Below are 230,686 nucleotides of genomic sequence, written 5' to 3'. Positions count from 1 at the left end.
GCTCACACAGCGGACCGCGCCGGCCGCACCGGCCGTGCCGGCCGCGGCGACCACGCAGGACAACCGGCCGTCGAACACCCCAGCAGCCTCCAGCAGTTGTACGAGGACCCGTCGACCCCCGTCGCCTCGGGGCCTGACCGCTCACGCCGCCAGGCGGCCATCCTGGCGCGCGCGCTGGGGACCACGCCCGCCACCGTCCTGGACATCGGCTGCGGCGACGGCACGGCAGCCGCCACCGCCTCGCGCACGCTCTCCCGGCACCGCCTCGTCGGCGTCGACTGGTCCCAGGACGCGCTGCGCCGCGCCTCCGCGCATTTGACGGCCGTACGGGGCGAACTGGCCGGGCACGGGCTGCCGTTCGCGACGGGGTCGGCCGACGCCGCGCTCTTCTCCGAGGTGATCGAGCACCTGGTGGACCCCGACGCCGCGCTCGACGAGCTGCACCGCGTCCTGCGCCCGGGAGGGCACCTGCTGCTGTCCACACCGAACCTCGCGGCCTGGTACAACCGCGCGCTGCTCCTGTTCGGTACGCAACCGGTCTTCTCCGAGGTGTCCCTGCGCGGCATCCACGGGCGCCCCGGTTCGCAAGTGGTCGGTCACCTGCGGCTGTTCACGGCGCGTGCCCTGCGCTCGATGCTGCCCGCCGCCGGTTTCCGCGTCATCCGTATCACCGGGGCTCCCTACCACGACGTACCGCGCCCCTTCAGGCCGCTGGACCGCGCGGCCTGCCATGTCCCGTCGCTGGCCTCCATCCTGCTCGTACACGCACAGGCGGTCCCCCGCCCAGGGGGCGGGCCGGGCACCGGCCCCGACGGGCCCCAGGAGAAAGGCCGCTGATGCTCTGGGGCGTCGCGGCTGCGCTGCTGGCCAACCTGCTCTTCAGCGCGGGGTTCGTCATCGAGAAGCGGGCGCTCTCCTCGCTGCCGCCCCTCTCCACCGGCCATCCCGCGCGGCTCGTGCTGCATCTGCTGCGCAGCCCGCTGTGGATCCTGGGGGCCGCTTCGCTGCTTCTCGCCTTCACCGCGCAGCTCGCCGTCTACCGCACCCTGCCCCTCGTCGCGGCGCAGGGGCTGTTCGTCACCGGGCTGGTCATCCTGCTGCTGCTGTCCACCTTCTTCCTGGGCGAGCGCGCCAGTGGCAAGGAGCGGCAGGGCATGGTGGCGATCCTGGTCTCCCTGCTCATGATCGTCTTCTCGCTGCACAACAGCTCGGAGACCGTCAGCAGGGTCGCGCCCGTGCCCGTCCTGCTGCTGATCTGCCTGCCGTCGCTCGCCTTCGGCGTGGGCCTCTTCCTCTCGGCCGAGCGCCGCTCCAGGCGCCGCCACCGGCTGCCGACGGCGGGAGTGCCGTACGGCGTGGCCGTCGGATTCCTGTACGGCGTCAGCTCGTTGGCGATCAAAGGTGTCGCCGGGCTGCTGGACTTCGGGAACCCCGGCGGCACCGTCGCCGCCGTGTTCTCGTCCCCGTATCCGTACATCCTGCTCTTCACCGGTTCGAGCGGCCTCGTCCTGTCGCAGACCGCGCTCCAGCGCTGCCGTGCCTCCCTGATCGTCCCGGTCTGCACGACGGTCAACTTCCTCTTCGCCACGGTCAGCGGCACCATCGCCTTCGACGAGCCGCTTCCCGACGAACCCCTGCGCCTCGCGCTGCGGCTGGGCGGAGCGGCGCTCGCCATCTCCGTACTGGTCTCCCTGCCCCGCCACGAACCCGGCACCACCCCGGCGGAGCAGGCCCCACAGCCCGGCGACCACCAGGAAGGCGACGGGGAGCAGGAGCAGCCCCGGGACCAGGCGCAGGAGCTGCCCGGGGAACAGGAAGGGGAGCTGGAAACGGAACAGGAAGCGGTGCCGCCCACGGCCGAGGACGGGGCCGCGTCTCCTCCCGCCGGGGAACGCACGGACGAGAGACCACCGAAACGCCCACCGCACGAGCCACCTCCCCTTCCGCCGGCGGGACGACCGCTCTCCGCGACGCTGCCGCCCGTCCGCTTCGAGAAGGCCCCAGAAAGGCAGTGACCATGCGCCGTATCTCCGCCGACGATCCCCTTCTCAAGATCCTCGCCTGTCCGCTGGACAAGGGGCCGCTCACCCTGCTCCAGCCCGAGGAGGCGCTCTACAACCCGCGCCTGCGCCGCCGTTACCCCATCGTGGACGGGATTCCGCAGCTCCTCCCGTCCTCCGGCGAGCAGGTCGCAGAGGAGGAGCACCGACAGCTCCTCAAGCGCGTCAACGACCCGGAGGATCCCCCCTCATGACCCTCGCATCCCGCATCGGCCCCCACCTGCCGGGAAGCCTGCTGGCCAGGGCGACCGACCTGCTCTACCCCCGCTTCGAGCCCGAACTGCGCCACCTCGCGGACTTCTGCCCGCACGGGGGCACGGCCGTGGACATCGGCGGCTGGTACGGCCCGTGGACGCGCCGCCTGGCGCGCCGGGCCGACCGGGTGGTCACGATCGAGCCCGTACCCCACCTCGCACGCCACCTGCGCGCCACCGCGCCACCCAACGCCGAGATCCTCCAGGCAGCGGCGAGCGACCACTCCGGTACGGCCACGCTGTGGCTTCCGCCCGACGGGCGCGGCGACCGCGGCGTCTCCTCGCTCGTACGGCGCGAGGTGCACGACACCACGCTGGACGTGCCCTGCCTGCCGCTGGACGAGCTGGGGCTCACGGACGTGACCCTGCTGAAGATCGACGTGGACGGCAGCGAACTGGCCGTCCTGCACGGCGCCGAGGCCACCGTCAAGCGGGAACAGCCCGCGCTCTTCATCGAGTTGGAGCTGCGCATCCAGCCGCTCGCGCCGGTGCTCTCCCTGCTGTCCGCACTCGGCTACGAGGGCTGGGTGCTGCCCGCACGCGACTGGACCCCGCTCGCCGACTTCGATCTGGCAGCGCACCAGCGGCGCACCGGGCACGTCGCCGAACACGGCCTCCTGCGGCGCTCCCTGGCTCCCCACCGCCGCTATGTGAACTCGGTGCTCTTCCTCCCCGGCGCCCGCCGCCCCGGACGCCCAGGCCCCTCCCCCTCCCCGTTCGGCGGCTGACCGCCCGAGTGCGCACGCCGCGCTCAGGCCGTCCTGCGTGTCCGCGTGCTCTTCGAGGCGGTCTTCTTGGCCGCCGCCTTCTTGGCCGCCGTCTTCTTGGCCGCGGTCTTCTTGGCAGCCGTCTTCCCGGTCCCGCTCTTCCTGGCGGAGCCGCCCGAACCGCCGGAGCCTGACCCTCCGGATGCCGCCTTCCTGGCGGGTGCCTTGCGCCCCGCCGCCTTCTTGGCGGCCTTCTTGCCCCCGCCGGCCCCCGCACCCGACGTGCCCCCGCGCCGCTCGGACAGCTCGTGCACGGTCGCCTGGCCCTCGCCGCCGCTCTGCGCCTCCTTGACGCTGCGTTCCAGTACGGACATGAGGTCCACGAGCTTGCCCGAACCCGCCTTCTTACGCGCCTCTCCCCCGACGGCCTCCAGACCTCCGCCCTGCGCCTTCGCCGCGACGAGCTGCTCCAGCGCCTCCCTGTACTCGTCGTGCAGCTCGCTCCAGTCCAGCTCGCCCAGCGTCTCCATCAGGGTGTCGGCCAGGTCCAGTTCCGCGTCCCGCACGGTGACCTGCTCCTCGGGCGCGACCCCGCTCACCGAGCGGATCTCGTCCGGCCACAACATGGTGTGCAGCGCCAGCGCGTCCTCGTAGACGCGGAGCATCCCCAGGCTCTCGCGCCCCCGCATGGCCAGCTTGGCGACGGCGACCTTGCCCGACCTGTTCAGCGCCTCCCGCAGCAGCACGTACGGCTTGTCGGCGCGCGTTCCGTCGGCGGCCAGGTAGTACGAGCGGTCGAGCTGGATCGGGTCGATCTGCTCGGCGGGCACGAAGCCGAGGATCTCCACGGTCCTGGCCGTGGGCAGCGGCAGCGCGGCCATGTCGTCATCGGTCAGCAGCACGGTCCTGCCGTCCTCGGTACCGAAGCCGCGCCCGATCTCCTCACGAGGCACCTCTTCCCCGTCCAGTTCGCACACCTTGCGGTACCTGATCCGGCCGCCGTCCGCTGTGTGCACCTGGTGGAAGGAGACGCTGTGGTTCTCGGTGGCGGACACCACCTTGATCGGGATCGAGACCAAACCGAAGGAAATGGACCCTTTCCAGATGGACCGCATACTTTGTCCCTTCTATGGGACTCTCAGGGTATGCCGCACACGGAGATCGGGGGCCACCGTCTGGCCCTCAGCAACCTCGACAAGGTGCTCTACCCCTCCACGGGCTTCACCAAGGGAGAGGCCATCCACTACTACGCCTCCGTCGCCGACACCCTCCTCCCCCACCTCGAAGGACGCCCGCTCTCCTTCCTGCGCTACCCCGACGGCGTGGAGGGCGAGAAGTTCTTCACCAAGCACGTTCCGCGCGGCACCCCCGACTGGGTGACCACCGACGAGATCACGGTCGCCAGCAAGAAGCCTCTGCACCAGGTCCTCCTCCAGGACGAGGCCAGCCTCGTCTGGGCGGCCAATCTCGCCGCGCTCGAACTGCACACCCCGCAGTGGCGCGTAGGCCACCAGGGCATGGCCGACCGCCTCGTGTTCGACCTGGACCCGGGCGAAGGCGCCGACATCCTGGACTGCCGCGACGTCGCCGAATGGCTCCGCGACCGCGCCGAGCAGGACGGCATCACCCTGCTGCCCAAGACCACCGGCTCCAAGGGCCTCCACCTGCTCGCACCCATCAAGCGCCAGGACTCCTCCGACGCCTCCGACTACGCGAAGAAGCTCGCCAGGGAGGCGGCGGCCGACCTCCCCGACCGGGCCGTCAGCAAGATGGCCAAGGACCTGCGCCCCGGCAAGGTCTTCGTCGACTGGTCCCAGAACAACCAGGCCAAGACCACGGCCGCGCCGTACACGCTGCGCGCCAAGGACCAGCCCACCGTCTCCACCCCCGTCACCTGGGAGGAGCTGGCGGAGGCCGGCAGCGTGGACGACCTGGTCTTCGTCACCGCCGACCTGCCCGACCGCATCAAGAGCCACGGCGACCTCCTGGCCCCGCTGCTCAAGGGCAGCGGAGCCAAGAGCCCCCGCGTCAAGCTGCCGTCCTAGCCGGCGTCCGTGCCGCCCCACTCGGTGGACGAGCGCGTCCGCCGGTCGCCGACGGCCCTGACCCGGTCACTCACGGAGGAGGGCAGCCGCTCCCCCACGGCGCCCGCCGCCTTGGCTGCGGCCTCACGGCCGCTGAGCGCCGCGGCCTCTCCCACGTTGCGGACAGCGGGGTTCTCCGCGATCCTCCGCACGCCCTTCCTGATCTGCTCGTAGCGCTCACGCCCGGCACGTGTGCCGAGCAGATACCCGACGGCCAGTCCAGATGCGAATGTCAGCCGGTAGCGCATGCCCAGCCCCTTACTCTCGGCGTCTCGGTTCCCTGGGTGCTTCCGTGCCCTTCCCGGTGTGCACCGCTGCCCACGGGGGTACCGCGCGGAGGCAGCGGCAATACCGATTTCGGAGCACCCCCTGGCATGCGCTAATGTATTCCTCGCCGCAAGGGAGCGCCTCCAGCAACGGAGCGCGACCGGCGAAACGGTCCCGTGTAGCTCAATCGGCAGAGCAGCCGGCTGTTAACCGGCAGGTTACTGGTTCGAGTCCAGTCGCGGGAGCACCACCCGAAAGGGCCCCTCCGGGGGCCCTTTTTCCGTGCCCGCTCACGTTTTTTCCTTGTCCGGCTTGGCAGTTGACCGGATCCGGGAACCGATCACCCCTGCACCGGGGTCCTCACCTGCGTAGATCTCCCCCGGCACGGGCGGCAGATCGTATGAGCAGCTATGCTGCGGCAGACGGCGCGCACAGATGTGCGCGGTGCGCCGTTTCGGGGCGGTAGCTCAGCCGGTTAGAGCAGCGGACTCATAATCCGTCGGCCGTGGGTTCGAGTCCCACCCGCCCCACGGGGCAGTAGTGACCCGACCTGCAGAAACGTCCCTTCGGGGGCGTCTCTGCAGGATTCTCGCCTCACATTTGCCACACGGGGCCCCTTACGATGCCTGCCACGGCAAGCATCAAGACCTACCAGAGGCAGTCCGGCGACACGACGTACAGAGTCGTTTGGCGTGCCGGAGGCAGCCGTAGCGGCAAGTGGGAGCACGAGAGCTTCGACGACGAGACATCGGCAAAGCGTTTCCGCGACCTGGTGAACGGTCACGGACAGCGATGGCCGCCCCGCTGGGTCAAGGGTGAGGGGTTCGCCGAGTCGAGCGAGCCGGAGTGCCCCGCCGAGCACATCTTCCCCACCTACGCGCGCAAGTACGTCGAGCTACTCACGGACATATCCGGGCACACGCGAACCAACTATCGGCGGTTCATCGAGAACCACATGGTCCCGTGGTTTCGGGACCTCACCGTCTCGGAACACCCGAGCAGGATCACGCGCGATCACGTCAGCCACTGGATCAACGACCTCAGAGAAGGGCGTCCGGGGCCGCACCACGAGCCCGGTACCGCTCGGAGGGCATACGCCCCGAAGACCATCTCCGATCTCCACGGGCTACTCTTCGGCATCCTCCAGACCGCCGTGACCGCCGATCCCCCTCTACGCGACTCGAACCCGTGCACGCATACGCGGCTACCCAAGGGGGACGAGGTCGAGGATGAAGAGGTGTTCCTTGAGCCGGAGGCGTACGCTGTCCCGCGCGCGCACCTCAAGGACGACGCCGTCGATCTTGTGGATGCCTTGGCCGGCACCGGTCTGCGGTGGGGCGAAGCGACCGCTCTCCAGCCCCGTGACTTCACGTTCACCAGCAAGCGGTCCACGCTCCGGGTGCAGCGCGCGTGGAAGCGTCGCGCCGAAGGCGGCACATATCTCGGGGCCCCCAAGACGAAGAAGTCCCGGCGAACCCTTGTTCTCACTTCTGAGCAGGTGAAGCTGTTCAAGCGCGCGTGCCTGGGCAAGCAGCCGCAGGACCTGATCTTCACGGCCCCAGGCGGAGGGGCTTGGCACTCTGGCTTCTTCTTCGCGCATCGCTGGAGGCCCGCCCTGGACGCTGCCAACGCGGCCGACCTGACGAAGAGGCCGCGCGTGCACGATCTCCGCCACACGCACGCGTCGTGGCTGATCGCCGGCAAGGTCCCGCTCCCGGTGATCCAGGGACGGCTCGGGCACGAGTCCATCACCACCACCGTCGACCGCTACGGCCACCTCCTGGACTCCGCCGACGACGACGTGGTGGCCGCCGTTGAGTGGGCCATGAGCCAGCCTGGGACATCAGCCGCGGCCGAGGATCTCACCACCGTCGCATAGATCCACGCGCCATTCGACCGCAGCCCAAGGCCGTACGACTCCCAAGCTCCCAGCTATAGGTGCGTTCAGAATCCTGGGTTCTGCCACAAGAAGCGAAAAGGTCAGATAGATCACAGCGCTCGTTGACCACGCCATGGTCACGGGCGGTGGACTCACAAAGGACGGCCCGAAGAGCTCCGAGAGCCAGTTCTCGCCCGACGAACTCGCGGCCCTCGTGGACGAAGCCCACAACGCGGGTGTACCGGTGGCAGCCCACGCGCACGGTACCGATGGCATCGCGGCGGCCATGGACGCCGGAGTGGACACCATCGAGCACTGCCCCTGGAGGACGAGCACGGGCCTGGATCTCCGACAGGACGTGCTGGAACAGATCATCGACCGGTCCATCACCGTCTGCCCCGCCGTCAGTCCACATCGGCGGCAACATCATCGGGACCGGTACCGAGTCCTATCGGCTCGCCGCCACCAGGTCCCGGGCCGCCGGGCAGGACGCTGCCACGAGCTGACCCGCGTCGACTTCGAGGCCATGGCAGGCGAAGGCGGCCCGAAGTACCCGAGTCTGGAAGCCCTCGTACGGGACACGGGCTACGACGGCACGCTGGCGGGCACCTGCCTCCCGGACGACTTCGGTGCAGGAATGCGGGGCTGACGTGTTGACAGCGCGGCCCGTGGGGCCGAGCGCATGAGCATCGTCCTCAGATGCGGCGACTGGATTCGATGACAACGGTTTCCACGGACGGGTTCGGTAGCAGCGGCCACAGACTCACCGTCCCTCAAGAAGGGGCGCACTGGCCGAAGAAGTTAACGCTGTGAGGGAAACCTAGTGCTAACAACCTCTCCGTCGGCTCACTAGTGTTGTCCGGCAACTGGCTGCCCCCGCCATGGAGTCAGCCGCAGTAGGAGAGGAGTGTGCCGAAACCTATGCGATTACCCAGACTTCAGCCACGTGCCGCACTGACGAGACTGGCCCGGTTGTTGCCTGTCGGTGTCCTGCTGGCCGTGTCGCTGACCGTGGTGGATCTCCCCGGCGCTTCGACGCCGGCGCATGCCGCCGCGACGGACCGTACGGTCGGCTCCTGGAACATGGAAGGCCAGTTCCAGGGCGGCGATGGCCGGCCGGAATCGCGCTGGCATACCAGCGTCCAGCCCCGGCTCAATGACGGCGTCGAGGTCGTGGCTCTTCAGGAAGCGGGCAACGAGCCGCCCGGACGGTGGACCGACCGGGTCTTCCCGCAGCCGGGCGTCGCCGAGCACATCTGGCAGATGGGCACCGAGACGCGACCGGATGTAGTGAACATCTACTGGGGCAGCACCGGTCAGCAGCGCAACGGCCTCGCCATCGTCACCCGGGAGACGGCGGTTGACGCCGTGGTCCTTCCCGTCCACTCCGACAACGACAACGACGACTCCCGGCCCATCATGGGCGTGCAGATCGGCAATGACTGGTACTTCACCGGCCACGCCAGGTCCCACGGAGGCCGGGCCAACGACAACGCGCTCATGTACCAGGCGGCCGAAGAGTTCATGGAGCGCCAGCACCCGGGCCAGGACTGGCTGATGCTCGCCGACTTCAACAACGGGCCCGCCAGCCTCCCGCAGCCCCTCCAGGACCGCGTCATCGCCGCCGACGAGCCCACTCAGGAGGGCGGGGGCGAGCTGGACTTCTTCATGTCGGGGCAGCGGACCAACGGGACCCTCAGTGTCGAGCGCCGGGGCATCAGCTCCGACCACTTCCTGCTCACGATCGCGCAGCAGAACTGCCGCAGAGACGGCGCTGACTGCGATGCCGTCCCGCTACCTGGCCGCAGCTACCACTACTTCTCGGCGCATGAGCAGGACAAGCTCATCACTCTCGGCTGGCCATCCCTGTACGAGTTCGACGAGAAGAAGGACAAGGAGGACGGCACAGACTTCCGGGTGAACGTGCGCTACAGCGATGTGCCCGGCAGGTACTTGTTGTCGTTCGGGAAAACCGGATACACGTGGTGCATCGATCGCGACAGCGACAACTACCACACGTCAGCCGCGGGGTGTGACCCGTCCAAGGAGAGCCAGCACTGGGAGCTGACCGCCGACCGGATCCACTCCCCGAACCTCGGCGCGGAACTCCAGCCGGGCGGCGCCCGCGGCGACGACCTCATCGTGAACACCAAGCCCTACTACTGGCTACCGAAGGAGGTGGACACGCTCCAGCGTGCGGGCGTGAGCGAGCGCGGCATGCCGGCGCCCCCCGGGGACGGCGACGGCCCGACGACCCCCCGCAGCGGCGACACTCCTCCGGACCCGGGAAGCGGCGACTCCCCGACGACCCCCGACACCACGGACGCGGGCGACGCCCTCGGGGACGCCGCCGACGCCATCGGAACCGCCCTCGGGGCAGGCTGACCACCGGTTAGGTCAAGCACGAGCCCACACCTCAGTGCCCTCCGCCTCACGACGAGGCGGAGGGCACTGAGGTGTGGGGGCGGGTATGGCCGGCGGGACGTTCGCTCACGCACCGCACCCGCAGGAGCGGCCCTGGAGCAGGGTGTTTTGTCCAAGGAGTCGATTCGCCAGGCGTAGCGCGCGGGGCCGCGTGATTGCGGCTGAGACTGGATACGAGATCCCACTCGCCCTCGCTCAGATCCAGCACCCGGCAGACGGCGCTGAGGAAGGCATCGAAGTAGTTGCGGGGTTCACCCGACTCCAGCCTCCTGTACCACCGCTCGCTGACCCCGCACAGCAGAGCAACGTCCTCCTGGCTGAGCCCGCGTTCGGCCCGAGGGCCCAATAGGGACTCGAAGCTCGGAGTGGCACGTGGATCGCGACGGGACCGAGCATTGCGTAGCACGCGGCTGATCACCCGTCGTCCCGAACCGGGCAAATCAACAAGAGTCATCTGAACAGCCCGCTTGAGTCGTGGGCACAATCTGGCTGGTCTTATCCCATCGGGAGGACCGTCCCGACCGGCTCCCGATTTAGGTGTTTCACCAGCTCAGGGCGGTATGACACGCGACGTCACCGACGCCTCAGAGGAGCTGGCGAGCCTACCGGAACCGTAAGCGGAACCAGTAGTTCCTGCGATCATTTGTGGACTGTTTCGTGTGTCCTAGAGTCCAGGCCAACGCTGCGTCAGAAGTTCCGCGTGAACGCCCACGCAGCGCTTGGGCCATTGCCTCCCGGGGTTGGTTCCTCTGGAGAGTGCTGGCAAGTGGAGTTCGCGTCCTTGTGGTGTCCGCAGGTGATGTCTCCCTGGTCGGCGGCCCCGTCTGGCAGCACGGGGCCGCTACGCGTCACAGCACGACCGGCCCCACGAGCGCCGCGTCGTTGGGGTGCAGCAGTGGGGCATGAGCAAGAGGGGAGACCTCTGTGGAGGCGAAACAGCGCTCCTCTGGCAGGGTCGAGATCGCCTCTGCTGAAGGTGCTCCGTCGCCGCAGCCGCTCACGGCGCGCTCTGCTGAAGGTGCTCCGTCGCCGCAGCCGCTCACGGCGCGCTCTACTGAAGGAGTGCCAGAAGCTGCTGGCCGGCCTTCCCCTGCCTGACCGCTTCAGCGTCGAGGCGCTGGTGCGCAACATGGAGGGCGCGTTGGGTCGCCGGATTCGGCTTGTGCCCTTGGACGACCGCGGGGCGGGCCCGGGCACGGCGTGTGGTCTTCGGGTTAAGGGGCCCGAAGTCACATTCGTGCTGTACCGGCAGCGAGCGAGCCGGAATCAGACCGAGCATGTCATCCTCCACGAGCTTGCCCACGAGTGGTTGGACCACGGAACTACGCTGTCGCGGGCCGAGATCGAACGGTATGTGCCCGAGCACGTCCGCCAGGGGCTGCTGAGTCGCTTCCCCAGCGCCCTGGTCCAGGGGCGCGTCAACTACGACAGCCCCGAGGAACAGCAGGCGGAGCTGTCGGCGTCCCTGATCAAGCGCGCCGTCAAGCAGTCCGCCCGTCAGCAGCTCGATGTCGGCGACGACATGGTCAGCCTCCTCGAATCCTCGCTGTCCCACCCTGTTGCCCCGCCGCGCCGCGGCAAGCCGTAACTCTGCAAGGAGCATCTCTGCGTGCTTGCCACGATCGAGTACCTCGCTGCGTCCGTGATGACCGTCGTCGCAGTGTGGCGCGTACCGGCCGTTCGATACGGCGACGCCCATCGCCGGGCCCTGTGGGGCGGCTACGCGGGATTCGCGGCGGCCTTGTGGCTCAGTACACGCGGCGTGATGCATGCCGTGGAACACATCCCGGTCATCGACCTCAATGCCCTGCTCAAACACTTCGCCAGCACCTCAGCCATCCTGGCTGCTCTGACGTACGTAGCCACCAGCTATGGCAAGACCTCGGCACCCGTGGTGCCGAAGCACGTAGCTGTCTCCCGCTGGATCGCACGCGTGGCGTACAAGGCCGGTGTAGTAGGTGTGCTCCTGCTGACCCCGCTGTTCTTCACCGTGGTGGACCGCACGACGCCGAGCGCGGACTTCGTCACCGACCACGCGGGTGAATGGGGCGCCGCGATCTACATGAACGTCTTCTACTTCTTTCCGCTCGTCACCACTGCGGTCTGCGGCTACCAGTGGACAAGAGCGGCCCGGCGGGCGGAGACCGCCCTCATGCGCGTCGGCCTGGTTCTGATGGCGATCTCGATGTGGATGGGGCTGGTCTACGTAGCGGCCCGCATGACCCTGATCCGGGTGGCGGCCCTCGCGCCGCTGGATCCGGGCATCGTGCAGGACACCGTCACCGCGACAGCGATATGGATGAATGCTCTGTTCTTGATCGTCGCGGTGGGTGCGAGCATCCCGACCACCACGGCGGCAGCCGCTCACTGGAGAACGTGGCGAACCGTCCACCTGCTCTACCCGCTCTGGCGCGACCTGATGGAAGCCTTTCCCGGCACCAGCCTGTACCCGCCTGGATCCCGCCTGCGCGAATTCGCCCGCTCGCACACGCCCCTCGACGTACGACTGGATCGGTGGACCCAGGACATCGCAGACGCCTCCGACGAACTGCACTACTTCGCCCCGGCCGAACTACTGATCGCTGCCGAAGAAGCTGCCACGTCACACAGCGACTCCCAGCCGGCGGCAGAGGCGCACTGGATCAAGGCCACTCTGCTGGCCGTCGCCGACAGACAGCCGAGCCGTCATCCGTCCGCACTGCTGCAAACCAAACCGTTTACCGACACGGACGCCGAAGCCACCTGGCTGGTGCGAGTCCGCAGAACGTACTCCGAGATCACCACCGCCGAAGCACAGTGCGTGCTCGCGCGGGCCGAGGAAGGGCTCGTCGCTCATGAGCCGACGTGATAGGCCGAGACCGGCAGCAGGACGCGCGGTTCTCGGCACTGCGTCGTCGAGCGGCCTGTCTCCTGCGGGTGCGCCGCACTCACCTCACTGCCGTGAAGCCGACCCGCTGGCGTGCAATCGCCGAGTGACGCAGCGATACGAGGTCCGTCGCCGCGGTACATACCTAACCGGCGGTCCCCTCCTGGATGACGCCACCGGTTACGCACCACGGCCTTCCACCGCCGAGCGCAAGACCAGTCAGCACCGATCAGGAGATCACTCTCATGTCCCCGTCCGGACTTGCCCCCAGCGGCTTTCCCACCGACTTCTCCTGGGGAACCGCCAGCTCAGCCACTCAATGCCAGGGGGCGACATCAGCAGACAACTGGTGGACCTGGGAGCAGGCCGGGAAGGCTCCCCACAGCGGAGACGGGAACGGTTCCGACAAGCTCTATAAGTCGGACTTCGCGCTGCTCGCGGACTGGGGTTTCAGCGACCACCGGCTGTCCCTGGACTGGGCCCGGATCGAGCCGCAGCCGGGGCGACACGACCAAGAGGCGGTCGAGCACTACCGGCACATCCTCCAGACCGGCCGCGACGCGGGCCTGACCATGTGGGTCTGTCTCCTGCACACAGCCCTGCCGACCTGGTTCGCGTCCGAGGGCGGGTTCCTTTCCCCCAAGGCCAGCGCCACCTGGGCCCGGCACGTGGACTTCATCGCCGAGACCTTCGGCGACCTCGTCGACGGCTGGATGCCGGTCAACAACCCCACCGCATACGCCCAGAAGGCATACCTGACAGGGACGTTCCCTCCCGGCCACACCTCGCAAGAAGAGTTCCTCACCGTCCTACAGGCCATCCACCAGGCGGACTTCGAGGCCGCACTGCGGCTCCGCCAAGGCGGCACGCCCACCTCTACCAACGAGGCCCTGCTTCCGCTGCACCCGGCCGACGACAGCACCGATGCCGCAGCCGCCACCGCCCTCGTCGACGCCGTCGTGTGGGATTCCTGGCTGCAATTGGCCCGGACACCGCGCTACCAGGACGCATTCGACCAGTACGGGTTCAGCTACTACTTCACACCGACGGTCGGCCCCTCGGGAGACCTCCGTCCCTACCCTGCGGGCGAGCCCGTGGGACCGCAGGGCTACGTGTCCTGGGCACCGGGCCTCGGCGAAGTCCTCGACAGGCTGAACTCGGAGTTGCCCGGCAAGCGGTTCCTCGTCGCCGAGATCGGCTACGGCGGGGAGGACGACCGCGCACGGGCCACCTACCTCCAAGATGCTCTCGGCCAGGTCCACGACGCCATGACCCGCGGCATGGAAATCACCGGCGTTCACCTGTGGACCGGCGTGGACAACTACGAGTGGCTCGACGGGCACACCGTCTCCTTCGGTCTCTTCGACCGACACCGCGCCCCGCGGCCGAGCGCCCGCATCGTCCAGTCCCTGATCCGCAAGTAGCCCGGCCTTTCACGCGCCGGCTCCGCAACCGGGCCTGCTTCCCCCAGCCCGACGCTCCCCCCACCATCGCTCCTGGAGTTCCCTCATGTCCCACCACACCGGCCTGGTCCTCGACTTCGGCGGGGTACTCACCACGCCACTGCTGCCCGCGGTGCTCGACTTCGAGAAGCGCGAAGGGCTGGTCGAGGGCGCGTGCATCACGGCGCTCTACCTGGACGAGGAAGGAACTCGGCGCACCCACGAGCTGGAGTGCGGTGCGATCACGCAGGGCCAGTGGAACGAGGCCGCGGCGGCGCGGCTCGGCGTCGCCCCGGAGAATCTGATGGGCAGGATCTTCGCCGACCTGCGCCCCGAACCGTTGATAATCAGCGCGGCTGCCGCAGCTCGCCGCGCGGGGATCAAGGTCGGCATCCTGTCGAACTCCGTCGGACTCGCGCCCTGGAATCTCTACGACGGATACGACCTTGACGACCAGTACGACGCCGTTGTGATCTCCGAGCACCACGGGACGCGCAAGCCCGACCCGGAGATCTTCAAGGCCGTACTGGAACCTCTGGACCTTCCCGCCGAGCAGTGCGTCTTCGTCGATGACACCGCTGACTACCTCCCGCCGGCAGCCGAACTCGGCTTCGCAGCGGTCCACGCAAAAGCACCGCAGCAGACGATTTCCCAGCTTGAGGACTTGCTCGGGGTCCCCTTGGCCGAAGAGGTCTAAGAAAGCGTCTATGCAGGTCCGGCCCCATATGCGGCTCTCGCCCCTGCCCCGCTCTGAGGGTCAGTCGCGGAGGGCGTCGCGCCGTCCGACGGTGCCGTTCGGCGCCCCTCGACCGGCCCGGCGCTCTGGCGTTCGGGCTGCCGAACGCTGCTGGTGTTCGTCATGGTGAGGCTGCTCCTCACGCGGATGACGGCGGGACTCCGGAAAGAGCCTCGCCATCATCTGCTGGGTGTGTGGCGGAAGTCAACGGTGTGACATGCCGCCGGGCGCCGTTACGCCGGGCGCCGTTACCGAGCCGTGATCGTCACGGCGTCCGCACTGGAGGAACTGGTGCGGTCAGGTGGTCGTGCGGGCCTGGAGTGGCCCATGTGACGGTCTCACTGGGCTGCGATACGTCCGTGCCACGTGCCGCACTGCCCCTGCCTGTGTCTGCCCGTGCCTGCCTGTGCACGGTCCTGTGTCTGGAGATGTTCGGGTCGGCATGGGCACGCAGCAGGAGTGCGACCCAGCTGCGGTAGGGCTTCCAGCGCTCTGCGACGCGCGCCAGTTCGGGCACATCGGCCGACGCCTCGTCTTCGAGACCGTAGGCGGCGGTCATGGCGGTGTGCAGCCGGGGTTCGTGGCGGGGGAAGAGGTCGGGGTGCCCGGCGCCGCGGATGAGGATGAGTTCGGCGGAGAACGGGCCGATGCCCGGCAGCTCCTGCAGCGCCGCGAGGGCCTCCTGGGCCGGCATGGCGCGTAGGGCGGCGGCGTCGAGAAGCCCCGCAGCCGACGCGTCGGCGAGGGCGTGCAGCCGCTGGATCTTCACCTCGGACAGGCCGGGAAAGCTCGTGACCGCGCGCAGGACGTGTGGGGCGGGGAAGGCGAACAGCTCCTGCCCTGCGACCTCGACACGCTGCCCGTGCCGCTGGGCAAGGAGCGTCTTGGCGGCTGCGGCGTGGCTCTTACGGACCCGGTTGCCGATGACCGCCCAAGCCGCTGCCTCGTAGGGGGAGTTGAAGCACACCGGCCGCAGCTCAGGGAACTCCTCCATGAGTCCCGCCACGACCGGGTCCGCCGACGCGAGGGCCGGGAAGCTGGAGCCGTCGACATCCAGGGAGAGAATGCGGGCGACATCCGCGATGGCGGACTCCTGGTGGTCAGCGGCGGCGGACGCCGCTGTGCCGGTCCCGGCGGCGGCCGGGTGAAAGGTGATGTCGGCGTGCACAGCGCCCGCGCCGGAACCGGATCCCTCCGTCGGCGGTGCTTCCTGCCGCACGGCGGCGGTGACGGTGACCTGGCCGTCGTCCGAGGGAAACGCCAGGCGCAGCACCCCGTCATGGCCTCCCCGGTAGGAGGCCGGGGTGAAGCCTTCCAGGAAGCGCAGACTCGCCATGAGTGAGAACGGGCCTGTGGGAGTGAGGACGACGGCCTTCATGGTCAGCCTCCGTACACGGTGAGCTCGTAGCCCTCGGGGCCGGCGAAGGAGAACTTCGGCCCGAAGGGGCTGTCCTGCAGCTCAGTGACATCTTCCGTGCCCGCCGCCAGGAGCTGCTCGCGCAGCGCCGGGGCGTCGGTTGTCCGCAGCCACAGCACCACGCCCAGGCCGGGGCGTGCGACGTCGTCCAGGTCGACACCGGGCAACAGCTCCCGGACGGCGAACGGAACCGGGGTGGTCTCGAAGACGACCGCGTGGGCCGGGCCACCGGAGGCCCGCCGCAGCCCGAGCCGTTCCTCGAAGAACGCGGCGGCAGCCGGCACGTCCTTCACCTGCAGGGCGATGAAACCGGGGCCTTCGACGGTAGTGGTCATGGTGACTCCAGGGCTTGGTCTGCCAGAACATTGATGTCAGGACTTTGACATGCATGAGCGTAGGCACCGAGCCTTCGGCATGTCAAAATACTGACATGAAAGACCGTGCGCCCGTGCCCCCTCCCCACCCAGCCAAGGACGTCACCGAGCACGTGGGATACCGCCTCAAGCAGGCCGCCGCCGCCCTACGCGGCGCGATGGACAAGGCCCTGCGCGAACACGACCTCACCGTGCCGCAGTACTCCTGCCTGGAACTCCTCGACCAACAGCCCGGCCTGTCCAACGCCGACCTGGCCCGGGGCACCTTCGTGACCCGGCAGTCGGCCAACGTCGTCCTGCGCGGCCTCAAGGACACGGGCCTGATCACCCAGGCGACCAGCACCGACCACGGCCGCGCCCTGCCCGTCCACCTCACCGCGGCCGGACAGCAGCGCCTGCACACTGCCCGCGGCGCCGTCTACGCCATCGAGGAACGCATGATCAAAAACATCCCCGCCCGCCGGCTGACAGCACTCCTGGCCGACCTCGATGCCATGACCGCCGCCCTCGACGGATGACCGCACGACGGATGACACATGCGGCACCCCCACAGAAGGACCTCGCCCTTCCGCAGCCCAGGCACCAGATCGGCCCTGTGCCCGCACATCCCCGGGCACGCGGCCCGGCGGACTAGGAGCAGTCCCAGTCCCTCGCCAGGAACAGCTATGAAGCGCACCGGCGCCCCCGTCCCCACCGTGGCCGACGGCCGGGTGCCCCTTCATGAACGTTTCCGACCTCTGCCGATGACGCCCTGCCCCCGGCCCCGCCCCTCGCAGTCCCCGTTCAGGGCATGGGTCGCTGGTCGGGGAAGTCCGAAGCGACCAGAGACGCCTGGTGATCAGTCCGTTCGACTCCTGTCGAGCGGGCGTGCCGGCGCTCGGGCCACGAAGAGCCGCTCCCCTTCTCCCCCGACTGCATCGGGCCCCCGACGGGATACATCTGTTCACGACCCGATCGAGGGCTACCGCTTCGCGGTGAAGCCGCTGGGTGGCACCGGCGTGCAGATGCAGCACCATGCCCACCCCGTACGGTCGGCAGCTGGTCGCCCTCGGAGTCCAGCCGGCGACGCTCCGGCGGGTACGCCGCCCGGTCCGACCGCCCGGCCGTGGAGGTTCCCGGGGGGCTTCCGGGGCTTCCGGGGCCGGCCCGGTGTCCTGGTCCCGGGTACGGGCGTGACCAGGGAACCCGGCCGCGCTCGGCCCGGCCAATGGGCGCGAGGGCTGTGGAATATGGTCGGCGTATGAGTGACGACCGGGCGGAAATCCAGGACCTCAACAGCCGCTACGCGATTGCCTTCGACGAGAGGCGGCTCGACGAGTCCGCCGGCTGCTGGACCGAGGACGGCATTCTGGACGAGACCGAAGGCGGATTCGGTCTGTTCGAGGGCCGCGACGCGATCCGCACCTTCTTCCGCGACACCCTCATGGCCAACTCCACGCACGTCGTGCACGTGATGTTCAACCACCTGATCACCCGCATCGACGGCGACCATGCGGAAGGCAGCGTCCACTGCCTGACCGAGATCATCAAGACCGACGGCGGTTACGCCCGCGCCCACGTCAAGTACGACGACCGCTACGCCCGCGCCGGGGGCGAGTGGAAGTTCGCCGCCCGCGTCGTCACCTCGGCCTTCCCCGCGCAGGGCATGCCGAACTGAGTGCCGGTCGACCGTGTCTGGCCTCCCCCGGTTTCCCGGTGGCGCCCTGGGCACCGGCGACAGCGGGCCGTCGGCGCGCGCGAGGACCCAACAGCCGCCCCGTCGCGGTCCCGGTCGTGCCCCGTCCGCCGGGCTCCCAGCCTCGGATACTCGGCTTCCACCGCCGGTTGTCCGCCTCCGCAGTCAGGTGGGAAAACGCTCAGTGGGTGACGTTCCGGTGATCCCGCCGGAGCCGGAGCAGCGTCGGCGGATCTGTGCACCGTGCCGACTGCTAGGGCCCTTCTGATGGCTCTTGGTGGGGTGTTGGATCAAGGTTGGGGTTGGGCAGGTGCGTCGTATGGTGCGGCGTCATGAACTGACCGATGCGCAGTGGCTGACGATCGAACCGCTGTTGCCCGTCAATGGTGGGCCCGGGGGCAGTGGGCCGATCACCGCAGGGTGGTCAACGGAGTGCTCTTCAGGGCCCGTACCGGGGTTCCGTGGCCGGACTTGCCGGAGCGGTACGGGCCTTGGCGGACCGTGTATGAGCGGCATCGCCGCTGGTCGGCGGACGGGACCTGGCGGCGGATCCTGGACGTTCTGCAGATCGAGGCGGATGCGGGCGACCCGGACAGCACGCTGGCACGGGACGCGGAGCGGGAGTGGGCGGTGAACATCGATTCCACCTCGTGCCGGGCGCGTCAGCATGCGGCCGGGGCCCGGCACCGTCCGCCGCGTGACTTCCCGCAAAAGGGGGCGGGGCGCGTGTGGAAGCGGATGGGCGCGAGGCGCTGGGGCGCTCGCGGGGCGGACTGCCGAGTAGCCGGGAGGAATCTCACCTCCCGGCTCTCACAGATCCGTGCGTAACAGTCTCCCGTTACACGGCTCTTGTCGTTCTGTTCTTCAGGTCATCACGGCTGCGACGGTGCAGCGCCAATGTGTGAACATGCGGGGGTGCCTTCGGGCGATCTCCTGCATCTTCGCGATGGCTTTCCGTTCAGCCGCAAGCCGCTTGTACTTCTGGCGGATCCAGCGCACCAGGTAGGCGTTGATGCGCATCAAGAAGGGGTTCAATTCCCACGGCCTGAACCGGCCGTAGTAGTTGATCCAGCCGGCCACGACAGGGTTGATCCTGCGGGCAAGCTCCTTGAAGGGGAGATCCGAGCGGGTGTGCAAGTGCCAGGAGCGCACTTCCCGTCCCATCTTGTTCAGGGCGTCCCTACTGACAGCAGGATCGAACGACTGGAATGACTTGCCGTAGCGATCCCGGTTTTGTCTGGCTCGGAACGTGTAGCCGAGGAAGGTGAACGCCGTGTGCTCGAAGGAGCCGCGACGTCTGCCGTCCTTGCAGTACACGAGCCGGGTCTTGGCCGGGTGCAGGTGCAGTCCGACCTCGGCCATCCTGTCCATGAGCGCGGCCAGTACCTGCCGGGCCTGACGCTCGGTGACGCAGTGCAGGACCGCATCGTCCGCATACCGTTCGAACCAGATGTTCGGGAACTCCCGCGCCATCCAGGCATCGAACGCATAGTGCAGGAACAGGTTCGCCAACACAGGAGAAACCGGCGCCCCTTGCGGGGTTCCGTACTCCCGTTCCAGCAGAGAACCGTCGGGCATGGCGAGCGGCGCATGGAGCCACCGCCGCACACACAATTTCACCCAAACGGCATCGGTGTGAGCTTCCACCTCCTTGACCAGCAGGTCCCAGGGCACGCTGTCGAAGAACCGGGTGATGTCGAACTCCACCACCCAGTCCCGCTTCCAGCAGCGCTCCCGGCACCTTTCCACTGCGTCCAAGGCGGACCGTCCGGGCCGGTATCCGTAGCTGTCAGGATGGAAAATCGGATCCACTCTTCGCATCAGATGCCGGGCCACCACGGTCTGGGCAACGCGGTCGGCGACAGCGGGAATGCCGAGCATTCTCGTGCCGCCACCATGCGGCTTGGGGATCTCCACCGCGCGCACCGGAGGCGGGAAGTACGAGCCCGATGACATTCGGTTCCAGACCTTGTACAGATTGTTCGCCAGGTCCTTCTCGAAGTCCTCGATGCTCTGCCCATCCACACCGGGTGCGCCCTTGTTCGCCCTGACTTCCTCCCACGCCTCCTTGACTTCCCACTTCGAGATATCAAACGGCTTGATCTGAGACTTCAACTGGCCCATCGCACTCCTCCCGGACGCAGTCCGGTTGATGTGATCAACACAGTCACGAACGACCCGGCCCCTTCGCTCCACCCCCGTTACAGGGGCTTCGTCACTACTACGAGCCGGTCCGCCAGCAGGTCCCGCGTCGGTACTCGACCCCTTGTGGTGTCCGCCACTTGGGGCACTCCCTCTTCCCCGCCGCATGGCGGGGCGTGTCGGGACCTGCCTTCTCCTGTTCCATGCGAAAGCAGCAGACTGGACTCGCGTCGCCTACATGCCGGACACCACCTGGCCAATAGACGGGCACCCGCCAGGCTCATCCCGGGATTCTGGTCACACCCCGGTTTCGATGCCGTCTTTACCTTTTTCGACACGTCAGCAGCGATTCACTTGCATTCGCCTTTCCAGTCCCCACCTGACGCCTCTTACGACGCCTTTCCCTCATCGCTCACCACGACGGTCTTCAGCCAACGCAGCATGAGGCGGTTTGGAGCCTCCCCCCGCAGGGCGACTCCGAAGGGCCAAACCTTCATCTCTCGCACAGCACCATTTCCAGAAGCTGTCCTACTACCAACTCCCTTTCATGTTCAGGACACAAGACCAGCAAGGTCCACCTGCTGGCCGATGACCGGGCCCGCCCGCTGACCTGGCAGACCTCGCCCGGTCAGCGGGGCGACAACCCCATGCTCGTTCCGGTGCTGGAGGGGTTGCGGGTCGGGCGGCGCGGGCCGGGACGGCCGCGTACCCGCCCGGACCGGTTGCGTGGCGACAAGGCTTACTCCAGCCGTGAGACCCGGGCCTACCTACGACGCAGGCACATCAAGGCGACCGTCGCCCAGCCCGGGGACCAGCGGGCCCACCGTCGGCGGAAGGGGCGGGCCGGCGGCCGGCCCCCAGCCTTCGACAAGACCCAGTACAAGCGCCGGAGCGCTGCCGAACGGTGTGTCAGCAAGTGGAAGCAGTTCCGCGCCGTCGCCAGCCCCTACGACAAACGCGACTACATCTTCAACGGCACCCTCACCGCAGCCGCGATGGTGATCTGGCTCCACGACACCGTCCAAGAGCCATCAGAAGGGCCCTAAGGCGAAGGAGAAGGCCGACGTCACCGCACGGGAAGCTGCTGCTGTAGTCCTGCGACTGTTCGACAACGACGCCGAGTTGGTCTCGGAACTGCTGGGCGTCCCGGCAGAGGAACTGGAACGTGAGGCGAAGCCTGTTACCGCCGCTCGGGCAAAGGAGATCATCGAGACCCTGCGGGCCCGTGCCGAGCGACCCAGGCCCGCCCGAACCCGTAAGCCTCGGGCGGATGCGGCAGAGGCGGCCTCTTCGACCTCGGGCGCCTCGACCCCGGTCGTCGCGACGAACGACAGCCGGGCTGATGCCGCCTGAAGCCGACTTCGGGCCCGGCCTCTTCCCGCTCACGGCGGTGAACGGGGCCGGGCCCGTTCACGTTGATGAACAACTTTCCCTCATCGGCGAGCCAATGCCCGTGCGTATACCGGCTGTTGAATGGATAGCCTGGCTGGCCGACGAGTCCGTTCAGGCCCGGTACTGGGCAAAGGTCTACCGAACCTCGTCAACCGAGGACTGCTGGTTCTTCCTCGGCGGAATCTCCAGCACCGGCCACGCCTCATTCCGGGCCGCATCCCGGCCGGGGCGAACCAGGCGTGGGACCATCCCTGCCCACCTTTACGGCTACCAGCTCGCGCACGGAGTGATCCCACGACTCGGCTGGGGCGACGACCACCCCTCCGTCTGCCACACATGTGACAACCACTCCTGCCAGCAACCCAAGCATCTACGACTGGGCACCCCTGCGGAAAACCGGGCGGAGTGGCTGGCCCGACGCCACAACCCTGACAGTCCCCTCGCGGATCTCCGCGGGCCTGCAGGTCGTTCGCGAGCCATCGGGGCCGCGATCCGCAGAGGGCTGTCACTCGGCGAATCCCCATCGGACACCGCCCTCCGAATCCGTAGAGCCGCAGCGGTCGGCAGACCGCTGAGTCTCTGGTAATCGCTCCGGCGTTGAAGCACACAACAATTTCGCGCGCGGCGCCGAACTACACATCCTTGGAAGGCAATTCACCCAGACCCCACCAACCCGACTCCGCTTGTGCGGGAATCAATGCGGGCAGATCCCGGCCGCCTCCGTACGTTCGGTTCACCCCCGCCCGCGCGGGGAGCACTCGCTGATCACGCGCCCCCAGGCCGCGATCATCGGTTCACCCCCGCCCGCGCGGGGAGCACCACTGGAACCGGGCCCGGTCTTCGCGCTCCCACGGTTCACCCCCGCCCGCGCGGGGAGCACACCAGTCGTTCCTGCTCGTGCATGCCGAGGTGCGGTTCACCCCCGCCCACGCGGGGAGCACTCCTTGATTCGGATGGCCTTGCCGTCACGGAACGGTTCACCCCCGCCCACGCGGGGAGCACGTGGTCGATCCCAGCGCCACCGTGGCGAGAGCCGGTTCACCCCCGCCCGCGCGGGGAGCACGCATCGGTGTGCCCCGCCCACGCGGCCAGCACCGGTTCACCCCCGCCCGCGCGGGGAGCACCCTGGCCTACCTGGTACAGGCACGCCAAGCAGCGGTTCACCCCCGCCCGCGCGGGGAGCACGCAGCGATTACCGCCGTGGCTTTCTCCCAGTGCGGTTCACCCCCGCCCGCGCGGGGAGCACGACGAGGGGCGAAGACCCCGAAGATTCTGGATCGGTTCACCCCCGCCCGCGCGGGGAGCACTAGCCGACGATGCCCTTGATGACTTTCTTGCCCGGTTCACCCCCGCCCGCGCGGGGAGCACCGAACTCTCAGCCCCGACGAGGCGGTTGACCTCGGTTCACCCCCGCCCGCGCGGGGAGCACCCTTCCCGACCTGCAACGCTATACCCCCTTTGCCATCTCTTGGTCTTCCTCGGGCCGGAAGGCGATCAGGGTGATGCCGTCGAAGTCGATCGGGATGCGGCGGCGTTCGCCTGCGGTGTGGAGGGCGAAGCCTTGTTCGTTGGCTTCGGGGTGGATGAGGACGGCGGCGCCGGTACCGATGGAGGCATGGACGACGGACCACAGTTCGTCGCGGACTCGGGCGGAGAGGGTGCCGACGTAGAGGCCGGGCATGGGTTCTGTCATCCAGCGGGTGAGGGCACCTCTGACGTGGTCGGGGACAGCGGTCGTGGCGAGAACGGTCATGGACGGCATTGTTGGCGGCCTTTGTCGGGCAAGGGTTTGGCGGTCTCTGGGTGGGCTTCGGCGGGTGCTGGGCGCATCACGCCTGGTCCTCGTGGTCCGCGTAGTTGACGCCTGCGGGCACGGAGCCGCTGGTGGGGTCCCACAGGTTGACCATGTCTACGGCCTGTCCGTCGGGCAGCGGGTCGGCTTCTTCGGGGGCGAGGAGGGTCTGGACGTCGTTCACGATGCGTGGCAGCAGCTTGAAGAGACGTAGCTCTTGGCGGAAGCGGCGGCGGGCTTCCGCTTCTGGGTTGGTGGAGTCGTGCAGCGAGAAGGCCAGCGGCACGGTGAGTTCGGCCTTGTACAGGTCGGCGACGTCGTAGACGAAGGCGAGCTGGGCCCCTTGGTGGACGAAGCCGAGCGCGGGTGAGCAGCCCAGGGCGGTGAGTGCGGCGTGGACGATGCCGTAGAGGCAGGTGTTGGCCGAGGAGAGGGCCAGGTTGACCGGGTCCTGGGTGTCCCAGGAGTCGGGGTCGTAGGCGCGGCGGAAGCGGCCGATGCGGTGTTGCTGGGCGAGGAGTTTGTAGAGGGCTTTCATCCGCTGTCCCTCCATCCCCCGCAGACTTGCCAGCTCGGTGCTGGGCGGTACCCGCGTCTGGAAGCGCATGAGGTACATCTCCCGCGCGACGGCGAGGCGCCGTTCGGTGTCGCTCCAGCGGTGTACCTGGTGTTCGAGCCAGCGGGTGGTGAGGGAGGCGGGGGTGGTGGCGGAGTAGCAGCGGACTCCGCCCGAGCCGGTGCAGACCACCGTGGTTCCGTGGCGGGCGAGGGTGGAGAGCGCGGGCTGGGTGATGGAGGTGCCCGGCCCGAGCAGGAGGCAGGAGAGCGCGGAGGTGGGCAGGTAGACGCGGGTGGTCTCGCCGTCGGCCGAGGTGGTCTCGGCGCTGATGCCGGTGTCGTCCTGGACTATGCGGACGACGTCGGCGTACAGGAAGGAGAGGGAGTCGCCGAAGCGGGGCAGCATGGCGAGGGTGGGGGCGGCGATGCGACGGCGGGCGGTCGCCTTGGTGTGCGGGGCAGAGGACATGAGCGCCTACCCGTCGCGTCCGGCGGGCGCGAGGCTGAGCAGTCCGCATCCATAGGACTTGCTGCGTCCGATGCCCTTGAGCAGGGCCTCACGCAGGGCGGCCGGGTCCTGGACGGTGGCGGTGCCCTGGAAGAGCGTGGCCGCGTGCTCGATACGGACGGTGCTCCCCTTGGCTCCCCGTCCTGCGCCTGCCGTCTGTGGACCGCTCTTGCCTGGGCTTTCCGAGCTGACGGGGTGGGAGGCCGCGAGAGCCTGCGCCGGCTCCGACGCCAGCGTGTTGAGGACCAGGCCGGCGCCGGTCGCGCGCTCGATCCACCACTGGTCGGCGTCGTCCCCGTGCAGGGGGACGGCTTGCTTCCAGCGGCCGACGGTGCTGTTACGGCCGCAGCGGCGAATGGTGTTGCCCAAGAAGCGGTAGCGCAGCGGGAGTCCGGGGCGCAGGGAAGTGAGCATGGGCCCCATGTCGCGGGTCTGTGCCTGCGCGTAGCCGGTGGGCAGGCGGCTGGTGTCCACGGGAGTACGGGTCTGGACCAGCAGCGCGGTCACGGCACCCTGGGTGTCGAGCCGGAAGAGAAGACCGGCCTGGGCCCGGGGGCTTTCTCCGAGTCCGTCGGGCACGAGCTTCATGAGGCGGCGGTGGAGCCCCGCGGCGTTGGCGAGGTCGAACTGGACCTGTCGGTGTCCGGGGTTGAGGAGTAGGCGCGTCAGCCATGCCTGCTGGGTGGTGGTGCCACTGCCGGTGGCGACCGGGGTGGTCATGAGGCGCTCCCTTCGGGGCGGAAGCAGTGGAGGTAGGTGGTGAGGGCGTCGAGGTAGTCCGTGCCGTAGCCGCCGCACAGGTCGGCGGGGAGGGCACGGCTGGTGGTGTAGGCGGGGAGGGAGCGGAAGACACGGTCGCGCGCGCAGGACGCCGCTGTCCCCCGAGGAGGGTGTGGATACGGTCGGCGTAGCTGCTGAGGGCTTCGCGTGACATGCGGGCCCGTCCCTTGCCTCGGCCCGCACCGGCTTCTCGAACGCGGCGGCCAGGGGGAGCGGGCGGTCGGAGCGGACAGCCACGTGGACCAGGTCGGGTGCGGTGTTGGGGGCGGTGAAGGTCTTCTTCGCGGAAGGCATCGAGACGATGAACGCGTCGAGGAAGGCCGCGGCCGATCATTTTCAACCCGGCTTTCCCGATACGAATACCGCGTACTCCACCACAGCCCTCTGAACAACATGGCCGGGCGACGGACGTGGCTGAAGTCAGGGACTGCCGAGGCGACTTGGAAACCGCAGGTCGCGAAGCGCGCTCTCCGCGTGCGCGGGGAGCGCTGCACCGCGAGGACCCCGGTCTCCGCAGCGGCCGGTTCACCCCCGCCTGCGCAGGGAGCAGGACTCGGAGACCGCCGTCGGGGCCCTGCGAAGAGTGACGTGTCAGATGTGATGCGGAGGTTCAGACGCGGGAGGGGTGACGGGCCCCCGGAGCCCGTCACCTTGGCTCAGATGAGCCAGCTGACGAGTTCGTGGATCAGGACACGGAGTGCCGTGCTGACCACCAGCCGTGAGCCCTCAAGGAGGACCTCGCGGCGAAGGATGAACTTGTGCAGGAATAGGGACATGAACCCTCCAAGTTGTGACGCTCCGAGGGGTCCGCGTCCCTCGGGGAGGGTCGTGGCCTTGTCCCGAACCGCCGTCGCTTGGATGGCCGTTGCGATTCCGCGCACCTCCCGGGGAGGCGTGCAGCAGTGCGTATTCTACGGGGCACCGGTGCCGGCGCCAACGTGAATGAGTGCACGCCCGTCGTCGGCCACCGGAAGGTCATCGCGCCAAGGTGAGGAAGTGCGGGTGCGGTGTGTCCGCCGCGCATCGGTGCAGGTGCACCTGCACCACATCGCGTGAAGGAGCCGCATGCCTCTGGACTCCCGACTCTGGGGCAAGGCCCGGAAGCTGGGTAAGAACGCCCGCCTCGCGGAAAACACGCATCCCGTGATCTGCCATCTCCTGGACACGGCGGCCGTCGCCGAGGTCATCTGGGACGAGCTGCTGACGGCGCACCAGCGGAGCATGGTGGCGGAGGCGCTGCAGGTTCCGGAGGCGGAGGCGCGGGCGCTCGCGGCGTTCTGGGCGGGGCTTCATGACATCGGGAAGATCAGCGTGCCGTTCCAGTTGCATCGGCATGGCCCGAAGAACGCGGACGGGACGCTGCTCGCGGCGGAATTGGGCGACCAGGCGGCGTACGCGTTCGATACCCGCGCCACGGAGGACAGGCAGTCACATGAGGCGGCGGCGCACTGGTGGCTGGTGGGGCTCTTCCAGGAGATCGGCTATCCGTCATCGAAGCGGCGTCCGCAGACGCGGCTCAGCCACGCGGTGTCCCAGCTCCTTGGCGGACACGGGGGCCGATACCACCCGGTACTGCATGACAAGGACTCCCGGTGCCCGGCGGCGCGTCACCCCGGTCTGGGCGTGGGAGGTTGGGAGGAGCAGCGGCGGATCCACTTCGCCGAGGTGCGCAGGGTGGTCGGGGCGCAGGTGGTTCCACAGGGGCGGATGACACCCGGAGCGGCCGTGGTCCTGACGGGGTTGGTGATGCTGTCGGACTGGCTGGCCAGTATCGAGGACGAGATCCAGACCCGGCTCAGGGAGGTCGGATGGGCCGGGACTCCTGAAGACCTGGACTCCTATTGGCAGGTCGCCCGCGATGCGGCACCCCGGCTGGTGCGGCAGACGGAGCTGCTGGGGACGGGCTTCGCCCGGCCTCCGGGCCCGTCGCGGTACGAAGACGAGGCCGAGCTTCATGGAAGTCTGGCCCGCCAGCTGCCCGGGCTCGTGGCCGCGCACGGGCCGGGCATGGCTGTAGTGAGCTCCCCGCCGGGAGAGGACCGTACGAGAACGGCTCTCCACGCTGCGGCGGTCTTGGGGCATGCGGTCGGCGCACGGGGTCTCTTCTACGCCCTGCCGACCGGGTCGGCGGCCGACAGCCACATGGGACAGGTGCACGCCTTCGCTGAGCAGGCACTCACCGGTCCCTGGCAGTCGCTCCTGCTTCACAGTTCCTCGCGGCTGAATCCGGCTGAGGCGGCGGGTGCGTGGGCGCGGGCCAGTGCGACGGGCGGAATCGGTGGGGAGCCTGGCGAGGGGTGGGCCCCGACGGCGAACAGCTGGCTCAACTACCGGCACCGCGCGCTCCTGGCCCCGCTGGGTACCGGGACGGTCGACGAACTGCTGCAGTCCATGCTGCCGTTGGCGTTCAACGTGATGAGACTCTTCGCCTTCTCCGGCAAGGTCGTCGTCGTCGATGAAGCGCATGCTCGCGGCGCTTGGGGGCAGAAGCTGATGCTGCGGTTCCTGGAGTGGGCTGCTGCCCTGCGCATCCCGGTGGTGCTTGCTACTGCGACGGCGGACAAGTCGGTAGACGCAATGCTGGCGGCGTACCGCCGTGGCGCTGGAGAGAGCAAGGAGCCGGTGAAGCAGCCTCGTCGGCTGCCCGGGTGGTCGTTCGTGGATGCGCGGTCCGGCGCCGAGCACGCCTGCGAGCAGCCGGCCGCGCCCGACCGTGCCGTCACGCTCAGCATCGAGGTCGTCGATGGGACGCCATACGACGAGGTCCGGGCGGCTCTTGCACGGATGGCCGCGACCGGCAAGCGTGCGGCCGTCGTCTATCAGTCCTCCCCCGAGGAAGCCATCCGCATGTTCCGGCAGCTCGAAGAGGACCTGCCCGGTTTCGACGTGCGCCTGGTCCACGAGCAGATGTGCAACAAGGACCGATGGCAGCGGCTCGCCGCTTGCCGCAGCGTCTTCGCCCGTACCTCTGGGGCTCCGGGGCCCTCGGTGCTGGTGACGACGCCGATGCTGCAGCATGTCCAGGGCCTGCATTTCGACCTCGTCGTCTCGGGGCCCGCGCCCCTCGCTGACCTGCTGATCCGCGCGGAACAGCGGGCCGGCGACGCGCCGCGGCTCCTGGTGCTGGGGGCGGGCGCGGCTTCCGCCCTGGACGACGCCGGGCTGGTGCGGCGTACCGCCGAACTCCTCGGGGCCGGCCGCACGGTGTCCCTGCCCGACGAAGGGCCACTGCTGCTGGACGAGGTCTACGCCGACGAACTCGTCGACGGGCTGGAGGACGCCGTGGCGCGTGAGCTACGGCAGTTGGACAACCGGCGCACGGTCCGGGAACGCGCAGGCAGCGGCACCGCGGGCTGGGCGGCAGTGCCCGGGCCGCGAGAGCTTGAGGGCGACCTTGGCCAACTGAGCCGCTACCACCCGGGGATGGGCCCTGAGCTGCTCACGCGCGTACTCGGCGGGGAGATGGTGCAGGTGGTGTGCCTGTACTCCGGTTACAACAAGCAGGGACAGGACGTGTACTTCCTGGAAGACGGCGTCCTTGAGGAGAAGACCGGCCCTCCAGGCAAGAAGAAGCCGAACCCGGCTCAGTTCGTGCCCTATCTGGTGCCGGTACCCAAACGGCTCCTGCAGGGCGTGGAGGGCGACGCCAACCGCACCTGGCACGACATGGCAGCCCTCAAGGCCGTGCTCCGCCTGCACTTGGACCCTGTGGACGACCGGTGGGAGCACACCACCCCGACTCACCACTTCCGTATGAGCCACCTGGGCCTGGAGATCGAGCACTTGCCGTAACGACCCACGCCACTCGCGTCCCCACGCCTAGACTCGGTGCACGCTTCGACCAGGGGGGAAGACGCGTGACCACGCCTGCATCCGATCTGATCGACCAGCCATGGATCCCGGTCGCGTGGGTGAAGGGAAAGTCAGGTCCACCGGAAGTGGGCCTCAAGGAGCTGTTCCTGCGTGCCCGTGACATCCGCACCCTCCTCGTCCCGGAAGCCCCCGCCCACTCGGCGCTGCTGCGCCTGCTGTACGCGCTCACCGCCCGGATCACCGGCCTGGACGAGGCCGGGCCGGGAAGCTGGGGCGACCGGCGGGAGGAGATCCTCGACCAGGGCTTTCCCGAGCAGAGCATCGAACTCCCCAAGGGCCACCGGCCGGGTATCGACGGCTACTTCACTCAGTGGCGTCACCGCTTCGGTCTCTTCGACAGCGAGCGCCCCTGGCTCCAGGACCCCCGCCTTCCTCAGCAGTGCGACAGCACCAACACCGCCGGGGTCAACAAGCTGGTCATGAGCCGGGCAGCGGGCAACAACCACTCCTGGTTCGGGCACTGGAACAGCGAGAAGCTCCTGTTCCCCGGCCTCTCGCAAGCAGCGCTGGCGCTGCTGACCTGGCACTACTGGGGAGCCCCTGGTACCTGCTCGACTCGTACGGTCGGCACGGTGAGCCATCACTACGCGAAGGCATCACCGCTGCGGGCGGCACTGTCGTACCACCCCGAGTGCGACAACCTCTTCCTGACGCTGCTCGCCGGCCTGACCCCGCCGGACAGCGACGTCAGCCGGGAGACCGACCTGTGTCCCTGGGAGCGCGACACCCTCTCCGACCCGCTCAAACCGATGCCCGAACCACAAGGGCCCTGCTCACGGCTCACCGCCTGCTCGCAGCACGCGCTGTATCTCGTGCCCGCCGACGACGGCGAGCATATCGCCGACGCGTACATCACCTGGGCCTACGACGCCGAGCGGCTCCGGCCCCAAGACGACTACCTGATCTGGGACTTCGACCAGGAGGGGAACACCTACCCCCGCTACGCCCGCTCCTCCCGGTCCCTGTGGCGGGACATCGACGCCCTTCTCCTCAAGCAGTTGGACGACGAAAGCCCTCTTCAGCCGAAGGTCATGGATCACGCCTTCGACGTCAGCGAGTACCTGCGGGTGCGCGCGCTCGGCTTCGAACAGGACGCCGCCCAGGCGGCGAACTACCAATACGTCGATTCCGTCACCCCGGTGCTCCTCTCCCGAGCGGAGAAAGCCGCGGTGAGTACCGAGCGTCCCGTACGCCAGCTCCGGGAACTCGGCGAACTCTTCGGAGGCCGGCTGGAGTACGCCACGAAGAGGGCCTGGCTGGGGTACACGGACGACAAGAAGAACGATCCCGGAGCCTGGCTCGACGCGGTCGCCGCGCGGTACTGGCCCGCGGCGGAGAAGGAGTTCTGGGCCCGCTTCCGGCGCCTGACACGGGCAGAGGGTGCCGCAGACTCCGGCTTCGATTTCGAGGCGACGTGCCGGGCCTTCGCGCGGCACGCGCTGGAGGCGTACGAGGCGGTGACCGACTCTGTGACACGTACGCCGCGGGGCGCGAAGGCCGTGACCGGAGCAAAGTCGATCATCCTCGCTGCCCGAAGCGACCCGCTCAAGGCGATGGAGCAGAGGAGGAAGAAGAAGTCGTAGCCCTCCCCCGCCAACCCGAGGACAGGACGTGACCACCCAAGCCCCCGAAGAGAGCAAGCCGCACCGCAAGCGTGCCGCCTGCCTCGCCTTCACCGACCACATCGAGCGCCTGTGCCGCAACGATCCCGGGGCCCGCGCCGCCCTGCGCGCGGGCCTGCGCCGCGACCTCGACCACCCACGCGCACGCGACATGCACCGGCTGCTCACGCCGCTGCTGCGTGACGGGTGCGATGACCGCACGGCACAGGCTCACTACACGGTGGCCTCGCTGATCGCGGCCCAGCCGCGGCACGCTTTCGTGGCCGACCAGGACGAGGACGAAGACGAAGGCGCCGAAGAGGCACCAGGGCCAGCCCAGAAGCAGACTTCACGAGAGGACGGGGAGCGGGGAGAGGGGAATACGCCGCCCAAGACCGCCCCGTACGGCACCTCGTACGGGACCTCGTTCGGCACCGCTCTGGGGCACGCGGTCACGGGGAAAGGCACGTCCATGCGGCTCAGCGCCGCGGAAAGCAGCATCAATCGTCTGACTCGGCAGAGCATCCGCGGCATCCACCTGCACCTTCCCGCTGCGGTGAACCAGGTGCGCACCACCGGCACCGTCATCGACTGGGGGCGGTTGCTGGCAGACCTCGTCGACTGGCCGTACCGGTCGGGCCGCATCTCCCGCCATTGGCTGCAGGACTTCTACCGGATCACCGCCCGCATCGACCAGGACTGACCTACCCACCCACAGGAGAACCCTGATGGCCGCCACACCCCGCTTCATCGACATCCACATCGTGCAGCCGGTGCCGTACGCAAATCTCAACCGGGACGACACCAACTCGGTGAAAACCGTGCTCTACGGCGACGCCCTGCGCACCCGCGTCTCCAGTCAGTCGTGGAAGCGGGCCGTCCGCGAGCACTTCCAGAACACCCTCGGGCACAGGACACTGCGCACGCGCCGCATCGGCGAACGGGTCACCGAGACGCTGCAAAGCCGCGGGTGGGACGGAGAACTCGCCGAACGTGCCGGTGCGCATGTGGCGGCGGGCAGCAGCATCAAGTGGGAGGTGGCCAAGGGACCGGACAAGCAGCCCATCAAGAACAAGGTGCTGACCAACGCGCTCGTCTACCTCCCCGAGGACGCTGTCGAGGCCCTGGCGGACATCGCCGAAGCCCACAAGGACGCGCTCACGACTGACTTCACCGGTAAAGTCAAAAAGCAGGAGAGTGTCCTGCCGAAGAAGCAGATCGACGAGATCCTGCGGGCGAAGAACGGCATCATCAACCTCTTCGGCCGGATGCTCGCCGAGGTCGACGAAGCCGGCGTCGACGGCGCCGTCCAGGTCGCGCACGCCTTCACCACCCACACCACCGAGGTCGAACTCGACTACTTCGCCGCCGTCGACGACGTCACCGAAGCGAAGAACGACGAGACAGGCAGCGGTCACATGGGAACTGCCGAGTTCAGCGCCAGCACCTTCTACCGGTTCGCCACCGTCGACCTCAAGGAGCTCGCCAAGAACCTGGGCGACGACAGCGCCCTCGATCCTGAGGCCGCCCGCGAACTCATCGGCCAGTTCCTGCTGTCCTTCATCGAGTCCCTGCCGCAGGCGAAAAAGAACTCCACCGCCCCGCACACACTCCCGCACCTGGTCCACGTCGCCGTACGCTCCGACCGGCCGCTGTCCTTCGCCGCCGCTTTCGAAGAGCCCGTACGGTCAGCCGCGCAGGGAGGCTTCGTCGGCCGCTCGGTGGTGGGCATCGACGCGTACGCCAAGGCCGCCAACACCCTCCTCGGCCCCGACCGCGTCCTGCACGCGGCACACGCCTCCCTCGAATTCGACAAGCTGCAGCACCTCGGCGAGCGCTGCTCCTCCTTCGAAGCACTCGTCTCCGCCGCCGTCGCCGCCGCTCTCGCCGAGGCCCCGCAGTGACCGCACGGCCCGCCCACGGGCTGCTGCTGCGGCTGACAGGCCCACTCCAGTCCTGGGGAACGCACAGCAAGTACACATGGCGGGACACCGCCCCGTTCCCCACACGGTCCGGGGTCATCGGCATGCTGGCCGCAGCCCTCGGGCGTGCACGCGGCGCGTCCATCACCGATCTGACGACGCTGTCGATGACGGTGCGTGTCGACCGACCGGGGGTCGTGCTGTCCGACTTCCACACTGTAGGCGGCGGACTGCCCGCACACGAGACCGTCATCACCGTCAACGGCGAACGCCGGAGCAACGGCACCCTGGTGTCCAAGCGCCAGTACCTCGCCGACGCAGCCTTCACCGTCGCCCTGACCTCCGACGACAACGAGCTGCTCACCTCGTGCGCCGGTGCCCTGCGGGAACCGCACTGGCCCCTCTTCCTCGGCCGCCGCGCCTGTCCGCCCGAAGGCCCCGTGCTGTTGGGAGCCGTGGAAGATCCACTGCACCACCTGGTACGGATGCCGCTGGCGGCCAAGAAGCCACACCGCGGCCCACAGCCGATCGAGTTCTACGGCGACAAGCCCCTCGGGGCCCTCCCCCTGGACTCCGACGCCGCCGACAGCGGCGACGGTGACCACCACAGCGGCGAAGTCACCGACGAACCGGTGTCCTTCGCTCCACTGGAGCGCCAATACCAGCCGCGCCCGCTGTACCGGCGTGCCGTGCACCTACCGGATGCCACGTACGAAGGCTTCGGCACCGGTTACCTGGAGAAGCTCCAGACCTATATCGACACCTACTTCATCGAGCCGCGGAGGAGCACCCGGTGACCCTGTGGCTGACCCGCATCGTGCCCTCGCCCACTTCTCCCGACGCCCGCCGGGACCTGCGCGGCGCCGCGCAGGGCATCCGCCTGCACCAGCGCGTCCTGCAGATGTTCCCCGACGGAGTCGAAGGCCCGGCCCGCGCGGCATACGGAGTGCTGTTCCGGGCCGAGGAAACCCCACGTGGGCCACAGATCCTCCTGCAGAGCCGCGTAGAGCCAGACCCCTCACGGCTGCCCGACGCGTACGGCAAGACCGAAACCCGCTCCCTCGACGACCTGCTGAAGGCGGTGCACAACGGGACGCTCGTCAACTACCGCTGCGTGGCCAACGCCGTGCGCAAGCCCTCGGCCAGGACGCAGGAGGAGTACAAGCTCCCGCCGGTCGTCGCCCTGAGCGGCAACGCCGCCATCGCATGGTGGGAACGCCAGTCCGCCGCAGCCGGCCTTGAACCCCTGCACGTCAACGCCCACCCCCTCGAAGCCGTAAGTGGCCCCCGCGGCACCGAAGGTGCCGCCGCACGGCAGCGAATCCGCCATTCCCGCACCCAATTCGACGGAATGGCTAGGGTCATAGACTCCGACCTTTGCCGTGAGAAACTCGCTGCTGGTATCGGACGGGGGAAGGCATACGGATGCGGACTGCTGACTATCGCACCCGTGCGTCAGTAACCGCGAAAGCCGAGCCGCTCCGCGGCGCTTCCCTCAGCAGACAGGGCGCTCCGACGCACGCAACGGTGTCGAGGCACGTCGTACGGTCCAGGACCTCGTTGGTACCGAGGGGATCTTCGGCGACGGCGCGTTCGCTGCCGGGCTCAAGTTCGCGCTCGGCCAGCCGCTTGTGGACTTCGGGCCCGTCGCGGCCTCGGCGGTGCACGACGTGAGCGCAGCAATGAGCAGACAAGCGGGCGTGCAGCAGCCGCAGCCGGGGACCGGCTGCGGCGTCCTCCCTGGCCGCGTCGTCCGCCGAACGGTCGTCCCAGCCCGCGTAATCCGCTCCGTACCGGCCTCGGTAGTGCTCGCGCAGAGCCTCATAGGTCTTCTGGGCTTCCGCGACGGTGGTGCAGATCACCGCGGCGCATCCGCCCTCCGCTGCCACTCCGTCGAGTTCCCCGAAGAGGGCGGTGAGGCGGTTTTCCGGGACCGTGAGGTCATAGGTGTGGGCGACCGGCAGCATCTCCAGCGCCAGTTCGCGGACCCGCACGCTGCTCACTGGTCTGTCCGGGACGGTGACCGCGCCGCTGACGGCGTCCAAGTACATCCATCCCGGGTACATGGGCGCAGGCAAGTCCTCCGCGCCTGAGCCGTGACCGGCACCTGCCCGGTACGCGCGCATCAGGCCGGCGGCCGTATCACCGGTAAGGGTCGCCGACAGCAGGACCACCGGGGCCCCCATGGCGCCCAGCCACTCCAGCAGCCGCAACAGCAGAGCGTGCGTGTACGCGTCGTAGGCATGCGCTTCGTCGATCACAACGGTCTTGCCGGAAAGCCCGAGATGCCGGAGTGCGTTGCGCTTCAGCGGAAGAACCCCCATCAGGGCCTGATCGATCGTCCCGACGGCGAGCGGGGCGAGGATGCCCCGACCGCGCATACGCAGCCACCTGCCGGCCGTCACGGCGACCGTCTCCTCCCGGCGCGGGTCGCCGTCACGGTCGGACAGGACACGGGGCTCGACCTCGCCACCGTCAGCCGGCGGCTCCGCGTAGGGCTGATACAGGTCGGCGGAACCGTGCAGCAGCGTCAACCGGGCCGTACCGAGCAGGTTCCGCCGCGCGAAGGCAGTGACCCGTTCGTACATCTGGTTCGCCGTGGCCTGGGTCGGCAGGGCGAACAACAGCCCGCAACTGTCGCTCGCCGCCCCCATCACCGTCGCCGCATGGAGCGCGGCCTCCGTCTTCCCCTCCCCCGTGGGCGCCGTCACCAGCAGCACACCCGGACCGCGTACCGCTGCCGCCAGCCCTTCCTGAAGGCTTGCCTGCAACGGGTAGGGCCTCGCGATCTCCGGGAAGAGCCCGGCAAAACTGCTCTCACGGAAGACCGCACGCCCCATCCCGGCCTCCTCCACCAACGCGGGCGCACCAGCGGAAGCACGCCGCGCATGGGCCCGCAGCGCGGCGGACGACCCCAGCCCTCCATCTGCCTCCGCTGCCGCCTGCTGCGCCTCAACGGTGTGGTCCTGGCTCGCCAGCCAGTCGGAGACGATCACCACGCCCGCGATCACGACCGCCAGCTCCACCGGCATACGCGGCACGCCGGGCGCCCCCGGCCTTCCCAACAGTGCGTGCAGAGCGGTCACATGCTCACGCCGCTGGCCGGCCCAGCCGCCCCCGCCCAGTTCGGGAAGGTCAAGTGCGGGGTCCCGCAGATCCTTCTGCTCCACACAGACGGGGTATCGGCCATGATGGCCACCGAGAAGCTGGGCAACCTGAGCGGCAAGAAGACGACTCGGAGGCCCTGATACGGGATATCCGAACTCCACCAGCAGATGAGGGAGAGCCCTGTTCGTCGCCAGCTCATGCCGGATCTTCTCTGCCTCGCTGTCGCCCTCACGATCATGCACGTACTCCGCCTCGGCCAGAAAGGCGCAGTGCAGCGGATGTTCCTGAGACGCCGCGGCCTGGAATTGGGGAAGGATCTTCCCAAGATCATGCAGACCGGCCCACAACATCACCAGCCGCCCGGCCTCGTCTTCGGAAACCCCCAGCGCCGCAGCGATCACGCGATGCCGGCTGGGCGAGAGAACCGCATCCCACACGGCCCCAGCGACCATCGCGGTGTCCACGAGATGCCCCACAAGCGGGTACGGCCGGGCTAAGCCATGGGATTTCCCCCAGATACGCGTATCGATCATTTCCAACCCCACATCCCCCAACACGAATACCGCGTACTCCACCACAGCCCTCTGACAACATGAGCAGGTGACAGACAGGAGCAAGTCAAGGACCGGCAAAGTGGCTTAGAAACCGCAGGTCGCGAGGGGTGGTCCCCGCGCGAGCGGGGGTGGTCCGCCTGGCCTTTAGGCCACTGGGCGCCCTCAGTGGTGGTCCCCGCGCGAGCGGGGGTGGTCCGTCACGGGGATCGAATTCCTCAAGTTCCCGGGTGTGGTCCCCGCGCGAGCGGGGGTGGTCCGGCGCCAAACCCCCCGTCAGACGGCCAAGGGCCGTGGTCCCCGCGCGAGCGGGGGTGGTCCGAGCACCCTCGCCGTGGACTTCCTGCGGTCCAAGTGGTCCCCGCGCGAGCGGGGGTGGTCCGCTCGGCGACATGGTGGGACACGAGGCGGTGGAGTGGTCCCCGCGCGAGCGGGGGTGGTCCGGACAGACGAACGCCCCCGCTGCGCGGGGGCGTGTGGTCCCCGCGCGAGCGGGGGTGGTCCGGCAGCAGCATGGACCGCGCGGAAGCTCGGCGAGTGGTCCCCGCGCGAGCGGGGATGGTCCGACTTCCGAGGATTCCGGGAGGCGATGCTGCGGGTGGTCCCCGCGCGAGCGGGGGTGGTCCGTGGCCGAACGGCTCGGTGTGCGCGAGGTGGACGTGGTCCCCGCGCGAGCGGGGGTGGTCCGTTTCAGCTCTCCCGACCAGCCAGTGACCCACAGTGGTCCCCGCGCGAGCGGGGGTGGTCCGAAGGTCGACCGGGACGACCCCGGAAAGGTCAGGTGGTCCCCGCGCGAGCGGGGGTGGTCCGCAGGCCGCGAAAGAAGCCCCGCCGGCGCCTTCGTGGTCCCCGCGCGAGCGGGGGTGGTCCGCCGGACAGGTCTTTCCCGAAGGCTCTGGCGGCGTGGTCCCCGCGCGAGCGGGGGTGGTCCGACCAGCCGTTACGAGACCGAGGTCGAGGTCGAGTGGTCCCCGCGCGAGCGGGGGTGGTCCTTCTTGGAAAGCGGTTCCGGGTTCCGTGAATTCGTGGTCCCCGCGCGAGCGGGGGTGGTCCGTGCAGCATCTGGTAGGCGCCGCCGCCGGGGACGTGGTCCCCGCGCGAGCGGGGGTGGTCCGAGGCTGGCGCGTGAGGCGATGCGTTGGCGGATGTGGTCCCCGCGCGAGCGGGGGTGGTCCCGCGAGCGACGCGGCCAGCGCGACGGCGCTGCTGCGGTCCCCGCGCGAGCGGGGGTGGTCCGGCCGTCTCCGGCGTACCGGGGCACCATATGGAGCAGTCCCCGCGCGAGCGGGGGTGGTCCGGAGGCCCCGGAGTTGGGGACCCGCACGCCATAGCGGTCCCCGCGCGAGCGGGGGTGGTCCGAAGAAGGTCACGCAGGCGGAGAAGGCGCACGAGCGGTCCCCGCGCGAGCGGGGGTGGTCCGGCTCATCGCATCCACTCCGATCGCGTGACGTCGCGGTCCCAGCGCGAGCGGGGGTGGTCCGCGTGACGGTGTGAAAAGCCGGGGGTAGGGACAGCGGTCCCCGCGCGAGCGGGGGTGGTCCGTCCATCCACCCCGGCTACTGGCCCGCTCTGGCGCGGTCCCCGCGCGAGCGGGGGTGGTCCGCAGACGATGTTGTCGTTCGACCCCGCGACCGTGCGGTCCCCGCGCGAGCGGGGGTGGTCCGGTCGGGGAGTCCCCGGAGCGGTTTGCGTTCGTGTGGTCCCCGCGCGAGCGGGGGTGGTCCGAGGGGCACTAGCGATGATGAGCATGGGCGGGAGTGGTCCCCGCGCGAGCGGGGGTACGTCGTATCCGGGTCACCGCGCCCGTTCAGGCACAGAAGTTCTTCACGCGCGGTCGGGTACGGCGTTCGGGCGGGAGCCGGGCTGAGGTCGGCTCTGAGCAGGGGGCGGCCCTGGTCGGGTGAAGGCGAAACTGCTTACGTTGAGTAGTCGGGACTGAGAGGGGCCCTACGCTCGCAGGGGTGAGATCGCAGTCACGCCTCGCCGCGTGAGGTGATGTGGTGCTCGGAACGACGCCGGGTGGTTCGCCTCTGCGGGGGCGGTCTTCAGCGCTGTGTGGCAGTTGCCTCACAGGCTTGGATCGAGCGGGACCGTCGAGGATCTGGTGGGATCGAATCCGCCATAGATGTCCGGTTCTCCGGTAAAACCGCAGGTGAGATGGGCCACCCTTTTAGGTTCGAGTCCCACCCGCCCCACCGAGCACGACAGTGCAGAATCGATCTGACCTGCAAAAACGCGGTTCGATGCGTGTTTTCACGTGTGGCATTTACCTCCGACCCGTGAGGCAAACGTGCGACATCACGGCCCGACCAAGCCGTCGAACCCCTTGCGAACTGGGGTTTTGTCGCGGATCCGGGTGGGATCCATGGTTGACGGTCCCACGGCTCCTACATGAGCCCACCCCACCTGCACCGAAGATCTCCGCCCTCGCTCTCACCATGAAGCGGTCCCGTTAGTTGGGGGGCTTCGCGTGAGGCCGGGTTTCGTGAGCGGCTTGAACTCCCATCGTGACTCCCCCCTGACGGTCCGGTCACGTCTGACCTGTACCCGAGGGACCGCCGCGAAGCATGTTGGCGATGTATCCTGACTATGTACATCATGGATTCGCGGTGAGGGGTGGCGAGCATGTCCGTAACCCAGATCGATCTCGATGACGAGGCACTGATCGAGGCGATGCGACTCATGGGCGTCTCGACGAAGAAGGAGACCGTCAACGCGGCCCTGCGGGACTACGTGGCGCGCATCAAGCGACTGGAGGCTGCCGAGAAGCTGGCCGAGCGGGGCGAGCGGGGCGAGTTCGAGGCCGCGGCCGCCGCGCATGCCGCCGCGAAGCGCGCCCGGCGGGCAGCCTTCGAGTGATCACTTACCTCCTCGACACTTCCGCTCTGTGGCACCTCTTCCGAACGCCGGGGGCGTTGCGACCCTGGGAAGGGCACATCGCCGCAGGTGTGTTCCACATCTGCGAGCCCACCAGGGCGGAGTTCCTCTACTCGGCCAAAAGCCCGGCCCACCGTGACGAGTTGACCGAAGAGCTGGATGGCCTCTGCCAGTTCTCGTCAGTCCCCAAGAACGCCTGGCGATGGGTCGATACCGCACAGTACAAGCTCACCCAGCAAGGGCAGCACCGCGCCGCCGGAGCCATCGATCTGTTGGTGTGCGCGACAGCGGTCCATCACCAGCACACAGTTCTCCACGTGGACAATGACTTCGCCACGGTGGCAGCAGTCCTCAAGGAAGTGCAGCAACGGGACGCACGGAACTGACTATTGATCATCGACCCGTATCAGCCACAGGCGAGACGGTAGCCAGTGTGATCGACATGATCTCGCGGCCCTTGGCGGGCCAGACGTGACAAGGCGCCCTGTCCTCGGGATCTGCGCCCTGACCATCAACCACGACGGCCGCCAACTGGCGTTCGGCAGCGCACCGCCATGATCAGCCGACCCTCGTCGCAGGCGCGGGGCCACTCCGACCGGGCTGCCATCCTGCTCTTCGTCGCCGGTGTCACCCACTCAAGAGCAAGGACACCGCGTCAAGCCAGGGGCAACCGTCGCCCCGCTCAGTTCGGGAAGGTCCTGTGCAGGGTCTCGCAGATCCTTCTGCTCCACACAGACGGGGTAACGGCCATGATGGCCACCGAGAAGCTGGGCAACCTGAGCGGCAAGCAGTGCAGCGGATGCTCCTGAGACGCCGCGGCCTGGAATTGCGGAAGGATCTTCCCAAGATCATGCAGACCGGCCCACAACATCACCAGCCGCCCGGCCCCGTCTTCGGAAACCCCCAGCGCCCCAGCGATCGCACGATGCCGGCTGGACGAGAGAACCGCATCCCACACGGCCCCAGCGACCATCGCCGTGTCCACGAGATGCCCCATCAGCGGGTACGGCCTGTCTAAGCCATGGGACTTCCCCCAGATACGCGTATCGATCACTTCCAACCCCACATCCCCCAGCACGAATACCGCGTACTCCACCACAGCCCTCTGACAACATGAGCAGGTGACAGACAGGAGCAAGTCAAGGACCGGCAAAGCGGCTTAGAAACCGCAGGTCGCGAAGGGTGGTCCCCGCGCGAGCGGGGGTGGTCCTCAGGTCGTCGTTGTCGTCCAGGGCGTCGGGGAGTGGTCCCCGCGCGAGCGGGGGTGGTCCGTGGTAGCCCTCGGCGCCCGGGACCGGTACGGCGTGGTCCCCGCGCGAGCGGGGGTGGTCCGTGTGCCCAGGCGAGCCATCCGACGGCGAGCAGGTGGTTCCCGCGCGAGCGGGGGTGGTCCGGAACTCGGCGTGTTCCTCGTTCTGTACGGGGAGTGGTCCCCGCGCGAGCGGGGGTGGTCCTTTGGGATCCCGTACGACTCCCCCGCATTCGAAGTGGTCCCCGCGCGAGCGGGGGTGGTCCGGACATCGGTGTAGAGGCGCTCACGATCTCGATGTGGTCCCCGCGCGAGCGGGGGTGGTCCGCTCAAGTCCATCGGCGGGAAACTCAAGGGGTGGTGGTCCCCGCGCGAGCGGGGGTGGTCCGGCAGGCTCTCGTTGTGTGCCTCGGGCCTTGCGGTGGTCCCCGCGCGAGCGGGGGTGGTCCGTCGCTGACCACCTTGCCCGCCTCATTGAGCTGGTGGTCCCCGCGCGAGCGGGGGTGGTCCGGTAGGCCGGGGCGAAGCGGAAGGCTCCCATCAGTGGTCCCCGCGCGAGCGGGGGTGGTCCGTCGGTGAGCTGTCGCGGATCCGTGGTCACCATGTGGTCCCCGCGCGAGCGGGGGTACGTCGTATCCGGGTCACCGCGCCCGTTCAGGCACAGAAGTTCTTCACGCGCGGTCGGGTACGGCGTTCGGGCGGGAGCCGGGCTGAGGTCGGCTCTGAGCAGGGGGCGGCCCTGGTCGGGTGAAGGCGAAACTGCTTACGTTGAGTAGTCGGGACTGAGAGGGGCCCTACGCTCGCAGGGGTGAGATCGCAGTCACGCCTCGCCGCGTGAGGTGATGTGGCGCTTGGAACGATGCCGGGTGGTTCGCCTCTGTGGGGGCGGTCTTCAGCGCTGTGTGGCAGTTGCCTCACAGGCTTGGATCGAGCGGGACCGTTGAGGATCTGGTGGGATCGAATCCGGCATAGATGTCCGGTTCTCCGGTAAAACCGCAGGTGAGATAGGCCACCCTTTTAGGTTCGAGTCCCACCCGCCCCACCCTGCTGCCCCCCAGCAGAAACGTTCTGACCTGCACGGTCAGCGAGCCACCTCTCCGGGAGGTGCCCCGTCCGGTGCAGTGGAGATCGCTTGCTGGCCCGCTGCTGGCCCGACGGCTAGATGATCACGCTTTCCGGTACGGGGCGCACGCGAACGTTTGCAGACGTCCAGCGTCCTTGGCGCCGCCTGCTTGCATGCGCGTCGGCGCCCCCGGAGGTGACAACCTCCGGGGGCGCCTTGTGCGTGCCTGGCGGGGTGGTCGCGCCCGGACGCTCAGGGGGAGCCGGGCGTCCGGGCGGTGGTGATGAGGGTGCCGATGTGGCCGAGGTCACGTGCGTCGAGCACGGTGGCCTCGGCGGACTCGAAGCCGGCGCCCACGAGCAGGCGTTCCCATGTGCGGGGGCGGAAGCTGTAGCGGTAGGTGAACATGGCGGGCCCTGCGAAGCCGCCTTTGTACATGCCCTGTGGCCGGTATGCGCCGGGGATGGCCGGCGGGTGGGAGTAGACGAACCCGGCCTCCGGGGTCGAGGCGGGCGCGGACGAGGGGGAAGAGGCGTCCGGGGTCGGCGAACCATGCCGCTCCGAAGATGGAGTAGATCGCGTCGTAGGTCGTCTCGTCGGCGGCCAGGCGCTCCAGTACCTCGCCCTGCACGAACCCCGCTCCGCTCCCGGCCCAGCGTTCCGTGAGCTTCTTGATCAGGACCGGTGAGAGGTCCAGGCCGGTCACCTCGATGCCGTGGGGGGCGAGGTGGGCTACGGCGCGGCCGGGGCCGCAGCCGAGTTCCAGCGCGGTGCGCGGATCACCGAGGAGTTCAGGGCCGGGGCCGGAGCCGGGCCCGGAGCTGTGGTCGGCGTACTGGGTCCAGCGGAGACGGGTTCGGCCTTGGGGTTGAACGCGGACTCGGCGTAGGTGTCCCACAGTGAGGTCTCGGCGGCGATGTCGTGGGGAACAGGCATGGGTCCTCTCCGAGGAGTGGCGCGGGCGGTGCCGGGGTGGGCACTGTGTCGGCGGGTCAGTGGCTGTCGGGTGCCTTGTTGTCGCACGGGGAGCAGTCGGCCCCGGCGGTGCGAAGGTGACGGTCACGGCGACGGGCGAACTCGACATCTACTTGCGGGCGTTCGCGCGACTCTCCGACCTTGCCGTTCACGGTTCGGAGGCGCGCGTCCTGATCACGAAAGCGATCGAGGCCCTGCGGTAACGAGACCGAACTGATTGCCGGCCTCGCAACCGTTGCCAGACACAAGAGCCCCCGCCGTCCCGAATCGGGTACGGCGGGGGCTCGGTCAACGGGGGCTCGGGGCTCGGACGGCGCACCGGCACCCGCATGTCGTTCAGCGGGCGATAGCGGTCCGGCGCTGCTCGCTACCAGTCCCGGCGAGAGCCGGAGCCTTCGGGGTAGAAGATACCGCCACCCTGGGTGAGTTCGGCGAAGTCGCCGGCCTCGGCCATCAGCGGGGCTTCGTACACCTCGTCGGGCTCGATGTTCAGCGTCACGTTGTCCACGGATCTCCCTCCAATACAGCGGGGCGGCCGGTCCGCCCCTGTATCAGGAAAGTAAGGTCCGTGGCGCGTCAACTCCTGGCGTGACACTGAGAACCACGCTGACGAGCGATCCCGCCGTTGCTAAACCATGCACCGCCCACGCATGGCGGTGGGAGTGGCTGAGTGGTCCAGTGGAGCAGCACGCCGAGCGACGTTCACCATGAACGGGAGGTGTGCGGGGGCGTCCGGTCCGGGTCTGTTGGCGTTTGGGAGTTTGCCGTGGTCAGCCTCGGGCCGCCCACCGGATGCTGGTATGAGGGTCTCTCGTTGGCGCGCCGTTGGTGAGGCCGGCGCCCCCGGGCCGCGGGGTTGGGGCCGAGGCGACGTTCACGGACTCCGCGGGAGGTCGCGCTTCCCCGTACGCGCGGAGAGTGGGCGGTGTCCCGGCGGTGCGGGACTGGCCTCCGGCTGGTGCCGGAGGCCAGCGCGCTGTCGGTGTGCCGGTGAGGGTGCCGGGCGCCGTGTCGGCTCAGATGGCGTTGAGAATCGCTTCTTCGACGTGGTCGGCGGCGTTGCGGTGGCCCTGTGCGTTGGGGGTGTACGAATGAAAGCTGGTCGGGGGGTGTGAGGAAGCCTTCGACCCACTTGTTCTCGTCGCAGACGCTGTGGTTCCGGGAGGAGGCGTAGAGGTCGACGAAGCTGGCGGCTTCCTGCGTGCCGGTGGACTTCTCGATCCTGTTGTTGAGGGGTTCAAGGACGTCCTGGCGCAGCCAGTCCAGGTCGCCTTGGGCGATCGGCCCGAACTCCGCCATGTCGCCGTAGCGGCACTTGGAGGTGTCCTTGGGGACGATGGTGGGGTAGCCGACGGTCAGGATCTTCGCCTTCGGGACGCGCTCGTGGAGCACGTCGAGCATCCCGTCGTATTCCTTGCTCACCTTGTTCAGCCGGGCCTGGATGCTGTCGCCCAGGGCGTCCTTGCACGGGGTGCCCTTGCCGTCGCCGCCCAGCTCCGGGCATTTGCGGAGGATGTCGTCGAAGCCGAGGGTGTTTCCGCCCACGCCGACGGTGATGACGTCCGTGTCGGGGCCCACCGCCTCGGACTGGGGCGACACCGGGGGGAAGGGATAGTCCGGGTCCTCGGAGAAGGGTGGCAGGTGACGGCCGGTCGGGTACTGGGGTGTGTCGGTGACGTTCTCGATGGTGGCGGCACCGCAGCTGACGTTGGTCAGGTCGAGGAGGCCGCCGAGGTCGCGGTCGATGACCTGGGGGTAGGCCCGGTCGGTCCGCTCGCACCCGTCGCGCGGGACTTCGAAGGGGTCCCCCGTGGCCCGGATGACCCCGGCGGTGTAGGAGTCGCCCAGGGCGACCCACTGCTTGTCTGCGGCGGCTGCGGGCTGGGCTCCGGCGAACTGCGCGGGGACGACGGCGCCGGCAGTGAGAGCTGCGGCCGAACCGAGCAGGGCCAGACGAGTATGGAAGCGTGCCACGAATCCTCCATGGATACGGCGTTGGCGTCGCTTGACCATAAAAAGGCAATCACCCAGCGCACTTATTGAGATACGGACAGTCATCAATGTGTTGTGGAGGGACGCTCTGGGCGAGGGGATCGGGCATGTCGATCGCTTGTCACCTCTCGGTGACCGCTCAGGTGCGGTACTTGCGCACGCGCACGAGACCTTCTTGATCGTCTGTAGGAACCCAGCCGGACACCTGCCCCCATGGCGGCTGTCCTGTTCTCGATCACCAGCGAACGCGACCTCCGGCCGCTCAGGATCGTGAGGACGTAGCGCATGATCTTGCGCGGATGCTCCGCCACCCTGCCCACCGCACCCGCCACGCCGGTTGGCTCACCCGCCACCCGGCGCAGGGCCGCTGTACGACCAGGCATGGCACCACACCTGGGTGCCATCGCAACCCGCTGACGACCGAGGGGCGAACCTGCCGAGCCGACGGCGAGACGTACAGCGACGAGAATTCCCTTGTCAGCCCGAAGGCTGACAAGGGGACTGTTGGCGGGCAGCTAACTCGTAGACGGTAAGCGCCAAAGCAGCGACACCAGTGACTGCGGCGAGGGACGGCAGCGGCCAGCGGGCCCGTTCCAGGGTGCGGATGCGCGCCTCGTGATCGTCCAGCCTGCTGGACAGCTCGGCAGCGCGTTCAACACGCTCCCCGTACGCACGGGATGGTCCTGGGTCTCGGATGTCGGATTGCCGTCCGCATCGTGCTCCCCGTACGCACGGGGTTCGTGCACGACGAAGAGCCCCCGCCGTCCCGGATCGGGTACGGCGGGGGCTCGGTCAATGAGGGCTCGGGGCTCGGACGGGGCACCGGCGCCCGTGTCTCACTCAGCCGCTGATAGTGGTCCTGGGCCGCTCATGGGCTAGATGCCGGGCCGACGACTGCCGGAGCCCTCGGCCACCCAGCCATTTGCGCCCTGGGTGTGTTCGGTGAAGTCGCCGGCCTCGGCGAGCAGTGGGGTCTCGTACACGTCGTCGGGCTCGATGTTCAACGTCACGTTGTCCACGGGTCTACCTCCCATGCGGCGGGGCGGCCGATCCGCCCCGCTACAGGAAAGTAAGGTCCACGGAACGTCAACTCCCTGGCATGCAGCCCGGAACCACGCTCACGAGCGAACCAGCTGTTGCTAAACCACGCACCGCCCCGGCACGACGGCGAGAGTGCCTGCCCCGTCCAGCAGCGCGGCCATCCGCCCCTGGCTCGACCTGCAAGGGTGGCGGAACGCCGCGCCACGAGCACCTTGTTCACCTCACGCCCACCAGGCGTGAGCATCAACTCATGACAATTCCTATAAGATTCATTCTTACAGGGGACTTTCCGCATGAGTTGGGACTGTTGAGCTCAGTATTCCTCCGTCCTGTCCGGCGAGTGCCGGACAGCACTATGAGGAGGACACATGCGCAAGCGCCTCTCCGCGACGGCGGCGGTTCTCGCCGCCGCCCTGCTGGCGGTTGGGTCGGGCTCGGCTGTGGCGGCCGACCCCCCGAAGGCGATCGCTCCGTACGCACAGGCTGCGGCATCGGTGGCGAAAAACGGCGATGTACTGGCCGCCAAGAACGTCGACGAGGTCACCAACCCGTCCACGGGCCGCTACTGCGTCCACATCTCCGACCCGGACATCGACCTCGCCCGCAGTATCCCGACAGGGACCCTGAACGGGCACGAGGCCAAGGGCGGGTCTGTGCGCGTCTACACCAAGCCGGTGGGCGTCTGCAACAACGCTCCGGACACGGCATACGTGAGCGTCTTCAACAAGGACGGCCAGTTCGCCAACGCCGCGTTCTTCTTCACCATCCAGTAGACGCCGCTGTCAGTGCGTCGTGACGCGGGGCCCGAAGGTGCCGGGTCCCGCGTTCTTGGCGCCTACGGCCGGCTCCAGCCCGTCGGGGAGACCACCGACCAGGCCGCTGTTGTCCTGGAGCGCGGTGAGGACGGCGAGAAGGGCGGTGCTGCCGAGGGTGTCCTCGGACTTCACGGTGTACGAGCTGCTGGCGCTGCCCTTGGCGTGCGCCAGGACGCGGGTCATGTCGAGGTCACCGGGGGCGCGTGGTGCGTCGGGGCGTAGGCGGGGCTGAAAACGGAGTGTGAGGCACCGGGGAGGTGGGCAGCCCTGTGGGGGCGGCGTTGGGGCGGGGGGCGTGAGGGGGCGGAGGGGGCCCGGTTTCCGGGACGAACCCAGGGCTTGGCCGACGGGGACACAACAGGCCACAGCAGGGCGAACATTGCTTGAGGCGGCACCAGGGCCACTTGCCGCCGCTGGCTGCAGGGTCCAATATATTCAAGGCTCGGCGTCCTGCTTAGCAGGCTTTCAAGCCAGGGTGTAACTGCTCGATGTGTGCTGACAACCGCGCCTCCTGTGACAACCCACTGGCGAGTGGGCACTGGTTGCCAATGAAGGAAGTTTCTTTGAACTCCGGATTCGCTCGCAGCACTATCCGCCCAGCGGCCAACGACAGCGTCGTCGTCCCCCGTTGCAGTGGCTCATCGTCCGCCACTCATCGCGTCCGGGAAACTCGAACCGTGGGCTGACTCACGGAACGGGAACGAGCAGAGAAGCCCGACACGAAATCTGGCCAACCTGACCTACAACAATGCCCCGACGGCCGAGCGTACTCGTGCCGTGTGCGCAGCGCTGCCCGGCGATCAGCCATGTGCTTTCTCCGGGGACGGTCGAAGACCCGTCGGTGGCATGCCCGTCGAGTATTCGGCCGAGCGCGGGCCAGTAGTCCAACGACGTCAGCATCAAACGGGAGAAGAGTTGTCATGAGTACGTTTCACTCTGCCTGCGAACACGGTGATCACGAAATAAACAGAAGCCCCCCGAAGACCGTGCAGCACTCGCCTGCGGCCCTCTGCGAACTCTTTGCCGAGCAGGCTTCCCGAACCCCCCACCATGCCGCCGTCGTTGACGAGAACGCGGGCACCTTTCTGTCCTACGCGGAAGTCGACAGGCTCTCCGACGACATCGCCGACACCCTCCGCTTCAACAGATCACGGGTCGGCGAGTGGGTGTCCTACGCGAGTGAATGCGCCATCGGTAAATTACTCGGGCTGCTCGGCACTCTCAAAGCAGGGGCCGGCGTCCCTTCGCGTTACACCGCCATCGCCTCCCGCATCCGTGAGCTGGTGACGGGCGGCCACGCCAAGACCCTCCTCCTCAACCGGGGTGTCGCTCTGGAATCGTCCGAGTGCACCCCCGCATGCCCGGTCTCCAGACAGGCGCGTGCCGGGGAGGCACAGCTGCCGCGGTTCCCGGCAGCGCCGGGGCCTGTGCGGCACCTCCATGTCGTCGACCCGGTCGGCAGCTCGCAGCACATCGAAGTGGTCGACTGGTCCGCAGCCGGTCCTGTGAACCGCGCCGAACCCGCGGAGGGGGTCGGTGCGCGCACCCTCGTGGAGTCCCGGCTCCTGGCCAACTCCGTTCTCAAGGCGGCTGTGGTGAGCCAGGAGCCGAAGGCCCGCATGAGCTCTCCGCCTGCGCTCGCACAGGGCGCACGCCGCGCCCACGCGGCAGCGCCCGGCTCCGACAGAGGTACCGGGCCGCTGGATGGTGACCGGTCGCCTGTCACCACGGTCAGGCCGCCCGGATCTCCCGTGTCGGTACGAGCATGCGGCTTGACCCGGGCCGAGACCTCCGTCGCCCGGCTGGTTGCCGAGGGCCTGACCAACAAGGAGATAGCGGACCTTCTGGTGCTGTCCGTGCACACGGTGGGAACGCATGTCCGCAGCAGCTTCTCCAAGCTCGACGTGACGAACCGGGTGGCACTGGCACGGAAGATCATCTTCCATGACTGCGCCGGCCAGTCCGCGAGCGGCCTCGCCTGACCCCTCGCCCATGAGTCGCCTCGTTCCCGCCACGGCGGAGGGAACGAGGCGATTCGTGTTCATGAGGCAGGCGCGGGTTCGGGGGTGGGGGCCGGGGCCTGAGGGGCGGCGGCGGGGTAGCGGCGAATGGTGATGATCATGAGCACGAGGGCGGCCAGGCCGATGGCGGTTGCCGTGAGGGAGACGCCGGTGCCGTTGTAGGTGGCCAGGGCGGCTCCGCCGACGCCGCCCGCCAGGGCGATGCCGATGTAGAGGCCGCTGGTGTTGAGGGCGACGGCTTCGGTTCCGGCCTCCTTGGCGAGCTGGATGACCCGGGTGTTCATGGGGGGGTTGAAGCCCCATGCGGCGAAGCCCCACAGGGCCAGGGCCAGGGCGACCAGCCAGACGGGGGCACCGTGGTCGGCCATGGCGCCGATCAGGGCGAGGGCACCGGTTGCCACGACCAGGCCGGTGAAGCTGGCCAGCAGGGCCTTGTCCGCGCCCCAGCGGTCGGTGAGGCGGCCTCCGGCGAACGTGCCCACGGCGCCGGCGACGCCGACCACGGCGATGAACAGGGCCAGGACCGCGCCGTTCTTCCCGGTGAGGTTCTCGGTGACCGGGGCGATGTAGGTATAGGTCATCAGTCCGCTGCTGGCGCCCAGCACGGTCCCGCCCACGCACGTGAGGATGGCGGGACGGCGGAGGATGCGCAGCTTCTCGGCGACGGTGACCTCGGGGGCACCGGTCAGGTGGGGCAGGAAGTAGGCGGCTGCGGCGGCGACCACGACGGTGAACACGGCGACCGCGACGAAGGTGGCCCGCCAGCCGAACGCGTCACCCACGAGCGTGCCGACCGGGACGCCCACGAACAGCGACACCGTCAGACCGGCTGCCACCGTGCCGATCGAACGGCCGATCCTTTCCGGTGCCGAGAGGCGGCCGGCGAGCCCGAAGACCGCCGGGGTGATGGACGCCGCGACCAGGGCGGTCACCACGCGCATCACCATCAGCAGCCCGTATCCAGGGGCCAGCGCGGTGGCGACGTTGGCCACGGCGAAGACCACCAGGCCCCCGACCACCAGGGCCTTGCGCGGCAGCCGCGCCGTCAGCACGGCCAACACCGGCGCCGAGACCGCGTACGTCACGGAGAAGACGGTCACCAACTGCCCTGCCGCAGCCTCGCTGACGTGCAGATCATTCCCGATCTCCGGCAACAGCCCCGCGATCACGAAATCGTCCGTACCGATCACGAACGTCGTCAGCAGCAAACACACCAACCACCCGGACCCTCGCGGGCGCACCACATCACTCGCATCAGCATTCATGTGGGCACCGTAGGACCGTGACACTAGCGTCAAGGGCAAGTCCCTGACGGCTGCGGCTTCAGCCGAAGGCCCCCTCCACACCCCCCTGCTCCACCCCGGGACGGGATACCGCGCATTTACGGGATCTGCGGGACGTGCCCTTTGATCTAACGTGCAACTACACGGGAAAACGAGCACCAGATGCGCTCGAACGTCTCGGACGGAGCGGAATGGATATCGCCATTCGCAAGTACGGGGGTAGCTCGCTGGCCACCGACCAGCAAGTGATCTCGGCCGCTGAACAAGTAGCACAGGCACACAGGGACGGAACTTCGGTTGTCGTTGTCGTGTCGGCACGGGGTAAGACAACGGACGAGTTGGTGAGGGCGGCAGAAAGGCTGAGCTGTTTCCCTGATCTCCTCGAAAAGGACAAACTCCTCGCGACGGGCGAGGCGGAGTCAGCCGCTCTGTTCGCGATCGCCCTGCAGAACATCGGAGTTCCCGCGGTATCGCTTTCCGGTCCCCAGGCCGGATTGCGTGCCGTAGGACGGCACGGCTCCGGATTCGTCTCCGAAGTGGATCCCGACCCGCTGCGGAAGCGATTAAGAGCGGGCCACGTCGTGGTGGTTTCGGGGTTCCAGGCACTGAATGCAGAGGGAGAACTGATCACTCTGGGACGAGGAGGTTCTGACACCTCGGCCGTCGCGCTGGCAGCCGGACACGGTATGCGGACCTGCGAGATATACACCGATGTCGACGGCGTACACCGAGCAGATCCACGGGTGATTCTCGGAGCGCCGCTCCTCTCAAGAATCGACGCCGAAACCATGTCCGAGATGGCTTTCTCGGGAGCCGGTGTCATGCATCCGCGGGCCGTGGAACTCGCCGCCGTACACGGCATCGACATCGTGGTGCGCAACTCGGCCGGCTGGACCAGACAGACCACCATTGTGGGAAGGGGCGCCGAAGTGCGGGAAGCCGGAAGGATCGAGGGGCGGACCGGCGTGGTCGCCGTGACGCACGACAGGTCCGTCGCCCAGGTCGTCGTCCGGGGGGACTCCGGCGTCGCCGCCCTCGACGCGGTGGCCGGCACGCAGATCCCCGTCGACTCCGTGACCTGGTGGTCGGACCCCTCCGACGAGCTGCGCATGGCTTTCTGCGTGCCCGACGCGGCACTTGACGAGGTTCTCGCCGAGGTGGAGGCGGTCGTGCGTGCCGACGGCGGCTCGGTGGAGACAAGGCGCTCGCTCGCCAAGGTGTCGGTCGTCGGTGTGGGACTGCTGAGCAGGCCGGGCACGACGATCGGCGCACTGACAGCCCTGGCGGGCCGCGAGATCGACGCCCAGTGCGTGTCCGCGACCCAGGCGCGGACCACGTTCCTGGTGCCCAAGGCCCGGGTGAACGACGCGGTGGCGGCGCTGTACGCGGAGTTCAGGCTCGATCTCGACGAGAGCGGCCTGGAACTGATGAACGCGTGACAACACGCTGAACGCGTGGATGAAGCACTTCAGACACACACGAGCGGATCAGGAGATACGACCATGGACAAGATCAGTTGGCTTGACATCCGTATGGCCGGCGCGCCGAAGGCCGCGATCCTGCAAGAGGCGATCCATCAGCGGGTGGAGGCCGTGCTCACGGCCGACGTAGCGGATCTGGCCGAGCTGCCGCCCACCGTCAAGAAGGTCCTCTTCCCCGCGGGGCAGCCGAGCGCCGAGGACATCGCAGCCGCGGACGTCGTGATCATCGACCCGCGGGTGCACGGCGATGTCGAGACCTACGCGCTGGAACATCCCCGCACCGAGTTCGGCGAGTTCGTCGAAATCGTGGACGCCCCCTCACTTGAGCAGGCGTGCAAGGCCGCCAGCATCCGGAGCACCAGCCTGCTGCAGTTCCGCGACCCGACGAAGATTCCGCTGGAGATCGTGATCGCGGCGGCTTCGGCGGCCGAAGGCAGCATCATCACCGAGGCCAAGGACGTGGAGGAAGCCGAGATCATCTTCGGTGTCCTCGAACACGGCTCGGACGGAGTCCTGCTGGCTCCGGCCAAGGTCGGCGACATGACCGAACTCCGGGCCGCGGCCACCGAACGCCCGCCGGAGCTGGACCTGGTCGAGCTGGAGATCGTACGCACGGAGCACGTCGGCATGGGCGAGCGCGCCTGCGTCGACACCTGCACCCACTTCAACGAGGACGAGGGCATCCTGGTCGGCTCGCACTCGAAGGGAATGGTCCTGTGCGTCAGTGAGACGCACCCGCTTCCCTACATGCCCACCCGTCCCTTCCGGGTGAACGCCGGAGCGATCCACTCCTACACGCTCTCCAAGGACGCCCGTACCAACTACCTCAGCGAACTCAAGTCGGGCAGCAAGGTACTGGCCGTCGACGTCAAGGGGCAGACCCGGCTCGTCACCGTGGGGCGGGTCAAGATCGAGTCGCGCCCGCTGATCTCCGTGACCGCGGTCAGCGCCTCGGGGATCGAGGTCAACCTGATCCTCCAGGACGACTGGCACGTCAGGGTCCTCGGGCCGCAGGGAGTCGTGCTGAACAGCACCGAACTCAAGCCCGGCGACAAGGTGCTCGGCTACCTCCCGCTGGAGGACCGGCACGTCGGATATCCGATCGACGAGTTCTGCATAGAGCGCTGAGCGGACCGCTCTCCCCGACAGAAGGAGCGTCATGTCCACCGCACGTGAGTCCGTTCTCGATCTCCCCGTCGACGAGGTACCTGACCCGGAAGAGTTCATCCAGGCGGCCATGGGCTGGCACTTCGGCCGGGAGACGGGGTCTCCGTTCTGGCTGGAGCGGGCCAGGAGCCTCGACTTCGACCCGCGTCGGGACGTGCGCACCTTCGACGACCTGGCCCTGTTCCCCAACGTCACCGGCGAACTCCGCGACGTCCGCGCCGCGGACCTCGTGCCCCGCGGCTACGGGGACCGCCCGCGGATCGTGGGGTTCTACGAGAGCGGCGGCACCACCGGCGCCCCCAAGCGCGTGCCGCTGCTCGCCGACTGGGTCGAGCGGATCGTCGCCTGGAACGCGCGGAACATGGATCTGCGGGGCGACCCCCAGGGTGTCGACTGGCTGGCGCTCGTGCCCACGGGGCCGCACATGTTCGGCGAGTTGGTGCGCAGGCAGGCCCTGTTGCGGGGCGGGGTCGCCTTCACCGTCGACATGGACCCGCGCTGGGTGAAGAAGTGCCTCGCCGCCGGTAGGACGGAGGAGGCGGGGCGCTACGCCGACCACCTGGTCGAGCAGGCCGCTTTCGTCCTGGAGACGCAGCAGATCGGCGTCCTCGCGGCGACTCCGCCGCTGCTGGAGCGCATGGCACGTGACGAGCGGCTCGTGGCGCTCATCAACGAGAAGGTGAAGACGATCATGTGGAGCGGCGTCCACATGGACCCCGACACCCGTCACCTTCTGCGCACCCAGGTGTTCCCCGGTATCGGGATACACGGGGGCTACGGCAGTACGACCATGCTGGGCGGCGTGGACGAACGGGCCGGACTGCCCGACGAAGCGCCCTGTGTCGTCGACCCCTACAGCCCCTACATCACCTTCTCCGTCGTGAACCCGGAGACCGGGCGCCCCGTCGGGTACGGAGAACGCGGGCAGGTCCAGCTGAACCACCTCAGCAAGAGCATGCTGCTGCCCCACAACCTGGAGCGCGACCTCGCGACCCGGGTCAGGCAGCCGGGGAACCAGATCGGCGACTCGCTGTCCGACATCGCACCGGCAGCCGTCTTCGACGACCAGGTGGTCGCCGAGGGGGTCTACTGATGCCCGGTGTCCTGGAGCTGGACGTCCTCGGCGCCGACGGGCCCTACCGCGCGCACCGGCGCACACCCGTCACCGATGTGGCGGGACGGCAGTCGGCCGAGCTGAGCCTTGCCCCCGGCCTCCTCGTCCACCGTGCGCTCGCCGCGCTCCGTGCGGCGAGCGCCCCGCCGGCCGACCGCAGGGCGGCGGCCCTGCGCGAGGCCGGGCGGCGCTTCGCCGGCGAGGTGGTCGCCGGGCTCTCGGTCGAGGAGTACGAGCACCGCACGAGCCGGGTTTCGGGGCTGCCGATCACCACGGTCCGTTCGGCCGTGAGGGCGCTCGCGCTGGCCGCCGACCTCGCGCACCGGACGGCGCGCGACGGCAAACCGCGGGCGGCGACCGAGAACTGGAAGGAGCCACTGCCCGGCGGCCGTGGAGCGGTGTGGATCCGCAGGGGCGAGGTGCTGTGCGTGAACGCGCCCGGCAACCACCCAGCGGTGCACGCCGGCTGGCTGGAGGCGCTCGCGCTCGGCTACCGGGTGGCGGTGCGGCCCTCGCGCCGTGAGCCCTTCACCCTGCACCGGCTCGTCAGCGCGCTGCGCGCCTCCGGGTTCCGCGACGACGAGGTGATGCTCCTGCCCACAGAACACGCGGTGGCGCAGGACCTCGTACGGGGCGCCGACCTCGCCCTCGTCTACGGCGGGGACGACGCCGTCCTGCGCCATCACGGCGATCCACGGGTGCTGACCCAGGGGCCAGGCAGGTCGAAGATCCTTCTGCACGGCGGCGATTGGCAGGCCGGCCTGGACACCGTCGTCGACTCGGTCGTCGCCGAGGGCGGGGCCGCGTGCGTCAACGCGACCGCCGTGTTCGTCGACGGCGATCCCGCACCGGTGGCCGAGGCCATCGCCGAACGGCTGTCGGGCCTCCGCGGCCTGCCGCCCGAGGACGACAAGGCGCGGCTCCCCGTGTACCCGACGGCGGCTGCCCGCGCCCTGGAGGCGAAGTTCGCCGCCAGTGTCGGTGACGCCAGGCCGTGGCTCGGGGGCGAGGGCATCGTGGAGGAACTGGGCGACGGCAGCGCGGCGTTGCGGCCCTCGGTTGTCGAGGTGCCGCACGCGTACGCGCCGCAGACCGCCGTCGAACTGCCCTACCCGTGCGTGTGGGTCGCGCCGTGGTCGGCGGACGAGGGAAGCGGGCCGCTGAAGAACACGCTCGTGCTGACGGCGATCGGCTGCCCGGAGCGGCTGCTCGGCCAACTCGTCGCTGAACCCTCCATCAAGAACGTCTACATGGGCCGCCACCCCACCCACCATCATTTTCCAGGAGTCCCGCACGACGGGTATCTGACCGATTTCCTGATGCGGGGAAAAGGCATCATCCAGGGCTGAACATCGATCACCGATTGGTCACTGCATGGAAGCGCAACGCGTCTTTGACGCCCACGCACATCTTGCCCCGCGGCCGGATTCGGCAGAACGCATTCTCACCTCGATGGACAGGAACGGCATCGACCGTACCGTCGTCGTCGCCGGAGCCGCGATATCACCGGACGAACTCTCGCGGCAGATCATCGTAGGGGGCCACATAGAAAAGGACGCCGACAACACAGCGGTCCTTGAAGGCTGCGCCGGTGCGCCCGGCCGGCTGGTGCCCTTCTTCTTCGCCAACCCGCACCGGGAGGCCGGCGAATACCGCTCCCGTGGCACGGAGTTCAGGGGACTCAAACTCGCCCCCGGCGTGCACGGCGTGCCGCTGGCGGACGAGCGGACGCAGGCCCTGGTGAGCGCGGCGGCCGAACTGGGGCACAACGTCTATCTGCACTGTCTGCACCGCGAGGGATTCGGGGTGCGGGACCTGGTGGGACTCGCGCGGCGGTTCCCCGCGGTCACGTTCGTGCTCGGTCACGCGGGAGTGGGCGACCTCGACCTGTACGGAATAGATCTCATCACGGACAGCGGCAACATCGTCTTCGAGACGTCCGGCGGATACACCAGCGTCGTCAGCGCCGCGATCGAACGCCTGGGCGCTGAACGGGTTCTGTTCGGCAGTGAATACCCGCTCCAGGCCCCGGAGGTCGAACTCGCCAAATTCAAGGCGCTCGGTCTTCCGGCGGACCAGTGGCGGCTCATCGCCTGGGAGAACACCATGCGGCTCATTGGAGAAACGCCATGAAGAAAGCGCCCCTCGCAGAGGTGCCACAGCTCGGTCAATGGCGTGACCTGACAGAGCTGGGAGAACTCCAGGAAGACCGCCTGCCCGCGGCAATGGAATGGGCGGCCCGCTCTCCGTACTACCGCGAACCGTTCGGCGACCTCACACGGGTGAAGACCGTCGGCGATCTCGACGGGCTTCCTGTGATCACCAAGCGGGACCTGCGCAGGGCCTACCCCTTCGGGCTGCTGGCCGTCGAGCGTGAACACCTGGCCACCTACCACGAGTCCAGCGGCACCTCGGGGAAGCCGACGTCGTCGTTCTTCACCGCGGATGACTGGCACGACGTGGTCGACCGCTTCACCCGGAGCGCGATCGGTATCGCGCCTTCGGACACGATGCTGGTCCGCACGCCGTACGCGATGCTGCCCACGGGCCACCAGGCGCACCAGGGCGCGCTCTACAAGGGCGCCACCGTGGTCCCCGCCGACAACCGCTCGCTCGTGGTCACCCACTCCCGTGTGGTGCAGCTCCTGCACGACCTGGACATCACGCTGGCCTGGTGCATGCCGACCGAGTGCCTGTTGTGGGCAGCGGCGGCCCGCGCGGCAGGTCTCAGCCCTGACCGGGACTTCCCTTCGCTGCGCGGCCTGATGGCGGTGGGCGAACCCCTCAGCCCGGCGCGGCGCGACCTCATCCAGCGGGTGTGGGGCGGCGTGCCGGTGGTCCAGGACTACGGCTCGACCGAGACCGGCAGCCTGGCAGGCGAGTGCTCCCAGGGGCGGCTGCACCTGTGGGCCGACCGCTTCATCCCTCAGGTGTACGACCCGCAGACCGGACGCAGCAGCCTCACAGGTACCGGCGAACTCACCGTCACCACCCTCTACCGGGAGGCGATGCCGCTGCTGCGCTACAACATCGAGGACCAGGTGCGGATCTCCGACGAGGACTGCGCCTGCGGCTGGCGGCTGCCGGTGCTGGAGGTGCTCGGGCGCGACGCCACGAGCTGCGTCGTGGGCGGCACCCGCGTGACCCAGTCCCGGCTCGAAGAGCTGGTGTTCGGCCGGCTTGAGCCCTACGGGGTCATGTTCTGGCGGGCGAGGGCACGCGAGGACCACCTGGAGATCGAGTTCGAAGTGGCCGACCGGCGCCGCGAGGCCGCAGCCGAACTGACCTCCGCCGTACGGGAGGAGCTGGGCGTGACAAGCCGGACGACCGGCGTGGCTCCCGGGTCCCTCGTCCCGATCGAGGCGCTCACCAGGACGCACGACTTCGTCAAGCCCCGGAACCTCTTCGGCGCCGACGAGGACTGGGGCAAGGCGGTGAGTTACTGGTGAGCCCGCCAGGAGCGGCGCCCGGAACCGTCGGTACCGAGGGCCTGCGGGCGTGCATGCGGCTGTTCCCCACCGGGGTCGCCCTGCTCACGGCAGGCAGCGGCGAGTCCGCGACCGGCATGTCGGTCAACTCGGTCATCAGCGTCTCGCTCACCCCGCCCCTGGTCCTCGTCTCCGTGCACCACGCGGCGCGGATCAACCGGCGGCTGCTCGACGACCGCGTCTTCGCGCTGAGTTTCCTGACGGCCGAACAGACGGGCCTGACCCGTACCTTCGCCGCCGCCGACCGCCCGGTCGGCGCCATGGCGGTGAATGTGCTCGGCGGGGTGCTCAAGGACAGCGGGGTTCCCTTCGCGGCAGGCGCCTCGGCCACGATCGAATGCGTGCTCCAGCGCGCGGTCCCCGTCGAGGACCACGTGCTGGTGATCGGCCGGGTCACCGCCGCCCGGCTCAACCCGGTCCTCGCGCCGCCCCAGGTCTCGTACCAGGGCACGTTCACCACTGTCCGGCAGGCCGGGCAGCCCGAGAAGCCCGAAAAGAAGGAGCACGCAGATGGGTGACGAGACCTCACAGGCCGACTGCTGCATCGTCGGCGGTGGCCCGGCGGGACTGGTCCTCGCCCTGCTGCTCGCACGCCGGGGGCGCGACGTGACCGTCGTCGACCGGCGGGAGCACCTGGCACAGGGCGGCCCAGCGCACGCTCCGTTTCTCTCGCCGCCCTCCCTCGACCTGCTCCAGCACATGGGCCTGCTCGACGCGTTGGAGCCGTACGGCCAGCGCGTCCGGCAGGTCAGGGAGTACGACACCATGGGCGGGCACTCCACCCTCGACTACGCGTCGGTGCCGGGAGGCAGTTACCCGTACGCGCTCAGCGTCCCGCTCCGTGCGATGGCAGGCGCGCTGCAGGACGCGCTGCTGCGGGAGCCGACGGTCAGGATCATGACGGGCACGTCCGTACAGGGGCTGACCGGAGAGCCCGCCACCGGTTACGGGCTGGACCTGCGGCGGGGCGACACCCCGGTGCGGGTGGAGAGCCGCTTCGTGATCGGCAGCGACGGGAAGTTCTCCGCGCTGCGTGACATGGCCGGCATCGAGACCGAGGTGTTCGCCTTCGATCGCCCCGCGGTCATGGTCGAACTCCCCCTGCCCGAGGGAACTCCTGAACGGATCACCGCCCACCGCGACCACGAGGGCGCCCTCGTGGCGACGATGCCCGTCGCCGAGGGCAAGCTGACGGTCCTGTGGGCCGCCGATCCCGACGCGTACAGGCGGATCAAGGAATCGGGCATCGGCGCACTCCGCTCCCGGCTGGCCCACGCTGTGCCGGCCCTGACGGATCTCCTGGCGGCGAACCTCAGCACCTGGGAACAGGTCATCGAGGTGCACCACCACGTGGTCAGGCCCGCCCACTGGCACCGCGGGAACCTCGGGCTCCTCGGGGACAGCGCCCACGGTGTGCACTCGTTCGGGGCACAGGGCCTCAACCTGGCGCTGGGAGACGCCGTCGTCCTGTCCGACGTGCTCAACAGCGCGGCGGAGAAGGGCTTTCCGGAGCCGCTCGCGGCGTACGAAGCGCTACGGAGGCCGTACGTGGAGCGGTTCCAGCAGCTCCAGCAGAGCCTGGCGGTGCTGTCGTCGAGCCCACGGCAGCCGGTGCGCGACTCCGGGATGTACGCGGCGATCGCCGAGGTGATGACGCTCGGACAGCCCGAGGTGACACCTCTGCACGCGCTGGTGACCAGCGCCTGACCGCGCCCTCCTCGGGATCACCACCGTCCGCCGCCACTCCCCCACCCCACACCGGCACCCCCCCCCACACACACCCCGACTCAGCGCTCTGCAAAGACCTACAAGAGTGTGCATTCCGGATGCAGGAGAGGCGAATGACGCACATATTCGGCACACACCGATCGGCGGTGCAGCGCATGCGGCTGTACCTCGATCCCCGACTCGGCGCCGGCAACTTCTTCTGGCACACGTGGGCAGTCGCGACCGACCCCGACCGGCCGATCATCTTCCACCGCGGCGCCGAAGGCCCCGACGGCGCCGAGGGCGAGCTGTCGGAACTGTCACTGAACGACATGAGGGTCAGGGTCATCCGCTACGCGCACTGGTACCGCACCCAGGGCATCGGGCCCCGGAGCCATGTGGGCGTCCACACCCGCGACGGCCTGGAGAACCTGCTGCACTACATCGCCGTCACCAGCCTCGGCGCGGTTCCCGTGCACGCCAACGCGCAGATGCGACTCGACGTCGCGGCCGACTACTTCACGCGTACGAGGGTCTCGGTGCTGGTGGGCGACCGCGATCTGATCGACGCCTGCGCGGCCGTGTGGAAGGAGGCACCCTCAGGGCAGCGGCAGGCGGAGACCGTCACCGTGCAGGACATCGCGGTACTGCGTGAGACGGCCCCCAAGCCGCCCCGGCCGATGGCGGACTTCCCGTACCGTCACGCCGCCGGCGACCTGGTGCTGATCTCCCACTCCTCCGGGACGACCGGCCGCCCCAAGGCGCCCATGTTCCTGCACAGGTCGTTCTTCGCCGGCCGGTGGGAGCGGCTCTGGGCGTTTCCCTCGCTGCGCTCCGACCGCGTGCTCTCGGCGCTCCCGGCCAGTCACTCCGCCGGCCTCGCGCACCTGAGCATGACGATCACGCTCGGGCTGCCCACCCTGATCCTGGACGACATCTCCGGTGCCGCCGTGGTGCGCGCGATCAACACGTTCCTTCCGACGATGGTGCTCGGGTTCCCGATCGCCCTGGCGGGCCTCCCGACCTCCGACATCTCACCGGAGGCGGCGCGCACCCTCCACACCTGGTCCGGCATGGGGGACGCCTCGCACGAGCACCACATACGCGACCTGGTCGCTGTGGGAGCGCACAGCACCCCCGAAGGACCGGCCGGGGGCTCCGCCTACCGGGACGGTCTCGGCTCCTCCGAGATGGGCATGGTGCTCTTCACCCAGGTCCACACCCCGCAGGCGCCGGTCGAGGGGCGTCTCGTCGGACTGCCGACGAGCGTGGTGAAAAGGGCGGCGGTCTTCGGCGACGACGGCAGAGAACTGCCACCGGGGCAGCCGGGCAGGCTCGGTGTGCGCGCGCCGAGCGTCACCCCCGGTTACTGGGACGACCCGGGCCTGACCGAACGTTCCCTGCTCGACGGCCACTTCCTGACCGGCGACATCGTCCGACGCGACACACAGGGCCTCTGGTACCACCTGGACCGCGAGCCCGATGTGATCCACTCCGCCGACGGGCCCGTCTACAGCCTGCCGCTGGAAGAGGTCGTCCTGCTGGAGACCGGCGCGACGGACTGCGCCGTCTTCGCGGCCGACGACCCCGGCAGCCCGCGGGCGTCGTGCCCGGTCGCCGTGGTACTCACCGACGACGGGTCCACGGCCGGCCCGGACGACCTCCTGGAGCGCTGCAACGCGGGCCTGCTGCGCAAGGGGCTGCCGGCCCTGCGGGCGCTGGTCGTCGCCACCGGCCGTGAGGGCCTTCCGGTCGGCCCGACGGGCAAGGCACTCAAGCGCAGCCTGCGGGAACGCCATCAGCACCTGCTCACCGACGGCGCCACGGAAGGCATCGCGGAGGGCGCCGTGGCACGCGCTGAGCCGACGGTCGCACCGACCCGGAACGGGAGCACCAGGTGAAGGCCGCGCACGCTGCCCAGGGAGAGGACCTGACGGCGGAGCCTCATGCCGCCCATGAAGGCACGCGTGACGTGGACCGTCATGCCGTCCATGAGGTCACCCGTGAGGCGGACTCCCATGCCGCCCATGAGGGCACGCGTGACGCGGACCGTCACACCGTCCATGAGGTCACACGTGAGGCGGACTCCCATGCCGCCCATGAGGCGGACGCTCATGCCGCCCATAAGGCCACGCACAAGGCGGACCCCCATGCCGCCCATAAGGCGGGCGATCAAGCCGCGCGGGAGGCGGACCCCGCGGACCACCGAGCCGCCCGAGAGGTCATCGACATCGCGACGGGGACCTGGCGGGCCCAGGCGCTGTACGCGGCGGCTGCACTGCGGATCCCGGACCATATCGCCGGGGGCGCCGTCTCCTGTGAGGCACTGGCCGCACTGACGGGTACGGGCGAGGACGCGGTCCGCCGGCTGATGCGTCTGCTCGCCACCATGGGGGTGTTCGAGGGCACGGAGACGGCCGGATACCGCCTCAACGCGGTGAGCACGCTGCTGCGCAGCGACGTGTCCGGGTCCATGCGCGACATGTGCCTCATCTACGGCGAGGAGTTCCACCGGGCCTGGGGCGCCGTGCTGCCCGCGCTGCGCACCGGAGGGACCGGTTTCGAGGAGGCGTTCGGCAGCTCGCTGGGCGACTACCTGAGGGACACACCGGGGGCAGGGCCCAAGTTCCAGCGCGCCATGAGCGTGGGGAGTGCCCCCTTCGCCACGGTCTCCCGCGCGATCGACTTCTCGCGGCACCACACGGTGGTCGACGTGGGCGGCGGATACGGCACGCTCCTCTCGCTCGTACTGCGCGGGAACCCCGGCCTGCGCGGAGTGCTCTTCGACCTCCCTCACATGGCACCTCTCGCGCACGAACACCTCGCCGACGCCGTGGACCCGGGCCGCTACGAGATCGTGACGGGCGATGTCTTCGAGGAGGTGCCACCCGGTGGGGACGCCTATCTGCTCTCCCGCGTGCTGCAGGACTGGGACGACGCCGACTGCGTGCGGCTGCTGGTCAACTGCCGCCGGGCGATGGGCAGTTCGGGCCGCCTGTTCATCCTGGAGCGGGTCGTGGCGGAGGACCGCTCGACCGCCCTCCCCGTGCTGTGGGACGTGCACCTCATGCTGATCGCCGGCGGGCGTGAGCGGACCCTGCCCGAGTACCGGTCGCTGCTGGCACGGGCGGGACTCCGCCTGGAATCGCTGGAGCCCTTGCCACTGGAGACGAGCTTGCTCGTCGCCTCCCCCGCCTGAGCCCCGGGACCACGGGCCCGAGACCTGCGGCCACGGCCCCGGGCCCCTGAGACCGCACCCCCTGAGACCGCGCCCCTGAAAGCGCGGCACCGAAACCGCGGCACCGAGACGGCGGATCGCCGTCCTCATCGACCTGGGGAGATCCGGGACGCCGCATCACCGAAACCACGGAAGGGAAAGGCTGGATGTCCGAAACCTATTCGCCGGACACTCTGAAAGTCATACGCACAAGAAGCGTGCTCCGTAACTACGCACGGGAGCCGGTTCCCGGCGACGTGGTGGGCGAAATGCTGGAAACAATGATTTCCGCACCCAGCGCGTCGAACAAACAGGCATGGTCTTTCGTCGTGGTGCAGAAGCCCGAGAGCGTACGACTGCTGCGCGCTTTCTCGCCCGGAATCATCGGAACTCCGGCCCTGATCGTCGTGGCGTGCGTCGACAGGTCCCGCACCGACCGCCTGCCGGGAAATGTCTCGCAGAAGATCTACCAGACCAGCAAGCTCTGCGTCGGCATGGCCGTTGAGAACCTCCTGCTCTCCGCCCACGTCCTGGGGCTCGGCGGCTGCCCTGTGAGCAGTTTCCGGGAGACCCAGGTGTGTGCACTGCTGGGCATCCCTGACCATATCGAGCCGCTGCTCGTCGTTCCCATCGGGTACCCCGCACAAGCTCCCACTCCGTCCGATCGCCGCGATATGAACGAGGTAATCAGCCATGAAATCTGGGGACACGGTCCTGTCGCCTGACCGACTGCGTGAAGAAATCGCCCTGCTGGCCGTCTACCTGCTGAGCAGCGGTCGCGGACTGCTGGACGAGCCGGCGGACTACGGCGTTTTCCGTTGTACGGACGCCGCCCGCCGCACGCTGGAAATCCTGGAACAGGCCGGTGGCGGGAACGCCGAGCTGACGGCCGTCCGAAAAAGCCTCGACGACATCATGTTCACCCCGATGGGAAGCGAGGTGAATCTCGCCGAGACCCTGGACGAGCTGTGCGGAAAAATGGCTTCCGCGCTGAAGAAGTGAGTAAAACCCTGCACACCGACCAGGAGTCCAAGCATGCAGCCAAGTCACCTGGAAGAGTTATCACACGGCATGTACGTGAAGCCACTCGGCGCGGAATGCAGACGCATTTGGCAGCGCGGTGACCATGCCCTCATAGGAGTGAGCGCGGGAAACAGTTATTTCAACCAGGAGCGCCTGACGAAGCTGCTGAAATGGGCGGGACACAGCTTCGCCGAAATCGATGTGGTGTACGTGGACACCCACTTGGACACGATGCTCATCGCGGACGGACGCGCCCCGCTCCACGCTGCCAAGTCCTCCCGGTCCACGATCAAGGACCTGCGCCGCAGGATCCGCAGGTCCGTCGAATTGGTGGACCCGGACGGCGTCCGATTACGCGTACGGTCACTGACCGAGGTCATGGACCTTCCCGAGTACCAGAAGGTACGCCTCAGCACGGACCTGGCCATGCGCGAAGACCCGGAATTCGCAGCCACCTGCGAGAAGATGGTGCGCCAGGTGGTCGGGCACCGCAGTACCGGAGACGGAAACGTCATGACCAAGGCGCACATCGAGGCGGGCCTGAGTTATCTGCAGGCTGAGGCACCCCTGTTCGTGGATTCCCCCTCGATCTTCGATGTCCGTTCCTCTGTGGTCTGTTACCACATGCTCACTCCGATCACCGATCAGCTCTGCCGGCGGGATTCCTCATTCCGTTGCGCGCCGGAGAACGGCTATCTGATCGTCCGGCCGACCGAACTCGGCGAAAGCTGACCGCACCTCTCCCGGTGCGCCGGTGCACGGCTCCGGGCTCCGCGGCCGGGACCCGGCTTCGGGTCCTGGCCGCGGCGGCCCGGCACCGCGAGAACATCCACCCGGAAAGAGGGAAAACCCCGTGGCTTCGAAGACGTGGTTCATCACAGGCTCCTCCCGCGGCTTCGGCCGTGTCTGGGCCGAAGCGGCACTCAAGCGCGGCGACAGGGTCGCCGCCACGGCCCGCGACCCCGAGGCACTCGCCGGCCTGGTCGACACCTACGGCGAAGCGGTGCTGGCACTCCCGCTCGATGTCACCGACCGGGAGGCGGCGTTCGCCACCGTTGACCGGGCGCACCGGCACTTCGGCCGTCTGGACGTCATCGTCAACAACGCGGGCTACGGCCTGTTCGGCGCCCTTGAGGAGACCACCGAGGAACAGGCCAGGGCACAGCTGGAGACCAATGTCTTCGGCGCGTTGTGGGTGACCCAGGCGGCGCTGCCTCATCTGCGTACGCAAGGCGGCGGCCACCTCATCCAGACGTCCAGCATCGGTGGTGTCGTCACCCTGCCGAACCTCGGGCTCTACCACGCCTCCAAGTGGGCGCTGGAGGGCTTCAGCGAGTCCATGGCACAGGAAGTCGCCGAGTTCGGCATCCACGTGACGCTGGTGGAGCCGGGCGACTACGCGACCGACTGGAACGGGAACTCCGCCGTACACACCGATCCCCTGCCTGCCTATGACGGCATGCGCGAAAAGGTCACAAAGATCTGGGAATCGATCCCGGGAGGCGACCCCGCTGCCACGGGACCTGCCATCCTCCGCCTCGTGGACGCGGAAAACCCGCCACTGCGGCTTTTCCTGGGTGCCATGCCGCTGGAGATCGCCAAAGAGCAGTACGCGCAGCGCCTGGCCACCTGGGAGGAATGGAGCGACCTCTCGCGGAATGCACAGGGAAACTGAAGGCTCCGGTTTCCGAGAACCGCACAAACACGGGATGGCTCGGCCGGTGCACATGAGTGAGACTTCACGGAGGGCAAGTAACCACCGGTGAGGCGGAGTTCACCGCGCCCGTCCCGCATTTCCCGTACCGCACGCCCGCCAGCACTCGCGCAATTTCCAGGTCCTGCGTCACCCCTTGCTTCAGTGCACCGAAAACGCCCAGGAAGGACGCGAAGAATGCGCAACCACCGTACTTCTGCCGCTCTTATGCGGATGCGCCGTCTCCACCGTTACGGGGACGACCGGCTGTTCATCGTCCCCCTGGACCACTCGGTCGCCGACGGGCCGATCCTCCCGGGGGACCAATTGGACCCGCTCATCGGGACGTTCGCCGAGAACGGCGTCGACGCCGTCGTTCTGCACAAGGGCCGCGTACCTTTCGTCGACCCCCGCCGCTTCGCCGGCATCGGCCTCATCGTCCACCTGAGCGCCAGCACCATGCACGCTCAGGACCCCGACGCCAAGTACCTGATCGCAAGCGTCGAGACCGCCGTACGGCTGGCAGCCGACGCGGTGAGCGTGCATGTGAACCTGGGCTCGGACGACGAGGCGAGGCAGATCGCGGATCTGGGAGCGGTCGCCGACGCCTGCGCGGCGTGGAGCATTCCGCTCCTGGCCATGATGTATCCGCGCGGTCCGCGCGTCTCCGACCCGCGCGATCCCGTCCTGCTGGCGCATGCCGCCTCCCTCGCAACGGACCTGGGCGCCGACATCGTCAAGCTCCCCTGGGCGCACAGCGCCGACGAGATGACCGATGTGGTGCGCCAGAGCGCCATCCCGGTGATCACCGCCGGCGGTCCTGCCGGACGGGACACCTCCGAGGTGCTCGCCCATGTCTCGCGGATGCTGGACGGCGGTACAGCGGGCGTGGCCATGGGCCGGAACGTCTTCCAGGCTTCCGACCCCGGCAAGGCAGCCCGCCGGGTGGCCGAAGTCGTCCACCCGTCCGTCACGTTCGGAGCGGAGTCCGGCACCGCCGGCCCCGTGGCACTGACACCGAGTTGATCACGCGGCACTGACACAGCTGGCCGCTTGCCGTATCGCGGAACGGGAGGTCGTGACGGAATGCCTGACAGGTTCCCCGCGCGAGGGCGGGAGGAGACAGACGGCGCAACCGGCGAGGGGCGCCCCTTCGAAGTCGGTGTCGTCGGTGCGGGGCCACGCGGACTGTCCGTGCTGGAACGTCTGTGCGCCAACGAGCGGGCGGCGCCCTCTCACCACGAGATGGTGGTCCACCTCGTGGACCCCTTTCTCGCCGGGGCCGGGCGGGTATGGCGCACCGACCAGTCCCGGCTGCTGCTGATGAACACCGTGGCCTCGCAGATCACCGTCTTCACCGACGCGAGCGTGGAGATCGCCGGGCCGATCGAGCCGGGACCCAGTCTGTACGAGTGGGCCAGGACGGTGGCGCTGCTCGGTGAGTTCGACGGTTACGACGAGGAGGACCTGGCAGAAGCCCGCGGCCTGGGCCCCGACGCGTACCCGACACGCGTCCTCTACGGCCACTACCTGCGGGCCTGCTTCGACCGGATCGTCGCGGGTGCGCCCCGCCACATCAGGGTGCACCGGCGTTCGACCCGGGCCGTCGCCATGGATGACGCCCTGGGAGTCCCCTACGGTCAGCAGACGCTGCGCCTCGAACACGGCGACGGCCTGGTGCACCTGGACGCGGTGGTACTGGCCCAAGGGCACCTGCCAGCGCGCCTCTCGGCGCAGCAGGCCAGGACAGCGGGACTGGCGCGTATCCACCACCTCACCTACCTCACCCCGGGAAACCCCGCCGACATGGACACCGACGTGATGGAACCTGGCCGCCCCGTCCTGCTGCGCGGCCTGGGCCTGAACTTCTTCGACCACATGGCGCTCCTCACCGAAGGGCGCGGTGGCCGCTACGAGGAGTGCGAAGGCAAGCTCGTCTACCGCCCCTCCGACAAGGAACCGACGCTGTACGCCTTCTCCCGGCGCGGTGTCCCGTACCACGCGCGCGGCCGTAACCAGAAGGGCACCACCGGCCGTTACCACTCGCGGCTGCTGACCCCTGAGACGATCCAGCGGATGCGCGGAGAGGCACCGGCAGGGCTGCGGTTCTCCACCGACCTGTGGCCTCTGATCGCCAAGGAGGTCGAAAGCGTCTACTACGCCGCCTTCTTGGAGCGCCAGGGGCGGGGCGCGGAGAGGGACACCTTCACCGAGCGCTACCTCGCGGCCGGCCAGGCCGATTCCCCGGCGCTGCTGGACGCGTACCGCATCGCCCCACCGGACCGCTGGGACTGGGAACGTCTCCACCGGCCTTGCGCGGGACGCCACTTCGCCGACCGCGCGGCTTTCCGTTCCTGGCTGCTCCGCCACCTGGAGCGCGACGTACGGGAGGCCGAGGCCGGCAACGTGGACGGCCCGCTCAAGGCCGCGCTGGACGTGCTGCGCGATCTGCGCAACGAGGTCAGGCTCGCCGTCGACCACAACGGGTTACGGGACGACTCGCACCGGGACGAGCTGGAGGGCTGGTACACGCCCCTCAACGCCTACCTGTCCATCGGCCCGCCCGCGTCCCGCATCCGGGAGCTGATCGCCCTGATCGAGGCAGGGGTCGTGGACATACTCGGCCCCGGCACCGAAGTGCGCTTCGACGCCGCGGCACCGGGTTTCGTCGCCGCTTCGGCCCAAGTACCGGGAGAACCGGTGCACTCGACGGCCCTGATCGAGGCCAGGCTGCCCGTACCCGACCTGCGCCGGACCACCGATCCTCTCCTCTCCCATCTCCTGAACAGCGACCAGGCCGCTCCCTACCAGGTCACCGGGGACCGCGGCTCGCACTACGAGACAGGAGGACTCGCCGTCACCGGGCGGCCCTACAGGATCGTCGACGCCTACGGGCGTGCACACCCCCGGCGGTTCGCCTACGGGGTGCCCACCGAGGCGGTGCACTGGGCCACAGCGGCGGGCACCCGCCCCGGAGTCGACTCGGTCACGCTGGGGGACGCCGACGCGATGGCGCGGGCTGTGCTCGCCCTGGCTCCGGCCGCGCAGACATCCACGGAGTGGCCGCCCGCCGTCACCGCCGACGTGCCAGGGGTGATCGTATGAGCGAAGAGCAGGACCACCTGGAAGACCAGGACCACCTGATCGATGCGGGGCTGCTGTCCCCGGTGCGGGCCGGGGCCCCCGTGGAAGCCGTGGTGTCGGACGCCGCCTGGCTGCGGGCCATGATCGAGGCCGAGGTCGCTCTCGTCCGCGCCCAGGCCCGGCTGGGCACCGTGCCTCAGTGGGCCGCCAGGACCATCGCCGAGGTCTCCCGGGAAGACCGCGTGGATCTGCGCACCGTCGCGCGCGCCGCCAGGGAGAACGCCAACCCCGTGGTCGCGTTGGTCAGGGAGTTCACGCGCGCCGTCGCGGCGCGCGACCCCCGGGCCGCCGGCTATGTGCACCGCGGATCGACCAGCCAGGACATCTTCGACACGGGCGCGATGCTGGTCGCCCGGCGCGCGGTCTCGATGATGAGCACGGACCTGCGTTCGGCCGCCGGCTCCCTGGGCGCCCTGGCACGCCGGCACCACCACACCCCCATGGCGGGGCGCACCCTCGCGCTCCAGGCCGTGCCCATCACCTTCGGGCTCAAGGTCGCGGGCTGGCGCCGCCTGGTCCTGGACGCCGACCAGCGCATGGGAAGGCTGCTCGCCGGGGGCCTGCCGGTCTCGCTGGGCGGCGCGGCAGGCACCCTGGCCGGCTACCTCGCGTACGCCACCGTGGACGCGGCACCGGGGGCCGACGGCGGTCGTGAGGACTACGCCGACCGCCTTGAGCGGGCGTTCGCGCTGGAGACCGGGCTGGCGCGGCAGACCCTCCCCTGGCACGCGCTGCGCACCCCGATCGCCGACCTGGGGGCGGTACTGGGCTTCACCGCAGGCGCACTCGGCAAGATCGCGGTCGATGTGCTCACTCTGTCCCGTACCGAGATCGGCGAGGTGGCGGAGCCCGGGCCGCCGGGGCGCGGGGCCTCCTCCGCGATGCCCCACAAACGGAACCCGGTTCTCGCGGCCATGATCCGCGGCGTCTCCCTCCATGTGCCCGTCCTCGCGGCCGGGTTGACCCAGAGCCTGACCGCCGACGACGAGCGCTCGGGCGGTACCTGGCAGGCCGAGTGGGCCATGCTGCGCGAATGCCTCCGGCTCACCGGTGGAGCGACACACACCCTCTCCGAACTCGCCGCCGGCCTGGAGGCGAAACCGGAACGGATGGCGGCGAATCTGCGACTGACATCGAGCGGCATGGCCAGTGAGCGGCTCGTGGCGGTGCTGACGCCACGGCTGGGCCGGGCGACGGCTCAGGAACTGCTCACCACGTGCACGCGCGAGGCGGCGCTGACCGGCCGCCCGCTGTCGGCCGTGCTGTCCGCCGGACTGGCTGCCCTGCCGTCCCCCGGCGGCGCCATGCCCCCGGCCGAAGTCGAAGCGCTCTGCGCCCCCGACGCCTATCTGGGCGCGGCAAGCCTGCTCGTCGACCGCGCGCTGAGCGATGAGGCCGGGCCCGCCGGGGAGAGCGACCGGTAGCCGCGTCGGACCGAAGGGGGCCCGCGCCCTCGAACGCCCCCGGGCCGGCACCGCGCCCCGGGGGCCTTTCGCGAGTTCCGTGTGGCGGCACCCACCCCTCGGCCTCCCGGCACCCATGTCCCGCTCCGCCCGAGCCCCGGCCCCACGGCCGTAGGGCTCAACAGCCGAAGGGCCCCACCACGGCCGGAGGGGCCCACAGCCGGACGGTCGAGCGGTACCTCCGCGTTCCGCCGCCCTAGGACACGGCGCCGGACGCGGCCGGGCTCGCGTGCTGGGAGACGATCGCGTCCTCCAGGTCGGCGCTGTGCTGGACCAGTCGGTCCCTGATCTGTTGCAGCCGGGCGATCCTGTCCTCAAGCCCCATCAACCGCCGCTGCGCCGCGTCCAGTTCGGCGGAACAGCGGGGTGAGTCGGTCAGGCGGTGTTCGAGGCAGCCGGCGGAGAGGTAGAGCAGGACGTCTTCGGTGGTCAGTCCGGCGACGAGCAGGTCCTTGATGTTGCGTGCCCGGTCGAGGGTGACTTCGTCGTACTCCCGGTGCCCGTTGATGTCCCTGGAAGGCGACAAGAGCCCCTGCTGCTCGTAGTAGCGCAAGGAGCGGGGGCTGACACCGACGCGCTCAGCTAGCTCTCCGATTCGCATGATTCGCTCCGTAGGCAGGTTGGCACTCTGAGAAGTTGGCACATACGTAAGGCCACCCGCTGCCGCCGTATTCCACCGCGCGGGCGCGAGGACTTCGGGGCTCGGGGCGCGCTGCCAGTGTGGCGGGTCAGCCGGCCGGGCCGCGCAGCACGGTGACGGTGTCGAGAACGACCATCCTGCCGTCCAGGGGGCGTTGGAGTTCGCGCAGCAGATGCCGTATCCGGTGCTCGCTGTCGATGACCGTGACCACCAGGGGCAGGTCGTCGCTGGCGGACAGCAGCCGGTCGGTGTGCAGGACGGTGGAGGCGCCATAGCCCTCGACCGCCCGGGAAACGGTGGCGCCCGCCAGGCCCAACCGCTGTGCCTCGCCGACGACATGGTGGCACAGGGACTTCCCGTGCCAGGTGTCGCTCTCCGAAAGGAAGACCGTCGCGCGCACTCCCACACCGCTGACTCGCATGTGCTGTCTCCGTTTCCCGGGGACGAAGGACAAGGAGACGCGGCTATACCTCGGCTGCGTCCTGCGCTTCCTGCGCTTTCTGCGTTGCCAGCGCCTGGAGCCGCTTCTTCTCCACGCGCTTGTTGAAACGGTCGACGTCGATCACCATGCGCTCGTGAGTGCCGGCGCCGATCTCGTCGACGCCGTCATGGGCCGTCACGTTCCATGTCAGCGCCTTTCCCTGACGCTCCAGCAGCCTTACGGTCACCTGAATCGTGAGACCGGGAGGGGTGGCGGCCGTGTGTGTCACACGGATCGCGGTGCCGACACTGCCTTCTCCGGGTTCGAGGAAAGGAGCCATCGCACGGACGCAGGCCCACTCCATGAGCCCGACCATAAAGCCGGTGGCGAAGACCTCGGGGAACGTGGAGAATTCCTGCGATTCCGCGTAGAGGTGACGCACCGTCTTGTTCTGCGGGACAAGGTAGCGATGGGTGAACTCCTCGTCGACCAGTAGTCCGTCCCTCATCGGGTTTCTCCTTCTTCTCCGGCCCTGTGGACACACAACGGTGCCGGGACGGACCACGGAGGTCAACCAGGCGAACGCGACCACGGCGACCAGGCCCGTGGGGCGTTGGGCAACGATGTTGAATTAGGTGGAATCAGCCACTCCTGGGCGACCCACCTCTCACAGGCCCCTCGTGTGCGGTGAGGGCTGGCCACGGAGGCGGGGAGCGCGGAAGCGGAAGGACGGGACCCAATTCGGGGCACCAGCGGGAGAAATCTCGTGCACAACGTAAAATTTGTACAGTTATTACACTTGAAATGCGCACCCACGGAAATATTTTCGTGGAGTGACGCCAAGTAGCTGCCGTGCCGGGTGCCCGAATTGTGCATATGCGGCAGCGACTGATGCAGCCTCCATAGACGCACGGTACACGGGTGACCGCATGGGGTGACGGCTGAAGAGTGGGGTCCGGACAAGGGTTCGAAACTGCATACTGGGGAGTCTTGTGTGTCCAACGGTGATGGGGCTCACCGAAACCGCGGCTAGCACCGCTGACGGTCCCTGGCTGTCCATGGCAATCGATGAAACCAGTTCAGTGAGCCCATATGTATCGGCCCGTTTTCTATGTGCCACATGCAATTTCTTCCGTACCGATCTTGTCGAAATTCCCTGGACGGGAAATGTTTTCCGGTAGAAGTGCGATGGCAAGCAAGGCCGAATGACATATGCCCCGCATATGCAACGCCCCGGCATGTGGCCGGAGTGATGCGCTCTGCCCCCTGGCGCCGCCGACGCGAGGTAGGAGGAGGAAACCGTGACCACGATTCTTCTGTGTGCGGAAAATATCCTGATCAGGAAGGGACTGCGTAAAATTCTGGAAGATGACGAGGGACTCAGGGTCGTCGCAGAAACCGGCAACATTTCGGAAGTGCTCAAGTTGGCTGAGCAACACAGGCCGGATGTGGCGTTCGTCGAACTCAACATGCCGTACGGGGAAGGGCTGCGCATGAGCCATGCCCTCTCCAAGGACGGCGAGGCATCTTCCATCGGGCTGGCCTTCATCACCCAGTCGTTCGACCCCACGGTGGCCCTGCGCGGACTGCTGGCAGGTGCCCGCGCTTTCCTGGCCAAAAGCGATCCCCCGCGGCATCTGATCGCCGCGGTGCACGCGGTCGCCGCGGGCTATACGGTGCTGCCCCCTGACACCGTCTCCGCGCTGGAACCATGGGGCGCGCTCTCGCTCTCCACGACCCGCGTCGCCGACATGTTCAGCACGCTGACGGCACGGGAGCTGGAGGTGCTCCGGCTGATAGCGGCGGGCATGGCGAACCGCGAGATCGCCAAGACGCTCTCCCTGGGAGAAGCCACCGTCAAGTCGCACGTCTCCCGGCTCCTGTCCAAGCTGGGCCTGCGCAACAGATCGCAGGCCGTGGCCCAGGCGTACGCCGGGGGCCTGATCCCCAGTCCTTCTGCGTACGCGAGCAGTTGAGCGAAGGGCGAGTTCCGCTTCTCGTCACGCGATGTCACCAGGCCGAGGGTCCCGCGGGGGAGGTGATGAGCCTGCGGTCCGTGACGATGGCGGAGATGAGCCCGGCCGGAGTGATGTCGAACGCGTAGTTGAGCGCCCGGGCGTCATCGGGAGCCACCCGACGGCCGCCCGCGTGCGTGACCTCGTCTTCGGAGCGGCTTTCGACCGGTATGGCCGAGCCGTCGGGCAGCGAACCGTCGAGCGTCGTCTCAGGAGCCGCCACGACAAAGGGGATCCCCGCGTGCCGGGCGGCCAGTGCGAGGCCGAAGGTTCCGATCTTGTTCGCGGTGTCCCCGTTCGCCGCTATCCGGTCCGCCCCGACCACCACGGCGTCCACCTGCTCCCTGGCGAGCACGAAGGGGCCGGCGCCGTCGCAGACCAGGCGGTAGTCGATGCCGGCGCGGCCCAACTCCCAGCAGGTGAGCCGGGCGCCCTGGAGCAGAGGGCGCGTTTCGTCGACGATGACCCGGCTCATCAGGTGTCTGGCGTGCAGCGAGCGGATCACTCCCAGCGCCGTGCCCCACTCGACACACGCCAGCGCCCCGGTGTTGCAGTGCGTCTGCACGGTGAGCGGCCCGGTCCCGCAGGCTTCGGCCACGAAGTCGGCGCCCCGCTCACCGATGCGGTGGCTGGCCTCCACCACCCGTGCGAGATACGCCAGCGCGGAGACCCTGGCCGCCTCGGGGCCCTGGCGCAGTGCGGGCAGCACGGCCGAGACGCCCACACCGAGGTCGACGGCCGTGGGACGGGCCGCACGCAGGCGCTCCACCTGCTCGCCGAGAAACGTGGCGGACCAGCCGCCCAGTTGAGCCTGCCGGGCCGCCAGTGCCACTCCCAGCGCTCCCGCTGCGCCCAGTACGGGGGCACCGCGCACCGCCAGCCGCCGGACGGCGTCGATCAGTTCGTCCACGGTCCTGAGCGTGAGCGCAACGACGTGCTGCGGCAGTTGGGTCTGATCGAGCACCACGACGGCGCCGTCCTGCCAGCCGATGACGGGCGGCGTCGCGGTGTCCCGCGCCTCCCGTCCCCCGGCCGCCGTGCCGCGCGGGGCGTCTGACATGGACATCTGTGCGTCTTCCTGTGAACGAGGCACGAGCTTCCCCTCCGTCTGCCGGCCACTTGGCCTGGTGCCTGATGCCTGCCGGCCTGGTGTCTGCCGGCTTCCGCCTGTCGCCAGGACGTACGGCTCATTCCGCCGTCGGGAGGCGCGAGTTGGTCACTCGTCAGCGCCGGTCCGTGCCGAGAGCACGCCGCCGGTGACCTCGTCCAGTACGGCGAAGCTCTCCGGAGCGATCTGCGCCAGTACGCGGACGAACCGCGCGACCCGTTCCGGGGTGTCGACGACGAGGACCATGACGGGACGGTCACGCGGGACGCCGTGCCGCCCGGCGCCATGGAGGACCCCGGCTCTTCCGAAGCCGGCCACGCAGGGCAGTGCGGAGGCTCCCATTACGCCTTCGCGCCGTGCGCGCCGTACGAGTTCCACGTACAGCGGCACATGCCCTGACCTGTCCGTGCTCCGTACGTAGACGGTCACGCGGTGCAGGGTGCCCGCCTCGGTTGCCGCGTACGGCCCCGCTGGAGGCTCCACGGCTCAGCCCGCACTGCGGGGCAGGACGAAATGGGTGGTGACATCGGCGAGTCCCGGCCACTCCGGCAGCAGATCGAGAGCCAGGAGCGCGGTGAATCCCGCGACCGAGGCGCCTGTGCGGCGTACCAGCCGCACGGCTGCCGCCGCCGTACCGCCTGTCGCGAGGATGTCGTCGACCACAAGCACCCTGTCCGTCGGCTGGAAGGCGTCCTGGTGCACCTCCAGCGTCGCCTCCCCGTACTCCAGCGCGTAGCTCTCCGCGAGGGTGCGCCCCGGCAGCTTGCCGGCCTTGCGGAGCGGCACGAAGCCGAGGCCGAGGCGCGCTGCCAGGGAGACACCGAACAGGAAGCCGCGTGCCTCGATGCCCGCGACCTTGTCCGTGCGCCCCGCGAAGGGCTCGGCCATCGCGGCGACGGCGGCTGCGAAGGCCACGGGGTCGGCCAGTAAGGGGGTGATGTCCTTGAAGGTGATGCCGGGATCGGGGAATCCCGGTACGTCCCGGATGGTCGACAGAACCGCTGCGTTGGCGTCGGGGCTGGTGTGCTCCATGGACGGTCTCCTCTCGTGGGCGCGGCGGACGCGGCGCGGTGCGGTGCCCGGGCCGGCGCCCGTTGTGCCGGTGGTACCGGTGGTATCGGTGGTGCCTGCGGCACGGCGGACGCTCGGATGCCGCGCGTACTGCCCTCAGTACCGGTAGTGCTCCGGCTTGTAGGGGCCCTCGACGGGCACGCCGATGTAGTCGGCCTGCCGCTGGTCCAGCTCGGTCAGATGGACGCCGAGCGCGTCGAGATGGAGGCGGGCCACCCGTTCGTCCAGGTGCTTGGGGAGCCGGTGCACGCCGACCGGGTACTTCTGGGCCCCGGTGAACAGCTCGATCTGGGCGATCACTTGGTTGGCGAAGCTCGTGGACATGACGAAGCTGGGGTGTCCCGTGGCGTTTCCGAGGTTGAGGAGGCGCCCCTCGCTCAGCACGATGATGGCGTGCCCGTCGGGGAAGGTCCACAGATCGACCTGAGGCTTCACCCGCGTTCTGCGGATGCCGGGAAACGCACTCAGGCCGGCCATGTCGATCTCGTTGTCGAAGTGGCCGATGTTGCCGACCACGGCCTGATGCTTCATGAGCGCCATGTGCTCGGCCCTGATGATGTCCCGGTTGCCGGTCGCCGTGACGACGAGGTCGGCCGAGGGGAGCATCTCCTCCAGCGTGGCGACGGGGTACCCGTCCATCGCCGCCTGGAGCGCGCAGATCGGGTCGATCTCGGTCACGGTCACCTTCGCGCCCTGCCCGCGCAGCGACTCGGCGCACCCCTTTCCGACGTCGCCGTATCCGCAGACCACGGCCGTCTTCCCGCCGATCAGCACATCGGTGGCGCGGTTGATCCCGTCGATGAGGGAGTGGCGGACGCCGTAGCGGTTGTCGAACTTGGACTTGGTCACCGAGTCGTTGACGTTGATCGCGGGGAAGAGCAGGCCCCCTTCACGCTCCATGTCGTACAGCCGGAGCACGCCGGTCGTCGTCTCCTCAGAGACCCCCCGGACGCTCCGCACCGCTTCCTGCCAGCGGCCGGGCGACATCTCCAGTGAACGGGCCAGGAGTTCGCGTACGACGGCCTCCTCCTCCGAGTCGGCAGCTGAGGGCGGCGGCACCGTGCCGGCCCGCTCGCACTCGACGCCCCTGTGCAGCAGCGAGGTGGCGTCTCCCCCGTCGTCGACGATCAGATCAGGCCCTCCGCCGGGCCAGCTGAGCGCCTGTTGGGTGCACCACCAGTACTCGCGCAGGGACTCGCCCTTCCATGCGAACACCGGTACGCCGCGGGGCTCGTGCTCCGTTCCCGCGGGGCCGACCGCGACCGCGGCTGCCGCGTGGTCCTGGGTGGAGAAGATGTTGCAGCTCGCCCAGCGCACCTCGGCACCGAGCGCCACCAGGGTCTCGATCAGGACGGCGGTCTGCACGGTCATGTGCAGCGACCCCGATATACGTGCCCCGCGCAGCGGAGCGGTGTCGGCGTACTCGCGGCGCAGCGCCATGAGCCCTGGCATCTCATGCTCGGCGAGGTCGATCTCCTGGCGGCCGAATTCCGCCAGCGAAAGATCAGCCACCTTGAATGCGGGGATGTGTAGATCATTCTTTCCTGGGACCACAGCCACCTGACATGCCCCTCTCATGACGCCGTCGCCAATCGGCCGGCCCGAGCATTGTCTGCATGCGGCTCCCTGTTCAACAACCGCCTGGCTGCTGATATTTTGGGTCCACCTTCAGGTGCAGAAATGCGGGGGCTCCCCTAACAGGATGAATCCTTCCGATGCAGGCGAACGGCGAGAAGGTTGATTTTCTCCGTGCCCCTGGACAGGTCATTTATCGTTCAGGTAACAATATCCCGGGAGTTGTGCAGCTCCCGTTGGAGCGGAGGGCTGAGAATGTTCCTGGGCACCGGTGAAGTCGCGCGCATACTTATCGCTCTAGCCTTTCTGGTCATTACAGCGCACGGCGCGGCATATCTGTTCCAGATCGTGAAGCAGCCGCCGGTCATCGGTGAGATCCTCGGGGGCCTGCTGCTCGGGCCCACCGTTCTCGGCTTCTTCGCACCGGGGGTGCAGGCGGACCTCATCCCGCCGGACGGGCCGACGGCGCACGCGCTGAGCCTCATCTACCAGTTGGGGCTGCTGCTGCTGGTGTATCTGACGGGGACCGAGCTGCGCGGCCAGTCCACCACGGGGACCGAGCGCCGCAGCATCATGTCCATGTCGCTCCTGGGGCTGCTGATCCCCTTCGCCGCAGGGATCACACTCTCCGGAACAGCGGGGCTCGACGGGCTCTCGGGGGCCCAGGGGTCGAGCACGTCCATCGTGCTCATATTCGGTATGGCCATCGCCATCACCAGCATCCCTGTGATCTCCCGCATCATGCTGGACCTCGGTATTCTCGGCACCCACTTCGCCCGTATGGTGCTCTCTGTCGCGGTCCTCGAAGATGTGGTCCTCTACGTGACACTGGCCGTGGTCATGGGGATTTCAGGAGCAACTTCAGGGGACGCGCAAGGATTTGGCGCACTGGTCAGTGAAGCGCCTCTCCACTGGGCCGTCCTCTACTACACCATCGCCCCCTGCATTTTCCTGGCGTTGCTTCTCAAGTACGGGGGACGAATCTTCGGCCTCCTCATGGACGCGCGCTGGAACATACTGTCCCGGCGCAGCCCGGCCGCCTATTTGATGGTGTTCATCTTCGCGCTGTGCCTGGCCTGTATAGGACTTGGTATAGACCCGATATTCGGAGCCCTTGTCGCCGGTGTGTGCGATGCCAGGTCGGGGCGTGCTGAGGACGCGCGGGAAACGCTGCGCGGGATCTCGTACTCCTTCTTCATTCCCGTCTACTTCGCACTCGTCGGGGTGAAGCTGGATCTCATACACCACTTCGACATCGTGTTCTTCGCCTGGTTCCTCGTCTTCGCCTGCGTGGTGAAGTTCAGCAGCGTATGGCTCGGCGCCAGGATCGGGGGGCAGAACAACCGCTCCGCCTCGAACCTGGCAGCCGCCATGAACGCGCGGGGCGGACCGGGAATCGTGCTGGCCTCGGTCACCTTCGGCGCCGGGATCATCAGCGAGGACTTCTTCTCCGCGCTCGTCGTCCTGTCGATCGTCACCTCCCAGATGGCGGGGGTCTGGCTCACCAGGACGCTCGACCGGGGTAACCCGCTGACCGCGCAGGACGGTCCCGAGCCACGGGACGGCCCCAAGCCGCTGGAGGAGCCGCCACCACTGGCCGGCCCCAGGCCGCTGGACGGCCCGGAACCGCCCGCAGGCGCAGGCCCGCCGAACGGTGTCCGGCCGCCGGACGGACCTCAACCGCCGGAAGGCGCCGAGCTGCTGGACGCTGACACGCACGCGGACACGGGAACGGTCCTGGGGACGGACGCGGGGACGGACGCGGGAGCGCCGGGCGAGCACACCGAAGGTGCACCTCTCATCGACCTGAAGAACGAGAAGAACGACCGGAAGGCAGACACTCCATGACGCTGGGTCAGGAAAGCGTCGCCGTGGCACCTCCCCGGGAGGCGGCGACCGCTGTCAGCATCGCCGTGGTCGACGAGAACGAGTTCTTCCGGGCGGGCCTCGTGCACTTCCTCTCCGCCGAGGAGTCCTTCACCGTCGTGACCCAGTCGGGGACCACCGCCGAGGCGGAGGCCGCACTCCCCGCGCTCCGGCCCGACGTGGTCCTGGTCGGGGTCGCGCACACGGACGCGGGGGCTCCGCAGGACGTGGCCCGGCTGCGTGCGTGCACGCCGGACACCCGCGTCGTCGTCCTGCTGGCGCGGGACGATCCGTTCGCCGTACGCGGCATGCTCGGCGCCGGGGTGCACGCGGTGCTCCCCCGGCATGTCAGTCCCCAGGAACTCGCGGGCGCCGTCCGGGTCGTCGCGTGCGGGTCCGACCGCCTTGTGCTGTCCCTGTCCTCCCGGACACTCGACGGACTGCAGGAGACGACGGCACCCGGCCTGCTCACCGCGCGGGAGGTGGAGATCGTCGAACTGGTCGCCGGCGGGCTGCGCAACTCCCAGATCGCACGGCACCTGTTCATCACGGAGGGCACCGTAAAGCGTCATCTGTCCAACGTCTACGCGAAGTTGGGCGCGACATGCCGCACAGACGCGGTGTGCAGGGCGGCGGACCGCGGCCTGATCCCCGGCGCGACAGCCGAGCACGCCCCACCGGGATTGGCTCCGGTACAGCCCACGGGCGGAGGATCGCGGTCAGGTCACGGCGTCGCCGGATACGTCATCACGAGCACCGCGTCGACACCGGGCTCCAGGGACTCGTAGAAGTGCCCCACGTCGGCGGAGAAGGTGACGAAGTCGCCCTCGGCCAGCTCGGCGGGTGAGTCGAGAGGACCCAGGCGCAGCGCGCCGCGCAGCACGACGACGCGCTCGACCGTGCCCCCGCTGTGCGGCGGGCTGTCGATGCGCCTGCCGGTCTCCGCGATGCGCAGCCGCCAGATCTCGCTCAGTCCTCCGGCACCCAGCCGGTCCAGGAGTTCCTGCTTGCTGGTGTCCGGAGCCGCCGTCCCCGCACGTACCACGGTGGGCTGAGGGGAGGAGTCGGTCAGGAGGTCACCGAGAGGCAGCCGCAGCGCGACGGCGATGGCCGAGATGGTCTCGATGGTCGGATTGCCCTGCCGGGACTCGATTCCGGAGAGCGTCGCGCGGCTGACTCCGGAGAGCCGTGACAGTTCCGCGAGCGAGAGACCGCGGAACTGCCGCGAGCGGCGGACCTGTACGCCCACCGTCGCTCCCACGCCGTTCGCCGGCGCCTGCCCGTCCATGTTGTCCATCTCGCCTTACTCCCTGCGGGGTGCCGCTGTTCCTGATACAGAGAGTAAGGCGGTGGACCGGAACCCGTGCGGCCGGGCACGGGCTCCACCGCACGTCACCGGCGGCGCAGTGTGCGCGCCCCGAACTTCCGTACGAGATCCCTGCACTCCTCGAAGTCCGGCGACCAGAACACCAGACCATGGCGGCGGACGTACATCACCTGGCTCTGTGCGGCGCCCTCGGCCACGGCCTCGGCCAGGGCGACACTGCCGTACTCCTGCGGGGGCAGCACCAGCAACCCCTCGTTCTCTTCCATCTGCCTGCTGACGATGCAGTGGTTGTGCACGACGTACCTGGCGTTGGTCCGTTCCCGCAGCAGCTGGTGCAGGTGGGCCTCGGCCGACGGCGGTCCGTCTCCCTGGCACTGGAGTGTCCAGCCGTCCCGCCCGGTGATCTCGACGAAGTCGTCCGGGGCCAGGTCCTTGATGTAGACGCCACTGCCGGTCACGAACAGCCGACCGTCCTGGTCCGTACAGCTGATGTTGCCCGCCGAGTCGATCTGGTGCGGGAACTCACCTGCCAGGGCGCCGAGTTCGCGCGCCCGTACGTATGCCTCCTTGCGCGGAGTGATACCTGAGGGAGCCAGGTGAATGCCGATCCAGCGCGGTCGCCGTACCGGTGTCTCCTGGCCGGACAGCCGGACGGACTCACGGGCGGGCTCCCCGGCGGGCTCCCGGGCAGGTTCCCGGGGCGGGGTGTGCTGCCGCTCTTCCTGGCCCGTGTAGTACACCTGTTGGTGCCGCCTGGCCAGCTCCCGCACCCGGGGGCGTACCTGCTCCGGCTCCTCCTTGTTCAGGAGCACGGAGGCGAGCAGCGAGGCGATCTCGTCCAGTTCCGGTTTCCCGAATCCCCTCCGGGTGATCTCCTGGACGCCGAACCTGAGGGTGTCCCGGTGGTGGAAGGCCACCACGCGGTTGGCGGATATGTTGGCGCGCACCACCCGGTCCAGGACCTCGGGGCCACTTCCGATGTCCCGGGTGTCGACGAAGAACATATGGTTCGCGGTGAATCCCCGGGACTCGGCGAGCACCTGTACGCCGCGCCGGTGGAGTTCCCCGGCGAGGTACCTGGCGTTCTCCAGGACCCGGTCCGCGTACCGCTCCCCTTCCTGCCGCATCTCGTGGAGCGCGATGAACAGCGCGATGGTCGGAGCCGTGTGCTGGCTGCTCACCATGCCGGAGGACAGCGTGTAGCCCACGTTCTCCATCAGCGCGCGGTCGTTCCCCAGGATGATGCCTTTCTGGGGCCCGAACAGTGTTTTGTGGGTGTTCGCCTGAAGGATGTCGGCGCCTTCGCGGAGCGGGTCCTGGAACCGGCCGCCCGCGATCAGTCCGAGGGTGTGGGACGCGTCGAAGACGAGCGGGGTGTCCCCGGCGATCTCCTTCAGGTCGCCGAGCGGGAACGGGAAGAGATAGTTCATCGCGTCCACGTACAGCAGGGACGGCCGCTCCTTCTTGAAGACTTCCCGCGTCCTGTCCATGTCGATCGACATGTCGTCGTTGTACACATAGGTGCAGCTCTGCCGCCCGAAGGTGCGGCAGATGAGCTCGGTAAGAAAGTGCCCACCGTCTTTGGTAGCCACCCGCATGACCGTGTCGCCCGGCTCCGTGAGGGCCGCGAAAGTGGTCTGCATCGCGTGCAGTCCTGACAGACAGCGGAACTCGGCGAACCGGCTTCCGAAGAGTTGCCTGCACACCTCGGTGGCCGAATTCTCGATCATGCTGATTCGGTTCAGTCCGCGGAGCAGCAGATTGTTGAGGCGCGCGGGGGACGACTCCCGCATTTCGAGGTGCTCCAGCAGATATCTCTCCGACAGCGGGCTGGAGAGCACCCGCTGTGCCAGCGGAGAAAGAACGGTCTCGTTCGCGGTGAGGTGGAGAACCTCTGTCTGTTCCTTCTCCTCCTCGTCGATCAGCTCCGCGATGGTCTGCAGGGAAAGGGGAACGTCAGCGTGCTGAATGTGCTGAGTGGGATGCATGGTCAATGCTCATTCGTTCAGAGGGAACTGCCTCTTGGTCGTGCCGGAGGGCCGGACGCCGGCTGATGACAACGCCGGCCTCCGGCCCCGGTACGGGTGTGTGTCAGCGCTTCTCCACGCGGACCTTGAGACCGGCCTCCAGGTGGTAGGGGTAGGCCAGGCTCGCGGCGTTGCGGGCCAGCGACAGGTAGCCGCGGCTGTTGAGGTAGGCCGCCACCTTGCCGATGCCGCCCGCGTCGGCGAACGTCGGGGTCAGGGGCAGTTCGAAGGGCAGCACGTCGTCCAGGATGATGCGGATGGTCGTCCCGTAGCTGATCCCGTTCTTCTCCAGGTCGGTGCGGTGGATGTTCGTCCACACGTTGCCGAACGGGTGGTCGATGGCCGAGACGATCCCGGCGAGCGCACCGTCAGCGGAGGTCACCTCCGGCTTCTTGAAGCGGACGATTTCGTCGTCCTTGAGCGGCCGTCCGACCTCGGACAGCGGGAATCCGGCGGCGATGTGGGCCGAGGGGATGGCGACCATTTCACGGCTGTAGAAGGTGGGTTCGGGCCGCTCGGGAATGACCTCGGTCGAGCTGACCTCGTACGCCTCCAGGTAGCCGTGCTCCTCCAGGACGGAGGTCAGCAGGCCGTTGTTGGGCGCGACGTATATGTAGGACCCTTCGCTGCGCTCGAATCCGGCGCCGGATCCTGCCCACTGGCCGCGGGCACCGCCCAGGGCAGCCTGCTTGATGCGCACCGCGACGGAGCGCGTCGTGGTCCCGGTCGCCGGATACGTGGTGGTGGCGAAGACCGTGCCCTCGGGGTAGAACCGAGGCAGGTCGACGATGTACCGCGCCCCTTCCTGAACGTCGAACGGCGTCATGGAGTGGCAGATATCTATCACCGTGACACCGGGGCAGATGCTGTGCATGAGCCCCTTGCACTGCGCCACCGAATCGTCCGTCGTCCCAAGGTCGCTCATAAAAGCGATGATCGGGCGCTGCGTTTCGTTTGCGGCCACGTTTCCCTCCTGAGTGCGAGCCGGTGATCTCGTGTCTCCACAGTAGGCAGACGACCAGAACCCTGAAATTGCCCATAGGGTGAACACCTGCTGTGCCGAAGGGTGTAGTACCGCTTTCCCCTTTTGTTCCGTACGAGCGTACGGAGGCCGCTGCTAGGGTCATGCACCCGGGCACGAGAAGGAGCGCAAAGAAAGGGGACGGTGTGCGAAATGCAGAAAGCACGACCCTTCATTCGGCCGACATCGGCATCATCGGCGGCAGCGGGCTCTATGAATTCGAGGGTCTGAAGGACGTGCAGAAAGTCACGTTGAACACCCCCTACGGAGCCCCGAGCGATCCGCTGGTCCTCGGAAAACTGGGAGACCGCAGCGTCGCCTTTCTCGCGCGGCACGGCGCGGGACATCGCATCGCACCCTCCGACATTCCGGCACGCGCGAACCTCTACGCGCTGAAGTACCTGGGAGTCCAGGAGGTCATCAGCGTGGGCGCCGTGGGGAGCCTGCGCGGCGACATCGCGCCGGGTGACATCGTCATCCTCGACCAACTCATCGACCACACCCGGGGAACACGTCCTGCCTCGTTCTTCGGCGACGGACTGGTGGCGCATGTGTCGCTGGCCGACCCCTACTGCGGCCGGGTGCGCAGCACGCTGGGGCGTGCGGCGGCACGGGAGCACCCCGCCGTGCACGAGCCCGGTACGTACTGCTGCATAGAAGGGCCCCAGTTCTCCACCCGCGCCGAGTCCGAGCTGTACCGCTCGTGGGGCATGGACGTGATCGGCATGACGGCCCTGCCCGAGGCGAGGCTCGCCCGCGAGGCGGAACTCTGCTACGCGGGACTGGCGCTCGTCACCGACTACGACTGCTGGCACCCTGGTCACGACGCGGTCGACGCACGCAGTGTGGCCGAGGTGATGGCGTCCAACGTCGATGCGGCACAGCGCATCGTCAGGCGGTACGTGGAGCAGTCGCAGCCCGGCCCGTGCCCATGCCACCGCGCCCTGGACAACGCTTTGTTGACTGACAGTCAACTCGTGTCCGGGGCGGCGGGGGAGCCGGTACCTTCCCTGTTGCTTGAGCGAGTCACGCGAGTAGCGTGACCCACTCTGACCCGACTCCCCGAGGGACGTTCCATGCGCGAAGAAGAGACGTTGGAAGAGACGATGTACGACAGGCTGCTGGCGTTGCTCGACCGCCACGAGGCCCAGTACCGGTTGATCGACCACGAGCCCGAGGGGCGTACCGACCTCGTCAGTCCGATGCGGGGCAACGAGGTCGCCGACGCGGCGAAGTGCATCGTCGTGATGGTGAAGCTCGGCAAGAAGGTCACCAAGTGGGTGCTGGCGGTGGTCCCCGGTGACGCCCGGGTGGACCTGAACGGGATCAAGCGTCTGCTGGGCGGCACCTACGTCGCGTTCGCGGACTCCGAAGCCGCCGAGCGGCTGGCGGGAAGCGTGGCGGGCACCATCCTGCCCTTCTCCTTCCATGACGACCTGGAGCTGATCGTGGACCCGGAGATCCTGGAAAAGGAGGAACTCTTCTTCAACGCGGCACGACTCGATCGCTCGATGGCCCTGCGGGGCAAGGACTACGCGGCGATCACCTCGCCGCGCACGGAGCACATCGCCACGCGCGCGAGCTGACCCCCGGGCCTCTGGAGGCTGCCGCGGCGTGGCATTTTTCTGGCTGCGGCGTTCGCTACAGTGACACTTAAGTCAGTTTAATGAGCGCCGCAGGCGGCTCCTCGCGCGAGAGCGCTGTCTGTCAGCCGACCCGGGAGGACCGTGTGAGTTTAAGCAATTCCGCAGGTGAGGCAGGGGGAGCCCGCAGGCGGCCCGCGGCCACGGTCGACCTGTCCGTACTCCTGGTCGCGGTGATCTGGGGCTCCAGCTACGTCGTGATGCAGGACGTGGGCGAGTCCGTCTCGGCGGCCAGCTTCCTCGCACTGCGCTTTGCCACGGCGATCCCCATCATCGCTCTGATGGCCGCACCGACCCTGTCGAGGATCACGCGGTCAGAGATCATCTCTGGCTGCGTCTTCGGCACGATGCTCTACGGCATCCTCATCCTGGAGACGGTCGGGGTGAAGCACACCTCGGCAGCGAACGCGGGCTTCATCATCACCGTCTCCGTCGTGCTGATCCCCGCCCTGGAACGCCTCATCAGCCGCCGCTCGCAGCCCGGCATGGTCTACGCCGCGACGGTGGTGGCCTTGATCGGCTGCGGCATGCTGCTCCTGGCGAGCGGCCTGCATCCGCACACGGGCGACTTCATCATCCTCGCCGCGGCGCTGGTCCGGGCCACCCAGATCACGCTCTTCGGACGCCACGGCAAGAGCGGTACGCAGTCACTGTCGAACCTGACGCTCGTCGAGTTCGTTGTCGTCGCCGTGCTGGCGACCGCGACATCGGGCTTCACCTCCTCTCCCGTCTGGCAGGCCGCGGGGGAGGTCAGCGGGCAGAACTGGCTCCTGATCGCCTACCTCGGTGTCCTCGGCACGTCCTACGCCTTCTTCATCCAGCTCCAGGCGGCCCGGCGTTCGAGTTCGACCAGGGTCGGGCTCATCCTGGCGACCGAACCCTTCTTCGCCACCCTGTTCGCCCTCGTGGCCGGCGGGGAGTCCCTGGGGCTGGTGCAGGGGATCGGCGGGGCTCTCATCGTCACCGCCGCGATGGTGGGCCGTCAGTTCGAAGGCCGGGCACCGGCCACAGCGGGCAGAGGCCGGAAGGGCGGCCCGCCGGAAGCCCTCCACGTACACCTGGAGGAGCGCCCGCCGGACGGCAGTTCAGGAGATCCACAGAGCGTCGCACCAGGCCCCCGCCCCTCTGGATGACGCCGGGAGACCGGTTCCGACCGGTCCGCCGCTGACACGCTCGCACCACCCCGGCCCCCGCCCAGGGGCCGGGTCCTTTTGTCGACCGGACGCTGGGACCCGTCCCCTCCCGTCAATGATGGTTGACATGAGCGATGCGTCAACCTAAATTGACAGCATGGCAGGAGCGGAGACGAACGAGACGACGGCGGCGGCCGAGGCCGCCATGGACCGGGATCCGGCCGTGGGACTGCGGGCCGTCGCGGCGCTGCGGCGGTTGGCCGAGCGGCTTGAAGCGCTCCAGGTGGACAGCGCCCGCACCAGGGGCTGGTCCTGGGACGAGATCGGCACGGCGCTCGGGGTCAGCCGGCAGGCCGTACACAAGAAGCACGCGAAGCGGACGCGGAGGTAGGGGCGATGTTCGAACGGTTCAGCAAGGAAGCGCGGGCGATCGTGATCGGGGCCCAGGAGGAGGCCAGGTCGCTGGGGCACGAGCGGATCGGTACCGAACACCTGCTGCTCGCGGCGCTGCGGCACCCCGCACAGCCGGGCCCGGCGACGCTCGTCAGGCTCGGGGTCACCGTCACGTCGTGCAGGGCGGCCGTGGCAGCCGTCGTGGCCGGGGAAGGTGGCGAACTCGGGCCCGAGGACGCGGAGGCGCTGCGCACCCTCGGGATCGACCTGGAGGAGATCAGGCGGCGGGCCGACTCCTCCTTCGGCTCCGGCGCGTTGGACGCGCCCCGGCGTGGCCGCAGCGGGCACATCCCGTTCGCGGCGCGGGCGAAGAAGGTGCTGGAACTGTCGCTGCGCGAGACGACGGCACGCAACGACCGGCGCATCGGAACGGAGCATGTGGTGCTCGGGCTGCTGCGCATGGACGACAAGATCACGCTCTCGGTGCTCGACCGGCTCGGCATCGTACCCACGGACGTTCAGGAGCTGATCCGGGCCGATCTGCGGGGTGCGGCGTGAGCCTTCGCTGACAAACCCTCAGCAGCCGGGGCCCGGCACCGTGTTGGCGGTGCCGGGCCCCTTTGCCGTGCGACTCGCCGCCGGGCGCGAAATCCCACCTGAAACACGGAAGGATCCTACTGTGATCTACCGGTATGACCCTCTATGCCCGAAACAGTAGTTTCGTCATCCCTTAAGGAGGAGATCTATGCGCACTTCCCTGTCGTCGGTGGGGGCTCTCGTAGCTGCGGCCTGCGCGCTGGCCGTGCTTCCCACTGGTGCCGCGCAGGCCGGCGACGGTCCGCCGCCGAAGGACCATGCCCAGGTCACGCACACCCGGGCCACCCCCGAGGGCAACCCGTCGAGCCGGGCAGCCCAGGCCGCCGGGGTCTGCAACGACGCGTACCAGATCGGCAAGACCGGCTACATCAAGTGGCGTGGTCACACGGCAGCCTCGGTCAAGCAGTTCTACTCTCCGAACTGCCACCGCAACTACGCCTACATGTACAAGTGGGCGAGCTTCCACAGGGCGCATCCGCGCATGTACGCCAACGTCGCGGTCCACAAGGTCCGCACCTCGGAGCTGGTGGGTCTGCGCACCTGGCACAACACCACGAAGCGCTCGTTCTGGTCGAACCCGGCCGACACCGTGCGCCACTGCACCACCGCGCGCGGCGCCCTGCGCGTTCCGGGCGACACCAAGCAGAGCTTCGCCCACTCCTCGGTGCGCTGCTGACCTCGCACCACTGAGGATCGCCGGAATCGCCGAAATCGCCGAAAGGGGCCTGGGACCGCACACGCGGTCCGGGCCCCTTTCGCGTACGGGTTTTCCGCATGCGCGCTTTCCGCGTGCGCGCGGCGGTCCGTCACACGGAGCCCGCCATGCGGCGGACCGCCTCCTCCAGGATCTCCGGGGACGTCGCGAGGTTGAGGCGCACATGGCCGGCTCCCCCGGTGCCGAACGAGGGGCCGGAGTTGAGGGCCACACGGCCCCGCTCCAGGAAAGCCGCCGCCGGGTCGTCCCCCAGGCCCAGCGCCCGGCAGTCCAGCCAGGCCAGGAAGGTGCCTCCGCCCGGGCGGTAGCGCACTCCCGGCAGGTGCTTGTCCAGGAGCCCGGAGAGCAACTTCCTGTTCTCGTCCAGTCCTTCGAGCAGGCTGTCGAGCCAACCGGTCGCGTGCCGCAGCGCGGCGGCGTGCGCGATGATGCCGACGTGGCTCGGCCCGTGGCTGACCTCCTCCGGCATGGCGGCGAGGTCGGCCGCCGCCTCGCTGCCGGCGACCGCGAGCGCCGCCTTGAGCCCCGCCAGGTTCCACGCCTTGGACGCGGACATCAGCGAGAAGCCGCTCCCGCTGCCCGGAACCGTGAGGAACGGCACATGGCGCGCGCCCGGCAGGACCACGGGCGCGTGGATCTCGTCCGCGACGACGCGGACGCCCCGCGCGTTGGCCAACTCGGCGGCATGGGCCAGCTCGTCGGCCGTATGGACGGTGCCCGTGGGATTGTGCGGGCTGCACAGCAGGTAGGCGGCGCGGCCACCGCCCTCGACCGCGCGGGTGAACGCGGTCTCCAGCGTGGCCGGGTCCAGCCGGCCTCCGGCGTCCAGCGGCGCCTCGATCACGCGCCGGTCCATGTGGGTCACGAACTGGTAGAAGGGCGTATAGACCGGGGAGTTGACCACGACGGCGTCGCCGGGGCCCGTGACCAGTTTGAGCACCTCGACGATGCCCAGCATCACGTCGGGGACGATCGCCGTACGCTCCACGTCGAGGTCCCAGCCCCAGCGGTCGCGCGCGAAGCCGCTCAGCGCGTCGGCGTAGACGGTGCCGGCGGGGTAGCCGGTGTCGCCCAGCCGCAGCGCCTCGCGTACCGCGTCGGCGACGGGTTCGGCGAGCTGTACGTCCATCTCGGCCACCCACAGGGGCAGCACGTCGGGTTCGTAGGCCCGCCACTTCATGCTCGTACGGCGGCGCAGGTCCTCCAGGGAGCACTGGCGCAGCGGGTTCGGCGGCCGGCCGGGCGCGGATGTGCGGGAGCCGTCGGCGCCGTCCGGATCGGGGATTCGCAACTGACCTTCTTTCCTGTCCCTGCGGGGCGGGACGTGACGTGAACGGTGCGGTCCCGCGCGCGGCGCGCACTCACGCACGGGTGTTCGCGCTCCCACGCTAGATGCCGCAGCTTCCCCGCGCAGGAGGGCCTCGGGGGCTGTGCTGAGGGGAACCGGGGACGGGGGGCGGGTCCCGGTGCGGGGACGTATGAGGCATCATTCCGGCCATGGGGATAGTCGCCGGACTGGACAGCTCAGCCGAGTACACAAGCATCGTCGTCTGCGACGCGGACACGGGCACCGTGGTCAAGCACGGGCACGCGGAACACTCCGGTGAGCGCGACGATCCGCAGTCCTGGCTGATCTCCCTCGGCAAGGCCGCCAGCACAGGGCAGCTCGCCGACGTCCAGGCCATCGGGGTCTCGGCACAGCAGCAGGGACTGGTGGCGCTCGACAGCACGGGCACCCCCGTCGGGCCCGCGCTCCTGGGCAACGACCGCCGCGCGCAGACCGCGGCGGCCGACCTCGTGGACGCGCTCGGCGGCCGGGAGGCATGGGCGCAGGCCGTCGGCACGGTGCCGCAGGCCGCCCACCCCGTCGCCAAGCTGCGCTGGCTGGCGCGCGAACAGCCCGAGGCCGCGCGCCATGTGGCCGAGGTGATGCAGCCGCACGACTGGCTGGTCTGGCAGCTTCTGGGACGCCCCGCACGGCGCGTGACCGACCGGGGCGACGCCTCCGGCACCGGGTACTGGTCGGCGGCGACCGGGTCGTACCGCATGGACCTGGTCGAGCTGGCGCTCGGGCACCAGGTGGGACTTCCCGAGGTGATCGGCCCCGCCGAGCCTGCCGGGCAGACACCTGAGGGGCTGCTGATCTCGGCCGGTACGGGGCAGACGATGGCGGCGGCGTTCGGGCTCGGTGTCGGCGTCGGGGACGCGGTCATCTCGCTCGGCGCGAGCGGTTCCGTGTGCGCGGTGCACCATGAGGCGCTGAACGATCCGACGGGCACGATCACCTCGTACGCCGATGCGACCGGTATGCACCTGCCGGTCGTGCGGACGCTGAACGCGACGCGGGTGCTGCGCGGTACGGCCGAGATGCTGAACACCGACCTGGAAGGGCTGTCCGAGCTGGCGCTGCGCTCGACGCCCGGGTCCTCGGGACTGGTGCTGCTGCCCTATCTGGAGGGCGAACAGACGCCCGAACTGCCGCACACGGCGGGCTCGTTGCACGGGCTGCGGCGCGAGAGCATGAGGCCCGAGTTCCTCGCTCGGGCCGCCGTCGAGGGCATGCTGTGCGGGCTCGCCGACGCGCTGGACGTGCTGCGCAGGCGGGGAGCGCAGGTGCGGCGCGTCTTCCTGCTGGGCCAGGCCGCCGGTCTCGGCGCCGTACGCGCGGCGGCTCCCGGGCTGCTCGGCGCGCAGGTCGTGGTGCCCGAGCCCGCCGACTACGCCGCGATCGGCGCCGCCCGCCAAGCCGCGTGGGCGCTCTCGGGGAACGGGCAGCCACCGCAGTGGCCGGCCGCCGCGTGCCAGGTGTTCGAGGCGGGCGAGGAACAGGCGATGGGCCAGGCCGTGCGGCAGCAGTACGTGACGGTACGGGAGGAGACGTACCCGGGGGCCTTCCCCGCCTGAGCCGACGGGGCCCTCCTGCTGCGGGCCCGTGCGCCGGGCCCCGTACGCCCGCTTCTGCGGCCGTCGGCCGGGGTGGCTTCCGTCGCCGTCGGCCGGGTGGCTTCCGCGGCCATCGGCCCGGGTGACTTCCGTGCCGCCGGCCGGGGTGGCCGACCGCCGTGTTCCCTGTCACATTCTCCGGCTCCGCGGGGTCATATTCAGTGAGGGGCCGCGCGTGCGGGGTCCAACCAGCGCGGCGTATGGCCGGGTTGGCAACGCTTTCCTGGTTTCCGCTCGCAGCGATCGCCCCTCCCTTTGCCTGGCTTTGGCCGAGAAAACCAGGACGACAATCGAAAATGGGGGTCTACCTTTCGTTCTTCCATCGCCCTCCCTGATTCTCCGAGGAACTCCGTGTGCTGATCCGTCTTCTCCGCGCCCGGCTCGGCCCATACCGAAAGCCGATCGGGCTCCTCGTACTGCTCCAGCTCGTACAGACCTGCGCCACGCTCTATCTGCCCACGCTCAACGCCGACATCATCGACCAGGGTGTCGTGCGGGGTGACACCGGATACATCCTGCGCTTCGGCGGCCTGATGCTGGCCGTCTCCGTCGTGCAGGTCGTCTGCAACATCGGCGCCGTCTTCCTCGGCGCCCGTACCGCCTCCGCGCTCGGGCGCGACATCAGGGGCGATGTGTTCGACCGTGTCCAGTCCTTCTCGGCCCGCGAGGTCGGACAGTTCGGGGCACCCACCCTCATCACCCGCACCACCAACGACGTGCAGCAGGTGCAGCTCGTCGTGCTGATGTCCTTCACGCTGATGGTCACAGCGCCGATCATGTGCTTCGGCGGCATCTTCATGGCCCTCGGCCAGGACGTACCGCTCTCCGCCGTGCTGCTCGGCGTGGTGCCGGTGCTGGCCATCGCCGTCGGACTGGTCGTGCGCCGGATGGGACCGCTCTTCCGCACCATGCAGGAGCGTCTTGACAACGTGAACCGGGTGCTGCGCGAGCAGATCACCGGTGTCCGCGTCATACGCGCCTTCGTCAAGGACGACTACGAGCGCCGGCGCTTCCAGGGCGCCAACTCCGAGCTGACCCAAGTGCAGTTGCGCACCGGCCAGCTGATGGCCCTGATGTTCCCGGTCGTGATGACGGTCGTGAACGTCTCCAGCGTCGCCGTGGTCTGGTTCGGCGCGCACCGTATCGACGGCGGGCACATGGAGATCGGCTCGCTGACGGCCTTCCTCGCCTATCTGATGCAGATCGTCATGTCCGTGATGATGGCCACCTTCATGTTCATGATGGTGCCGCGCGCCCAGGTCTGTGCCGAGCGCATACAGGAGGTGCTGGACACCGACTCCAGCGTCGTACCGCCCGCCGATCCCGTACGGGAGCTGCGCCGGCACGGGCATCTGGAGCTGCGCGGCGCCGGGTTCGGCTACCCCGGCGCCGAGGACCCCGTGCTGCGGGACATCGGCCTGGTGGCCAGGCCCGGCGAGACGACGGCCGTGATCGGCTCGACGGGCAGCGGCAAGTCGACGCTGCTGGGGCTCGTCCCCCGGCTGTTCGACGCCACCGAGGGCGAGGTCCTCGTGGACGGCGAGAACGTCCGCGCCCTGGACCCCGCGGTGCTGGCCCGCACGGTCGGACTGGTGCCGCAGCACCCGTATCTCTTCGCCGGGACCATCGCCTCCAACCTGCGCTACGGGCGGCCCGACGCCAGCGACGAGGAACTGTGGAAGGCCCTGGAGGTCGCCCAGGCCAGGGACTTCGTCGAGCGCATGGAGGGCGGCCTGGAGGCCGAGATCGTCCAGGGCGGCAGCAATGTCTCGGGCGGGCAGCGCCAGCGGCTCGCCATAGCCCGGGTTCTCGTGCACCGCCCCGAGATCTATCTGTTCGACGACTCCTTCTCCGCGCTCGACTACGCCACCGATGCCGCGCTGCGTGCCGCGCTCGGCAGGGAGACGGCGGAGGCGACCGTCGTGATCGTCGCGCAGCGGGTGGCCACCATCAGGGACGCCGACCGCATCCTCGTCCTGGACGAGGGGCGGATAGCGGGCGTCGGACGGCACCGGGAGCTGATGGAGGACAACGAGACATACCGGGAGATCGTTCTCTCGCAGCTCACCGAAAGCGAGGCAGCCGCATGAGCGGGCCAGGAGGGATGGCGGGTGCGCCGCACCAGCGGTCCATGGACTTCGCCGGGTCGGCCAAGCGGCTGATCCGGCGCTTCGGGCCCGAGCGCGGCTGGCTGCTGGTGATGCTGCTGGTGCTCGTCGTCAGCGTCGGCCTGAGCGTGCTGGGCCCGAAGATCCTGGGGCATGCGACCGACCTGGTCTTCGGCGGGTTCATCGGACAGAAGCTCCCCGACGGGCTCACCCGGGAACAGGCCCTGGAGGGGCTGCGCACGTCGGGGGACGGCGGCGTCGCTGACATGCTGTCGGGGATGGAGTTCACGCCGGGCCAGGGCATCGACTTCGGTGCCGTCGGCACGGTGCTGCTGACCGTCGTCGCGGTGTACGCGGGCACGGGGCTGCTGATGCTGTGGTCGGGGCGGATATCGGCGCGCGCGATCACCAACACCGTCTTCAGACTGCGCGAGGACGTGGAGGCGAAGCTGTCCCGGCTGCCGCTGTCGTACCTCGACAAGCAGTCGCGCGGCGAGGTGCTCAGCAAGGTCACCAACGACATCGACAACCTCGGCCAGACCCTCCAGCAGACCCTGGGCCAGCTCATCAACTCACTGCTGACGATCGTCGGTGTGCTCGTCGTGATGTTCTGGATCTCCCCGCTGCTGGCACTGGTCGCACTGGTGACGGTGCCGCTGTCGGCGCTGGTCGCCATGCGTGTGGGCAAACGGGCACAGCCCCAGTTCGTCAAGCAGTGGAAGACGACGGGCAAGCTGAACGCGCATGTCGAGGAGATGTACACGGGGCACGCCCTCGTGAAGGTTTTCGGGCGGCAGCGCGAGTCGGCGGAAACGTTCAAGGAGCAGAACGACGCCCTCCACAAGGCGGTCTTCAAGGCCCAGTTCATCAGCGGGATCATGCAGCCCGCGATGATGTTCGTCGGCAACCTCAACTACGTGATGGTCGCCGTGGTCGGCGGGCTGCGGGTCGCCTCGGGCACGCTGTCCATCGGGGACGTACAGGCATTCGTGCAGTACTCGCGGCAGTTCAGCCAGCCGCTCACCCAGGTCGCCTCCATGGCGAACCTGATCCAGTCCGGGGTCGCCTCGGCCGAGCGGGTCTTCGAACTCCTCGACGCGGAAGAGCAGTCACCCGACCCGGACACGGCACACGCCGAGCGCCCGACCGAACTCACCGGGCGCGTGGAGCTGAAGAACGTCTCGTTCCGCTACACCGACGACAAGCCGCTCATCGACGACCTGTCGCTGTCGGTCGAGCCGGGGCAGACCGTGGCCATCGTCGGCCCGACGGGCGCGGGCAAGACCACGCTGGTCAATCTGCTGCTGCGGTTCTACGAGGTGCGCGAGGGCCGGATCCTGCTGGACGGCGTCGATGTCGCCGCCATGTCCCGCGAGGAACTGCGCTCGGGCATCGGCATGGTGCTCCAGGACTCCTGGCTCTTCGGCGGCACCATCGCCGAGAACATCGCGTACGGCACACAGGACGCCACCCGCGAGCAGGTGGAGGAGGCCGCGCGTGCCGCGCACGCCGACCGGTTCATCCGCACCCTCCCCGACGGCTACGACACGGTGCTGGACGACGAGGGCACGGGGGTGAGCGAGGGCGAGAAGCAGCTCATCACCATCGCGCGCGCCTTCCTCTCCGACCCGGTGATCCTGGTGCTGGACGAGGCGACCAGCTCGGTGGACACCCGTACGGAGGTGCTCATCCAGCGGGCGATGGAACGGCTCGCCTCGGAACGCACCAGTTTCGTGATCGCCCACCGCCTCTCCACGATCCGGGACGCCGACGTGATCCTGGTGATGGAGAACGGCTCGATCGTCGAACAGGGCACCCACGACGCCCTGCTGGAGGCGAAGGGTGCCTACGCCCGCCTGTACAAGGCCCAGTTCGCTGAGGCGGTGGCTGAGGTGGACTGAGCCATCTCCGCCCTGTATCCGTCCGCGGCCTGGCCCGGGCTGTGCCTCCCTGTTCCAGCCGTGGCCGGTGAGCGCTACCGCCCACCGGCCACGGCCGGCCCGGCACCGCCGGATCACCTACGCGGTGGCCGCCCGCCTTCGCGGCGGAGAGAGGGCGCCCTACCCCGAGCTGCCCAGCCGCCCGGCGGCCCAGCCGCTCTCAGCCGCCCAGTGGCTCAGTGGCTCAGCCGCCCAGGCTGTCCGCGGCCTTCTTGATGTCCGCCGCGAACGTGCCGACCTCGGTGTACACGCCCGGCTTGCCGGGCCGGGCACAGCCATCGCCCCAGCTGACGATGCCGACCTGGACCCACTTGTCGGCGTCGTCCTTGCGGAACATCGGGCCGCCGGAGTCGCCCTGGCAGGTGTCGACGCCGCCGGTGTCGAGCTTGCCCGCGCACAGTTCCTCGCCCTCGACCAGGTTGGGGTAGGCGCTCTTGCAGGTGGCGTCGTCGATGAAGGGCACCTGGGCCTTGAGGAGGTAGCGCTGCTGGTCGCCGTTCTCCTTGTCGGCACCCCAGCCGGCGATGGTGAAGTCGCCGTTGTTGAGCGAGTCGTCCCCGGCTATCGGAAGGGTGGGCTGGTCGATCGGCTTCTCCAGCTTGATGAGGGCCCAGTCCTTGCCCGTTCCGTCGTAGCCGGGCGCCTGGAGCACCTCGGTGGAGTTGACCTCGACGGCGGCCGAGTCCTCCAGGTCGACGACGCCTGCCGTGGCGGTGATACCGGTGTTCTCGCCGCTGCCGTCGACGCAGTGCGCCGCGGTCAGCACGATGTCCTGGGTGAGCAGGGAGCCACCGCAGCCCATGGACAGCCGGACCATGAACGGGAACTCGCCCTGCTCGGCGGGTGTGCCGCCGACGACCTGCGTGCCGGGCTCCCCGGCGGGCCCGCCGGAGCCGCCGCCCGGCAGCGCGGAGGCCGCCGAGGGGCTCAGGCTGAAGGCGGCCAGCGTGACGGCAGCGGCGGCGGTGACTCTCTTGAGGTGCCTGGTCGTGTTCTTCAACGTGCTTCCTCTCGTGGGGGGTTGACATTTTGACGGGCCCATGTCAAGCAAAAGGCGGCAGTGCGCCGTAAGACGTCCTGTCACAGGGGGGTGGGTCCGCGAAATGCTGCCGCGATTATGGTGAGGAAGCGAACGCTGTGACAAGAGTGCCTACCGCGCCGTAACACCACGCCGCGCGACCCCGGCGCCGCACACCACGGCCCCCACCACGCCGCCCACACCTCCGCACCAGGCCGCCGCACTGCCCGCACACGGCTCGGCGCCAGGCCGCCGCCCATGGCTCCGCACCATGCCGCCGTTCCGCCACGCGCAGCGCCGCCGCGGCGAACTGCGGTCACCACGGCGGCGCTTGAAAGGAACGGCTCAGTCCAGGTAGCCCCGCAGCTGGTCGGCGAAGGCGTGGTCGCGCAGCTTGTTGAGGGTCTTGGACTCGATCTGGCGTATCCGCTCACGCGTGACGCCGAAGAGCCGGCCTATCTCCTCCAGCGTGCGCGGGCGGCCGTCGATCAGCCCGTAGCGCAGCTGTACGACCTTCCGCTCGCGCTCGCCCAGCGTCGAGAGCACGGCCTCCAGGTGCTCGCGCAGCAGCAGGAAGGCGGCCGACTCGACGGGCGAGGGCGCGTCGCCGTCCTCGATGAGGTCACCGAGGTTGACGTCGTCCTCCTCACCCACGGGCGCGTGCAGCGACACCGGCTCCTGCGCCAGCCGCAGCACCTCTGTCACCCGCTCCTCCGTCAGATCGAGGTGTACGGCGACCTCTTCGGACGTGGGCTCGTACCCGCGCTCCTGAAGCATCCGGCGCTGCACCCGTACGACGCGGTTGATCAGCTCGACGACGTGCACCGGAACCCGGATCGTGCGTGCCTGGTCGGCGAGCGCCCGCGACATGGCCTGACGGATCCACCATGTCGCGTACGTGGAGAACTTGTAGCCACGCGCGTAGTCGAACTTCTCGACCGCGCGGATCAGCCCGAGGTTGCCCTCCTGCACCAGGTCGAGCATGGTCAGCCCGCGGCCGACGTAGCGCTTGGCCACCGAGACGACCAGCCGCAGATTGGCCTCGATCAGACGCCGTTTGGCCATCCGGCCCTTCACCACGAGCTGGTCCAGATCCAGCGCCAGCTGTCCGCCGAGATCGGGCGTGCGGGTCAGCTTCTCCTCGGCGAACAGGCCCGCCTCGACGCTGCGGGCCAGTTCGACCTCTTCGGCGGCCGACAGCAGCGGGATACGGCCGATCTCGCGCAGGTACTGCCGGAACAGGTCGGCCGAGGGGCCGCTCCCGGGCAGTTCCTGCCGCAGGGGCACCTCCGACTCGACCTCCGGCGGCCCCGGTTGCGCGGGCACGGCCTCGGCGGTCGGGGGCGAAGTGTGCGCGGGGGGCGGCGGGGTGTGCGCGGGCGGCGCCGCCGAAACGGGCTGCTCGGGAGCCGCAGGGACTGTCGTGGCGGCCGGGGCCGCAGTTGTCAGGGTCTGGGTCTGCACGGGGGCGACCTCCAGTGTGATCGCTGCCGGTTCGGGGGCGGCGTGCGAGACGGGGACGGCTGCGGCCGGGCCGCGCTCCATCCCGTACGTTGTGTGCGGATCCGCGGGGGACTCCGGCCCCTCCTGGCCAGCACCGCCCCGCTCCGAGGACTCAGGCACCGCAAACCAGTGTGGAGTACGACACACTCCCGCCACGAGGGTCGTGCGGGCAGTTTTTCCGCTGAGCGTGACCCAGCGCGCACGCGCCATTACGAACAGGCGAGTTCACGGGGGTACGAGGGGCACAGGAGGCGATCCGCGGGGATCCCACAGGGCGGTCCGCAGGCGTCTGCGGGCACCTGCGGGCGATCTCCGCAGTGTCTCCCCGGACGATCCGCGCGGACTCCTCGGACGATCCGCCGGCAATCCGCAGACGATCCGCAGGGGCTTCGGGGCAGTCCGGGGGCGGCGGCTCGGGGGCCCGGGAGGGGGAGGCGGTCAGCCTCAGAGCGCGGCTGCGCCCCGCTCGCCCAGCGCCGTGCCGTACTGCTGGAGCGTCCAGATCTGCTGGCGCACCGCCGCCGACTGCACGAAGTCCTGGCGGGCCTCCAGACGGCGTGCCGTGCCCTCCAGGTCGGCGATACGGGTGTTCACCGCTGCCCGGCGCACGGCGACCAACTGCTCGCCGGCGTACGCCTCGTCGGGCTGCCTGTTGCGCGCGGCGAGCAGCGGCTCGACGGCCAGCTCGGTCACGAGGGAACGCACCGCGTCGTCCGTCGCCGCGTCCCGCACCCGTGCGAGGAAACCGCTGTCGGAGACGCCCGCCTCAGCGCCACCCGCCACCTCGATGGTCTGGCGCACGACAGCGTACGGCGGCGCCGTGAACTCGTCGGCCCCGTAGGCGTCGAACGCCGGCGAGACCAGTTCGGGCCGCTGGAGCGCCAGCTTCAGCAGCTCCCGTTCGACGCGGTGCGCGGGGCTGCGCAGATTGAGCGCGGGCCCGCGCGGCACGGCCGGTGCCTCCATGGGCGGCGCCTCGGTGGCCCGGGGATTACGGGCGCCGCGGGGCGCCTGCTGGCCCCGCTCGCGCGCCCACCGCGCGAGCTTGCCGACCCGGCGCACCACGAACTGTTCGTCCACGATGCCCAGCAGACCGGCCAGCTCGACGGCGCTCTCGTGCTGGACGCCGCCGTCCTTGATCTGTGCGATGACCGGCGCCGCCTCCTCCAGCGCGGCCGAACGGCCGCCCGCCGTATCGAGGTTGTGCCGGTCCACGATCGACTGCATCGCGAACCTGAAGAGGGGCGCACGGCTCTCGACGACCTTGCTGACCGCGTCGTCACCCTCGGCGAGCCGCAGGTCGCACGGGTCCATACCGCCGGGTGTGATGGCGATCGAGGTACGCGCGGCGAACTTCTGGTCGTCCTCGAAGGCACGCAGCGCGGCCTTCTGGCCCGCCGCGTCGCCGTCGAAGGTGAAGACGACCTCGGACTGGGAGTTGTCCATCAGCACCCGGCGCAGGATCTTCACGTGCTCGCCGCCGAACGCCGTACCGCAGGTGGCGATGGCAGTCGTCACCCCGGCGAGGTGGCAGGCCATCACGTCGGTGTACCCCTCGACGACGACCGCGCGGTTGGCCTTGGCGATCTCGCGCTTGGCCAGGTCGATGCCGTAGAGCACCTGTGATTTGCGGTAGATGGGCGTCTCGGGGGTGTTGAGGTACTTGGGGCCCTGGTCGTCCTCGCGCAGCTTGCGCGCGCCGAAGCCGACCACGTCACCCGTGATGTCCCTGATGGGCCACATCAGCCGCCCGCGGAACCGGTCGATCGGCCGCCCGTTACGTGCCTCCTGGGCCAGCCCCGAGAGGGTCAGCTCCTTGTCGCTGAAGCCCTGCCCGCGCAGGTACCGCACCAGGTGGTCCCAGCCGGCGGGCGCGTAGCCGACACCGAAGTGCTGCGCCGACGCCTGGTCGAAGCCGCGCTCGGCCAGGAAGCGGCGCCCGATCTCGGCCTCGGGCCCGTCGAGCTGCTCGGCGTAGAACCGCGCCGCGATCTTGTGTGCCTCGACCAGCCGGGTGCGCTCCCCCTGCTGGGAGGCCCTGCCGTACCCGCCCTCCTCGTACCGCAGCGTGATTCCGGCACGCGCGGCGAGCCGCTCGACGGACTCGGAGAAGGACAGGTGGTCGACCTTCATCACGAAGTCGAGAGTGTCCCCGCCCTCCTGGCAGCCGAAGCAGTGGAAGAAGCCCTTGCTGGGGCTGACGTGGAAGGAAGGCGACTTCTCGTCATGGAAGGGACACAGCCCCTTGAGGTTGCCACCCCCCGCGTTACGGAGCTGGAGATACTCCGACACCACGGAGTCGATCGGGACCGCGTCCCTGACCGCCTTCACGTCCTCGTCGTTGATCCTCCCAGCCACAAAGGAAGTCTACGGCGCCACGCCGACACCCTCACCAGTGAGGGGCCACGCCCCCGAAAGGGGCGCGGGGAACTGCGCGAACAACCACGACGCCCCCGCGGACTGCGACGCACCCACAGGGGCACCCCGAACACAGCACACACACGAGGGGGCACGCACGCACAGAGCGCAGGCACACACGCAGCGCGGGCACGCGCAGAACGTACGCCCCCTACGGCCGCGGAACGTTACGCAGATTGGAGCGGGCCATCTGAACCATCCGCCCCACACCCCCGTCGAGAACGGTCCGGCTGGCCGAGAGCGCAAACCCGCTGACCTGCTCACGCGTGATCTTGGGCGGAAGGGAAAGCGCGTTGGCGTCGGTGACGACGTCGATGAGCGCCGGCCCCTTGTGCTTGAGCACGTCACGGAGCGCGCCGCGCAAATGCTTCGGCTTCTCGACGCGCACCGCGTGCGCCCCGAGCGCCTGGGCCATCGCCGCGAAGTCCGTGTCGCGGTAGCTCGTCCCGTAGGCGGGCATCCCGTCGACCATCATCTCCAGCTCGACCATCCCGAGCGAGGAGTTGTTGAACAGCACGACCTTGACCGGCAGGTCGTACTGCACGAGCGTCAGGAAGTCGCCCATGAGCATGCTGAAGCCGCCGTCGCCCGACATGGACACGACCTGGCGGCCCCTGTCGATGAACTGCGCGCCGATGGCCTGCGGCATGGCGTTGGCCATGGAGCCGTGGCTGAAGGACCCGATCACCCTGCGGCGCCCGTTCGGTGTGAGGTAGCGGGCCGCCCACACGTTGCACATGCCGGTGTCCACGGTGAAGACGGCGTCCTCGGCCGCCTCCTCGTCCAGGATCGAGGCGACGTACTCGGGGTGGATGGGGGTGTGCTTCTCGACGTTGCGGGTGTACGCCTTGACGACGCCCTCAAGGGTGTCCGCGTGCTTCTTGAGCATCCGGTCGAGGAACTTGCGGCTGGTCTTCTCGCGCACCTGCGGGGTGAGACAGCGCAGCGTCTCGCGTACGTCGCCCCAGATCGCCAGGTCGAGCTGGGTGCGGCGGCCCAGGTGCTCGGGCCGCACATCGACCTGGACGATCTTGCAGTTCTTGGGCAGGAAGGCGTTGTAAGGGAAGTCGGTGCCCAGCAGGATCAGCAGGTCGCACTCGTGGGTGGCCTCGTAGCAGGCGCCGTACCCGAGGAGCCCGCTCATGCCCACGTCGTACGGGTTGTCGTACTGGATCCACTCCTTGCCGCGCAGCGCGTGCCCCACGGGGGACTTGAGCCGCTCGGCGAACTCCATGACCTCCTGGTGTGCGCCCGCCGTCCCCGCTCCGCAGAAGAGCGTGACCTTCTCCGAGGCGTCGACCATGCGGACGAGCGCCTCGATCTCCGCGTCTCCCGGGCGCACGGTGGGCCGGGAGGTGACCAGCGCGTGCTCCTCCGGGCTGTCCGGTGCCTCCTCGGAGGCGATGTCGCCCGGGAGCGCGACGACGCTGACGCCCTGCTGGCCGACCGCGTGCTGGATCGCCGTCTGCAGGACGCGCGGCATCTGCTTCTCGCTGGAGATCAGCTCGCTGTAGTGGCTGCACTCCGAGAACAGCCGGTCGGGGTGGGTCTCCTGGAAGAAGCTGGTGCCGATCTCGCTGCTGGGGATCTGCGAGGCGAGCGCCAGCACGGGTGCCATCGAACGGTGCGCGTCGAACAGACCGTTGATCAGGTGCAGGTTGCCGGGCCCGCAGGAGCCTGCGCAGGCGGCGAGCTTTCCGGTGAGCTGGGCCTCGGCGCCCGCGGCGAAGGCCGCGGTCTCCTCGTGGCGCACCTGGATCCAGTCGATGGCGGAGTTGCGCCGGATGGCGTCGACGATGGGGTTGAGACTGTCCCCCACGACCCCGTAGAGGCGCTTCACGCCCGACCGCACCAGCGTGTCGACGTACTGCTCGGCCACCGTCTGCTTCGCCATTGCTCACTCGTCCTTAGCTCGCCGTGCGCGTCGTGACGTCAGGGGCAATTTATCCCGTACACCCCATACGGGCATCACGCGGGTCCCGGCACCCCACTCAGGCGCTGGGCGCCTCGTTCGTGGTGCCCAGCGACGGCAGCGGCACACCGGGGTCGGCCAGGGCGTGCGGATCGACCTGGGCGCCGGAGCGGATCAGGTCCTGGATGGGGCCCGTGACGTCCCAGACGTTGGCGTTGAGCCCGGCCAGTACGCGGTTGTCGTGCATCCAGAAGGCGACGAACTCGCGCTTGCCGACATCCCCCCTGCACACCACCTGGTCGTAGGAGCCGGGCGGCGCGTAGCCCGAGTACTCCATGCCGACGTCGTACTGGTCGGAGAAGAAGTACGGCACACGGTCGTAGGAGACGTCCTTGCCGAGCATCGCGCGGGCCGCTGCGGGACCGCTGTTGAGCGCGTTGGCCCAGTGCTCCACACGCAGCCTCTCGCCGATCAGGGGGTGCTGCACGGCCGCCGCGTCCCCGGCGGCGAAGATGTCCGGGTCCGAAGTGCACAGCGAGGCGTCGACCGCGATGCCGCCGCCGGGGCCCTCGGCCAGTTCCAGCCCGGCCGACTCGGCGAGCGCGGTGCGCGGCGCCGCTCCGATGGCGGCGAGCACGTCGTGCGCGGGGTGCTCGTCCCCGTCGTCCGTACGCACAGCGCGCACCATGCCGCCCTCGCCGGTGATCTCGGTCAGCCGGGCGCCGAAGTGGAAGCGCACCCCGTGTTCGCGGTGCAGGTCGGCGAAGAGGGCGCCCAGTTCGGGGCCGAGGACGGTGTGCAGCGGGGTGGGTTCCGGCTCGATCACGGTCACCTCGGCGCCGTACGAGCGCGCCGCGGCAGCGACCTCCAGGCCGATCCAGCCGGCGCCCGCGATGACCAGGTGCCCGTTCTCCTGGCCGAGCGCCGACAGGACGCCGCGCAGCCGGTCGGCGTGCGCGAGGCGGCGCAGGTGGTGCACGCCGGCGAGGCCCGTACCGGGAATGTCCAGGCGGCGCGGTTCGGCTCCCGTGGCGAGCAGCAGCCGGTCGTAGTGGACGCGGGTGCCGTCGCCCAGGCGTACGGACTTGTTCTCGCGGTCGAGCTGCACGGCGGGCTGGCCCAGGTGCAGTTCGATGTCGGCGCCCGCGTACCAGGCGGGCTCGTGCACGAACACGCTGTCGCGCTCGTCCGAACCGGTGAGGTAGCCCTTGGACAGTGGGGGGCGTTCGTAGGGATGGTCGCGCTCGTCGCCGATCAGGATGACGCGGCCGGTGAACCCCTCCGCGCGCAGGGTCTCGGCGGCCTTCGCCCCCGCCAGTCCCCCGCCGATGATGACGAACGTCCGATGTGCGTCGACCACTTGATGCCTCCTCGCTGGCGCTGCCCGCTGTGGGCCGTGCTCTTGGTGCGATCCCCCCGTCGTCCACACGTGAGCGTCCCGCATCGGCGCATGCGCGGGAAGGGGCAGGGGGAAGAAGGGACGGGCGCACGCCACGGCGCGTTCCCAGTGGTGGCGTGCGCCTGCCCAGTGGGGTTCGCCGCGCTCATGACGCGGTCAGTGCCCTGTGCAGCGAACGCGCTGAGACATCGGTGAGCGACGAGATCTGGTCGACGACCACGCGCAGCCGCCCGGCCTCGTCCGCCGCCTCGGCGAACAGTGCGCCGTACTGCGCGTCCAGGCCCTCGGGCGCGCGCTCCAGCAGCGCGGCAGCCAGCTCGCCGATGACCACGCGCTGCTCGGCGCGGAGCCGCTCCAGGTCGGGCCGCTGCATCACATAGCGGTCGGCGACGGCCTTGAGCACCGCGCATTCCAGCCTGATGTCCGCCGGGACGATCAGTTCCGCCGCGTAACGGGTCAGCCGTCCCCTACCGAACGCCGCACGCGTCGCCGCCTCGGCCGCGAGGCAGAAGCGGCCGATGAGCTGGCTGGTGGCGTCCTTGAGCCTGGCCTGCGCCAGGGCCGTGCCGTCGTAGCGGTGCGGCCACCAGTCCTGCGCGAGCAACCTGTCGAGCGCGGCGGAGAGTTCGTCCGCCGTAGCACCGGGCGCGTAACGGGACACGGCGACGGCGAAGATGTCGCGGCGCTCGGGCGGCGCGAGCAGCAGCCGGGGGTCCAGGTGGCCGGCGCGCATGCCGTCCTCGACGTCGTGCACGGAGTAGGCGACATCGTCCGCCCAGTCCATGACCTGCGCCTCGAAGCACCGGCGGCCCTCGGGAGCACCGCTGCGGAACCAGCGGAAGACCGGCAGGTCGTCCTCGTAGACCCCGAACTTCCGCGAGTCCGGCGGATACGGGCACTCGCCCCGGCGCCAGGGGTACTTCGTCGCGGCGTCCAGCGCGGCGCGGGTCAGGTTGAGGCCCACGTGCGCCTGAGCACCCGGCACGTCGGAGAACCGCTTGGGCTCCAGCCGCGAGAGCAGGCGCAAAGACTGCGCGTTCCCCTCGAAGCCCCCGGCATCCGCCGCGATCTCACTGAGCGCGGCCTCACCGTTGTGCCCGAAGGGCGGGTGCCCGAGGTCATGCGCCAGGCAGGCCACCTCGACGAGGTCAGGATCGCAGCCGAGCGCGGCGCCCAGCTCCCGGCCGACCTGGGCGCATTCGAGGGAGTGCGTGAGCCGGGTACGCGGCGTGGCGTCCCAGGCCGGGCTGCTGGACCCCGGCGCGACCACCTGCGTCTTACCGGCGAGCCTGCGCAGCGCGGCCGAGTGCAGCACCCGCGCCCGGTCCCGCTGGAACGCCGTACGCCCCGGCCGCTTGTCGGGCTCCGGCACCCAGCGCTCGGTGTCGGAGGGCGCGTAGCAGGGCCCGGGCAACCCCTCTGCGCCGTCCGGGGCGTGTGTGCCGTGCGTGCCGTGCATACGCCGACCGTAACCGGAGGCCGCATGGAGCGGCTCCGCGGCACGGTCGGGCCGGTCCGCCCTGGGGCTGTTTCACGTTCGTACGGTCCGCGTGCGCACGCCCCGCGTGCGTCAGTTCGCGTCCGTACGGTCCACGTGCGTACGTGCCGCGGTCAGGCGGTCCGCGTCCGTACGGCGGTCCGCGCTCAGCCGGGTGGGAGTTAGGGCCCGTACGCGTTCGTACCGTCCGGGGTCAGGCCCGTCCGCGTCCGTACGGTCCGCGGTCAGGCCGTCTCGCGTTCCACCCACGCCAGGTAGTCGGCGGCGCCGCGTACTACGGGGGTGGCGATGATCTCCGGTACGTCGTAGTCGTGCGCGGCGCGGATGTACGCCTCCAGCGCGTCGTACCGCGCGGCGCTCGTCTTGAACAGCACCTGCCACTCGGGGTCGTTCTGGATCTCGTCCTCCCAGCGGTAGACGGAGGTGACGGGCCCGTTGATCTGGGCACACGCCGCGACCCTGCGGTCGACGGCGCCGGCGGCGAGCGTACGGGCCAGCTCTTCGGTGCCTGTAGTCGTCAGTACGGTCAGGATCTCGGCCATGGGCACACCGTAACGGCGGCGGGAACGGCCGATTCGTTCAAGACCCGGGCGGCCATGGCCTCCTACCGTGAGGCGCATGACACCACGCTTCGACCTCATCGGCATCGTCACCTCGGACATGGCCGCTTCGCTCGCCTTCTACCGCCGTCTCGGCCTGGACCTCCCTGCCGAGGCGGACAGCCTTCCCCACGTGGAGGCGGCCGTCGGCGGCGTGCGGATCGCGTGGGACACCGAGGAGACCGTGCGCTCCTTCGAACCGGACTGGACCGCGCCCCCACGCGGCATGAGCCGGATCGGCATGGCGTTCCTGTGCGACTCACCCGCCGAGGTCGACAAGGTCTACGCCGAGCTGACCGACGCGGGTCACGAGGGCCACAAGGCGCCCTGGGACGCCTTCTGGGGCCAGCGTTACGCCGTCGTCCTCGACCCGGACGGCAACTCCGTCGACCTGTTCGCGCCCAACCCGTCCTGAAACACGGGGCCCAGGACCGCCTGAAACGTGAACGCTACGAGCGGCCTACGGCACGCTACGGGCGACCCGTGCACGTACAGGAGCATCCCGCGCGCTACGAGGACGGCCGTATCAGCTCGGTCATCGGTACCCCCGCCAGTGCCTTGATCTCGCGTGCCAGGTGGGCCTGGTCGGCGTAGCCCGCGCGGGCCGCCGTCTCCGACAGCGGCGTGCGGTCGCGGGCGAGGCGGAGCGCGCCGCGCATGCGCAGGACACGGGCCAGCGTCTTGGCGCCGTACCCGAAAGCGTCCAGGCAGCGGCGGTGCAGTTGCCGCTCACTGAGCCCCGCACGCCGCGCCGTGGCCGCCACACTCGCCCCGGCACGCAGCGCGGCCACGATCTCCTCCACCACCGGCACTCCGTGCGGGTCCTTCGCCACCGCACGCTCCTCGGCCAGCCGCAGCGCGGCCACCTCCTCCAGCACGGCCCCGGGGTCCCGCGCCCCGCCCGCTCTGTCCATCAGCTCGCGCACGGCGGGCGCCGCCCACACGGCGCCGAGCGGCACGCGCTGGTCGCGCAGTTCGTGGGCGCGCACGCCGAAGACACGGGGCCCTGTGCCGGGCGGCAGCCGCAGCCCCGTGATCCGCAGGCCCCTACGGTCGGTGACCAGGTGCGCGCGGGTGTCGGGTCCGGCGATGAAGGGCTCGCCGTCCCACAGCAGCAGGTCCATGCAGCCGTCGGGCAGCACGCGTGCCTCCCCGCCGCCGTGCGCCGCCTCCCGTGACCACACCACGGCCCCGGCCACCCGTGAGCCCCGTTCCACGTACATGCCTCCAGCATGCCTCCGACCACTGACAGCGCCGCACGGCACCCACCGCCGCCGCCGCCGACGGCGCCACCGCCCCGCACCGTCGGCGCTGAAGCGCCCCGCCCCCGCGTCCCGCCCCCGGCGTCCCGTCCTCAGCTGCAGTGCTCGGGCTCAGCGTGCGGCGCTCGGGCTCACTCCCCGTACCCGTTTGAACGCCGCACTGAGCGCGAACCCGTCCGCGTAGCCCACGCGGCGGGCCACCGAGGCGACCGTCGCCTCGGGTTCGCGCAGCAGGCGTGCCGCCAGGTCGATGCGCCAGCGGGTCAGATACGCCATGGGCGGCTCGCCCACCAGCTCCGTGAAGCGCCGCGCGAGGCTCGCGCGGGACACCCCGGCCTTCGCGGCGAGCGCGGCCACCGTCCAGGCGTGCGCGGGCTGTTCGTGCAGCAGCCGCAGCGCCACGCCCACCACGGGGTCGCCCTGCGCGCGGTACCAGACGGGTGCCCGTGCCTCCGGACGCGCGAACCACGCGCGCAGCACCGAGATCAGCAGCAGGTCGAGCAGCCGGTCGAGCACCATCTGCTGGCCGGGCGCCTCCTTGACGACCTCGGCCGCCACCAGGGACAGCAGCCCGGAGTCCCACTCGCGTTCCCGCAGCACCAGTACGGGCGGCAGCGCGTCCAGGAGCCGCCCGCTCAGATCGCCACGCAACTGGTAGTTGCCGCTCAGCAGCACGACCGGATCGTCCTGGCTGCGCCCCCATGTGCGTACGCCGAGCCCCAACCGCTCGCACATGTCGACACCTTCGGGTGTCGTGCAGCAGTCGCCGGGGTGGATCACCAACTGGGGCTCGGTGTCCGGGTGGTCGGCCAGTACGTACGGTTCAGGACCGCGCAGGACGACCACGTCGCCCGGGGCCAGCCGCACGGGGTCGGCGTCCGGGTGCAGCGCCCAGCCCTCGCCGCGCGTCATGGAGGCCAGCGCGAGCGGAGCCCCGTCCTGTACGCGCACGCCCCAGGGCGGCGCGAGTACGGCCCGGTGGAAGAGCCCTCCCCTGGCGCGTGCACCACTGAGCACATCGGCGAGCGCCTCGGACAGTGGGTCGCCATGTGCCCCGTATGCGTCCACGCGCGTCAGCTTAGACGCGCGCACGGACCCGCGCGGGCGCCACCGACAGCCACCGGCAGCCACGGCCACGCGCGCACCGCGACCGGCACTGGAATCCTGGCGTCCGGTTGCGTCGTGTGCCGTGCGGGAGACCATGGGGGCATGGATGACGTCACCGCACTGGCAGCCGAACATCTGGCGCTCGCCAGGGACGACCCGCACGGCCGCAGCGCGTACCTCTTCCTGCACGACGGGCCGCTGCGCCAGTCCGTGATCGCGCTGACGGAGGGCTCCGAGCTGGACGAGCACAACACCCCGCCCGCCGCGAGCATCTATGTGCTCCAGGGCCGTGTACGGCTCACCGAGATCACGGCGGACCAGGACATCGGCCCAGGACAGATCCAGCGGGTGCCACCCGTACGGCACGGCGTACGCGCCCTGGAGGACTCGGTCTTCCTGCTGACCGCCGTGACGGCCACGGACTGACCGGCCCCTCCCCCGCCGCCCCGACCGTCACCAGCCGCCCTCACCAGGTACGCGGAGGCCCGCCCTGCTCCGGGGGCCCGCCTGGGAACCCGCCCTGGGGCGGCCCGCCCTGCGGCGGCACCCCGTAGGGCGGTGGGCCGCCCTGCTGCGGGGGCCCCGCGTACGGCGGGGCGTGCGGAGGCGCATACGGCGGCCCGTACGGTCCGGGACCTCCGTACCAGGGCGGGTAACGCTCGGCGAGCAGCCTGTTGCGGTGCCGGCTGCGCCGTATCGCTGTGATGACCGCGATGAGAGTGCCGGCGATCACGCCCAGTGCCGGCAACCCGAACGTGAGCAGCAGTCCGCCGAGGAAGCCGCCCATCTCCGGCTTCTCACCGACCGCGAACTCCGTGTCCCTGGCGGCCTGGCATGTCACGGTGTGCTCGCCCGTACCGTGCGCTTTGAGCATGAGGACCCGCTGCCAGGTGTGGCCTCCGGCGGTCACCTTGAACGAGCTGCTCGGGCGGCTCAGTGACGGGTCGGAGGGGCCCTGCGCCTGACAGCGGTAGCGGAAGCGTGAACCGTCCACCAGGTCGACGGAGACGGCCCGCTCGTCGCCGTCCTCCAGGTTCATCTTCAGCGACTCGCCGCTGCGGAAGCGGCCCTCCTTGTCGACGGAGTCGATCACCCCCGTGAGCGTGCTGACGAAGCCCGCGACGCCGAGGCCGACAAGTACGGCCGCGATCAGACCGGCGACGACGTACCAGAAGCGTTTCGGGCGCAGTTCACGTGCGTCGATCTTGGGCGGTCCGTTGTGCCGCGGCCCGGCCTGTCCGGGTCCGTGACCCGGCTGTCCCCCCTCGTATGCCATGTACACAAAGGTCGCATCACGCGTCACACCGCTGAAGGCCGGGACCCCACCGCTCCCGTACGGAGCCGACCCCCGGCTCAATCGGCTCACTTAGCGGGCCGTCGGCCCAAGTACCGCCTCGTCGGCCGGAGTACCGCCTCGTCGGCCCGAGCAGGGCACCTCAGGCAGGGACCGTGCGCGCGGCTACGCGCCGGAACCGGCTGCCGTCTTCCACTCCGCCGCGCGGTGCAGTACGGAGCGCAGGGCCAGTTCGTACCCGAAGACGCCGTGCCCGGAGACCATGCCCTGGCAGACGGGCGCCGTCACCGAGGTGTGCCGGAACGGCTCGCGTGCGTGGACGTTGGAGATGTGCACCTCCACACACGGGACGCCCAGCCCGGCGACCGCTTCGAGCGCGTCGCGCAGCGCGTAGCTGTAGTGCGCGTAGGCGCCCGGGTTGAAGACGATGCCGCTGTCCCTGTTCCTCGTGCCGTGTACGTGGTCGATGAGCGCGCCCTCGCTGTTGCTCTGCGCGCAGTGCACCTCGGCGCCCAGCTCCCGGCCGAGCGCCGTGGTGCGCTCCTCGATGTCACGGAGGGTGGTGCTGCCGTAGACGGCGGGGTCGCGCTCGCCCAGGAGGTTGAGGTTGGGCCCGTGCAGCAGCAGGACGCGCGGCGCTGTGGTGGATGCGGTGATCGCGTTCATGGAGGCAGCCTAGAGCGGGGCCGCTGCCCGCGCGGTGCTGCCTTACCCGGGCCGGAGGTCCATCGGCCCGCCCTGTGAACGCGCCGGCCCGGTCAGGAGCCGCTCCGGCCTCGACCGTTACGGCGCGCGGAGCTAGCCTCCCCCGTGGGACTACTGACGGGTCAGGAACGAGTCGAGGGGCACGCGAGCATGGGCTGGACAGCGCGGAACATCCCTGACCAGAGCGGGCGCACGGCGGTCGTGACCGGCGCCAACAGCGGACTCGGCTTCGTGACGGCCAGAGAGCTGGCCAGGCGGGGCGCGCGGGTCATCCTCGCGTGCCGGAACGAGGAGCGCGGCATGGCAGCGCGTGAGCGGCTGCTGCTGGAGCTGCCCGAGGCGGGAGCCCGCACCGAGCTGCGCCCCCTCGACCTCGGCGACCTGGCCTCGGTGCGCGCCTTCGCCAAGGAGTTCCCCGACGAGCGGCTCGACCTTCTGATCAACAACGCGGGTGTCATGGCACTGCCGTACCGCAGGACGGTGGACGGCTTCGAGACCCAGTTCGGCGTGAACCACCTGGGGCACTTCGCGCTGACGGGGCTCCTCCTGGACCGGCTCCTGGCCGCTCCCGCGCCGCGCGTGGTGACCGTCGCCAGCGAGCTTCATGTGCTGTCGAACATCGACATCGGGGACCTCAACAGCGAGCGCACCTACCGGCGTTGGATCGCCTACGGGCGCTCCAAGACGGCCAACCTCCTGTTCACGCGTGAGCTGGCGCGGCGGACGGCGGGCACCGTGCTCGTCGCCGCCTCCTCGCACCCCGGCTACGCGTCGACCAACCTGCAGACCGCCGGTGCCCGGATGGAGGGCAGGAAGGGCGTCGAGCGCTTCATGGAGACCGGCAACCGGATCGTCGCGCAGTCGGCCGAGGCGGGTGCCCTGCCGTCGCTCTACGCCGCCACGGCGCCCGGCGTGGCACCCGACTCCTACACCGGCCCCCGGGTGCTGGGCTGGCGGGGCGCCCCAGGGCCCACGTGGCGGGCGCCATGGACGCGCAGCGACGCGGCGGCCGAGCGGCTGTGGGTGGCCTCGGAACAGCTGACGGGCGTCGGCTACGGGGCAGCGCCGTGATCCGCGTACTGGTCGTCGACGACGACTTCATGGTGGCCAGGCTGCACAGCACGCTGGTCGCCCGCGTACCCGGATTCGAGGTGGCGGGGGTGGCGCACACGGGTGCCGAGGCGCTGTCCCAGGTGCGCGAACTGGCTCCCGATCTGGTGCTGCTGGACCTGTACCTGCCGGATGTGAGCGGCCTGGAGGTGCTGCGGCTGCTGCGGGGCGACGGTGCCCCTGGCGGGGGTCCCGATGTCCTGGTGATCACGGCTGCCAGGGACGCCGAGAGCGTACGGGCAGCGCGGCACGGCGGTGCGGTCCAGTACGTCGTCAAGCCTTTCGAGGGACGGCTGCTGACCGAGCGGCTGGAGCGGTACGCGCACGACAGCCAGGAGTTCGGACGGCTGACGGCGCCGGGACAGGACGAGCTTGACCAGGTGTTCGGCGTCTCCGGCGCCGCCGCGGGCGGTGGCGCCGCCACGGAGGTCGCGGTGGCCGCGCGCCCCGCCGTACCCGCCACGCTGCCGAAGGGCCTGAGCGAGCAGACCGCTGCCCTGGTGCGCGAGACGCTCACCGCGTGCCGGGACGCCGAAGGGCTGTCCGCTTCGGAGTGCGCGGAGAAGAGCGGGCTCTCCCGGGTGAGCGCGCGGCGCTACTTGGAGCACTTCGTCACCACCGGCGGGGCCAGGGTGACGCTCCGGTACGGCACGACGGGCCGCCCGGAGCGCCGCTACCACCCGCTGTGAGCGGCGCGTGTGACGTACCGCGTGCGGCTCATACCGCGGTACGCGCCACATGTGCTCACTCCCAAGTGCGCACTACTGGCGCTCACTTCGTTCCGGCGCGCTACTTGCGCTCCGTCCGTGCGCGCGCACTACGTGCGTTCAGCCATCCCTAGCCGAGCAGTTCCAGGCCGGGGCCGAGCCCGAGGGCCGATACGCCCTTCTGGAAGGCGTCGTAACCGGGCCCTTCCGCGCGGGGGCTCCACATCTTCTGTGCGAGCACGCCCAGCGTCTTGTTGACGAGGCCGTGGACGTCGCGTTCGGTGTAGTCCTCGTGCACCAGGTCGTTCCAGACGGCGAAGAGGGCACCGTGCAGCGCCGGATCGTACGGTTCGACGCTCTGGCCTTCGGGGAAGACGTGGGGCGCCCACTGCTCGTAGAGGTAGCGCCCGTCCAGGCCCTGGCCGTGGTAGTAGTCGGCGAAGGGGACGATGTAGAGGGTGGCGTCGTTCATGTTGACGAACTCGTAGCCGTCCCTCTTGATGGCCTGCGGCCCGTACCAGCCGTTGTTCCAGCTGTGGATGCGTACACCCCTGTCGTAGCCCTCCGCCGTGCCCCCGATCTCGCTCAGGCTGCCCCACGCCGCTGGCTGTTTGCCCAGGGTCCTCAAGTGGGCCGCCAGGTCGTTGAAGTAGCCCCGGTACTGCGCGACGGGGCCGCCGTACTCGTCGGCCCCGTAGTGCACGACGGGGCTGCGGAACCAGGGCGTGAAGTGGGTGAAGAGGTCCTTCATGAACGCCGTCGAGGCGGGCTTGGCCAGGTCCAAGTGGTCGGAGTTGCCGCCGTCCAGGCCGATGTCGGGGCGGAACTTCACGAAGGCACGCGAGTGGGCTGGAGCGTCGATCTCCGGTGTGAGGCGCACAGCGCACGCCTCGGCCAGGTCCTCGAAGGAGTCCCAGGTCGCCCTGTCGTAGGCGCCGTCACGCGCCGCGAGGCCCGCCCACTCCGGGGCCTCGCTGGCGAGCCTGAACGCGGACTGCGCCTTGCCCCAGTCCCCTTCGGGCGGCTTGATCTCGTTGTCGTTGAGGTGGATCTGGAAGTCGTTGAACTTGAACCAGCTCATGAGGCGGATGTAGTCGCGGATGAACCCGGGCGTGAAGTACCGCCGTCCGACGTCGAGCATGAAGCCGCGCCGCGCGTAGTCGGGCCAGTCGACGGCCGTCCCGGCGGGAACGGCACGGCGGGAGGACCGTACGAGGATCTGCAGGAGGCTGCGCGTCGCGTGGAAGACGCCCGCGTAGGCGGGCCCGACAACGCTGATGCCGCCGTGCGTGACGGTCGTCCTGGAGCCCTCCTCGCGGTAGCGCGCACCGCCCGGCGCATGGCTGTCGGAACGGTCGACGGTCAGCCGGATCTCGCCTCTTCGCGGGCGACCACCGCCCGTGTGCGGGGCGGCGGGACGCGGGGGGCGTATCCGGATGCCGGTCACCTCCTCCAGTTCGTCCGTGAGCGTCCTGGCGAGGCGGCGCAGCCGTTTGTCGCCAGGCGGTACGACGACGCGGGTGGCGGGTGTGAGCCGGAACTCCCCTTCTCCGCCCGCCCATTGCTGGAGCGCGGGCACCACGGGTGGCGCGTCCTGCGCTGCGGCACGGCTCTGCCGTGCGGCGGCCGAAGCCGGTCCGGCCAGCGGGCCGGCGAGGCCACCTGCCGCGAGCGCCGCGATTCCGGCGGTCAGCGCCCGCCTGCTGGGTCGGAATCTCTCGATTTCTGTCATCACAGCCTCCTGGAAGAAACAGGAACCAACGGAAATCCACGTCTCCCAGTGGTATCTACCAGTCGCACTCCCCGCGGGAACACCCCGCTGCGTGCTTTGCCTTGACGTCAGGGTCAACGCTTAGCGTCGGAACGACCGTACGAAGGGAGCGCGGAATGGAGCGCCGGATGCGTATCGGGGAGCTGGCCGAGCGGGCGGGGACGACCACCAGGACGCTGCGCTACTACGAGTCACGCGGGCTGCTGTCCGTGCGGCGCGACGCGAGGGGGTACCGCACGTTCGGCGAGGACGATCTCCGGCTGCTGCGGCAGATCCGGATGCTGCGGGAGACCGGCTTCGATCTGGAGGAGACCCGTCCGTTCGTGGAGTGCCTGCGCGCCGGGCATCCGGAGGGCGACTCCTGCCCCGACTCCCTCGCGGTCTACCGCAGCAAGCTCACCGAACTGGACGCGTGCATCGCGGAGTTGACCAGCGTACGGAACGGGGTCAGGGAGCGGCTGGCACGGGCCGAGGTGGAGGCCGCCGCACGGTCGCACCCCGCACCCGAGCCACGCTGCGAGCTGGCCCCTGTGACAGGCGGGTCCCATCCACCGGACGGAGAAACCGGATGACACCGACAGGCAGCACCACCGCACGGCCGAGCACCACCGCACCGCCCAGCACCACCGCACCGCCCAGCACCACCGCACGGCCGCGCACCGCCGCACGAGTGACGGAGGTGACCGACGAGACGTTCGCACGGGAGGTGCTGGGCTCCGACGTGCCCGTACTGGTCGACTTCACCGCCAGTTGGTGCGCGCCGTGCCGCATGATCGCGCCCGTACTGGCGGAGATCGCCGCGGAGAAGGAGGGCGAGCTGAAGGTCGTCTCGCTGGACGTCGACGCGAATCCGCAGACCCAGGCGGCCTACGCCGTTCTGTCCATGCCGACCCTCATGGTCTTCCGCAACGGCGAACCCCAACGCTCGGTGGTGGGCGCCCGCCCCAAGCGGCGCCTGCTCCAGGAGTTCGAAGACGTCATCTGACCCCATCCATCCACGGACCGGAGGAGCACGAGGGCTGCCACAACGCACCCGCGGCCCGCATGACGGAGGGGGCGGCGTCCCCGCACGGGCGCCGCCCCCTCCTGGGGTCCCGGGCCCCGCTCCCGCCGGTGAGGGTGGGAAGCGGAGGCGAAGGCCCGGAAGCCGGTCGGTCAGCGGCCGTTGGTGGTCTCGGACGCCGCGGCGCGGCCCGCCTCCAGACGCGCGACCGGGATACGGAACGGCGAACAGGACACGTAGTCCAGCCCCACCTCGTGGAAGAAGTGCACCGACTCGGGGTCGCCGCCGTGCTCGCCGCACACGCCCAGCTTCAGGTCGGGCCGGGTGGCCCGGCCCGCCTCGGCCGCCGACCGTACGAGGGCGCCGACGCCGTCCTTGTCGATCGTCTCGAACGGCGAGACCCCGAAGATGCCCTTCTCCAGGTACGCGGTGAAGAAGCTGGCCTCCACGTCGTCCCGGGAGAAGCCCCACACGGTCTGCGTCAGGTCGTTGGTGCCGAAGGAGAAGAAGTCGGCGCACTCGGCGATCTGCCCGGCCGTGAGCGCCGCGCGCGGCAGCTCGATCATGGTGCCGAGCGCAACCTTCAGTTCGAGTCCGTGCTCGCGCTCGACATCGGCGATGACCTGTTCGGCCTCCTCGCGCACGATCTCCAGCTCCTGCACGGTTCCCACCAGCGGAATCATGATCTCCGCGCGCGGGTCGCCCTTGGCCTCGATCCGCTCGGCCGCCGCCTCGGCGATGGCCCGTACCTGCATCGTGAACAGGCCGGGAATGACCAGCCCCAGGCGCACACCGCGCAGACCCAGCATCGGGTTCTGCTCGTGCAGCCTGTGAACCGCCTGGAGCAGCCGCAGGTCGTTCTCGTTGTGGTCCTTGCGCGACTCGGCGAGCGCGACGCGTACGGACAGCTCGGTGATGTCGGGCAGGAACTCATGCAGCGGCGGGTCCAGCAGCCGTACGGTCACCGGCAGCCCGTCCATCGACTCGAACAGCTCGACGAAGTCGTCCTTCTGGTGCGGCAGGAGCCCGCGCAGCGCGGTCTCGCGCTCCTCACTGGTGTCGGCGAGGATCAGCCGCTCGACCAGTTCACGCCGCTCGCCCAGGAACATGTGCTCGGTCCTGCACAGCCCGATGCCCTGCGCGCCGAAGCGCCGTGCGCGCGAGGCGTCCTCGGCGTTGTCGGCGTTGGCCCGCACCCGCAGCCTGCGCACGCGGTCCGCGTAGGCCATGATCCGGTGTACGGCCTTGACGAGTTCGTCGGCGTCGTCGGCGCCCGCGTGCATCCGGCCCTCGAAGTACTCGACGACGGGCGAGGGCACGACCGGCACCTCACCCAGGTACACCTTGCCGCTCGACCCGTCGATGGAGACGGTGTCGCCCTCCTCGATCACCACACCGCCGGGCGCCGTCATGCGCCGCCGCTTGGTGTCGACCTCCAGCTCCTCGGCGCCGCACACACAGGTCTTGCCCATGCCGCGTGCGACGACGGCCGCGTGCGAGGTCTTGCCGCCGCGCGAGGTGAGGATGCCCTCGGCCGCGATCATTCCGTCGAGGTCGTCGGGGTTGGTCTCACGCCGGATGAGGATGACCTTCTCGCCCGAACGCGACCACTTGATGGCGGTGTACGAGTCGAAGACCGCCTTGCCGACGGCGGCGCCGGGAGAGGCGGCGATGCCCCAGCCCAACTGGTCGGACGTGGCGTCCCCGTCGAAGCGGGGGAACATCAGCTGCGCCAACTGGCTGCCCGTGACCCGCCGCAGCGCCTCGGCCTCGTCGATGAGGCCCTGGTCGACCAGTTGTGTGGCGATACGGAAGGCCGCCGCCGCCGTGCGCTTGCCGACCCGGGTCTGGAGCATCCACAACTTGCCGCGCTCAATGGTGAACTCGATGTCGCACAGGTCCTTGTAGTGCGTCTCCAGGGTCTCCATGGTGCGCATCAGCTCGTCGTAGGACGCCTTGTCGAGCCCTTCGAGATCGGCGAGCGGAACGGTGTTCCTGATGCCGGCGACGACGTCCTCACCCTGCGCGTTCTGGAGGTAGTCGCCATAGACGCCCTGTTGTCCACTGGCGGGGTCGCGGGTGAAGGCGACCCCCGTGCCGGAGTCGGGCCCGAGGTTTCCGAACACCATGGAACACACATTGACGGCGGTGCCCAGGTCGTGCGGGATGCGCTCCTGGCGGCGGTAGAGCCTCGCGCGGTCGCCGTTCCACGAATCGAAGACCGCGCGGATGGCCAGATCCATCTGCTCGCGGGGCTCCTGCGGGAAGTCGCGGCCCGTCTCCTTGGAGACGATGCCCTTGAACTGCTCGACCAGTTCCTGGAGATCGGCCGCGCACAGGTCCACGTCGGTCGCCGCACCGCGTGACTTCTTGGCCTCGTCCAGCGCCTCGGCGAACAGCTCGCCCTTGATGCCGAGCACCGTGTCCCCGAACATCTGGATGAGGCGGCGGTAGGAGTCCCAGGCGAAGCGCTCGTCGCCCGACTGGGCCGCCAGCCCCTGTACGGACTCGTCGGACAGGCCGATGTTGAGGACGGTGTCCATCATTCCGGGCATCGAGAACTTCGCGCCCGAGCGGACGGAGACCAGCAGCGGGTCGTCGGTCTGGCCGAGCTTCTTGCCCATGCGCCGCTCCAGCGCCTCCAGATGGACGCTGACCTCGTCGCGCAGCGCCTCGGGTGCGGCACCGTCGTCGAGGTACGCCTTGCACGCCTCGGTCGTGATGGTGAACCCGGGAGGGACGGGGAGACCGAGGTTGGTCATCTCGGCGAGGTTGGCCCCCTTCCCGCCGAGGAGATCCTTGAGGTCCTTGTTGCCCTCGCTGAAGTCGTAGACGAACTTCCGCTGTTCCGCGCGCACGGCACTCTGCGCGGTCTTCGCGGTCTTCGCTTTCTCAGCGTTTTCTGTGTGAACCGGCACCGGACTCGGCTCCTCGTGGTCGGTTGCCCTGACGGCGGGGAGCGTACCCAGATCAAAGGCTTTGAGGTACGTCCAGCGGCATGTCACACGGCCGTAACCACCCGTGTGCCGAGAGATCGAAAGTCTGGCCCCCTGTGCGCTGGTTGCCGCCTCCATACAGGCTCCGAACGGACAACTACTTCTCGCTCCACTGGCACCCACTTCTTCTTACGCAGAGCGAGAGTTGGCTTCGAGGAACGAACCAAGGGCCGGTAAAACCCCGGCGCGCTCCTTGGAGTCCTACACCTCACATGTGAGCGCTCACATGAGCGGCACCCTGATCAAGGTGGCGCGAATCACGCGCTCACATGGCCGCACGTCTCACGATGCGGACGCAGTTGCGCCCAGTAGATTTCCCTTACGGCCGGACAGTGCCGCACCCGCCACCACATCCCAACTCCGAGGTGAATGACTCCATATGACCGACCCGGATGTCCCGCCGCGCCTCGGTCCCGTCGTCCCGGGGACCGCGGCACTCTTCGTCTACGGCACCCTGCGCTTCCCCCGCATCCTCACCGCGCTGCTCGGCCACGTGCCCGCGCTGACCCCCGCCACCGTCACCGGCTGGCGCACCGCCGCGCTCAGGAACAGGCCCTACCCCGGGCTCGTCCGCGCGGACGGCAAGAACGCCGAAGGGCTGCTGCTGGCCGGGCTGAGCGCCCGTGAGTGGCGCCTACTGGACGACTTCGAGGACGACCAGTACGCCCTGCGCACCCTCACCCTCGACGCCGCTCCCCCGCGCCCCGCAGCGGAACGCCTTCCTCCGGAGGCGTGGGCGTACGTGTGGGTCAGCCCCGGCGAGGTGCGTGCGCACACATGGGAGGCCGAGGACTTCGCCGCACACCAACTCGACGCCTACGCCGCGCGCCTGGAGTCAGCCCTCGGCTGAACACGCACTCAGCCGAGCCGATCCGCTGGCCACACCCGCACACACCACGCAGAGTCGACACATGCGACTACTGGTGCTGGGCGGAACGGAGTTCGTGGGACGTGCCCTCGTGGACGAGGCGCTGGCGCGCGGCTGGGAGGTGACGGTCTTCCACCGCGGCCGGCACCCCGCGCCGCCCGGCGTGACCGTGCTGCACGGCGACCGTACGGCCCCCGACGGACTACTTGCGCTCAACAGTGGCGCGTCAGGGCAGGCCGCCGGCCCCTACTGGGACGCCGTCATCGACACATGGACCGGGGCGCCTGTGGCCGTACGGGACGCGGCGGCTGCGCTGGCCTCGCGCGCTGAGCACTATGTGTACGTCTCCAGCCGCTCGGTGCACAGCCACCCCACGGCGCCGGGCGCCGATGAGAGCGCGCCGCTCGTGGACGGGGACCCGGACGACAAGGAGGACGGCGACTACGCGCGGGCCAAGCGCGGCGGCGAACTGGCCGCGACGGCGGCCTTCGGTGAACGGGCACTGCTGCCGCGCCCAGGACTGGTGATCGGCCCCGGCGAGAACATAGGACGCCTGCCGTGGTGGCTCAACCGCGCGGCACGCGGAGGCCCCATGCTGGCACCCGGCCCCCGCTCGCTGCCGCTCCAGTACATCGACGCGCGTGACCTCGCCACCTGGACACTCGACGCGCTCGAACGGGGCCTAGGAGGCGCCTACAACACCGTCAGCGAGCGCGGCCACACCACCATGGGCGCCCTGCTGGACGCCGTGGTCTCCGCCACCGGCAACCGCGCCGAGCCCCAATGGACGGCCCCGGACACACTCCTGCTGGCAGGCGTCGAGCCCTGGTCGGAGCTGCCCATCTGGGTACCACCCGGCGAACTGCACGACACCCTGCACGGAGCCGATGTCTCCAAGGCCCATGCCGAGGGCCTGCGTTGCCGCCCCGCCGCCGAAACCGTCGCCGCCACCTGGCAGTGGCTGCACGCACTCCACGGCCAGGCCCCCCACCGCCCCGACAGACCCCAGGTCGGCCTGGCACCCGAACGGGAAGCGGAACTCCTCCGCCAACTGCCCACCACCTGACGGGCACACGGCACCCGGCCGCTCCGTTGCTCCTGGGCACTCCGGTGCGCTTCAGTCCGCGCGGTGAGTTTCGACTTCGACCGACAAGCAGGGCCACGCGGCGCCGAGCCGGGCCGTCTCCGCCGCCACCGGTCCGGCTGCCGCGCGCAGGGGTTCGCCGGGGCGGAAGTGGACGACGGTCCCGGTCGTGCCGTCATCGGCGACCGGTATCAGATCGGTCGTGGGAATGCCGTGCTCGTAGCGCTGAACCCACGCTCCTCCCGCGCGGCGGTTGGTGTGGACGAGCCACTCGCTGAGCGCCGCGACCACGGACATCCCCCGGCGCGGACATCCGTCGGGAAGCAGCCGCGCGACGGGACGGCCGAAGAACCGGAGATCCTTCGTCGCCATGACCGGCTTCTTCACGGGCCGGCCCTGGCCGTCGAAGCGGGTGTCCGTGCCCCGCCCGTCGTCCGCGACGGACACGGAGCCGTCGGTGTGGAAGGCGACCGTGCAGTGTCCCCCGCCCCGTGCCTCAGCCTCGTCGGCCGCGTAGGCCATGACCTCCAGCACCAGGTGCCGTACGCCACCGGGAGCGAACTCCGCCGGATCGTTCCGGATGCGCGTGAGGTGGCCGGCGTCCACGGTGCCCGCCCAGTCGTGTGTCGTGTTGCGCCACGCTGCCGTTGCCTCGTCCATCGGAGAAGTGTGCCAACCGCGCGGATGGTGATTGCCGGACGCCTCGGGCTCCGGTACTCGACCGCTCCGTACCGGACTAACCGCCGGAGGTGTCCAGTTCTGCCTCGGCGGTGACGTCGCCGCAGTCCCAGGGGTTGTTCAGCCAGCCGTCGGGGAGGACGACGCGGTTGCGGGAGCTGGTGCGGCCACGGGGGCCGTCGGCGGCGGCGCCGGGCCAGGGCTGTTCCAGGTCGAGGTCGTCCAGGAGGCCGCGCAGTTCTTCGAGTGAGGCGGAGACGGCCAGCCGCTTGCGCATCTCGGAGCCCACGGAGAAGCCCTTGGTATACCACGCGACGTGCTTGCGGAAATCAATCACGCCGCGTGCCTCGTCGCCCAGCCACTCCCCCAGTAGCCGCGCGTGCCGCACCATGACATCGGCGACCTCGCGCAGCGAGGGCCGCGCGTACTCGCCGCCCTCACCGGAGAGCGCGGCGACCAGGTCTCCGAACAGCCAGGGCCGGCCCAGGCAGCCGCGTCCCACGACGACGCCGTCACAGCCGGTCTCGCGCATCATCCTGACCGCTTCGTCGGCCGACCAGATGTCGCCGTTGCCCAGTACGGGGATCTCGGGCACGGACTCCTTGAGGCGCGCGATGGCGTCCCAGTCGGCGGTACCGCCGTAGTGCTGGGCCGCCGTGCGGCCGTGCAGGGCGATCGCGGTGATGCCCTCTTCGACGGCGATACGCCCGGCGTCCAGGTAGGTGAGGTGGTCGTCGTCGATGCCCTTGCGCATCTTCATCGTCACGGGCAGCCCGCCCGCGTTGCCCACCGCCTCGTGCAGCAGGGAGCGCAGGAGCGGGCGCTTGTACGGGAGCGCCGAGCCGCCCCCCTTGCGGGTCACCTTGGGTACGGGGCAGCCGAAGTTGAGGTCGATGTGGTCGGCCAGGTCCTCGTCCGCGATCATGCGGACCGCCTTGCCGACGGTGACCGGGTCCACGCCGTACAGCTGGATGGAGCGCGGCTTCTCGCTCGCGTCGAAGTGCACGAGCTGCATGGTCTTCTCATTGCGCTCGACCAGGGCGCGCGTGGTGATCATTTCGCTGACGAAGAGGCCCTGGCCCCCGGAGAACTCCCTGCACAGGGTGCGGAACGGAGCGTTGGTGATCCCGGCCATCGGTGCCAGCACCACGGGCGGCTGGACGGCGTGCGGTCCGATGTGGAGCGGCGGCTGGGTCATGGCGCGAGGGTCCTCGGGGTCGTGTGCGGGCAGGGGTACCGCCCGCCATTGTCCCCCATCCGCGCGGGGCGCCGTCGGGCCCGTAGGTCCACGGCGCTCATCCGGTGCCGGTTTCGGTTCCGACGCCGGCCGACGGGCCGTCGTCGCGGGTGACGAGTCCGTGGAGTCGTTCCACCCGTTCCTGAGTGCGTTCGTCCGCCGGCACGTACACGCCCAGGCGCGCTCCCTCGGCCGGGCTGAGCCACAGGCCGTGGTACGTGAAGCTGAGCATGCCGACCTCCGGATTGCGGAAGCGCTTGCTCCTGTCGACGGCGCCCATCACCTCGTGGCGCTCCCACAGCTCACGGAACCCCGGCGCGTGCCGCTCCATCTTCCGCAGCAGCGCCTTCCACGCGGGCTCCGCGAGGTGCCCCGCCATCCGGGAGCGGAAGCGGGCCACCATGAGGCGGATCGTCTCCTGCCTGTCGGGCATGGCCGCCGCCCACGCCGGGTCGGTGAACGACAGCCACATGCAGTTGCGCTCGCACGGGCTGATCGCGTCGAGGTCGCCGAGCAGGCGCCCGTAGACGCGGTTGTAGGCGAGGATGTCGTAGCGCGCATTCTGGACACAGGCCGGGAACGGTTCGAGCTGTGTGAGCGTCGCGAGCACCCCGGAAGGCAGCAGCGTCGTGTCACCCGTAGGCATCGGGTCTGCCGTACCGCCCAGTGCGAACAGGTGCGCGCGCTCGCTGGCGTCCAGCATCAGCGCCCGCGCCAGCGCGTCCAGCACCTGCGCCGACACCTGGATGTCGCGGGCCTGCTCCAACCACGTGTACCAGGTCACCCCGACCGCCGAGAGGTGCGCGACCTCCTCGCGCCGCAGCCCCGGAGTACGCCGGCGCCGGCCACGCGGGAGGCCCACCTGCTCGGGGCTGGTCCGCTCGCGGCGGCTACGCAGGAACGCGGCCAGCTCCCCACGCCGGATACGGTCACCGGCCGGGGAAGCGGGTTCCGCCGCAAGAAGCCCGGTCTCCGCGAGAGGGCCGGTCCCCGCGAGTTCGGCGGCCTCCGTGACAGGCCCGGTCTCCATGAGAGGCGTCGAGGGCGTTTCGGCTGTGCTCATGGGTCCAGCTTGCGCCCTGTGGGGAGCCTGTTGCCAGGTAGTCCTGGTACCAGGATGAAGAGCGTCTGGTACCCGTCTGGGAGAGCGTGGACAGTCGGCCCGATGAGCAATCACACCGCGCCCCCTACCGCCGTGGCCCCCCGGCCTCCGGTCTCTGATTCCGCGCCCGCGCCCGGCCCCGCACCGTCTCCCCGACCGTCGCCGCCGTCCCCCGAATCGGCACTCCGCCCGCTCGGCCTTTTCGTGCTGCTGCTCGGTGCCGCGCTCCCGATGATCGACTTCTTCGTCGTCAACGTCGCCTTCCCCGACATCTCCCGCGAACTACGGGCCTCGCCCGCCGCACTGGAGATGGTCGTCGCCAGCTACGCCATCGCCTACGCCGCGCTCCTCGTGCTCGGCGGGCGCCTCGGTGACAGCTACGGGCGCCGCCGTCTCTTCCTGTGGGGAGCCGCCGCCTTCGGGATCACCTCGCTCGCATGCGGGCTCGCGCCGGGCGTGTGGTGGCTGATCCTGGCGCGGCTCGCGCAGGGTGCCGCCTCCGCGCTGATGTTCCCGCAGGTTCTCGCCACCATCCACGCCACGACGACGGGCGAGCGCAGATCGCGTGCCATCGGCCTGTTCGGCTCCGTCGGCGGAATCTCCATGGTGCTCGGGCAGGTGCTCGGTGGCGTCCTGGTCAGCGCCGACGTGGCCGGCACCGGCTGGCGCGCGGTCTTCCTCGTCAACGTCCCCGTCGTCGCGCTCGCCCTCCTCCTGGGCGTCCGGCTCGTTCCCGACAGCCGCTCCCCGGCTCCCGCGCGGGGCGACATCGGCGGGACCGTACTGCTCGCCGCCGCGCTCTCCGCGCTGCTGCTGCCCCTCACCGAAGGGCGCTCGGCGGGGTGGCCCTGGTGGTCCGTGCTGTCACTCGCGGCGGCGCCCCTGCTCGGGTGGGCCTTCTACGCGCTCGAACGTCACCACGAGCGCGCGGGACGCAGCCCGTTGCTGCCGCCTTCACTGCTGCGTGAACGGGGCGTGCGGCAGGGGCTGACGGTCGGGCTGCCGATCTTCCTCGGCTTCAGCTCGTGGATGTTCGTGATGTCCCTCGTCCTCCAGGAAGGGCTGCGCCTCGGCCCCCTGGCCGCCGGGCTCGCGCTCGTTCCCATGGGAGTGGCCCAGTTCGGCGCCTCCCTGCTCGCACCGCGCGTCGCCACGCGCCTCGGCAGCCGCACCCTGGCGCTGAGCGCCGCCGTGCACGCCACGGGCCTGGTCACCCTCGCACTCACCGTGCTCGCAAGCTGGCCCGGCCTCTCCCCCGCGTGGCTCGCGCCCGGCATGGTCCTGTGCGGGCTCGGCCAGGGGCTCCAACTCCCCGTGTTCTTCCGGGTCGTTCTCGGCTCGGTACCGCACGAACGCGCAGGCGCCGGCAGCGGACTGGCCTCGACGGCCCAGCAGTCCTGCCTCGCCCTGGGTGTCGCCACCCTCGGCTCGCTCTTCCTCGCCCTCGTCCCCTCGGTCGGCATGCGCGACGCGCTGCTGACGGCGCTCGCCGTCCAGACGGCGGGGCTCGGCGTACTGGCCGTACTCGCGTTCCGGCTGCCCAAGGTGCTGCGGTGAGCGCAAGGTGAGCGCAAGTAGTGCCGCGATTTCCAGTGCCCGGCGGGAGTGGCCACGTTCCCGCCGGGTGGTGGGCCCGGAACGCCCGTAGTCGTACGCCGCCGGGCCGGGAGCGGCCGAGGTGCCACCCCAGCGCCGTACGCCGCCGCACCGCCGTACGCCGCGGCGCCGCAGCGGGTCAGTCCGCGATGCCGGACAGCGCGATGACCTTGTCGGGCCGGCAGCGTACGAGCATCTCGCCGGGGACGCCGTTACGGGCGCCGAACTGTTCCGCCAGTTCGGCGCCCATGTAGCGGGCCGCGATGCGCGTGGCCCAGTCGCGCAGCTCGGTCAGGTCCTCGCTGACCCGCACCGTGCCCTCCAGGACGACGAAGTCGAACGGTGGGTGCTCGTTGTCGACGCACATCGCGATGTGTCCGTCGCGGATCAGATTGCGGCCCTTGACGGTGTCGGTGCCGGTGTTGAAGACGACGTCGTCGCCGTCCAGCACGAACCACACGGGGGCGATGTGCGGCCGGCCGTCGGCGCGTACCGTCGAGAGTTTTGCCGTGCGGGTGCCCACGGAGAGGAAGCGCTGCCATTCGTCCTTGCTCATCTGTGTCGCCATGAGTCCCATCCTGTGCCGCGCCACGGGGGCGGACCGGGGTTCCGCGCCCGACACACGGCGGCCTCGTCCATCTGCCCCCGGTGCGTGGCGGCCCCGCGCAAGCTCGCTCCCGTTCCACCCCTCCCTTTCTATTCAAATTTGACTAGAGTGGGCGCATGAGCGAGAAAACCGTGCCGATCCTGCCCTGCCCGACCCTTCAGCCCGTTCTCGACTTCTACAGGGCCCTCGCGTTCGAGGTGACCTTCCAGCAAAAGAGCCCCAACCCGTACGCCGTGGTCGAACGCGGCGGCATCCAACTCCACTTCTTCGGGATGAAGCACTACGACCCCAGCGCCTCGTACAGCACCTGTTGCGTCCAGACCGACAACGTGGACGCACTGCACACCGCGTTCCGGGCCGGGCTCAAGGCGGCGTACGGGCGGATACCGACGCGGGGGCTGCCCAGGATCGGCGCGCTGGCCGACACCTCGCACGGAATGCGGCAGTTCCTCATGTCCGACCCGGGAGGCAACTGCCTGCGCATCGCACAGCCCCTCAGCGAGGAGCAGCACCACCGACCGCCACCCCGTGGGACGTTCGCGCGCGCCCTGCACCACGCGGCGCTCTTCGCCGACTCGAAGGACGACGCGACGAGCGCGGCGAAGGTCCTCGACCGCGCGCTGAACCTGACCGACGAGCAGCCCGCACCCGAGGAGCTGCTGCGCCTGCTCGTCCTGCGCGCCGATGTCGCCGGCCGCCTGGGGGACGACGCGACGGCGGCCGGCGCGCTGACCCGGGCCAGCGCCCTCCCCCTGACGGACGGACAACGGGATTCGGCGCGCGACGCCCTCGACCGGCTCGCGGAGCTGCGGGCCGACGGCACCCTGACAGGTAAGGACCACTAGGACTCTCGGTACTATACTGCGGGCGCATGTTCTCGACGACGATCAGACGCGCGGCGCCGCACGAGGCGGACCGTCTCACCGCGCTGATGCACGCCTCCAGCGCCTACCGGGGCCACTACGCCACGATCCTCTCGGGGTACCGGGTCACGTCCGCGTACATAGCCCGCCACCAGGTCTTCGCCGCTGTCGGCGGAGGCGAGGACGCCGGATACGGAGACGGGGGATCCGGCAGTGACGGGGGATTCGGAGACGGGGAGACCGGCACAGGCAGGGAGCCCGGCAGAGACCCGGAGACCGGCAGAGGCGGAGAGCCCGGCAGAGGCGGGGAGTCCGGCAGAGGCGACGGCGGGCCTGGAGAGGGCCGGCTCCAGGGGTTCTACTCCCTCGTGCTGGACCCGCCTGAACTCGACCTGATCTTCGTGGCCGACGAGACGCAGGGCTCCGGCGTCGGGCGGCTGCTGGTGGAGCACATGATCGGCCAGGCCGGTGCGCACGGGCTGGACGAGGTGCGCGTCGTCTCCCATCCCCCGGCCGAGAGGTTCTACCGGCGCCTGGGGGCAGAACGGATCGGCACCGTCCCTCCGTCGCCGCCGAAGATCTCCTGGGAGCGCCCGGAGCTGCGCTTCACCACCGCCTGAGCTCCCTCCGCACGCGGCGCACGCCCGCTGTCACATTCCTGCCGTCCGAGGAGTCATAGAGGTAGCACCCGGAAGCAGCGGGTGCGGCGGGAGGCCGCGAGTGCTCCCGTCCCGGACGAGTTGGGAGCAGCCATGACGTCACCCGTCCTCCTCACCGGCGGCACAGGCACGCTGGGCAGCCTTGTCGCGCCGCTCTTGCGGGACGCGGGCCAGCCGGTGCGGGTGCTCAGCAGGCAGCCCCACTCGTCCGGGAACGGCACCGAGTACGTGACCGGCGACCTGGCCACGGGCGAGGGCCTGGACGCCGCCCTGGACAGTATCGGGACGATCGTGCACTGTGCGGGCAGCGCGAAGGGCGACGAGGGCAAGGCGCGACATCTGGTACACGCAGCCTCAGCGGCCGGTGTCGAGCATCTGGTGCACATCTCCGTCGTAGGAGCTGACCGGATACCGGTGGTCAGCGGCATCGACCGCGCCATGTTCGGCTACTTCGCCGCGCAGCGCGCCGCCGAGGCCGTGGTCGCGGATTCGGGGGTGCCGTGGACGGTCCTGCGCGCCACCCAGTTCCACGACTTCGTTCTGACGGCGGCCCAGCAGCTGACGAAGATGCCGGTCGTCCCTGTCCCGAAGGGGGTGAAATTCCAGCCGGTGGATGCCCGTGAAGTGGCGGCGCAATTGGTGGAGTTGGCGCTCGACAAGCCCGCCGGACGCGTGCCCGACATCGCAGGACCCTATGTGTACGGCATGGACGAGTTGATACGTGACTATCTGCGGGCACGCGGCAAGCGCCGACCGCTCGTGCGGGTAGGAGCGCCCGGCCGGGCGGCACGCGCCTACCGCAAGGGCGCCAACCTCAACCCCGACCGCGCGGTGGGCACCCGCACCTGGGAGGACTTCCTCGCCGAGCGGGTCCGAGGCGACCGGTAGGGACGGGACGGCCGCCGTTCCACGCCGGCGACCAGACGCTCCCGTCCCCGTGTTCGGCGGCTTCCCGCGTCGGACGTGGCCCCGGGGGGCAGGTGTCGGACGCGTCACCTCGGGCATATGCCGGACGCGGTGGCCCGACGTGGCGGACGGGCGTTGCCCCGGCACAGGGCGGGGTAACGCGACCGGCGCCGGGACCCGGCTAGCGCTCGGCCGTACCCGAGGTCCCGTGGGCTGCGCCCGACGTGGCGTGGGTGACGCGGATCTTGGACTGGCCGTGCGGGAGTTCTTCCCAGTCGTCCATGAAGCGGGCGGCGAGTCCGTGCTTCGCCGCCAGCGCGACGAGGGTCTCGGTGCGGTAGTAGAAGTCCTCGCGCAGCACCTGGTGTTCCGCTCCCTCGGTGCGGTCGAAGGTGAAGTCGAACCAGCCGTCCAGTGCCAACACCCGCCCGACGTGGGCCAGACACTCCTCGATCACCGACAGCGGGGAGTGCGAGAAGACGCTGTGGGCGTGTATGACGTCGAAGTGGGCGGTCGGCAGGAAGCGCAGCGTGAGATCACGGACTGGAGTCAGCGTGGGCAGCCTGTCCTGGAGCCCCTGTCGCTCCAGGGTGTCCTGCGCGGCGATGAGAATGTCAGGGGAGATGTCAATGCCGTGGTAATGACCGGGGTCCAGGTACTCAATGAACCGCCACCCCGCACGCAGATTGCCGCATCCGATCTCCAGCATCCGGTGACCGGGGCGCAGTCCGTGGCCGTGGAGATAGTCGAACTGCATAGCGCCCAGGGCCAGCCAGCGTTCACGGCTGAGGCTGCCGACCGCCGCGTCGGGGTCCGCGCGGGTGTCGGACCGCATCACGACGCGGTAATAGCCGACGTGGTCCGGCCAGCGCAAGCGCAGCCAGGTGTCGCGCGCTGACCGCTTCAGATAGCGCGGCACCCGGCGGGGGTGGCGCAGCGCGTAGCCGACGCGGTGTCCCAGGGACGCTCGGTTGACCTCAACGTTTTTGGCAGGCATGACGTTTCCTCACGGGTTTTTCCGGGGCGCGCGCACGCGCCGTCTGCTGTCTCGCGTTCCGCGGAAGCGGGGTTGCGCGAGCGAGTGCTCCCGCCGTTCCGCGGTGCTACCAGAAGCCTCGGTGCCTGCGGGGAGATCGGCGTTCCTCCACGCGGTTACGGTGCGATGCCTCCGCAGGGCCATGCCGAAGTCAACCGATCGGATGATGCGGAGCCCCGGACCGGCGCTTAAGACGGGAAGGAGCCGGCGCCTGAGACAGAAGGGAACGGGGCGTGCGACAGGGGCTGACGGTCAGACTGCCGATCTTCCTCGGCTTCAGCTCATGGATGTTCGTAATGTCCCTCGCCCTCCAGGAAGGACTGCGCCTCGGCCCCCTGACCGCCGGACTCGCACTCGTCCCCATGGGCGTGGCCCAGTTCGGCGCCTCCCTGCACCGTCGCCCTGCCCGAGGGCTCGGCCTACGCGGCGTCCAAGGGGACCCTCGCCCATCTGACCAAGGTCATCGCGCTGGGGGGCGGGCCTCACAGCATCCGCGCCAACGTCGTGGCACCGGGCGTGATCGAGACCGACATGCTCGACGACAGTCGCGCCTGTCTGCGCTCCTTCGCTGACGCGCATCCGCTGGGCCGCGTTGCGCAGCCGGAAGAACTCAACGAGGTCATCGGCTTCCTCGCCTCCGCACGTTCCAGCTTCATGACCGGCGCCGTCGCCGCCGACAGCGGCTTCACCGCCGCGTGAGCGGACATCCCGGCCACACGACCAAGAAAGAAGGCAACACCGCCATGACGGGACAGCGGCTCGACCGCAAGACCGCACTGATCACCGGTGCGACAGGGGCATGGGCGCGGCGACCGCCCGCCTCTTCGCCCGCAAAGGCGTCCGGCTGACCTTCACCGACATCGCCGAGGAACCCCTTCACGCGCTGGCGGAGGAGATCGCCGCGACCGGCGCAGACGTGCTCGCCGCGCCTGGACGTCTCCTCCGCACGGCAGTGGAACGAGGTGATCGGCACCGTACGCGAACGGTTCGGCACCCTGGACGTCCTCGTCAACTTCGCCGACATCGTGGACTGGCCGGGCATCGAGGACACCGACTAAGACGCGCGGAACCGCGTCATCGCCATCGACCAGAAGGGCACCTGGCTCGGAATGAAGCAGCCATGCCCCTGCTGCGCGTCGTCGGCAACGCCTCGGTGATCCACACCTCGTCCGTGCTGGGCCTCGTGGGAAGCGGGTCCGCGGCGTACCAGGCGGCCAAGGGCGCCGTGCGCCTGCTCACCAAGACCACAGCCGTCGCTGTATGCGCTTCAGGGCGTACGGGTCAACTCCCTCCACCCCGGCATCATCGCCTTTCTCGTCCAGGAGGTCCTGGAGGTCCTGGACGAGGAACGCGGCCAGCAGCAGGACATCGCCCGCACCCCGATGCGCCGCGCGGGCAGTGCCGAGGAGGCCGCTCCCCCGATCCCCTTCCTCGCCGGCGACGAGTCCTCCTTCGTCACCGGCACCGAACTGGTCGTCGATGGCAGCCTCACCGCCCACTGACGCCTCCGCCGGGCGGGCCCCTGCCGGTGGACGGCGTCACCCGACGGTGAGGATCAGTACCGCGTTGTGCCCGCCGAATCCGAAGGAATTGCTGACCGCGGCTCTCACTTGGTGGTGCCGTCCGCTGCCGGTGACGATGTCGAGGTCGAAGGCCGGGTCCTGCTGTGTGTGGTTCGCGGTGGGTGGCAGGAGCTGGTGTTCCAGGGTGAGGGCTGTGACGGCCGCCTCGATGGCACCCGCGGCGCCGATCGAGTGCCCCCAGACGCCCTTGTTCGACGTCGTGGGGGGTGGCTGGGGGAAAACGGCCTGCAGGGCCTGGCATTCAGCGGCGTCGTTGAGGGGGGTACTGGTGCCGTGGGCGTTGATGTGGCCGATGTCGTCGGCCGTCAGAGAGGCGTCCGCCAGGGCCATGCGCAGTGCTGCCGCGGCTCCGCGGCCGTCGACAGGAGGCGCGGTGGGGTGGTGTGCGTCGCAGGTGGCGCCGTAGCCGGACAGGATCGCTCTTGTTCGGGCGCCACGGCCGCGGGCGTGGGCAGGACGTTCCAGTACGAGTACGGCGGCGCCTTCCGAGAGGACGAATCCGTCCCGGCCCGTGTCGAAAGGGCGGGAAGCCGCGGCGGGGGAGCCCGAACGGGTGGAGAGCGCTCCCAGCTGGGAGAAGCCGACCGCAGAGATGCGGTTGCGGACGGATTCGGCACCACCGGCGATCGCGATGTCGCAGGCGCCGGCGCGGAGCAGGAGCAAGGCCGTGCCCAGCGCGGTGGCGCCGGAGGCGCAGGCGGTGCTGGTGGCGAAGCTGGGGCCGCGGGCTTTGAGAGCGAGGGAGATTTCACCGGAGGCCATGTTCGGGATACTGCGGGGGATCATGAGGGGGGAGATCTTGCGTACCTGGTCGGAGGCCAGTTTCATGACCTCTGCTTCCAACCGGTCGAAGCTTGCGGTGCCGACGCCCATGACGACGGCCACGCGTTCGCCGTGCCACGCCTCGGAGTTGAGGCCGGCGTCGGCGACGGCCTCATGGGCGGCAATGAGCGCCATCTGGGTGAAGCGGTCCAGGCGCAGCGCCAGGCGGGAGGTCAGCCGCGCGCACGCGTCGAGGTCGGGGACGCGGCAGGAGAAGGCGACCGGGAGGCCGGCCAGTTCGTCGTCCACCTCCGCCGTGGGCTTCCCTGAGAGGATTCCCGCCCAGGATGCCTGGACGCCCACGCCCGATGGGGTGACCATCCCGATACCGGTAATAGCTGCCCCTTCGGCCGTCATGTCCCTGCCTCGGTTGTGCTGTCGGCCTGGTGCGAGGCCAGCAAGGCAGTTGCCTGAGCCAGTGTCGACAAGGCGGTCAGACCGGTCGGTTCATGGCCGGTCTTGTCCTCGTAGATGACAGCCAGCTCCAGAAGAGCGAGTGAGTCCAGACCCAGGTCGTCGAAAGTGGCTTCGGGGTGCAGGCCGTCGGCTGGGAGGCCCAGACCGTCGGTGAGACACCGCGTGAGGACCTCGTTGATGTCGGTCATGAACGTTGCTCCTTGCCGTGGGACGTTGCTCCTTGATGTGGGACAGAAACGAAAGGTGAGTGGACGGCGCCGGCACGGAGTCGGACTGTGGACTGGCCGGTCAATCGCGTCTACGGGAGCGCGAGTTCGTCCACCAGGCGAGAGCGCCGGCTGCCAGGAGGGTGCGCGCCACGTGCCGGGTTCGGGCGTCCTTCCGTATTTCGACGAGGGAGGTTCTCCCCTGGCCTTCGCCCACCTGGATCCTCAGATCTCCCTGCGAAAGCGCTCTGGCGATTCCGCGCAGTTCGCCAGGAACGGATCCAGACGCGGCGATGACCTGCATCAGTTGGGTGGCAATCTGCTCTTCGGACACCGCTTCTTTCGCGTAGGCGAACAGGATGCCGCGCATGTTCTGGGTGAAGATGTCGGTGACGGACAGCTCAGGCGCGAGGTAGCGGGCGGAGCCTTCGATATTGGAGAAGGACTTCGCCAGGACGGAGATCATCGGGTTGGTCTGAATACCGCGTTTGGTGGAGCACTGGAGAACGTTTCCGAGAGAGGCACCGAAATTCAGGGTCTCCAGGGACGAGGCATGGATTTTGGGGACCAGGGATGCCATGTCCTGGCCGAATCCGGACACATCGGCCCACGGCGTGGGCCTCCCCATCTCCAGCCAGCCGCCCGCGACCGCGGACCCGTCATTCCGTGCCAGCCCGAGCAGAATGAGTACGACACTCATGCTGACCCGCCGGTCGATGTGACCGACCATGCCCCAGTCGATCAACGTGGTCGGCCCGCCCGGGCAAACGAAGACGTTTCCCGGATGCGGATCGGCATGGAACCTGCGGTCGGTGAAGTACTCGTGGTACATGAAGGCCAGCAGATTGGTCCCGATGGCCTCTCGCTCCTCCGGTTTGAAGGCGCTGGGATCCGCGTCCCGGATACTCGTCCCCGGTGCCATGCTCTGGATCAGGACGCGAGGAGTCGCGTGAAGGACTTCCGGGACGCTCAGGTTGTCGAAACGAGCCGCCGACCGGCGGGCGAAATCCATGTTGGCCGCTTCGAGGGTGAAGTCGCACTCCGGCCGCATGGCATCGAAGACGACACCCAGCATGGCCTCCACATCAATGGTCATGTTGAAGAGTGGGGCACGTCGGGCACCGAACCGTGCGGCCATCTTGAGCAGGCGCATGTCGTGGCTGATGATCTCGTTGACACCAGGACGCTGGATCTTCACCACGACGCGCTCGCCGGTGGTGAGTACCGCTTCGTATGCCTGGGCCAATGACGCCGCGCCCAGCGGTGCACGCATGTTGAAGTCACGGAAGCGCCCGGCCCAGGCCGACCCCAAATCTCCTTCCAGTACGGCTTCCATCTCGGTGAATGGCTGGACCGTGACCTGGTCGTGCAGACCTTCCAGCTCGGCGGCCAACGTCTGCGGAATCAGGTCTTGTCGCGTGGAGAGGATCTGGCCGACCTTGATGTAGAGCGGCCCGAGCTGTTCCAGGGCCTTACGTATCTCCACTGCCCGCCGCTGGGCGGGGGGTGGATCCGCCTCGCCGCGCGGACGTGCAGGGCGACATGCCGGAAGCTCCTGTGCGGTCGTCTGAGCCAGCACCTTGCACAGCAGCCGGGCGCGCGAGCCGATCACCCCTGCTGCTCCCTGGGCCGTTTCCCGCCCGCGCGGCTGCTGTCGCACGTGGGCGCCGGTACTGCCTCTTCCCCCGTGAGCGCGACGGATACGACATCCAGCAACATCTCCAGGGTGCAGTCCCGTTCACCTGGCAGGTCCGTCACACGGAAGCACCGGCCGGACCGCAGGTCGGCCATCAAGTCCTCCAGACACAACGGCCCTTTGCCCGCCCCGTCGTAGAAGGCCCCATCCCTTCTGATCACTTCGTGCACCGGCAAAACGGTGGTGTGCGGCGAGGGAGTCGGCGCTTCCAACGGATTCTTCCGGTGCTGTTCAGGGTCGCCCGAGCGCCACTGATCGCTGTGAATGTGCACGGAATCCTTCCTGTCTCATACCGCGACGGGACGCGGCCTCAGCGGCCCGATCTTGCGGCGCAGTGGCCGCAGCGACCGCTGCGCCGCCGGGGCTGTTACTTGTCCCCTGCATCCCCTGGTGCTGAGCCGGATTTCTGCTGCTCCAAAGCCCCCACCAGGCGGCTCAGTTCCGCCGTCAGATCCGTGAGCTGTGATTCGAGCTGTTCCCGCTCAGGGGTCCGCCCCTGAGCGGGGAGTTGAGGTGCGGTTCGGCTGGTGTTACGGCCTTCCTGGCGCGAGGCCGTATTGGCGGTGGAGCGGGTGTCGTCCCCGTCACGGTCCCAGCCGTCGAAGTCACCGATGGTGTTGTCCACGAAATCCTTCGTGCCCTCGGTGATGTCACGCAGATAGCGTGACAGGCCGTATCCACGGCGGTGGTTATGTGCCATGTTTACCGTCCTCACGGTCGTTGTGCGATGATGCACCGGAGCGTGGAGTGGTCCATGCTCCGGGCTTATTCCGGTCGACCGGTGCTTGTTCCGGAGCCGGAACATTCAGGGGTGAGCGAGCGGATACTCGGGGGTGCCTCCACCCGGAGAGGCTTGATTTTCCGGCTGAGGAGCAGCTCCCGGATCCGCTGGCGCCGGATTTTGCCGCTGGTGGTCCTCAGTACGCTGTTGCGCGGTACCAGGAAAAGGCTGACCGGGGCGCCGGCTGCGATCTCGGCAGCTCTCCTGATCTGCGAAGCCACTGCTCCACAGGAGAGGCCGTCGAGTTTTTGGTCGTAGATTTCCTGTACGAGCACGATGTGTTCGCGACCGGTGTCCACCCCGAAAGCCGCAGCAGGCCCGGCAGCAGGGTGCGCACCGCGCCCGGCTTCTTCGATGTCCTGGGGATAGAGATTCCTGCCGTTGAAGATAATGAGCTCTTTGAGGCGGCCGGTGATGAAAAGGCTGCCGTCGTCCAGGAATCCGAGGTCACCGGTGCGCAGAAACGGGCCTGTGCCGTCAGCAAGACATGCCTGGAACGTCTCCTCGGTGGCAGCTTCATTTTTCCAGTACCCCTGGGCGACGCTTTCACTGGCCACCCAGATCTCACCGACCTGCCCGTCCTGAAGCACCGCTCGGGATTCGTGGTCCACGATGCGCAGATCGGCGTCCACAGCTGAGCCACTGGAGACAAGCTCGACCCCGCTCCCGGGTCCGCCGCGCACGGGCACCGCGCGATGGCGTTCGAGCATGGTGGGGTCGAAGTGGCCGGTGCGTGGCCCTTGTCCACGACGGTTTCCGGTCACCAGCACGGTTGACTCGGCCATGCCGTAAGCCGGCGCCCACGTCCGGGGGCGGAATCCGATGGGCCCGAACCGTTCGGAGACTTTGCGCAGGGTGGAGGCGCGGACCGGCTCTGCGCCGTTCAGCGCCCATTCCAGACAGGAGATGTCCAGAGAGGCGAGGTCTTCCTCACGGGCTCCCCGCACCAGCCACTCGTAGGCGAAGTTGGGGCCCATCGTGAACCCGGCGCGGTACCGGCTGATCATCTGTAGCCAGATCACCGGTCGCGCGACAAAGGTGATGGGAGAGGAGAAGACCAAGTTCCCGCCCGAGTAGAGCGGCTGAAGAAATTGCCCCACGAGGCCCATGTCGTGGTAGTGGGGCAGCCATCCCGCACCTGTCCCGGTGCGGGGGGAGCCGAGAACAGTGTTGATCTGACGGGAGTTGTGCATCAGGTTGGCATGCTTGATCTCCACTCCCTTCGGTTCACTTGTGGAGCCCGAGGTGTATTGCAGATAGGCAGTGGTCTGCCCATTCACCGCAGGATCGGACCAGTTGCGATGGACCGGCAACCGGGCTCCTTCAGTGCTGGCACACCCCACACGTCCGTCCAAGCCGATCCGTCGCAGCCATTGCCGCAGACAGTCCTCGTTGGAGGCGTCGGTCAGGATCAGACGGATACCCGCATCGCGGATGATTTTCTCAGCCCGTTCCAGGGCACGCGGATCAGTGGCCGGCAGCGGACCTGGAACGGCAACAGACCGTGCGTAGAGGCAACCGAAGAAGGCATTCAAGAACTCCAGACCGGCCGGGTAGAGAAGAAGCACCGGGCTGTCGGTCATCCCCGCTTCCGCCAGCCACGCGCCCAGGCCCCGGGCCCTTTGCTCAAGCCCCGCGTAAGACAGGCGCCCCGTTTCCGTCACAGCGCCCCGGCGGTCTTCAACGAACGCGAACCATCGGCCGTTGCCGTATTTTGCCGATTGTTCTTGCAGGCGTTGCACGAAGCTGTCCATACGTCACTCCCTTCCGGTGGAAGCAGCGTCACCTGTGTGCGGAGCCAGGCGCTCCGTCGCCGGTGAGATGCGCTTCGACTTCGGCAGCCAGCGCGAGCTGGATGAACGTCACCGCATCGGCGACCGTCCGTAGCTCCCAGGCCTCTTCGTCGGTGATGGTGACGCCGAACCTGTCCTCAGCCGTCACGACGATCTGCACCATGCGCAGTGAGTCGATCTCCAGATCAGCGATGAAGGATTGGTCCTCGTCGATTCGTGCGGGCGCCAAGTCGGTGACGTCGCGGAGGATGTCGCTCAAGCCCCGCACGATCTCTTCTCTGGTCACGGATGCGTTCCTCCCTCTCTCCCAGCGGATCCCGACAGGGCAGGACGGTCGTATCGTCCGTGCCGCGCGGCGATGCCCTCGGCCACGACCGATTCAGCGCAGCCGCGCCCGCAGAACTGTCAACTCGGTTGGACCTTGCACGGATCCCACGTCACGGGCAGGGCTTCCAGGCCGCGTTCGAACTGGCCCGGCCTCCAGCGCACCGGGCCCGCAAGCCGCAGATCCGGCAGGCGGCGCAGGAGGGTGCTGATGGCGGTCTCCGCGGTGAGCCGGCCGATCTGGGCGCCGAGGCAGTAGTGGATGCCGTGGCCATAGGCGAGATGGTGATTGGGCGTACGGCTCAGGTTGAGTGCGTCGGGCTGGTCAAAATGGGCCGCGTCGCGGTTGGCGGACCCGAGGGAGACGATCAGTGACTCGTCGGCGGGGACGGTGACCCCGCTGAACTCGACAGGCTCCAGGGTGCCGCGCCAACTCGTGAACGTGAGCGGGCTGTTGAAGCGCAGCAGCTCGTCGGTTCCCGTGGTGAGCAGGGCCGGGTCTGCGCGCAACAGGTCCGCCTGTTCGGGGTGGGTGAGCAGTGTGTGCATGCTGTTGCCGACGCTGTTGATGCTGGGGTCCTGCCCCGCTACGAGCATCAGGAGGAACATGCCTTCGAGTTCGTCCGCGGTAATGAGGCCCTCCTCGTCGCATGCGCGTACCAGCAGGGACAAGAGGTCGTGGCCGGGGCGGCGTCGCTTGTCGGCCAGGACGTCGGCCATCATCGCGTCGGCCTGATAGGTCAGGGCCCGGAAATAGGGCACCGTGGTGTTCCAGTCGACCAGGCGCCAGGTGAGAGCTCGCAGGACCGGGAGGTCGGGGACCGGAGCTCCGAGAACGGAGAACAGAACATGCGCTCCCAGGGGGTAGGCGACCTCGCTCATGAGGTCTCCCCGGCCGCGGGGCGCCATGCGGTCGATCCGCGCGTTGACGATTTCGCTGATCTTCGTTTGCCACTGCCCCTGCCGGCTGGCGGTGAACAGCGGACTCATCAGACGTCGTAGTTCACCGTGGCGCGGATCGTCGGTGTCAAGGAGGTGGGTGAACAGACGTTTGCGCAGCTCATCGGGCCACTCTCCGCCCCACAGGATGCCGGCCGGAGTGCGTTTGCTGTCGCAGCTGATCCGTTTGTCACGGTGGGCTTGGCGCACATCGTCGTAGCGGGTCAGCAGCCAGCCCGCACCGTCCGGGGCGACGATGCGGCTCACCGGCCGGTTCTCGCGCAGCCACCGCAGCGTGGGATGAGGGTCCTGCTGGAACCGTGGGGTGAACGGGGCCGGCAGACCTCCCGGGAGGTCCGGCGGGGGCCACCCGGCGGGATGCGCCCCCGTCGCACGCGCCACCGGCCTGGGCCCGAGAGCGACGCCGCTGAGGCCGACCTCCCGGTCGAAGACCTCGGAGAGGGCCTCGCGCGGTGAGACCGCCTCCGCCACCGACACCGTCTGAAGGTGACTGGTGCGCAGCATCGGATAGTTCGCTTCCCCGAATGCGCCACCACTCAGCCCGGTCCCGCCATGATTCGGCAGATAAGGGGTCGGCGCCAGGTGGGAGTCATTGACGCGCAACTGCCCGAAAGAGCTGATCCCTCCCAGGAATTGCTCGGTCACGTGCGCGTCCCGCGCCCACAGGGAGCAGCGCAGACCGTAGGAACTGGCGTTGGCGAATTCCAGGACCCTGTCGAGAAGCGGCTCGTCCTCGTTCGCGTCGGGCACCACAACGGTGAGCAGGGGAAAGAACGTTTCCTGGCGCACTGAGCGCAGTCGGCTCGCGCGCCTGAGACCGTCCGCCCGCACCACGGCCGGTTCCAGGAAGATGCCGGTGTCCCGCTCTTCACCGTGTACGTCCAGATGCCTTCCTCCGCACAGCACCTGCGCGCCCTGCGCGCGCGCATCGGCGAGCGCCGCGTCATAACCCGGTCCACTGGGCGTGGGGGTCAGTACGACTTCCGGGTCGTCGGGGGGCCCTGGGCGCAGTGCCCGTGCCGATGCCTGGAGCCGGTCGAGCAGATCGTCCGCCACTTCGGGGTGTGCGATCACGACGTTGGGCGCACAGCAGATCTGCCCTGCCGCGTAGAACGACTCGGACAGTGCCTCGATCACCAACGGTAGTTCCGTGTCCTTCCAGACGACGACGATGTCGTTGCCCGCCAATTCCAGTACCGGCTTCTTTCCACGCCTCAGGCAGTCCGACTGCAGCCGCATCCCCCGGGTGCTGTCACCGAAGTAGAAGATGTCATCGACCAGCGGACTGGCCAGCCACGTCTTCATGGTGGCCGCGGGCTCGGCACACAGCACCGACAGAGCCCCGGCAGGTGCTCCTGCCTCCGCCAGAGCGGGAGCGGCCACGCGCTGCACCAGATACATCGCCGTCAGTGGAGCCTGACGCGACAGCCTCATCACGAGGCAGTTGCCCGCGATCGTCGCCTGTAGCGCCGCGGCGACGCTGATCAGCGGCGTGTTCTGAGGTGGCTGCACACACACCACACCATCCGGCCGCCGGCGCAGCATGAGCCGACGCTGCCCGCTCTCCACGTTGGTCTGCATCTGCTCGGCACACCACCGGGTAGTCTCCGGACCGAAGAACGCCAGAACATTGGAGATCTCCGACCTGGCCAGCCGCAGCGGATGTCCCTCTCCCACCAAGAGATCGATCAACTGCCCGGCATGCTCCTTGACGCGCCGACGGAACCTGTCAGCGAAGGTCAGCCGCTGCTCGAACGGAACCATCGCCCACCGAGCAGCAGCCCCGGAAGCAGCAAGAACGGCCTTCTCCATCATCTCCGGCCGGGCCAGGGCACAGCGGCCCAGCACGATCTCCGGATACTCCTCGGGCGACATCTTTCCCTGATCAAGGGACCGCTTATAGGCGGTGGCTCCCAGCGGATCGTCAACGAGCGCCGAAGCCCGGACCGAGTAGGTCCAAGCGTCATCGTCCCGGGCGACTTCACCGTCGATGAAGGACCCGAAGTCGTACAGCCCCGCCTGTAGCGACACCGCGGTCGGCTGAGTGACAGACGCCGCCATAAGATCCTCAGAAACACTCACACCGATCACCTTCGCTTTCAATCCCGGTGCCGCGGCCGATACCCCAAACGAGCCAACAGGCAAGCTGAATCTGCCATCGAGAGACGAACAGCCGCCGACCTTTCGACTGGCAAGCCCCTGAGATGCCGGCGCTCGGCGGCACTCGGGGCTTCCGAAGGAGTAGTCAGAAACCGGCAATTTTGTGCAGCGGAGAACGGAAGGTGCAGTCGCGAATCATCCTTCTACCTGCACTAACTCCCGTGCCTGACTTTCATGCTCGCGAGCCGCTCGGTAGATGGCAAGGCCTCGTCAGGCACTTTCGGGCCACCCGGCGAATAAACCGTTCACGCCCCGGCTCGCGATGTGCAGCGGAAACGAGTGGTATGCACGGGATTACATAACCGGCGTGGACCTGATACCGAGAGCCGGGGGCGCATTCGGCACGAATTTTTCCGGACAGCGCGCTCAACGCACGCGGAGTGTACGCACCCCGGATTCACGGCGCAGACAGGTGTGTTGAGCCTCTTAACAGAAAAGTAGAGAACTCCTCGCGTGGCAGTTCACTCATGCGGCATGATGCCGCACCATGACCTGTCGCGGCGGCTTATTCAGGACGAACTCACCACGTGCCGCTCACGGGCAGGTGCGCCCACACCATTTTCCCAGCGCTCGCGCGCTGCCGCACGCCCCACCCCTGCGCCAGCGCGTCAACGAGTAGAAGTCCGCGCCACCACGGTCCAGGTGCTCCCGTCCTCGGAGTGGGCGACCACCCGATGTGCTCCGGCATTCATCATGCTCTCGTTCGATGGCGGTTGGTCGCCTACAACTGCTAGCCAGGACACCTCCGGCAACATCGCCATCGCCGAAGGGCCCGAACAGATCGCGCTGTACGCGCACGCCTTGAAGAACTGCAACGCAACGCACTGACTCCCAAACTCAGTCAGTCCTTTCTCCGAAACACGCTGGAATCCCTCGGTAAGGAGCTGTAAGACCGTGACCGCCCAGCCATTACCACCCCCTTCCGTAAGTCCACGTACTCCGCAGCGGAGCACGGGCGACTGCGTCGAAGTAGCGCATACCGCCGACGGAGGCCGCGCCGTACGGGACAGCAAGGTCCCCGCACGCGGGACGCAGCACTTCAGTGCGGGTGCGTGGCGGACGTTCACTGCTGAGCTGACGTGGCGACCGTGACCGGGCGGCGCGTGCTCGTCAACGGCCGGACAGGAAGGCGTAGTTCGCCATGGGCGAGACCGGTTGCCGCGCGTGGGATGGGCGGGGAGCGTATGGGGGTGACCATATCCGGTGTATCCGTTGCGCATCTCAGTGATCCGCACCTCACGACGGGCCCGCTCGGCGGTGCTCCGGCGGAGGGACTGGACCGGGCGCTCGGGCGGGTGCTGACGCTCGATCCGAGGCCGGACTGCGTGGTGGTCACCGGCGATCTGGTCGACGGGGGTGACCCGGAGGCGTATCGGGCGCTGCATGAGGTGATCGCTCGATTCCCGTTGCCGCTGCACTTGGTGGCGGGCAACCATGACGATCCGCAGGCGCTGCTGCACGAGTTCGCCGGGACGCGTTTTCTGGGCGACGACGGGGCGGGGGCACGGTACGCGGTGGACCATGCCGCGTTCACGCTCGTCGTGCTGGACTCGACGGTGCGCGGCTCTCCCGGCGGTCACCTGGGCGCAGCGCAACTGGCTTGGCTGGACGCGCTGCTCGGCCGCCGGCCCGAGGTTCCGGCGGTCGTCTGCCTGCACCACCCTCCGCTGGCGATCGGTGTCCCGTTCCTGGACGGGATGCGTCTGGACGACGGCGAGGACCTGGCCGACGTACTCGCCCGGCATCCCCATGTCGCACGGGTTCTGGCGGGCCATGTGCACCGGCCCGTCACCGCCGCCTTCGGGGGAACGATCCTGGCCACGGCGCCCAGTACATACCTGCAAAGCGGGCTGGCGCTGCGCGGCGACGTGCCGCACTATCTGCCGGAGCCGACGTCCTTCCTCCTCCACCTGCGCAGCGGCACGTCGACCTGGATCACCCACACCGTTCCCGTCAGCCACGCCGCCGCGCCGCTCGCCCGTTTCTAGGCGAGCGGACGCCGGGCGGCGGGCCGGGCGCTGACCGGCCGCGGCGCTCATGCCGAATCCAGTGCCTCCCGCACCAGTTGGAGGGGATGGACCGCCTCCCGGCTGGTGCCGTGGGCGATCTGCTGGCGGCAGGAAACGCCGGTGGCGACGATGACCGTGTCGGATGGCTCCGCTTCGACGGCGGGGAACAGGCGGTCCCCGCCTACGGTCAGGGACACGTCGTAGTGCTCGGACTCGAAGCCGAAGGAGCCCGCCATTCCGCAGCAGCCCGCGTCGACCTCTTCGACGTGGGCGCCGGGGAGGCGCGAGAGCAGCTCCACCGTGGCGGCGGTGCCGACCTCGGCCTTCTGGTGGCAGTGGCCGTGGTAAAGGAGGCGGCGGCCAGCCGCTGCGGAGTCGGCGCGGAGCGGGAGGCGGCCGTCGTCGATGGCCTCGACGAGCAGCTCCTCGACCTGGCGTACGCGGCCGGCGATGTCGCGTACGGCGGGATCGTCCGGCAGCAGCGCGCGGTGCTCGTCGCGCAGGGTCATCAGGCAGGAGGGCTCGCAGCCGACTACGGGTGAGCCGGGTTCGGTCTCCTCGGCCAGCAGGTGGGCGAGCTTGGCCGCCTTGGTCTTTGCGTCGTCCACGAGCCCCTTCGAGAGGCTGGAGCGTCCGCAGCAGCCCCGGCTCTCCAGGCGGACGCGCCAGCCCGCACGCTCCAGCAGTTCGATCGCGGCGCGGCCGATGTCCGGTTCGGTGTACGTGGTGAACGAGTCGGCCAGGAAGGTCACTTCGCCCTGCGGGTGGGAGGCCGAGTGGGTCGCCTCACCCCGGGGACCCGCTTCCGCCCGGTGGCCAGCCTCCGCCCGGGGGTCCGCCTCCGCCCACGTGGCCGTTCCCGGCCGGAGGCCCGCCTCCGTCGTGCGAACCCGGCGCACCGCGCGCCCCGCCGCGCCACGGCGCCGGAACCAGCGCGTCAGGTTCGTACGGGCGAACACCGGAAGCGGGCGTTCCGCGGTGATGCCCAGGGTGCGTTCCATGAGGCGGCGCAGGGCGCGTATGCGGCCGGGGAGGTTGGAGAGGGGGGCGGTCGCCGAGCCCAGCCGGTTCAGCAGGCGGATCGCGCCGAAGATCCGGGAACGGAGCGGGGTGCCGTGCAGGTCGTGGTGGTGGGAGAGCGCCTCGCTCTTGAGGGTGGCCATGTCGACGCCGAGCGGGCACTCGCTCTTGCACGCCTTGCACATGAGGCACAGGTCGAGGATCTCGTGCAGCCGCTCGTCACCGAGGGCCTGCCGGGGATCGGGTTCGGAGAGTGCCTTGACCAGCGCTCCGGCCCGGCCCCGCGTGGAGTCCTCCTCCTTGCGGGTGGCCATGTAGGAGGGGCACATGACGCCGCTGCCGCTCTTGCGGCACAGCCCGATGTTCATGCACCGGTCGGCTGCGCCCCGCATACCGCCGACGACCTCGAACGAGAGCCGGGTGCGCAGCGGTCCCGGGGCCGGCAGCGCGGCGTCGCGCAGGTTGTCCGTCATCGGGGGCGCGTCCACGATCTTGCCGGGATTCAACAGGTTGTCCGGGTCGAAGAGCCCTTTGACCTCGCGCATGGCCTCGTAGAGCGGCTCGCCGAAGACCTGCCTGTTGAACTCGCTGCGGGCCAGCCCGTCCCCGTGTTCGCTGGAGTTGACGCCGCCGTACTCGCCGACGAGGTCCCTGATCTCCTCGGCCACCGCGCGCATGGTCCGCTGCTGGGCCGGGTCCGCGAGGTCGACGAAGGGCCGCACGTGGAGGCAGCCGACGGAGCAGTGCCCGTAGAAGCCGGCGGTCAGGCCGTGCCGGTCGAGTACCCGTTTGAACCGCCGTGTGTACTCGGCCAGATGGGCGGGTGGCACGGCGGTGTCCTCGACGAAGGCGAGGGGGCGGCGGGTGCCCTCGCTGGCGGCCATCAGCAGGCCGAGGCTGGACTTGCGCACCTTGAGCAGGGCCGACTGCTGGGCCGGGGTGACCGCCTGGAGCGTGTGGTAACCGTGACCGTGCCGGGCCCACAACCGGGTCAGCCGCTCCAACTGCCCGGTCAGCTCCCGCTCGTCGTCCCCGGTGAAGCTGACGAACAGCAGCGCCTCGGGGTCCCCTTCGAGGAGGGCGCCCAGTGAGGCGTACTCGATCCGCTGCCTGGACAGTTCGAGGATCGTCCTGTCCATCAGTTCGACACCGGCCGGATCGCAGCTCAGCGCTGACTCGGTGGCGGCGATGGCGGCGGGTACGGAGGTGAAGTGGCCGACGGCGATGACCGTACGGGACGGCTTGGGCACCAGGTCGACCAGCGCACGGGTGGCCAGGACGAGCGTGCCCTCGGAACCGACGACGAACTTCGCCAGGTCGACGGACCCGGCCGCGGGAGCGAGCCCGGAACGCCCAGGGATGTCGGAGGTACCGGAGAGGTCGGAGGTGCCGGAAAGGTCGGGGAGCCCAGAGCGTCCGGTGAGCCCGGCGAGCCGGTCCAGCCGGTAGCCGCAGGCGCGGCGCCAGAAGGCGGGGAAGCCCTCGGCGATGGCCGCACCGTTCTCCCTTACGATCCGCGGCAGTTCACGGTAGAGCGCGCCCTCCAGGGTGCGGTCCCGGGCCCGGCGTGCGGCCTCGGCCTGGTCGACGGGGGCGAGGTGGGCGAGGCTCGCGTCGGAGAGCACGATGTCGAGGGCGCGTACGTGGTCGATGGTCATGCCGTAGCGCAGGGAGCCGCTGCCCGCGGAGTTGTTGCCGATCATCCCGCCGAGGGTGGCGCGGTTGCTGGTGGAGGTGTCGGGCCCGAACATCAGCCCGGAGCGCCCGGCCGCGCGGTTGAGCTGGTCCTGCACCACCCCTGGCTCCACGAGTGCGGTGCGCGCCTCCGGGTCCAGCTCCAGGATGTGGTTCATGTGCCGGGACATGTCCAGCACCAGCCCTGGACCTACGGTCTGCCCGGCGAGGCTGGTACCGGCGCCGCGCGGCACCAGCGGTACGCCGTACTCGGCCGCTGCCGCGGTGGCGGCCTGGACGTCCCCGGCGTGCCGGGGGAAGGCGACACCGACGGGCGTGATCGCGTACATGCTGGCGTCCCGCGCGAACAGATGCCGGGTGTAGTCGTCGAACCTGACCTCGCCCTCCAGGTCACGGCGCAGCCGGTGTGCCAGGTCCGCTGCCGCGCGGGCCTGTTCGGATGCCGGCTCGGTTGCCGGTTCGGACCCCGGGGCGGAAGTGGTGCCACCTGCGCCCGCATCCGGAGCGGCTGCACCTGTACTGCTGCTGGCTGTCATGTGCGCGTACTCCCCTGATCGTTGACGCGTACTTCCTTGGTCGTTGGCGCGTACTCCCTTTGCCGTTGGCGCGTACTCCCTAGGTCGCTGGGGGCCCGCGAAGCGTCACGGCATCACGGCGACGCGGCGTCACGGCATCACGGCGACGCGGCGTCACTCTCCGCGCAGTACGTCCAGCGTCGCGGGCAAGCCGCCCTGGGCGAGGGGGACTCCGGCCCGCTCCAGGCCCATCTGCACCCCGGCGAGGGTTCCGGCGAGGGTGAGGTCGCCGAGGTGGCCGAGGTGGCCGATGCGGAAGACCCTGCCGGCGAGCTTGCCCAGCCCTGCGCCGAGCGACATGTCGTACCGCTCCAGAACGATCTTCCTGACCTTGTCGGCGTCGTGCCCGGACGGCATCAGTACGGCGGTGAGCGAGCCGGAGTGTTCGCGCTCGTCGGCGCACAGCACCTCAAGTCCCCAGCCGCGTACGGCGGCCCGGGTGGCGCGCGCGTGCCGTGCGTGGCGCGCGAAGACGGCGGGCAGGCCCTCGGCCGCGAGCATGCGCAGCGCCTCGTCGAGCCCGTAGAGCAGGTTGGTGGCGGGGGTGTACGGGAAGTAGCCGCGCTGGTTCGCCTCCAGTACCGGCCGCCAGTCCCAGAAGGACCTGCGCAGAAAGGCGTTGCGGGAGGCGGTCAGCGCCTTCTGGCTGACGGCGTTGAAACTGAGCCCCGGCGGCAGCATGAGCCCTTTCTGCGAGCCCGCGACGGTGACGTCCACGCCCCACTCGTCGTGCCGGTAGTCGATCGAGCCGAGTGAGGAGATGGTGTCGACCAGCAGGAGCGCGGGGTGGTCCGCCTCGTCGAGTACGCGCCTGATCTCGGGGATTCTGCTGGTGACGCCGGTCGAGGTCTCGTTGTGGACGACGCAGACGGCCTTGATGCGGTGTGCGCTGTCGTCAGCGAGCCGTTCGGCCAGCTGTGCGGGGTCGGCGCCGTGCCGCCAGTCGCCGGGGACGAGTTCGGTGTCCAGGCCCAGTTCGCCGGCCATCCGCTGCCAGAGCGTCGCGAAGTGCCCGGTCTCGAAGCACAGCACGCGGTCACCGGGGCTGAGGGTGTTGACGAGTGCGGCCTCCCAGGCGCCGGTGCCGGAGGCGGGGTAGATCAGGACGGGACCCGAGGTGCCGAACACCGGCTTGAGCGCCTCCAGCAGACGCAGCGTCAGCGAGGCGAACTCGGGTCCGCGGTGGTCGATCGTGGGCGCTGCCATGGCGCGGAGCACCTGGTCGGGGACGTTGGTGGGGCCCGGTATCTGGAGGAAGTGGCGGCCGGTGTGAAGGGTCAAGTGGGCCAACCCCCTTGCATATTGTGCCGGTTCACGGCACGGTGTGACGTAACATGGCACGGGGAGCATAGAGAGCGCCGGTCGAGGGAGTCAACGGATGCAGAACGTCCTCAACGCGCTGCGCGTCCTGGAAGAGGTCGCGGCCCGCCAGCCGGCAGGGGTCGGCGATCTCGCACGCGGCCTGGAGATCCCCAAGAGCACGGTCCAGCGCGCCCTGTTGACCCTGCACACCGCTGGCTGGATTCGCCAGGCCGACGGCGGCGGGGCCACTCGCTGGGTACTGACGACGAAGCCGCTGCTCGTGAGCCGCGGCGCAACCGGCGATCTGAGCCTGCGCGACGTGGCCGTACCGGTGATGGAGGAGCTGCGCGGGCGGTGCGACGAGACCGTTCATCTGGCGGTGCCCGAGGGCGGCAAGGTGGTGCTGATCGAGCGGCTGGAGACCTCGCAGCCGGTGCGCATCATCCTGCCGCTGGGCAAGAACCTCCCCCTGCACGCCTCAGCCAACGGCAAGGCGGTGCTGGCGGCCAGTGGGCCCGAGGCGCTGGAACGCCACCTGGCCGAGGGCCTGCCTCGGTTCACCGACACGACGCTCACGGAGGCTGACGGCCTGCGCGCCGAGTTGGCGCGTATCCGCGAACGGGGTTACGCGACCAATGACGGCGAGTGGCGCACGGATGTCTCCGCCACCGCCGCCGCCGTCCTCGGCAAGGCGGGACGGCCGGTGGCCAGCATCAGCGTCAACGTACCGAGCAGCCGCGTGACCAGTGAAACCCGGGCCGCACACGGGGCGTTGGTGTGCGAGGCGGCGGCCGGGATCAGCGCCGCGCTCGGGGGCACGCGGGCCGCGGAACGCCTCCCGCGTCCCACCCCTTGACGTGACGTGACGCGAATCTCAATACTTCCGGGATGAAATACGGATTCCGTATCGCGGAATCCGTGCTGCCCGCTGGGCACCTCGCATCACGGCTGCCGAGCGGGCGCGGTCGCTCAGCGCTGCCCGCGAGCCGGACGGTTCCCCTGTCTACGCGTCTACGCGCCCGCCTCGCCGGCCGGCCCCCACATGACCATCGGCCGAAGGCAGGGAAGCCTCGTGTCAGATCACGTCATATCCATCATCGGCCTGGTGCTGGTGTTCGCCGTCGCCACCGTGTTCTCCGTCCACATGGGGGTCCTCGCCCTTGTGGCGGCCTTCGTCGTGGGAACCGCGTTCGCCTCGCAGTCGACCGATCAGATCTTCGCCGGTTTTCCCGGAGACCTCTTCGTGGTCCTGGTCGGCGTGACCTTCCTGTTCGCCATCGCAGGGAACAACGGCACCGTGGACTGGCTCGTCCACAGGTGCATACAAGCCACGGGAGGCAGAGCGGCCCTGATGCCCTGGGTGATGTTCCTGGTCACCGCCTTGCTGGCGGGCGTCGGAGCGGTGACTCCCGCCGCCGTCGGCATCATCGCGCCCATCGGCATGAGCGTCGCACGGCGCTACGGGATGAGCCCTCTGCTGATGGGCGTCTTCATCATCAACGGAGGCAGCGCCGGCGGTTTCTCGCCCATCGGCGTATACGGCACGATCACCAACGGCGTCGTCTCCCGCAACGACCTCCCCGGAAGCCCGGGAACCCTCTTCCTCCTCTCCCTCCTCTTCAACATCCTGCTGAACATCGCCGCGTTCTTCGTGTTCGGCGGCCGGGGACTGCTCCGGCGACGCGGGACGGACACACCAGGCGCGGCGGGCGCGGCGGACGCGCGGGATACGGCGGACGCACCGGCCACGGCAGATGTGACGGGCACGGCAGATGCGACGGCTCCCCCGAGGGGCGGCTCGGGGGCGTCGCAGTCGAGTACGGGCCGACCGGGTACGGGCCGACCTGTGACGGGCCCGAACCGGACGCGGCCCCCCACCGGCGAACCGGCGCCGAGCACCCCTGCGTCGGCCCCACCCCAACCCGCCTCCCCCGCCAGCACGTTGAGCGTCACCGGAGGCACCGGGGACACCGGGGACACCGGCGATGCCGGGAAGACGGACAGCGTCCCCACCGACCGGCGGCAGCAGCCGATCGGCCTCGACCTGCCCCGCACCCTCACCCTCCTCGGCCTGCTCGGCGTCGTCGTCGGCGCCCTCTTCTTCGACCTCGACGTCGGGCTGATGGCGCTCAGCGTGGCCGTCGTCCTCTCCCTCGCCTCCCCGGAGTCGGCAAAGGGCGCGGCCGACAAGTGCGCCTGGACGACCGTGCTGCTGGTGTGCGGCATCGTCACGTACGTCAATCTGATGGACCGCATCGGCACCATCGACTTCCTCGGCGAGAAGGTGACCTCGATCGAGGCACCGCTGCTGGCAGCGCTGCTGATCTGCCTCATCGGCGCTCTGGTCACCGCCTTCGCCTCCACCACCGGCATCCTCGGTGCCCTGATCCCGCTGGCCGTTCCGTTCCTGCTGAGCGGTGAGGTCGGCGCGGTCGCGCTGGTCGCGGCGCTGGCCATCTCCTCCTCCGTCGTGGACGCCTCGCCGTTCTCGACCAGCGGCGCCCTGGTGACAGCGAACGCCACCGACGACGAACGCGACACCGTCTTCCGCCGCTTGATGATCTGGGGCTTCAGCCTCGTCCTGATCGTGCCCGCGACCACGTGGGCTCTGCTGGTCGTACCGGGCTGGTAGCGCGGCAACGGCGCTGGTCACGCGGCCACTTATACGCATCCCGTACAGGCGGGCCCTCGCACGCATTTCCGTGCGAGGGCCCGCCGTTCCTACATTCCGACGCGTGGCACCACGCCGCTCCCCCACCCCCACGGCCACCGCCACAACCAGCGCCACAACCACGCTCACGCTCACGCGAAGGACATTCCGTGCGTCTTGTTTCTCTCCTGGCCGTCGGGGCGTTCGCCCTCGGGCTGGATGCCTACGTCACAGCGGGGCTGCTGCCCGAGGTCGCCGGTGATCTCGGGGCCTCGATCGCCGCCACGGGGCAGATGGTCACCGCCTTCACCCTGGCGTACGCGCTCGCTTCACCGCTACTGGCCGCGCTGTCTTCGGCCGGCTCCGAGCGGCGCCAACGACGCGCGCTGCTGGCCGCTTTGGCCGTATTCGCGCTGGCCAACGCCGGTAGCGCGCTCGCGCCCTCGCTCGGCGCCTTGCTGGCCACCAGGGCCGTGGCGGGTGCGGGCGCCGGGCTGTACCTGGCGCTGGCGGCAGCGGCGGCTGCCGCGCTGGTGGGGCCCGAACGGCGGGGGCGCGCGCTGGCGCTGCTGATGGGCGGCATGAGCAGCGGAACCGTGATCGGAGTGCCGGTGGGCGTCCTCGTCGCCGAGCACACCGGGTGGCGGGCGACGCTATGGATGGTCGCGGCACTGGGCGCGGCTGCGCTGGCGGGCCTGGCGGGATGGCTGCCCCACCTCCGGTCCGGCGCTGCGACGGCCCCGGGACCGGGCGCACGGGGCACAGGGCCGGAAGCCTGCTATACGGGAGGGAGGGGAGCAGCCACCGAACGGCAGCCCGTCGCCGAACGGCAGTGCATGACCGAACGACAGCGCCTGTCCGTACGGCAGCGCCTGTCCGTGCTGGCCGACCGCCGGGTCGCGGCCGTCGTGGGGGTGTCGTTCCTCGCGGCGGTCGCGAGCCTCGGGCTCTACACGTATCTGGCGCCGCTGATGGCGTCGCCCGCCATGGGCGGGGTCGAGGGGATCACCCCGTACCTGTGGGCATGGGGTGTCGGCGGCGTGCTGGGAAGCGTGCTGGTCGGGCAATGGGTCGACCGCGTGCGCAGGCCGCATGTACTGGTCACGGGGATCATGGCGCTGCTCGTGGTGGCGCTGGTCGCGCTGCGGCCGGCCGCCGGGCTCTCGCCGCTGGTCGCGCTGGCCCCGCTCGCGGTATGGGGCGCTGTCGGGTGGGCGCTACAGGTGCCGCAGCAGCACGGTCTGCTCGCCGCACGCGGTGCGCGGGACGGGGCGACCGCCGTCGCGCTGAACGAGTCCGCTCTCTACCTGGGCAGCGCGGTGGGCTCCGGCCTGGGCGGGCTCGCGTTCGGCCTCGGCTGGGACGCCTCGGTGCTGCCCTGGTGCGCGGCCGGGTTCGCGCTGGCCGGGCTGCTGGTGCACGTGGCGTGGGGGCGCCGGGGACCGCTCTACGCTGGCACACCGGCGGAAGAAGCCCCGGCGGGAGAAGCCACGCCGACGGAAGCCCGGTCGGGAGAACGCCCGACGGGAGAAGCCCGGGTGGGAACGGCCGCGTCGGGAACGGACCCGGCAAAGGCCACGGTGACAGCGGCAGGGAGTGACGGGCGGTGCTCGACAGGAACATAGGGCTGCGGCAACTACAGGCGTTCCGCACCCTCGCGGCGACCCTCAACTTCACGGAAGCCGCAGCGGAGTTGGGGGTCTCGCAGCCGACGCTCTCACGTTCCGTCCACCGCCTGGAGGAGGAGCTGGGCGTACGGCTGCTGGAGCGGAGCACCCGGCACGTGGCGCTCACCGAGGAGGGCGCCAGGCTGCGGAACGAGCTGGCGGACGTACTGCCCAGGCTGGAGGCGGCGCTCGCCCCCGCCGGGGCCCGCACACTGCGGCTGGGCTTCACCTGGCTGCTGCCGGGCGACTGGCTGCACGAGGCGATCGAACGGTTCGAGCGGGACACGGGCACGGCCGTCGAACTGTCCCGCAGGGACGAACTGCACGCCGGGGTGACCCAGCGGTCCGTCGACGTGGCGCTGCTGCGGACGAAAGAGGTGCCGCGCGGGCTGCGCGCGCTGGAGCTGGGCAGAGAGCACCAGGTCGCCGCTGTGGCACGGACCTCGCCGCTGGCGCGGCTGAGCACGCTGGAGTGGACGGAGCTGGCGCGTCACCCCATCGTCGCCAATACGGTCAGCGGAACGGTGCGCGGGGAGTGCTGGCCCGCAGGCCACCGTCCCGCGACGGTGGTGAACTGCCGCAACTTCGACGAGTGGCTGGAGCTGATCGCCGCGGGCAAGGGCATCGGAGTGGGCCCCGCGCTGCTGAGCCGCCGCCGCCCGCACCCCGCCGTCGACTTCGTACCGCTGACGGGCGTCGACCCCGTGCCACTGCGGCTCGTACGCCCGCTCCAGGGCGCGCACCCGCACGCGGAACGGCTGATGCTGCTGGCGCGCGAGGTGCTGACGGAGCACAGGGCCCGCCGCGAAACGGCGCAACCGCCACCGCCCGCCTCCGAGACCGCACCCGAACCCGCGAGCCCCGCCGTCTGAACGGGGACGGCGGGAACGGGAACGGGGACGGGGACGGGGACGCGGCAGCGGACGGCCGGAGCCCGCCGGGACCGCCGGACGACTGCGTGTCCGGGGGTCCTGACGGGGTGTCCGGGAGTCCTGACGGGCCGGGTGGCGTCAGACCGCGCGGTGGTACGGGTTCGGCCAGCGGGGCTCGGCGCCGAGAACCTTGGCGGCCTCGTTGGCCCAGTACGGGCTGCGCAGCAGCTCGCGGGCGAGAAGGACCGCGTCGGCGCGGCCCGAGGCGACGATCTCCTCGGCCTGGTGCGGGTCGGTGATGAGCCCGACGGCGCCCACCGGCAGATCCGTCTCCTTCTTGACCCGCTCGGCGATCGGCACCTGGTAGTTGGGCTCGGCCGTGATCCGCGCGCCGGGCGCGTTGCCGCCGGTCGAGGTGTCCAGCAGGTCGACGCCGCGCGCGTGCAGCTCCTTGGCGAAGCGGACGGTGTCGTCGCCGGTCCAGCCCTCGCGGCCGTCGTCCGGGTTCTCGGTGAGCCAGTCGGTCGCCGAGATGCGGAAGAGCAGCGGCAGTTCGTCGGGCCACACCTCGCGTACGGCCTCGACGACCTCCAGCGCGAAGCGCGTACGGCCCTCGAAGGAGCCGCCGTACTCGTCGGTGCGGTGGTTGGAGTAGGGCGAGAGGAACTCGTTGATGAGGTAGCCGTGTGCGCCGTGTACCTCGACGGTCTTGAACCCGGCCGCGTGCGCACGCCGCGCGGTGTCGGCGAACTGCCGTACGAGGGCCTGGATTTCGTCCCTGCTCAGCTCGGTCGGCGTGGTGGAGGCTTCGTCGAACGGGAGCGGGCTGGGTCCGACCGGCTGCCAGCCGTGGCCCTCACCGGGGGCCAGCGGGGCGCCGCGCCGCACCCAGGTGCGCTCGGTGGACGCCTTGCGCCCCGCGTGGGCGATCTGGACGCCGGGAACGGTGCCGTGCGCGCTCAGGAACTGGTTGATCCGCGCGAACGCTTCCTGCTGGCGGTCGTTCCACAGGCCCAGGTCGTAAGGGCTGATACGGCCGTCGGCTGAGACCGCCGTCGCCTCGAAGAGCGCCAGGCCGACGCCGCCGACCGCACGGGCGCCGAGGTGGGCGAGGTGCCAGTCGGTCGGCACGCCCTGTTCCGGACCCTCGGGCGCCGCCGAGTACTGGCACATCGACGCCATCCACACGCGGTTCGGCACGGTCACGGACCGCAGGGTCAGGGGCTCGAACAGTGCGCTCACAGCGCTCTCCCAATCAGTCGGTGGCACAGAAGGCCGGGGTACGCCTAGTACGATAACCGCCGTACTACGGGAACTGTCAAACTTCGATGGTTCCCGTACTATGGAGGACGTGACGACGACTACGGCTGTACGCGAACTCCCGCACCCCGCACGGGAGGAGATCCGCCTGGAGACCGTGCTGCACGCGCTCGCGGACCCGACGCGGCTGCGCATCGTGACCACGCTGGACACGTTCGGCGAGGGCGAAGGACTCGGCGCCACCTGCTCCCAGGTCGACGTCCCCGTCTCCGCCTCCACCCTCACGCACCACTTCCGCGTCCTGCGTGAGTCCGGCGTCATCAACCAGTGCTACCGAGGCACCTCCAAGATCAGCTGCCTCCGCCGCACCGACCTCGACCCCCTCTTCCCCGGCCTTCTCGACGCCGTACTGAACGCCGCCCGGAACGTTTGACCGCTTTCCGGTGAACCGACCCGGTGAGCCGATCACACTGTCGGTGCGCGCGGTTACGGTGGGTGCCGACCAGCTCACCAGGCGAAGAGGGCGCGTCATGACTGTGGACCTCGAACGACCGACACCCATAGAGACCCCCGAAGGCCAGGCCCGTTTCCAGGCCCTGTTCCGGACGCTCTTGACCATGAAGGTGCCCGAGGGATACCGGGCGGAGATCATCGGGGGAAGCATCGTCATGTCGCCATGGTCGAAGGGGTATTACCTCGCCGTTATGCGCTCCCTGCGAACCCAGCTCGAACCGCGTCTGCGGCCAGGCCAGCTCGTGGAGAGCTCCCGGTATCTCTTCACGTTCCCCGGGCAAGAACGTGCTTACGGGCCCGATGTGTTCGTGGCCTCGGCGAAGGCATTCCGCACCACCAGCCGCTACATCGACGGCGAAGCCCTCACCCTCGTAGCCGAGTTGACCTCCGGCTCCATCAGGACCGTGGACTGGACGGACAAGCTCCCGGTGTACGGCAAGGCGGGTGTCCCGGTGTATCTGCTGCTGGACATGGAGGACCACACGGTCTCCGTCTTCTCCACACCGACCCCGCTGGGCTATGCCGAGCGCAGGACGGTCGGGTTCGGCGAGGAGGTGCCCCTTCCCGAGCCGTTCGGGTTCGCACTGGAGACGATCGGGTTCGGGTACGAGCCGGAAGACGGCGAGCGGCAGGGCGAGAAGTAAATAACTGTGCGGAGGCGCGGGCCCCTGCGAGGATGCCGCGCATGGACAGACAGCTGATCTCCCTGCTCGCGCACGCCGACCACCCCATCGCCGCACCCCTCGAAGACGAGTCCGTACGGCGGCTGTTGGCAGCCGGGGTCCCCCGCGCCGACGCGCGGGTGCTCGACCTGGGGTGCGGGGAGGGTGCCTGGCTGACGCGGGTGCTGGCGGCGCATCCGGAGGCGAAGGCGGAGGGCGTCGACATCTCCGCCGGAGCGCTGGAGCGGGCACGGGCGCATGCGGAGGAGGCGGGGGTAGCGGAGCGGCTGACGCTGCACCGTACGGAGGCGGAGGCGTTCAGCACCGCGGAGCCGTTCGACCTGGTGCTCATCGTGGGCGCCTCGCACGCCTTCGGCGGGCTGGTGCCGACCCTGGACGCCGCGCGTGAACACCTGGCGCCGGGCGGCTGCGTACTGGTGGGCGACGCATACTGGCGCGCCGAGCCCAGCGCGCACACGCGGGAGATCCTGGGCGAGTACGAAGACCTGCCGACCACCGTCGACAAGGTGCGCACCGCCGGCTGGACCCCCGTATACGCGCACGCCAGCACCCGTCACGAGCTGGACGACTACGAGTGGCGCTGGACCGGTTCGCTCTCCCGCTGGGCACTGGACCATCCCGAACACCCGGACAGTGCCCAGGCGTTGAAGGCAGCCGATGTGCACAGGGAGGAGTGGCTGCACGGCTACCGCGACAGCTTCGGCTTCGTCAGCCTGGTGCTGCGCCGCACGGAGAGCTGAGCGCACGCACGGAGAGCTGAGCGCACGAAGCGCTGAGCACAGCGCGCTTCCGCATACGCGCGAGGGCCCGGCCCCCTGGGGAGCCGGGCCCTCGCGCGTACGGGCGTGAAGGGTGAGCGTCAGCAGCCCAGGAGGCGGCTGCCGAGGTAGCCCTCGATCTGGTCGAGGGAGACCCGCTCCTGCTTCATCGTGTCGCGCTCACGCACCGTGACGGCGTTGTCGTCAAGGGTGTCGAAGTCGACGGTGACGCAGAACGGCGTACCGATCTCGTCCTGGCGGCGGTAGCGGCGGCCGATGGCACCCGCGTCGTCGAACTCGATGTTCCAGTGCTGGCGCAGCGCCTCGGCCAGGCCGCGGGCCTTGGGCGAGAGCTTCTCGTTGCGGGACAGCGGCAGGACCGCGACCTTGACGGGCGACAGCCGCGGGTCGAGGCGCATGACGGTGCGCTTCTCCATCTTGCCCTTGGCGTTGGGCGCCTCGTCCTCGATGTAGGCGTCGAGCATGAAGGCGAGCATCGCGCGGTTCACACCGGCGGCGGGCTCGATCACGTACGGCACCCAGCGCTCGCCGGCCTCCTGGTCGAAGTACGACAGGTCGTGACCCGACGCCTTGGAGTGCGCGGTGAGGTCGAAGTCGGTGCGGTTGGCGACGCCCTCCAGCTCACCGAACTCGCTGCCGCCGAACTGGAAGCGGTACTCGATGTCGGCCGTGCGCTTGGAGTAGTGGGAGAGCTTCTCCTTCGGGTGCTCGTACCACCGGATGTTCTCCTCGCGGATGCCGAGACCCCGGTACCAGGCCCAGCGCTGCTCCATCCAGTACTGCTGCCACTCCTCGTCCTCGCCCGGCTTGACGAAGAACTCCATCTCCATCTGCTCGAACTCGCGGGTACGGAAGATGAAGTTGCCCGGCGTGATCTCGTTCCGGAAGGACTTGCCCATCTGCGCGATGCCGAACGGCGGCTTCTTGCGCGAAGTCTGCTGCACCTGGGCGAAGTTGGTGAAGATGCCCTGGGCTGTCTCGGGACGCAGATAAGTGACGGCACCCGAGTCCTGGGTGGGACCGAGGTGCGTCGAGAGCAGGCCCGAGAACTGCTTGGGCTCGGTGAAGCCGCCCTTGTTGCCGCAGTGCGGGCAGTTGATGTCCGCGAGGCCGTTGGAGGGCTCGCGGCCGTGCTTGGCCTCGTACGCCTCGATCAGGTGGTCGGCACGGAAGCGCTTGTGGCACGAGGTGCACTCGGTGAGCGGATCGGTGAAGGTGGAGACATGGCCCGAAGCCTCCCAGACCTCGGGGGCCAGAATCACCGACGAGTCGAGCCCGACCACGTCGTCGCGCGAGGTGACCATGGCACGCCACCACTGGCGCTTGATGTTCTCCTTGAGCTCAACGCCCAGCGGCCCGTAGTCCCAGGCGGCGCGCTGGCCACCGTAGATCTCACTGCACGGGTAAACGAAGCCACGGCGCTTGCTCAGGCTGACGATGCTGTCGATCTTGTCGGCGGCCACGGTGCTCTCTTCATTACGACGACGGAATACCCCAGATTACCGAGGGGCGAGGGGTCGGAATCAAATCGGTTCCGGTTCCCGGCGCCCGGAGCCGGGCCACCCGTCCGGGTGATCACGGAGAGCGAAGCTTTAGTTGACAATCGTTTCCATCAAGGGTGAAAATGAGTGTCATGAACAATGGTCCTGGCCCTCGTCGGCTCATACGCGCAAGCGCTGCCCTCACCGCACTCGGTGTCGGTGCACTCACCCTCGCCGCCTGCGGTGACGACTCCGGCACGGCGAACGGCAAGGTGAGCGTCGCCGCCTCGTTCTATCCGATGGCGTTCCTCGCCCAGGAGATCGGCGGCGACCGCGTCCAGGTGCAGAACCTGACCAAGCCCGGCGTCGAGCCGCACGACCTGGAACTCAGCCCGAAGCAGACCGGGGAACTGAGCGAGGTCGACATGATCGTCTACCTCAAGGGGCTCCAGCCGGCCGTCGACGAGGCCGTCAAGCAGTCCGGGGTCAAGAACGTCGCCGAGGCCACCTCCTTCACCAGCCTGGAGAAGCACGGGAACGAGGTGCACGGCGAGAAGGGCCACAAGGGCGGCGGTGACCATGAGGGCGAGCACGGGGACGAGCACGGCCATGAGGGGCATGACCACGGCGACGAGGCCGGTGCCGACCCCCACGTGTGGCTGGACCCGGTGCGCTACGCGCAGATCGCCAAGGGCGTCGGCAAGCAGCTCCAGAAGGCCGACCCCGACCACAAGGCCGAGTACAAGAAGAACACCGAGGCACTCGTCTCCCGGATCGACAAACTGAACGGGGACTTCGAAAAGGGCCTGAAGAGCAAGAAGACCGACACCTTCATCACCACGCACGCCGCCTTCGGCTATCTCGCGGAGCGCTACGGCCTGCACGAGGAAGCCGTCTCCGGCATCGACCCCGAGTCGGAGCCCAGCGCCTCCCGGATGAAGGACCTGCACGCCGTCGCCAAGAAGGACGACGTCGACACCGTCTTCTTCGAGGACAACGCCAGCGACAAGACCGCGAAGACGCTCGCGAAGGATCTGCGGCTGAAGACCTCCGTCCTCAGCCCGCTGGAGAGCCTGAAGGACCCCAAGAAGCAGGACTACTTCTCCGTGATGCACCAGAACCTGACCGCGCTCAAGACCGCGCTCGGCGCACAGTGAGGACGTACACGTGAGGAAGGCACAGGCGCCCGCAGGCGCACAGGACTCCGAACCCGCGATAGCCGGGGCGCCGGCACCCGGCGCGGGCGCGGAGACGGACGCACAGACGGCTCCGGCCGTCTCTCTGCGCCGGGCCTACGCCACACTCGGCGGGCGGCCCGTGCTGCGCGGGGTGGATCTGACCGTGGGACCGGGCGAGACCGTCGCGCTGCTGGGCGCCAACGGCTCGGGCAAGTCCACGACGGTCAAGGCCGTACTGGGACAGGTGCCGCTGACCGGGGGCGAACTGGAGCTGTTCGGCACGCCGTTGGCGCGCTTCCGCCAGTGGCGGCGGCTCGGCTACGTACCGCAGCGCTCGACGGCGGCTGCCGGGGTGCCCGCCACGGTGCGCGAGGTCGTCTCGGCGGGGCGGCTGGCGCGGCGCAGGTTCCGGCCGCTGAGCGCCGCCGACAAGGCGGCCGTACGCAGGGCACTGGAGCTGGTGGGCATGGCGGACCGTGCCAAGGACCCGGTCGACGCGCTCTCCGGCGGACAGCACCAGCGGGTGCTGATCGCCCGCGCGCTGGCGAGCGACCCGGAACTGCTGATCATGGACGAGCCGTTGGCCGGCGTGGACGTCGTCAGCCAGGAGGTGCTGGCCCGCACGCTGCGTGAACAGGTCGCACAGGGCAGCTCCGTCCTGCTCGTCCTGCACGAACTCGGCCCGCTGGCGCCGCTGATCGACCGGGCCGTGGTGCTCAGGGACGGGCGCGTGGAACGGGTGGACAACCCCGACCAGCTGCACGACCTGGCCTGCCACCCGCACGGCTCGGTACCGCAGCGGGAGGGCGCGGCGAAGATCGAGACGGGCCTGTCCATGGGCGAACCGACACCGGGAGCACGGGTATGACCGAGATGCTGAGCTTCGCCTTCATGCAGCGGGCGCTGCTGTCAGCGCTGCTCGTGGGGATCGCGGCGCCCGCCGTCGGGATCTACCTCGTCCAGCGCCGCCAGGCGATCATGGGCGACGGAATCGGACACGTGGCGCTCACCGGTGTCGCGCTCGGCTTCCTGCTGAGCACCAACCCGGTGTGGATGGCGGTGCTCGTCTCCTCGATCGGCGCCGTCGTCATGGAGCTGATCCGCTGGTACGGCAAGGCGCGGGGCGATCTGGCGCTCGCCATGCTGTTCTACGGCGGTATGGCGGGCGGCGTCATGATCATCAACTTGGCGCCGAACGGTTCCAACGCGAACCTCACCACGTATCTGTTCGGCTCGGTCACCACCGTCGCGGCCTCCGACATCGTGGCGATCGTGTGCCTGTCCGTCTTCGTGCTGGCCGTCTCGCTGGGACTGCGGCGGCAGCTGTTCGCGATCTGCCAGGACGAGGAGTTCGCGCGGGTCACAGGACTGCCGGTGCGGCTGCTGAACCTGCTGCTCGCCGTCACGGCAGCCGTGACCGTGACGGTCGCGATGCGGGTCGTCGGACTGCTGCTGGTCAGCGCGCTGATGGTGATCCCCGTCGCGGCGGCACAGCAGGCCACCCGCGGCTTCGCCGCGACCCTCGGACTGTCGGTCGGCTTCGGCGTCCTGGTGACCCTGTCGGGCACCGTGACCTCGTACTACGCCGACGTCCCCCCGGGCGCCAGCATCGTCGTGCTCGCCATCGCGCTCTTCGCGCTCGTCACGGCGCTGGCGGCGCCGCTGGCGCGGCGACGGGGGAAGGCTGTCGCGAGAGGGGAGGAAGGGGGCACCCTGGTAGCGGACGGGGAGGAGCGCCGGCAGGAAGGTGCCGCCGAGCGCCCCACCAGGGTGTAATGACCGCTCCGGGGGAGCGCCTGGCACAATGGGCCGACGCGAACGCTTCAACTCCCCGGAGCCGACGAACGTAAGGAGCCAGCGAGTGACCACCGCAGGTCCCCCAGTGCGCGGCCGGTCCACCCGGCAGCGCGCCGCCGTCTCGGCGGCCCTCGCCGAGGTCGAAGAGTTCCGCAGTGCGCAGGAACTGCACGACATGCTCAAACACCGCGGCGACTCGGTCGGGCTGACCACGGTCTACCGCACCCTGCAGTCCCTCGCCGACGCCGGCGAGGTGGACGTGCTGCGCACGGACGAGGGCGAGGCGGTGTACCGGCGGTGCCACAGCGATGACCACCACCATCACCTGGTGTGCCGGTCCTGCGGCAAGGCGGTCGAGGTCGAGGGGCCGGCCGTGGAGAAGTGGGCCGCCTCTGTGGCGGCCGAGCACGGGTTCGTCAATGTCGGCCATACCGTGGAGATTTTTGGGACCTGCGGGGATTGCGCGCAGCGCTAGGTCGCTTTGCGCTTTGCCTTGCGCCCCCGCGTTTGTGCCCTCGCGCGTTGCCGCGCCCGCTTCGGCGTTGGGGCTGAGCCTTGCCCCTCGGGCCCGCGCTTGTGGCCTCGCGCTGCTGCGCTCAACTCGCCATCGGGGCTGGGCCTTGCTCGCGGACATCCGTACGTTCGCGCTGAGCGCGCCGTTCCCCGCGCCCCTGCGATCGTGCCCCTCTCCCGCTGGCGCGCCCAACTCGCCGTCGGGGCTGAGCCTTGCTCGCAGGCATCCGTACGTTCGCGCTGAGCGCGCCGTTCCCCGCGCCCCTGCGATCGTGCCCCTCTCCCGCTGGCGCGCCCAACTCGCCGTCGGGGCTGGGCTTTGCTCGCGGGCATCCGTACGTTCGCGCTGAGCGCGCCGTTCCCCGCGCCCCTGCGATCGTGCCCCTCTCCCGCTGGGTGTCCCAGGAGCCCCCTGGGGTTATTGGGTGCGGGATTGGATGCCGTTGAGCATGACTGTCAGGCCGTATTCGAAGTCGGAGTCGTCGTTGGCGCCGGCCTCGCCTTCCAGTTCTTCCAGTTCGCCGGAGTGGAGCATCTCGGTGATGGCGGGGAAGCGGTGGGGGTCGGTGAATTGGGCGAGGAGGGTCCAGTAGTGGCGTTCGACGTCTTCCCAGGAGTTGTTGGCCGCGCGGGTCGCCTCCTCAATGTCCGCCAGGAGGGCGACGTGGCTGCGTACGTAGCCGCTGAGCATCATCAGCGTTGCCAGGCGCTCCCCGGAGTGCAGGGTCGTGCCGCGTAGGTAGCTGAGCGCCTGTTCCATCCATTCGACGCCGTGGGGTGAGAGCGGGGGCGTGCTGATGGGGATGCGGACGATCCACAGGTGCCTGCGCAGCACGTCGTGGTATGCGCGGGCCCAGTGGGCGATGCCGGCACGCCAGCCGTCCTCGGGGGGCGGGCCCGGCACGGGTGTGCCCGCTGCGGCGTCCTCCATCAGCATCAGGAGGTCGTCCTTGCGTGCGACGTAGCGGTACAGCGCCATCGTCGAGACGCCGACGTCCGAGGCGACGCGGCTCATGGAGACCGCGGCCAGCCCTTCCTTGTCGGCGATCGCGATGGCCGCCGCGACGATCCGCTCCACGTCCAGGCCGCGCGCCGGGCCCTTGCCGGGGCGCTCGCGCAGGCCCCAGGCGATCTCGACACCTGGCGGCAGGCCCGTTCCCGCTTGCTCTTCCTTCGCCATTTCCGGTGTTCCCTTTCGCTCGCCCCCTGGTGGTGTGTATAACATACGCAGTAGCGTGTACGACATACGCAATGGCGTGTGCGGGCTACGCAGAAGAGGGGGAGTGACCGTGAAGGCTGTGTCAGCACAGGGGAGTTGGGCGATCGAGGCGCGCGGGCTGGCCAAGGCGTACGGTGCCGTGCGGGTGCTCGGCGGGCTGGATCTGCGCGTGCGGCGTGGCAGCGTCTTCGCGATGCTCGGGCCCAACGGCGCGGGCAAGACCACCACCGTGCGCATCCTCACGACACTCACCCGGGCCGACGCGGGCGAGGCCCGGGTCGCCGGGCACGACGTGATCGCCGAACGGGCCGCCGTACGCAGCGCGATCAGCCTCACGGGGCAGTACGCGGCGCTCGACGAAGAGCAGACCGGCGAGGAGAACCTGCGCATGATGGCCCGGCTGCGCGGGCGTTCACGCTGCCAGGCCGCGCACACCGCACGCGAGTTGCTGGAGCGCTTCGCGCTCACCGACGCCGCGCGCCGCCGCGTGTCCACGTACTCCGGTGGCATGCGGCGGCGCCTCGACATCGCCGCCGGGCTCACCGGCGATCCCGAGGTCGTCTTCCTCGACGAGCCCACCACCGGGCTCGATCCGCGCAGCCGGCGCACGATGTGGGAGGTCGTGGCGTCGCTGGGCGAGGCGGGCGTGACGGTCTTCCTCACCACGCAGTACCTGGAGGAGGCCGACATGCTGGCCGACCACATCGTCGTCCTGGACCGGGGCGCGGCCATCGCCGAGGGCACTCCTGACGAGCTGAAGAAGCGCGTCGCGGCGCAGCGCCTCGACCTGACCATGACCGACCGGCACGCCTACGACGCGATGGCCCGGCGGCTCGGCGGGCGCGCCGTGCACGAGGCGCCCGGGGAGCTGATGCTCGGGGTGGCGTCCGACGGTTCGGCGCCGCAGGTACGCGCCCTGCTGGACGAACTGGACCCGGCCAGGGTGGAGATCTCCCGCTTCGCCGTGCACAGCGCCACCCTCGACGACGTGTTCCTGGAGCTGACCCATGAGTGACTACGCCGTGATGGCCACCCGCAGCATCCGGCTGAGCAGGCGCAACCTCGACGCGGTGATCACCTCGCTGGTGCTGCCCGTGCTGCTCATGCTGGTGTTCGTCTACTTCTTCGGGGGCGCGATAGAGACCAGCACGGGCACCTACGTCACCTATGTGGCGCCCGGCGTCCTGGTGATGTGCGCCGGCTACGGCGCCTCGATGACCGCGACCACCATCAGCAACGACATGACCACCGGCATCATCGACCGCTTCCGCTCCATGGACACCAGCGGTACGGCCCTGCTGACCGGGCATGTGGTGGCGAGCGTGGTGCGGAACGCGGTGGCGACCGCCGCCGTCCTCGCGGTCGCCTTCGCCATCGGCTTCCGCCCGCAGGCGGGTCCCGCCGCGTGGCTGGCGGCGCTGGTGATCCTCGTGCTCTACATCTCGGCGCTCTCCTGGCTGGCCGCGGCGGCAGGACTGCTGGCCAAATCGCCTGAGGCGGCAGGGGGTTTCACGTTCTTCACGCTGTTCCTGCCCTACCCCAGCAGCGCGTTCGTGCCGATCGACACCATGCCGAGCTGGCTGCACGGCTTCGCGGAGAACCAGCCCGTCACGCCCGTCATCGAGTCGATGCGCGGACTGCTGCTGGACAAGCCACTGGGCGACAGCCACTGGCATGCCCTCGCCTGGTGTGTCGGGCTGCTCGCCGTGGCGCTGCCGCTGTGCGGCATGCTCTTCCGCTGGCGTACGCGGTGAGACCGGTGGCGGCGTACGCGGTGAGAGCCACGGGCCGGAGGGGGGCTCCCGGTCAGTCGGTCGAGGTCCAGTGCCTGCGGCCGAGGCTGATCAGCCGGAGCTGGCGGCGTGCGGTGCGCGCCACGGCGGCCTCGTCGGGACCCTCGCCCTGGGCCGCCTCCAGGAAGGCGGAGGCGGTCATCACCATGTGGTCGACATAGGTCTCGCCGAGCATGCGCAGATCGTCCGCGCTCCAGTCCCGCGAGATCTCGTCGTCCGCGAGCACCTGCGCCACCTCGTCGGCGAACCGGTCGAGCTGGGCGCCTATGGCGACACGTACGGCGGCCACTCCCCCGCGCCGTTCGCGGACCACGAAGCGGATGTGCTCAGGGTGTTCGCGAACGAAGGCGGCGATGGCCTCCACCGAGTGGTCGATACGGTCGCCGTCCTCGCTGCGCTCGGCCAGACCGGAGGTGACGACTCCGTGGAGAGCACCGAGCGAGTCCTCGACCAGCGCCACACCCAGGTCGGCGACATCGCGGAAGTGCCGGTAGAAGGCGGCGGGCGACACCCCTACGGCGCGGGTGATCTCGCGCAGTCCGAGGCTGCTGAGGCTCTGGTGCTCCAGTAGCGACAGCCCGGCATCCAGGAGGGCGCGGCGGGTTCTGGCCTTCTGGGCCTCGCGCTGCGAGGGGCGGACCTGGGTGCTGCTCATGTACTTCAGTAAACAGTTGTGCGCCCACTGCTGGCAATGCTGTACGCTCGAACTCAGTGAACAGTTGTAATCACAACTGTTCACTGAAACCGGAAGCCCGTTACCACGCAACGAGTGGGGAGAGCGAAACAGATGATCTTCCTTGTCGCGGCGTTCCTCCTGCTGGGCCTCCTCGTTGGCCCACCGGCCCAGCTGCCGCCGCCCGTCACCCTCACGGCAGCCGCCGTCATCGGCGTCTGGCTGCTCGTCTTCGCCGTCCGAGAGCGCAACCGCCGTCACCGGCACGGGAGTTGATCCCAGTGAGCACCTCCACCACGGACACAGCCACCGACACCACAGCCATGGACGTCGCCACCGACACCACAGCCACCACCGCCGTGGACAGCGCCACCGACACCACACCCGCGGACAGCACCGCGGTGGACGCCGGCGCCACGGGCCGCGCCGGCACGGACAACGGCGGGGACAGCGGTGCTGGGAGGGCGCGTACCAAGCCCGAAGGGGTGGAGAACGCCGACAGCATGGCCGTCGCCTCGTTCGTCATGGGGCTGGTCGGGCTGCTGGTCTTCAACCTCTTCCTCGGACCCTGCGCCCTGGTCCTGGGCGGTCTCGCGCTCGCCCGGAACACCACGCGCCGAGGCCGCGCCCTGTTCGGCACGGCACTCGGCGCTGCCGACCTCGTCGTGCTCGCCGTCACGGTCACCGCCAACGGCACCGTGAGCTGGAACTTCGCCGGCTGACCTACTTCTGCTTGCCCTCGGGCCGCGCGCCGCCGAACCTGCGGTCGCGCTGCGCGTACTCCAGGCACGCACGCCACAGGTCGCGCCGGTCGAAGTCCGGCCACAGTACGTCCTGGTAGACCATCTCGGCGTAAGCACTCTGCCAGATCAGGTAGTTGGAGGTGCGCTGCTCGCCGGAGGGGCGCAGGAAGAGATCGACGTCCGGCATGTCGCTGTAGTAGAGGTACTTCGCGAACGTCTTCTCGTTCACCTTCGACGGGTCGAGCTTGCCCGCGCGCACGTCCTCGGCGAGGGCCTGCGCCGCGTCGGCCAGCTCGGCCCTGCCGCCGTAGTTGACGCAGAAGTAGAGCGTCATCGCGTCGTTGCGCGTCGTCTGCTCCTGCGCTATCTGCAGCTCCTGCACGACCGACTTCCACAGCTTGGGCATCCGGCCGACCCAGCGGATACGGATGCCGAGCGCGTCCATCTCGTCACGGCGGCGGCGGATCACGTCGCGGTTGAAGTTCATGAGGAAGCGGACCTCTTCGGGTGAGCGCTTCCAGTTCTCCGTCGAGAACGCGTACAGGGAGAGATTCTTGACGCCCATCTCCAGGCAGCCCTTGAGCACGTCCATGACGACGCCCTCGCCGACCTTGTGCCCCTCCGTACGGGGCAGGCCACGCTCCTTGGCCCACCGGCCGTTGCCGTCCATGACGACCGCCACATGGTTCGGGACCAGCTCACCGGGGATCTTGGGCGGGCGGGCACCCGAGGGGTGCGGCTCGGGCCTTGCGTACTCGCGTTGCTGCTGCCAGGACAGCATTCCGCGGCGTGCCATCTCGGTACTCATCTCCAGCGGGGCCTACGGCAGGGACCCGGCTGAGCCTAACGGCTCGGCGCCTGCCGGACGTACCGCAGGGAGCGCAGACCGCGCTCCATGTGCCAGTGCAGATACGCCGAAACCAGCCCCGACCCCTCGCGGCAGTGCCGCGCCTCGGCGGCGTCAGCCGTCGCCCAGTCCCCGGTCAGCAGGGCCCCCAGCAACCGCAGCGCCTCCGGCGAGGGCACCACGCTGCCCGGCACCCGGCAGTCGCCGCACACCACGCCGCCGGAGCCCACGGAGAAGAACCGGTTCGGTCCCGGCAGCCCGCACTTCGCGCAGTCGCCGAAACTGGGCGCGTAGCCGCCCATGGCGAGGGAGCGCAGCAAGAACGCGTCCAGCACGAGCCCAGGCCCGTGCTCGCCCGAGGCCAGCGTGCGCAACCCGCCCACCAGCAGCAGATACTGCTGCACATTGGGCTGGCCCTCGTGGTCCGTGAACCGCTCGGCGGTCTCCAGCATGGCCGTACCTGCGGTGTACCTGTCGTAGTCCGCCACGATGCCCTGGCCGTACGCGGCGATCGTCTCCGTCTGCGTGCACAGGGGCAGGCCCCGCCCCACCAGTTCGCTGCCCCGCGCGAAGAACTGCACATCCACATGGCTGAACGGCTCCAGCCGCGCCCCGAACTTCGACTTCGTCCGCCGCACCCCCCGCGCCACGGCCCGCACCCGCCCGTGACCCCGCGTAAGCACAGTGATGATGCGGTCCGCCTCACCCAGCTTCTGAGTGCGCAGCACGATGCCGTCGTCGCGGAACAAGCTCACGAGACCACCGCCTCGCGCTCCGGCCGGGGGTACGGGGGTCGCCCCCCGGAAGACAACAGCTGTGTGCGCAGCACGATGCCGTCGTCGCGGAACAGGCTCACGAGGCCACCGCCTCGCGGCGCGGCTTCGCGGCATGGGACTGACTCATACGCGCATTGTCCCGTACCGGCGGGTCAGGTGGGGGTTCCCGGGGTGACCAGGCCGGACTCGTACGCGGCGATGACCAGTTGTGCGCGGTCGCGTACGGAGAGTTTGCCCATGATGCGGCTCACGTGGGTCTTGGCGGTGAGCGGCGAGAGGCCGAGGGCCTCTGCGATCTCGGTGTTGTTCAGGCCGCGCGCGACCAGGGAGAGTACCTGGCGTTCGCGTACGGACAGTACGTGCAGTGCGTCCGGGCCGTGCTCGCCCGGAGCGGGTGCCTCCGGCGCGCGCAGGACGCGCGCGATCAGCCGGGCCGTGGGCCCTGGCGAGAGCAGCGAGTCACCGGCTGCGACGGTCCGTATGGCATCGAGAAGATCCGCCGGCTTGGTGTCCTTGACCAGGAACCCGGAGGCCCCGGCGCGCAGTGCCTCGACGACGTGCTCGTCGGTGTCGTACGTGGTGAGCACGAGAATCCGCACGCCGCTGAGGTCCTCGTCCGCCGCGATGAGCCGGGTCGCCTCGATGCCGTCCAGGTCGGGCATGCGAATGTCCATCACCACCACGTCGGCCCGTGCCGAACGGGTCACCGCCACGGCCTCCCGCCCCGTGCCGGCCTCCCCGACGACGGACATGTCCGGTGCCGAGGCGACGAGCATCGCGAAGGCGGCGCGCACGAGGGTCTGGTCGTCGGCGAGAACGATCCGGATGGGCGGCGCTGCGGTCATGAGAAGCCTCTCGGTGTTTCGCGCGTTTCGCGGGTTCGGTTCGCAGGTTCGGTGGGTCTCGATGAGTCGGTCTCGGGCGGCTCGGGTGTTCCGGGGCGCCCAGGAGGTCCCGGTGCGCGGAGGGAGTTACGGGGAGTGGTGCGCGACGGGCCGCAGGCCAGGGCGCGGTCGGCCGGGCGGCGGTCAGCCGGGGCCGCCCACCGGCAGGAGCGCGGTGACGGCGAAGCCGGGGGCGCGCAGGCGCGGGCCGGCCTCCAGCGTGCCGCCGACGCTGCGGGCCCGTTCGCGCATGCCCGCGATGCCGAATCCGGGCACGCGGGTGACGGGAGCGGGGGCGTCGGGCGCCGGTTCCGGATCGGGTTCGGGTTCGGGTTCGGGCTCCTCTTCACCGCCGTCGTCGACGACGCTGACGCGCAGCATCCCCTCGGCGCCCTCCACCACGGCCCGTATCGCCACCGAGGCGCCCGCGTGCCGCACGGCGTTGGTCATGGCCTCCTGCACGATGCGGTAGGCGGCGGCACCGACGGCCGGTGCCGGCTCGGCCTCCAACGCCGAGTCGCGGACGGCGAGTTCGACGCGCGCGCCCGCGCCCGAGGCGGCCCGTGCCAGGTCGGGCAGCCCGGAGAGTCCGGGCAGCGGCCCCGCGCGGCCCGCGTCGTCGGCGCGCAGCACCTCCAGCGTCGTACGCAGTTCGGCGCGTGCCGAGCGGCAGGTGTCGGAGATGCCGTCGAGCGCCTTGGCGACGGCCTCCTTGTCGAGGCGCTCCGGGTCGGCGACGAGCACGTGTGCGGCGACGGAGGTCTGGACGCCGATGAGGGTGATGCTGTGCGCGAGCAGGTCGTGCAAATCGCGCGCGATGCGCAGCCTTTCCTGCGCCACGCGCCGCGCCGCCTCCTCCTCGCGGGTGCGCTCGGCCCGTTCGGCCCGTTCGACGACGGCGCGTACGTAGTTGCGGTGGATGCGTATGGTCTCGCCGAACAGCACACACACGACGAGCCAGCCCGAGGTGCGCAGCATCTCGGTGAGCTGGTGGGTGGCGCCCGCGCCTCCCATGACCATCGCCATGACCCCGACGATGACGCCGATGGTGGCGAACGAGCGCAGCGGCGGCCCGGCAGCCGCCATGGAGTAGAGCGCGATCAGCGCGGCGGGAACGGCGGCGGAGTGGGTGAAGTCCTGGGCGTGGTACGGGCCGACACACAGGACGATGGCCACGATCGTGAGCCAGGGCGCGCGGCGCCTGAAGGTCAGTGCCGCACCCGAGAGGGTGAGCAGGGCCCAGCCGAGTGCGGTGGGCGGGTGTCCGTCGCCCGGCCCCGCGAGCAGCGCCGTCACCGTCTGCGCGACGGTGACGGCGAGCGCGAGGAGAAGGTCGCGCCGGGAGACCGGCACCCTCTCCTCCTGCGGGGAGCGCAGGGGGCGGGTCATGACCGAGGTGAGCGGATCCCGGGGCATCTTCACGCCTCCAATCCTGCTGCATGGGAGGGGAGTTCGGCCCCTGAGGGCTGGAACAGCGGCGGGGAGCCGGGGCGGGTGGGAGCCGGCGGAGTGCGGGCGGGAGCCGGGGGTGTGGGGCGGGAGCGGGTGCCTGTCTGCCGGGGCGTGGTCCGGCAGACAGGTGCCCGCTCCCCGTAGCTCACTCGCCCTGCCGCGCCTTCGCCGCACCCTCCTCCCGGAACAGCCGCCCCGGCCACCACATCCAGCGCCTGAGCAACTGGCTCGCTGAGGTGACCAGATACGTACGGACCAGGAACGTGTCCAGCAGGACGCCCACGGCGATGACGAAGCCCAGCTCGGCCATCATCACCATCGGCATGGTCGCCAGGACGCAGAAGGTGGCGGCCAGCACGATCCCCGCTGAGGCGATGACGCCGCCGGTCGTCCGCAGCGCGGTGAGCGCGGCCTCGGCCACGGGAGCGCCGCGCAGGGACTCCTCCCGCATGCGGTGCATCAGGAAGATGCCGTAGTCGACGCCGAGTGCGACCAGGAAGACGAACGACAGCAGCGGAACGCCCGGATCCAGGCCCTCGAAGCCCAGAACGGGCCCGAACACCAGCCCGCCCAGGCCCATCGCCGCGCCCCACGAGGCGACGACGGCCGCGGCGAGGATGAGCGGCGCGACGAGGCTGCGCAGCAGCGCGATCAGGATGATCAGCACGGCTGCCAGCACGAGGGGGATGACCACGGCGCGGTCGTCGGCGTTGGCCTCCTCCAGGTCGATCTGCTCGGCGCTGGGCCCGCCGACGAGCGCGCCTGCGCCCTCCAGGGAGCCGAGTTCGCCGCGCAGGTCGTGGATCGTGTCCTTCTCCCGTTCGGAGCCGGGGCCGCCCTCGGCGAAGACCGCGAACTCGGTCCAGCCGCCTCCACTGCGCCCGCGCTCCACGCGCGCCACGCCGTCGCCGGACTTGGCGGTGCTCTCCACGCGTGCGGCCTCTCCTGTGCGCGCCAGCACGGTCACGGGCTGACGGCTCCGCTCGGGGAAGGAGGTCTGCACGGTCTCCATGGCGGAGACGGACTCGGGCTTGTCGGTGAAGGTGTCCTGCGGGCGCAGGTCGCCCGGAAGCGCGACCGAACCCAGCGCGAGCGCGCCCAGCAGCGCGGCCCCGCCCGCCAGGACGGCGACCGGGCGGCGTCCCGCCGAGGTGCCCATGAAGGTGAACAGCGAGCGCCGCGCGACGAGTTGGCTGCCGTAAGCGGGGATCAGCGGCCAGAAGACGCGCCGCCCCAGCAGCACCAGCAGCGCGGGCAGCAGCGTGCCCATGGCGACCAGTGCGCACAGGACGCCGATGGCGCCGACGGGTCCGAGGCCGCTGACGCTGTTGAGGTCGGCGGCGAGCAGGCACAGCAGCCCCGCCGCGACCGTCGCCGAGGAGGCGAGTACCGCCGGCCCGCAGCCGCGCAGCGCGGCGGACATGGCGTCGAACGGCCGCTCGTGGCGCCGCAGTTCCTCCCGGTAGCGGGAGACGAGCAGCAGCGCGTAGTCGGTGCCGGCGCCGAAGATGAGCACCGTCATCACGGAGGTGTTCATGGTCGTGACCGTGAGGTCGAACGCCTGCACAAGCCCGTAGACCAGCGCCATCGAGGAGAGCGCGGCGAAGCCGACCACCGTCAACGGGACCAGCCACAGCACCGGGCTGCGGTAGGTGAGGATCAGCAGGATGGCGACGACCGTCGCCGTTCCCAGCATCAGCGTCGAGTCGGCCGAATCGAAGATCGCGCTGCTGTCGGCCTCCAGCGCCCCGGGGCCGCCGAGTTCGACCTGGAGCCCGCTCGGCGGATCGGCGAGCGACTCGCGGATGTCGCCGACGGCCTTGTCGCGGGCCTCCTCCTCCATGCCGGTGAGCGAGAAAGCGGTCAGCAGCGTCTTGCCGTCCTTGGCAGGCACCGAACGCGGAACGGCCTTGCCGCCCGTGCTCTCGTACTCCCCTGTGATCGCCCGCGCCTGCCGCTGGGCCGTTTCCCTGTCGGCCGCCGTGAGGCCGCCGTCGCGGTGGTGCACCAGGAGCAGGTCGGTGGTGTTGCCCCCGGGGAGCTGGTCGAGGAGCTTGTGCACACGGGTCGAGTCGGCGCTCGCCGGGAGGTAGTCGGTGGGCTGGTCGCGGGTGGAGTCACCCAGCTTTCCGCTGAACGGCAGGGCCAGCGCGAGCACCACGAGCCACAGGCCGATCACCGCCCAGGGCAGGCTCCTGCGGCGCCCCGACCCCCGTACGGGGCTACCGCGTCCTTCTTGTCCACCGCGCCCCTTGTGGCCGCCGTCGCCTCCGTGACCGCCACCTTCACCCGGTGGCGCCGGGTGTTCCTCCGGTCTGTCGGTCTGTGTCCGTGTCGTCACGGGTCCCATCGGGGCCCCCTCACTCCGTCGGGATGTCCGGTCACCACCAGACTTCCGGCGACGGCGCCCGCGTGCGTCGCTCGCGGGGGCGAGGTGGGCGTTACCGCCCGGGGTGTGTGAAGGCGACTCGTACTCCTGGGGGCGTACTCCCTGTGCCGTGCCCGGCCCTTGCGGGCTGCCTTGGGCGCTTTGCCGAGGGAGGGGGTGCTGCTTGCTGTGCGTTGCGGGCTGCCCCGTGAGTTGTGGCTTGGCGCGCAGTTCCCCGCGCCCCTTCGGGGCGCCTGACGTGGCGCCCTCAGCCTGTGGCTTGGCGCGCCCACGCGGCGGAGCCGCACATGACACAGACCCGCACCCCCTTCGGGGCGCCCTTACCTACGCGGTGGCCTCAACAGCGGGTCGAGGGGCCGCTTTGGCGGGTGAGGTTGTCGTTGGACATCCAGCCCGTTGTGTTGGTGCCGGCTATGCGGACGTAGGTCCAGTTGTTGCCGCGGGCGTTGACGACGGAGCAGTGGTACCAGAGCTTCGCGCCGGACTTGGCCAGGGTGACGGCGGAGCAGCGCTGGTAGGGGCCGGTGGTGAGGTGGTAGCTGCCGGACATGATGCCGTAGGTGCCCGGTTTCGGGTTCTTGTGGGTCCAGCCGGTGCAACTCTTCGAGATGGGGCGGGGCTTGGGCGGCGGGGCCTGGGACGGGCCTGTCGTGCCGTCCTTGTCGCCCGGCCGGGGCTTGCGGTCGGGCTTCTTGTCCCCGGGCCGCTCCTCGCCCGGCCTGCTCGGCCGCTGCGGGGGCGCGCTGGAGGGCTTCTTGTGGACGTCGTGGGACGGTGAGGCGCTCGGTGACTTCTTGCGCGCGTCTTTCTTGTCCTGGTCGGGCTCGCCGGACCCCTTGCCGGAAGGGGCGGCGGCCTGCGGCGCCTTCGGGTCGTCGTCCGTCCCGCCCTGGTTGCCCGTCAGCGCGTACGTGACACCGCCGCCGGCTAGCAGCACGGCGGCCACCGCAGCGGCGATGAGCGTACGGCTGCGCCGCCGCGCGCGGTCGGGTGCGGAGCGGGCAGCGCCGTCGGCGGCTCCCGGCGGGCCGACGGGCGGCTGTCCGGGGTGCTGTTGACCGGCCAGCTGCCGGCCGCCCGGGTACGGGCCACCCGGCTGCGAGGCGGTGTGCGGTGGGGGCGGCGGGCCGAAGGCGGACGCCGCGGGTCCTGGAACCGGCCCGGCGGCGGGTCCGTACGCGGGGGTTTCCCGCCCGTACGCGGGGGCTTCCTGCCCGTAAGCGGGAGGTTCCTGCCCGTACGCCGAAGCCGGAGGCGGCCCGAAAGCGGGGGTCGCCGGGGACGCCGGGGCGCCCGGAGTGGCGGACGTGGACGGAGACGGGGCCGGGGGCGGCGCGGAGAGGTTCAGCGTGCCGCCCGCCGCTATCTGCTCCAGCATCTCGCGGGCCTGCCCGGCGTCGGGGCGGTTCGCCGGGTCCTTGGCCATCAGCGCGTGCAGCACAGGCGTGAGAGCGCCGGCCTGGCGCGGCTCCGTGAGGGGTTCGGTGACGATCGCCGCCAGCGTGGACCACACGGAGGTGCGCCGGAACGGCCAGGTGCCCTCGACGGCCGCGTACAGGGTCATACCGAGCGACCAGATGTCCGAGGCAGGTCCGGGTTCCCTGCCCTGCGCGCGCTCGGGCGGCAGGAAGTCGAGCGAGCCGACGAGGTCGCCGCTGCGCGTCAGCTTGGTCACCGCGTCGTCGCCCTGGGCGCCCATGCTCGCGATGCCGAAGTCCGTGAGGACCACCCGGCCGCCGCGCTCCAGCAGCACGTTTCCCGGCTTCACGTCCCGGTGCAGCACCCCGACCTGGTGCGCGGCGTCGAGCGCGTCCATCAGCTTCGCGCCGATGGCGGCGGCTTCCCGCGGCTCCAGGGTGCCGCGCTCGCTGAGCACGTCGTCGAGCGAGGGCCCGTCGACGAGTTCCATGACGATGACCGGCAGGCCCCCGTCCTCGGTCACGTCGTGCACGGTCACCACGCCGCCGTGCCGGATACGGGCCGCCGCCTGGGCCTCCCGCTTCATCCGGTCGCGCAGGTCGCTCAGTTCGAAGGCGGAGGTGTCGGTGAAGGCCCGCAGGATCTTGACCGCGACCTCTCTGCCCAGCACTTCGTCCACGGCGCGGGCGACCACGCCCATACCGCCGCGCCCGACAACCGAGGTCACCCGGTAACGCTCCCCGAGCACCTTGCCGATCAGCTCTCCGCCGTTCGCCTCCCCCGGACCCACCCGCACACTCCGTCCCGTAACTGCCCGTCAAGTCCCTGACGTGGAAGGCACCAGCGTAGACGTTCGAGCCGTCGGAGACGGTTCCGGGCCGGGGCCCCGGCTCAGGCCACGGGACCCGGAACGCGGGCGCTGTCGGGCAGGTTCCCTGCCGCTATGCGACGCCCCGGATACGCCCCACCAGTACGGCCCCGAGAAGTCCCACCCCGGCGGAGACGAGGTAGAGGACCGGGTAGCCGCCCAGGTGGTTGACCAGGGGCGCGGCCAGCGCAGGAGCAGCCACCTGGGGAAGGGAGTTGGCGATGTTGATGACACCCAGGTCCTTGCCCCGGTGCGCTGCCGCCGGCAGTACGTCGGCCATGAGCGCGAAGTCGACGGAGGTGAAGACGCCGAAGCCGATGCCGAGCAGCGCGGCGGCGACGAGGACGCCGGTCCAGCTCTGCCAGAACGCCATGATCCCGGCAGCGAAGGCCATCACCACGCCCGCCCACAGTACGAACGGCTTGCGCCGCCCGACCCGGTCGGACCAGACGCCGCCGACGACGACGGTGGCCAGCAGCAGCACGGCGTTGAGTGCCGTCACGACGAGCACGCCGCTCGCCGCCTTCTCACCGTCCCCCGCGTACAGCACGTCGCGGAAGTAGTACAGGAGGTAGAGCAGCGCGAGGGCGTTGCCCAGGTTGATCAGGAAGCGGGTCAGCCAGGCCCAGCCGAAGTCGCGGTGCACGCGCGGGTCGATCCAGAACCCGGCCGCGAACCCCCGCCAGCTGAACGGGGGCCGCCGCGCGGCGGGCAGCGGGGTGTCCTGGCGCAGCAGGACGTACGGCGCGACGGCGAGCACCGTGAACAGCGCGCACGCGAGGTACCCGGCGGTGATACCGCCGGCGGCCATGGCCAGGCCCGTACCGAGGACGATGCCGAGGGTCTGCGAGACGCCCAGCCAGCCGCCGACACCGCCGCGCTGACGCACCGGTACCCGGTCGGGCACAGCGGCGACGACGGCGGCGAACGTGGCGTTGAGCGCCAGCTGCACCACGCACCAGCCCAGCACCATCGTGGTGACGTCACGTGCAAGCGCGAGCAGTACGAGCCCCGCCGCACCGCCCAGAACGCCCGCCACCACCCAGGGCGTACGCCGCCCGAAGCGGGAGACGGTGCGGTCGGAGAGCGCGCCGAAGAGGGGGTTGGCGACGAGGGAGACGGCTGCCCCGATGCCGGTGACCCAGGCGAGCACGGACTCCTTGCTCCAGCCTGCCGGGGCGAGTTCGGCCGCCTGGAGCGCGAGCAGCACCTGGATGGGCCCGTACCAGCCCACCCACACCGAGCCGTTGGCGAGCGAGAGTGCCGCCGTCCAGCGCGGCGTGACGCGCTCGGTCGGCTCGGCGAACGGATCGGCCCCGGCGCCCGGCGGGTCCTGTACGGGGCCGGCGGGTGCCGGTCCCTGTGGTTCGGCGTCCGGGGCGCCCGCGTCCGGCGCCGGCAGGGTCATCGCGCGCCGCCGCGCTGCTGTCTCAGCGCGTCCCGCAGCCAGCGGAAGGAGTCCTTCGGAGTGCGTTCCAGGGTGGTGTAGTCGACGTGCACGAGCCCGAACCGCTGGCTGTAGCCCTCGGCCCACTCGAAGTTGTCCATCAGCGACCAGACGAAGTAGCCGCGTACGTCGATCCCTTCGGCGACGGCGGCGTGCAGTTCGCGCAGGTGCCCGTCGAGGAAGGCGATGCGCCGCGCGTCGTCGGCCGCCTCGGGATAGGCGCAGCCGTTCTCCGTGATCATGATGGGGGGCAGCCGGTCGCCGTAGCGGTCGCGAAAGGTGCGCAGGGTCTCCGAGAGCCCTTCGGGGACGACGGCCCAGCCGAACCCGGTGCGCTCCTTGCCGGGTATCTCCCGTATGCCGAAGGGCAGTTCGGCGGGCAGCCCGATCCCGGCGAACTCGCCGCCCCGGCCTGCGGGGTCGGGCGCGCCGACAAGGGTGGGCTGGTAGTAGTTGACGCCGTACCAGTCCAGGGGCTCGGAGATGACCTTCAGATCGTCCTCGACGGGGCCTGGCAGCATCGCGGCCAGGCCCTCGTCCGGGTACCGGCCGAGCAGCAGCGGGTCGGCGAACATCCGGTTGGTGAGCAGGTCGTACAGGCCGGCTGCGCCGGTGTCCTCCTCGCTGTCGGACAGCGGCCAGACGGGCCCGTGCGAGTTGGCGATACCGATGGACCGCGCACCCCGCGCCCGCAGCGCCCGTACGGCGAGGCCGTGCCCGAGCAGCTGATGGTGCGCAGCGGGCAGCGCGTCGAACAACAGCCGCCTGCCGGGGGCGTGTTCGCCCAGGCCGTAGCCGAGGAGGGTCAGTTCGGCCGGCTCGTTGAGCGTGATCCAGTGCGCCACGCGGTCGCCCAGACGCGCGGCGACGGTGTCGGCGTAGTCGGCGAACAGCCGTGCCGTGTCCCGCTCCAGCCAGCCACCGCGCTCCTCGACGGGCAGGGGCGTGTCCCAGTGGAAGAGCGTGGGCACAGGCTGGATACCTGCGGCGCACAGCTCGTCGACGAGCCGGTCGTAGAAGTCGAGCCCCCGCACGTTGACCTCACCGCCGCCGGAGGGCAGGACGCGCGGCCAGGCGACGGAGAAGCGGTAAGCGCCGACGCCCAGCTCCTTCAGCAGCGCGAGGTCCTCGCGCCAGCGGTGGTAGTGCCCCGTGGCGGTGGCCGCTGTACCGCCGTCCTTGACCCGTCCGGGCTCGACCATGAAGGCGTCCCAGGCGGAGGGCCCGCGTCCGTCCTCGTCCAGCGCGCCCTCGATCTGGAACGCGGAGGTCGACACACCCCACAGGAACGTGTCGGGGAAACGGGGCAGCGGCCCGGGCTTCGGAGGGACCTTCGAGGTCAGGCTCGTCATGCCGGGACCTCATCAACGCGGCAGGCAGGAGTCAATACCCGTGCGTAACCCCGGAGTTGGCGGGGCGGGCGGGCCGGTGCCGTGCTCCCTGGTCACCTGCACCGAGGCCCCTGCGTCCGGTCCTCGCGGTCCACGCGCCCCGACAGACACCGAGGCGGCCCCGCGGCGAACCCGAGGCGGCCCCCGCCCCGACCCCGAGGTCCGCGTGCTCAGCCGCCGGCCGGCCTGCGCATCAGGGTCACGGCTCCGAACCCCATCACGCGGCGCAGGTGAGGCGTCCGCTTGGTGCTCACGGCGGTGAAGCCGAGCCGCTCGTACAGGCCGCGTGCGCGCGGGTTGCTGTCCACCACGTCGAGCGTGATCTCGGAGTGCCCCGTCTCGGCTGCCAGCTCCGACACCTCCTCGATCAGCAGCTCGCCGATCCCCCTCCCCCGTGCGGCGGCGTCCACGGCGATGCCGTCCAGCTTCAGCTCGCTCCTGCCCGGCGCCTCCTTGAACGTCGCGAGCAGCGCGTAACGGTAGGGGCCCCTGAGCGGGCCATAGGCGCGGATCATCTCGCGCCGGCCCGCGCGGGTGAGGGAGCGGCCCTCGTACTGGAGCCCCGCGAGGCCCACCAGCGCGCCGTCCCGCAGCGCGCACACGGCGCGGTCGCGGTTCATGTGGGCCGCGAGGAAAGCGACGCCCCTGGCACGGGGCTTGAGCGCGGGCCCGAGCTTGTCGGCGAACGCCTCCCAGTACAGTTCGGCCGCGCGCCCCTCGGCACCCTGCGGAACACCGCGCCGCACATCGAGCGGATCGCCCCTTTTGTCCGTCCTCATAAGACCGAGTCTGCCACCGGCTCCACCCCGCACGCCGAACGCGCCTCGCGCCGAAAGCGCCTCGACTCATGGCCGTACGTGCCTCGCGCCGAACGCGCCTCAACGCCGTACACACCTCGCGCCTCAAGCCGTACGCGCCTCGACTCAGGGCCCGTACGGCCTCGCACCTCATGCCGTACGGCCCGGCTCAGGACGTCGTACAGCCTGGCTCAGGACGCCATACGGCCCGGCTCAGAACGGCGTACCCGGCTCAGGAGGGCGTGCGGGCCTCCGCCAGCAGGCGGTCCACGTCGTCGGCGCCGATTCCCAGCGCGCGCCCGACCGTGGCCAGCACCTCACGCTCCGCCGAGCAGTAGACCCCGTCGGCCAGCGCGATCCTGGCGCCCTGCAACAGCAGGCTCTCCCGTCCCGGCACCGCCAGGTGGGGTGCGAGCGGCGCCAGTACCTCGTGCAGCTCGATCTCCAGCGACACCCCGCCCTGGCCCTCGGCGGTCAGCGCCGCGAGCAGCGTCGTCAGCTCGTCCTCCGTGCACCCGGGGAACCCGGCGGCGCACATCGTCTCGACGGCCGCGGTACGCACGGGGCGCGCCTCGGCCCCGCCCGCCGCCATCACGGCGAGGGCCACGCTGTGCACCGCCTCGCGCAGCATCGTGGACAGCCGGGTGGTGGTGGGGTGGTCCAGCACGTCGGAGGGGAGGTGCGCGCGGCAGGCAACGCACTCGACGACGGGCCCGGCGGGACCGCGCGGCACCAGCGGCACATTGAGTACGACGAAGCGGCGGCGGCCCGTACGGCGTCTGTAGCGGCGGTCACCACCGCACTCGGGGCAGAAGAAGTCCCCGTCGTCGAGGGTGCGCCAGCTCGTGCGGACACCCGCGAGGCGGATGCGCTTCGCGTCTTCGCCCGCGCGGCTCCGGCGGTCACGGGAACGCATAGCACCGCACCTCCATCACGATTCGGCAACGCTGCCGGGTGACGTGATGTTAACCACATGCCCACCGCGCCGTCAGCCCCTCTGCGCCGCCGCCTCTCACCCGGCGCACCCCGCGGCGTGCGCTGACCCCGCCGGATCCCGCCAAGCCGCCCCTGAACCGGGCCGGATGAAGGCGGCGGTTCCGGCCCGCGAACCGCGACAGCGAGGGTGGTGGAGCCGCGCAGCTCCACCACCCTCGCCCTGTCACAACCGGACCGACCCCATCCGGACCGACCCCATCAGGACCGACCCCGTGCGAACCAGCCGCATCCGAACCGGCCCCGTTACGCCGACGCCCGTGGTGCCGGCGCCCGTGGTGCGCTCAGCGCCCCGCGCGGTTGACCGCGGAGACGACGGCCTTGATCGAGGCGCGGACGATGTTCGCGTCGATACCGACGCCCCACAGCACCTGGCCGCCCACGGCGCACTCGATGTAGGCGGCGGCCTGTGCGCCGGCGCCCTCGCTCATCGTGTGCTCCACGTAGTCCAGGAGGCGTACGTCGACGTCGATGGCGTGCAGCGCGTCGAAGAACGCGGCGAGCGGGCCGTTGCCCGTGCCGCTGAGGACGACGGGTTCGCCGTCCACGACGGCCTCGACGGTCAGCGCGTCCTGGCCCTCGCTGGTGGCCGAGGTCTGCGCGCCCTTGAGCGCGATGCGGCCCCAGCCGGATTCGGTGGGCAGGTACTCGTCCTGGAAGGCCGCCCAGATGGCCGCGGGTGTGACCTCGCCGCCGTCGGTGTCGGTCTTCCCCTGGATGATCTTGGAGAACTCCACCTGCATCCGGCGGGGCAGGTCCAGGCTGTGCTCGCCCTTGAGCACGTAGGCGATGCCGCCCTTGCCCGACTGGGAGTTGACGCGGATGACGGCCTCGTAGGAGCGGCCGACGTCCTTGGGGTCGATGGGCAGGTACGGGACGGCCCACTCCATGTCGTCGACGCTCTTGCCCGCCTCGGCCGCGCGGGCCTCCATCGCTTCGAAGCCCTTCTTGATGGCGTCCTGGTGGGAGCCGGAGAAGGCGGTGTAGACGAGGTCGCCCGCGTACGGGTGGCGCGGGTGCACCTCCATCTGGTTGCAGTACTCGTAGGTGCGGCGGATCTCGTCGATCTGCGAGAAGTCGATCATCGGGTCGACGCCCTGGCTGAAGAGGTTCATGCCCAGGGTGACCAGGTCGACGTTGCCGGTGCGCTCGCCCTGCCCGAACAGGCAGCCCTCCACGCGGTCGGCGCCCGCCATGACGGCCAGCTCGGCGGCTGCCACCGCGGTACCGCGGTCGTTGTGCGGGTGTACGGACAGGCACACGTGCTCGCGCCGCGACAGGTTGCGGCCCATCCACTCGAAGCGGTCGGCGTGGGTGCTGGGCGTCGAACGCTCGACCGTGGCGGGCAGGTTCAGGATGATCTCCCGGCCCTCCTCCGGCTGCCATACGTCCATGACGCCTTCGCAGACCTCCAGCGCGAAGTCCAGCTCGGTGTCGGTGAAGATCTCGGGGCTGTACTGGTAGCCGAAGCTGGTCCGGTCGTCCAGCAGCTTCTCGGCGTACTCCATGACCAGCCGGGTGCCGTCCACGGCGATCTGCTTGACCTGCTCGCGCGTGCCGCGGAAGACGACCTCGCGGAAGGTCGGCGCCGTCGCGTTGTAGAGGTGGACGGTGGCGCGGTGTGCGCCGATCAGGGACTCGACGGTCCGCTCGATCAGCTCTTCACGGGCCTGGGTGAGGACGGAGATCGTCACGTCCTCGGGGATCGCGCCCTCCTCGATGATGGAGCGCACGAAGTCGAAGTCCGTCTGCCCCGAGGAGGGGAAGCCGACCTCGATCTCCTTGTAGCCCATGCGTACCAGCAGGTCGAACATCTCGCGCTTGCGCGCGGGGGACATCGGGTCGATCAGTGCCTGGTTGCCGTCCCGCAGGTCGGTGGACAGCCAGCGGGGCGCCTGCGTGATGCGCGCCCCGGGCCAGGTGCGGTCGGGGATGTCGACGGCCTCGTACTGCCCGTACCGGTGCACGGGCAGACCGGAGGGGCGCTGGCGTACGGCGTTCGCCGTGATGGGGGTGGCGCGGCCGACGGAGGCGTGGGGCGTGGAAGGGCTCATGTCGCGTGGGGCTCCTGTGACGGATTCGCACGGCTCGTACGGCCCGGCCGAGGTGATGAGTCTCGCTGCGGGCGCCTCACTACGAGCGGGAGGCGAAGGGCTTCTGGGACCGACGAACAGCACCGAACTCCGCGGGGAGGGGGTCGGCCGTGATGGCTACAGGCCCTCGCCGCGGCAGCTAAGAAGAAGCAGCCCGAAACGCATGATGTCCGCAGCATAACCGAGCACCAGTGCACCGCCAGGGGGCGTATCACTATGCGGGATGCCGTATCGGCGCCCCGGGAGGGACGCCCGTGTTCAACACATTGCACCGATCATGACGCCGCCCGGTGACAGGTCGATGACGTAGTGCCACATTGCCGTCTATGAACGCACATCTCTCACACCCGCGTCCCTCCGTCCACCCCGTCCCCCATCCCGTCTTCTGCGCGATCGTGCCTCCGCACGTCCTCGACCACGTCTCCCGAGCCGAGGACAGCGCGCTCTCCCGCCCGGCACGGCGCACCCTTGAGCACGACGCGTCCCAGCGCACCCGGCGCCGGATCACCACCGTGCGCATGGGCCCCGCACCGGAGGCCCTGGAGGCTCCGGCCGAGGAGAAGAAGCCGCGGCGCACCGTCTACGACGCCAAGCAGAAGGAGACACTGCCCGGGAAGAAGGTGCGCGAGGAGCAGAGCAAGCCGTCCAAGGACGCGACCGTCAACCGCGCCTACGCGGGTCTCGGCGCCACCTTCGAGCTGTACCTGTCCGTCTTCTCGCGCTATTCGATCGACAACGCGGGACTGCCCCTGGACGCGACCGTCCACTACGGCGAGGAGTACGCCAACGCCTTCTGGAACGGCGAACAGATGGTGTTCGGCGACGGGGACGGGGAGATCTTCCGCGACTTCACGCTGCCCATCGACGTCATCGGCCACGAACTCACCCACGGCGTCACGCAGTACACGGCCAACCTGGAGTACTTCGGCCAGTCCGGCGCGCTCAACGAGTCGCTCTCCGACGTCTTCGGCTCGCTCATCAAGCAGTACGGCCTCGGCCAGACCTCGGACCAGGCCGACTGGCTGATCGGGGCCGGGCTGTTCACCGAGCGGGTGGAGGGCGAGGCCCTGCGCTCGATGAAGGCGCCCGGCACCGCCTACGACGACGACGTACTCGGCAAGGACCCGCAGCCCGCCACGATGGACGACTACGTGCACACCGGAACCGACAACGGCGGGGTGCACATCAACTCCGGCATCCCCAACCACGCCTTCTACCAGCTGGCCACGGAACTGGGCGGGCACGCGTGGGAGCGCGCGGGGCAGATCTGGTACGACACGATGACCTCGGGCTCGCTGACCACCGACGCCGACTTCGCCGCGTTCGCGCGTGCCACGTCCGAGGCGGCAACGGGCCGCTACGGTGACGGCAGCGCGGAGCACGAGGCCGTGCTCAAGTCCTGGGGCGAGGTGGGCGTCCGGGTGGGCTAGGGACCCGGCAGCTGGACACCGCCGGCACCAGGAGTCACCGCCGATGCCCGGGAGTGCCAGGTGGCGGTACGCGGGAAGCGCCGGCCACGGGGAAGCGTCCGGTACGGGGCCGGACGCCACCGCGAGTGCGGGCAAGCGTCCGGTGCCTGGATGCACGGGCCGATCAGCAGGAGTATGGCCGTATGCGCATCACCGTCATCCGTACGGGCGGCTTCGGCGGGCTGACCCGCCGGGCCACCCTGCACACCGAAGGGCGGCCCGACGCGGCCGAGATCGCCTCGCTGGCCCAGGAAGCGCTCGCACAGGGCAGGGCGACGAGGTCCATGGGAGTGCCCGACGGCTTCCACTACGAGATCACCGTGGACGGCCGCACGGCCCACTGCGCCGATCCCCGTCTCACCGAGGCGCAGTCGGCGCTGATCACCAAGGTGCTGAAGGAAGGAGCCTGAGCCGGCGGAGCGCCGTCAGGGGAGGTAGTACATCGGGTTGGGCAGCTTGACCTTCCTGGCGGCGTGACCGCCCTTCAGATCGCTGTGCTGGTCGCCGAAGTTGGCGAGGATGTCGTAACCGCGCGACTCTATGTGCGCACGGGTGCCCGCCTTGTACTCGACGGTCGTGCAGTCGGTACCGCAGTCCAAGTAGGCGGGCGGGTTCTTCTCGTCCTTCAAGTAGAAGTGCTTCTTGTCGACCGGGTTCTTGTAGCCGACGTTCTTGAGGTTACGGACGCTCCAGTCGCGCTGGTACTCCTTGCGCCCGGTCAGGAAGAAGACCGTCACGCCCTTGTCGCGCGCCCAGTTGACCAGCTCGCGCATACCGAAGACGGCATCCATGTCCTTGGTACGCAGGTAGTCGTCCTGTGCTTTGGGGCTGAAGTTGTAGCCGATGTCCAGCTCGAAGTTGTAGGTCAGCAGCGTCGTGTCGTCCACGTCCAGAACGATGGCGGGCTTCTTGCCGCCCCCCGTCTTCCCCTTCTCGTGACCCCCGTGACCCCCGTGACCCCCGTGGTGCTTCTTCAGGTCGCGTGCCAGATCCTTGCGCGCGTCGGCCGCGATACCGCGCACCTGCTTGGCGTAGTTGCTCTTCGGGGACGCGTAGTGCTGACCGTCCTCCGTCTCGATGTCCCCGTAGTACGCCTCGATCTTGGTCTTCACCTGGTCGAGGTTGGGGATCTCCTTGTCGTTCCTGGGCACCGAGTGTTCGGCGGTCGCCTGGCCGACACCGAACAGCGCGGTGCCCGCGACGGCGGCTGCGGCAAGGGTGACGACGGGCAGTGTTCTTCTGAGGCGACGGGTCATGGGGCTGGCTCCTCGCTCGACGGCGCTGGTGGGCAGGGACATGGCGCCATGCGGACACGAGGGCGCCCGGAACGCACGAAGCGACCGGCACAAGGGCGCACGAAGCGCGCCCGGCACATGAACAACATGGAGCCTGCACGGAACCCGGGGAACGTAACAGCGCGGCCAACGCCGTATCTACGCGCGGAGATTCAACAGTCGGCAAAGTCCGTCGGTACCCGCTCCACACCCCGCGCACCAACGCCCGGCCCTGTACGCCCTCTTGACCCCTCACTGTTCAGCTACCTAACCTCCGTGCGTATACATGGACAAGCGCGGGACCGGCAGGCGGGAGCCGCAGCATGAGCACGTCCGCGAAGGATCTGACCGTCACCGACGTACGCCTCACCCCCGTACTCATCGCCGATCCGCCGCTGCTGAACACCCAGGGCGTGCACCAGCCCTACACACCACGGCTCATCGTCGAGATCGAGACGGCGGGCGGCCACACGGGCGTCGGCGAGACCTACGGCGACGGCAAGTACCTGGCCGTCGCGCGCGTACTGGCCGAGGCGCTGCCGGGCAGCCGGGTCAGCGACCTGAACAGCCTGGCCGAGCGGGCCCGTTCCGTCGCCATCGACGAGGCCCATGTGGAGACCGGTGTCGACGTGGGCGGGCTGCGCGGCACCCAGAGCGCCGACAAGCTGCGGCTCTCCGTCCTGTCCGGCTTCGAGGTCGCCTGCCTCGACGCGTTCGGCAAAGCCGTGGGGCTGCCCGTGCACGCGCTGCTCGGCGGGCGCGTGCGCGACCGCGTCGAATACAGCGCCTACCTCTTCTACCGCTGGGCGTCCCACCCCGGCGGTACCGGCGAGCCCGACGACTGGGGCGAGGCCACCGGCCCCGCCGGCATCGTCACGCAGGCCCGCCGCTTCGCCGACGAGTACGGCTTCGGCTCCTTCAAGCTCAAGGGCGGCGTCTTCCCGCCCGACGAGGAGATCGCCGCCGTACGCGCCCTCGCCGCCGCCTTCCCCGGCCGACCGGTGCGCCTCGACCCCAACGGCGCCTGGTCGGCGGAGACCTCACTGCGCGTCGCGGAGGAGCTGCGCGACGTGCTCCAGTACCTGGAGGACCCCACCAGCGGAACGCCCGCCATGGCCGAGGTCGCGAAGGAAGCGGGGATACCACTGGCCACGAACATGTGCGTGACCACCGTGGACGAGATACCCGAAGCGTTCGCGCGCGGCGCCGTGCAAGTGGTGCTCAGCGACCACCACTACTGGGGCGGCCTGCGCGCCACCCGCGAACTCGCCGCGCTCTGCCACGTGTTCGGCGTCGGACTGTCCATGCACTCCAACACCCACCTGGGCATCAGCCTCGCCGCCATGACCCACGTGGCCGCGACCGTCCCCCACCTCGACTACGCCTGCGACACCCATTACCCCTGGCAGACCGAGGACGTGCTCACCTCCCGCATCCCCTTCCATGAGGGACACGTCCGCGTCTCCGACGCGCCGGGCCTCGGCATCACCCTGGACCCCACGCGCCTGGCCGCACTCCACGAACGGTGGCGCTCGGCCGACCCCTGGCTACGGGACCGCGACGACGCGGCGGCCATGCGCGTCGCTGACCCGCAATGGGTCACCCCGACGGTGCCCCGCTGGTGAGCCCTATGGGAGAGCCAGGCCGCTGAACGGCGCCCGTGGCGGAGCCCCGGGTACAGTTCAGGCGCTCCGGGTAACCGGCGGCGGCCGGAGAGGGGCGATGAACGCGCCACCTCGTGTTCACCGGCGTCCGCCGCCCTGGTGAACCCGGATGACCACGCAACCGAGGAGACCGTCCATGGAACCCGTCACGCTGATCACCGGTGGCTCGACCGGCATCGGCGCCGCCACCGCCCGCGCCCTGCTCAAGCAGGGCCACCGCGTGGCCGTCACCGGACGCGACGCCGACAAGCTGTCCGCCTTCGCCGCTTCGGCCGGAGCGGACGAACGGCTGCTGACGCTCACCGGCGACACCAGCGACGAACACGACGTCGCCGCCGCCACGCGCGGCGTGGTGGACACCTGGGGCCGGCTCGACAACGTCATCGCCAACGCCGGCTTCTCACTGCCGGGCAACCTGGAGAGCCACGCCCCCGAGGACATGCGCGCCATGGTCCTCACCAACGTCCTGGGCCCCGCCCTACTGGTACGCGAGACCCTGCCCCACCTCAGGGAGTCCAAGGGCCGGATCGTGATCATCGGTTCGGTCGCCGGGGTCCGCAACACACCCGGCAACCTGTACTCGGTCACCAAGTGGGCCGCGCACGCGCTCGCCGAAAACACCCGGCTACTGGTCGGCAAGGACGGGATCGGCGTCACCGTCGTCGCCCCCGGAGTGGTGGACACCCCCTTCTGGACCGAACGCGGCGGCACCCCCGAGGCGGCACCGGCAATGACCCCCGACCAGATCGCGGACACCATCGCCTTCGCCGTCAACCAGCCCCCGGGCGTAGACATCAACCACATCACCATGCGCCCCACGGGCCAACTCGGCTGACGCCGGGCCGTTGACTCCCTTACGGGAACGCGCCACCCAGCTCCCTTACCGGCTCGCGCGCCCAGTTCCTTACGGGGTCGCAGAATTGCCACATGTTCTTCTCCAGGTGATTCGTTTCTCGTCCGAAGCCCGCCCCGGGACACTTGAAGGCCCCTTCGTCATTCTGCGGTTCCCTGACCAGCAGGACCCGGACATGGTCTATGTAGAGGCCAACAGCGACCAGTATCCGGATGATGTGCAACGCTATGAGGTGGTGTTCGACAACCTCAGAGCTGCCGCTGCCAGCGCCCCCGAGACGCTGACGCTGATCCGGAACATGGTGAATGACCCATGAAGACCAGCAATTGCACGGACAGAGGTCTCACTCGTGTCACATGGCGCAAGTCCAGCTACAGCCAGGGGAACGGTGCATGCGTGGAGGTCGCTGACAACAGGGCCTTCATCCCTGTACGCGACTCCAAGGACGTGTCCCTGCGCCCTCTGATCTTCTCGTTCGGCTCCTGGTCTACGTTCATCGACGCCGTCAAGAAGGGGCGGGTCTGAATGAGCAAGTTGACCGCCCCCTACACCGTGGACCTCCATGGTGCCGACTGGCGGAAGAGTTCCTACACGGCGAACAACAGCAACTGCGTCGAGGTCGCCCGCGTTCCCGGCGCAGATGTGACCGCCGTCCGCGATTCCAAGAACACCCACATTCCGGCAGCACGCGTCTCGTGCGGCGCCTGGGACGCTTTCGTTGCGGCCGTGGCGAACGGCTCCTTCGAGAGCTGATGTCCGAGGCGCACGAGAAGGCCGACCTGTACGCGCTCGATTTGAGCGAGGCCACGTGGAAGAGCGCCCCCGGGAGCGACCCCGGCGACCGGATCGAGATCGCGGAACTCCCCGGAGGGGCAGTGGCGTTGCGCAATCCCGCCGATCCCGACGGGACGGTGCTGCGCTACACCGCCGGTGAGTGGGAGGCGTTCGTCCTGGGCGCCAGGGACGGCGAGTTCGACGGGGAGTGAGCCGCACGCGTCGCCTGACCCCGGACCCCGGGGCGGCAGGGCCTCAGTACCCCGCCCGCTCCAGAATCCGTTCGGCCACGGCCGGTGAGTCGACCAGCGGGTGCAGGGCGAGGGCGCGCAGCGCCGCGCGGTGTGAGCCGGTCGTCGCGGCTTCAACGGCGGCCAGTTCGACCGCCTTGAGCTGGAGCATCAGCCCCAACTCGGCCTCGCCCAGCGGCGCGACCGGCAGCGGGTGTGCACCGGCGGCGTCCACCTCGCAGACCGTTTCGATGATCGCGCCGGGTGAAAGGGACGGCAGCGTACCGGCGTTGGGGACGTTGAGGACCAGCCGGGTGCGCTCGCCGCGCGAGATGGCGCGCATGAGGGCGAGCGCGACCTGGTCGTAGCCGCCGCCGTCCAGGTCGCAGCTCTCGCGCTGCCAGCCGCCCGTGGCCTCGCGGCTCTCGGCCATGTAGGTCTCCTCGCGTTCCGCCCTGGTGCGCTCCCACAGGTCGTACGCCGAGGCGGCGTCCTGTGTGGCGCGGGCCGCCCGGTCGAAGAATCCGCCCTGCTGCTGGTCGAGGAACTCGCCCCGCGTCTCGGGCGCCGTACGGACGGCGGCGAGGGTCTCGCGCCGGAAGTAGTAGTAGTGCAGGTACTCGTTGGGCAGCTCGCCCAGCGCGCGCAGCCACTCGGCGCCGAACAGCTTGCCCTCCTCGAACGAGGTGAGCGCTTCCGTGTCGGCCAGCAGACCCGGCAGCAGGTCGGGCCCGCCGGGCTCCCTGAACGACCGCAGCCAGCCGAGGTGGTTGAGGCCCGTGTAGTCGTACTCGACGGCGTCCGGGTCGGCGCCCACGGCGCGCGCCGCCCTGCGCACCAGCCCCACGGGTGAGTCGCAGATGCCGATGACCCGCTCTCCCAGCACCCGGGACATCGCCTCGGTGACCATGCCGGCGGGGTTGGTGAAGTTGATGACCCAGGCGTCCGGCGCCAGCTCCCGTACCCGTTCGGCGATCCGCACCGCGACGGGCACCGTACGCAGCGCGTACAGCACTCCCCCGGCGCCGACCGTCTCCTGCCCGAGAACACCTTCGGACAGCGGGATCCGCTCGTCCTTCACGCGCCCCTCCGTACCGCCGACGCGGATCGCGGAGAAGACGAAGTCCGTGCCGCGCAGCGCGTCGTCCAGGTCGTCAGCGATACGGACGGTGGGCGCTCCCCGCACGTCACGCGCCTGTTCGGCCAGCACCCGCGCGATGACCGCCAGCCGTTCACGGTCGGTGTCGTGCAGCACGAGTTCCGTACAGCGCCCCGGGGTGCCGAGCCGGGCCTCGGCGAGCAGCGCACGGTGGACCAGGGGGACGCGGAAACCGCCCCCGCCGAGAATCGTCAGCCTCATGTGGCGGAACGTACCTCACACGGCCGCACGGCCCGATATGGGCACCGACTATGGTCGGCAGCACCGCTGCTGCGGCACACACCCGACGGAGAAGGCACGGTGAGTTCGGTGAGCACGCGGAGGAGCGCAGGCCCAGGACATGTACCCGCACCCGGCCAGTCGCCGGCCGCGCGGGACGTCCGCGCTGGACGCAACTTCGATCCGCTGGCCCAGGTTCGTACGCCCGGGGCCAACGGCTGCGACGTGTACCTGACCGGGACGGTCTTCCTCGACATCATCTTCACCGGGCTGGACTCGGCGCCCGTACGCGGCACCGAGTCCTGGGCGCGGGGCATGGGGTCGAGCCCCGGCGGGATCGCCAACATGGCCACGGCGCTGGCCCGCCTCGGCCTGCGCACCTCGCTCGCCGCCGCCTTCGGCGACGACATGTACGGCGACTACTGCCGCGAGTCGCTGGAACACGGCGAGGGCATCGACCTGTCCCACTCGCACACCGTCCCCGGCTGGCACTCGCCCGTGACCGTCTCGATGGCGTACGAGGGCGAGCGCACGATGATCTCGCACGGCCACGAGGCCCCGCCCAAGAGCGCGGCCACCGCCTACGACCCGGACGCGCCCGAGTGCCCTCCGCCCGCCGACGCCTGCGTCTCCTCGCTCGTTCCCGGCCGCCCCCAGGAGTGGGTCGCCACGGCCGCGCGGCGCGGCAGCCGCATCTTCGCCGATGTCGGCTGGGACGAGACCGAACGCTGGGACCTGGCGTCCCTCGCCGAACTGCCGGACTGCGAGGCGTTCCTGCCGAACGCGGTCGAGGCGATGCGCTACACCCGTACGGACTGCCCGCGCGCCGCGGCGCACGCACTGTCCGCGTATGTGCCGCTCGCCGTGGTGACCATGGGCTCCGAGGGCGCGTACGCGGTCGACAGCGGCACGGGCGAGACGGCGGCCGTGCCCGCGATCGCCGTGGACGCGCTGGACACGACGGGCGCCGGCGACGTCTTCGTAGCCGGCTTCGTCACCGGCAGTCTTGCCGGGTGGCCCCTGGCCGACCGCCTCGCCTTCGCCGGCCTCACCGCCGCGCTCTCGGTCCAGGAGTTCGGCGGCTCGCTCTCGGCCCCGGGCTGGCCGGAGATCGCCGCCTGGTGGCGCCACGCGGGTGCCCCGGCGGGCACGGGCAAGCGCTATACGTTCCTCGACGATCTGCTGGCGTCCTGCACCCAGTCCACGCCACCCCGGCGTGCGGTCCCCACCCTCGGCTTCCGGCCCCCGGCGGGCTAGGGCCGACGCGCCCCGCGCGTCCTCCCCACGCATGCCGCCCGCACCCGGCGATCCCGCCGGACCCTCACCATCGTCGTTACCCAGCGTCGCGGCGGGAAGGAGTGCCCGTCCCGGCGGGAAGGGGCGGGGGCCGGGGTGGAAAAAGATCGGGGCGGGGGGCGGGGGGCGTCGTACCCTGGGGAGTCCAGAGGTAAGCGGTGCAGAGAGGGAGATGAGCTGGCCCCAGAGGCCGCCCATGACGCAGACAACTCATTCCAAGGCCGGATCCGGGCAGGAAACCGCCCGCTTCACCGTGCCGGCGAAACATCCCATGGTGACCGTGCTGGGCTCTGGCGACTCCCTGCTGCGCGTGATCGAAGAAGCGTTCCCGGGGACGGACATCCATGTCCGGGGCAACGAGATCAGCGCGACCGGCGATGCCGACGAGGTCGCTCTCGTCCAGCGTCTTTTCGACGAGATGATGCTGGTGCTGCGCACCGGCCAGCCGATGACGGAGGACGCCGTGGAGCGGTCGATCTCGATGCTGCGCGCCCAGGAGAACGGCACGGGCGCCGACGACGAGACGCCCGCCGAGGTGCTGACACAGAACATCCTGTCCAACCGTGGCCGCACGATCCGCCCCAAGACGCTCAACCAGAAGCGCTATGTGGACGCGATCGACAAGCACACGGTCGTGTTCGGCATCGGTCCCGCCGGCACAGGCAAGACGTATCTCGCGATGGCCAAGGCCGTGCAGGCGCTGCAGGCCAAGCAGGTCACGCGGATCATCCTGACCCGGCCGGCCGTCGAGGCGGGCGAGCGGCTCGGGTTCCTGCCGGGAACGCTCTACGAGAAGATCGACCCGTACCTGCGCCCGCTCTACGACGCGCTGCACGACATGCTCGACCCCGACTCGATCCCACGCCTGATGGCGGCGGGCACCATCGAGGTCGCGCCGCTGGCATATATGCGCGGGCGTGCCCAGCCCACGTTCACCAAGGTGCTCACCCCGGAAGGCTTCCGACCGATCGGAGATCTCGACGTCGGAGACCTGGTCATCGGCTCCAACGGCGAGCCGACGCCGGTCCTCGGGGTCTATCCGCAAGGCGAAAAGGACATCTACCGCGTCACGGCCCAGGACGGCTCATGGACCCTGGCCTGCGGCGAGCACCTGTGGACGGTTCGCACGGCCTCGGACAAGCGACGCGACAAGCCGTGGCGGGTCCTGGAAACACGGGAGATGATCGGCAACCTGCGCGCCGCACACGCGCGCCGGTACGAGCTGCCCATGCTCACCGCACCGGTCTGCTTCCCCGAGCGGGAGGTCCCGATGGACCCGTACGCTCTGGGACTGCTGCTCGGTGACGGCTGTCTGACGGGCTCCACCACTCCGTCGTTCGCCACGGCCGACCCGGAGCTGGTCACGACTCTGGGAGAAACGCTGGCCGGGTTCACAGTGCGTCATAAGGGCGGGGTGAACTACGTCCTGAACCGGGTACGGCGTGCCGGCGATTCGATGCGGACCGAGAACCCCGTCACTGGAGCGCTCCGTTCGCTGGACCTGCTCGGTTCCCGGTCCCACACGAAGTTCGTGCCGGACGAGTACCTCCACAACTCAGCCGAGGTGCGACTGGCCCTGCTCCAAGGGCTGCTGGACTCGGACGGCGGCCCTGTCACTCAGGCAGAGCGCACATGCCGCATCCAGTACACGACCACGTCCATCCTGCTCCGGGACGACGTCGTCTCGCTGGTCCGGTCGCTTGGCGGAACAGCCTCCGCACGCCGTCGCGCTGCCGAAGGCCGCAAGCCTGGCAGAGCCCGGGGGCGCGACGTGTCGTACCGCCGTGACGCCCACATCATCGACATCCGCCTCCCCGAGGACATCGAACCGTTCCGGCTCGCTCGTAAGCGCGACGCGTACCACGCGGCCGGGGGCGGCGGACGTCCGATGCGGTTCATCGATTCCATCGAGCCCGCAGGACGCGAGGAGTGCGTGTGCATCCAGGTGGCCGCAGAGGACTCGCTCTATGTGACCTCTGACTATCTACTCACGCACAACACCCTGAACGACGCGTTCATCATCCTGGACGAGGCGCAGAACACGAGCCCCGAGCAGATGAAGATGTTCCTGACCAGGCTCGGCTTCGAATCGAAGATCGTGATCACGGGCGATGTCACCCAGATCGACCTCCCCGGCGGCACCAAGAGCGGGCTGCGCCAGGTCCAGGACATCCTGGGCGGCGTGGACGATGTGCACTTCTCGCATCTCACCAGCACAGATGTGGTCCGGCACAAGCTCGTGGGCCGTATCGTCGACGCGTACGAGCGCTATGACAACAGCAAGGCCGGCGAAGCAGCAGGCCAGTCGTCCGGCCCCGGGCAGAGCCCCGGCCAGAACCATGGCCGGGGAAACGGCAAGAGGAAGTAACCCACCCGCACCATGTCGATCGACGTCAACAATGAATCCGGCCGCGAGGTCGACGAGCAGGCCATCCTCGACATCGCCAGATACGGGCTGACGAGGATGCGTATCCATCCGCTCTCCGAGCTGTCGGTGATCGTCGTCGACAGCGAGACGATCGAGCGGCTGCACGTCCAGTGGATGGACCTTCCGGGGCCGACCGACGTGATGTCCTTCCCGATGGACGAGCTGCGCCCGCCCTCCCGGGACGAGGAGGAGCCCCCGCAGGGGCTCCTCGGGGACATCGTGCTGTGCCCCGAGGTCGCCGAGAAGCAGGGCGCCGATGCACCGACGCAGCACTCCATGGACGAGGAGCTGCAACTGCTCACCGTCCATGGGCTGCTGCACCTGCTGGGCTACGACCATGAGGAGCCTGGGGAGAAGGCCGAGATGTTCGGGCTCCAGTCCGCGATCGTCGACGGCTGGCGCGCGGAGCGCGGGCTGACCGGGCCCTCTCCGGCCCCGACGACGACCTCGTGAACACCCAGCTGGTCGCCGCCGCCGTACTCCTGGTCGTCGTCGCCTGGCTGGCCGCCTGCGCCGAGGCGGGGCTCGCCCGTACGACGAGCTACCGCGCGGAGGAGGCGGTACGCCAGGGGCGGCGCGGCAGCGCCAAGCTGGCTGCCGTGGCCGCCGATCCCACGCGCTATCTGAACCTGGCGCTGCTGCTGCGTGTGGCCTGCGAGGTCGCGGCCGGCGCGCTGGTGACGTACGCGTGCCTGCGGATGGTCAAGCCCAACTGGGAGGCGCTGGTCATCGCCATAGGGGTGATGGTCTTCGTCAGTTACGTCGCCATCGGCGTCTCGCCGCGCACCATCGGCCGCCAGCACCCGCTGAACACGGCGACGGCCGCCGCCTACGTCCTCGTTCCGCTGGCCCGCATCCTGGGGCCCGTACCGCAGCTCCTCATCCTGCTGGGCAACGCGCTCACCCCGGGCAAGGGCTTCCGCAAGGGCCCGTTCGCGAGCGAGGCCGAGCTGCGCGCGATGGTGGACCTCGCGGAGCGTGAATCGCTGATCGAGGCGGACGAGCGGAAGATGGTGCACTCCGTCTTCCAGCTCGGCGACAGGCTGGTGCGCGAGGTGATGGTCCCGCGTACGGACCTGATCACCATCGAGCGCTTCAAGACGATCCGGCAGGCGCTGACCCTGGCCCTGCGCTCGGGCTTCTCCCGTATCCCCGTGGTCGGCGAGAACGAGGACGACGTCGTGGGGATGGTGTATCTCAAGGACCTCTCGCGCAAGGTGCACATCAACCGTGAGACGGAGTCCGAGCTGGTCTCCACGGCGATGCGGCCCGCGACCTTCGTTCCGGACACCAAGAACGCGGGTGACCTGCTGCGGGAGATGCAGCAGGACCGTATCCATGTCGCCGTCGTGATCGACGAGTACGGCGGCACCGCCGGGATCGTCACGATCGAGGACATCCTGGAGGAGATCGTCGGGGAGATCACCGACGAGTACGACCGGGAGCTGCCGCCCGTCGAGGACCTCGGCGACGGGAGCCACCGCGTCACCGCGCGGCTGGACATCGGTGACCTGGGCGAGCTGTACGGGCTGACGGGGCTGGACGACGAGGACGTGGAGACGGTCGGCGGGCTGCTCGCCAAGTCCCTCGGGCGGGTGCCCATCGCGGGTGCGGCGACCGTCGTCGACGTCACCGAGGACCGTTCCGACCCGACCCTCACAGGGCTCCGGCTCACCGCCGAGTCCCCGGCCGGCCGCCGCAACAAGATCGTCACCGTACTGGTCGAGCCCGTACGCGAACCGGTGGTCACGGACGGCGAGAGCAGCACGGCGACCCGCGAGAGCTAGGGCCTGTCCGGCGGAACCTGCCGGGAGGGGGTGCCTCTTGCTGTGCGTCGCGGGCCGCCCGTATTCCCCCAAGCTCTTCGAGCAGGGAGGCACCCCCATGGCTTGTCGCGCAGTTCCTCGCGCCCCTTCAGGGCGCAGCCCCGCGGCGGCCCCAGCAGGTGATCAGGGGTGCCGTGGTGACGTCCAGGGTGCCTTCCGCCAGGCATGCCAGGTGTGCGTCGATCTCCGCGTCCGTCACCGGCCCGGCGTCGACCAGTTGTCCGCGTACCTGCCGCACCGTCGCCGCCTCCAGCTCCCGGCCGGCGGGCGAGGTGAACGGGAAGTAGCCCTCGGCCTGTACGTCCTGGAGCCCCGCGCCGCGCAGCAGTCCTGGCAGCGAACGGCCGAACTCCAGGTCAGCGCCGCGCTGCGCGAGCAGTGCGCGGAATCCCCTGCGGATCCGTTCGGCACGCTCCCCCGCAGCGCCGGTGTCGGCCGGGCACGCGAGGGGTTGCAGCCCGGGGTCCGCGTCCTCCACGATCAGCCAGCCGCCGGGCCGCAGCGCCGAGGCGAGCCGCGCGAGCACCGCGGCCCGGTCCGGCAGGTGCACCAGCACGAGCCGGGCGTGGACCAGATCGAGGCCGGTCGCGGGCGGCTCGTCCCGCGTCACGTCGTGCCGCAGCACCTCGATCGGGCCCGCGTCGGTGGCGGTATCGGTGACGGCGCCTGCACCAGGGCCGGTCAGCCACGAGGTGTCGATGTCCGTCGCCCAGACCCGCCCCGTCGGCCCGACGCTCCGCGCGAGCCCGGCCGGCACGGAAGGTCCACCCGCACCGACCTCCCAGCAGCGCCGGCCCTCGCCGAGCCCCACCCGGTCGAGGTGCGCGAACGTCCACGGGTCGAACAGTTCGGCGAACGTATCGAAGCGCTGGCCCGCCTCACGCCGGCGGTTGTCGAGCAGGTAGCCGTCCTGTGATCCCATACGGCTCATCGTCGCACCGCGCCCGCCCGGCAGGTGCCCGGGACGGCCGCTCTACGCTGGGCGTATGACGCCGGAGGAGCTCAGAGCGCGCTGTATCGAACTCAACGGGGCCTGGGAGGACTTCCCCTTCCCGGGGAATCCCGAGCTGTCGACGTTCAAGGTGAACGCCAAGATCTTCGCGTTCAGCTCGCTGGACTCCCGGCCGCTGACGGTGAGCCTGAAGTGCGAACCGGAGATCGCGCTGCGGCTGCGGGAGGCGCATGCGGCGGTCGCGCCTGGCTGGCACCTCAACAAGCGGCACTGGAACACCGTCACGCTCGACGGCAGCCTGGACGAGCGGACGGTGCGCGAGATGATCGAGGACTCCTACGACCTGGTGGTGGCCGGACTCCCCCGCGCGGAACGGCTGTTGCTCGACCGCCCGTGAGCGGCGCGGCGCACCGGTGCGGGGCGCCCGTCATCCGTTCGGGGCCCGTGGGGTCGCGGACTCGTACAGAGGCTGGTGGCTTGGGAGGGATACGGGGTACGCGTGCCGTGTTCCTCCGTACCCCCGTTCCGGAAAGGCAGCCACCATGCTCCATGTCCGCCGTACCTCCGCCGCCCTGCTGGCCGCCTTCGCGCTGTTCGCCGCCGGGTGCGGCGACGACGGGAAAGGGGGCGGATACGGCGGCTCCGACGACGACTCGCCCTCGCCGTCGAAGTCCGCCTCGAAGCCGGCCTCCAAGACCCCCGCGCAGGGCAACGGGCGGGCGCTGGCCGAGAAGCAGGCCACCATGGCGCTGCTCGCGGAGGGGAACCTGCCCTCGGGCTGGTCGCAGGCCGACCTGGACGACACCACGGCCGCCGGGGACTCCCCGGACGACCTGAGCACCCACGACAGGAACTGCAAGCAGCTCCTCGACGCGTTCGGCGGCGACATCGACGGCCAGGAGGCGAAGACGGACGCCTCCCGCTCCTACCAGAAGAGCAGCAAGGGGCCCTACGCCTCGAACCGGATCGCCTCGTACGACGGCTCCGGGACGAAGCAGGCATTCAGCATGTTCAAGAAGATGAGCGACAGCTGCACCAAGTTCACCACGCACAACAACAAGGTCACCGTTGACTTCTCCACCTCGAAGCTCAAGCTGCCCTCGGCCGGCGACGAGAGCGCGGGCGTACGAGCGAGCGGCAAGGCCAAGGGCGGGCCGGCCGACGGCTCCACCCTCACCCTGGACCTGGCGCTGGCCCGGGTGGGGCAGAGCACGACCGGAGTGGTCACGCTCAACGTCGACGGCAAGGACCCCAAGCTCGCCGGTGACCTGCTGAAGAAGTCGGCTGACCGCCTCCAGCAGGCCACAGATGGCGCGACCCCCACCCCCAAGGCCCCGGCGGCGCGGGACGATTGAGGACGGACGAGGGAACGGGTGAGGACGGGCGGGACGACCGGGAGCGGCGCCTGTCATCGCGTACGGGCGCTGCGGCGGCCGACCGTGACGGGGACGGGTACGCCGACGGACCGGTGGGCTGAACGCCGTGTACGCCGACCACATATGCTCGCGCCCATGAGTGACCAGAGCACCGCCGAGCAGGCGCTGGACCCGGAAGACCGCAAGATCCTCACCCTGGCGCGCAGCGCGCGGGCCCGTAACGCGGTGCCGGAGGGCGCGGCGGTACGCGACGAGACGGGGCGTACCTACGTCGCCGGGTCGGTCGCGCTGCCCTCGCTCCAGCTCTCCGCGCTGCGTACGGCCGTGGCGATGGCCGTCGCCTCGGGTGCGGCCTCGCTGGAGGCGGCTGCCGTGGTCTCCGAGGCGGACGAGGTGACGGCCGAGGACCTGGCCGCTGTGCGCGACCTGGGCGGCCCCGCGACCTCCGTACTGCTCGCGGGCCCCGACGGCACGCACCGCTCGACGACACACACGTAGAGCGCCGCGGAGAGCGCATGCGCAGGGAACACCGAAGGCCACAGCGAGCGTAGGTAGCCCGCATGGCGCGCACGCAGTGCCACTGGCCGCACACTCCCTGGTCCCGGGAGGCTCCGGGAGGGCGCCGGACCGGCGCCCTCCCCGCATCGGGGAGAATGGTGGTCATGAACGCATCCTCCGAGGCCGCCGGCGCCATCGCAGACGCACAGCCCGGGACCCCGCACCGTTCCGGCTTCGCCTGCTTCGTCGGCCGCCCCAACGCGGGCAAGTCGACGCTCACCAACGCGCTGGTCGGCACGAAGGTCGCGATCACCTCCAACCGGCCCCAGACCACCCGGCACACGGTGCGCGGCATCGTGCACAGGCCCGAGGCGCAGCTCGTCCTCGTGGACACCCCCGGGCTGCACAAGCCCCGTACGCTCCTGGGCGAGCGGCTCAACGACGTCGTGCGCACCACATGGTCCGAGGTCGACGTCATCGGCTTCTGCATCCCGGCCGACCAGAAGCTCGGCCCGGGAGACCGCTTCATCGCGGGCGAACTGGCCGGGCTGAAGAAGAAGACGCCCAAGTTCGCCGTCATCACCAAGTCCGACCTCGTGGAGAGCGACACCCTCGCGGCGCAGCTCATCGCCGTCGACCAGCTCGGCAAGGAGCTGGGTATCGAGTGGGCGGAGATCATCCCCGTCTCCGCGACGGAGGGCTCCCAGGTGGGGCTGCTGGCCGATCTGCTCGTGCCGCATCTGCCCGAGGGCCCGCCGCTGTACCCGGACGGCGACCTCACCGACGAGCCCGAGCAGGTCATGGTCGCCGAACTGATCCGTGAGGCCGCGCTGGAGGGCGTACGGGACGAGCTGCCGCACTCGATCGCCGTCGTGGTGGAGGAGATGGTCCCGCGCGAGGACCGCCCGGCCGACCGCCCGCTCCTGGACGTGCACGCCAACCTTTTCATCGAACGCCCCAGCCAGAAGGGCATCGTCATCGGCCCCAAGGGCAAGCGGCTCAAGGACGTCGGCACGACGTCGCGCAAGCACATCGAGGCGCTGCTCGGCACCCCGGTCTTTCTCGACCTGCATGTGAAGGTCGCCAAGGACTGGCAGCGCGACCCCAAGCAGCTACGCCGCCTCGGCTTCTGACTCCTACTGGTAAGGCGCGCGCGGGACGCGGTACTGCACGCGCAGGACGCGGCACCACAGGCGCCTCGTCCGCGTCGTGCGGGTGAGGAACGGTCCCGTTTCCGCCGGATCACGATCACGGGGCGGGCCGGCCGGTGCGCTCGGTGCCCCGGCGCGAGCCCGGTAGCCGTGGGGTACGTTCGCCGGATGAGCAACGACCGCGCCAGCAGCACCCGTTCATCCGAACCGACGGAAGCCAGGCTCACACTCGACGACGTACGCGCCGCAGCCGCGCGCATCAAGGGCGTCGCGCACCACACCCCCGTGGTGCGCTCGCGGACGCTGGACGAGGCTGTGGGCGCCGAGGTCTTCCTCAAGTGCGAGAACCTCCAGCGGATGGGCGCCTTCAAGTTCCGCGGTGCCTACAACTCACTGGTCCAGCTCTCCCGCGAGCAGCTCGACAGGGGCGTCGTCGCGTACTCGTCGGGCAACCACGCGCAGGCCGTCGCGCTCGCGGCGCGCGAACTGGGCAGCCGCGCGGTGATCGTGATGCCCGAGGACGCTCCGGCCGCCAAGCGGGCGGCGACGGAAGGGTACGGAGCCGAGGTCGTCGCCTACGACCGCTACACCGAGGACCGCGTCGAGATCGGCGAGAAGATCGCACGGGAGCGCGGTCTCGCGCTCATCCCGCCCTACGACTACCTGCCCACCATGGCGGGCCAGGGCACGGCGGCGCTGGAGCTGCTGGAGGAGGTGGGCGACCTCGGCGCGATGGTCGTACCCGTGGGCGGCGGCGGGCTGATGGCGGGTTGCGCCACCGCGGCAACCGCGCTGCGGCCCGGCATCCGGATGATCGGCGTCGAGCCGGAGGCGGGCGACGACACGGCACGCTCGCTGGCCGCAGGACACCGGGTCACCATCCCGGTGCCCCACAGCCTCGCGGACGGGCAGGGCGCCGTGACACCGGGTGAGCTGACCTTCGCCGTCAACCGGCGGCTCATGGACAGCGTGGTGCTGGTGAGCGACGACGAGCTGCGCGCGGCGATGCGGTTCGCCTTCGAGCGGCTGAAGATGCTGGTCGAGCCGAGCGGCGCCACCGGTCTGGCAGCGCTGCTCACGGGCCGCGTCGAGAATCTGCCCGACCGCGTGGGCGTCATCATCTCCGGCGGCAACATCGGCCTGGAGCGCTTCCTTGAGGTCATGGGGAGCCCCGCCGCGCAGTGACCGCCGGGACGCCCGGCCCCTCGCACGAGGGCCCGCCGGCTCACACGAAGGTGTGCGCGTCCACCTCGGCGAGGTAGCGCGCCCTGCGCTCCTCCTCGTCGTCGAGGAAGGCCGCGAGGAAGGAGTTGCGTGCCAGCGTCCGCAACTCCTCCTCGCCGAGCCGGAGCGCGTCCCGTACGGCAGTGAAGTTGTCGTCCGCGTAGCCGCCGAAGTAGGCCGGGTCGTCGGAGTTGACGGTGGCCATCAGGCCGCGGCGCAGCATGTCGGGCAGCGGGTGCTTCTCCAGCGTGTCCACGGCGCGCAGGCGGACGTTGGAGAGCGGGCAGAGGGTCAGCGGCATCCGGTCGCGTACGAGTCTGTCCACGAGTTCCGGGTCCTCCACGCAGCGCAGCCCGTGGTCGACCCGCTCGACGCCGAGCACGTCCAGGGCCTCCCACACATACGAGGGCGGCCCCTCCTCGCCCGCGTGTGCGACCTTGCGCAGGCCCAGCTCGTGCGCCTTCTCGTACACCTCGCGGAACTTCGACGGCGGGTGCCCCACCTCTGCCGAGTCCAGGCCGACGGCGGTGACACGGTGCAGATACGGGCGTGCCGCCTCCAGCGTGGCGAGCGCCGACTCGGCCGACTCGTCACGCAGGAAGCACAGGATCAGCCGGGTGGAGATGCCGTGCCGTTCCTCGGCCTCGTCCAGCGCCCGCGCCAGCCCCTCGATCACCGTGCCGACCGGGACACCGCGCGCGGTGTGCGCCTGCGGATCGAAGAAGATCTCCGCATGCCGTACGCCCTGCGCGGCGGCGCGCGCGAGGTAGGCGTCGGCCAGCTCGGCGAAGTCGTCCTCGGTACGCAGGACCGCCATCAGCGCGTAGTAGAGGTCCAGGAAGGACTGGAGGTCCTCGAAGTCGTACGCACGGCGCAGTGCGTCCTCGTCGGCGTAGGGAAGCGTGATGCCGTTGCGCTCGGCGAGGGCGAAGGCCAGAGCCGGTTCGAGGGTGCCTTCGATGTGCAGGTGGAGTTCGGCCTTGGGGAGGGGCCGCGCGGGGCTGGAGTGGGACATCAGGGAATCGTACGCCCCCCGCGCGCGTGCCCTGTTTCGGCCTACCGGCCCTCCTCCGGCCCCCCTCTGGTCCTCTGACCTGCGCCGTTGCGTGGGCCGCCGTGCGGCCGTCCGCTCGTGCCAGGCCGTGCGCCCGTGCGGGCCCTCAGTCCGCGCGCTTGGGTACGGGGACGCGGGTCAGGTCCTCGGCCACCGTCAGCTCGCCCTCGAAACCGGCGGCCCGTGCCTCGGTACCGAAGACGGAGGCGTCGGTGTAACGCTGCGAGAAGTGGGTGAGCACCAGGTGCCGCACCCCGGACTCGGCTGCCACCCGGCCCGCCTGGAACGCGGTCAGGTGTCCCGAGTAGTCGGCCAGCTCCGCGTCCTCGTGCAGGAACGTCGACTCGATCACCAGCATGTCGCAGCCCTCGGCCAGCGCGTAGACCCCGTCGCACAGCCGGGTGTCCATGACGAAGGCGAACCGCTGCCCCCTGCGCGGCTCGCTGACCTCCTCAAGGCGTACGCCCCGCAGTTCGCCTGCCCGCTGGATACGGCCCACGTCAGGCCCCGAGATCCCGTGCGCCGCCAGCCGCTCCGGCAGCATGCGGCGCGCGTCCGGCTCGACCAGGCGGTACCCGAACGTGTCGATACGGTGCGACAGTTCGCGTGCCTCCAGCGTGAACGGCAGCCCTCGCCCCTGGCCGGCCTCGGCCAGGACGCCGGGGCCTTCGACCGGGTGCTCGTTGAGCGTCGCCGTCCGGTGGTACGGGGTGGCATGGCGCAGCCGGTCGAAGTAACGCTGCCCGCTCGCCGGGTAGTAGGCGGTCACCGGGTGCGGCACCCGGTCCAGGTTCAGATGCTGGATCACGCCCGGCAGGCCCAGGCAGTGGTCGCCGTGGAAGTGCGTCAGGCAGATCCGCGTCAGGTCGTGCGCCGCGACGGAGGTACGCAGCATCTGGCGCTGCGTACCCTCGCCGGGGTCGAAGAGGATGCCCTCGCCGTCCCACAGCAGGACGTAGCCGTTGTGGTTGCGGTGCCGGGTCGGTACCTGGCTCGCGGTACCCAGCACCACCAACTCGCGTGCTGACAACGTCCGTTACCCGGGGGGCCATTCGAGTCCACGGCCGCCGAGGACGTGGGCGTGCGCGTGGAAGACGGTCTGGCCTGCGCCCGAGCCTGTGTTGAACACCACGCGGTAGCCCGTGCCGGGGCCGCCGCCGTGTGTGCCCTTGGCGCTGTGTGCGCCCTGGCCGCTGTGTGCGCCCTGGCCGCTGTGTGCGCCCTGGTCGCCGTGTGCGCCCTGGCCGCCGTGTGTCGTCGGGTCGCCGTGTGTGCCCTTGTCGCCGTGTGTCGTCGGGTCGTTCTGGCTTACCGCGAGCTTCTCCTGTACGGCGACCTCGCGCGCCTCGCACATCACGTCGGCCAGCACCTCGGGGGACGCGGCTGCCAGTGAGGCGGCGTCCGCGTGGTGCGCCTTCGGGATCACCAGTACGTGGGTGGGCGCCTGCGGGTTGATGTCGCGGAACGCGACCGTCGTCTCCGTTTCCCTGACCACGGTCGCCGGGACCTCACCGGCCACGATCTTGCAGAACAGGCAGTCCGCCTGGGGTTCTCCAGCCATGTGCGGATGCTATCGCCCCTCCCGGGGAGGCTGGCGACGTACCGGTGTGGTCGCCGGGTCTCGGTGTGTGCGGCCCGGCGCCCCGGACGTGTGTGTCCGTTCAATCTGTATATGGGGCTTCGCCCCTTTCCCCGTTGGCCTCGCCGGCCGGGCGTCTGGGGGCTCCGCCCCCCGACGGCCCCCCGCCAAAAGGGGCTCCTCCCCCAGACTTCGTCCGGGGGGACCCCCACCCTCTGGACTCCCCCGGCCGTATCGGGACCAGCCCTGGAGTTGAAGGGGGCCCCGCAAGGGGCGCGGGGAACTGCGCGACAAGCCACGGAGTAGTGGTAGCCAGCGATGTGGGGGGGCACTTGGGGGGCGGTGACCGTCAGGTGAGGGGCAACTAGGGCTCCGCTCAGGACCATCGGCCCGAACGGGCTAGGAGAAGGGCCACGGCGGCCGTACCGGCGGTGGACGTACGCAACACGCTCGGGCCTAGCCGAAAGGCGCCCGCTCCTGCTGTGGTGAACAGGTCCAGTTCTTCGGGGGAGATGCCGCCTTCGGGGCCCACCACGAGGATCAGGTCGCCGGAGTCTGGGAGGGGGGTTGTGGCCAGGGGTTCGCTTCCCTCTTCGTGGAGGATGGCGGCGAAGGAGGCGTCCTTGAGGAGGGCGGCCACCTGTTTCGTGGAGGCGAGGTCGTGGACCTCGGGGACGCGGAGGCGGCGGGCCTGTTTGGCGGCTTCCCTGGCGGTGGAGCGCCACTTGGTGAGGGATTTGAGGCCCCGCTCGCCTTTCCAGCGGGTGATGCCGCGTGCGGCGTCCCAGGGGACGATCGCGTCCACGCCGGTCTCGGTCATGGTTTCCACGGCCAGCTCTCCCCTGTCTCCCTTGGGGAGCGCCTGGACCACGGTGATCCTCGGGGTGGGCTCGGGCTCGGTGCGTACGGCGGTTACGGCGATCTTCAAGTGGTCCTTGCCCTCGGCGGCAACGACCGTGCCATAGGCGCCGGTTCCTGAACCGTCGGTGAGGACGACCTCCTCGCCGGGGTGCAGCCGCCGTACCGAGACGGCGTGCCGGCCCTCGGGGCCTTCCAGTACAACCGTGCCCTCGCGCAGCAGGGCGCTGTCGGCGAGGAAGACGGGTGCTGTCACGGGTGCTGCCCTTCCGTCATGCCGCCGCGCGGGGCCATGCCCTCGCGGGCTACGGAGAGTTCGGCCGCCAGTACCTCGACGAGTTGCGCGGCGGGCAGTTCGCGCGCCAAGCGGTGTCCCTGGCCCGCCCACAGCGCCATGCCCTGGGGGTCGCCCGCCTTGGCCGCCGCCTTGCGCAGCCCAGCGGTGAGGTAGTGCACCTGGGGGTAGGCGGAGGGCGCGTAGGGGCCGTGTTCACGCATGAACCGGTTCACGAGGCCGCGTGCGGGGCGGCCCGAGAAGGCGCGGGTCAGCTCGGTGCGGGTGAACAGCGGGTTGGTCATGGCCTGTTTGTGGACCGGGTTGGCGCCGGATTCGGTGGTCACGAGGAACGCGGTGCCCAACTGCGCCGCTGTCGCGCCTGCCGCGAGTACGGCGGCGATCTGACCGCCGCGCATCAGCCCGCCGGCCGCGACGATCGGCAGCTGTACGGCCTCCTTCACCTGCGTCACGAGCGACAGCAGGCCCAGCCCCGTCGCCTCGGAGGGCGGGTCGTCGCGGTGCGTCCCCTGGTGGCCGCCCGCCTCGACGCCCTGCACACATACGGCGTGGGCACCCGCCCACTGCGCGGTCTGCGCCTCGGCGACGGAGGTGGCCGTGACCATGGTGTAGGTGCCGAGCTTGGCGAAGCGTTCCAGCACGCGGCGCGAGGGGCAGCCGAAGTGGAAGGTGACGACGGGAACGGGGTCGTCGAAGAGGATCGCCAGCTTCGCCTCGTACGCGTCGTCCGTGCCGCCGTCGGTGTCACCCAGCGCCGTCTCGTACCACGTGGCCTCGCCGGCGAGTTGCTCGCGGTAGACCTCGACTGCTGCGGGGTCGGCGGTGGGCGGCTGCGGCATGAAGAGGTTCACACCGAAGGCACGCCCCGTGAGCCGGCGCAGCTGTCTTATCTCCTCGTACATCGCCTCGGGCGTTTTGTACCCGGCGGCGAGGAAACCCAGACCGCCCGCCTCGCTGACCGCGGCGGCCAGCTCGGGACGGGAGACGCCACCTGCCATCGGCGCCTGGACGACAGGGTGCTCGGTCAGCTCGGAGAGCGTAGGCAGCGAGGTGGACATGCGCTCATCCTGTCACGGCCCGCATCTTCCCCACACTCCCCGTCACCAGCCATGAAGCGGCGCACGATCGGTCGGAGAAGAGGCTCTCACCTGCCGTTTTCGGCCTCGCCCGGGGGGATACTCCCCCCGGGCCCCGAGCCGGACAAGGGACAACCTTTACCGACCGTTGAAAGCGTCCTTCAGCCGCGAGAAAAGACCCTGCTGCCCCGGCTGAAAGGTGCCCGTGGGCCTCTCTTCACCCCGGAGCTTCGCCAACCGCCGCAGCAGCTCTTCCTGTTCCGGTTCCAGTTTCGTCGGAGTGGTCACTTCGACATGGACGATGAGCTGGCCCCGGCCGCCGCCGCGCAGGTGGGTGATGCCGCGTTCATGGAGGGGCACCGACTGACCCGACTGTGTGCCGGGGCGGATGTCGATCTCCTCCATGCCGTCCAGCGTCTCCAGGGGCACCTTCGTGCCGAGGGAGGCGGCCGTCATGGGGATGGTGACCGTGCAGTGCAGGTCGTCACCGCGGCGCTGGAAGGTGGGGTGCGGGTTCTCATGGATCTCGACGTACAGGTCGCCGGCCGGGCCGCCACCGGGGCCGACCTCGCCCTCTCCGGCGAGCTGGATGCGGGTGCCGTTGTCGACGCCCGCGGGAATCTTGACGGTGAGGCTGCGCCGCGACCGCACGCGCCCGTCGCCCGCGCACTCGGGGCAGGGGGTGGGTACGACGGTGCCGAAGCCCTGGCACTGGGGGCAGGGGCGCGAGGTCATGACCTGACCCAGGAAGGAGCGCGTGACCTGGGAGACCTCGCCCCGGCCGCGGCACATGTCGCAGGTCTGGGCCGAGGTGCCGGGTGCCGCGCCCTCGCCGCTGCACGTACCGCAGACGACGGCGGTGTCCACCTGGATGTCCTTGGTGGTGCCGAAGGCGGCCTCGTCCAGCTCGATGTCCAGCCGGATCATGGCGTCCTGGCCCCGGCGGGTACGCGAGCGCGGTCCGCGCTGCGATGCCGTGCCGAAGAAGGCGTCCATGATGTCGCTGAAGTTGCCGAATCCCGCGCCGAATCCGCCCGCGCCGCCCCCGGCCCCGGAGGCCGGGTCCCCGCCGAGGTCGTAGACCTGCTTCTTCTGCGGGTCGGAGAGCACCTCGTAAGCGGTGTTGATCTCCTTGAACCGCTCCTGGGTCTTCGGGTCAGGATTGACGTCAGGGTGCAGCTCGCGCGCGAGCCTGCGGAAGGCTTTCTTGATCTCGTCCTGCGAGGCGTCGCGCTGCACGCCGAGGACCGCGTAGTAATCCGTCGCCACTTACGACTCCGCGAGGATCTGTCCGACGTACCGTGCCACTGCGCGTACAGCTCCCATCGTTCCGGGGTAGTCCATGCGGGTCGGTCCGACCACGCCGAGTTTGGCGACCGCTTCGTCGCCCGAACCGTAGCCGACCGAGACGACCGATGTGGAACTCAGTCCCTCATGGTGGTTCTCATGCCCGATTCGTACCGTCATACCCGAGTCCTCCCCGAGCAGCTTGAGCAGCACCACCTGCTCCTCCAGCGCCTCCAGTACGGGGCGGATGGTGAGCGGGAAGTCGTGCCCGAAGCGGGTGAGGTTGGAGGTGCCGCCGATCATCAGCCGCTCCTCCGTCTCCTCGACCAACGTCTCCAGCAGCGTGGCCAGTACGGCCGAGATGGTGCCGCGGTCGTCGGCGTCGAAGGCCTCGGGCAGGTCCTGCACCAGGGAGGGGACCTCGGTGAAGCGCTGGCCGACGACCCGGCTGTTGAGCCGGGCGCGCAGGTCGGCCAGTACGGTGTCCCCGATCGGCGCCGGGCAGTCGATCATGCGCTGTTCGACCCGGCCGGTGTCGGTGATCAGTACGAGCATCAGCCGCGCCGGCGCGAGCGCCAGCAGCTCCACGTGCCGCACCGTCGAGCGGGTCAGCGACGGGTACTGCACCACGGCGACCTGCCGGGTGAGCTGCGCGAGCAGCCGTACCGTGCGCCCGACGACGTCGTCGAGGTCGACGGCGCCGTCCAGGAAGTTCGTGATCGCCCGCCGCTCCGGCGAGGAGAGGGGCTTGACCCCGGCGAGCTTGTCGACGAAGAGGCGGTACCCCTTGTCGGTCGGGATGCGGCCCGCGCTGGTGTGGGGCTGTGCGATGAACCCCTCGTCCTCCAGCGCCGCCATGTCGTTACGGATCGTGGCGGGGGAAACCTTCAGATTGTGCCGCTCCGTGAGGGCCTTGGACCCGACGGGCTCCTCCGTGCCGACGTAGTCCTGCACGATGGCGCGGAGAACCTCAAGTCTGCGCTCGCTGAGCATGGCGCACACCTCCCGTTCCGGCCGCTCTTCTGGAGTCCCGTCCCTGGCACTCTCTGCGCGTGAGTGCCAGCATCCCTGTGCCAGTGTACGGCCGGTCACCACGGCCAGGGCAAGGGCCGCCTGATCGAGCTGGCACGACCGTACCGCGCACGGCGGCGAGGCGGGCATGCCCGGCGCCGTGCCGTTAGCGTCGTCGTATGGAGCCGCTTGGGGAAGACCCACGACAGAACACGCCAGGTGACCTGCGGCACTGGGAGCGGATAGCGCCAGGTGTGGCACGCCGCCGGCTGCCCCTGTGGGACGCGACGGCGGGCGCGGTCGCGGGGGACGACGGTGTCCTGATGATCGACACCGGCTCCTCTCTCCGCGAGGGCGCCGCGCTGCGCGGCGAGGCCCGTGCGCTGTTCGGGCCTCCTGTGACGAGGATCGCGCTGACGCACCCGCACTTCGACCACGTCTTCGGCGCTGCGGCGTTCTCCGGGGCCCAGGTGTACGGCGCCGTGGGCATCGACGAACTGCTCGCCCGCTGCGCCGACTCGCTCCACGCCGACGCCGTGCGGCACGGCCTGCCCGCTTACGAGGCCGGTGAGGCGGCCGATGTGCTCGTACGCCCCCACCACCTCGTCTCGGGCGAACTCACCGTGCCGCTGGGCGGACGCGAGGTCGTCCTCGCCAACGTGGGCCCAGGACACACGGGTCACGACCTCGTGGTGCTCGTGCCGGGTACGCCCGATGTCGTCTTCTGCGGCGACCTCGTGGAGGAGTCCGGCACCCCGCAGGCGGGCCCCGACGCCCAGCGCGCCCGCTGGCCCGCCGCCCTCGACCGCGTCCTCGCGCTGGGCGGCGAGCGCGCTGTGTACGTTCCCGGGCACGGCGCGCTCGTGGACGCGGCGTACGTACGGGCCCAACGCGACGAGCTGGCGCAGAGGTTCACCGAAGGGGGCGTGTGACAGGCGCGACTCCGTAGCAGAATGGGGCGACCCCGGCCCCGAGCCGGACATGTCCCGCCGCCCGACACGGAAAGACGCCATGCGCAGCCGCTACGACAGCCCTGATCTGACCCCGCCGTGGAAGCGGTCGGCACCCGTTCCCGAGGTGCCCGCCGACCGGGATCTTGTGGTGGAGGAGGTCACGACCGGGTTCTGCGGGGCCGTCATCCGCTGCGAGAAGACGGCCGAGGGGCCGACGGTCACCCTGGAGGACCGCTTCGGCAAGCACCGCGTCTTCCCCATGACACCGCGCGGCTTCCTGCTGGAAGGCCGCACCGTCACCCTCGTACGCCCCGGCACGGCGCCGTCGGCCCCGCAGGGGCGGCGGCTCACCGCCTCGGGATCCCTCGCCGTACCCGATGCCCGCGCGCGGGTCGCACGCGCGGGACGGATCTACGTCGAGGGGCGGCACGACGCCGAGCTGGTCGAGAAGGTGTGGGGCGACGACCTGCGGATCGAGGGCGTCGTCGTCGAATACCTGGAGGGCGTGGACGACCTTCCCGCCATCGTCGACGCCTTCTCCCCCGGGCCGGACGCGCGCCTCGGCGTGCTCGTGGACCACCTCGTGCCCGGCTCCAAGGAGTCCCGGATCGCGGCCCAGGTCACCGGGGACGACGTGCTGGTCGTCGGCCACCCGTACATCGACATCTGGGAGGCCGTGAAGCCGGCCGCCGTCGGCATCCCCGCCTGGCCCTCCGTGCCGCGCGGCCAGGACTGGAAGACCGGCGTCTGCACCGGCCTCGGCTGGGCCCCGAACACCGGCGCAGCCTGGCAGCGCATCCTCGGCTCCGTACGCTCCTACAAGGACCTGGAGCCCGCGCTCCTGGGCCGCGTGGAAGAGCTGATCGACTTCGTCACGGCTCCGGCTGGTTGACCGGGTAGGTCTGGAACTGCGCGGTGTCCAGTTTCATCCCCAGCAGGTCGAGCGGCACCGTCTCGCCGAACCGTGTCCTGCGCTCGACCCGGTAGTCGGCCTGCTCGCCCTTGCCGGACGGCTCGGTGAGCAGGACGCACTCCCCCTTGAACGGGTCGATGATCAAGTACCCGGAGACACCGCCCGCAGCGTAGAGCATGCGTTTGGTCACATAGTCACGGTGCACGCTCGTCTTGGAGACGACCTCAACGGCGAGCTTGATCGTCTCTGACGGCAGCAAGCGCCCGGAGACCGGCGCGTCCTCAAGCGACATCACGACGAGGTCCGGCACAGGCTCGCTGTTCTCGGCAAGGATCGCGACATCCTGAGTCTGGACCCGCTCCCACCTGTCCGCGGGGATTTGATCCATCGCCCGCGTCACAATCCTGTTGTGGACCAGGTCAGGCCCCGCCATCATCACGATTTCCCCCTGCAGCAACTCGACCCTGAACCCCTCCGGTGCTTCGAACCCCTCAAAGGCGTCTATCGCGCGGGAGTCGGTCATCGGAACATCCATCCGTTCTGCTACGACGGTCATTGCCAGCCCCCTCGCGGTCACTGCGATCAAGTACGCACTCAGCGTAGCCGCCCGGTGTGACAGTGCGCATGCGGACAGGGAGCCCACAGGTGGTGCAATGGAGAGCATGCCCTCCGCACTCCCCGACGGCGAAGCCGTGCCCCAGGACGGCGCGCTGCCGCCCGCCGCGCTCGCCGACCGGTCCGCCCACCCGCTCGGCTTCTATCTGCACGTCCCGTACTGCGCCACCCGGTGCGGCTACTGCGACTTCAACACGTACACGGCAACCGAGCTGCGCAGCGGCGGCAAGGACGGAGTGCTGGCCTCCCAGGAGAACTACGCGGGCACCCTGGCCGACGAAGTCCGCATGGCTCGGCGCGTCATGGGTGACGATCAGCGGAAGGTCGAGACCGTCTTCGTCGGCGGCGGGACACCGACCCTGCTCCCGGCCAAGGACCTGGCGCACATGCTGGCCGTGATCCGCGAGGAGTTCGGCCTGGCGGCCGACGCCGAGATCACGACGGAGGCGAACCCCGAATCCGTCGGCCCGGAGTACCTCGCCTCACTGCGCGAGGCGGGCTTCAACCGCATCTCGTTCGGCATGCAGAGCGCACGCCCGCACGTGTTGAAGGTGCTGGACCGCACGCACACGCCGGGCCGCCCGGAAGCCTGCGTCGCGGAGGCGCGCGCCGCGGGCTTCTCACATGTGAACCTCGACCTGATCTACGGCACCCCCGGCGAGTCCGACGACGACTGGCGGGCCTCGCTGGAGGCGGCGCTGGGCGCGGGCCCCGACCATGTGTCGGCGTACGCGCTGATCGTGGAGGAGGGCACGCGGCTGGCGCACCGTATCCGCCGCGGCGAGGTGCCGATGACGGACGACGACGCGCACGCCGACCGGTACCTGATCGCGGAGGAGCTGCTGTCGGCGGCGGGTATGGACTGGTACGAGGTGTCCAACTGGGCGGTCGCCGGCGACCCGGCGGCCCGCTGCCGCCACAACGAGCTGTACTGGACGGGCGCCGACTGGTGGGGCGCGGGCCCGGGCGCGCACAGCCACGTGGGCGGGGTGCGGTGGTGGAACGTGAAACACCCCGCCGCCTACGCGCAGGCACTCGCCGAGGGCCGCTCCCCCGGAGCGGGACGCGAACTGCTCTCCGCCGAGGACCGCCGCGTCGAACGCATCCTCCTGGAGCTGCGCCTCGCACAGGGCTGCCCCCTCGCCCTCCTCGCGCCTGACGGTGCGAAGGCGGCCCAACAGGCCCGTGACGACGGCCTGCTGGAGCGGGCTCCGTATGACGAGGGCCGCGCGGTGCTCACCCTGCGGGGGCGCCTGCTGGCCGACGCGGTGGTACGCGACCTGGTCGACTGAACGCACCACGCCCGCACACACAGCGCACTCTCAGTCCACCGGCTCGGCCGGCGGATCGGCCGGCGGATCGGCCGGCGGATCAACCATCGGCGGGGACCGCAGCACCAGCATCGCCAGGTCGTCCGTGGGGGCGCCGGGCGCGAATCCGTGCACCGCGCGGTGCACACGTTCCGCCGTGCCGGCCGCGTCCAGCCCCTCGCAGCCCGCGAGCACCGCGGCGAGCCCGTCACCGTCGTCGAACAGCCGCCTGCCTGAGCGCCGTTCGGTGACCCCGTCGGTGACACAGAGCAGCGTGTCGCCGGGGCGCAGGGTGAAGGACTGGCTGTCGTAGACGACTTCGGGCATCACCCCGAGCAGAAGTTGCGGCAGGGCCGCCGCCCTCACCTGCCCCGCCGCGTTCCGCACGAGCGGCAGGGGGTGCCCCGCGCAGGTGACGACGCAGTCGACGGCGCCCTTGCGGAAGGTGAGTTCGCCGTAGACGAGGGAGAGGAACTTCGCCTGCTCTCCCACCTCGCGGTTGAGCCGGTCGAGGGTCTCGGGTACGGAGTACCCCTCGCGGGCGAGGAGGCGCAGCACGGGGCGGGCGAGCCCCGTGACGACGGCGGCCTCGGGTCCGTTCCCGCACACGTCGCCCAGGGCGAAGCGCCAGCGGTCGTCGGCGAGGCGCAGCAGATCGTAGAAGTCGCCCCCTGCCCAGGCGCCCTCGCCCGCGGGTTCGTAGACGAGCGCGGTGTCCAGCCCCGGCACGGTCATGTCCTCGTTGGGCAGCAGGCCGCGCTGGAGGATCTGGCTGATGTTGGCCTGGTGGGTGTAGCGGCGTGCCGAGAGCACGGCGAGGCCGACGCGGCGGGCGAAGTCCTCGACGAGGCCGACGACTTCGTCGGGGATCCGCAGGAGACCCGCGCGCCCGATCACCAGGGTGCCGACGGCACGCCCGCCGACGACGAGCCTGCACAGGACGGAGGCCCCGCCGGCGCCGTACGAGTCGGCTCCCAGTGGCCAGCGCCAGGGGGTCGCCTGGCCGGGCAGGGCGCGTGGGGAGAGGACGGGCGGTTCCTTGTCCAGCTCGGCGCGCAGTTCCTCCATGCGGTTCTCCTGCGCGTGCCATACGCGGGCGAGGCGGGGCGGCCGGCCGCGTTCGGTGTCCTCCAGCCATACGGCGCACCAGTCGGCGAAGCGGGGGACCATGAGCTGTCCCGCGAGGGAGGCGACCTGGTCCTCGTCGGTGTGCCCCGCGAGGAGGTCCGACGCCTCGGCGAGGAAGGAGAGCGCGCCGTGGTTGGTCCACTCGCGGTGTGCGTAGGGGCTGAGGAAGGGACGTGGCGCGGGCGCCGCGTGCGCCGGGGTGACATCCCATCCCCTGTGGCCGTCGGCGGGGGCGGCCCGCCGGGGTTCTCCGCGGGCCTGGAGGTGCGCGGGCGCCGCGCCCGCGAGGGAACCGGCCGGGCCCGTGAGGGACTCGGCGGGGCCGAGCCTGAACCAGACGGTCTTGCGGTCGCGGCGGTAGCTGATGCCCCATTCGCGGGCGAGCGCCCCGACGAGGCGCAGCCCGTAGCCGTGGCCCTCGTCGGTGCGGTCGGTGACGGTGCGTGCCGGGTGCCGGTCGGACACCTCGGCCGTCACCAGCTCCGGACCGTACCGGCATTCCAGCTCGACCGAGGTGCCCGCGTGGACGACGGCGTTGGTGACCAACTCGCTGACCAGCAGCACCGCGTCGTCCATCAGCTCGCCCCGCAGGCCCCAGTCGTCGAGTGCGGCACGGACGAAGCCGCGGGCCGCGGCTGCTGCGAGGGCGTTGCCCGGCAGCACGGTCCTCACGGTCTGTGGCGCATCGGCCTGGCGCTGCGTGTCGGCAGGCCGCCGGGCGATCCCCGGTGGTCCGGGTGCCGACTCGCGCGCGGACAGCGCCGTACGGCGGCCGGTTCTCGCCGGGTCCTTCCGCTGGCCCCGCGGTTCCGATCCGGCCGGGTCCGCGGCCCGTGTGTTCTCCGCGTTCCCCATCGCGCCCTCCCCCGGCCGGTGTTGGGAGGTTCCCCCGTCCCACCACGGCCCCAGCAGTTGTGTCAATGCGCTCAGCGCAGTAGGGCAAGAGTGACAGACTGGGCGCGCTCATACGCACCGAGTCACGGAAGTGGTGGGAATTGAGCCATGAGCTGCGGCCCTTCCGGGAGTTCCGGAATCCCCTCGTCCGGGCTGAGATCTGTGGTCACGACCCTATGGGCGCTGTGCGAAGGAGACTTCAGCGCCCGCGTCCCCCTCCTCACCGGCCCGCCTGGCGCCCCGGACCCCGAGGGCGGCACCCTCGCCAGGAGCGCCGCCCCTCACGCCGAGGGCCGCTCCCCGTACTCCGGCGCCGCCACCGAGGCCCTCGCCGCAGCCCGCACGCCGGCCGAGGCCCCCGCACCGGCCGGGACACCCGGGCTCGCCGGGACACCCGGGCCGGCCGAGGCGCCCGTACTGGCCGGGGCACCCGGGTCGGCCGAAGCCCCCGTACTGGCCGAGGCCGTCAACCGGCTCGCGGCCCGCGTCGAGCACCTTGGTTCCGAACTGCTGCGTGTGCAGCGTGAGGTGGCGCGGCACGGGCGGATCGACGAGCGGGTCAGGGCGAGTCCGGGGCAGGGCGCGTGGGCGGACACGGTGGCCGCGGCCAACTCCCTCATCGACACGCTCACTTACCCGGTGGTGGAGGCGACGCGAGTGCTCACGGCCGTGGCGGACGGTGACCTGTCGCAGCGCATCGAGCAGGACGACGGCCGCCGTCCCCTCCGCGGCGAGCTGCGCCGCCTGGGCCGCACCGTCAACCGGGTCACGGGGCAACTGGCGCTGTTCACGAGCGAGGTGACCCGCGCCGGCGCCGAGGAGGACAGCGGTGCGGGCGACGACGGACGTCCGGCGCCGCCGCACACCTCGCTGAGCAACCTGTCGGGCAGTTGGCGGGACGCGGCGGAGGCGGTCAACCAGATGGTCTCCGACCTGCGGGAGACGACCCGGGCCAAGGAGTGGCTGGAGTCGAACCTGACGCGCCTCGCAGCGCTGATGCAGGGCCGCCGCGACATCAGGGAGGTGGCGGAGCTGATCATGCACGAGCTGCCCCCGCTGGTCGGCGCGCAGTACGGCGCGCTCTTCCTCACCGGCGTGCCCGCCTACGCCCAGGGCGTCTCTCCTGTGACCCCGTCGTACGACACCTCGGGTCTGTCCTACGTCGCCGGCTTCGGTACCGCGGCCCTGGACAGCCCCGCCTCGCTCACTCCTGGCTCGCCCGCCCAGGGCCTGGTCGCGCAAGTGGCGGCGCAGAAGCGGCGGTTACTGCTCACGGACGTACCGCCCGGCTATGTGCCCATCGCCTCGGGGCTGGGCGCCGCACCGCCCGCGTGTGTGGTGATCCTTCCCGTGCTGTACGAGGACCAGGTCCTGGGAGTGCTGGAGCTGGCCTCCTTCAGCCCGTTCAGCGACATCCATCTGGCGTTCTTCGACCAGTTCATGCACACCATGGGGGTGGCTCTGCACACCATCAGGGCCAACACCGAGCTGTCGGAGAAGGCGGCGCTGCTCACGGCGTCCTCCGAGTACAAGACGCAGTTCCTGGCGAACATGTCGCACGAGCTGCGTACGCCGCTCAACTCCCTGCTCGTACTGGCGCAGTTGCTCGCCGACAACGAGTCGGGGAACCTCTCCGACGAGGAGGTCAGGTTCGCGCAGACGATCCACCGCTCGGGAACCGATCTGCTCCAGCTCATCAACGACGTACTGGACCTGTCCACCGTCGAGGCCGGCCGGATGGCGGTGCGCCCGCAGCGGCTGGCGCTGCTGAAGCTGCTGACCTATGTGCACGACACGTTCCGCCCGCTCGCCTCCGACCGGGGCATCGGCTTCACCGTGCACGTCGCGGACGCCACCCCGCGGGAGCTGTTCACCGACGAGCGCAGGGTCCAGCAGGTGCTGCGCAATCTGCTGTCCAACGCGTTCAAGTTCACCGCGGAGGGACGGATCGAACTGCGGGTGGCCCCGGTGGCCGAGGACGGTAGGACAGCGGTGGACTTCACCGTCTCCGACACCGGTACGGGCATCGCGCCCGACCGCCTGAGCCGGATCTTCGAGGCGTTCCAGCAGGGTGACGGCTCCACGCACCGTACGTTCGGCGGCACGGGTCTCGGGCTGTCCATCAGCCAGGAGATCGCTTCTCTGCTCGGCGGCCGTATCCGCGTGGAGAGCACGGAGGGACAGGGGAGCCACTTCACGCTCACCCTGCCGGTGGGGCTCGGTGAGGGGCAGGGCCGCGCGGTGGAGTCCGTCGCCGGCGGTCACACCGGGGCCGGGGCGCGGCACCAGCCGCTGAAGGACCTCACCGAAACCCCGGCCGACCGCGCGGCGCCACCGCCCAGTCTGGCGCCCTGGCAGCGGGGCCGCGCCGCTGAAGTGCTGCCCGGCGTACGGGTGCTGATCGTCGACGACGACATCCGCAACGTCTTCGCGCTGACGCACGTGCTGGGCCGTGTCGGCATGTCCGTGCGGTACGCGGAGAACGGTTGCGAGGGTCTGACCAAGCTCGCCGAGGAGGGCGCTGATCTGGTGCTGATGGACATCATGATGCCGGAACTGGACGGCTACGAGACGCTACGCAGGCTCCGCCGCGACCCGCGCCTGGCCGGGCTCCCCGTGGTCGCGCTGACGGCGCAGGCGATGCCGGGCGACGATCAGCAGTCGCTGGCCTCGGGCGCTTCGGCGTACGTTCCCAAGCCTGTTGACATCGACCTGTTGCTGAGTACCGTGCTCGCCCTGCTCGATCCGCAACCTTCTGCGAGGCAGTGATGACCACGGTTACCTCGGCGCGTCCCTCCGCAGGACACCACGAAGCGAGCATCCTCCTGGTCGACGACATGGAGGACAACCTCGTCGCGCTCGAAGCGGTCCTCTCCGCGCTCCAGGTGCCGCTGGTGCGCGCCGGCTCGGGCGAGGAGGCGATGAAGGCGCTGCTGCGGCAGGAGTTCGCCGTGGTGCTGCTCGACGTGCTGATGCCGGGCATGGACGGGTTCGAGACCGCCGCGCACATCAAGCGGCTCGACCAGACCAAGGACATCCCGATCATCTTCCTCACGGGAGCCGAGACGGCGTACGACGCGGGATACGCGTTCCGCGGCTACGCGACCGGCGCTGTCGACTACCTGACCAAACCGTTCGACCCGTGGGTTCTGCGCACCAAGGTCGCCGTCTTCCTCGAACTGCACCGGAAGAACCAGCAGTTGAGAGAGCTGCTCGATCACGAGCAGCACCGTCTTGGCGACTTCGTGCGGCGCCTGGAGGCCGTGGAGAGCCGCCTGGACGACGGCTCTCCCGACACGGCCGGCCTGGCGAGGGACGTGGCCGAACTGGTGCGCTCACTACGGGAGATGCAGTCCTGAAGCCCCGACAGGGCACGGGGTTCTACACATGTGCGGCTCCGCACCCGCCGACGCACAGGCAGCGGCACGCACACGCCCGGCGGAGCGCTACCGCTCGCGCGCGCCCTCGTACATCTCCTCGATCAGATCGCCGAACTGCCGCTCCACGACAGGACGCTTGAGCTTGAGGCTGGGGGTCAACTCGCCGTGTTCGATGTCCAGGTCGCGCGGCAGCACCCGGAACTTCTTGATGGCCTGCCAGCGCTGGAGCCCGCTGTTGAGCTGGTCCACGTACTCGCCGACCAGCCCGCGCACCTCGTCGGAGACGACGACCTCGTCGTACGGCTTGCCCTTGAGGGACTCCTGGTCGGCGGCCCAGGCCAGAAGCGAGGGCTCGTCGAGCGCGATGAGGGCCGTGCAGTAGTTCCGGTCGGCGCCGTGCACGAGGATGTTGGAGACGTACGGGCAGATCGCCTTGAACCGCCCCTCGACCTCTGCGGGCGCGACGTACTTGCCGCCCGAGGTCTTGATCAGGTCCTTCTTGCGGTCGGTGATCCGTAGATAGCCGTCGTCGGACAGCTCACCGATGTCGCCGGTGTGGAACCAGCCGTCGTCCTCCAGCACCTCGGCTGTCTTCTCGGGCAGGCCGTTGTAGCCCTGCATGATGCCGGGCCCGCGCAGCAGGATCTCGCCGTCCTCCGCGACCCGCACCTCGGTGCCGGGGAACGGCTTGCCGACGGTGCCTGTGCGGTAGTTGTCCTGGCGGTTGCAGAAGCTGGCGGCGGAGGACTCGGTGAGCCCATAGCCCTCCAGGACGGGGATACCGGCACCCGCGAAGAAGTAGCCCAGGTCGGGTGCGAGCGCGGCCGAGCCGGAGACGCAGCCGATCATCCTGCCGCCGAACGCCTCGCGCAGCTTGCTGTAGACGAGCCTGTCGGCCGCGGCGTGCTTGAACCTGAGCCCGGCCGGTGCCGTCGCCTCGCCGGTGCGGCGCTGGTTGTCCTGGGTGACCCTCGCGTATTCGCGGGCGACTTCGGCGGCCCACTGGAAGATCTTGTACTTCGCGCTGCCACCGGCGCGCGCCTTCTGTGCGACGCCGTTGTAGACCTTCTCGAAGATCCGCGGGACGCCGCACATCTTCGTGGGCCGCACGACGGGCAAATTCTCGATGATCTTGTCGATGCGGCCGTCGACCGCGGTCACATGCCCGACCTCGACCTGCCCCGCCAGCAGCACCTTGCCGAAGACGTGCGCGAGCGGCAGCCACAGGTACTGCACATCGTCCCCGGTGACCAGACGGGTCTGCGCGATGGCCTTGGCCATGTAGGACCACGCGTCGTGTGCGAGGCGTACGCCCTTGGGCTTGCCCGTGGTGCCGGAGGTGTAGATGAGCGTGGCGAGCTGGTCGGAACGGAGCGCGCCCACCGTCTCCTTGACGGCGTCCGGGTGCTTGTCCAGATAGGCCCGGCCGCGCCGCTCCAGCTCGGCGAGCGACAGCACCCACCCGTCGTCACCCGCGCCGTCGGCGTCCTTACCGTCGGACCCCGCTCCGTCGCCGTCCGTTCCAGGCCCCTCGTCGATGAGGACCACGTGGGCCAGGCCGGGCAGTTCGGCTCTGTGCTCGCGCACCTTGGCGAGCTGGGCGGCGTCCTCGGCGATCAGCACCCGGCTGTCGGAGTCGGCCAGGATGAAGACCGTCTCCTCGGTGTTGGTGCTGGGGTAGACGGTGGTGGTCGCGGCGCCGGCGCACAGGATGCCGAAGTCGGCGAGGATCCACTCCACGCGGGTGCTGGAGGCGATGCCCACGCGCTCCTCGGGGCGTACGCCCAGGTCGGCAAGCCCGGCGGCGATGGCGAAGACCCGCTCGCCCGCCTGCGCCCAGTTGTACGAGCGCCACTCGTCGGGCCCCTCGCCCGAGACGGGCGCCACCGGATACCTGTACGCCTCGGCCTCGGGGGTCGCCTCGACCCGCTCCAGGAAGAGTGTCGCCACGGACGGCGGCCGGTTTTCGATCTGGGACTGTGTGTCGCTCACGACATCCTCCGGGGCCCGCATCCTGCTTGTTGACTCACGAGTAACTACTGAGCAGTGATCAGACTAAAGGCCGCAGCCCCCTTACGTAAGGGGGCTGCGGGCACTACGTAGCGGGGCTGTCGGCACCGGTGAAGGGACCGGCGCGCGGACGCCCCAGTGGCCCCACGCGGCACGGAATGCGACCTTCCGTGCCGCCGCTCACCGAAGCGCGGGGCGCCGAAGAGGCACCTACTTCTTCGGCCATGCGGCACTCACTTCTTCGGCTTGGCCTCGCCGCCGCCCTCGTCCGAGGAGAGCGCGGCGATGAACGCCTCCTGCGGCACCTCCACGCGCCCCACGACCTTCATCCGCTTCTTGCCCTCCTTCTGCTTCTCCAGCAGCTTGCGCTTACGGGAGATGTCGCCGCCGTAGCACTTGGCGAGGACGTCCTTGCGGATGGCGCGAATGGTCTCGCGGGCGATGATGCGGGCGCCGATGGCGGCCTGGATGGGCACCTCGTACTGCTGCCTGGGGATCAGCTCACGCAGCTTGTTGACCATCTTGGTGCCGTACGCGTACGCCTTGTCCTTGTGGACGATCGCGGAGAACGCGTCCACCTTCTCGCCCTGGAGCAGGATGTCGACCTTGACGAGATCGGCCGACTGCTCACCCTTCGGCTCGTAGTCGAGCGAGGCGTAGCCACGGGTCTTGGACTTCAGCGCGTCGAAGAAGTCGAAGACGATCTCGGCCAGCGGCAGCGTGTAGCGCAGCTCGACGCGGTCCTCGGAGAGGTAGTCCATGCCCTGGAGGCTGCCGCGGCGCGTCTGGCACAGCTCCATGATCGCGCCGATGAACTCGCTGGGGGCGAGCAGCGTCGCGCGCACGATCGGCTCGTGCACCTGGTCGATCTTCCCCGTCGGGAACTCGCTGGGGTTGGTGACGACGTGCTCGCTGCCGTCCTCCATGTCCACGCGGTAGACGACGTTCGGCGCCGTCGCGATCAGGTCGAGCCCGAACTCGCGCTCCAGGCGCTCCCTGATGACCTCCAGGTGCAGCAGCCCGAGGAAGCCCACACGGAAACCGAAGCCCAGCGCCGCCGACGTCTCCGGCTCGTACGTCAGCGCGGCGTCGTTGAGCAGCAGCTTGTCCAGCGCGTCGCGCAACAGCGGATAGTCGGAACCGTCCAGCGGATACAGCCCCGAGAAGACCATCGGCTTGGGGTCCTTGTACCCGGGCAGCGCCTTGTCCGCTCCCTTGGAGAGCAGTGTGACGGTGTCACCCACCTTGGACTGCCGCACGTCCTTCACGCCGGTGATCAGATAGCCGACCTCGCCGACTCCGAGCCCGTCGGCCGGCGTCATCTCCGGGCAGCTCGCGCCGATCTCCAGCAGCTCGTGGGTCGCGCCGGTCGACATCATGCGGATGCGCTCGCGCTTGCTGAGCATGCCGTCGACGACCTTCACATACGTCACCACGCCGCGGTAGGCGTCGTAGACCGAGTCGAAGATCATCGCGCGGGCCGGTGCGTCCGCCGCGCCCGTGGGCGGGGTGACCAGGCGCACGACCTCGTCCAGCAGCTCCCGTACGCCCTCGCCGGTCTTCGCCGAGACCTTCAGCACGTCCTCCAGCTCGCAGCCGATGAGGTGCGCCAGCTCGGCCGCGAACTTCTCGGGCTGCGCGGCGGGCAGGTCGATCTTGTTGAGCACGGGGATGATCGTGAGGTCGTGCTCCATCGCCAGATAGAGGTTGGCGAGGGTCTGCGCCTCTATGCCCTGGGCCGCGTCCACCAGCAGGATGCAGCCCTCACAGGCCGCCAGCGAGCGCGAGACCTCATAGGTGAAGTCCACGTGCCCGGGGGTGTCGATCATGTTGAGGATGCGGGGCGTCGAGGAGTCCCCGGTGGGCGACCAGGGCATGCGCACGGCCTGGGACTTGATCGTGATCCCCCGCTCGCGCTCGATGTCCATGCGGTCGAGGTACTGCGCGCGCATCTGCCGCTTGTCCACGACGCCGGTCAGCTGAAGCATCCGGTCGGCAAGCGTGGACTTGCCGTGGTCGATGTGCGCGATGATGCAGAAGTTACGGATCAGCGCCGGGTCGGTACGGCTCGGCTCCGGCGCGTTCGTTGGGGTCGCGGGCACGCAGTGTCCTGTCGGGTCTGGCCTGTCGGATGGGTCGGTCGGCTGGGTCGGCTGGTTCTCTCGTGGTGCTGCGGAGGGTGTGCCGGCGGGGGTCGCCGGGCTCCATGGTCCCATGCGCGCGGGGCACTGGCCGGATTGGGAGGGGCCGGAGCCCGGCTGGTAGCCTGGGCGACTGTGCCTTCTGGCACTGATACGAAAACCCCGAACCGTAAAGGCTCATTCGTGGCGAACATCAAGTCCCAGATCAAGCGGATCAAGACCAACGAGAAGTCGCGCCAGCGCAACAAGGCGGTCAAGTCCGAGCTGAAGACCGCGATCCGTCGCACCCGCGAGGCCGTCGCCACCGGCGACGCCGCCAAGGCCGCCGAGGCCCAGAAGGTCGCCGTCAAGAAGCTCGACAAGGCCGCCAGCAAGGGCGTCCTGCACAAGAACAACGCCGCCAACAAGAAGGCCGCGCTGGCCAAGCACGTCGGCACCCTCAAGGGCTGACCTTCTCCACACCGGCTCGGTAGACCCGGCGGGCCCTCTCTACTCCGCCCCCACCGAGCCACCGCTTGAGAGACAGCGCCGCACGCGGCCTGCGTTCGCCACGCGGGTGCGGCGCACTACAGACACCACGGAGGCCCCGCCTCCGCCCCTTCCCCAGGGGTGGAGACGGGGCCTTCGTCGTGCGGGACGCCTGCGTCGTGCGGGGCGCCTTCGTCGTGTGGGGGCCTCGTCGTGCACGGGGCCCTCGTCACGCACGGCGCCTTCGTCATGCGGGGCTTCCGTGGGGGGCTCGCCGGTGTGGGCCCGGATCCGCAGGGGCCGGACCCATCGAGGGCCGGACGACCAGGGCCCTGAGCGACCGGCCCTGACCCACCAGGCCCTGACCCACTGGGGCTGTGCTCGCCAGTACGCGTACTTGATGGCGCCCGTCCTTGATGGCGCCCGTCCTTGATGGCGCCCGTCCTTGATGGCGCCCGCCAGTGGTGGGCGTACTCGTCGGCTCCGGTCAGTGCACGTACTCGTCGGCTCAGGTCAGTGCGAGTTCTCGGTGGGCCGCAGGTCGTGGGGGACCAGGGCCCAGGCCAGCGCGGCGGCGGCCAGTGGCAGGGCCGCCGAGATCAGGAACGTCGGCGTCATGCCCGAGGTGAACGCGCTGGACACCTGCCCGAGCAGCACCGTTCCTCCGGAGCCGCCGATCTCGCCCGCGACATGGGCGGCCTCGCCTATGGAGTCCCGTACGCCCGCCGTGTCTGAACCGCCCAGGCCGAGGTCAGGCAGGTTCGTGCGGTACAGCGCCGAGGCCAGGCTGCCGAGTACGGCGACGCCCATGGCGGCCCCCAGTTCGTAGCTGGTCTCGTCGATCGCGGCGGCGCCGCTGACATCGCGTGCGGGCGCCGAGGCCATCAGCGTCACCGACGCCGCGGTGGTGGCGATGCCGACGCCGCAGCCGATGACGGCGAGCGAGAGGGCGACGGCGGCGTAACTGAGGGACCCGGAGCGCTCGAAGAACCACGGGACCGCCAGCCCGCCCGCCATCAGCACCAGTCCCCCGCCGAGCACGTGCCGTATGGGGAGCCGGTGCATCAGCGTCGGCGTCACCAACGAGGTGGCCACCAGCCCGAGCGGCGCCGGCATCAGCCGGACACCGGCCTCCAACGGGCTGTACCCCTGCCCGTACTGGAACCACTGCGTGATCAGGAACAGCGCAGCACCCATCGCGATCATGCCGAGGAAGATCGAGGCGGCGGCGATGCTGAACGACCGGTTGGTGAACAGCCGCACCTGGAGCAGCGGTTGGGGCAGCCGGGCCTGGCGGCGCACGAAGACGGTGAGCACGACCGCGGCGACCGCCAGCAGCGCCCAGGCCACCGGATCTGCGGGCCCGCCTTTGCCGAGCTGTTTGATGCCGCCCACGAGAGCGAACATTCCGGCCATGGACTGCGCGACGCCCCACCAGTCCCAGCCCCCCTCACGCGGCTCCCGGGACTCCGGCAGCATCTTCGCGCCGACGGCGATGACGGCGAGCGCGACCGGAACGTTCAGCAGGAACGCGGAGTGCCACCCCTGCCGCTCCACCAACAGCCCGCCCACCACGGGCCCGAGCGCCATGCCGCCGCCGAGCACCGCGGCCCACACGGAGTACGCGAACGCACGCTCCCTGGCGTCGGTGAACACGTGCCGGAGTATCGACAGGGTCGCCGGCATGATCGCGGCCCCACCGGCACCCAGCAGCGCACGAGCGGCGATCACCTGCCACGAGGAGGTGGCCGCCACCGCCAGCAAAGAGGCAACCGCGAAGACGCCGAACCCGAACAGCAGCAGCCGCTTACGCCCCCACTTGTCCCCGAGCGCCCCTGCCGTCACCAGCAGACCGGAGAGCGCGAGCGCGTAGATGTCAATGATCCACAACTGCTGTACGGCGCTGGGCTGGAGATCGGCGACGAGGGAGGGGAACGCGACGTTGAGGATCGTGGTGTCCATCGCGATCAGCAACAGGCTCACCGAAAGGATCGCCAGAACCCCCCACCGCCCCCGCTGCTTCACAACCCGCCCACTGGCCTGCGCCTGAGCCTGGGTCTGGCTCTGCCCCTGGCCCCCACCCTGAGCCGAAGCCCGGGCCTGGGCCTGGGCGGCCTGGGTCACCTGGTTGTGCGCGGTGTCGGCATGCATGGGAATCCAGTTCGGGGTCGCGCTGAGAGAGGCCCGCATGACACCTCTCAGTCTCCTATGAGACATGAGTGTCGCATACGAAGCACTTCTGTGCACACTTGGGCGGTGCTGGGGCTTCTGGCAAGCGCACTTGGCGGGGCGGGCCCGCTTGGTGCGGGGCCCGCTTGGCGAGGCGGGGCACTTCGTGCGGGGCGCACCCAGTGGGGCGGGCCCGCTTGGCGAGGCGGGCCACTTCGTGCGAGGCCCGCTTGGGGAGGCGGGCGCACCTGGTGGGGCGGGCCCGGGACGAGGCGCCAGGGGTGGGGCGCCACGGGCGGCCGGAGTGGACGGGGTCACGTGTGGGGGCGGCGGGCGGCATGAGCGGCAGGGCGAGGCGGGGCGGGGCGGCGGCGGGCGGCCCGGCGCCAGCGACGAATGGCAGGGCCAGGCGGGACGCCCAGCGGCGGGCGGCCTGGCGGCCCGGCGGGCGGCATGAGCAGCAAGGCAAAGCGGGACGGCCCAGCGGCGGCGGCCTGGCGACAGCGGCTCGGCGGCGGGCGGCAGAGACAGGCGGTAGGGGGTCAGGCGGTAGGGGGTCAGGCGGCGGGCGGCAGGTGGCCCTGGGGATGGCGGCAGGGACAGGCAGCCCGGCGACGAGCGGCGGGCTGAGCGCCGCCCGCCGCGCCAGCGGGTCCAACCTGGCTCGGTGCCGGTCCCGCACGGGAAGCGGGGACTCCACCGGACATGCGGCGCTATGGGCGGAGCCCAAGCCGACCGGTCAGGCGGGACAAGAGAACGAGCCCCACCCCGTAGAGCCGGGAACGCGGACAAGAACAAGCCAACTGCTCACCCGAGCCCGAGACCGGGAGACCAGGACCGGACGAGGGTGGGCCGGACCCGGGCCAGGCTGGGGGCAGACCGGACTTGGGGCAGGCCGGACCGGGGCAGCCCCGGCCAGGCAGGGCTAGGGGCAGGCCGGACCGGGGCAGCCCGGAACCCGATAGCGCGCGGGGAGGGGCAGAGCCGAAGGCTCCACGGCGCAGGGGCCAGGCCGAAACCCACCGGCGCGGGAACTGGATCGAACCCCGACAGCGCAGGACCGGGCCGGAGGCTCGATGGCGCAGGACCGGGCCGAAGGCCCGATGGCGCGGGGGGCAGAGCCGGGCGCTCAGCGGGAGCGGGCCGCTGCGGCGATGGTGACGACCGCCTTCTCCAGGGCGTACTCCGGGTCCGTGCCCGCCCCCTTCACCGCCGCGTCCGCCTCGGCAACGGCGCGGAGGGCCGTGGACACACCGTCGGGGGTCCAGCCGCGCATCTGCTGCCTGACCCGGTCGATCTTCCACGGCGGCATGCCCAGTTCACGGGCCAGATCGCCGGGACGGGCACCGCGCGGGGCGCCCGCGAGCTTGCCGATGGCGCGGACACCCTGGGCGAGGGCGCTGGTGATCAACACGGGCGCCACACCTGTCGCGACGGCCCACCGCAAGGTCTCCAGCGCCTCGGCCGCCCTGCCCTCGACCGCACGGTCGGCGACCGTGAAGCTCGACGCCTCCGCCCTGCCCGTGTAGTACCGCGCGACGATCGTCTCGTCGATCGTGCCCTCGACATCGGCGGACAACTGCCTGCACGCGGACGCCAGTTCGCGGAGGTCGCTCCCGATGGAGTCCACCAGCGCCTGACACGCCTCCTGCGTCGCCGAACGCCCGATCGTACGGAACTCGCCCCGCACAAAAGCCAGCCGGTCCGCCGGCTTCGTCATCTTCGGGCACTCGACCTCGCGCGCGCCCGCCTTACGGGCCGCGTCGAGCAGCGCCTTGCCCTTGGCAGCGCCCGCGTGCACGAGGATCAGGGTGATCTCCTCGGCCGGAGCCGCCAGATACGCCTTCACGTCCTTGACCGTGTCAGCGCCGAGATCCTGTGCCCCGCGCACGACGACGACCTTGCGCTCGGCGAAGAGCGAGGGACTGGTCAGCTCGTCCAGCGTGCCGGGCTGGAGGTCGCCGGGGGCCAGATCCCGGACGTCGGTGTCGGCGTCAACGGCCCGTGCCGCATCGATCACGCGCCGCACGGCACGCTCAACGAGCAACTCCTCCTGTCCCAGCGTGAGGGTCAGGGGAGCGAGCGGATCGTCCGAGGTCTTCTTACGCGTACCAGCCATCGCCCACAGCATCCCACGAGCCACCGACACCCCTGCCCCGCTGAGAGAATGCCATGGTGAGCGACGTACGACATGTGCTGGTCCTGCCCGACAGGGACGCGGCGGAAGAGGTGGCCGAGGAACTCGAACGGAAACTCGGCCTCCAAGAAGAACCCCAGCTCGTCCGCGACGCCCTCGCGGGCGAGGACGACGCGGAGGACGCGCAGTGGCTCGTGGTCCTGGAGGACCCGCACGCCGCATACGATCCCGCGCTCCTCGACGCCCTCGCAGACGGCTACGACGGCTGGCTCGAACGCGAGTAACCCAGCCCCGGCCCCAGCCCCACCCCCCCCTTCCCGCTCCGAACCCGGGGTTCCGGAATGTTCCGGACGTGTCCCGGCATCCCGCCATCCCGGCACCGAGGTCACGCACCCCGCGGTGCGTGCGGCCCCGGGAGGACAACGAAGGTCCGCACCGCAGCACGGAGTGCCCGCAGCAGACCCCGGACAGAGCGGAGGGCGGAAGGCGCGGGGCGGGGGCGGGGCATCGCTGTGGGGGACGCGGGCCATGTGGCGTGGGCGACACCACGGTGCGGGGTCTCCGGCGCGTCCCACCCCGCGGTCTGCCCCGCTCAGTCACCACGGCAGGGGATCCATCGGGCCGCCGGGTCAGTGCGAGGGCGCCCTGTTCGTCGGTGCGCGCCACAACCGCCCCCGCGTCAAGCAGCGCTCTCAACGTCAGCGGTGACGGGTGCCCGTACGGGTTGTCACGCCCCGCCGATACGAATGCCACACGCGGCCGGAGTCTGTCCAGCAACCCGGCGTCCTGGTAACGCGAACCGTGATGGGCGACCTTGAGCACATCCACCCTCCCCAGCTCTGGCCGTGCCTGCAACAGGCCACGCTGCGCCGGGGGTTCGAGGTCACCGGGCAGAAGAAGGGTGAGCCCGGCCGTGCGCAGGAGGAGCGTCACGCTCGCATCATTGGCCCCTTCGCTCCCGCCCCCGCTGCCTGTCCCTGTCCCTTCCCCGCCGCCCAATCCACCGGCCAATCCACCGGCCAACGCATCGCCCGCCTCGGGCGAAGGAGGCCACAGCACCTCCCACTCCAGGTCACCCGCACGGCGTCTCTCTCCCGCGAGCGACGCGAACACAGGCACCCCGGCCCTCCTCGCTGCTCCCCGTACGAAGCCCGCCTGTCCGGCGGGTTCCGCCCGGCCGGTCGTCTGGATCCCGCCGACCGTACGTCCCCGCAACACCCCGGGCAGACCGGCGACATGATCGGCGTGAAAGTGCGTCAGGACGACCAGCGGAATCCTCGTGACGCCCACATCCCGCAGGCACCGGTCCACCGCCACGGGGTCCGGCCCCGCGTCCACCACAACCGCTCCGCCCTCACCTCCCCGTCCACCGTCAACAGCCAGAACCAGCGCGTCCCCCTGCCCCACATCGCACACCACCATCCGCCAGCCGGTCGGCGGCCACCCCGTGAAGGGCCGCACCAGCGGCGCGGGCCGTGTCACCGCCAGGAGCAGCACCAGCACACACACGGCGCACAGCCATGGACGGTGTGGCAGCCGAAGACGTACAGCCACCAGGAACAGCGCACCCAGCGCCACCGCCAGCAGCAGCGCCCCCGCCCACGAACCCGGCCAGCCGATCTCCGCGCCAGGCATCGCAGCGCCCGCACGCGCGATCCCCGCGATTCCCTCGACCGGCCAACTCGCCAGCCAGGCGAGCCCCCGCGCGCCCGCCATCGTCACGGGCGCCGACGCCAGCGCCGCGAACCCCAGCACCGTCGCCGGGGCCACGGCGAACTCCGCCAGCAGATTGCACGGCACCGCCACCAGGCTCACATGCGCCGCCAGCACCGCCACGACCGGCGCACACGCGGCCTGCGCAGCAGCCGCAGCGGCCAGCGCCTCAGCCGGCCGCCCGGGCCAGCCCCGTCTCCGCAGCGCGGCGGCCCAACGCGGGGCCACCGTCAGCAGCGACGCCGTGGCAAGCACCGACAGCAGAAACCCGAAGTCCCGTGCCAGCCAAGGGTCGTACAGCACCAGTAGCAGTACGGCGGCGGCCAGCGCGGGCAACAGCGAACGCCTTCGGCCCGTCGCAAGCGCGAGGATCGTGATCAACCCGCATGCCGCGGCACGCAACACGCTCGGCTCGGGCCTGCACACGATGACGAAGCCCAGCGTGAGCAACGCCCCCAGCACCGCCGTACCCCGCAACGAGAACCCCAGCCTCGGCGCCAGTCCCCTCCTCTCCGAACGGTTCGCCAGCCCCGGCGGACCGATCACCAGCACCAACACAATGGACAAGTTGGCCCCGCTGACAGCCAATAGGTGTGTCATGTCCGTGGCCCGGAACGCGTCCTCAAGCTCGGCCCGCAACCGCGACGTGTCACCGACCACAAGGCCCGGCAGCAGCCCTCGCGCGTCCTCACCGAGCCCGCCGCTCGCCTCCCTCAACCCGGCCCGCAACCCACCCGCGTACCGCTGTGCCACCGTCGGCGCCCGCACGACCTGCGGCGGCCCGGCCTCCACCCGCACCACGGCGCCGACGTCCTGACCCGACGGACCGTCCGTCGCGGGCTGCGCCAACCGCCCGTTCACCCGCACACGGGTCGAAGGCAGCACCCGTAGCCACATGTCCTTCGCGCTCACCCCAGCTGAAGCGCCCCCTTCCGAACCGCCCCTACCACCAAGGCCGTTCGCGCCTCCACCACCACCAGCGTCCGCTCCAGGTCCCCCGGCGTCCGATCCCCCACCACTGGAGTCCGCTCCCGGGGCGACGAGCAGCAGCACCGGCGTACGCATCGCCGCTCGCCCACCGTCCTCCGTACGTAACCGCACCGCCTCGCCGCGCACCACGATCACGCCCGCCGACTGCTGGGCTCCGCGCACCCGGGGTCGCGTCTCCCGTGGGTCCCCTGTCACGGTGACGTCGACCGTGGCATGCGCCTGCTCCTGCGCCAGCCCGGGCAGCGGGCCCCTGCGCAGATCCGCCGCGTGCAGGGCCGCGCTCGCCCCCGCCGCACCCGCGCACAGCAGCGAGACAGCGGCTCCGACCAGCAACGTCCTCCGCCCCTGTCCGCCGCACCCACGCCCCCTTGCGCGCTCGGCCGCGAGCAGTGCGAGCGCGGCGAGACAACAGACGGTGACCCCGACCACCGCGGCCGTACCGGACACGCCCAGCGCGAGCGCCGCAGCGCCCCATGCGGCGAGCGCTGCCGGGATCAGCCGCAGATCCTGTGCCGGCTGCCAAGGGGGCTCACCCGCTCCCACAGTCCTCACCCTCACCGGGCCGGCCGCCCCCGAGGCCCCCCTCGCCCCGACCGGACCGGCCCGGAGCCGAGACGCGGTCCTATCGCCCCGCCCGGGTCGGGCACCGCCACCCGTCCGAGGCCCGGCCCTCGCCCTTACCCCCTCCCCCGGGCTCATGGAGTCACCTGCGGCTTGATGTCGGCGAAGCGCTTCTCCCCGATTCCGTTGACGTCCTGCAGCTGGTCGATGGAGCGGAAACCGCCGTGCTGGGTGCGGTAGTCGATGATGTGCTGCGCCAGCACCGGGCCGACGCCCGGCAGGGTCTCCAACTGCTCGACCGTCGCCGAACTGAGGCTCACCGGGCTTCCCGCAGGGGGCGCCGCCGCCCCGCCCGCAGCCGTCCCGGCACCGGGCGGGGCTCCGGGACTGGGCGCCGGCCCCGCTGCCGCGCCCGCCTTCCCCGGCGCACCGATCACAAGCTGCTCGCCGTCAACGAGGAGTCGCGCGCGGTTCAACCCTTTCGTGTCCGCCCCGGAGCGCAGCCCGCCCGCCGCCTCCAGTGCGTCCGCCACCCGGGACCCCGCCTTCAGCCTCTTCACCCCCGGCTCGCGCACCTTCCCCGCCACATCGATCACCAGGCGCTTGCCCGGCGGTCCCGGGCCAGGGGCAACCGGTACCGCGCTCGCGCGGGCACCGACCGGGCCGTCCGGCCGTTCCTCGCCCGGGACGGCCACGCTCTGTGGCCTGCCCGCCCAGAAGTGGTGCACGGCGAACCCGACCGCCACCACCAGCACCAACAGCAGGGCCAGCAGCGTCTTCGGCTCCATCCCGCACCGCAGCCGCACCCACGTCGGCAGCCGCTCCCCCACCGCAAGCCGCGCACGCGCCCCCGCCCTCAACCCGGCACTCTCGGTCAGCGGTTCGTCCCGTCGGCCCCGCGCCGGTGGCTCGGTCCTCGCCTCTTCCCGTCCGAACGGCGGCGGCAGCTCCTCCGTCTCGTCCGGTTCCGCTCGCGCCCCGTCTCCAAGTGGCTCCCTCTCCTCCACAACGGGCCGCTCCGCTCCCCGCGCCCGGCCACCCGCGACCGGCCACGGCTCGCCCGCGTCTCCTGCGCCGGTTCGCCTCCCCGGCACAATGCGTGCCCCAGGGCGGGGAGTTGACCGCCAGGGTGTGGCTGTCCACCCATCGCGCCCCCGCCCCGCACCAGCACCCGAAGGTCCCGAGCCCGACGGGTCGCCGACGCTCCCCCGCCTGCGCTCGCGGCTCTCCCGGACGGCACCCCGAGCCACCGCGATGGCCTCGGCGCGCGGCATGACGACATGCTCGGGCCCGAACCTCTGCTCGGCCCCGCCCCCATGAACAGGCCCGGACCCGTCCCCAAGCCCTGGAGCCGGCCTCGCAGCAGACCCCGGACCGGGCCCCGGAATGGGCCCCGAGGCAGATGGCCCCGGATCAGGACGAGGCTCGCCAGCAGCCCCCGGCACAGGCCCCAGCCCAGGCACCGGCCCAGGCGCCGGCTCCGGCTCCGGCTCCGGCCCGGGGCCAACTCCCGGCGCAGGCTCAGCCCCGAAGTCGCGCACTCCAAGCCCGGGACCAGCCCCACCCGCCGGATCGGCGAAGAGCGAAGCCGCACGATCCGCCGGCCCGCCAGACCAGCCAGGCCCGGCGGATCCGGAAGGCCCAGGCGCCCCGGACGGCCCCGAGCGGAACGGGCGGGAGCGGCGGCGCAGGCGGGACGCGGCGTGGCGACCAGGCGCCGGATGGCTGCGAGGCCCGCGAGGCGGGCGGGTACGGGGAGACCCGCGTTCGGTGTCACGCCGCCCAGGCGGTCGATCACGCCTGCGCACAGAGGGTTCGGACGGCTCCATCGACTCACGTGCTTCAGATCGGTTGCTCATGCCGATCGACAGTAGGCATCCTCGACCCACTTGAATGATCTTGCTCAATTCCCGTGGAAAACCAGCGAGTTGTGGATAACTCCACCGCCCTTCCGGGTGAAAAGCACCGCCGCAGCGAGCCACACAACGGCAGTCGGCCCGCCATCACAGTCGGCCGCCACCGCTCCAGCCCGACCTCACACCAGCCAGCCACGTCCGACCGCACCTCATCGCGGCAGCGCGCGCGTCCGACCGCACCTCGCCCCAGCCAGACGCGTCCGACCGAGCCTCCGCGAGGCAACGCTCACGCCCGACCGCACCACTCCGGCAACACACGTGCCCATCGCCCCAGGCAACCCGCGTGCCCGACCGCAGCACCCCACCCCAGCGAGGCGGTACCCGACCGCCCCTCACCGCAGTGAGACCACAGCCCCCAGCAGTCCAGGCCCTGTGTGCGCACCGATCACCGCGCCGACCTCGCTCACATGCAGTTCCCGCAGCCCCGGCACCCTCTCGCGGAGGCGTTCGGCGAGCAGTTCGGCGCGGTCCGCAGCCGCCAGGTGGTGCACGGCGATGTCCACGCCCGCCTCCCCCGCGCGCTCCACCACGATCTCCTCCAGGCGCGCGATGGCGCGCGAGGCGGTCCGTACCTTCTCCAGCATCCCGATCCGGCCGTCGGCCAGTTCGAGCAGCGGTTTGACGGCCAGCGCCGACCCGAGCAGCGCCTGCGCGGCGCCGATGCGTCCGCCCCTGCGCAGATAGTCCAGGGTGTCCACGTAGAAGAGCGCCGAGGTGCCTTCCGCCCGCTTCTCCGCCGCGGCCACCGCCTCGTCCAGGGAGCACCCCGCCTCGGCCGACTCCGCCGCTGCCAGCGCGCAGAAGCCCAGCGCCATGGCGACCACGCCGGTGTCCACCACCCGCACCGGTACGGGCGACTCCTTCGCCGCCAGTAGAGCCGCGTCGTACGTCCCGGAGAACTCCGCCGACAGGTGCAGCGAAACGATCCCTTCCGCGCCCCCGGCGGCGGCTGCCCGGTAGGCGCGCGCGAACATCGCCGGGCTGGGCCGGGAGGTGGTGACGGGCCGCCGTTCCCGCAGGGCCGTCTCCAGGGAACGTGCCGAGATCTCCGTGCCCTCCTCCAGCGCCTGATCGCCCAGAACGACCGTCAGCGGTACGGCGTCGATACCGTGCCGGCGCAGAGCCGACGGGGGCAGATATGCCGTGGAATCGGTGACGATCGCGACGTGGCCAGGCATGGAACGGAGGGTATCGGGCGGGGGAACCGTGCTGTTCAGGAGGCGCCCCGTGGCCGGCGCTCGTCGATCCCTGACCCCGAACGCTTCGGCTCGGCCACAGGCTCCTCACGCGCCGGGGCCGACTCCTTGGAAAACGCCGTACGAGACGCCTCGGGAAGCGCTCCACGGGGCTCCTCGGAACGCGCAGGCCCCGTCTTCCCGGTCCGCCCCAGGCCGCCCCTGCGCTGCTGCTCCCCAGAGAGCGCGTCAGCGGCCGACGGGTCGGCGGCCGGCGCACCGGACGCCAGAGGGTCGGACACCGGCGATCCGGAGGTCCAGTGGCGCAGCGCCCCGGTCTCGATCTCGATCTGTTCGCGCAGCGAGTCCAGGCCGTCGTGGTCGAACTGCCGTGCCCGGTCCTGCGCGGCGAAGCGGAGCGAGTCGGCCGACTCCTTGAGGCGCCGCATTCTGTCCCGTGCGTCGGGGAGGCTGGCCGAGACCCTCGCGCGGTCGGGCTCGCCCTCCATCAGCATGCGCAGTTCGCCGTCCAGGTGACGTGCGTGGTCGTGAAGCCGGTCCAGGAGGCTGAGCGCCTCCCTCAGTGCAGGATCGTCCTGTGCACCGGTCTCCAGGACCCTGCGTGTGCTGTCGAACGAGGAGCGCAACTCCAGCCTCACCCGCGCGACTTCACCGACGGGGCCGGGCTGGACGCCCCGCGCCTTGAGGGTCGTTTCCTCCACGGTGCGCCTGACTTGGGCACCTGTGCGCTCCACACCGCGCTTCACCGTCCGCACGGCACGCACGGTGACCATCGCTCCGAGTGTCACGAAGGCCAGGAAGAGCACCAGGCCGATGACGAGTCCCACGTCCACGGGTCGCTCCTCCGTTCGTCCACTACCTTTCCCGCCCAGCGTAAACGGCCGGGGACGGCACCGGGTTCCGTCAGGACCCGGACCGTCCCCGCAAACGCCCCGTAGGGGTGTGCCGGCAACACCGGCCGGAGGAGAGCGACTCAGCCCGCACCGGCACGCTGTGACGCCCTCACAGGCTCACGCGGCCACCGCCGGCCACGCACCCCTGCGACAGCCCGGCCACGCACCCGTAAGACGACCCTGGCACCCACTCACGCGACGGCCCGGCCAGCCGCTCAGTCACTCACGCGACGGCCGGGCCCGTGCTCACGCCGGAACGATGTTGACCAGCTTCGGCGCGCGGACGATGACCTTGCGGATCTCCGCACCGCCCAGCGCCGCGATCACCGCGGGTGAGGCCAGGACCTGGGCCTCCAGGTCGGCCTCGGAGATGGACGGCGGAACCTCCAGCCTGGCCCTGACCTTGCCCTTGATCTGAACGACGCAGGTCACGGACTCGTCCACCAGGTAAGCGGGGTCGGCGACCGGGAAGTCCCGGTGGACGACGGAGTCCTCGCCACCCAGCTTGCGCCACAGCTCCTCGGCGATGTGCGGGGCCAGCGGCGCGATCAGCAGCACCATGGTCTCGGCTACGGAGCGCGGCACCTCGGGCAGCTTGGTGACGTGGTTGTTCAGCTCGGTGATCTTGGCGATGGCGGTGTTGAAACGCAGGGCCGACATGTCCTGGCCGATGCCGTCGATCGCCTTGTGCAGGGCGCGCAGCGTCGCCTCGTCCGGCTCTCCCGCGACCACGGCGACCTCTCCGGTCACCTCGTCGACGACGTTCCGCCACAGCCGCTGGAGCAGGCGGAACTGGCCGACGACCGCGCGGGTGTCCCAGGGGCGCGAGACGTCCAGCGGACCCATCGCCATCTCGTACAGGCGCAGGGTGTCGGCGCCGAACTCGGCGGAGATCTCGTCCGGGGTGACCGCGTTCTTCAGGGACTTGCCCATCTTGCCCAGTACGCGGCTGACCTTTTCGCCCTTGTAGTAGTACGCGCCGTCGCGCTCCTCCACCTCGGTGGCCGGTACGGCGATGCCGCGCACGTCACGGTAGACGAACGCCTGGATCATGCCCTGGTTGTACAGCTTGTGGAACGGCTCGGAGGACGAGATGTGCCCCAGGTCGTGCAGCACCTTGGACCAGAAACGCGCGTACAACAGGTGCAGCACAGCATGCTCCTGGCCGCCCACGTACAGGTCGACACCGCCGCTGGGCTGTCCTTCACGGGGGCCCATCCAGTAGCGCTCGACATCCGGATCGACCAGCTTCTGGTCGTTCTCGGGGTCCAGGTAGCGCAGCTCGTACCAGCACGAACCCGCCCAGTTGGGCATGGTGTTGGTCTCCCGGCGGAAGCGCCGGGGGCCCTTGCCGTCGCCCAGGTCCAGGGTGACGTTGACCCACTCCTCGTTGCGGGACAGCGGCGTCTCCGGGGACGTGTCGGCATCGTCCGGCTCGAAGGTGCGCGGGGAGTAGTCCTCGACCTCGGGCAGTTCCAGGGGCAGCATCGACTCGGGCAGCGCGTGCGCGGTGCCCTCCTCGTCGTAGACGATCGGGAAGGGCTCGCCCCAGTAGCGCTGACGGCTGAACAGCCAGTCGCGCAGCCTGTAGTTGACGGTTCCCTCGCCGAAGCCGTGCTCCTCCAGCCAGGCCGTCATCCGCTCCTTGGCCTCGGTGACGCCCAGGCCGTCCAGGGAGATGCTCTCGTCGGTCGAGTTGACGATCTTCGCGTCGTACGAGCTGAAGGCGTCGTCCCACGTGGCGGGGTCCGGGCCACGCCCGTCGGAGGGCTCAACGACACAGCGCATCGGCAGCTCAAAGGCACGTGCGAAGGCGAAGTCCCGGTGGTCGTGTGCGGGGACGGCCATGATGGCGCCCGTGCCGTAACCCATCAGCACGTAGTCGGCGATGAAGACCGGGGCCGGCTCACCGCTGACCGGGTTGGTGGCGTAGGCGCCGATGAAGACGCCCGTCTTGTCCTTGGCCTCGGCCTGGCGCTCGACGTCCGACTTCGCCTCGGCCTGCGCCCTGTAGGCGGCGACGGCCTCGGCCGGGGTGGCGTAGCCGCCCGTCCACACCTCATGGGTGCCTTCCGGCCAGGCGTCCGCGACGAACTTCCCGACCAGGGGGTGCTCGGGCGCCAGCACCATGTAGGTGGCGCCGAACAGCGTGTCCTGGCGGGTGGTGAAGACATCGACGGTGTCACCGTCCAGGGGGAAGGCGATCCGTGCGCCCTCGCTCCGCCCGATCCAGTTGCGCTGCTGGAGCTTGATGGCCTCGGGCCAGTCCAGGCCGTCCAGGTCGTTCACCAGGCGGTCGGCGTAGGCCGTGATCCGCATGTTCCACTGGCGCAGCTTGGCCTTGAAGACGGGGAAGTTCCCACGCTCCGACCTGCCGTCGGCCGTGACCTCCTCGTTGGCCAGTACGGTGCCCAGGCCCGGGCTCCAGTTGACCGGTGCGTCCGAGGCGTATGCCAGGCGGTACTCGCCCAGCAGATCGGCCCGCTCGCGCTCGCTCAGCCCGCTCCACGGGCCCCAGGC

At 70.0% G+C, this 230,686-nt stretch carries 200 protein-coding genes, 2 tRNA genes, 5 pseudogenes and 3 CRISPR repeat arrays (2 of these 210 only partly in view); of the genes and pseudogenes, 114 read left to right on the top strand and 93 right to left on the bottom strand.

Translation table 11 applies throughout. The features are described from left to right. The 4 genes in view from NMN56_RS01270 to NMN56_RS01255 are tightly spaced (at most 11 nt apart) and all read left to right on the top strand, a layout consistent with a single transcriptional unit that may run on beyond the window. Nucleotides 1-837: the 3' portion of a class I SAM-dependent methyltransferase gene (locus tag NMN56_RS01270; RefSeq protein ID WP_274039724.1), read on the top strand. 12 nt of this gene lie to the left of the window's left edge; only the last 837 of its 849 coding nucleotides appear in the window; the start codon falls outside the window, past its left edge; the stop codon is at nt 835-837. Then, nucleotides 837-2,015 carry a DMT family transporter gene (locus NMN56_RS01265; protein WP_274039726.1) on the top strand — a complete coding sequence of 393 codons (1,179 nt, stop codon included), beginning with the start codon at nt 837-839 and terminating at the stop codon, nt 2,013-2,015. The genes NMN56_RS01270 and NMN56_RS01265 overlap by 1 nt, the downstream gene beginning before the upstream one ends. A gap of 11 nt (nt 2,016-2,026) precedes the next feature. Then, nucleotides 2,027-2,254 carry a Trm112 family protein gene (locus tag NMN56_RS01260; RefSeq protein ID WP_274039991.1) on the top strand — a complete coding sequence of 76 codons (228 nt, stop codon included), beginning with the start codon at nt 2,027-2,029 and terminating at the stop codon, nt 2,252-2,254. Then, nucleotides 2,251-3,042, top strand: coding sequence for an FkbM family methyltransferase (locus NMN56_RS01255; protein WP_274039727.1), 792 nt, complete (start codon nt 2,251-2,253; stop codon nt 3,040-3,042). The genes NMN56_RS01260 and NMN56_RS01255 overlap by 4 nt, the downstream gene beginning before the upstream one ends. A 23-nt stretch (nt 3,043-3,065) precedes the next feature. Here NMN56_RS01255 and ku read toward each other — a convergent pair whose 3' ends face one another. Continuing rightward, nucleotides 3,066-4,136, bottom strand: coding sequence for a non-homologous end joining protein Ku (gene ku, locus NMN56_RS01250; protein ID WP_274039728.1), 1,071 nt, complete (start codon nt 4,134-4,136; stop codon nt 3,066-3,068). Between the two features lie 30 nt (nt 4,137-4,166). Between ku and ligD the strand changes: the two genes are divergently transcribed. After that, complete coding sequence (gene ligD / locus NMN56_RS01245) at nt 4,167-5,066, top strand: non-homologous end-joining DNA ligase (RefSeq protein ID WP_274039729.1); 900 nt, start codon at nt 4,167-4,169, stop codon at nt 5,064-5,066. Here the strand turns inward: ligD and NMN56_RS01240 are convergent. Then, a complete protein-coding gene (locus tag NMN56_RS01240; protein WP_274039730.1) occupies nt 5,063-5,353 on the bottom strand; it encodes a YtxH domain-containing protein in 291 nt (96 codons plus the stop codon). The genes ligD and NMN56_RS01240 overlap by 4 nt on opposite strands. 191 nt (nt 5,354-5,544) lie before the next feature. Between NMN56_RS01240 and NMN56_RS01235 the strand changes: the two genes are divergently transcribed. The 5 genes from NMN56_RS01235 to NMN56_RS01215 all read left to right on the top strand — a co-directional run bounded on the left by NMN56_RS01235 (nt 5,545) and on the right by NMN56_RS01215 (nt 9,636). Then, a tRNA-Asn gene (locus tag NMN56_RS01235) sits at nt 5,545-5,617 on the top strand. A gap of 211 nt (nt 5,618-5,828) precedes the next feature. Continuing rightward, a tRNA-Ile gene (locus NMN56_RS01230) sits at nt 5,829-5,902 on the top strand. A 92-nt stretch (nt 5,903-5,994) separates the two neighbouring features. Beyond that, nucleotides 5,995-7,251 (top strand): tyrosine-type recombinase/integrase, encoded by a 1,257-nt coding sequence (locus tag NMN56_RS01225; RefSeq protein ID WP_274039731.1) that lies wholly within the window; start codon nt 5,995-5,997, stop codon nt 7,249-7,251. A gap of 133 nt (nt 7,252-7,384) precedes the next feature. After that, nucleotides 7,385-7,900: an amidohydrolase family protein gene (locus tag NMN56_RS01220; protein ID WP_274039732.1), complete on the top strand. Its 516-nt coding sequence runs from the start codon at nt 7,385-7,387 to the stop codon at nt 7,898-7,900. Between the two features lie 272 nt (nt 7,901-8,172). Beyond that, nucleotides 8,173-9,636, top strand: coding sequence for an endonuclease/exonuclease/phosphatase family protein (locus NMN56_RS01215; protein ID WP_274039733.1), 1,464 nt, complete (start codon nt 8,173-8,175; stop codon nt 9,634-9,636). Between the two features lie 46 nt (nt 9,637-9,682). Here the strand turns inward: NMN56_RS01215 and NMN56_RS43165 are convergent, their stop codons facing one another. Then, on the bottom strand, nt 9,683-10,129 hold the full coding sequence (locus NMN56_RS43165) for a helix-turn-helix domain-containing protein (RefSeq protein WP_430542438.1): 447 nt from the start codon (nt 10,127-10,129) through the stop codon (nt 9,683-9,685). Nucleotides 10,130-10,984: 855 nt separating this feature from the next. On the opposite strand from NMN56_RS43165, the gene NMN56_RS01210 reads away from it, so the two are divergent. The 4 genes from NMN56_RS01210 (at nt 10,985) to NMN56_RS01195 (ending at nt 14,680) form a co-directional block, all read left to right on the top strand. Beyond that, entirely contained in the window at nt 10,985-11,263 is a 279-nt protein-coding gene (locus tag NMN56_RS01210) for a hypothetical protein (RefSeq protein WP_274039734.1), read from the top strand. Between the two features lie 54 nt (nt 11,264-11,317). Then, nucleotides 11,318-12,523 (top strand): MAB_1171c family putative transporter, encoded by a 1,206-nt coding sequence (locus NMN56_RS01205; RefSeq protein ID WP_347178555.1) that lies wholly within the window; start codon nt 11,318-11,320, stop codon nt 12,521-12,523. A 263-nt stretch (nt 12,524-12,786) separates the two neighbouring features. Then, entirely contained in the window at nt 12,787-13,965 is a 1,179-nt protein-coding gene (locus NMN56_RS01200) for a family 1 glycosylhydrolase (protein WP_274039736.1), read from the top strand. A gap of 85 nt (nt 13,966-14,050) precedes the next feature. Further along, nucleotides 14,051-14,680: an HAD-IA family hydrolase gene (locus tag NMN56_RS01195; RefSeq protein WP_274039737.1), complete on the top strand. Its 630-nt coding sequence runs from the start codon at nt 14,051-14,053 to the stop codon at nt 14,678-14,680. A gap of 304 nt (nt 14,681-14,984) precedes the next feature. On the opposite strand, the gene NMN56_RS01190 is transcribed toward NMN56_RS01195, so the two are convergent. Continuing rightward, the gene (locus NMN56_RS01190) at nt 14,985-16,097 is read right to left on the bottom strand and encodes a DNA-3-methyladenine glycosylase family protein (RefSeq protein ID WP_274039738.1); all 1,113 of its coding nucleotides are present in this window, start codon (nt 16,095-16,097) and stop codon (nt 14,985-14,987) included. Between the two features lie 2 nt (nt 16,098-16,099). Further along, nucleotides 16,100-16,471 (bottom strand): VOC family protein, encoded by a 372-nt coding sequence (locus tag NMN56_RS01185; protein WP_274039739.1) that lies wholly within the window; start codon nt 16,469-16,471, stop codon nt 16,100-16,102. 95 nt (nt 16,472-16,566) lie between these two features. On the opposite strand from NMN56_RS01185, the gene NMN56_RS01180 reads away from it, so the two are divergent. The 3 genes and pseudogenes from NMN56_RS01180 to NMN56_RS01170 all read left to right on the top strand — a co-directional run. Next, the gene (locus tag NMN56_RS01180; protein ID WP_274039740.1) at nt 16,567-17,028 is read left to right on the top strand and encodes a MarR family winged helix-turn-helix transcriptional regulator; all 462 of its coding nucleotides are present in this window, start codon (nt 16,567-16,569) and stop codon (nt 17,026-17,028) included. Nucleotides 17,029-17,750: 722 nt separating this feature from the next. After that, entirely contained in the window at nt 17,751-18,167 is a 417-nt protein-coding gene (locus tag NMN56_RS01175; protein ID WP_274039741.1) for a nuclear transport factor 2 family protein, read from the top strand. A 340-nt stretch (nt 18,168-18,507) separates the two neighbouring features. Further along, a pseudogene (locus NMN56_RS01170) lies at nt 18,508-18,961 on the top strand (IS5 family transposase); the annotation flags it as partial. A gap of 88 nt (nt 18,962-19,049) precedes the next feature. Here the strand turns inward: NMN56_RS01170 and ltrA are convergent. Then, nucleotides 19,050-20,309 (bottom strand): group II intron reverse transcriptase/maturase, encoded by a 1,260-nt coding sequence (gene ltrA, locus NMN56_RS01165; RefSeq protein WP_274039742.1) that lies wholly within the window; start codon nt 20,307-20,309, stop codon nt 19,050-19,052. Between the two features lie 425 nt (nt 20,310-20,734). Between ltrA and NMN56_RS01160 the strand changes: the two genes are divergently transcribed. Then, nucleotides 20,735-21,373, top strand: a complete 639-nt coding sequence (locus NMN56_RS01160) for a transposase (protein WP_347178566.1) — start codon at nt 20,735-20,737, stop codon at nt 21,371-21,373. A 1,075-nt stretch (nt 21,374-22,448) separates the two neighbouring features. Next, nucleotides 22,449-23,148: direct repeats of the CRISPR family, unit length 29 nt; unit sequence CGGTTCACCCCCGCCCGCGCGGGGAGCAC. A gap of 18 nt (nt 23,149-23,166) precedes the next feature. Here the strand turns inward: NMN56_RS01160 and cas2e are convergent. From cas2e to NMN56_RS42985, 4 genes and pseudogenes are all read right to left on the bottom strand, one after another. Next, complete coding sequence (cas2e, locus tag NMN56_RS01155; RefSeq protein WP_274039743.1) at nt 23,167-23,481, bottom strand: type I-E CRISPR-associated endoribonuclease Cas2e; 315 nt, start codon at nt 23,479-23,481, stop codon at nt 23,167-23,169. 67 nt (nt 23,482-23,548) lie between these two features. Then, nucleotides 23,549-24,538 carry a type I-E CRISPR-associated endonuclease Cas1e gene (cas1e, locus tag NMN56_RS01150; protein WP_274039744.1) on the bottom strand — a complete coding sequence of 330 codons (990 nt, stop codon included), beginning with the start codon at nt 24,536-24,538 and terminating at the stop codon, nt 23,549-23,551. 6 nt (nt 24,539-24,544) lie between these two features. After that, entirely contained in the window at nt 24,545-25,297 is a 753-nt protein-coding gene (gene cas6e, locus NMN56_RS01145) for a type I-E CRISPR-associated protein Cas6/Cse3/CasE (RefSeq protein ID WP_274039745.1), read from the bottom strand. Between the two features lie 279 nt (nt 25,298-25,576). Next, nucleotides 25,577-25,651 (bottom strand): annotated as a pseudogene (locus tag NMN56_RS42985) (hypothetical protein); the annotation flags it as partial. 771 nt (nt 25,652-26,422) lie between these two features. Between NMN56_RS42985 and NMN56_RS01135 the strand changes: the two are divergent. From NMN56_RS01135 to cas6e (NMN56_RS01110), 6 genes are all read left to right on the top strand, one after another. Further along, nucleotides 26,423-29,149 carry a CRISPR-associated endonuclease Cas3'' gene (locus NMN56_RS01135; protein WP_274039746.1) on the top strand — a complete coding sequence of 909 codons (2,727 nt, stop codon included), beginning with the start codon at nt 26,423-26,425 and terminating at the stop codon, nt 29,147-29,149. Between the two features lie 65 nt (nt 29,150-29,214). Beyond that, nucleotides 29,215-30,813 carry a type I-E CRISPR-associated protein Cse1/CasA gene (gene casA / locus NMN56_RS01130; RefSeq protein ID WP_274039747.1) on the top strand — a complete coding sequence of 533 codons (1,599 nt, stop codon included), beginning with the start codon at nt 29,215-29,217 and terminating at the stop codon, nt 30,811-30,813. A 28-nt stretch (nt 30,814-30,841) separates the two neighbouring features. Further along, a complete protein-coding gene (casB, locus tag NMN56_RS01125) occupies nt 30,842-31,534 on the top strand; it encodes a type I-E CRISPR-associated protein Cse2/CasB (protein ID WP_274039748.1) in 693 nt (230 codons plus the stop codon). A gap of 25 nt (nt 31,535-31,559) precedes the next feature. Then, on the top strand, nt 31,560-32,735 hold the full coding sequence (cas7e, locus tag NMN56_RS01120) for a type I-E CRISPR-associated protein Cas7/Cse4/CasC (RefSeq protein WP_274039749.1): 1,176 nt from the start codon (nt 31,560-31,562) through the stop codon (nt 32,733-32,735). Further along, nucleotides 32,732-33,550, top strand: a complete 819-nt coding sequence (cas5e, locus tag NMN56_RS01115) for a type I-E CRISPR-associated protein Cas5/CasD (protein ID WP_274039750.1) — start codon at nt 32,732-32,734, stop codon at nt 33,548-33,550. The genes cas7e and cas5e overlap by 4 nt, the downstream gene beginning before the upstream one ends. Further along, entirely contained in the window at nt 33,547-34,215 is a 669-nt protein-coding gene (gene cas6e, locus NMN56_RS01110) for a type I-E CRISPR-associated protein Cas6/Cse3/CasE (protein WP_274039751.1), read from the top strand. The genes cas5e and cas6e (NMN56_RS01110) overlap by 4 nt, the downstream gene beginning before the upstream one ends. Here the strand turns inward: cas6e (NMN56_RS01110) and NMN56_RS01105 are convergent. Further along, entirely contained in the window at nt 34,193-36,394 is a 2,202-nt protein-coding gene (locus NMN56_RS01105; protein WP_274039752.1) for a CRISPR-associated endonuclease Cas3'', read from the bottom strand. The two genes, cas6e (NMN56_RS01110) and NMN56_RS01105, sit on opposite strands and share 23 nt — an antisense overlap. Before the next feature lie 128 nt (nt 36,395-36,522). Further along, nucleotides 36,523-38,198: direct repeats of the CRISPR family, unit length 29 nt; unit sequence GTGGTCCCCGCGCGAGCGGGGGTGGTCCG. Between the two features lie 839 nt (nt 38,199-39,037). Here NMN56_RS01105 and NMN56_RS01100 point away from each other — a divergent pair. Both NMN56_RS01100 and NMN56_RS01095 read left to right on the top strand, forming a co-directional pair. Continuing rightward, on the top strand, nt 39,038-39,271 hold the full coding sequence (locus NMN56_RS01100; RefSeq protein ID WP_274039753.1) for a type II toxin-antitoxin system VapB family antitoxin: 234 nt from the start codon (nt 39,038-39,040) through the stop codon (nt 39,269-39,271). After that, on the top strand, nt 39,268-39,675 hold the full coding sequence (locus NMN56_RS01095) for a PIN domain nuclease (protein WP_274039754.1): 408 nt from the start codon (nt 39,268-39,270) through the stop codon (nt 39,673-39,675). The genes NMN56_RS01100 and NMN56_RS01095 overlap by 4 nt, the downstream gene beginning before the upstream one ends. 296 nt (nt 39,676-39,971) lie before the next feature. On the opposite strand, the gene NMN56_RS01090 is transcribed toward NMN56_RS01095, so the two are convergent. The 5 genes and pseudogenes from NMN56_RS01090 to NMN56_RS01070 form a co-directional block, all read right to left on the bottom strand. Continuing rightward, nucleotides 39,972-40,388, bottom strand: coding sequence for an HD domain-containing protein (locus tag NMN56_RS01090; RefSeq protein ID WP_280842615.1), 417 nt, complete (start codon nt 40,386-40,388; stop codon nt 39,972-39,974). Between the two features lie 83 nt (nt 40,389-40,471). Then, nucleotides 40,472-41,171: direct repeats of the CRISPR family, unit length 29 nt; unit sequence GTGGTCCCCGCGCGAGCGGGGGTGGTCCG. 682 nt (nt 41,172-41,853) lie between these two features. After that, nucleotides 41,854-42,537, bottom strand: a pseudogene (locus tag NMN56_RS43160) (class I SAM-dependent methyltransferase). Between the two features lie 406 nt (nt 42,538-42,943). Continuing rightward, on the bottom strand, nt 42,944-43,084 hold the full coding sequence (locus tag NMN56_RS01080) for a lasso RiPP family leader peptide-containing protein (protein ID WP_274039757.1): 141 nt from the start codon (nt 43,082-43,084) through the stop codon (nt 42,944-42,946). A gap of 194 nt (nt 43,085-43,278) precedes the next feature. Next, nucleotides 43,279-44,550, bottom strand: coding sequence for an SGNH/GDSL hydrolase family protein (locus NMN56_RS01075; RefSeq protein ID WP_274039758.1), 1,272 nt, complete (start codon nt 44,548-44,550; stop codon nt 43,279-43,281). Between the two features lie 893 nt (nt 44,551-45,443). Continuing rightward, nucleotides 45,444-45,587 carry a lasso RiPP family leader peptide-containing protein gene (locus tag NMN56_RS01070; RefSeq protein WP_274039759.1) on the bottom strand — a complete coding sequence of 48 codons (144 nt, stop codon included), beginning with the start codon at nt 45,585-45,587 and terminating at the stop codon, nt 45,444-45,446. A gap of 390 nt (nt 45,588-45,977) precedes the next feature. Between NMN56_RS01070 and NMN56_RS01065 the strand changes: the two genes are divergently transcribed. Continuing rightward, entirely contained in the window at nt 45,978-46,382 is a 405-nt protein-coding gene (locus tag NMN56_RS01065; RefSeq protein ID WP_274039760.1) for a hypothetical protein, read from the top strand. A 9-nt stretch (nt 46,383-46,391) separates the two neighbouring features. Here NMN56_RS01065 and NMN56_RS01060 read toward each other — a convergent pair whose 3' ends face one another. Then, on the bottom strand, nt 46,392-46,607 hold the full coding sequence (locus tag NMN56_RS01060; protein WP_274039761.1) for a hypothetical protein: 216 nt from the start codon (nt 46,605-46,607) through the stop codon (nt 46,392-46,394). 803 nt (nt 46,608-47,410) lie between these two features. Here NMN56_RS01060 and NMN56_RS01055 point away from each other — a divergent pair. Next, nucleotides 47,411-48,406 carry a LuxR C-terminal-related transcriptional regulator gene (locus NMN56_RS01055; RefSeq protein ID WP_274039762.1) on the top strand — a complete coding sequence of 332 codons (996 nt, stop codon included), beginning with the start codon at nt 47,411-47,413 and terminating at the stop codon, nt 48,404-48,406. A gap of 59 nt (nt 48,407-48,465) precedes the next feature. Here the strand turns inward: NMN56_RS01055 and NMN56_RS01050 are convergent, their stop codons facing one another. After that, nucleotides 48,466-49,653 carry an MFS transporter gene (locus NMN56_RS01050; RefSeq protein WP_280842623.1) on the bottom strand — a complete coding sequence of 396 codons (1,188 nt, stop codon included), beginning with the start codon at nt 49,651-49,653 and terminating at the stop codon, nt 48,466-48,468. A gap of 266 nt (nt 49,654-49,919) precedes the next feature. On the opposite strand from NMN56_RS01050, the gene NMN56_RS01045 reads away from it, so the two are divergent. The 17 genes from NMN56_RS01045 (at nt 49,920) to NMN56_RS00965 (ending at nt 69,186) form a co-directional block, all read left to right on the top strand. Next, a complete protein-coding gene (locus tag NMN56_RS01045; RefSeq protein ID WP_274039764.1) occupies nt 49,920-51,167 on the top strand; it encodes an aspartate kinase in 1,248 nt (415 codons plus the stop codon). Between the two features lie 63 nt (nt 51,168-51,230). Further along, entirely contained in the window at nt 51,231-52,337 is a 1,107-nt protein-coding gene (locus NMN56_RS01040) for a 3-dehydroquinate synthase II (RefSeq protein WP_274039765.1), read from the top strand. A gap of 31 nt (nt 52,338-52,368) precedes the next feature. Beyond that, nucleotides 52,369-53,469 carry a phenylacetate--CoA ligase family protein gene (locus NMN56_RS01035; RefSeq protein WP_274039766.1) on the top strand — a complete coding sequence of 367 codons (1,101 nt, stop codon included), beginning with the start codon at nt 52,369-52,371 and terminating at the stop codon, nt 53,467-53,469. Next, nucleotides 53,469-54,839 (top strand): aldehyde dehydrogenase family protein, encoded by a 1,371-nt coding sequence (locus NMN56_RS01030; RefSeq protein ID WP_274039767.1) that lies wholly within the window; start codon nt 53,469-53,471, stop codon nt 54,837-54,839. The genes NMN56_RS01035 and NMN56_RS01030 overlap by 1 nt, the downstream gene beginning before the upstream one ends. Nucleotides 54,840-54,864: 25 nt before the next feature. Continuing rightward, a complete protein-coding gene (locus tag NMN56_RS01025; RefSeq protein ID WP_274039768.1) occupies nt 54,865-55,623 on the top strand; it encodes an amidohydrolase family protein in 759 nt (252 codons plus the stop codon). Continuing rightward, on the top strand, nt 55,620-56,939 hold the full coding sequence (locus NMN56_RS01020) for a phenylacetate--CoA ligase family protein (protein ID WP_274039769.1): 1,320 nt from the start codon (nt 55,620-55,622) through the stop codon (nt 56,937-56,939). The genes NMN56_RS01025 and NMN56_RS01020 overlap by 4 nt, the downstream gene beginning before the upstream one ends. Continuing rightward, complete coding sequence (locus NMN56_RS01015) at nt 56,936-57,496, top strand: flavin reductase family protein (protein ID WP_274039770.1); 561 nt, start codon at nt 56,936-56,938, stop codon at nt 57,494-57,496. Before NMN56_RS01020 ends, NMN56_RS01015 begins: the two co-directional genes overlap by 4 nt. Continuing rightward, nucleotides 57,489-58,685, top strand: a complete 1,197-nt coding sequence (locus NMN56_RS01010) for an NAD(P)/FAD-dependent oxidoreductase (RefSeq protein WP_274039771.1) — start codon at nt 57,489-57,491, stop codon at nt 58,683-58,685. Before NMN56_RS01015 ends, NMN56_RS01010 begins: the two co-directional genes overlap by 8 nt. A 134-nt stretch (nt 58,686-58,819) precedes the next feature. Then, the gene (locus NMN56_RS01005) at nt 58,820-60,586 is read left to right on the top strand and encodes a class I adenylate-forming enzyme family protein (protein WP_274039772.1); all 1,767 of its coding nucleotides are present in this window, start codon (nt 58,820-58,822) and stop codon (nt 60,584-60,586) included. Then, a complete protein-coding gene (locus tag NMN56_RS01000) occupies nt 60,583-61,884 on the top strand; it encodes a methyltransferase (RefSeq protein WP_274039773.1) in 1,302 nt (433 codons plus the stop codon). The genes NMN56_RS01005 and NMN56_RS01000 overlap by 4 nt, the downstream gene beginning before the upstream one ends. Nucleotides 61,885-62,069: 185 nt before the next feature. After that, nucleotides 62,070-62,627 (top strand): nitroreductase family protein, encoded by a 558-nt coding sequence (locus NMN56_RS00995; RefSeq protein ID WP_274039774.1) that lies wholly within the window; start codon nt 62,070-62,072, stop codon nt 62,625-62,627. Next, a complete protein-coding gene (locus tag NMN56_RS00990) occupies nt 62,596-62,904 on the top strand; it encodes a DUF6092 family protein (protein WP_274039775.1) in 309 nt (102 codons plus the stop codon). Before NMN56_RS00995 ends, NMN56_RS00990 begins: the two co-directional genes overlap by 32 nt. A gap of 33 nt (nt 62,905-62,937) precedes the next feature. Then, nucleotides 62,938-63,657: a tRNA-dependent cyclodipeptide synthase gene (locus NMN56_RS00985; protein ID WP_274039776.1), complete on the top strand. Its 720-nt coding sequence runs from the start codon at nt 62,938-62,940 to the stop codon at nt 63,655-63,657. Between the two features lie 121 nt (nt 63,658-63,778). Further along, a complete protein-coding gene (locus tag NMN56_RS00980) occupies nt 63,779-64,600 on the top strand; it encodes an SDR family oxidoreductase (protein WP_274039777.1) in 822 nt (273 codons plus the stop codon). A gap of 216 nt (nt 64,601-64,816) precedes the next feature. Then, nucleotides 64,817-65,644, top strand: a complete 828-nt coding sequence (locus tag NMN56_RS00975) for a 2-amino-3,7-dideoxy-D-threo-hept-6-ulosonate synthase (protein WP_274039779.1) — start codon at nt 64,817-64,819, stop codon at nt 65,642-65,644. Between the two features lie 60 nt (nt 65,645-65,704). Next, nucleotides 65,705-67,723 carry an FAD/NAD(P)-binding protein gene (locus NMN56_RS00970; protein ID WP_274039780.1) on the top strand — a complete coding sequence of 673 codons (2,019 nt, stop codon included), beginning with the start codon at nt 65,705-65,707 and terminating at the stop codon, nt 67,721-67,723. After that, nucleotides 67,720-69,186 (top strand): nitrosuccinate lyase, encoded by a 1,467-nt coding sequence (locus NMN56_RS00965; RefSeq protein ID WP_274039781.1) that lies wholly within the window; start codon nt 67,720-67,722, stop codon nt 69,184-69,186. The genes NMN56_RS00970 and NMN56_RS00965 overlap by 4 nt, the downstream gene beginning before the upstream one ends. Before the next feature lie 235 nt (nt 69,187-69,421). Here the strand turns inward: NMN56_RS00965 and NMN56_RS00960 are convergent, their stop codons facing one another. The 3 genes from NMN56_RS00960 to NMN56_RS00950 all read right to left on the bottom strand — a co-directional run bounded on the left by NMN56_RS00960 (nt 69,422) and on the right by NMN56_RS00950 (nt 70,794). After that, nucleotides 69,422-69,826 (bottom strand): MerR family transcriptional regulator, encoded by a 405-nt coding sequence (locus NMN56_RS00960; protein WP_274039782.1) that lies wholly within the window; start codon nt 69,824-69,826, stop codon nt 69,422-69,424. A 127-nt stretch (nt 69,827-69,953) separates the two neighbouring features. Beyond that, on the bottom strand, nt 69,954-70,286 hold the full coding sequence (locus NMN56_RS00955; RefSeq protein ID WP_274039783.1) for a DUF190 domain-containing protein: 333 nt from the start codon (nt 70,284-70,286) through the stop codon (nt 69,954-69,956). A 43-nt stretch (nt 70,287-70,329) separates the two neighbouring features. Further along, on the bottom strand, nt 70,330-70,794 hold the full coding sequence (locus NMN56_RS00950; RefSeq protein WP_274039785.1) for a thioesterase family protein: 465 nt from the start codon (nt 70,792-70,794) through the stop codon (nt 70,330-70,332). Nucleotides 70,795-71,587: 793 nt separating this feature from the next. Between NMN56_RS00950 and NMN56_RS00945 the strand changes: the two genes are divergently transcribed. Beyond that, nucleotides 71,588-72,262, top strand: a complete 675-nt coding sequence (locus tag NMN56_RS00945; protein ID WP_274039786.1) for a LuxR C-terminal-related transcriptional regulator — start codon at nt 71,588-71,590, stop codon at nt 72,260-72,262. Between the two features lie 34 nt (nt 72,263-72,296). Here the strand turns inward: NMN56_RS00945 and mtnA are convergent, their stop codons facing one another. The 4 genes from mtnA to ahcY all read right to left on the bottom strand — a co-directional run bounded on the left by mtnA (nt 72,297) and on the right by ahcY (nt 76,058). Further along, on the bottom strand, nt 72,297-73,367 hold the full coding sequence (gene mtnA, locus NMN56_RS00940) for an S-methyl-5-thioribose-1-phosphate isomerase (RefSeq protein ID WP_274039787.1): 1,071 nt from the start codon (nt 73,365-73,367) through the stop codon (nt 72,297-72,299). A gap of 150 nt (nt 73,368-73,517) precedes the next feature. Further along, entirely contained in the window at nt 73,518-73,892 is a 375-nt protein-coding gene (locus NMN56_RS00935) for a DUF190 domain-containing protein (RefSeq protein WP_274039788.1), read from the bottom strand. Between the two features lie 3 nt (nt 73,893-73,895). Next, nucleotides 73,896-74,441 (bottom strand): adenine phosphoribosyltransferase, encoded by a 546-nt coding sequence (locus NMN56_RS00930; RefSeq protein ID WP_274039789.1) that lies wholly within the window; start codon nt 74,439-74,441, stop codon nt 73,896-73,898. A gap of 135 nt (nt 74,442-74,576) precedes the next feature. Then, a complete protein-coding gene (gene ahcY, locus NMN56_RS00925) occupies nt 74,577-76,058 on the bottom strand; it encodes an adenosylhomocysteinase (RefSeq protein WP_274039790.1) in 1,482 nt (493 codons plus the stop codon). A gap of 252 nt (nt 76,059-76,310) precedes the next feature. On the opposite strand from ahcY, the gene NMN56_RS00920 reads away from it, so the two are divergent. After that, entirely contained in the window at nt 76,311-77,903 is a 1,593-nt protein-coding gene (locus tag NMN56_RS00920) for a cation:proton antiporter (RefSeq protein ID WP_274039791.1), read from the top strand. Beyond that, the gene (locus NMN56_RS00915; protein ID WP_274039792.1) at nt 77,900-78,709 is read left to right on the top strand and encodes a response regulator transcription factor; all 810 of its coding nucleotides are present in this window, start codon (nt 77,900-77,902) and stop codon (nt 78,707-78,709) included. Before NMN56_RS00920 ends, NMN56_RS00915 begins: the two co-directional genes overlap by 4 nt. On the opposite strand, the gene NMN56_RS00910 is transcribed toward NMN56_RS00915, so the two are convergent. From NMN56_RS00910 to NMN56_RS00900, 3 genes are all read right to left on the bottom strand, one after another. Further along, nucleotides 78,646-79,218, bottom strand: coding sequence for a helix-turn-helix domain-containing protein (locus NMN56_RS00910; protein WP_274039793.1), 573 nt, complete (start codon nt 79,216-79,218; stop codon nt 78,646-78,648). The genes NMN56_RS00915 and NMN56_RS00910 overlap by 64 nt on opposite strands. Before the next feature lie 95 nt (nt 79,219-79,313). After that, nucleotides 79,314-81,236 (bottom strand): fluorothreonine transaldolase, encoded by a 1,923-nt coding sequence (locus tag NMN56_RS00905; RefSeq protein ID WP_274039794.1) that lies wholly within the window; start codon nt 81,234-81,236, stop codon nt 79,314-79,316. A 103-nt stretch (nt 81,237-81,339) separates the two neighbouring features. Next, on the bottom strand, nt 81,340-82,200 hold the full coding sequence (locus NMN56_RS00900; RefSeq protein ID WP_280842625.1) for an adenosyl-fluoride synthase: 861 nt from the start codon (nt 82,198-82,200) through the stop codon (nt 81,340-81,342). Between the two features lie 242 nt (nt 82,201-82,442). Here NMN56_RS00900 and mtnP point away from each other — a divergent pair, with 242 nt between their 5' ends. The 6 genes from mtnP to NMN56_RS00870 all read left to right on the top strand — a co-directional run bounded on the left by mtnP (nt 82,443) and on the right by NMN56_RS00870 (nt 86,738). Beyond that, nucleotides 82,443-83,339, top strand: coding sequence for an S-methyl-5'-thioadenosine phosphorylase (gene mtnP / locus NMN56_RS00895; RefSeq protein ID WP_274039796.1), 897 nt, complete (start codon nt 82,443-82,445; stop codon nt 83,337-83,339). Between the two features lie 33 nt (nt 83,340-83,372). Next, nucleotides 83,373-83,882: a YbaK/EbsC family protein gene (locus tag NMN56_RS00890; RefSeq protein ID WP_274039797.1), complete on the top strand. Its 510-nt coding sequence runs from the start codon at nt 83,373-83,375 to the stop codon at nt 83,880-83,882. Between the two features lie 143 nt (nt 83,883-84,025). After that, entirely contained in the window at nt 84,026-85,072 is a 1,047-nt protein-coding gene (locus NMN56_RS00885; protein ID WP_274039798.1) for a DMT family transporter, read from the top strand. A 157-nt stretch (nt 85,073-85,229) separates the two neighbouring features. After that, a complete protein-coding gene (locus tag NMN56_RS00880; RefSeq protein WP_274039799.1) occupies nt 85,230-85,463 on the top strand; it encodes a hypothetical protein in 234 nt (77 codons plus the stop codon). 5 nt (nt 85,464-85,468) lie between these two features. Then, the gene (locus NMN56_RS00875) at nt 85,469-86,023 is read left to right on the top strand and encodes a Clp protease N-terminal domain-containing protein (RefSeq protein ID WP_274039800.1); all 555 of its coding nucleotides are present in this window, start codon (nt 85,469-85,471) and stop codon (nt 86,021-86,023) included. 187 nt (nt 86,024-86,210) lie between these two features. Further along, on the top strand, nt 86,211-86,738 hold the full coding sequence (locus tag NMN56_RS00870) for a hypothetical protein (RefSeq protein ID WP_274039801.1): 528 nt from the start codon (nt 86,211-86,213) through the stop codon (nt 86,736-86,738). 130 nt (nt 86,739-86,868) lie between these two features. Here NMN56_RS00870 and NMN56_RS00865 read toward each other — a convergent pair whose 3' ends face one another. Beyond that, nucleotides 86,869-87,957, bottom strand: coding sequence for a MalY/PatB family protein (locus NMN56_RS00865; RefSeq protein WP_274039993.1), 1,089 nt, complete (start codon nt 87,955-87,957; stop codon nt 86,869-86,871). Nucleotides 87,958-88,274: 317 nt separating this feature from the next. Between NMN56_RS00865 and NMN56_RS00860 the strand changes: the two genes are divergently transcribed. The 3 genes from NMN56_RS00860 (at nt 88,275) to NMN56_RS00850 (ending at nt 93,729) form a co-directional block, all read left to right on the top strand. Further along, nucleotides 88,275-89,681, top strand: coding sequence for an FGGY family carbohydrate kinase (locus NMN56_RS00860; protein ID WP_274039802.1), 1,407 nt, complete (start codon nt 88,275-88,277; stop codon nt 89,679-89,681). A gap of 392 nt (nt 89,682-90,073) precedes the next feature. Beyond that, complete coding sequence (locus NMN56_RS00855; RefSeq protein ID WP_274039803.1) at nt 90,074-91,810, top strand: ABC transporter ATP-binding protein; 1,737 nt, start codon at nt 90,074-90,076, stop codon at nt 91,808-91,810. Then, nucleotides 91,807-93,729: an ABC transporter ATP-binding protein gene (locus tag NMN56_RS00850; protein WP_274039804.1), complete on the top strand. Its 1,923-nt coding sequence runs from the start codon at nt 91,807-91,809 to the stop codon at nt 93,727-93,729. The genes NMN56_RS00855 and NMN56_RS00850 overlap by 4 nt, the downstream gene beginning before the upstream one ends. Before the next feature lie 223 nt (nt 93,730-93,952). Here NMN56_RS00850 and NMN56_RS00845 read toward each other — a convergent pair whose 3' ends face one another. From NMN56_RS00845 to cutA, 7 genes are all read right to left on the bottom strand, one after another. Next, nucleotides 93,953-94,810, bottom strand: a complete 858-nt coding sequence (locus NMN56_RS00845) for a S1 family peptidase (protein ID WP_430542437.1) — start codon at nt 94,808-94,810, stop codon at nt 93,953-93,955. Between the two features lie 321 nt (nt 94,811-95,131). Further along, entirely contained in the window at nt 95,132-96,409 is a 1,278-nt protein-coding gene (locus NMN56_RS00840; RefSeq protein WP_274039806.1) for an RNA polymerase sigma factor, read from the bottom strand. Between the two features lie 324 nt (nt 96,410-96,733). Continuing rightward, complete coding sequence (dnaG, locus tag NMN56_RS00835; RefSeq protein WP_274039807.1) at nt 96,734-98,647, bottom strand: DNA primase; 1,914 nt, start codon at nt 98,645-98,647, stop codon at nt 96,734-96,736. A 211-nt stretch (nt 98,648-98,858) separates the two neighbouring features. Beyond that, entirely contained in the window at nt 98,859-100,601 is a 1,743-nt protein-coding gene (locus NMN56_RS00830; RefSeq protein WP_274039808.1) for a pyruvate dehydrogenase, read from the bottom strand. Nucleotides 100,602-100,698: 97 nt separating this feature from the next. Next, the gene (locus NMN56_RS00825) at nt 100,699-101,979 is read right to left on the bottom strand and encodes an NAD(P)/FAD-dependent oxidoreductase (protein WP_274039809.1); all 1,281 of its coding nucleotides are present in this window, start codon (nt 101,977-101,979) and stop codon (nt 100,699-100,701) included. Nucleotides 101,980-102,163: 184 nt separating this feature from the next. Continuing rightward, entirely contained in the window at nt 102,164-103,477 is a 1,314-nt protein-coding gene (locus NMN56_RS00820; RefSeq protein ID WP_274039810.1) for a deoxyguanosinetriphosphate triphosphohydrolase, read from the bottom strand. A 263-nt stretch (nt 103,478-103,740) separates the two neighbouring features. Further along, on the bottom strand, nt 103,741-104,058 hold the full coding sequence (gene cutA, locus NMN56_RS00815) for a divalent-cation tolerance protein CutA (protein ID WP_274039812.1): 318 nt from the start codon (nt 104,056-104,058) through the stop codon (nt 103,741-103,743). Nucleotides 104,059-104,134: 76 nt separating this feature from the next. Here cutA and NMN56_RS00810 point away from each other — a divergent pair, with 76 nt between their 5' ends. Then, a complete protein-coding gene (locus tag NMN56_RS00810) occupies nt 104,135-104,530 on the top strand; it encodes a VOC family protein (RefSeq protein WP_274039813.1) in 396 nt (131 codons plus the stop codon). 94 nt (nt 104,531-104,624) lie between these two features. Here the strand turns inward: NMN56_RS00810 and NMN56_RS00805 are convergent, their stop codons facing one another. Together NMN56_RS00805 and NMN56_RS00800 are read right to left on the bottom strand one after the other, a co-directional pair. Beyond that, nucleotides 104,625-105,338, bottom strand: a complete 714-nt coding sequence (locus NMN56_RS00805) for a helix-turn-helix transcriptional regulator (RefSeq protein ID WP_274039814.1) — start codon at nt 105,336-105,338, stop codon at nt 104,625-104,627. 150 nt (nt 105,339-105,488) lie between these two features. Next, the gene (locus tag NMN56_RS00800) at nt 105,489-106,445 is read right to left on the bottom strand and encodes an AraC family transcriptional regulator (RefSeq protein ID WP_274039815.1); all 957 of its coding nucleotides are present in this window, start codon (nt 106,443-106,445) and stop codon (nt 105,489-105,491) included. A gap of 141 nt (nt 106,446-106,586) precedes the next feature. Between NMN56_RS00800 and NMN56_RS00795 the strand changes: the two genes are divergently transcribed. Continuing rightward, nucleotides 106,587-106,910, top strand: coding sequence for a cupin domain-containing protein (locus NMN56_RS00795; RefSeq protein ID WP_274039816.1), 324 nt, complete (start codon nt 106,587-106,589; stop codon nt 106,908-106,910). Between the two features lie 40 nt (nt 106,911-106,950). Here the strand turns inward: NMN56_RS00795 and NMN56_RS00790 are convergent, their stop codons facing one another. Together NMN56_RS00790 and aroQ are read right to left on the bottom strand one after the other, a co-directional pair. Then, nucleotides 106,951-107,760: a hypothetical protein gene (locus NMN56_RS00790; protein WP_274039817.1), complete on the bottom strand. Its 810-nt coding sequence runs from the start codon at nt 107,758-107,760 to the stop codon at nt 106,951-106,953. A gap of 183 nt (nt 107,761-107,943) precedes the next feature. Further along, on the bottom strand, nt 107,944-108,444 hold the full coding sequence (gene aroQ / locus NMN56_RS00785) for a type II 3-dehydroquinate dehydratase (RefSeq protein ID WP_274039818.1): 501 nt from the start codon (nt 108,442-108,444) through the stop codon (nt 107,944-107,946). A 189-nt stretch (nt 108,445-108,633) separates the two neighbouring features. Here aroQ and NMN56_RS00780 point away from each other — a divergent pair, with 189 nt between their 5' ends. Then, nucleotides 108,634-109,554 carry an oxidoreductase gene (locus tag NMN56_RS00780; RefSeq protein WP_274039994.1) on the top strand — a complete coding sequence of 307 codons (921 nt, stop codon included), beginning with the start codon at nt 108,634-108,636 and terminating at the stop codon, nt 109,552-109,554. Further along, nucleotides 109,551-110,282 carry a response regulator gene (locus NMN56_RS00775; RefSeq protein WP_274039819.1) on the top strand — a complete coding sequence of 244 codons (732 nt, stop codon included), beginning with the start codon at nt 109,551-109,553 and terminating at the stop codon, nt 110,280-110,282. The genes NMN56_RS00780 and NMN56_RS00775 overlap by 4 nt, the downstream gene beginning before the upstream one ends. Before the next feature lie 148 nt (nt 110,283-110,430). Here NMN56_RS00775 and NMN56_RS00770 read toward each other — a convergent pair whose 3' ends face one another. Beyond that, the gene (locus NMN56_RS00770) at nt 110,431-112,032 is read right to left on the bottom strand and encodes a beta-N-acetylhexosaminidase (RefSeq protein WP_274039820.1); all 1,602 of its coding nucleotides are present in this window, start codon (nt 112,030-112,032) and stop codon (nt 110,431-110,433) included. Nucleotides 112,033-112,199: 167 nt separating this feature from the next. Here NMN56_RS00770 and NMN56_RS00765 point away from each other — a divergent pair, with 167 nt between their 5' ends. After that, nucleotides 112,200-112,643 (top strand): MerR family transcriptional regulator, encoded by a 444-nt coding sequence (locus NMN56_RS00765; RefSeq protein ID WP_274039995.1) that lies wholly within the window; start codon nt 112,200-112,202, stop codon nt 112,641-112,643. 98 nt (nt 112,644-112,741) lie between these two features. Further along, a complete protein-coding gene (trxA, locus tag NMN56_RS00760; RefSeq protein ID WP_274039996.1) occupies nt 112,742-113,056 on the top strand; it encodes a thioredoxin in 315 nt (104 codons plus the stop codon). 170 nt (nt 113,057-113,226) lie between these two features. Here trxA and ppdK read toward each other — a convergent pair whose 3' ends face one another. Beyond that, nucleotides 113,227-115,932, bottom strand: a complete 2,706-nt coding sequence (gene ppdK / locus NMN56_RS00755; protein ID WP_274039997.1) for a pyruvate, phosphate dikinase — start codon at nt 115,930-115,932, stop codon at nt 113,227-113,229. A gap of 517 nt (nt 115,933-116,449) precedes the next feature. Between ppdK and NMN56_RS00750 the strand changes: the two genes are divergently transcribed. Both NMN56_RS00750 and NMN56_RS00745 read left to right on the top strand, forming a co-directional pair. After that, the gene (locus NMN56_RS00750; protein ID WP_274039821.1) at nt 116,450-116,920 is read left to right on the top strand and encodes a gamma-glutamylcyclotransferase family protein; all 471 of its coding nucleotides are present in this window, start codon (nt 116,450-116,452) and stop codon (nt 116,918-116,920) included. A 61-nt stretch (nt 116,921-116,981) separates the two neighbouring features. Beyond that, complete coding sequence (locus NMN56_RS00745) at nt 116,982-118,004, top strand: NAD-dependent epimerase/dehydratase family protein (RefSeq protein WP_274039822.1); 1,023 nt, start codon at nt 116,982-116,984, stop codon at nt 118,002-118,004. A gap of 51 nt (nt 118,005-118,055) precedes the next feature. Here NMN56_RS00745 and NMN56_RS00740 read toward each other — a convergent pair whose 3' ends face one another. The 3 genes from NMN56_RS00740 to NMN56_RS00730 all read right to left on the bottom strand — a co-directional run bounded on the left by NMN56_RS00740 (nt 118,056) and on the right by NMN56_RS00730 (nt 121,000). Further along, nucleotides 118,056-118,682, bottom strand: a complete 627-nt coding sequence (locus NMN56_RS00740; RefSeq protein ID WP_274039823.1) for an ATP-binding protein — start codon at nt 118,680-118,682, stop codon at nt 118,056-118,058. Nucleotides 118,683-118,758: 76 nt separating this feature from the next. Beyond that, entirely contained in the window at nt 118,759-119,898 is a 1,140-nt protein-coding gene (gene dusB / locus NMN56_RS00735; RefSeq protein WP_274039824.1) for a tRNA dihydrouridine synthase DusB, read from the bottom strand. A gap of 97 nt (nt 119,899-119,995) precedes the next feature. Continuing rightward, complete coding sequence (locus NMN56_RS00730) at nt 119,996-121,000, bottom strand: helix-turn-helix transcriptional regulator (RefSeq protein ID WP_274039825.1); 1,005 nt, start codon at nt 120,998-121,000, stop codon at nt 119,996-119,998. Nucleotides 121,001-121,102: 102 nt separating this feature from the next. Here NMN56_RS00730 and NMN56_RS00725 point away from each other — a divergent pair, with 102 nt between their 5' ends. Further along, entirely contained in the window at nt 121,103-122,596 is a 1,494-nt protein-coding gene (locus tag NMN56_RS00725) for an MFS transporter (RefSeq protein ID WP_274039826.1), read from the top strand. Nucleotides 122,597-122,774: 178 nt separating this feature from the next. On the opposite strand, the gene NMN56_RS00720 is transcribed toward NMN56_RS00725, so the two are convergent. Further along, nucleotides 122,775-123,203, bottom strand: coding sequence for a PPOX class F420-dependent oxidoreductase (locus NMN56_RS00720; RefSeq protein ID WP_274039827.1), 429 nt, complete (start codon nt 123,201-123,203; stop codon nt 122,775-122,777). A gap of 155 nt (nt 123,204-123,358) precedes the next feature. Here NMN56_RS00720 and NMN56_RS00715 point away from each other — a divergent pair, with 155 nt between their 5' ends. From NMN56_RS00715 to NMN56_RS00705, 3 genes are all read left to right on the top strand, one after another. Continuing rightward, the gene (locus tag NMN56_RS00715) at nt 123,359-124,087 is read left to right on the top strand and encodes a bleomycin resistance protein (protein ID WP_274039828.1); all 729 of its coding nucleotides are present in this window, start codon (nt 123,359-123,361) and stop codon (nt 124,085-124,087) included. Between the two features lie 26 nt (nt 124,088-124,113). After that, nucleotides 124,114-124,725: a GNAT family N-acetyltransferase gene (locus NMN56_RS00710; protein WP_274039829.1), complete on the top strand. Its 612-nt coding sequence runs from the start codon at nt 124,114-124,116 to the stop codon at nt 124,723-124,725. Nucleotides 124,726-124,857: 132 nt separating this feature from the next. After that, entirely contained in the window at nt 124,858-125,652 is a 795-nt protein-coding gene (locus tag NMN56_RS00705; protein WP_274039831.1) for an SDR family oxidoreductase, read from the top strand. A gap of 199 nt (nt 125,653-125,851) precedes the next feature. Here the strand turns inward: NMN56_RS00705 and NMN56_RS00700 are convergent, their stop codons facing one another. Further along, nucleotides 125,852-126,667, bottom strand: coding sequence for a class I SAM-dependent methyltransferase (locus NMN56_RS00700; protein WP_274039832.1), 816 nt, complete (start codon nt 126,665-126,667; stop codon nt 125,852-125,854). Between the two features lie 432 nt (nt 126,668-127,099). Between NMN56_RS00700 and NMN56_RS00695 the strand changes: the two are divergent. The 3 genes and pseudogenes from NMN56_RS00695 to NMN56_RS00685 all read left to right on the top strand — a co-directional run. Beyond that, a pseudogene (locus NMN56_RS00695) lies at nt 127,100-127,405 on the top strand (SDR family NAD(P)-dependent oxidoreductase); the annotation flags it as partial. Next, nucleotides 127,402-127,554: a hypothetical protein gene (locus NMN56_RS00690; protein ID WP_274039833.1), complete on the top strand. Its 153-nt coding sequence runs from the start codon at nt 127,402-127,404 to the stop codon at nt 127,552-127,554. The pseudogene NMN56_RS00695 and the gene NMN56_RS00690, both read left to right, overlap by 4 nt. 408 nt (nt 127,555-127,962) lie before the next feature. Next, entirely contained in the window at nt 127,963-128,208 is a 246-nt protein-coding gene (locus NMN56_RS00685) for an SDR family oxidoreductase (RefSeq protein ID WP_347178564.1), read from the top strand. A gap of 36 nt (nt 128,209-128,244) precedes the next feature. Here NMN56_RS00685 and NMN56_RS00680 read toward each other — a convergent pair whose 3' ends face one another. The 8 genes from NMN56_RS00680 to NMN56_RS00645 all read right to left on the bottom strand — a co-directional run bounded on the left by NMN56_RS00680 (nt 128,245) and on the right by NMN56_RS00645 (nt 137,433). After that, the gene (locus tag NMN56_RS00680) at nt 128,245-129,468 is read right to left on the bottom strand and encodes a beta-ketoacyl-[acyl-carrier-protein] synthase family protein (protein ID WP_274039834.1); all 1,224 of its coding nucleotides are present in this window, start codon (nt 129,466-129,468) and stop codon (nt 128,245-128,247) included. Continuing rightward, nucleotides 129,465-129,716, bottom strand: coding sequence for an acyl carrier protein (locus NMN56_RS00675; RefSeq protein ID WP_274039835.1), 252 nt, complete (start codon nt 129,714-129,716; stop codon nt 129,465-129,467). Before NMN56_RS00675 ends, NMN56_RS00680 begins: the two co-directional genes overlap by 4 nt. 100 nt (nt 129,717-129,816) lie before the next feature. Further along, nucleotides 129,817-131,346, bottom strand: coding sequence for an ABC1 kinase family protein (locus NMN56_RS00670; protein WP_274039836.1), 1,530 nt, complete (start codon nt 131,344-131,346; stop codon nt 129,817-129,819). Then, nucleotides 131,343-131,600 (bottom strand): hypothetical protein, encoded by a 258-nt coding sequence (locus NMN56_RS00665; RefSeq protein WP_280842626.1) that lies wholly within the window; start codon nt 131,598-131,600, stop codon nt 131,343-131,345. The genes NMN56_RS00670 and NMN56_RS00665 overlap by 4 nt, the downstream gene beginning before the upstream one ends. Before the next feature lie 197 nt (nt 131,601-131,797). Then, the gene (locus tag NMN56_RS00660) at nt 131,798-132,130 is read right to left on the bottom strand and encodes a hypothetical protein (RefSeq protein WP_274039838.1); all 333 of its coding nucleotides are present in this window, start codon (nt 132,128-132,130) and stop codon (nt 131,798-131,800) included. A 65-nt stretch (nt 132,131-132,195) separates the two neighbouring features. After that, entirely contained in the window at nt 132,196-133,965 is a 1,770-nt protein-coding gene (locus NMN56_RS00655; RefSeq protein ID WP_274039839.1) for a fatty acyl-AMP ligase, read from the bottom strand. Nucleotides 133,966-133,993: 28 nt separating this feature from the next. After that, nucleotides 133,994-134,290 carry an acyl carrier protein gene (locus NMN56_RS00650; protein WP_274039840.1) on the bottom strand — a complete coding sequence of 99 codons (297 nt, stop codon included), beginning with the start codon at nt 134,288-134,290 and terminating at the stop codon, nt 133,994-133,996. Nucleotides 134,291-134,409: 119 nt separating this feature from the next. After that, a complete protein-coding gene (locus NMN56_RS00645; protein WP_280842627.1) occupies nt 134,410-137,433 on the bottom strand; it encodes an aldehyde dehydrogenase family protein in 3,024 nt (1,007 codons plus the stop codon). A gap of 708 nt (nt 137,434-138,141) precedes the next feature. Between NMN56_RS00645 and NMN56_RS00640 the strand changes: the two genes are divergently transcribed. From NMN56_RS00640 to NMN56_RS00630, 3 genes are all read left to right on the top strand, one after another. Next, on the top strand, nt 138,142-138,276 hold the full coding sequence (locus NMN56_RS00640) for a hypothetical protein (protein ID WP_280842628.1): 135 nt from the start codon (nt 138,142-138,144) through the stop codon (nt 138,274-138,276). Between the two features lie 66 nt (nt 138,277-138,342). Continuing rightward, nucleotides 138,343-138,540 (top strand): DUF397 domain-containing protein, encoded by a 198-nt coding sequence (locus NMN56_RS00635; RefSeq protein WP_430542436.1) that lies wholly within the window; start codon nt 138,343-138,345, stop codon nt 138,538-138,540. 98 nt (nt 138,541-138,638) lie between these two features. Further along, a complete protein-coding gene (locus NMN56_RS00630; RefSeq protein WP_274039843.1) occupies nt 138,639-139,436 on the top strand; it encodes a phosphodiesterase in 798 nt (265 codons plus the stop codon). A gap of 47 nt (nt 139,437-139,483) precedes the next feature. Here NMN56_RS00630 and NMN56_RS00625 read toward each other — a convergent pair whose 3' ends face one another. Both NMN56_RS00625 and NMN56_RS00620 read right to left on the bottom strand, forming a co-directional pair. Continuing rightward, nucleotides 139,484-142,708 carry an FAD-binding and (Fe-S)-binding domain-containing protein gene (locus NMN56_RS00625; RefSeq protein ID WP_274039844.1) on the bottom strand — a complete coding sequence of 1,075 codons (3,225 nt, stop codon included), beginning with the start codon at nt 142,706-142,708 and terminating at the stop codon, nt 139,484-139,486. Between the two features lie 153 nt (nt 142,709-142,861). Beyond that, nucleotides 142,862-144,028, bottom strand: coding sequence for a pyridoxal-phosphate-dependent aminotransferase family protein (locus NMN56_RS00620; protein WP_274039845.1), 1,167 nt, complete (start codon nt 144,026-144,028; stop codon nt 142,862-142,864). A 97-nt stretch (nt 144,029-144,125) separates the two neighbouring features. Between NMN56_RS00620 and NMN56_RS00615 the strand changes: the two genes are divergently transcribed. The 4 genes from NMN56_RS00615 (at nt 144,126) to NMN56_RS00600 (ending at nt 149,238) form a co-directional block, all read left to right on the top strand. Continuing rightward, nucleotides 144,126-144,905 carry an IclR family transcriptional regulator gene (locus NMN56_RS00615; RefSeq protein ID WP_274039846.1) on the top strand — a complete coding sequence of 260 codons (780 nt, stop codon included), beginning with the start codon at nt 144,126-144,128 and terminating at the stop codon, nt 144,903-144,905. Between the two features lie 216 nt (nt 144,906-145,121). Then, on the top strand, nt 145,122-146,681 hold the full coding sequence (locus NMN56_RS00610; protein WP_274039847.1) for an SLC13 family permease: 1,560 nt from the start codon (nt 145,122-145,124) through the stop codon (nt 146,679-146,681). A 188-nt stretch (nt 146,682-146,869) separates the two neighbouring features. Beyond that, complete coding sequence (locus NMN56_RS00605; protein WP_274039848.1) at nt 146,870-148,324, top strand: MFS transporter; 1,455 nt, start codon at nt 146,870-146,872, stop codon at nt 148,322-148,324. Further along, nucleotides 148,306-149,238, top strand: a complete 933-nt coding sequence (locus NMN56_RS00600; RefSeq protein ID WP_274039849.1) for a LysR family transcriptional regulator — start codon at nt 148,306-148,308, stop codon at nt 149,236-149,238. The genes NMN56_RS00605 and NMN56_RS00600 overlap by 19 nt, the downstream gene beginning before the upstream one ends. A 138-nt stretch (nt 149,239-149,376) precedes the next feature. On the opposite strand, the gene NMN56_RS00595 is transcribed toward NMN56_RS00600, so the two are convergent. Further along, on the bottom strand, nt 149,377-150,480 hold the full coding sequence (locus NMN56_RS00595) for an NADH:flavin oxidoreductase/NADH oxidase (RefSeq protein WP_274039850.1): 1,104 nt from the start codon (nt 150,478-150,480) through the stop codon (nt 149,377-149,379). Nucleotides 150,481-150,580: 100 nt separating this feature from the next. Here NMN56_RS00595 and NMN56_RS00590 point away from each other — a divergent pair, with 100 nt between their 5' ends. From NMN56_RS00590 to NMN56_RS00580, 3 genes are all read left to right on the top strand, one after another. After that, nucleotides 150,581-150,931, top strand: coding sequence for an ArsR/SmtB family transcription factor (locus NMN56_RS00590; RefSeq protein ID WP_274039851.1), 351 nt, complete (start codon nt 150,581-150,583; stop codon nt 150,929-150,931). 97 nt (nt 150,932-151,028) lie between these two features. After that, nucleotides 151,029-151,655, top strand: a complete 627-nt coding sequence (locus tag NMN56_RS00585; RefSeq protein WP_274039852.1) for a Uma2 family endonuclease — start codon at nt 151,029-151,031, stop codon at nt 151,653-151,655. A gap of 41 nt (nt 151,656-151,696) precedes the next feature. Then, complete coding sequence (locus NMN56_RS00580) at nt 151,697-152,434, top strand: SAM-dependent methyltransferase (RefSeq protein ID WP_274039853.1); 738 nt, start codon at nt 151,697-151,699, stop codon at nt 152,432-152,434. Nucleotides 152,435-152,553: 119 nt separating this feature from the next. Here the strand turns inward: NMN56_RS00580 and NMN56_RS00575 are convergent, their stop codons facing one another. Beyond that, a complete protein-coding gene (locus NMN56_RS00575; protein WP_274039854.1) occupies nt 152,554-153,936 on the bottom strand; it encodes a glycine--tRNA ligase in 1,383 nt (460 codons plus the stop codon). A 170-nt stretch (nt 153,937-154,106) separates the two neighbouring features. Between NMN56_RS00575 and NMN56_RS00570 the strand changes: the two genes are divergently transcribed. The 4 genes from NMN56_RS00570 to NMN56_RS00555 all read left to right on the top strand — a co-directional run bounded on the left by NMN56_RS00570 (nt 154,107) and on the right by NMN56_RS00555 (nt 157,404). After that, on the top strand, nt 154,107-155,111 hold the full coding sequence (locus tag NMN56_RS00570) for a metal ABC transporter substrate-binding protein (RefSeq protein WP_274039855.1): 1,005 nt from the start codon (nt 154,107-154,109) through the stop codon (nt 155,109-155,111). A gap of 58 nt (nt 155,112-155,169) precedes the next feature. After that, on the top strand, nt 155,170-156,000 hold the full coding sequence (locus tag NMN56_RS00565) for a metal ABC transporter ATP-binding protein (protein WP_274039999.1): 831 nt from the start codon (nt 155,170-155,172) through the stop codon (nt 155,998-156,000). Next, nucleotides 155,997-156,908, top strand: coding sequence for a metal ABC transporter permease (locus tag NMN56_RS00560; RefSeq protein WP_274039856.1), 912 nt, complete (start codon nt 155,997-155,999; stop codon nt 156,906-156,908). The genes NMN56_RS00565 and NMN56_RS00560 overlap by 4 nt, the downstream gene beginning before the upstream one ends. Before the next feature lie 85 nt (nt 156,909-156,993). Further along, entirely contained in the window at nt 156,994-157,404 is a 411-nt protein-coding gene (locus tag NMN56_RS00555) for a Fur family transcriptional regulator (protein ID WP_274039857.1), read from the top strand. Between the two features lie 456 nt (nt 157,405-157,860). On the opposite strand, the gene NMN56_RS00550 is transcribed toward NMN56_RS00555, so the two are convergent. Next, nucleotides 157,861-158,622 (bottom strand): TetR/AcrR family transcriptional regulator, encoded by a 762-nt coding sequence (locus NMN56_RS00550; protein ID WP_274039858.1) that lies wholly within the window; start codon nt 158,620-158,622, stop codon nt 157,861-157,863. Nucleotides 158,623-158,731: 109 nt separating this feature from the next. On the opposite strand from NMN56_RS00550, the gene NMN56_RS00545 reads away from it, so the two are divergent. Further along, nucleotides 158,732-159,676 (top strand): ATP-binding cassette domain-containing protein, encoded by a 945-nt coding sequence (locus NMN56_RS00545; RefSeq protein WP_274039859.1) that lies wholly within the window; start codon nt 158,732-158,734, stop codon nt 159,674-159,676. Beyond that, entirely contained in the window at nt 159,669-160,415 is a 747-nt protein-coding gene (locus NMN56_RS00540; RefSeq protein WP_274039860.1) for an ABC transporter permease, read from the top strand. The genes NMN56_RS00545 and NMN56_RS00540 overlap by 8 nt, the downstream gene beginning before the upstream one ends. Nucleotides 160,416-160,467: 52 nt before the next feature. Here the strand turns inward: NMN56_RS00540 and NMN56_RS00535 are convergent, their stop codons facing one another. Then, on the bottom strand, nt 160,468-161,109 hold the full coding sequence (locus NMN56_RS00535) for a TetR family transcriptional regulator (protein WP_274039861.1): 642 nt from the start codon (nt 161,107-161,109) through the stop codon (nt 160,468-160,470). Nucleotides 161,110-161,241: 132 nt separating this feature from the next. Between NMN56_RS00535 and NMN56_RS00530 the strand changes: the two genes are divergently transcribed. Further along, the gene (locus NMN56_RS00530; RefSeq protein WP_274039862.1) at nt 161,242-161,403 is read left to right on the top strand and encodes a hypothetical protein; all 162 of its coding nucleotides are present in this window, start codon (nt 161,242-161,244) and stop codon (nt 161,401-161,403) included. Nucleotides 161,404-161,450: 47 nt separating this feature from the next. Beyond that, a complete protein-coding gene (locus NMN56_RS00525) occupies nt 161,451-161,849 on the top strand; it encodes a DUF4190 domain-containing protein (protein ID WP_274040000.1) in 399 nt (132 codons plus the stop codon). Between the two features lies 1 nt (nt 161,850). Here the strand turns inward: NMN56_RS00525 and NMN56_RS00520 are convergent, their stop codons facing one another. The 11 genes from NMN56_RS00520 to leuA all read right to left on the bottom strand — a co-directional run bounded on the left by NMN56_RS00520 (nt 161,851) and on the right by leuA (nt 177,187). Further along, a complete protein-coding gene (locus NMN56_RS00520) occupies nt 161,851-162,666 on the bottom strand; it encodes an isoprenyl transferase (protein ID WP_274039863.1) in 816 nt (271 codons plus the stop codon). A 47-nt stretch (nt 162,667-162,713) separates the two neighbouring features. Beyond that, on the bottom strand, nt 162,714-163,472 hold the full coding sequence (gene recO / locus NMN56_RS00515; RefSeq protein ID WP_274039864.1) for a DNA repair protein RecO: 759 nt from the start codon (nt 163,470-163,472) through the stop codon (nt 162,714-162,716). A gap of 173 nt (nt 163,473-163,645) precedes the next feature. Then, complete coding sequence (locus NMN56_RS00510) at nt 163,646-164,338, bottom strand: response regulator (protein ID WP_274039865.1); 693 nt, start codon at nt 164,336-164,338, stop codon at nt 163,646-163,648. A gap of 183 nt (nt 164,339-164,521) precedes the next feature. After that, complete coding sequence (locus tag NMN56_RS00505) at nt 164,522-165,793, bottom strand: sensor histidine kinase (protein WP_274040001.1); 1,272 nt, start codon at nt 165,791-165,793, stop codon at nt 164,522-164,524. A 181-nt stretch (nt 165,794-165,974) separates the two neighbouring features. Then, nucleotides 165,975-168,179, bottom strand: a complete 2,205-nt coding sequence (locus NMN56_RS00500; RefSeq protein WP_430542435.1) for an MMPL family transporter — start codon at nt 168,177-168,179, stop codon at nt 165,975-165,977. Nucleotides 168,180-168,555: 376 nt separating this feature from the next. Next, the gene (locus NMN56_RS00495; protein ID WP_274039866.1) at nt 168,556-170,427 is read right to left on the bottom strand and encodes a protein kinase domain-containing protein; all 1,872 of its coding nucleotides are present in this window, start codon (nt 170,425-170,427) and stop codon (nt 168,556-168,558) included. A gap of 151 nt (nt 170,428-170,578) precedes the next feature. Further along, on the bottom strand, nt 170,579-171,913 hold the full coding sequence (locus NMN56_RS00490) for an MFS transporter (protein ID WP_274039867.1): 1,335 nt from the start codon (nt 171,911-171,913) through the stop codon (nt 170,579-170,581). Further along, nucleotides 171,910-173,304: a GH1 family beta-glucosidase gene (locus NMN56_RS00485; RefSeq protein WP_274039868.1), complete on the bottom strand. Its 1,395-nt coding sequence runs from the start codon at nt 173,302-173,304 to the stop codon at nt 171,910-171,912. Before NMN56_RS00485 ends, NMN56_RS00490 begins: the two co-directional genes overlap by 4 nt. A gap of 209 nt (nt 173,305-173,513) precedes the next feature. After that, nucleotides 173,514-174,122, bottom strand: a complete 609-nt coding sequence (locus tag NMN56_RS00480; RefSeq protein ID WP_274039869.1) for a GNAT family N-acetyltransferase — start codon at nt 174,120-174,122, stop codon at nt 173,514-173,516. Between the two features lie 250 nt (nt 174,123-174,372). After that, entirely contained in the window at nt 174,373-175,056 is a 684-nt protein-coding gene (locus NMN56_RS00475; protein ID WP_274039870.1) for a TerB family tellurite resistance protein, read from the bottom strand. Nucleotides 175,057-175,417: 361 nt separating this feature from the next. Next, nucleotides 175,418-177,187, bottom strand: coding sequence for a 2-isopropylmalate synthase (leuA, locus tag NMN56_RS00470; RefSeq protein WP_274039871.1), 1,770 nt, complete (start codon nt 177,185-177,187; stop codon nt 175,418-175,420). A gap of 365 nt (nt 177,188-177,552) precedes the next feature. Here leuA and NMN56_RS00465 point away from each other — a divergent pair, with 365 nt between their 5' ends. Beyond that, nucleotides 177,553-178,656 (top strand): M4 family metallopeptidase, encoded by a 1,104-nt coding sequence (locus tag NMN56_RS00465; protein WP_274039872.1) that lies wholly within the window; start codon nt 177,553-177,555, stop codon nt 178,654-178,656. Between the two features lie 182 nt (nt 178,657-178,838). Further along, nucleotides 178,839-179,105: a protealysin inhibitor emfourin gene (locus NMN56_RS00460; RefSeq protein WP_274039873.1), complete on the top strand. Its 267-nt coding sequence runs from the start codon at nt 178,839-178,841 to the stop codon at nt 179,103-179,105. A gap of 15 nt (nt 179,106-179,120) precedes the next feature. Here the strand turns inward: NMN56_RS00460 and NMN56_RS00455 are convergent, their stop codons facing one another. After that, nucleotides 179,121-179,951, bottom strand: coding sequence for an HAD family acid phosphatase (locus NMN56_RS00455; protein WP_274039874.1), 831 nt, complete (start codon nt 179,949-179,951; stop codon nt 179,121-179,123). Between the two features lie 341 nt (nt 179,952-180,292). On the opposite strand from NMN56_RS00455, the gene NMN56_RS00450 reads away from it, so the two are divergent. The 6 genes from NMN56_RS00450 to NMN56_RS00425 all read left to right on the top strand — a co-directional run bounded on the left by NMN56_RS00450 (nt 180,293) and on the right by NMN56_RS00425 (nt 183,472). Further along, on the top strand, nt 180,293-181,594 hold the full coding sequence (locus tag NMN56_RS00450; RefSeq protein ID WP_274039875.1) for a glucarate dehydratase family protein: 1,302 nt from the start codon (nt 180,293-180,295) through the stop codon (nt 181,592-181,594). Between the two features lie 175 nt (nt 181,595-181,769). After that, entirely contained in the window at nt 181,770-182,468 is a 699-nt protein-coding gene (locus tag NMN56_RS00445) for an SDR family oxidoreductase (protein ID WP_274039876.1), read from the top strand. Nucleotides 182,469-182,478: 10 nt separating this feature from the next. After that, nucleotides 182,479-182,802 (top strand): Scr1 family TA system antitoxin-like transcriptional regulator, encoded by a 324-nt coding sequence (locus tag NMN56_RS00440; RefSeq protein WP_347178553.1) that lies wholly within the window; start codon nt 182,479-182,481, stop codon nt 182,800-182,802. Further along, a complete protein-coding gene (locus tag NMN56_RS00435) occupies nt 182,799-183,011 on the top strand; it encodes a DUF397 domain-containing protein (protein ID WP_274039878.1) in 213 nt (70 codons plus the stop codon). Before NMN56_RS00440 ends, NMN56_RS00435 begins: the two co-directional genes overlap by 4 nt. Further along, entirely contained in the window at nt 183,012-183,239 is a 228-nt protein-coding gene (locus NMN56_RS00430) for a DUF397 domain-containing protein (RefSeq protein ID WP_274039879.1), read from the top strand. It abuts the gene before it with no gap. Beyond that, nucleotides 183,239-183,472, top strand: a complete 234-nt coding sequence (locus NMN56_RS00425) for a DUF397 domain-containing protein (protein ID WP_274039880.1) — start codon at nt 183,239-183,241, stop codon at nt 183,470-183,472. The genes NMN56_RS00430 and NMN56_RS00425 overlap by 1 nt, the downstream gene beginning before the upstream one ends. A 43-nt stretch (nt 183,473-183,515) precedes the next feature. Here NMN56_RS00425 and NMN56_RS00420 read toward each other — a convergent pair whose 3' ends face one another. Then, nucleotides 183,516-184,850: a family 4 glycosyl hydrolase gene (locus NMN56_RS00420; protein ID WP_274039881.1), complete on the bottom strand. Its 1,335-nt coding sequence runs from the start codon at nt 184,848-184,850 to the stop codon at nt 183,516-183,518. A gap of 99 nt (nt 184,851-184,949) precedes the next feature. Here NMN56_RS00420 and NMN56_RS00415 point away from each other — a divergent pair, with 99 nt between their 5' ends. From NMN56_RS00415 to NMN56_RS00400, 4 genes are all read left to right on the top strand, one after another. Then, a complete protein-coding gene (locus NMN56_RS00415; protein ID WP_430542434.1) occupies nt 184,950-186,125 on the top strand; it encodes a carbohydrate kinase family protein in 1,176 nt (391 codons plus the stop codon). A gap of 235 nt (nt 186,126-186,360) precedes the next feature. Beyond that, nucleotides 186,361-188,532, top strand: a complete 2,172-nt coding sequence (locus NMN56_RS00410; RefSeq protein ID WP_430542433.1) for a PhoH family protein — start codon at nt 186,361-186,363, stop codon at nt 188,530-188,532. Between the two features lie 12 nt (nt 188,533-188,544). After that, on the top strand, nt 188,545-189,045 hold the full coding sequence (gene ybeY, locus NMN56_RS00405; protein ID WP_274039882.1) for an rRNA maturation RNase YbeY: 501 nt from the start codon (nt 188,545-188,547) through the stop codon (nt 189,043-189,045). Continuing rightward, nucleotides 189,042-190,379, top strand: coding sequence for a hemolysin family protein (locus NMN56_RS00400; RefSeq protein WP_274039883.1), 1,338 nt, complete (start codon nt 189,042-189,044; stop codon nt 190,377-190,379). The genes ybeY and NMN56_RS00400 overlap by 4 nt, the downstream gene beginning before the upstream one ends. 127 nt (nt 190,380-190,506) lie before the next feature. Here NMN56_RS00400 and NMN56_RS00395 read toward each other — a convergent pair whose 3' ends face one another. After that, a complete protein-coding gene (locus NMN56_RS00395; protein ID WP_430542432.1) occupies nt 190,507-191,349 on the bottom strand; it encodes a methyltransferase domain-containing protein in 843 nt (280 codons plus the stop codon). 55 nt (nt 191,350-191,404) lie between these two features. On the opposite strand from NMN56_RS00395, the gene NMN56_RS00390 reads away from it, so the two are divergent. The 5 genes from NMN56_RS00390 to NMN56_RS00370 all read left to right on the top strand — a co-directional run bounded on the left by NMN56_RS00390 (nt 191,405) and on the right by NMN56_RS00370 (nt 195,580). After that, nucleotides 191,405-191,767 carry an MmcQ/YjbR family DNA-binding protein gene (locus NMN56_RS00390; RefSeq protein WP_274039885.1) on the top strand — a complete coding sequence of 121 codons (363 nt, stop codon included), beginning with the start codon at nt 191,405-191,407 and terminating at the stop codon, nt 191,765-191,767. Between the two features lie 145 nt (nt 191,768-191,912). Next, nucleotides 191,913-192,725, top strand: coding sequence for a hypothetical protein (locus NMN56_RS00385; RefSeq protein WP_274039886.1), 813 nt, complete (start codon nt 191,913-191,915; stop codon nt 192,723-192,725). Nucleotides 192,726-192,869: 144 nt separating this feature from the next. After that, nucleotides 192,870-193,244: a cytidine deaminase gene (locus tag NMN56_RS00380; RefSeq protein ID WP_274039887.1), complete on the top strand. Its 375-nt coding sequence runs from the start codon at nt 192,870-192,872 to the stop codon at nt 193,242-193,244. 164 nt (nt 193,245-193,408) lie between these two features. After that, complete coding sequence (era, locus tag NMN56_RS00375; RefSeq protein ID WP_274039888.1) at nt 193,409-194,377, top strand: GTPase Era; 969 nt, start codon at nt 193,409-193,411, stop codon at nt 194,375-194,377. A gap of 186 nt (nt 194,378-194,563) precedes the next feature. Beyond that, the gene (locus tag NMN56_RS00370) at nt 194,564-195,580 is read left to right on the top strand and encodes a pyridoxal-phosphate dependent enzyme (RefSeq protein ID WP_274039889.1); all 1,017 of its coding nucleotides are present in this window, start codon (nt 194,564-194,566) and stop codon (nt 195,578-195,580) included. Nucleotides 195,581-195,620: 40 nt separating this feature from the next. On the opposite strand, the gene NMN56_RS00365 is transcribed toward NMN56_RS00370, so the two are convergent. The 7 genes from NMN56_RS00365 to hrcA all read right to left on the bottom strand — a co-directional run bounded on the left by NMN56_RS00365 (nt 195,621) and on the right by hrcA (nt 202,761). Beyond that, the gene (locus NMN56_RS00365; RefSeq protein ID WP_274039890.1) at nt 195,621-196,634 is read right to left on the bottom strand and encodes an adenosine deaminase; all 1,014 of its coding nucleotides are present in this window, start codon (nt 196,632-196,634) and stop codon (nt 195,621-195,623) included. A 145-nt stretch (nt 196,635-196,779) separates the two neighbouring features. After that, nucleotides 196,780-197,703 carry a ribonuclease Z gene (locus NMN56_RS00360; protein ID WP_274039891.1) on the bottom strand — a complete coding sequence of 308 codons (924 nt, stop codon included), beginning with the start codon at nt 197,701-197,703 and terminating at the stop codon, nt 196,780-196,782. 6 nt (nt 197,704-197,709) lie between these two features. Next, the gene (locus NMN56_RS00355; RefSeq protein ID WP_274039892.1) at nt 197,710-198,234 is read right to left on the bottom strand and encodes an HIT domain-containing protein; all 525 of its coding nucleotides are present in this window, start codon (nt 198,232-198,234) and stop codon (nt 197,710-197,712) included. Nucleotides 198,235-198,628: 394 nt separating this feature from the next. After that, nucleotides 198,629-199,366, bottom strand: a complete 738-nt coding sequence (locus NMN56_RS00350) for a 16S rRNA (uracil(1498)-N(3))-methyltransferase (protein WP_274039893.1) — start codon at nt 199,364-199,366, stop codon at nt 198,629-198,631. Then, nucleotides 199,363-200,463, bottom strand: a complete 1,101-nt coding sequence (locus NMN56_RS00345) for a nitronate monooxygenase (RefSeq protein WP_274039894.1) — start codon at nt 200,461-200,463, stop codon at nt 199,363-199,365. Before NMN56_RS00345 ends, NMN56_RS00350 begins: the two co-directional genes overlap by 4 nt. Nucleotides 200,464-200,619: 156 nt before the next feature. Continuing rightward, nucleotides 200,620-201,750, bottom strand: coding sequence for a molecular chaperone DnaJ (gene dnaJ / locus NMN56_RS00340; protein WP_274039895.1), 1,131 nt, complete (start codon nt 201,748-201,750; stop codon nt 200,620-200,622). Beyond that, complete coding sequence (gene hrcA, locus NMN56_RS00335; RefSeq protein WP_274039896.1) at nt 201,751-202,761, bottom strand: heat-inducible transcriptional repressor HrcA; 1,011 nt, start codon at nt 202,759-202,761, stop codon at nt 201,751-201,753. A gap of 197 nt (nt 202,762-202,958) precedes the next feature. On the opposite strand from hrcA, the gene NMN56_RS00330 reads away from it, so the two are divergent. Together NMN56_RS00330 and NMN56_RS00325 are read left to right on the top strand one after the other, a co-directional pair. Beyond that, on the top strand, nt 202,959-203,711 hold the full coding sequence (locus NMN56_RS00330) for an MBL fold metallo-hydrolase (RefSeq protein WP_274039897.1): 753 nt from the start codon (nt 202,959-202,961) through the stop codon (nt 203,709-203,711). Nucleotides 203,712-203,790: 79 nt separating this feature from the next. Continuing rightward, a complete protein-coding gene (locus tag NMN56_RS00325; RefSeq protein ID WP_274039898.1) occupies nt 203,791-204,624 on the top strand; it encodes a DUF3097 domain-containing protein in 834 nt (277 codons plus the stop codon). Here NMN56_RS00325 and NMN56_RS00320 read toward each other — a convergent pair. Continuing rightward, on the bottom strand, nt 204,605-205,201 hold the full coding sequence (locus NMN56_RS00320) for a Uma2 family endonuclease (protein ID WP_274040006.1): 597 nt from the start codon (nt 205,199-205,201) through the stop codon (nt 204,605-204,607). The two genes, NMN56_RS00325 and NMN56_RS00320, sit on opposite strands and share 20 nt — an antisense overlap. A 106-nt stretch (nt 205,202-205,307) precedes the next feature. Between NMN56_RS00320 and hemW the strand changes: the two genes are divergently transcribed. Continuing rightward, on the top strand, nt 205,308-206,552 hold the full coding sequence (gene hemW, locus NMN56_RS00315) for a radical SAM family heme chaperone HemW (RefSeq protein WP_274040007.1): 1,245 nt from the start codon (nt 205,308-205,310) through the stop codon (nt 206,550-206,552). Between the two features lie 30 nt (nt 206,553-206,582). On the opposite strand, the gene NMN56_RS00310 is transcribed toward hemW, so the two are convergent. Further along, the gene (locus NMN56_RS00310) at nt 206,583-208,553 is read right to left on the bottom strand and encodes a SpoIIE family protein phosphatase (protein ID WP_274039899.1); all 1,971 of its coding nucleotides are present in this window, start codon (nt 208,551-208,553) and stop codon (nt 206,583-206,585) included. A 147-nt stretch (nt 208,554-208,700) separates the two neighbouring features. Between NMN56_RS00310 and NMN56_RS00305 the strand changes: the two genes are divergently transcribed. Both NMN56_RS00305 and NMN56_RS00300 read left to right on the top strand, forming a co-directional pair. After that, nucleotides 208,701-211,361, top strand: coding sequence for an ATP-binding protein (locus tag NMN56_RS00305; RefSeq protein WP_430542431.1), 2,661 nt, complete (start codon nt 208,701-208,703; stop codon nt 211,359-211,361). Then, nucleotides 211,361-211,951 carry a response regulator gene (locus tag NMN56_RS00300; RefSeq protein WP_274039901.1) on the top strand — a complete coding sequence of 197 codons (591 nt, stop codon included), beginning with the start codon at nt 211,361-211,363 and terminating at the stop codon, nt 211,949-211,951. The genes NMN56_RS00305 and NMN56_RS00300 overlap by 1 nt, the downstream gene beginning before the upstream one ends. Nucleotides 211,952-212,038: 87 nt before the next feature. On the opposite strand, the gene NMN56_RS00295 is transcribed toward NMN56_RS00300, so the two are convergent. Then, nucleotides 212,039-213,964 carry an AMP-dependent synthetase/ligase gene (locus NMN56_RS00295; protein ID WP_274039902.1) on the bottom strand — a complete coding sequence of 642 codons (1,926 nt, stop codon included), beginning with the start codon at nt 213,962-213,964 and terminating at the stop codon, nt 212,039-212,041. A 251-nt stretch (nt 213,965-214,215) separates the two neighbouring features. Further along, nucleotides 214,216-216,084 (bottom strand): translation elongation factor 4, encoded by a 1,869-nt coding sequence (gene lepA / locus NMN56_RS00290; RefSeq protein ID WP_274039903.1) that lies wholly within the window; start codon nt 216,082-216,084, stop codon nt 214,216-214,218. A 222-nt stretch (nt 216,085-216,306) separates the two neighbouring features. On the opposite strand from lepA, the gene rpsT reads away from it, so the two are divergent. Continuing rightward, nucleotides 216,307-216,573: a 30S ribosomal protein S20 gene (gene rpsT / locus NMN56_RS00285; protein WP_274039904.1), complete on the top strand. Its 267-nt coding sequence runs from the start codon at nt 216,307-216,309 to the stop codon at nt 216,571-216,573. Between the two features lie 531 nt (nt 216,574-217,104). Here rpsT and NMN56_RS00280 read toward each other — a convergent pair. Continuing rightward, the gene (locus NMN56_RS00280) at nt 217,105-218,574 is read right to left on the bottom strand and encodes an MFS transporter (protein WP_280842630.1); all 1,470 of its coding nucleotides are present in this window, start codon (nt 218,572-218,574) and stop codon (nt 217,105-217,107) included. 1,315 nt (nt 218,575-219,889) lie between these two features. Next, on the bottom strand, nt 219,890-220,879 hold the full coding sequence (gene holA, locus NMN56_RS00275; protein ID WP_274040008.1) for a DNA polymerase III subunit delta: 990 nt from the start codon (nt 220,877-220,879) through the stop codon (nt 219,890-219,892). A gap of 56 nt (nt 220,880-220,935) precedes the next feature. On the opposite strand from holA, the gene NMN56_RS00270 reads away from it, so the two are divergent. Beyond that, nucleotides 220,936-221,181 (top strand): hypothetical protein, encoded by a 246-nt coding sequence (locus NMN56_RS00270; RefSeq protein ID WP_274040009.1) that lies wholly within the window; start codon nt 220,936-220,938, stop codon nt 221,179-221,181. A gap of 343 nt (nt 221,182-221,524) precedes the next feature. On the opposite strand, the pseudogene NMN56_RS43155 reads toward NMN56_RS00270, so the two are convergent. From NMN56_RS43155 to leuS, 5 genes and pseudogenes are all read right to left on the bottom strand, one after another. Continuing rightward, a pseudogene (locus tag NMN56_RS43155) lies at nt 221,525-224,299 on the bottom strand (ComEC/Rec2 family competence protein); the annotation flags it as partial. Next, entirely contained in the window at nt 224,296-224,949 is a 654-nt protein-coding gene (locus NMN56_RS00260) for a ComEA family DNA-binding protein (protein ID WP_280842631.1), read from the bottom strand. The pseudogene NMN56_RS43155 and the gene NMN56_RS00260, both read right to left, overlap by 4 nt. Before the next feature lie 1,460 nt (nt 224,950-226,409). Beyond that, nucleotides 226,410-227,255 (bottom strand): DegV family protein, encoded by an 846-nt coding sequence (locus NMN56_RS00255; RefSeq protein ID WP_274039907.1) that lies wholly within the window; start codon nt 227,253-227,255, stop codon nt 226,410-226,412. 35 nt (nt 227,256-227,290) lie between these two features. Beyond that, nucleotides 227,291-228,106, bottom strand: a complete 816-nt coding sequence (locus NMN56_RS00250; protein ID WP_274039908.1) for a hypothetical protein — start codon at nt 228,104-228,106, stop codon at nt 227,291-227,293. 306 nt (nt 228,107-228,412) lie between these two features. After that, nucleotides 228,413-230,686, bottom strand: partial view of a leucine--tRNA ligase gene (leuS, locus tag NMN56_RS00245; protein WP_274039909.1) — the 3' portion only. The gene runs 600 nt beyond the window's last position; only the last 2,274 of its 2,874 coding nucleotides appear in the window; the start codon falls outside the window, past its right edge; the stop codon is at nt 228,413-228,415.

It is taken from the genome of Streptomyces iconiensis (assembly GCF_028657195.3).
In the GTDB taxonomy this organism is placed as follows: Bacteria; Actinomycetota; Actinomycetes; order Streptomycetales; family Streptomycetaceae; genus Streptomyces; species Streptomyces iconiensis.
Note: the sequence above shows the minus strand (reverse complement) of the source record. Positions and strands in the feature narration are given on the sequence as shown.

Bases quoted from the DNA above. Each gene is read 5' to 3' on its own strand.
- NMN56_RS01265 (WP_274039726.1), top strand. From the start codon at position 837: ATGCTCTGGGGCGTCGCGGCTGCGCTGCTGGCCAACCTGCTCTTCAGC.
- NMN56_RS01255 (WP_274039727.1), top strand. From the start codon at position 2,251: ATGACCCTCGCATCCCGCATCGGCCCCCACCTGCCGGGAAGCCTGCTG.
- ku (WP_274039728.1), bottom strand. From the start codon at position 4,136: ATGCGGTCCATCTGGAAAGGGTCCATTTCCTTCGGTTTGGTCTCGATC.
- ligD (WP_274039729.1), top strand. From the start codon at position 4,167: ATGCCGCACACGGAGATCGGGGGCCACCGTCTGGCCCTCAGCAACCTC.
- NMN56_RS01240 (WP_274039730.1), bottom strand. From the start codon at position 5,353: ATGCGCTACCGGCTGACATTCGCATCTGGACTGGCCGTCGGGTATCTG.
- NMN56_RS01225 (WP_274039731.1), top strand. From the start codon at position 5,995: ATGCCTGCCACGGCAAGCATCAAGACCTACCAGAGGCAGTCCGGCGAC.
- NMN56_RS01220 (WP_274039732.1), top strand. From the start codon at position 7,385: ATGGTCACGGGCGGTGGACTCACAAAGGACGGCCCGAAGAGCTCCGAG.
- NMN56_RS01215 (WP_274039733.1), top strand. From the start codon at position 8,173: ATGCGATTACCCAGACTTCAGCCACGTGCCGCACTGACGAGACTGGCC.
- NMN56_RS43165 (WP_430542438.1), bottom strand. From the start codon at position 10,129: ATGACTCTTGTTGATTTGCCCGGTTCGGGACGACGGGTGATCAGCCGC.
- NMN56_RS01200 (WP_274039736.1), top strand. From the start codon at position 12,787: ATGTCCCCGTCCGGACTTGCCCCCAGCGGCTTTCCCACCGACTTCTCC.
- NMN56_RS01195 (WP_274039737.1), top strand. From the start codon at position 14,051: ATGTCCCACCACACCGGCCTGGTCCTCGACTTCGGCGGGGTACTCACC.
- NMN56_RS01190 (WP_274039738.1), bottom strand. From the start codon at position 16,097: ATGAAGGCCGTCGTCCTCACTCCCACAGGCCCGTTCTCACTCATGGCG.
- NMN56_RS01185 (WP_274039739.1), bottom strand. From the start codon at position 16,471: ATGACCACTACCGTCGAAGGCCCCGGTTTCATCGCCCTGCAGGTGAAG.
- NMN56_RS01180 (WP_274039740.1), top strand. From the start codon at position 16,567: ATGAAAGACCGTGCGCCCGTGCCCCCTCCCCACCCAGCCAAGGACGTC.
- NMN56_RS01175 (WP_274039741.1), top strand. From the start codon at position 17,751: ATGAGTGACGACCGGGCGGAAATCCAGGACCTCAACAGCCGCTACGCG.
- ltrA (WP_274039742.1), bottom strand. From the start codon at position 20,309: ATGGGCCAGTTGAAGTCTCAGATCAAGCCGTTTGATATCTCGAAGTGG.
- cas2e (WP_274039743.1), bottom strand. From the start codon at position 23,481: ATGCCGTCCATGACCGTTCTCGCCACGACCGCTGTCCCCGACCACGTC.
- cas1e (WP_274039744.1), bottom strand. From the start codon at position 24,538: ATGTCCTCTGCCCCGCACACCAAGGCGACCGCCCGCCGTCGCATCGCC.
- cas6e (WP_274039745.1), bottom strand. From the start codon at position 25,297: ATGACCACCCCGGTCGCCACCGGCAGTGGCACCACCACCCAGCAGGCA.
- NMN56_RS01135 (WP_274039746.1), top strand. From the start codon at position 26,423: ATGCCTCTGGACTCCCGACTCTGGGGCAAGGCCCGGAAGCTGGGTAAG.
- cas7e (WP_274039749.1), top strand. From the start codon at position 31,560: ATGGCCGCCACACCCCGCTTCATCGACATCCACATCGTGCAGCCGGTG.
- NMN56_RS01105 (WP_274039752.1), bottom strand. From the start codon at position 36,394: ATGATCGATACGCGTATCTGGGGGAAATCCCATGGCTTAGCCCGGCCG.
- NMN56_RS01100 (WP_274039753.1), top strand. From the start codon at position 39,038: ATGTCCGTAACCCAGATCGATCTCGATGACGAGGCACTGATCGAGGCG.
- NMN56_RS01065 (WP_274039760.1), top strand. From the start codon at position 45,978: ATGCGCAAGCGCCTCTCCGCGACGGCGGCGGTTCTCGCCGCCGCCCTG.
- NMN56_RS01060 (WP_274039761.1), bottom strand. From the start codon at position 46,607: ATGACCCGCGTCCTGGCGCACGCCAAGGGCAGCGCCAGCAGCTCGTAC.
- NMN56_RS01045 (WP_274039764.1), top strand. From the start codon at position 49,920: ATGGATATCGCCATTCGCAAGTACGGGGGTAGCTCGCTGGCCACCGAC.
- NMN56_RS01040 (WP_274039765.1), top strand. From the start codon at position 51,231: ATGGACAAGATCAGTTGGCTTGACATCCGTATGGCCGGCGCGCCGAAG.
- NMN56_RS01035 (WP_274039766.1), top strand. From the start codon at position 52,369: ATGTCCACCGCACGTGAGTCCGTTCTCGATCTCCCCGTCGACGAGGTA.
- NMN56_RS01030 (WP_274039767.1), top strand. From the start codon at position 53,469: ATGCCCGGTGTCCTGGAGCTGGACGTCCTCGGCGCCGACGGGCCCTAC.
- NMN56_RS01025 (WP_274039768.1), top strand. From the start codon at position 54,865: ATGGAAGCGCAACGCGTCTTTGACGCCCACGCACATCTTGCCCCGCGG.
- NMN56_RS01020 (WP_274039769.1), top strand. From the start codon at position 55,620: ATGAAGAAAGCGCCCCTCGCAGAGGTGCCACAGCTCGGTCAATGGCGT.
- NMN56_RS01010 (WP_274039771.1), top strand. From the start codon at position 57,489: ATGGGTGACGAGACCTCACAGGCCGACTGCTGCATCGTCGGCGGTGGC.
- NMN56_RS01005 (WP_274039772.1), top strand. From the start codon at position 58,820: ATGACGCACATATTCGGCACACACCGATCGGCGGTGCAGCGCATGCGG.
- NMN56_RS00995 (WP_274039774.1), top strand. From the start codon at position 62,070: ATGTCCGAAACCTATTCGCCGGACACTCTGAAAGTCATACGCACAAGA.
- NMN56_RS00990 (WP_274039775.1), top strand. From the start codon at position 62,596: ATGAAATCTGGGGACACGGTCCTGTCGCCTGACCGACTGCGTGAAGAA.
- NMN56_RS00985 (WP_274039776.1), top strand. From the start codon at position 62,938: ATGCAGCCAAGTCACCTGGAAGAGTTATCACACGGCATGTACGTGAAG.
- NMN56_RS00975 (WP_274039779.1), top strand. From the start codon at position 64,817: ATGCGCAACCACCGTACTTCTGCCGCTCTTATGCGGATGCGCCGTCTC.
- NMN56_RS00970 (WP_274039780.1), top strand. From the start codon at position 65,705: ATGCCTGACAGGTTCCCCGCGCGAGGGCGGGAGGAGACAGACGGCGCA.
- NMN56_RS00965 (WP_274039781.1), top strand. From the start codon at position 67,720: ATGAGCGAAGAGCAGGACCACCTGGAAGACCAGGACCACCTGATCGAT.
- NMN56_RS00960 (WP_274039782.1), bottom strand. From the start codon at position 69,826: ATGCGAATCGGAGAGCTAGCTGAGCGCGTCGGTGTCAGCCCCCGCTCC.
- NMN56_RS00955 (WP_274039783.1), bottom strand. From the start codon at position 70,286: ATGCGAGTCAGCGGTGTGGGAGTGCGCGCGACGGTCTTCCTTTCGGAG.
- NMN56_RS00950 (WP_274039785.1), bottom strand. From the start codon at position 70,794: ATGAGGGACGGACTACTGGTCGACGAGGAGTTCACCCATCGCTACCTT.
- mtnA (WP_274039787.1), bottom strand. From the start codon at position 73,367: ATGTCCATGTCAGACGCCCCGCGCGGCACGGCGGCCGGGGGACGGGAG.
- NMN56_RS00930 (WP_274039789.1), bottom strand. From the start codon at position 74,441: ATGGAGCACACCAGCCCCGACGCCAACGCAGCGGTTCTGTCGACCATC.
- ahcY (WP_274039790.1), bottom strand. From the start codon at position 76,058: ATGAGAGGGGCATGTCAGGTGGCTGTGGTCCCAGGAAAGAATGATCTA.
- NMN56_RS00920 (WP_274039791.1), top strand. From the start codon at position 76,311: ATGTTCCTGGGCACCGGTGAAGTCGCGCGCATACTTATCGCTCTAGCC.
- NMN56_RS00915 (WP_274039792.1), top strand. From the start codon at position 77,900: ATGACGCTGGGTCAGGAAAGCGTCGCCGTGGCACCTCCCCGGGAGGCG.
- NMN56_RS00910 (WP_274039793.1), bottom strand. From the start codon at position 79,218: ATGGACAACATGGACGGGCAGGCGCCGGCGAACGGCGTGGGAGCGACG.
- NMN56_RS00905 (WP_274039794.1), bottom strand. From the start codon at position 81,236: ATGCATCCCACTCAGCACATTCAGCACGCTGACGTTCCCCTTTCCCTG.
- NMN56_RS00900 (WP_280842625.1), bottom strand. From the start codon at position 82,200: ATGAGCGACCTTGGGACGACGGACGATTCGGTGGCGCAGTGCAAGGGG.
- NMN56_RS00890 (WP_274039797.1), top strand. From the start codon at position 83,373: ATGCGCGAAGAAGAGACGTTGGAAGAGACGATGTACGACAGGCTGCTG.
- NMN56_RS00880 (WP_274039799.1), top strand. From the start codon at position 85,230: ATGGCAGGAGCGGAGACGAACGAGACGACGGCGGCGGCCGAGGCCGCC.
- NMN56_RS00875 (WP_274039800.1), top strand. From the start codon at position 85,469: ATGTTCGAACGGTTCAGCAAGGAAGCGCGGGCGATCGTGATCGGGGCC.
- NMN56_RS00870 (WP_274039801.1), top strand. From the start codon at position 86,211: ATGCGCACTTCCCTGTCGTCGGTGGGGGCTCTCGTAGCTGCGGCCTGC.
- NMN56_RS00865 (WP_274039993.1), bottom strand. From the start codon at position 87,957: ATGAAGTGGCGGGCCTACGAACCCGACGTGCTGCCCCTGTGGGTGGCC.
- NMN56_RS00860 (WP_274039802.1), top strand. From the start codon at position 88,275: ATGGGGATAGTCGCCGGACTGGACAGCTCAGCCGAGTACACAAGCATC.
- NMN56_RS00850 (WP_274039804.1), top strand. From the start codon at position 91,807: ATGAGCGGGCCAGGAGGGATGGCGGGTGCGCCGCACCAGCGGTCCATG.
- NMN56_RS00845 (WP_430542437.1), bottom strand. From the start codon at position 94,810: ATGGGCCCGTCAAAATGTCAACCCCCCACGAGAGGAAGCACGTTGAAG.
- NMN56_RS00830 (WP_274039808.1), bottom strand. From the start codon at position 100,601: ATGGCGAAGCAGACGGTGGCCGAGCAGTACGTCGACACGCTGGTGCGG.
- NMN56_RS00820 (WP_274039810.1), bottom strand. From the start codon at position 103,477: ATGCACGGCACGCACGGCACACACGCCCCGGACGGCGCAGAGGGGTTG.
- cutA (WP_274039812.1), bottom strand. From the start codon at position 104,058: ATGGCCGAGATCCTGACCGTACTGACGACTACAGGCACCGAAGAGCTG.
- NMN56_RS00810 (WP_274039813.1), top strand. From the start codon at position 104,135: ATGACACCACGCTTCGACCTCATCGGCATCGTCACCTCGGACATGGCC.
- NMN56_RS00805 (WP_274039814.1), bottom strand. From the start codon at position 105,338: ATGTACGTGGAACGGGGCTCACGGGTGGCCGGGGCCGTGGTGTGGTCA.
- NMN56_RS00795 (WP_274039816.1), top strand. From the start codon at position 106,587: ATGGATGACGTCACCGCACTGGCAGCCGAACATCTGGCGCTCGCCAGG.
- NMN56_RS00790 (WP_274039817.1), bottom strand. From the start codon at position 107,760: ATGGCATACGAGGGGGGACAGCCGGGTCACGGACCCGGACAGGCCGGG.
- aroQ (WP_274039818.1), bottom strand. From the start codon at position 108,444: ATGAACGCGATCACCGCATCCACCACAGCGCCGCGCGTCCTGCTGCTG.
- NMN56_RS00780 (WP_274039994.1), top strand. From the start codon at position 108,634: ATGGGCTGGACAGCGCGGAACATCCCTGACCAGAGCGGGCGCACGGCG.
- NMN56_RS00770 (WP_274039820.1), bottom strand. From the start codon at position 112,032: ATGACAGAAATCGAGAGATTCCGACCCAGCAGGCGGGCGCTGACCGCC.
- NMN56_RS00765 (WP_274039995.1), top strand. From the start codon at position 112,200: ATGCGTATCGGGGAGCTGGCCGAGCGGGCGGGGACGACCACCAGGACG.
- NMN56_RS00750 (WP_274039821.1), top strand. From the start codon at position 116,450: ATGACCGACCCGGATGTCCCGCCGCGCCTCGGTCCCGTCGTCCCGGGG.
- NMN56_RS00745 (WP_274039822.1), top strand. From the start codon at position 116,982: ATGCGACTACTGGTGCTGGGCGGAACGGAGTTCGTGGGACGTGCCCTC.
- NMN56_RS00740 (WP_274039823.1), bottom strand. From the start codon at position 118,682: ATGGACGAGGCAACGGCAGCGTGGCGCAACACGACACACGACTGGGCG.
- dusB (WP_274039824.1), bottom strand. From the start codon at position 119,898: ATGACCCAGCCGCCGCTCCACATCGGACCGCACGCCGTCCAGCCGCCC.
- NMN56_RS00730 (WP_274039825.1), bottom strand. From the start codon at position 121,000: ATGAGCACAGCCGAAACGCCCTCGACGCCTCTCATGGAGACCGGGCCT.
- NMN56_RS00725 (WP_274039826.1), top strand. From the start codon at position 121,103: ATGAGCAATCACACCGCGCCCCCTACCGCCGTGGCCCCCCGGCCTCCG.
- NMN56_RS00720 (WP_274039827.1), bottom strand. From the start codon at position 123,203: ATGGCGACACAGATGAGCAAGGACGAATGGCAGCGCTTCCTCTCCGTG.
- NMN56_RS00715 (WP_274039828.1), top strand. From the start codon at position 123,359: ATGAGCGAGAAAACCGTGCCGATCCTGCCCTGCCCGACCCTTCAGCCC.
- NMN56_RS00710 (WP_274039829.1), top strand. From the start codon at position 124,114: ATGTTCTCGACGACGATCAGACGCGCGGCGCCGCACGAGGCGGACCGT.
- NMN56_RS00705 (WP_274039831.1), top strand. From the start codon at position 124,858: ATGACGTCACCCGTCCTCCTCACCGGCGGCACAGGCACGCTGGGCAGC.
- NMN56_RS00700 (WP_274039832.1), bottom strand. From the start codon at position 126,667: ATGCCTGCCAAAAACGTTGAGGTCAACCGAGCGTCCCTGGGACACCGC.
- NMN56_RS00680 (WP_274039834.1), bottom strand. From the start codon at position 129,468: ATGACGGCCGAAGGGGCAGCTATTACCGGTATCGGGATGGTCACCCCA.
- NMN56_RS00675 (WP_274039835.1), bottom strand. From the start codon at position 129,716: ATGACCGACATCAACGAGGTCCTCACGCGGTGTCTCACCGACGGTCTG.
- NMN56_RS00660 (WP_274039838.1), bottom strand. From the start codon at position 132,130: ATGGCACATAACCACCGCCGTGGATACGGCCTGTCACGCTATCTGCGT.
- NMN56_RS00655 (WP_274039839.1), bottom strand. From the start codon at position 133,965: ATGGACAGCTTCGTGCAACGCCTGCAAGAACAATCGGCAAAATACGGC.
- NMN56_RS00640 (WP_280842628.1), top strand. From the start codon at position 138,142: ATGCTCTCGTTCGATGGCGGTTGGTCGCCTACAACTGCTAGCCAGGAC.
- NMN56_RS00625 (WP_274039844.1), bottom strand. From the start codon at position 142,708: ATGACAGCCAGCAGCAGTACAGGTGCAGCCGCTCCGGATGCGGGCGCA.
- NMN56_RS00615 (WP_274039846.1), top strand. From the start codon at position 144,126: ATGCAGAACGTCCTCAACGCGCTGCGCGTCCTGGAAGAGGTCGCGGCC.
- NMN56_RS00590 (WP_274039851.1), top strand. From the start codon at position 150,581: ATGGAGGACGTGACGACGACTACGGCTGTACGCGAACTCCCGCACCCC.
- NMN56_RS00585 (WP_274039852.1), top strand. From the start codon at position 151,029: ATGACTGTGGACCTCGAACGACCGACACCCATAGAGACCCCCGAAGGC.
- NMN56_RS00580 (WP_274039853.1), top strand. From the start codon at position 151,697: ATGGACAGACAGCTGATCTCCCTGCTCGCGCACGCCGACCACCCCATC.
- NMN56_RS00570 (WP_274039855.1), top strand. From the start codon at position 154,107: ATGAACAATGGTCCTGGCCCTCGTCGGCTCATACGCGCAAGCGCTGCC.
- NMN56_RS00560 (WP_274039856.1), top strand. From the start codon at position 155,997: ATGACCGAGATGCTGAGCTTCGCCTTCATGCAGCGGGCGCTGCTGTCA.
- NMN56_RS00550 (WP_274039858.1), bottom strand. From the start codon at position 158,622: ATGGCGAAGGAAGAGCAAGCGGGAACGGGCCTGCCGCCAGGTGTCGAG.
- NMN56_RS00540 (WP_274039860.1), top strand. From the start codon at position 159,669: ATGAGTGACTACGCCGTGATGGCCACCCGCAGCATCCGGCTGAGCAGG.
- NMN56_RS00535 (WP_274039861.1), bottom strand. From the start codon at position 161,109: ATGAGCAGCACCCAGGTCCGCCCCTCGCAGCGCGAGGCCCAGAAGGCC.
- NMN56_RS00530 (WP_274039862.1), top strand. From the start codon at position 161,242: ATGATCTTCCTTGTCGCGGCGTTCCTCCTGCTGGGCCTCCTCGTTGGC.
- NMN56_RS00525 (WP_274040000.1), top strand. From the start codon at position 161,451: ATGGACGTCGCCACCGACACCACAGCCACCACCGCCGTGGACAGCGCC.
- NMN56_RS00520 (WP_274039863.1), bottom strand. From the start codon at position 162,666: ATGGCACGCCGCGGAATGCTGTCCTGGCAGCAGCAACGCGAGTACGCA.
- NMN56_RS00510 (WP_274039865.1), bottom strand. From the start codon at position 164,338: ATGACCGCAGCGCCGCCCATCCGGATCGTTCTCGCCGACGACCAGACC.
- NMN56_RS00505 (WP_274040001.1), bottom strand. From the start codon at position 165,793: ATGCCCCGGGATCCGCTCACCTCGGTCATGACCCGCCCCCTGCGCTCC.
- NMN56_RS00500 (WP_430542435.1), bottom strand. From the start codon at position 168,179: ATGGGACCCGTGACGACACGGACACAGACCGACAGACCGGAGGAACAC.
- NMN56_RS00490 (WP_274039867.1), bottom strand. From the start codon at position 171,913: ATGACCCTGCCGGCGCCGGACGCGGGCGCCCCGGACGCCGAACCACAG.
- NMN56_RS00485 (WP_274039868.1), bottom strand. From the start codon at position 173,304: ATGACGAGCCTGACCTCGAAGGTCCCTCCGAAGCCCGGGCCGCTGCCC.
- NMN56_RS00480 (WP_274039869.1), bottom strand. From the start codon at position 174,122: ATGAGGACGGACAAAAGGGGCGATCCGCTCGATGTGCGGCGCGGTGTT.
- NMN56_RS00475 (WP_274039870.1), bottom strand. From the start codon at position 175,056: ATGCGTTCCCGTGACCGCCGGAGCCGCGCGGGCGAAGACGCGAAGCGC.
- leuA (WP_274039871.1), bottom strand. From the start codon at position 177,187: ATGAGCCCTTCCACGCCCCACGCCTCCGTCGGCCGCGCCACCCCCATC.
- NMN56_RS00465 (WP_274039872.1), top strand. From the start codon at position 177,553: ATGAACGCACATCTCTCACACCCGCGTCCCTCCGTCCACCCCGTCCCC.
- NMN56_RS00460 (WP_274039873.1), top strand. From the start codon at position 178,839: ATGCGCATCACCGTCATCCGTACGGGCGGCTTCGGCGGGCTGACCCGC.
- NMN56_RS00455 (WP_274039874.1), bottom strand. From the start codon at position 179,951: ATGACCCGTCGCCTCAGAAGAACACTGCCCGTCGTCACCCTTGCCGCA.
- NMN56_RS00450 (WP_274039875.1), top strand. From the start codon at position 180,293: ATGAGCACGTCCGCGAAGGATCTGACCGTCACCGACGTACGCCTCACC.
- NMN56_RS00445 (WP_274039876.1), top strand. From the start codon at position 181,770: ATGGAACCCGTCACGCTGATCACCGGTGGCTCGACCGGCATCGGCGCC.
- NMN56_RS00435 (WP_274039878.1), top strand. From the start codon at position 182,799: ATGAAGACCAGCAATTGCACGGACAGAGGTCTCACTCGTGTCACATGG.
- NMN56_RS00430 (WP_274039879.1), top strand. From the start codon at position 183,012: ATGAGCAAGTTGACCGCCCCCTACACCGTGGACCTCCATGGTGCCGAC.
- NMN56_RS00425 (WP_274039880.1), top strand. From the start codon at position 183,239: ATGTCCGAGGCGCACGAGAAGGCCGACCTGTACGCGCTCGATTTGAGC.
- NMN56_RS00420 (WP_274039881.1), bottom strand. From the start codon at position 184,850: ATGAGGCTGACGATTCTCGGCGGGGGCGGTTTCCGCGTCCCCCTGGTC.
- NMN56_RS00410 (WP_430542433.1), top strand. From the start codon at position 186,361: ATGACGCAGACAACTCATTCCAAGGCCGGATCCGGGCAGGAAACCGCC.
- ybeY (WP_274039882.1), top strand. From the start codon at position 188,545: ATGTCGATCGACGTCAACAATGAATCCGGCCGCGAGGTCGACGAGCAG.
- NMN56_RS00395 (WP_430542432.1), bottom strand. From the start codon at position 191,349: ATGAGCCGTATGGGATCACAGGACGGCTACCTGCTCGACAACCGCCGG.
- NMN56_RS00390 (WP_274039885.1), top strand. From the start codon at position 191,405: ATGACGCCGGAGGAGCTCAGAGCGCGCTGTATCGAACTCAACGGGGCC.
- NMN56_RS00385 (WP_274039886.1), top strand. From the start codon at position 191,913: ATGCTCCATGTCCGCCGTACCTCCGCCGCCCTGCTGGCCGCCTTCGCG.
- NMN56_RS00380 (WP_274039887.1), top strand. From the start codon at position 192,870: ATGCTCGCGCCCATGAGTGACCAGAGCACCGCCGAGCAGGCGCTGGAC.
- era (WP_274039888.1), top strand. From the start codon at position 193,409: ATGAACGCATCCTCCGAGGCCGCCGGCGCCATCGCAGACGCACAGCCC.
- NMN56_RS00370 (WP_274039889.1), top strand. From the start codon at position 194,564: ATGAGCAACGACCGCGCCAGCAGCACCCGTTCATCCGAACCGACGGAA.
- NMN56_RS00365 (WP_274039890.1), bottom strand. From the start codon at position 196,634: ATGTCCCACTCCAGCCCCGCGCGGCCCCTCCCCAAGGCCGAACTCCAC.
- NMN56_RS00355 (WP_274039892.1), bottom strand. From the start codon at position 198,234: ATGGCTGGAGAACCCCAGGCGGACTGCCTGTTCTGCAAGATCGTGGCC.
- NMN56_RS00345 (WP_274039894.1), bottom strand. From the start codon at position 200,463: ATGTCCACCTCGCTGCCTACGCTCTCCGAGCTGACCGAGCACCCTGTC.
- hrcA (WP_274039896.1), bottom strand. From the start codon at position 202,761: ATGCTCAGCGAGCGCAGACTTGAGGTTCTCCGCGCCATCGTGCAGGAC.
- NMN56_RS00330 (WP_274039897.1), top strand. From the start codon at position 202,959: ATGGAGCCGCTTGGGGAAGACCCACGACAGAACACGCCAGGTGACCTG.
- NMN56_RS00325 (WP_274039898.1), top strand. From the start codon at position 203,791: ATGCGCAGCCGCTACGACAGCCCTGATCTGACCCCGCCGTGGAAGCGG.
- NMN56_RS00320 (WP_274040006.1), bottom strand. From the start codon at position 205,201: ATGACCGTCGTAGCAGAACGGATGGATGTTCCGATGACCGACTCCCGC.
- hemW (WP_274040007.1), top strand. From the start codon at position 205,308: ATGCCCTCCGCACTCCCCGACGGCGAAGCCGTGCCCCAGGACGGCGCG.
- NMN56_RS00310 (WP_274039899.1), bottom strand. From the start codon at position 208,553: ATGGGGAACGCGGAGAACACACGGGCCGCGGACCCGGCCGGATCGGAA.
- NMN56_RS00305 (WP_430542431.1), top strand. From the start codon at position 208,701: ATGAGCTGCGGCCCTTCCGGGAGTTCCGGAATCCCCTCGTCCGGGCTG.
- NMN56_RS00300 (WP_274039901.1), top strand. From the start codon at position 211,361: ATGACCACGGTTACCTCGGCGCGTCCCTCCGCAGGACACCACGAAGCG.
- holA (WP_274040008.1), bottom strand. From the start codon at position 220,879: ATGGCTGGTACGCGTAAGAAGACCTCGGACGATCCGCTCGCTCCCCTG.
- NMN56_RS00260 (WP_280842631.1), bottom strand. From the start codon at position 224,949: ATGGAGCCGAAGACGCTGCTGGCCCTGCTGTTGGTGCTGGTGGTGGCG.
- NMN56_RS00255 (WP_274039907.1), bottom strand. From the start codon at position 227,255: ATGCCTGGCCACGTCGCGATCGTCACCGATTCCACGGCATATCTGCCC.